The 230,686-nt window shown below is 36.4% G+C and carries 198 protein-coding genes and 1 pseudogene (1 of these 199 only partly in view); 95 read left to right on the plus strand and 104 right to left on the minus strand.

The window, feature by feature from the left end:
* Window positions 1-141 precede the first annotated feature (141 nt).
* Together M030_RS0114755 and M030_RS0114760 are read left to right on the plus strand one after the other, a co-directional pair.
* Window positions 142-1,068 carry a tyrosine-type recombinase/integrase gene (locus M030_RS0114755; RefSeq protein ID WP_027374202.1) on the plus strand — a complete coding sequence of 309 codons (927 nt, stop codon included), beginning with the start codon at window positions 142-144 and terminating at the stop codon, window positions 1,066-1,068.
* Between the two features lie 102 nt (window positions 1,069-1,170).
* Window positions 1,171-4,032, plus strand: a complete 2,862-nt coding sequence (locus tag M030_RS0114760; RefSeq protein ID WP_027374203.1) for a type I restriction endonuclease subunit R — start codon at window positions 1,171-1,173, stop codon at window positions 4,030-4,032.
* 48 nt (window positions 4,033-4,080) lie between these two features.
* Here M030_RS0114760 and M030_RS0114765 read toward each other — a convergent pair whose 3' ends face one another.
* Window positions 4,081-4,494 carry a helix-turn-helix domain-containing protein gene (locus M030_RS0114765; RefSeq protein WP_027374204.1) on the minus strand — a complete coding sequence of 138 codons (414 nt, stop codon included), beginning with the start codon at window positions 4,492-4,494 and terminating at the stop codon, window positions 4,081-4,083.
* Window positions 4,495-4,780: 286 nt separating this feature from the next.
* Here M030_RS0114765 and M030_RS24245 point away from each other — a divergent pair, with 286 nt between their 5' ends.
* Window positions 4,781-5,278, plus strand: coding sequence for a hypothetical protein (locus M030_RS24245; RefSeq protein ID WP_034722770.1), 498 nt, complete (start codon window positions 4,781-4,783; stop codon window positions 5,276-5,278).
* A 380-nt stretch (window positions 5,279-5,658) separates the two neighbouring features.
* The gene (locus M030_RS24250) at window positions 5,659-7,551 is read left to right on the plus strand and encodes a DUF262 domain-containing protein (RefSeq protein ID WP_034722713.1); all 1,893 of its coding nucleotides are present in this window, start codon (window positions 5,659-5,661) and stop codon (window positions 7,549-7,551) included.
* An 81-nt stretch (window positions 7,552-7,632) separates the two neighbouring features.
* Here the strand turns inward: M030_RS24250 and M030_RS0114785 are convergent, their stop codons facing one another.
* The 3 genes from M030_RS0114785 to M030_RS0114795 all read right to left on the minus strand — a co-directional run bounded on the left by M030_RS0114785 (window position 7,633) and on the right by M030_RS0114795 (window position 10,131).
* Window positions 7,633-8,040 carry a hypothetical protein gene (locus M030_RS0114785; RefSeq protein WP_027374205.1) on the minus strand — a complete coding sequence of 136 codons (408 nt, stop codon included), beginning with the start codon at window positions 8,038-8,040 and terminating at the stop codon, window positions 7,633-7,635.
* Window positions 8,025-8,789, minus strand: a complete 765-nt coding sequence (locus M030_RS0114790; RefSeq protein WP_051585094.1) for a T6SS effector amidase Tae4 family protein — start codon at window positions 8,787-8,789, stop codon at window positions 8,025-8,027. The genes M030_RS0114785 and M030_RS0114790 overlap by 16 nt, the downstream gene beginning before the upstream one ends.
* A 181-nt stretch (window positions 8,790-8,970) precedes the next feature.
* Window positions 8,971-10,131 carry a T9SS type A sorting domain-containing protein gene (locus M030_RS0114795; RefSeq protein WP_027374207.1) on the minus strand — a complete coding sequence of 387 codons (1,161 nt, stop codon included), beginning with the start codon at window positions 10,129-10,131 and terminating at the stop codon, window positions 8,971-8,973.
* Window positions 10,132-10,344: 213 nt separating this feature from the next.
* Between M030_RS0114795 and M030_RS0114800 the strand changes: the two genes are divergently transcribed.
* The 4 genes from M030_RS0114800 (at window position 10,345) to M030_RS0114815 (ending at window position 15,070) form a co-directional block, all read left to right on the plus strand.
* Window positions 10,345-11,478, plus strand: a complete 1,134-nt coding sequence (locus M030_RS0114800) for a 1-acyl-sn-glycerol-3-phosphate acyltransferase (RefSeq protein ID WP_027374208.1) — start codon at window positions 10,345-10,347, stop codon at window positions 11,476-11,478.
* A gap of 395 nt (window positions 11,479-11,873) precedes the next feature.
* Window positions 11,874-12,902 carry a hypothetical protein gene (locus M030_RS0114805; protein WP_027374209.1) on the plus strand — a complete coding sequence of 343 codons (1,029 nt, stop codon included), beginning with the start codon at window positions 11,874-11,876 and terminating at the stop codon, window positions 12,900-12,902.
* Between the two features lie 3 nt (window positions 12,903-12,905).
* Window positions 12,906-13,838: a hypothetical protein gene (locus M030_RS0114810; protein WP_027374210.1), complete on the plus strand. Its 933-nt coding sequence runs from the start codon at window positions 12,906-12,908 to the stop codon at window positions 13,836-13,838.
* Complete coding sequence (locus M030_RS0114815) at window positions 13,838-15,070, plus strand: hypothetical protein (RefSeq protein ID WP_027374211.1); 1,233 nt, start codon at window positions 13,838-13,840, stop codon at window positions 15,068-15,070. The genes M030_RS0114810 and M030_RS0114815 overlap by 1 nt, the downstream gene beginning before the upstream one ends.
* A gap of 86 nt (window positions 15,071-15,156) precedes the next feature.
* Here the strand turns inward: M030_RS0114815 and M030_RS0114820 are convergent, their stop codons facing one another.
* Window positions 15,157-16,287, minus strand: a complete 1,131-nt coding sequence (locus M030_RS0114820) for an acyltransferase family protein (protein ID WP_027374212.1) — start codon at window positions 16,285-16,287, stop codon at window positions 15,157-15,159.
* 185 nt (window positions 16,288-16,472) lie between these two features.
* Between M030_RS0114820 and M030_RS0114825 the strand changes: the two genes are divergently transcribed.
* The 5 genes from M030_RS0114825 (at window position 16,473) to M030_RS24995 (ending at window position 20,566) form a co-directional block, all read left to right on the plus strand.
* Window positions 16,473-17,534, plus strand: coding sequence for a sensor histidine kinase (locus M030_RS0114825; protein WP_155860261.1), 1,062 nt, complete (start codon window positions 16,473-16,475; stop codon window positions 17,532-17,534).
* Window positions 17,527-18,222 carry a LytR/AlgR family response regulator transcription factor gene (locus tag M030_RS0114830; RefSeq protein ID WP_027374214.1) on the plus strand — a complete coding sequence of 232 codons (696 nt, stop codon included), beginning with the start codon at window positions 17,527-17,529 and terminating at the stop codon, window positions 18,220-18,222. Before M030_RS0114825 ends, M030_RS0114830 begins: the two co-directional genes overlap by 8 nt.
* Window positions 18,223-18,505: 283 nt before the next feature.
* Window positions 18,506-19,060, plus strand: coding sequence for a hypothetical protein (locus M030_RS0114835; RefSeq protein ID WP_027374215.1), 555 nt, complete (start codon window positions 18,506-18,508; stop codon window positions 19,058-19,060).
* Between the two features lie 81 nt (window positions 19,061-19,141).
* Window positions 19,142-19,846, plus strand: coding sequence for an ABC transporter ATP-binding protein (locus M030_RS0114840; RefSeq protein WP_027374216.1), 705 nt, complete (start codon window positions 19,142-19,144; stop codon window positions 19,844-19,846).
* 228 nt (window positions 19,847-20,074) lie between these two features.
* On the plus strand, window positions 20,075-20,566 hold the full coding sequence (locus tag M030_RS24995; protein ID WP_027374217.1) for a hypothetical protein: 492 nt from the start codon (window positions 20,075-20,077) through the stop codon (window positions 20,564-20,566).
* Between the two features lie 44 nt (window positions 20,567-20,610).
* On the opposite strand, the gene M030_RS0114850 is transcribed toward M030_RS24995, so the two are convergent.
* From M030_RS0114850 to M030_RS0114860, 3 genes are all read right to left on the minus strand, one after another.
* Window positions 20,611-21,411 carry a patatin-like phospholipase family protein gene (locus tag M030_RS0114850; RefSeq protein WP_027374218.1) on the minus strand — a complete coding sequence of 267 codons (801 nt, stop codon included), beginning with the start codon at window positions 21,409-21,411 and terminating at the stop codon, window positions 20,611-20,613.
* A 271-nt stretch (window positions 21,412-21,682) separates the two neighbouring features.
* Window positions 21,683-23,071 carry a dihydrolipoyl dehydrogenase gene (lpdA, locus tag M030_RS0114855; RefSeq protein WP_034722715.1) on the minus strand — a complete coding sequence of 463 codons (1,389 nt, stop codon included), beginning with the start codon at window positions 23,069-23,071 and terminating at the stop codon, window positions 21,683-21,685.
* 226 nt (window positions 23,072-23,297) lie between these two features.
* On the minus strand, window positions 23,298-23,561 hold the full coding sequence (locus M030_RS0114860; protein ID WP_027374220.1) for a hypothetical protein: 264 nt from the start codon (window positions 23,559-23,561) through the stop codon (window positions 23,298-23,300).
* 253 nt (window positions 23,562-23,814) lie between these two features.
* Between M030_RS0114860 and M030_RS0114865 the strand changes: the two genes are divergently transcribed.
* From M030_RS0114865 to M030_RS25000, 3 genes are all read left to right on the plus strand, one after another.
* Entirely contained in the window at window positions 23,815-24,201 is a 387-nt protein-coding gene (locus tag M030_RS0114865; RefSeq protein ID WP_034722716.1) for a hypothetical protein, read from the plus strand.
* A gap of 127 nt (window positions 24,202-24,328) precedes the next feature.
* Window positions 24,329-25,213: a hypothetical protein gene (locus tag M030_RS0114870; RefSeq protein WP_027374222.1), complete on the plus strand. Its 885-nt coding sequence runs from the start codon at window positions 24,329-24,331 to the stop codon at window positions 25,211-25,213.
* A 171-nt stretch (window positions 25,214-25,384) separates the two neighbouring features.
* Window positions 25,385-26,266 (plus strand): hypothetical protein, encoded by an 882-nt coding sequence (locus tag M030_RS25000; protein ID WP_027374223.1) that lies wholly within the window; start codon window positions 25,385-25,387, stop codon window positions 26,264-26,266.
* A gap of 59 nt (window positions 26,267-26,325) precedes the next feature.
* Here M030_RS25000 and M030_RS0114880 read toward each other — a convergent pair whose 3' ends face one another.
* The 8 genes from M030_RS0114880 to M030_RS0114915 all read right to left on the minus strand — a co-directional run bounded on the left by M030_RS0114880 (window position 26,326) and on the right by M030_RS0114915 (window position 32,271).
* Window positions 26,326-27,765 carry an alpha-L-fucosidase gene (locus M030_RS0114880; protein ID WP_027374224.1) on the minus strand — a complete coding sequence of 480 codons (1,440 nt, stop codon included), beginning with the start codon at window positions 27,763-27,765 and terminating at the stop codon, window positions 26,326-26,328.
* Between the two features lie 50 nt (window positions 27,766-27,815).
* Entirely contained in the window at window positions 27,816-28,715 is a 900-nt protein-coding gene (locus M030_RS0114885; protein WP_081806343.1) for a TIGR01777 family oxidoreductase, read from the minus strand.
* A gap of 71 nt (window positions 28,716-28,786) precedes the next feature.
* Window positions 28,787-29,491 (minus strand): YqjF family protein, encoded by a 705-nt coding sequence (locus tag M030_RS0114890; protein WP_027374226.1) that lies wholly within the window; start codon window positions 29,489-29,491, stop codon window positions 28,787-28,789.
* 57 nt (window positions 29,492-29,548) lie between these two features.
* Window positions 29,549-30,031, minus strand: a complete 483-nt coding sequence (locus tag M030_RS0114895) for an SRPBCC family protein (protein WP_027374227.1) — start codon at window positions 30,029-30,031, stop codon at window positions 29,549-29,551.
* Between the two features lie 2 nt (window positions 30,032-30,033).
* A complete protein-coding gene (locus M030_RS0114900) occupies window positions 30,034-30,864 on the minus strand; it encodes a DCC1-like thiol-disulfide oxidoreductase family protein (RefSeq protein WP_027374228.1) in 831 nt (276 codons plus the stop codon).
* Between the two features lie 79 nt (window positions 30,865-30,943).
* Window positions 30,944-31,345, minus strand: coding sequence for a hypothetical protein (locus tag M030_RS0114905; RefSeq protein ID WP_034722721.1), 402 nt, complete (start codon window positions 31,343-31,345; stop codon window positions 30,944-30,946).
* A 7-nt stretch (window positions 31,346-31,352) separates the two neighbouring features.
* On the minus strand, window positions 31,353-31,697 hold the full coding sequence (locus M030_RS0114910; protein WP_034722722.1) for a hypothetical protein: 345 nt from the start codon (window positions 31,695-31,697) through the stop codon (window positions 31,353-31,355).
* A gap of 70 nt (window positions 31,698-31,767) precedes the next feature.
* Window positions 31,768-32,271, minus strand: coding sequence for a GbsR/MarR family transcriptional regulator (locus tag M030_RS0114915; protein ID WP_027374231.1), 504 nt, complete (start codon window positions 32,269-32,271; stop codon window positions 31,768-31,770).
* 365 nt (window positions 32,272-32,636) lie between these two features.
* Between M030_RS0114915 and M030_RS0114920 the strand changes: the two genes are divergently transcribed.
* Window positions 32,637-33,839 carry an aminopeptidase C gene (locus M030_RS0114920; RefSeq protein WP_027374232.1) on the plus strand — a complete coding sequence of 401 codons (1,203 nt, stop codon included), beginning with the start codon at window positions 32,637-32,639 and terminating at the stop codon, window positions 33,837-33,839.
* A gap of 385 nt (window positions 33,840-34,224) precedes the next feature.
* Here the strand turns inward: M030_RS0114920 and M030_RS0114925 are convergent, their stop codons facing one another.
* Window positions 34,225-35,286: an NADH:flavin oxidoreductase gene (locus tag M030_RS0114925; protein ID WP_027374233.1), complete on the minus strand. Its 1,062-nt coding sequence runs from the start codon at window positions 35,284-35,286 to the stop codon at window positions 34,225-34,227.
* 164 nt (window positions 35,287-35,450) lie between these two features.
* Between M030_RS0114925 and M030_RS24265 the strand changes: the two genes are divergently transcribed.
* Together M030_RS24265 and M030_RS0114935 are read left to right on the plus strand one after the other, a co-directional pair.
* The gene (locus tag M030_RS24265) at window positions 35,451-35,843 is read left to right on the plus strand and encodes a winged helix-turn-helix transcriptional regulator (RefSeq protein WP_034722724.1); all 393 of its coding nucleotides are present in this window, start codon (window positions 35,451-35,453) and stop codon (window positions 35,841-35,843) included.
* 108 nt (window positions 35,844-35,951) lie between these two features.
* The gene (locus M030_RS0114935) at window positions 35,952-36,365 is read left to right on the plus strand and encodes a carboxymuconolactone decarboxylase family protein (protein ID WP_027374234.1); all 414 of its coding nucleotides are present in this window, start codon (window positions 35,952-35,954) and stop codon (window positions 36,363-36,365) included.
* Between the two features lie 83 nt (window positions 36,366-36,448).
* Here the strand turns inward: M030_RS0114935 and M030_RS0114940 are convergent, their stop codons facing one another.
* From M030_RS0114940 to queA, 6 genes are all read right to left on the minus strand, one after another.
* Entirely contained in the window at window positions 36,449-38,881 is a 2,433-nt protein-coding gene (locus M030_RS0114940) for a thiamine pyrophosphate-dependent enzyme (protein ID WP_027374235.1), read from the minus strand.
* A gap of 716 nt (window positions 38,882-39,597) precedes the next feature.
* Complete coding sequence (locus M030_RS0114950) at window positions 39,598-40,575, minus strand: polyprenyl synthetase family protein (protein ID WP_027374236.1); 978 nt, start codon at window positions 40,573-40,575, stop codon at window positions 39,598-39,600.
* Window positions 40,576-40,648: 73 nt separating this feature from the next.
* Window positions 40,649-41,530: a hypothetical protein gene (locus M030_RS0114955; protein ID WP_027374237.1), complete on the minus strand. Its 882-nt coding sequence runs from the start codon at window positions 41,528-41,530 to the stop codon at window positions 40,649-40,651.
* Window positions 41,531-41,714: 184 nt separating this feature from the next.
* The gene (locus M030_RS0114960) at window positions 41,715-42,662 is read right to left on the minus strand and encodes a sterol desaturase family protein (RefSeq protein WP_394363820.1); all 948 of its coding nucleotides are present in this window, start codon (window positions 42,660-42,662) and stop codon (window positions 41,715-41,717) included.
* A 77-nt stretch (window positions 42,663-42,739) separates the two neighbouring features.
* Window positions 42,740-43,774, minus strand: coding sequence for a 23S rRNA (adenine(2503)-C(2))-methyltransferase RlmN (gene rlmN / locus M030_RS0114965; RefSeq protein WP_027374239.1), 1,035 nt, complete (start codon window positions 43,772-43,774; stop codon window positions 42,740-42,742).
* 71 nt (window positions 43,775-43,845) lie between these two features.
* Window positions 43,846-44,895, minus strand: coding sequence for a tRNA preQ1(34) S-adenosylmethionine ribosyltransferase-isomerase QueA (queA, locus tag M030_RS0114970; RefSeq protein WP_027374240.1), 1,050 nt, complete (start codon window positions 44,893-44,895; stop codon window positions 43,846-43,848).
* A gap of 261 nt (window positions 44,896-45,156) precedes the next feature.
* Here queA and M030_RS0114980 point away from each other — a divergent pair, with 261 nt between their 5' ends.
* The 6 genes from M030_RS0114980 (at window position 45,157) to M030_RS0115005 (ending at window position 52,070) form a co-directional block, all read left to right on the plus strand.
* Complete coding sequence (locus M030_RS0114980) at window positions 45,157-45,849, plus strand: AIM24 family protein (RefSeq protein ID WP_027374241.1); 693 nt, start codon at window positions 45,157-45,159, stop codon at window positions 45,847-45,849.
* A gap of 55 nt (window positions 45,850-45,904) precedes the next feature.
* Window positions 45,905-47,440: a hypothetical protein gene (locus tag M030_RS24270; RefSeq protein WP_051585098.1), complete on the plus strand. Its 1,536-nt coding sequence runs from the start codon at window positions 45,905-45,907 to the stop codon at window positions 47,438-47,440.
* 52 nt (window positions 47,441-47,492) lie between these two features.
* On the plus strand, window positions 47,493-48,569 hold the full coding sequence (locus M030_RS0114990; RefSeq protein ID WP_185097398.1) for a serine hydrolase domain-containing protein: 1,077 nt from the start codon (window positions 47,493-47,495) through the stop codon (window positions 48,567-48,569).
* A 180-nt stretch (window positions 48,570-48,749) separates the two neighbouring features.
* Window positions 48,750-50,147, plus strand: coding sequence for a Gfo/Idh/MocA family protein (locus tag M030_RS0114995; RefSeq protein ID WP_027374243.1), 1,398 nt, complete (start codon window positions 48,750-48,752; stop codon window positions 50,145-50,147).
* Entirely contained in the window at window positions 50,137-51,045 is a 909-nt protein-coding gene (locus M030_RS0115000; protein WP_027374244.1) for a sugar phosphate nucleotidyltransferase, read from the plus strand. The genes M030_RS0114995 and M030_RS0115000 overlap by 11 nt, the downstream gene beginning before the upstream one ends.
* A complete protein-coding gene (locus M030_RS0115005) occupies window positions 51,036-52,070 on the plus strand; it encodes a phosphotransferase enzyme family protein (protein ID WP_027374245.1) in 1,035 nt (344 codons plus the stop codon). The genes M030_RS0115000 and M030_RS0115005 overlap by 10 nt, the downstream gene beginning before the upstream one ends.
* A gap of 197 nt (window positions 52,071-52,267) precedes the next feature.
* Here M030_RS0115005 and M030_RS0115010 read toward each other — a convergent pair whose 3' ends face one another.
* The gene (locus M030_RS0115010; protein ID WP_306302275.1) at window positions 52,268-52,762 is read right to left on the minus strand and encodes a DNA-deoxyinosine glycosylase; all 495 of its coding nucleotides are present in this window, start codon (window positions 52,760-52,762) and stop codon (window positions 52,268-52,270) included.
* A gap of 81 nt (window positions 52,763-52,843) precedes the next feature.
* A complete protein-coding gene (locus M030_RS0115015) occupies window positions 52,844-54,838 on the minus strand; it encodes a S9 family peptidase (protein WP_027374247.1) in 1,995 nt (664 codons plus the stop codon).
* A 198-nt stretch (window positions 54,839-55,036) separates the two neighbouring features.
* Between M030_RS0115015 and M030_RS0115020 the strand changes: the two genes are divergently transcribed.
* Entirely contained in the window at window positions 55,037-55,903 is an 867-nt protein-coding gene (locus M030_RS0115020) for a chitobiase/beta-hexosaminidase C-terminal domain-containing protein (protein WP_081806344.1), read from the plus strand.
* 50 nt (window positions 55,904-55,953) lie between these two features.
* On the opposite strand, the gene M030_RS0115025 is transcribed toward M030_RS0115020, so the two are convergent.
* From M030_RS0115025 to M030_RS0115040, 4 genes are all read right to left on the minus strand, one after another.
* Window positions 55,954-56,298 (minus strand): phage holin family protein, encoded by a 345-nt coding sequence (locus tag M030_RS0115025; protein ID WP_027374249.1) that lies wholly within the window; start codon window positions 56,296-56,298, stop codon window positions 55,954-55,956.
* 103 nt (window positions 56,299-56,401) lie between these two features.
* Window positions 56,402-56,824: a PaaI family thioesterase gene (locus tag M030_RS0115030; RefSeq protein ID WP_027374250.1), complete on the minus strand. Its 423-nt coding sequence runs from the start codon at window positions 56,822-56,824 to the stop codon at window positions 56,402-56,404.
* A 118-nt stretch (window positions 56,825-56,942) separates the two neighbouring features.
* On the minus strand, window positions 56,943-58,493 hold the full coding sequence (locus M030_RS0115035; RefSeq protein ID WP_027374251.1) for a GMC family oxidoreductase: 1,551 nt from the start codon (window positions 58,491-58,493) through the stop codon (window positions 56,943-56,945).
* A gap of 15 nt (window positions 58,494-58,508) precedes the next feature.
* Complete coding sequence (locus M030_RS0115040) at window positions 58,509-59,915, minus strand: aldehyde dehydrogenase family protein (protein WP_155860262.1); 1,407 nt, start codon at window positions 59,913-59,915, stop codon at window positions 58,509-58,511.
* Window positions 59,916-60,016: 101 nt separating this feature from the next.
* On the opposite strand from M030_RS0115040, the gene M030_RS0115045 reads away from it, so the two are divergent.
* The 4 genes from M030_RS0115045 to M030_RS0115065 all read left to right on the plus strand — a co-directional run bounded on the left by M030_RS0115045 (window position 60,017) and on the right by M030_RS0115065 (window position 65,014).
* A complete protein-coding gene (locus M030_RS0115045) occupies window positions 60,017-60,886 on the plus strand; it encodes a helix-turn-helix domain-containing protein (protein ID WP_027374253.1) in 870 nt (289 codons plus the stop codon).
* Window positions 60,887-60,891: 5 nt separating this feature from the next.
* Window positions 60,892-61,317: a hypothetical protein gene (locus M030_RS24275; protein ID WP_034722728.1), complete on the plus strand. Its 426-nt coding sequence runs from the start codon at window positions 60,892-60,894 to the stop codon at window positions 61,315-61,317.
* Between the two features lie 355 nt (window positions 61,318-61,672).
* Window positions 61,673-62,881 carry a PepSY-associated TM helix domain-containing protein gene (locus M030_RS0115060; RefSeq protein ID WP_027374254.1) on the plus strand — a complete coding sequence of 403 codons (1,209 nt, stop codon included), beginning with the start codon at window positions 61,673-61,675 and terminating at the stop codon, window positions 62,879-62,881.
* Between the two features lie 9 nt (window positions 62,882-62,890).
* Window positions 62,891-65,014 (plus strand): TonB-dependent receptor domain-containing protein, encoded by a 2,124-nt coding sequence (locus M030_RS0115065; protein ID WP_027374255.1) that lies wholly within the window; start codon window positions 62,891-62,893, stop codon window positions 65,012-65,014.
* A gap of 104 nt (window positions 65,015-65,118) precedes the next feature.
* On the opposite strand, the gene M030_RS0115070 is transcribed toward M030_RS0115065, so the two are convergent.
* The 12 genes from M030_RS0115070 to M030_RS0115125 form a co-directional block, all read right to left on the minus strand.
* On the minus strand, window positions 65,119-66,267 hold the full coding sequence (locus M030_RS0115070; protein WP_227533347.1) for a hypothetical protein: 1,149 nt from the start codon (window positions 66,265-66,267) through the stop codon (window positions 65,119-65,121).
* Window positions 66,268-66,327: 60 nt separating this feature from the next.
* On the minus strand, window positions 66,328-68,688 hold the full coding sequence (locus tag M030_RS0115075) for a TonB-dependent receptor domain-containing protein (protein ID WP_027374257.1): 2,361 nt from the start codon (window positions 68,686-68,688) through the stop codon (window positions 66,328-66,330).
* A 760-nt stretch (window positions 68,689-69,448) separates the two neighbouring features.
* Window positions 69,449-71,581 (minus strand): type IA DNA topoisomerase, encoded by a 2,133-nt coding sequence (locus M030_RS0115080; RefSeq protein WP_027374258.1) that lies wholly within the window; start codon window positions 71,579-71,581, stop codon window positions 69,449-69,451.
* A 367-nt stretch (window positions 71,582-71,948) separates the two neighbouring features.
* Window positions 71,949-72,824, minus strand: a complete 876-nt coding sequence (locus M030_RS0115085) for a pirin family protein (RefSeq protein WP_027374259.1) — start codon at window positions 72,822-72,824, stop codon at window positions 71,949-71,951.
* A 565-nt stretch (window positions 72,825-73,389) separates the two neighbouring features.
* Complete coding sequence (locus M030_RS0115090; protein WP_027374260.1) at window positions 73,390-73,974, minus strand: Crp/Fnr family transcriptional regulator; 585 nt, start codon at window positions 73,972-73,974, stop codon at window positions 73,390-73,392.
* A gap of 10 nt (window positions 73,975-73,984) precedes the next feature.
* The gene (locus tag M030_RS0115095) at window positions 73,985-74,296 is read right to left on the minus strand and encodes a hypothetical protein (protein ID WP_027374261.1); all 312 of its coding nucleotides are present in this window, start codon (window positions 74,294-74,296) and stop codon (window positions 73,985-73,987) included.
* Between the two features lie 329 nt (window positions 74,297-74,625).
* Window positions 74,626-76,236, minus strand: a complete 1,611-nt coding sequence (locus M030_RS0115100; RefSeq protein ID WP_027374262.1) for a Na+/H+ antiporter — start codon at window positions 76,234-76,236, stop codon at window positions 74,626-74,628.
* Window positions 76,237-76,296: 60 nt separating this feature from the next.
* Window positions 76,297-76,644, minus strand: coding sequence for a hypothetical protein (locus M030_RS0115105; protein WP_027374263.1), 348 nt, complete (start codon window positions 76,642-76,644; stop codon window positions 76,297-76,299).
* A 378-nt stretch (window positions 76,645-77,022) separates the two neighbouring features.
* The gene (locus tag M030_RS0115110) at window positions 77,023-77,643 is read right to left on the minus strand and encodes an alpha/beta hydrolase (protein WP_027374264.1); all 621 of its coding nucleotides are present in this window, start codon (window positions 77,641-77,643) and stop codon (window positions 77,023-77,025) included.
* 6 nt (window positions 77,644-77,649) lie between these two features.
* A complete protein-coding gene (locus M030_RS0115115) occupies window positions 77,650-78,603 on the minus strand; it encodes a ring-cleaving dioxygenase (protein WP_027374265.1) in 954 nt (317 codons plus the stop codon).
* A gap of 105 nt (window positions 78,604-78,708) precedes the next feature.
* Window positions 78,709-79,002, minus strand: coding sequence for a GNAT family N-acetyltransferase (locus M030_RS0115120; RefSeq protein WP_027374266.1), 294 nt, complete (start codon window positions 79,000-79,002; stop codon window positions 78,709-78,711).
* A gap of 116 nt (window positions 79,003-79,118) precedes the next feature.
* On the minus strand, window positions 79,119-80,051 hold the full coding sequence (locus M030_RS0115125) for a ring-cleaving dioxygenase (protein ID WP_027374267.1): 933 nt from the start codon (window positions 80,049-80,051) through the stop codon (window positions 79,119-79,121).
* Window positions 80,052-80,610: 559 nt separating this feature from the next.
* Here M030_RS0115125 and M030_RS24280 point away from each other — a divergent pair.
* The 5 genes from M030_RS24280 (at window position 80,611) to M030_RS0115150 (ending at window position 86,708) form a co-directional block, all read left to right on the plus strand.
* The gene (locus M030_RS24280) at window positions 80,611-81,609 is read left to right on the plus strand and encodes an EamA family transporter (RefSeq protein WP_051585101.1); all 999 of its coding nucleotides are present in this window, start codon (window positions 80,611-80,613) and stop codon (window positions 81,607-81,609) included.
* 17 nt (window positions 81,610-81,626) lie between these two features.
* Window positions 81,627-82,655 carry a methionine ABC transporter ATP-binding protein gene (locus M030_RS0115135; protein ID WP_027374268.1) on the plus strand — a complete coding sequence of 343 codons (1,029 nt, stop codon included), beginning with the start codon at window positions 81,627-81,629 and terminating at the stop codon, window positions 82,653-82,655.
* Window positions 82,648-83,304, plus strand: a complete 657-nt coding sequence (gene metI, locus M030_RS0115140; protein WP_027374269.1) for a methionine ABC transporter permease MetI — start codon at window positions 82,648-82,650, stop codon at window positions 83,302-83,304. Before M030_RS0115135 ends, metI begins: the two co-directional genes overlap by 8 nt.
* Window positions 83,305-83,402: 98 nt before the next feature.
* Window positions 83,403-84,209 carry a methionine ABC transporter substrate-binding lipoprotein MetQ gene (gene metQ, locus M030_RS0115145; protein ID WP_027374270.1) on the plus strand — a complete coding sequence of 269 codons (807 nt, stop codon included), beginning with the start codon at window positions 83,403-83,405 and terminating at the stop codon, window positions 84,207-84,209.
* Window positions 84,210-84,446: 237 nt separating this feature from the next.
* On the plus strand, window positions 84,447-86,708 hold the full coding sequence (locus tag M030_RS0115150; protein ID WP_027374271.1) for a glycoside hydrolase family 3 C-terminal domain-containing protein: 2,262 nt from the start codon (window positions 84,447-84,449) through the stop codon (window positions 86,706-86,708).
* A 292-nt stretch (window positions 86,709-87,000) separates the two neighbouring features.
* On the opposite strand, the gene M030_RS0115155 is transcribed toward M030_RS0115150, so the two are convergent.
* The 4 genes from M030_RS0115155 to M030_RS0115170 form a co-directional block, all read right to left on the minus strand.
* A complete protein-coding gene (locus M030_RS0115155; RefSeq protein WP_027374272.1) occupies window positions 87,001-89,163 on the minus strand; it encodes an outer membrane beta-barrel family protein in 2,163 nt (720 codons plus the stop codon).
* Between the two features lie 339 nt (window positions 89,164-89,502).
* On the minus strand, window positions 89,503-90,054 hold the full coding sequence (locus tag M030_RS0115160; protein ID WP_027374273.1) for a DUF2652 domain-containing protein: 552 nt from the start codon (window positions 90,052-90,054) through the stop codon (window positions 89,503-89,505).
* 30 nt (window positions 90,055-90,084) lie between these two features.
* On the minus strand, window positions 90,085-90,312 hold the full coding sequence (locus tag M030_RS24285; RefSeq protein ID WP_034722732.1) for a hypothetical protein: 228 nt from the start codon (window positions 90,310-90,312) through the stop codon (window positions 90,085-90,087).
* 97 nt (window positions 90,313-90,409) lie between these two features.
* Window positions 90,410-91,801, minus strand: coding sequence for an MFS transporter (locus M030_RS0115170; protein WP_027374274.1), 1,392 nt, complete (start codon window positions 91,799-91,801; stop codon window positions 90,410-90,412).
* 143 nt (window positions 91,802-91,944) lie between these two features.
* Here M030_RS0115170 and M030_RS0115175 point away from each other — a divergent pair, with 143 nt between their 5' ends.
* Both M030_RS0115175 and M030_RS25005 read left to right on the plus strand, forming a co-directional pair.
* Window positions 91,945-92,415, plus strand: coding sequence for an Lrp/AsnC family transcriptional regulator (locus M030_RS0115175; RefSeq protein ID WP_027374275.1), 471 nt, complete (start codon window positions 91,945-91,947; stop codon window positions 92,413-92,415).
* A gap of 407 nt (window positions 92,416-92,822) precedes the next feature.
* On the plus strand, window positions 92,823-94,250 hold the full coding sequence (locus M030_RS25005; RefSeq protein ID WP_051585103.1) for a LuxR C-terminal-related transcriptional regulator: 1,428 nt from the start codon (window positions 92,823-92,825) through the stop codon (window positions 94,248-94,250).
* An 878-nt stretch (window positions 94,251-95,128) separates the two neighbouring features.
* Here M030_RS25005 and M030_RS0115185 read toward each other — a convergent pair.
* Window positions 95,129-95,644: a hypothetical protein gene (locus M030_RS0115185; protein ID WP_027374277.1), complete on the minus strand. Its 516-nt coding sequence runs from the start codon at window positions 95,642-95,644 to the stop codon at window positions 95,129-95,131.
* A gap of 18 nt (window positions 95,645-95,662) precedes the next feature.
* Window positions 95,663-96,664, minus strand: a complete 1,002-nt coding sequence (locus M030_RS0115190; RefSeq protein ID WP_155860263.1) for a hypothetical protein — start codon at window positions 96,662-96,664, stop codon at window positions 95,663-95,665.
* Window positions 96,665-97,364: 700 nt separating this feature from the next.
* Between M030_RS0115190 and mnmE the strand changes: the two genes are divergently transcribed.
* From mnmE to M030_RS0115230, 8 genes are all read left to right on the plus strand, one after another.
* A complete protein-coding gene (mnmE, locus tag M030_RS0115195; protein ID WP_027374279.1) occupies window positions 97,365-98,750 on the plus strand; it encodes a tRNA uridine-5-carboxymethylaminomethyl(34) synthesis GTPase MnmE in 1,386 nt (461 codons plus the stop codon).
* Between the two features lie 167 nt (window positions 98,751-98,917).
* The gene (locus M030_RS0115200; RefSeq protein ID WP_027374280.1) at window positions 98,918-100,057 is read left to right on the plus strand and encodes a site-specific integrase; all 1,140 of its coding nucleotides are present in this window, start codon (window positions 98,918-98,920) and stop codon (window positions 100,055-100,057) included.
* A 194-nt stretch (window positions 100,058-100,251) separates the two neighbouring features.
* The gene (locus tag M030_RS0115205) at window positions 100,252-100,536 is read left to right on the plus strand and encodes a helix-turn-helix transcriptional regulator (protein ID WP_027374281.1); all 285 of its coding nucleotides are present in this window, start codon (window positions 100,252-100,254) and stop codon (window positions 100,534-100,536) included.
* Between the two features lie 102 nt (window positions 100,537-100,638).
* On the plus strand, window positions 100,639-101,799 hold the full coding sequence (locus M030_RS0115210) for a VapE domain-containing protein (RefSeq protein WP_027374282.1): 1,161 nt from the start codon (window positions 100,639-100,641) through the stop codon (window positions 101,797-101,799).
* Window positions 101,800-102,037: 238 nt separating this feature from the next.
* Complete coding sequence (locus M030_RS24290) at window positions 102,038-102,919, plus strand: toprim domain-containing protein (protein WP_051585104.1); 882 nt, start codon at window positions 102,038-102,040, stop codon at window positions 102,917-102,919.
* Window positions 102,916-103,554, plus strand: a complete 639-nt coding sequence (locus M030_RS0115220) for a hypothetical protein (RefSeq protein ID WP_027374283.1) — start codon at window positions 102,916-102,918, stop codon at window positions 103,552-103,554. The genes M030_RS24290 and M030_RS0115220 overlap by 4 nt, the downstream gene beginning before the upstream one ends.
* A gap of 424 nt (window positions 103,555-103,978) precedes the next feature.
* Window positions 103,979-104,575, plus strand: a complete 597-nt coding sequence (locus tag M030_RS0115225; protein ID WP_027374284.1) for a hypothetical protein — start codon at window positions 103,979-103,981, stop codon at window positions 104,573-104,575.
* A complete protein-coding gene (locus tag M030_RS0115230) occupies window positions 104,572-105,654 on the plus strand; it encodes a DGQHR domain-containing protein (RefSeq protein WP_027374285.1) in 1,083 nt (360 codons plus the stop codon). The genes M030_RS0115225 and M030_RS0115230 overlap by 4 nt, the downstream gene beginning before the upstream one ends.
* A 263-nt stretch (window positions 105,655-105,917) precedes the next feature.
* Here M030_RS0115230 and M030_RS0115235 read toward each other — a convergent pair whose 3' ends face one another.
* Together M030_RS0115235 and M030_RS0115240 are read right to left on the minus strand one after the other, a co-directional pair.
* A complete protein-coding gene (locus M030_RS0115235) occupies window positions 105,918-107,012 on the minus strand; it encodes a hypothetical protein (RefSeq protein ID WP_027374286.1) in 1,095 nt (364 codons plus the stop codon).
* A 1-nt stretch (window position 107,013) separates the two neighbouring features.
* Window positions 107,014-107,829, minus strand: coding sequence for an RNA polymerase sigma factor (locus M030_RS0115240; protein ID WP_051585105.1), 816 nt, complete (start codon window positions 107,827-107,829; stop codon window positions 107,014-107,016).
* Between the two features lie 383 nt (window positions 107,830-108,212).
* Between M030_RS0115240 and M030_RS0115245 the strand changes: the two genes are divergently transcribed.
* From M030_RS0115245 to M030_RS24305, 7 genes are all read left to right on the plus strand, one after another.
* Window positions 108,213-108,494 (plus strand): helix-turn-helix domain-containing protein, encoded by a 282-nt coding sequence (locus M030_RS0115245; protein ID WP_027374288.1) that lies wholly within the window; start codon window positions 108,213-108,215, stop codon window positions 108,492-108,494.
* Between the two features lie 271 nt (window positions 108,495-108,765).
* Window positions 108,766-109,611: a hypothetical protein gene (locus M030_RS0115250; protein WP_155860264.1), complete on the plus strand. Its 846-nt coding sequence runs from the start codon at window positions 108,766-108,768 to the stop codon at window positions 109,609-109,611.
* Between the two features lie 168 nt (window positions 109,612-109,779).
* Entirely contained in the window at window positions 109,780-113,055 is a 3,276-nt protein-coding gene (locus M030_RS0115255) for a hypothetical protein (protein WP_027374290.1), read from the plus strand.
* Window positions 113,056-113,449: 394 nt separating this feature from the next.
* Window positions 113,450-115,285 carry a hypothetical protein gene (locus tag M030_RS0115260; RefSeq protein WP_027374291.1) on the plus strand — a complete coding sequence of 612 codons (1,836 nt, stop codon included), beginning with the start codon at window positions 113,450-113,452 and terminating at the stop codon, window positions 115,283-115,285.
* A gap of 305 nt (window positions 115,286-115,590) precedes the next feature.
* A complete protein-coding gene (locus tag M030_RS0115270; RefSeq protein ID WP_027374292.1) occupies window positions 115,591-115,779 on the plus strand; it encodes a hypothetical protein in 189 nt (62 codons plus the stop codon).
* 320 nt (window positions 115,780-116,099) lie between these two features.
* The gene (locus tag M030_RS25010; RefSeq protein WP_051585106.1) at window positions 116,100-117,536 is read left to right on the plus strand and encodes an SIR2 family protein; all 1,437 of its coding nucleotides are present in this window, start codon (window positions 116,100-116,102) and stop codon (window positions 117,534-117,536) included.
* On the plus strand, window positions 117,529-119,685 hold the full coding sequence (locus tag M030_RS24305; RefSeq protein ID WP_051585107.1) for an ATP-binding protein: 2,157 nt from the start codon (window positions 117,529-117,531) through the stop codon (window positions 119,683-119,685). Before M030_RS25010 ends, M030_RS24305 begins: the two co-directional genes overlap by 8 nt.
* Before the next feature lie 778 nt (window positions 119,686-120,463).
* On the opposite strand, the gene M030_RS0115285 is transcribed toward M030_RS24305, so the two are convergent.
* Complete coding sequence (locus M030_RS0115285; RefSeq protein WP_027374293.1) at window positions 120,464-126,502, minus strand: NACHT domain-containing protein; 6,039 nt, start codon at window positions 126,500-126,502, stop codon at window positions 120,464-120,466.
* Between the two features lie 223 nt (window positions 126,503-126,725).
* Between M030_RS0115285 and M030_RS0115290 the strand changes: the two genes are divergently transcribed.
* Window positions 126,726-132,986: a dsDNA nuclease domain-containing protein gene (locus tag M030_RS0115290; protein WP_027374294.1), complete on the plus strand. Its 6,261-nt coding sequence runs from the start codon at window positions 126,726-126,728 to the stop codon at window positions 132,984-132,986.
* Window positions 132,943-133,650, plus strand: a complete 708-nt coding sequence (locus M030_RS24310; RefSeq protein WP_051585108.1) for a hypothetical protein — start codon at window positions 132,943-132,945, stop codon at window positions 133,648-133,650. The genes M030_RS0115290 and M030_RS24310 overlap by 44 nt, the downstream gene beginning before the upstream one ends.
* 135 nt (window positions 133,651-133,785) lie before the next feature.
* Here the strand turns inward: M030_RS24310 and M030_RS25305 are convergent, their stop codons facing one another.
* Window positions 133,786-135,054 (minus strand): AbiH family protein, encoded by a 1,269-nt coding sequence (locus tag M030_RS25305; RefSeq protein ID WP_081806345.1) that lies wholly within the window; start codon window positions 135,052-135,054, stop codon window positions 133,786-133,788.
* A 358-nt stretch (window positions 135,055-135,412) separates the two neighbouring features.
* On the opposite strand from M030_RS25305, the gene M030_RS0115305 reads away from it, so the two are divergent.
* The 3 genes from M030_RS0115305 (at window position 135,413) to M030_RS25020 (ending at window position 138,441) form a co-directional block, all read left to right on the plus strand.
* The gene (locus M030_RS0115305; protein WP_034722737.1) at window positions 135,413-135,718 is read left to right on the plus strand and encodes a helix-turn-helix domain-containing protein; all 306 of its coding nucleotides are present in this window, start codon (window positions 135,413-135,415) and stop codon (window positions 135,716-135,718) included.
* Window positions 135,715-136,944, plus strand: a complete 1,230-nt coding sequence (locus M030_RS0115310) for a type II toxin-antitoxin system HipA family toxin (protein ID WP_027374296.1) — start codon at window positions 135,715-135,717, stop codon at window positions 136,942-136,944. Before M030_RS0115305 ends, M030_RS0115310 begins: the two co-directional genes overlap by 4 nt.
* Window positions 136,945-137,343: 399 nt before the next feature.
* Window positions 137,344-138,441 carry a hypothetical protein gene (locus M030_RS25020; protein ID WP_081806346.1) on the plus strand — a complete coding sequence of 366 codons (1,098 nt, stop codon included), beginning with the start codon at window positions 137,344-137,346 and terminating at the stop codon, window positions 138,439-138,441.
* 112 nt (window positions 138,442-138,553) lie between these two features.
* On the opposite strand, the gene M030_RS0115325 is transcribed toward M030_RS25020, so the two are convergent.
* The 3 genes from M030_RS0115325 to M030_RS0115335 form a co-directional block, all read right to left on the minus strand.
* Entirely contained in the window at window positions 138,554-139,252 is a 699-nt protein-coding gene (locus M030_RS0115325) for a hypothetical protein (protein ID WP_034722739.1), read from the minus strand.
* Window positions 139,253-139,497: 245 nt separating this feature from the next.
* Window positions 139,498-141,009 (minus strand): serine hydrolase domain-containing protein, encoded by a 1,512-nt coding sequence (locus M030_RS0115330; RefSeq protein WP_027374298.1) that lies wholly within the window; start codon window positions 141,007-141,009, stop codon window positions 139,498-139,500.
* Window positions 141,010-141,134: 125 nt separating this feature from the next.
* Complete coding sequence (locus M030_RS0115335; RefSeq protein WP_051585112.1) at window positions 141,135-141,716, minus strand: YdeI/OmpD-associated family protein; 582 nt, start codon at window positions 141,714-141,716, stop codon at window positions 141,135-141,137.
* Between the two features lie 167 nt (window positions 141,717-141,883).
* Here M030_RS0115335 and M030_RS0115340 point away from each other — a divergent pair, with 167 nt between their 5' ends.
* From M030_RS0115340 to M030_RS0115355, 4 genes are all read left to right on the plus strand, one after another.
* Window positions 141,884-142,384: a hypothetical protein gene (locus M030_RS0115340; protein WP_027374300.1), complete on the plus strand. Its 501-nt coding sequence runs from the start codon at window positions 141,884-141,886 to the stop codon at window positions 142,382-142,384.
* Window positions 142,384-142,926, plus strand: a complete 543-nt coding sequence (locus M030_RS25025; protein WP_027374301.1) for a TetR/AcrR family transcriptional regulator — start codon at window positions 142,384-142,386, stop codon at window positions 142,924-142,926. Before M030_RS0115340 ends, M030_RS25025 begins: the two co-directional genes overlap by 1 nt.
* Window positions 142,927-143,097: 171 nt before the next feature.
* Complete coding sequence (gene glsA, locus M030_RS0115350) at window positions 143,098-144,111, plus strand: glutaminase A (RefSeq protein ID WP_027374302.1); 1,014 nt, start codon at window positions 143,098-143,100, stop codon at window positions 144,109-144,111.
* A 60-nt stretch (window positions 144,112-144,171) separates the two neighbouring features.
* Window positions 144,172-144,717, plus strand: a complete 546-nt coding sequence (locus M030_RS0115355) for a hypothetical protein (protein ID WP_027374303.1) — start codon at window positions 144,172-144,174, stop codon at window positions 144,715-144,717.
* A 74-nt stretch (window positions 144,718-144,791) separates the two neighbouring features.
* On the opposite strand, the gene M030_RS0115360 is transcribed toward M030_RS0115355, so the two are convergent.
* On the minus strand, window positions 144,792-145,196 hold the full coding sequence (locus M030_RS0115360) for a DUF3592 domain-containing protein (protein ID WP_027374304.1): 405 nt from the start codon (window positions 145,194-145,196) through the stop codon (window positions 144,792-144,794).
* Between the two features lie 252 nt (window positions 145,197-145,448).
* Here M030_RS0115360 and M030_RS0115370 point away from each other — a divergent pair, with 252 nt between their 5' ends.
* The 4 genes from M030_RS0115370 (at window position 145,449) to M030_RS0115385 (ending at window position 148,859) form a co-directional block, all read left to right on the plus strand.
* Window positions 145,449-146,348 (plus strand): CPBP family intramembrane glutamic endopeptidase, encoded by a 900-nt coding sequence (locus tag M030_RS0115370; RefSeq protein ID WP_027374305.1) that lies wholly within the window; start codon window positions 145,449-145,451, stop codon window positions 146,346-146,348.
* A 99-nt stretch (window positions 146,349-146,447) separates the two neighbouring features.
* The gene (locus tag M030_RS0115375; protein ID WP_027374306.1) at window positions 146,448-147,083 is read left to right on the plus strand and encodes a LysE family translocator; all 636 of its coding nucleotides are present in this window, start codon (window positions 146,448-146,450) and stop codon (window positions 147,081-147,083) included.
* A 41-nt stretch (window positions 147,084-147,124) separates the two neighbouring features.
* Window positions 147,125-147,991 carry a helix-turn-helix domain-containing protein gene (locus M030_RS0115380; RefSeq protein ID WP_027374307.1) on the plus strand — a complete coding sequence of 289 codons (867 nt, stop codon included), beginning with the start codon at window positions 147,125-147,127 and terminating at the stop codon, window positions 147,989-147,991.
* A 145-nt stretch (window positions 147,992-148,136) separates the two neighbouring features.
* Complete coding sequence (locus M030_RS0115385) at window positions 148,137-148,859, plus strand: siderophore-interacting protein (RefSeq protein WP_027374308.1); 723 nt, start codon at window positions 148,137-148,139, stop codon at window positions 148,857-148,859.
* A gap of 83 nt (window positions 148,860-148,942) precedes the next feature.
* Here the strand turns inward: M030_RS0115385 and M030_RS0115390 are convergent, their stop codons facing one another.
* The 4 genes from M030_RS0115390 to M030_RS0115410 all read right to left on the minus strand — a co-directional run bounded on the left by M030_RS0115390 (window position 148,943) and on the right by M030_RS0115410 (window position 153,573).
* A complete protein-coding gene (locus M030_RS0115390; protein WP_027374309.1) occupies window positions 148,943-149,521 on the minus strand; it encodes an NAD(P)H-dependent oxidoreductase in 579 nt (192 codons plus the stop codon).
* Window positions 149,518-150,540: a saccharopine dehydrogenase gene (locus M030_RS0115395; protein WP_027374310.1), complete on the minus strand. Its 1,023-nt coding sequence runs from the start codon at window positions 150,538-150,540 to the stop codon at window positions 149,518-149,520. The genes M030_RS0115390 and M030_RS0115395 overlap by 4 nt, the downstream gene beginning before the upstream one ends.
* 54 nt (window positions 150,541-150,594) lie before the next feature.
* Window positions 150,595-151,164 (minus strand): Crp/Fnr family transcriptional regulator, encoded by a 570-nt coding sequence (locus tag M030_RS0115400; RefSeq protein ID WP_027374311.1) that lies wholly within the window; start codon window positions 151,162-151,164, stop codon window positions 150,595-150,597.
* A 639-nt stretch (window positions 151,165-151,803) separates the two neighbouring features.
* Complete coding sequence (locus M030_RS0115410; RefSeq protein ID WP_027374312.1) at window positions 151,804-153,573, minus strand: aminopeptidase P family protein; 1,770 nt, start codon at window positions 153,571-153,573, stop codon at window positions 151,804-151,806.
* Window positions 153,574-154,167: 594 nt separating this feature from the next.
* Here M030_RS0115410 and M030_RS0115415 point away from each other — a divergent pair.
* Window positions 154,168-154,605 carry a DUF6526 family protein gene (locus M030_RS0115415; protein ID WP_027374313.1) on the plus strand — a complete coding sequence of 146 codons (438 nt, stop codon included), beginning with the start codon at window positions 154,168-154,170 and terminating at the stop codon, window positions 154,603-154,605.
* 199 nt (window positions 154,606-154,804) lie between these two features.
* The gene (locus M030_RS0115420; RefSeq protein WP_027374314.1) at window positions 154,805-155,911 is read left to right on the plus strand and encodes a DNA topoisomerase IB; all 1,107 of its coding nucleotides are present in this window, start codon (window positions 154,805-154,807) and stop codon (window positions 155,909-155,911) included.
* Window positions 155,912-156,047: 136 nt separating this feature from the next.
* Here the strand turns inward: M030_RS0115420 and M030_RS0115425 are convergent, their stop codons facing one another.
* The 13 genes from M030_RS0115425 to M030_RS0115485 all read right to left on the minus strand — a co-directional run bounded on the left by M030_RS0115425 (window position 156,048) and on the right by M030_RS0115485 (window position 167,827).
* The gene (locus M030_RS0115425) at window positions 156,048-156,935 is read right to left on the minus strand and encodes a helix-turn-helix domain-containing protein (RefSeq protein ID WP_027374315.1); all 888 of its coding nucleotides are present in this window, start codon (window positions 156,933-156,935) and stop codon (window positions 156,048-156,050) included.
* A gap of 106 nt (window positions 156,936-157,041) precedes the next feature.
* Complete coding sequence (locus M030_RS0115430) at window positions 157,042-159,285, minus strand: TonB-dependent receptor (protein ID WP_027374316.1); 2,244 nt, start codon at window positions 159,283-159,285, stop codon at window positions 157,042-157,044.
* Between the two features lie 219 nt (window positions 159,286-159,504).
* Window positions 159,505-160,392 carry an urea transporter gene (locus M030_RS0115435; protein WP_027374317.1) on the minus strand — a complete coding sequence of 296 codons (888 nt, stop codon included), beginning with the start codon at window positions 160,390-160,392 and terminating at the stop codon, window positions 159,505-159,507.
* Window positions 160,393-160,624: 232 nt separating this feature from the next.
* On the minus strand, window positions 160,625-161,326 hold the full coding sequence (locus M030_RS0115440) for a membrane protein (RefSeq protein WP_027374318.1): 702 nt from the start codon (window positions 161,324-161,326) through the stop codon (window positions 160,625-160,627).
* Between the two features lie 62 nt (window positions 161,327-161,388).
* Complete coding sequence (locus tag M030_RS0115445) at window positions 161,389-162,168, minus strand: urease accessory protein UreD (RefSeq protein ID WP_027374319.1); 780 nt, start codon at window positions 162,166-162,168, stop codon at window positions 161,389-161,391.
* Window positions 162,169-162,807, minus strand: coding sequence for an urease accessory protein UreG (gene ureG / locus M030_RS0115450; protein WP_027374320.1), 639 nt, complete (start codon window positions 162,805-162,807; stop codon window positions 162,169-162,171). It abuts the gene before it with no gap.
* Between the two features lie 136 nt (window positions 162,808-162,943).
* Window positions 162,944-163,633 (minus strand): urease accessory protein UreF, encoded by a 690-nt coding sequence (locus tag M030_RS0115455; RefSeq protein WP_027374321.1) that lies wholly within the window; start codon window positions 163,631-163,633, stop codon window positions 162,944-162,946.
* Window position 163,634: 1 nt separating this feature from the next.
* Window positions 163,635-164,144: an urease accessory protein UreE gene (gene ureE / locus M030_RS0115460; protein ID WP_027374322.1), complete on the minus strand. Its 510-nt coding sequence runs from the start codon at window positions 164,142-164,144 to the stop codon at window positions 163,635-163,637.
* The gene (locus M030_RS0115465; protein ID WP_027374323.1) at window positions 164,134-164,784 is read right to left on the minus strand and encodes a hypothetical protein; all 651 of its coding nucleotides are present in this window, start codon (window positions 164,782-164,784) and stop codon (window positions 164,134-164,136) included. The genes ureE and M030_RS0115465 overlap by 11 nt, the downstream gene beginning before the upstream one ends.
* A gap of 112 nt (window positions 164,785-164,896) precedes the next feature.
* The gene (gene ureC, locus M030_RS0115470; protein WP_027374324.1) at window positions 164,897-166,618 is read right to left on the minus strand and encodes an urease subunit alpha; all 1,722 of its coding nucleotides are present in this window, start codon (window positions 166,616-166,618) and stop codon (window positions 164,897-164,899) included.
* Between the two features lies 1 nt (window position 166,619).
* A complete protein-coding gene (gene ureB / locus M030_RS0115475; RefSeq protein WP_027374325.1) occupies window positions 166,620-166,988 on the minus strand; it encodes an urease subunit beta in 369 nt (122 codons plus the stop codon).
* Between the two features lie 12 nt (window positions 166,989-167,000).
* A complete protein-coding gene (gene ureA, locus M030_RS0115480) occupies window positions 167,001-167,303 on the minus strand; it encodes an urease subunit gamma (RefSeq protein WP_027374326.1) in 303 nt (100 codons plus the stop codon).
* Between the two features lie 158 nt (window positions 167,304-167,461).
* Window positions 167,462-167,827 carry a hypothetical protein gene (locus M030_RS0115485; RefSeq protein ID WP_027374327.1) on the minus strand — a complete coding sequence of 122 codons (366 nt, stop codon included), beginning with the start codon at window positions 167,825-167,827 and terminating at the stop codon, window positions 167,462-167,464.
* Window positions 167,828-168,232: 405 nt separating this feature from the next.
* Between M030_RS0115485 and pruA the strand changes: the two genes are divergently transcribed.
* From pruA to M030_RS0115500, 3 genes are all read left to right on the plus strand, one after another.
* On the plus strand, window positions 168,233-169,858 hold the full coding sequence (gene pruA, locus M030_RS0115490; protein ID WP_027374328.1) for an L-glutamate gamma-semialdehyde dehydrogenase: 1,626 nt from the start codon (window positions 168,233-168,235) through the stop codon (window positions 169,856-169,858).
* A gap of 374 nt (window positions 169,859-170,232) precedes the next feature.
* Window positions 170,233-170,376 carry a hypothetical protein gene (locus tag M030_RS0115495; protein ID WP_228375255.1) on the plus strand — a complete coding sequence of 48 codons (144 nt, stop codon included), beginning with the start codon at window positions 170,233-170,235 and terminating at the stop codon, window positions 170,374-170,376.
* 227 nt (window positions 170,377-170,603) lie between these two features.
* On the plus strand, window positions 170,604-170,813 hold the full coding sequence (locus M030_RS0115500; protein WP_027374330.1) for a hypothetical protein: 210 nt from the start codon (window positions 170,604-170,606) through the stop codon (window positions 170,811-170,813).
* A gap of 392 nt (window positions 170,814-171,205) precedes the next feature.
* Here the strand turns inward: M030_RS0115500 and M030_RS0115505 are convergent, their stop codons facing one another.
* Window positions 171,206-172,831, minus strand: coding sequence for a helix-turn-helix domain-containing protein (locus M030_RS0115505; protein WP_027374331.1), 1,626 nt, complete (start codon window positions 172,829-172,831; stop codon window positions 171,206-171,208).
* Window positions 172,832-173,128: 297 nt separating this feature from the next.
* Here M030_RS0115505 and M030_RS0115510 point away from each other — a divergent pair, with 297 nt between their 5' ends.
* Window positions 173,129-174,289 (plus strand): thioredoxin family protein, encoded by a 1,161-nt coding sequence (locus tag M030_RS0115510; RefSeq protein ID WP_027374332.1) that lies wholly within the window; start codon window positions 173,129-173,131, stop codon window positions 174,287-174,289.
* A 126-nt stretch (window positions 174,290-174,415) separates the two neighbouring features.
* On the opposite strand, the pseudogene M030_RS24330 reads toward M030_RS0115510, so the two are convergent.
* Window positions 174,416-175,434 (minus strand): annotated as a pseudogene (locus M030_RS24330) (3-oxoacyl-ACP synthase III family protein).
* Window positions 175,435-175,507: 73 nt separating this feature from the next.
* Here M030_RS24330 and M030_RS0115520 point away from each other — a divergent pair.
* Window positions 175,508-176,407: a CorA family divalent cation transporter gene (locus M030_RS0115520; RefSeq protein ID WP_027374333.1), complete on the plus strand. Its 900-nt coding sequence runs from the start codon at window positions 175,508-175,510 to the stop codon at window positions 176,405-176,407.
* A 285-nt stretch (window positions 176,408-176,692) separates the two neighbouring features.
* Window positions 176,693-178,279 (plus strand): patatin-like phospholipase family protein, encoded by a 1,587-nt coding sequence (locus M030_RS0115525; RefSeq protein ID WP_027374334.1) that lies wholly within the window; start codon window positions 176,693-176,695, stop codon window positions 178,277-178,279.
* Between the two features lie 210 nt (window positions 178,280-178,489).
* On the opposite strand, the gene M030_RS0115530 is transcribed toward M030_RS0115525, so the two are convergent.
* A complete protein-coding gene (locus M030_RS0115530) occupies window positions 178,490-179,020 on the minus strand; it encodes an NAD(P)H-dependent oxidoreductase (protein WP_027374335.1) in 531 nt (176 codons plus the stop codon).
* Between the two features lie 89 nt (window positions 179,021-179,109).
* Between M030_RS0115530 and M030_RS0115535 the strand changes: the two genes are divergently transcribed.
* Both M030_RS0115535 and M030_RS0115540 read left to right on the plus strand, forming a co-directional pair.
* The gene (locus M030_RS0115535; protein ID WP_027374336.1) at window positions 179,110-179,493 is read left to right on the plus strand and encodes a winged helix-turn-helix transcriptional regulator; all 384 of its coding nucleotides are present in this window, start codon (window positions 179,110-179,112) and stop codon (window positions 179,491-179,493) included.
* 116 nt (window positions 179,494-179,609) lie between these two features.
* Window positions 179,610-180,365, plus strand: a complete 756-nt coding sequence (locus M030_RS0115540) for a M12 family metallo-peptidase (RefSeq protein WP_027374337.1) — start codon at window positions 179,610-179,612, stop codon at window positions 180,363-180,365.
* A gap of 100 nt (window positions 180,366-180,465) precedes the next feature.
* On the opposite strand, the gene M030_RS0115545 is transcribed toward M030_RS0115540, so the two are convergent.
* On the minus strand, window positions 180,466-181,026 hold the full coding sequence (locus M030_RS0115545) for a DNA-3-methyladenine glycosylase I (RefSeq protein ID WP_027374338.1): 561 nt from the start codon (window positions 181,024-181,026) through the stop codon (window positions 180,466-180,468).
* Between the two features lie 155 nt (window positions 181,027-181,181).
* Here M030_RS0115545 and M030_RS0115550 point away from each other — a divergent pair, with 155 nt between their 5' ends.
* Both M030_RS0115550 and M030_RS0115555 read left to right on the plus strand, forming a co-directional pair.
* On the plus strand, window positions 181,182-181,559 hold the full coding sequence (locus tag M030_RS0115550; RefSeq protein ID WP_027374339.1) for a hypothetical protein: 378 nt from the start codon (window positions 181,182-181,184) through the stop codon (window positions 181,557-181,559).
* Window positions 181,560-181,607: 48 nt separating this feature from the next.
* Window positions 181,608-182,621 (plus strand): TQO small subunit DoxD, encoded by a 1,014-nt coding sequence (locus M030_RS0115555; protein ID WP_027374340.1) that lies wholly within the window; start codon window positions 181,608-181,610, stop codon window positions 182,619-182,621.
* A 58-nt stretch (window positions 182,622-182,679) separates the two neighbouring features.
* Here the strand turns inward: M030_RS0115555 and M030_RS0115560 are convergent, their stop codons facing one another.
* The 6 genes from M030_RS0115560 to M030_RS0115585 all read right to left on the minus strand — a co-directional run bounded on the left by M030_RS0115560 (window position 182,680) and on the right by M030_RS0115585 (window position 188,483).
* Window positions 182,680-183,027: a hypothetical protein gene (locus tag M030_RS0115560; protein WP_027374341.1), complete on the minus strand. Its 348-nt coding sequence runs from the start codon at window positions 183,025-183,027 to the stop codon at window positions 182,680-182,682.
* Window positions 183,024-183,281, minus strand: coding sequence for a hypothetical protein (locus M030_RS0115565; RefSeq protein ID WP_027374342.1), 258 nt, complete (start codon window positions 183,279-183,281; stop codon window positions 183,024-183,026). The genes M030_RS0115560 and M030_RS0115565 overlap by 4 nt, the downstream gene beginning before the upstream one ends.
* Window positions 183,282-183,767: 486 nt before the next feature.
* On the minus strand, window positions 183,768-185,345 hold the full coding sequence (locus tag M030_RS0115570; protein WP_027374343.1) for a DHA2 family efflux MFS transporter permease subunit: 1,578 nt from the start codon (window positions 185,343-185,345) through the stop codon (window positions 183,768-183,770).
* Window positions 185,346-185,436: 91 nt separating this feature from the next.
* On the minus strand, window positions 185,437-186,540 hold the full coding sequence (locus tag M030_RS0115575) for an HlyD family secretion protein (RefSeq protein WP_027374344.1): 1,104 nt from the start codon (window positions 186,538-186,540) through the stop codon (window positions 185,437-185,439).
* 16 nt (window positions 186,541-186,556) lie between these two features.
* Window positions 186,557-187,873 (minus strand): TolC family protein, encoded by a 1,317-nt coding sequence (locus M030_RS0115580; protein WP_027374345.1) that lies wholly within the window; start codon window positions 187,871-187,873, stop codon window positions 186,557-186,559.
* Window positions 187,857-188,483: a TetR/AcrR family transcriptional regulator gene (locus M030_RS0115585; RefSeq protein WP_027374346.1), complete on the minus strand. Its 627-nt coding sequence runs from the start codon at window positions 188,481-188,483 to the stop codon at window positions 187,857-187,859. Before M030_RS0115585 ends, M030_RS0115580 begins: the two co-directional genes overlap by 17 nt.
* Before the next feature lie 315 nt (window positions 188,484-188,798).
* Between M030_RS0115585 and M030_RS0115590 the strand changes: the two genes are divergently transcribed.
* The gene (locus tag M030_RS0115590; protein WP_027374347.1) at window positions 188,799-189,851 is read left to right on the plus strand and encodes a hypothetical protein; all 1,053 of its coding nucleotides are present in this window, start codon (window positions 188,799-188,801) and stop codon (window positions 189,849-189,851) included.
* 117 nt (window positions 189,852-189,968) lie between these two features.
* Here M030_RS0115590 and M030_RS0115595 read toward each other — a convergent pair whose 3' ends face one another.
* Window positions 189,969-191,087 carry an ATP-binding protein gene (locus M030_RS0115595; protein ID WP_027374348.1) on the minus strand — a complete coding sequence of 373 codons (1,119 nt, stop codon included), beginning with the start codon at window positions 191,085-191,087 and terminating at the stop codon, window positions 189,969-189,971.
* Between the two features lie 429 nt (window positions 191,088-191,516).
* Here M030_RS0115595 and M030_RS0115600 point away from each other — a divergent pair, with 429 nt between their 5' ends.
* Genes M030_RS0115600 through M030_RS0115610 form a run of 3 tightly spaced genes read left to right on the plus strand, consistent with a single transcriptional unit; the run spans window position 191,517 to window position 194,478 of the window.
* Window positions 191,517-192,830 (plus strand): membrane protein, encoded by a 1,314-nt coding sequence (locus tag M030_RS0115600; protein ID WP_027374349.1) that lies wholly within the window; start codon window positions 191,517-191,519, stop codon window positions 192,828-192,830.
* A gap of 1 nt (window position 192,831) precedes the next feature.
* Entirely contained in the window at window positions 192,832-193,422 is a 591-nt protein-coding gene (gene lptC, locus M030_RS0115605) for an LPS export ABC transporter periplasmic protein LptC (protein WP_027374350.1), read from the plus strand.
* A 12-nt stretch (window positions 193,423-193,434) separates the two neighbouring features.
* Window positions 193,435-194,478: an anhydro-N-acetylmuramic acid kinase gene (locus M030_RS0115610; protein WP_027374351.1), complete on the plus strand. Its 1,044-nt coding sequence runs from the start codon at window positions 193,435-193,437 to the stop codon at window positions 194,476-194,478.
* A 226-nt stretch (window positions 194,479-194,704) separates the two neighbouring features.
* Here the strand turns inward: M030_RS0115610 and M030_RS25585 are convergent, their stop codons facing one another.
* The gene (locus M030_RS25585; RefSeq protein ID WP_155857882.1) at window positions 194,705-194,866 is read right to left on the minus strand and encodes a hypothetical protein; all 162 of its coding nucleotides are present in this window, start codon (window positions 194,864-194,866) and stop codon (window positions 194,705-194,707) included.
* 332 nt (window positions 194,867-195,198) lie between these two features.
* Window positions 195,199-195,588 (minus strand): hypothetical protein, encoded by a 390-nt coding sequence (locus M030_RS0115620; RefSeq protein ID WP_027374352.1) that lies wholly within the window; start codon window positions 195,586-195,588, stop codon window positions 195,199-195,201.
* A 36-nt stretch (window positions 195,589-195,624) separates the two neighbouring features.
* Between M030_RS0115620 and M030_RS0115625 the strand changes: the two genes are divergently transcribed.
* Window positions 195,625-196,233 carry an NUDIX hydrolase gene (locus M030_RS0115625; protein WP_027374353.1) on the plus strand — a complete coding sequence of 203 codons (609 nt, stop codon included), beginning with the start codon at window positions 195,625-195,627 and terminating at the stop codon, window positions 196,231-196,233.
* A 145-nt stretch (window positions 196,234-196,378) separates the two neighbouring features.
* Here the strand turns inward: M030_RS0115625 and M030_RS0115630 are convergent, their stop codons facing one another.
* Both M030_RS0115630 and gldJ read right to left on the minus strand, forming a co-directional pair.
* Window positions 196,379-197,650 carry a UDP-N-acetylmuramoyl-tripeptide--D-alanyl-D-alanine ligase gene (locus M030_RS0115630; RefSeq protein ID WP_027374354.1) on the minus strand — a complete coding sequence of 424 codons (1,272 nt, stop codon included), beginning with the start codon at window positions 197,648-197,650 and terminating at the stop codon, window positions 196,379-196,381.
* Window positions 197,651-197,795: 145 nt separating this feature from the next.
* Complete coding sequence (gene gldJ, locus M030_RS0115640) at window positions 197,796-199,397, minus strand: gliding motility lipoprotein GldJ (protein WP_027374355.1); 1,602 nt, start codon at window positions 199,395-199,397, stop codon at window positions 197,796-197,798.
* 165 nt (window positions 199,398-199,562) lie between these two features.
* On the opposite strand from gldJ, the gene porU reads away from it, so the two are divergent.
* The 3 genes from porU to M030_RS0115655 all read left to right on the plus strand — a co-directional run bounded on the left by porU (window position 199,563) and on the right by M030_RS0115655 (window position 207,315).
* Window positions 199,563-203,459, plus strand: coding sequence for a type IX secretion system sortase PorU (gene porU, locus M030_RS0115645; RefSeq protein WP_027374356.1), 3,897 nt, complete (start codon window positions 199,563-199,565; stop codon window positions 203,457-203,459).
* A gap of 59 nt (window positions 203,460-203,518) precedes the next feature.
* The gene (gene porV / locus M030_RS0115650) at window positions 203,519-204,682 is read left to right on the plus strand and encodes a type IX secretion system outer membrane channel protein PorV (RefSeq protein WP_027374357.1); all 1,164 of its coding nucleotides are present in this window, start codon (window positions 203,519-203,521) and stop codon (window positions 204,680-204,682) included.
* 368 nt (window positions 204,683-205,050) lie between these two features.
* Complete coding sequence (locus M030_RS0115655; RefSeq protein WP_027374358.1) at window positions 205,051-207,315, plus strand: FUSC family protein; 2,265 nt, start codon at window positions 205,051-205,053, stop codon at window positions 207,313-207,315.
* Here the strand turns inward: M030_RS0115655 and M030_RS0115660 are convergent.
* Together M030_RS0115660 and M030_RS0115665 are read right to left on the minus strand one after the other, a co-directional pair.
* Window positions 207,296-207,910: a 4'-phosphopantetheinyl transferase family protein gene (locus M030_RS0115660; protein WP_027374359.1), complete on the minus strand. Its 615-nt coding sequence runs from the start codon at window positions 207,908-207,910 to the stop codon at window positions 207,296-207,298. The two genes, M030_RS0115655 and M030_RS0115660, sit on opposite strands and share 20 nt — an antisense overlap.
* Before the next feature lie 161 nt (window positions 207,911-208,071).
* Complete coding sequence (locus M030_RS0115665) at window positions 208,072-208,602, minus strand: HugZ family protein (RefSeq protein ID WP_027374360.1); 531 nt, start codon at window positions 208,600-208,602, stop codon at window positions 208,072-208,074.
* Between the two features lie 169 nt (window positions 208,603-208,771).
* On the opposite strand from M030_RS0115665, the gene ahcY reads away from it, so the two are divergent.
* Window positions 208,772-210,085, plus strand: coding sequence for an adenosylhomocysteinase (gene ahcY / locus M030_RS0115670; RefSeq protein WP_027374361.1), 1,314 nt, complete (start codon window positions 208,772-208,774; stop codon window positions 210,083-210,085).
* A 354-nt stretch (window positions 210,086-210,439) separates the two neighbouring features.
* Window positions 210,440-210,832: an inner membrane protein YiaA gene (gene yiaA / locus M030_RS0115675; RefSeq protein WP_027374362.1), complete on the plus strand. Its 393-nt coding sequence runs from the start codon at window positions 210,440-210,442 to the stop codon at window positions 210,830-210,832.
* A gap of 119 nt (window positions 210,833-210,951) precedes the next feature.
* Here the strand turns inward: yiaA and purE are convergent, their stop codons facing one another.
* Window positions 210,952-211,455, minus strand: a complete 504-nt coding sequence (gene purE / locus M030_RS0115680) for a 5-(carboxyamino)imidazole ribonucleotide mutase (protein ID WP_027374363.1) — start codon at window positions 211,453-211,455, stop codon at window positions 210,952-210,954.
* 332 nt (window positions 211,456-211,787) lie between these two features.
* On the opposite strand from purE, the gene M030_RS0115685 reads away from it, so the two are divergent.
* Entirely contained in the window at window positions 211,788-212,696 is a 909-nt protein-coding gene (locus M030_RS0115685) for a DMT family transporter (protein WP_027374364.1), read from the plus strand.
* A 33-nt stretch (window positions 212,697-212,729) separates the two neighbouring features.
* Here M030_RS0115685 and M030_RS24335 read toward each other — a convergent pair whose 3' ends face one another.
* Window positions 212,730-213,650, minus strand: a complete 921-nt coding sequence (locus M030_RS24335) for an alpha/beta hydrolase (protein ID WP_051585114.1) — start codon at window positions 213,648-213,650, stop codon at window positions 212,730-212,732.
* A 155-nt stretch (window positions 213,651-213,805) separates the two neighbouring features.
* Between M030_RS24335 and M030_RS0115695 the strand changes: the two genes are divergently transcribed.
* The 3 genes from M030_RS0115695 to M030_RS0115705 all read left to right on the plus strand — a co-directional run bounded on the left by M030_RS0115695 (window position 213,806) and on the right by M030_RS0115705 (window position 217,390).
* The gene (locus M030_RS0115695) at window positions 213,806-214,369 is read left to right on the plus strand and encodes a hypothetical protein (RefSeq protein WP_027374365.1); all 564 of its coding nucleotides are present in this window, start codon (window positions 213,806-213,808) and stop codon (window positions 214,367-214,369) included.
* Window positions 214,370-214,375: 6 nt separating this feature from the next.
* Entirely contained in the window at window positions 214,376-216,499 is a 2,124-nt protein-coding gene (locus M030_RS0115700) for a cation:proton antiporter (RefSeq protein ID WP_027374366.1), read from the plus strand.
* Between the two features lie 225 nt (window positions 216,500-216,724).
* On the plus strand, window positions 216,725-217,390 hold the full coding sequence (locus M030_RS0115705) for an SH3 domain-containing protein (RefSeq protein ID WP_027374367.1): 666 nt from the start codon (window positions 216,725-216,727) through the stop codon (window positions 217,388-217,390).
* Window positions 217,391-217,455: 65 nt separating this feature from the next.
* Here M030_RS0115705 and M030_RS0115710 read toward each other — a convergent pair whose 3' ends face one another.
* Together M030_RS0115710 and M030_RS0115715 are read right to left on the minus strand one after the other, a co-directional pair.
* Window positions 217,456-218,568, minus strand: a complete 1,113-nt coding sequence (locus tag M030_RS0115710; protein WP_027374368.1) for a 5-(carboxyamino)imidazole ribonucleotide synthase — start codon at window positions 218,566-218,568, stop codon at window positions 217,456-217,458.
* A 24-nt stretch (window positions 218,569-218,592) separates the two neighbouring features.
* Window positions 218,593-219,144 (minus strand): DUF1543 domain-containing protein, encoded by a 552-nt coding sequence (locus tag M030_RS0115715; RefSeq protein WP_027374369.1) that lies wholly within the window; start codon window positions 219,142-219,144, stop codon window positions 218,593-218,595.
* A 97-nt stretch (window positions 219,145-219,241) separates the two neighbouring features.
* Here M030_RS0115715 and M030_RS0115720 point away from each other — a divergent pair, with 97 nt between their 5' ends.
* Window positions 219,242-220,072 carry a sulfite exporter TauE/SafE family protein gene (locus M030_RS0115720; protein WP_027374370.1) on the plus strand — a complete coding sequence of 277 codons (831 nt, stop codon included), beginning with the start codon at window positions 219,242-219,244 and terminating at the stop codon, window positions 220,070-220,072.
* Window positions 220,072-220,455 (plus strand): DUF1634 domain-containing protein, encoded by a 384-nt coding sequence (locus tag M030_RS0115725; protein WP_027374371.1) that lies wholly within the window; start codon window positions 220,072-220,074, stop codon window positions 220,453-220,455. The genes M030_RS0115720 and M030_RS0115725 overlap by 1 nt, the downstream gene beginning before the upstream one ends.
* A 3-nt stretch (window positions 220,456-220,458) precedes the next feature.
* Here M030_RS0115725 and M030_RS0115730 read toward each other — a convergent pair whose 3' ends face one another.
* A complete protein-coding gene (locus M030_RS0115730; protein ID WP_027374372.1) occupies window positions 220,459-220,836 on the minus strand; it encodes a VOC family protein in 378 nt (125 codons plus the stop codon).
* 29 nt (window positions 220,837-220,865) lie between these two features.
* Window positions 220,866-221,306, minus strand: a complete 441-nt coding sequence (locus tag M030_RS0115735; RefSeq protein ID WP_027374373.1) for a nuclear transport factor 2 family protein — start codon at window positions 221,304-221,306, stop codon at window positions 220,866-220,868.
* A gap of 115 nt (window positions 221,307-221,421) precedes the next feature.
* Here M030_RS0115735 and M030_RS0115740 point away from each other — a divergent pair, with 115 nt between their 5' ends.
* Window positions 221,422-222,510, plus strand: a complete 1,089-nt coding sequence (locus M030_RS0115740) for an endonuclease/exonuclease/phosphatase family protein (RefSeq protein ID WP_027374374.1) — start codon at window positions 221,422-221,424, stop codon at window positions 222,508-222,510.
* A 41-nt stretch (window positions 222,511-222,551) separates the two neighbouring features.
* Here M030_RS0115740 and M030_RS0115745 read toward each other — a convergent pair whose 3' ends face one another.
* The 3 genes from M030_RS0115745 to M030_RS0115755 form a co-directional block, all read right to left on the minus strand.
* Window positions 222,552-223,607 carry a diphosphomevalonate/mevalonate 3,5-bisphosphate decarboxylase family protein gene (locus M030_RS0115745; RefSeq protein ID WP_027374375.1) on the minus strand — a complete coding sequence of 352 codons (1,056 nt, stop codon included), beginning with the start codon at window positions 223,605-223,607 and terminating at the stop codon, window positions 222,552-222,554.
* A 161-nt stretch (window positions 223,608-223,768) separates the two neighbouring features.
* The gene (locus M030_RS0115750) at window positions 223,769-225,538 is read right to left on the minus strand and encodes an AMP-dependent synthetase/ligase (RefSeq protein ID WP_027374376.1); all 1,770 of its coding nucleotides are present in this window, start codon (window positions 225,536-225,538) and stop codon (window positions 223,769-223,771) included.
* Entirely contained in the window at window positions 225,535-226,548 is a 1,014-nt protein-coding gene (locus tag M030_RS0115755) for an NAD-dependent epimerase/dehydratase family protein (RefSeq protein ID WP_027374377.1), read from the minus strand. Before M030_RS0115755 ends, M030_RS0115750 begins: the two co-directional genes overlap by 4 nt.
* Window positions 226,549-226,748: 200 nt before the next feature.
* Between M030_RS0115755 and M030_RS25590 the strand changes: the two genes are divergently transcribed.
* Window positions 226,749-226,910 (plus strand): hypothetical protein, encoded by a 162-nt coding sequence (locus tag M030_RS25590; RefSeq protein WP_155860265.1) that lies wholly within the window; start codon window positions 226,749-226,751, stop codon window positions 226,908-226,910.
* A gap of 2 nt (window positions 226,911-226,912) precedes the next feature.
* Here the strand turns inward: M030_RS25590 and M030_RS0115765 are convergent, their stop codons facing one another.
* The 6 genes from M030_RS0115765 to M030_RS0115790 all read right to left on the minus strand — a co-directional run.
* Entirely contained in the window at window positions 226,913-227,917 is a 1,005-nt protein-coding gene (locus M030_RS0115765; protein ID WP_027374378.1) for an MvdD family ATP-grasp ribosomal peptide maturase, read from the minus strand.
* Window positions 227,910-228,866, minus strand: a complete 957-nt coding sequence (locus tag M030_RS0115770) for an MvdC/MvdD family ATP grasp protein (RefSeq protein WP_027374379.1) — start codon at window positions 228,864-228,866, stop codon at window positions 227,910-227,912. Before M030_RS0115770 ends, M030_RS0115765 begins: the two co-directional genes overlap by 8 nt.
* A 75-nt stretch (window positions 228,867-228,941) precedes the next feature.
* Window positions 228,942-229,166, minus strand: a complete 225-nt coding sequence (locus M030_RS0115775; protein ID WP_027374380.1) for a microviridin/marinostatin family tricyclic proteinase inhibitor — start codon at window positions 229,164-229,166, stop codon at window positions 228,942-228,944.
* Window positions 229,167-229,191: 25 nt separating this feature from the next.
* On the minus strand, window positions 229,192-229,434 hold the full coding sequence (locus tag M030_RS0115780; protein WP_027374381.1) for a microviridin/marinostatin family tricyclic proteinase inhibitor: 243 nt from the start codon (window positions 229,432-229,434) through the stop codon (window positions 229,192-229,194).
* Between the two features lie 115 nt (window positions 229,435-229,549).
* Window positions 229,550-230,329: an alpha/beta fold hydrolase gene (locus tag M030_RS0115785; protein WP_027374382.1), complete on the minus strand. Its 780-nt coding sequence runs from the start codon at window positions 230,327-230,329 to the stop codon at window positions 229,550-229,552.
* Between the two features lie 94 nt (window positions 230,330-230,423).
* A protein-coding gene (locus M030_RS0115790) for a pyridoxine 5'-phosphate synthase (RefSeq protein WP_027374383.1) crosses the window boundary here: on the minus strand, window positions 230,424-230,686 show its final stretch. Its footprint extends 457 nt past the window's final position; 263 of the gene's 720 nt are visible here — the last part of the coding sequence; the start codon falls outside the window, past its right edge — the gene reads right to left on this strand; the stop codon is at window positions 230,424-230,426.

Genomic DNA, 230,686 nt, shown 5'->3' on the forward strand with positions numbered 1-230,686 from the left:
ACCTTAATTTCGGTACATTTCTCAAATTAGGAAAGGCAAAGATTGATTAAAACTTGTGTTAAAGCTCAATAACTATAAATCCCCAATCTTAATTCATAACTTTTGAGATTAGTTAGAAAATCATTAAAAATCAAAAAATTTATGACAAGAAAGAAAACATTAGCAGAAATCGCTGAACTTTGGAAGAATGACAAAAAGTTGTATGTAAAAAAATCAACCTTTTCGGCTTATGTATTGTTGCTGGAAAACCATCTACTCCCTGTATTTAAAGAGCATTCTGAGATTGAGGATCAGGATGTACAAAAATTTGTGTTTCAAAAACTGGATCAGGGATTAAGCCAGAAAAGTATCAAAGACATTCTTATTGTACTGAAAATGGTATTGAAATTTGGAGCAAAGAATAAATGGATTGAGTTCATCAATTTTGATGTACAATACCCTACGGTTCGGGAAACGCATACAATAGAGGTATTGAGCAGAACACATCAGAAAAAAGTAATGAATTATATTCAGGAGCATTTTACTTTCAGAAATTTAGGTGTTTATATTTGTCTTTGCTCTGGAATGCGAATTGGTGAAATATGTGCACTTACCTGGGAAGATATTGATACAGATAATGGTATTATCAATATTCGAAAAACAATCCAAAGAATCTATGTCATTGAAGATGGTGAACGTAGAACTGAACTTCTTATTGATACACCTAAAACAAAAAATTCAATTCGTGAAATTCCAATCACCAGAGATCTTTTAAGAATGCTGAAACCTTTTAAGAAAATTGTTAATCCGACGTTTTATGTTTTAACTAATGATTCGAAGCCTACAGAACCAAGAACTTACCGAAGCTACTATAAAAATCTGATGCGATATCTGGAAATTCCGGATATTAAATTTCATGGATTACGACACAGTTTTGCAACAAGATGTATCGAAAGTAAGTGTGATTATAAAACAGTAAGTGTTTTATTAGGACATTCCAATATCAGTACTACACTAAATCTTTATGTCCACCCTAATCTGGAACAAAAGAAAAAAGCAATCGATCAGATGTTTAAAGCACTTAAATAATTTTAGTTATCATACAATATTTCTTACATTTGGGAAAACTATTAACAATCTTGTCAGAGCTTAAAGCTCTGACAAGGCTTTAACTAAACTCATAACCCCAAAATGTCAAGTCAGCCAGAATATATTTTAGAACAAAAATTAGTTGAACAATTGCAGCAGTTAGGTCACAAAAAAGTCAAAATCTGCAATGAGGTTGATCTAATTAAAAATCTAAAAACTCAACTCGAAATCCATAATAAAAAGACATTTTCTGATAAAGAGTTTGAAAAAATACTAAATCACCTTTCTAAAGGAAATGTTTTCGAGAAATCAAAAATTCTTAGGGATAAGTTCCACTTTACAAAGGATGATGGAAGTTCAGAATGGATTGAGTTTATCAGTCAGGATCACTGGTGCCAAAATCAGTTTCAGGTGACCAATCAAATTGCTCAGGAAGGAAATTATAAGAATAGATATGATGTAACAATTCTAATTAACGGGTTGCCTTTGGTTCAAATTGAACTAAAACGACGTGGTCTCGAATTAAAAGAAGCTTTTAATCAAATCAACCGTTATCATCATCAATCTTTTAACTCTGGAAATGGACTTTTTAATTATGTTCAGCTATTCATTATCAGTAATGGAGTTAACACAAAATATTATTCTAATAATGCTAAACAGACTTTTAAACAAACCTTTTATTGGTCAGATGATCAAAACAACAATATAACACAGCTGGATCATTTTGCACCAGCATTTTTAGAGCCATGTCACATTGCTAAAATGATTACCAAGTATATCGTTTTAAATGAAACGAACAAGATTTTAATGGTGCTAAGGCCTTATCAATATTATGCAGTGGAAAAAATTGTTGACCGAGTAAGAAATACAGATAAAAATGGTTTCATTTGGCATACTACAGGTTCAGGAAAAACATTAACTTCTTTTAAAGCCAGTCAGATTCTGAAAGAAATTCCGAAAGTGGAAAAAGTAGTATTTGTAGTGGACAGAAAAGATCTGGATTATCAGACACAAAAAGAATTTGATGCTTTTGAAAAAGGTAGCGTTGATGCTACTGAAAATACGGCCCATTTAGTGAAACAACTTTCTGACAACACCAAACTCATTGTTACAACCTTACAAAAACTCAATACTGCTATTACCAAAGAAAAACATGGTAACAAAATTGAAAAACTAAAAGACAAAAAAGTTGTTTTTATTTTTGATGAGTGTCACAGAAGTCAGTTTGGAGATACGCATCAGAATATCAAAAAGTACTTTAAGAATGCTCAAATGATTGGATTTACAGGAACTCCGATTTCTGAAGTTAATTCAATTGGGAAAATAGACGGAGCTCCGGCAACCACTAATAGACTATTCGAAGATTGTCTGCATAAATATGTAATTACAGATGCAATTCGAGATGATAATGTTTTAAAGTTTTCTGTAGAATATGTTGGTAGATATAAGGAAAAAGAAGGGAGTAACACTTACATTGATACTGATGTTGAAGCAATAGATACTCAGGAGCTTCTTGAAAGCCCGAAAAGACTTGAAAAAATTGCAGATTATCTCATTGCAGAATACGGAAGAAAAACGCATAGCAATACTTTCAATGCTATGTTTTGTGTAAGTAGTATTGATGTTTTGCAGAAGTATTATGACCTTTTCCAAAAGAAAAAAGAAGAAAGTAAACATCAATTGAAAATTGCAACAATTTTCAGCTATGGAACTAATGAAGAATCCAAAGATGCAAATGGGATCTATGAAGAACCAGATTTTGCAATGGTTGCAGAGCCACAGGCACAATATGGCGATTCTCATAGCAGAAACATATTGGAAAGATATATCGGTCATTATAATGAAATGTTCGGTACAAATTTTTCGACAAAAGACTCCCAGACTTTTTACAATTATTATAATGATATCGCCAAAAGAGTTCGTAGCAAAGAGGTTGATTTAATTATTGTTGTTAATATGTTCTTAACGGGATTCGATAGCCCTCAACTAAATACTTTATTTGTCGATAAGAATCTAAAATATCATGGATTAATCCAGGCATTTTCCCGCACCAACAGACTTTTAGGAGATAAGAAGTCGCAAGGAAATATTGTCTGCTTCCGTAATTTAAAATCTGCAACAGATGATGCAGTGACTTTATTTTCAAATAAAAAAGCTATTCAGGAAATCATTATTCAGCCAATCGAAAATTACATTGAGCTTTTTAATTCTGCCTTAGAGACATTGAAGCTAGTTGCACCCGAGATTGACAGTGTTAATAGTTATCAAACGGAACAGGAAAAGTTTGAATTTATAACTGCTTTCCGTGAAGTTATGCGTATTCTTAATGTATTAAAATCATTTGCCGATTTCGACTTCGATAAAGTGAAAATGACTGAATTTGAGTTTGATGGTTACAAAAGTAAGTATTTGGATATTTGGACTAATTTAAAAGGAAAGCCAAGAACAGAGGGAAAAGAAAGCATTTTAGATGATGTAGATTTTGAACTGGAATTAATTCATCGCGATGAAATAAATGTTAACTATATTCTTTCATTATTAGCAAATCTTGCTGATTCAAATCTGAAAGGGGATAAATTAGAGCAAAAGAAAAAAGAAATCAGAGATATTCTTTCCGGAGATGCTAAACTGAGAAGTAAAAAAGAATTAATAGAAAAATTTATAGAAGAGAATTTACCTCATATTTCTGACGGTAATGATGTTAATGATGAATTCGAAAAATTCTGGAACAAAGAAAAAAATTCAGCTTTTGACAAAATTGCAGATGAAGAATTCTTAAACAAAGATAGATTCAGAGATATTATGGATGATTTTCTTTTCACTTCCAAAACACCTAAAATCAGTGAGACTTTAAAACTTCTTGAAGTAAAGCCAAAGCTTACTGAAAGAAATAATATAGGGAGAAGAATTATTCAAAAGGTTCAAAATTTTGTTGATGTTTTCATTGACGGAGTTAATGCCTAATAAATGAAAAAGGTTCAGCGTATGCTGAACCTTTTTCTATATCTTAAGTTATCCCTTCTCAATCAACCTCTCCAGTCTCACCATCATCTCATCCCTCTCCTTCAACATCCTTTCATAGAGAGCAACCTTTTCATCATACAATTCTACAATTTTATCTATTGGATTAAATGTAGGATGATGGTTATACATAAAACCTGTAGCATTATCACTAGCTGTAAATGTATTAGAAATAATATTCACCGCCTGCTCCTCATCAAAATTCTGAAACGCTTCCACCGGAATTTTCAATACTTCAGAAATTCTTTTCAGTAAAGGATCTTCAATAATTTCTTTCTGTTCCAGCAGAGAAACTTTCTTCTGGTTCCAGTCATCCCCAAGGTCAAGAGCCAATGCTTCCTGCTTGATGCCCAGCATTTCCCTGAATCTTTTTACATTGCGTCCCTGATGTATTTTATGTTCCATGATAATTCAACATTTATGAGGTTTAAATATAGAAAAATATTTATAAAAGTGATCTCTAAAAAACGGCATAATTAAGATTTATATTCCTTTTATTGCCTGTCTTAGCGCTATCTTCTTCATTTTCCTTTTTATATAATCTTTTTTTCACTGGAAATACAGAAAATAAAAACTCCATCATCCAATTTTCATAATCTGCTTAATGCTCCCGGAAAAAGTGATAATGTTCTCATTTTTCAAATACAATACTCACTATATTTGGAAAAATCAATCAAAAAAAACACATCTTATGGCACTAGACAATTTAATCAGTTTAAGTTTTTCTAAAAGTGATTTAGAAACTATTGACAAAGCTATTCAGGACATCCAGACCGTCCTTGTAGGAAAAACCATCAACCTTACTCCAGACCAGAGACAACAGTACGGGAGAATTGCAGAGCAGAACAAGCTTTTTGTAAATAAAGCCAAAAGCTATATGGAACAGTACGCACAGCATGTTCCGGGCTTTCTGGACAAAGCAGAATTCGACAGGGATTATATCGCCAGAGAGCAGGTAGAACAACGGTTACAACTATTAGATTCCATCACAGAGCAGCTGTCTGATACCAAAGTATTATTAGATCATGACAACTACCACAATGCGATCAGTTTTTACAGAAATATCAGGTTCCTGTCTGAAGAAAATGTTCCGGGTACTAATGTTGTTTATGAAGATATGAAACAGTTTTTTATAATTCCACAGCAACCTCAATCTCCTCCTCCAGCCTCTAATAATGATAATCCCTAAGCATAATACTGAAATAACAGTTATATTACAAAGCACGTTTTCGCGTGCTTTTTTCATGAAATTCCCCCTTTAGCCCATCCATAAGTCCCTCTAAGTATTTGTACAACGGCCTACAGCCACTTAAACAACGGTCTACAGCCCTTTCACAAGTCCCGACAGCCGGTTATGCAACCCGTGTTACCCCCTTAGGTAAGGGGGTATCGCCACTTCTCCAAGGGGCTAAAGACGCTTCCAAAGTGCCTAGAGATGGGTATTGAAATACCTGGAGATACTTTGGAAGTGGCTACGCCTCTTTTAATGGCTGTTTTTCATCAGATTTTACGCTTTCCCGTAATTATGAATTGATATTTTTTCTTATCATTGCCGTTATAACAATAACTATGGGAGCAATAAATCTTAACAGAGTCTTTTCAGAAGGCTTTTTCAGAATACCGGACTACCAGAGAGGCTACTCCTGGAATGATAAACAGTTGAGTGAATTATGGGATGATATAGACGAAATTCAGGAAGAAAGGGGTGAACTTAAAAAACATTACACAGGAACCATCTTCCTCGAAAAAACAAAAGCCAATGATTCTGAAAAATGGATCAGCGATGATATCTTCTATGTGGTTGACGGGCAACAAAGGCTCACAACACTGAGTATTCTTCTTTTTGTATTGATAGAGTCTTCCGATAAAGGCTATGCCGATAAAAGGAAGGAAGCCTGGGTAGAAAAATTTCTATATCAGGAGAATCAGTCGGGGAATAGTAAAGTGTATAAATTTGGTTATCAGGAATCTGATAAAAACTACAAATTCTTATATCAGAATATCTTTGAGGACAAGAATGAGCTATCAGACAGTGCGGTAATTAATCTGTATGCAAAAAACCTACTGGCTGCCAAAAAATTTTTCCAGGATAAAATTAAGAATCTTAGCTATGAAGAAAGAGATCTTATTTTCAGAAAAGTAACAGGTTCCTTATTGTTTGATATCAGAAAAATAGAAAAGGACCTGGATGTCCAGGCTGTTTTTGAAACCATGAATAACCGTGGAAAACCGTTGACCATTTTAGAAAGGTTAAAGAACAGACTCATCTATCTTAATGAAAAATTAGCTCAACCCGATGAGGATAGAAATAAATTAAGAAAGGATATCAATACCGCCTGGGGAAAAATTTACGATGCTTTAGCTCAGGATTCAGAAAATTACCTGGACGAAGATGAGTTCTTATCAGGTCATTTATCTCTTTATCGGAGACCTAAGGATTCCGTTTTTTCTGAAAAGTCAGCTGAAGAAAAAGTTTTTCAGATGTTTTGTAATAAATCTGAAAAGTATGAACTAGATGAATCTGAAACCAAAGAAACAAAGGTCTCTCATAAAAAAATAAGTGATTATATTTTTAAGTTGTCTGACCTCGCTCCCATCTGGTATGAGATTCACAACTCTAAAGATCCTGTTATTCATAAAATATTGATTCTGAACAGAAGTAAAGAAATTAAAATCCTTCTGGCCACACTTCTTTATAAAGTTAAAGATCAAGTAAAGCATTCTGATATTTTAAGTGATCTTGAAAAGCTGTTATTTAAAAATCGTATTCCCGGAATCTGGATCATGGATGAAAGAAATACGGCAAGCTGGGCAAGAAAGTTGTACAATGAAAACATCAGTTTTAATACCGTATTATCTGAGGTTCGGGCTGAGATGCAAAACTACCTTAACAGCGAAGTTGTCAATCAGAACATCGTGAATTCATTTAAATCCTTATACACCTATGTCAAGGGAGCCAAAGGTTTTCACCGTTGGGGTTATCTGAAATATTTCCTTTTTGAATATGAACATGAATTAAAAGTGAAATTTAAAGAGTCCAATGATAAGGTATTATTATCTGATTATCATGAAACAACGATTGAACACGTCATTCCACAACATTATTCTGATTACTGGCTGGAACCGGTTCAAGAAGTAAGTGACAGATTTGAAACCGAAGATGAAAAATATTTTGCGAAGAAAATCTTCCTTAATTCCCTTGGAAATCTTACGATTCTGAAAAACGGTAAAAACGCTTCATTGGGGAATAGTTCATGGGACATTAAAAAGAATCGATTCAGTACGGGCTCATACAATGAAATTGATATCAGTAGAAACATCAACTGGACAGAAAATGAAACCTACGCCCGTGGAATGGAATTACTCGCCTTTCTTGAGAAAAAAACTCCAGGATTGTCTTTATCAGACAGCGAAAAGCATGAAATACTGGTCTATGAAAAAAAAGAGATTACTGTAATCTAAAAGAACAAAAGCATCTTTTAGGAACTTCCGAAAGGTGCTTTTTCTTTGCTTCCTATTCTTCTACAAGCCAAATAGTGAACATTATTTCTTTGAACTTTTCCTTTGAGAGGCTGATCCAATAAGTTTTCTTACGTAGTTATCCAATTCTTTTGATTCATAGAAACTTAAACAGTCGCAAAATATTATATTCTTATTACCAGATTCGAAATGTAGATTATTATCCCGAGAATAGTATTTTGATGTCTGGCTTGTAGTAAAATTATTAATTTTAGTAGTCAGTTCTTCATTTTCAAAAAAGTTACCATCTATTGCTATTTGAGTTGCAGAAGCATCTTTAAATTTATTATAAAATGCAGAATCAATAGCAGAATAATTACCTACTAAGCAGTAATTAAAGGCTAATTTTTTCAAGTTAGTAACTTTATTTTGACTAAATACTCCGATTGGAAGTATGAGTACCAATAATAGAAATTTTATTTTAATTCCCATATTCTTATTCTATTTGTTTGTATAAAATCTAGCTCACCCTTTCTGTTTATGGTTGGATAAAACATATGAAAATAATACTTTGAACTTGTAGAATCATCGTGTTCTGCACCACCAGGGTATATCAAATGTTGTTTATCCCATAACGTAAAATGACCTGAAGCATTTGTCCAGCCGGATACATCAAAAGTTATTATTCCTTTAGTATTATAAATTACAGACCACTCAGCTTGTGAAATCTTTTTTTTATTATTCCACATTTGTGTCCATTCTGATTGCGTAAGATTATTTTTTTTTCTCAAATTAACTGGCATTTCAAGCCTATCCAATTTTATATCAATTTCTGGTGTTCCTAAATGTTCAGCCAAATATGGAGCTAACTCGCGTACTCTATACCAATAGTTCAATTTATCATCTCCAATATGGACTCCACCTTCCCCTCCTTTCGATCTATATTTTGAATTATTGTACGGCAACTTAAATCCACTATAATTCAACCCCTTACTCATTCTAAATGCACAAGTGTTTTCCCAGCTATTTCTTGTTTTTGGATCATTATAATAATTTATTAATTTATTACCTATGTCATTATATAATTTAACCACATTAATAGATGTATCCGGATAGTTTTTAATCATATCTCTCCAGCTTGGTCTTAAAATCTGAACAGGTCTGGTCTGTTTATTTCCACTTGTAGCTATAAACCCCCTTCGTTGTTCAAGAAATATAGGCATAAAATTATTAATTCTCATACTGATGTGTTTTTTTATATTATATCACTAAAGTTAGATAAAAATAAAATACCTCAGGTGTATGCCATAAAATATTTTAAAATTAAACACCAAATAGTATAATATGGCTCAACTTAAATAAAAAAACCGGCCGCTGAGGAATCTCAGCGGCCGCTTCTTGAAAATAGATATAATGAGTGTATTAATCCCGGAAGATCATTTTTTTGGAATCTGTCACCTTTCCGTTGACGTTCATTTTATAGATATAGTTTCCGGAAGGAAGGTCATTTTTTGAAATACGTACCGATCCGTTTCCTTTTTCATAGAGGGAAATCGTTTTGACCAGCTGGCCTGACATGCTGTACACCTCCACAGAGGCTGCACGGGCATTTTCCGGCAGGTAATAACGGATAACCGTTTCATTTTTAGCAGGATTGGGAATATTCTGAAACAATACCGGAATATCTGAAGTAGAGGTACTATTTCTGTTTAACAACAATTGCTTTAAGTCTTCTACAGTGTCTTCAAGGCTTTTAACACGGCCTTTCAGTTCTTCTATGGTTTCTTCACTATGAGCTGTTCTGCTTAACGGGGTATTGGAAACCATTACGTTTCCGTCATTATCTACCACCAAACCGCGTCCGCTTCCTGTGGGTAACCCCTGGTGCCTTACCGTACCTACGGTATGAAAATTCGCGGTAGGAGTTATCGTACGGATTCCTACACTCTGATCTTTGATCAGCATCGTGGACGTTGCAGACATCCCCAGCATAATAGATTGCGGAATAGCATTGGTTAATTTCGCGCTGCCGGTTCCTGCTCCGATCACGAATGAACGGTTTCCTGTGGCAATCAGATCAATTCCAAAACCTCCGGAATACACATCAGCCAGGTCAATTCCTACTCCGAGCGCAAATTGATTGTGATTTCTAATGGTATTCTTCCATCCCAATGCCACAGATTTTCCTGCGCCATTTACTACCGTATTCGCCTGCCCCGCGATAATGTTGGCCCCTCCGCCATTGCTCAGATCATTTTCCCATCCGCTTACCAATGAGCTGTTGGCCTGTGCACCAAGAATATTCGATATTCCAATGACAATGCTTCCTTTTGTTTTGGCCACATTAGAATTATTGGTGGTTTCAACAATAAAGGAACCTGCTTCGTTGAGAATGGCCTGTCCCGGATTGGAGGATGCTCCGTTTACCCTCAGATAAAGAGGGCGCGGATCTACCGTTCCTACATAATTGACCGGGGCTATGCCCGAGTTTCCGTTAATATTCCATTGCTGGGCTCCCAGAGCCCCGGAAAGGGAAAGTATCACTACGATACCTGCCTTCATAAGGTAAAATTGAGTTTTCATACTATTTGGGATGTAAATTGGTTACGTTGTTTTTATTTTTCACTAATATAGGAAATAATACAACACAAAACCTATTTATATTATTGATTTTTAAATACTTTCAATGAATTAAATTAAAATTATACGCCATTCATAATACTTTAACACTTAGTATGGAGTGTCCTCAGATAAATTTTTGTTCTTTTGCAAAAGTTTTAATTTATTAAGTAAGCCATGTCGAAGTTTGATGAAATCCGGTATTTCTATGATCATGAAGTGAATGAAAAGCTGGGAAGTGTAGCCCGCGATCCCATGATGAAGGCACTGATGAATTTCACCTTTCCGGATACGGATGAACAGATCTGGCTGGAACAGTTTAAAAACATCCATTCGATCAGTGATTTCCAACATCAGGTCATTGCCCATACCGTCCGTCAGATTCTTGCTAAAAGTTCTGATGGGTTGACGACTTCCGGTTTTGAAAAATTAGATAAAAATACTCCGTACTTATTCATTTCGAATCACAGGGATATTGTTCTGGATACTTCATTGCTTAATCTTGTGCTGCTGGAAAAAGGTCTTATCATGACCGCCTCTGCCATCGGTGATAACCTGGTCCGCAAAAGCTTCCTGAATATACTGGCAAAACTGAACCGTAACTTTTTAGTACAAAGAGGCCTTCCAATCCGCGAGCAGCTTACCAGTTCGCAAACCATGTCCGAATATATCGAGCAGCAACTGCATCACGAAAAGAGTTCTGTATGGATTGCCCAGCGTGAAGGCCGTGCTAAAGACGGTAACGATTCAACGCAACAGGGTGTCTTAAAAATGCTCGCTATGGCCGCCGGAGATCAGACGATTACTGATTATTTTAAAACGTTAAGGATCGTTCCTGTTTCCATCTCTTATGAATATGACCCGACAGATTCTTTAAAAATGCCACAGCTTCTCGCTCAACACCGGGAAGAGCAATATGTAAAAGGTAAAAATGAAGATTTCACCACCATGCTGAGCGGAATTTTGGGACAAAAGAAAAGAATACACCTGCATGCCGGTCATGTTCTCGATACCGAGTTAGATGAAATTGCCGCTACAATTGATAATAAAAACAAACAGCTGCAGGCAATAGCGCAGGTGATTGACCGTTCGATCATTGAGAATTACAAACTCTGGCCTACCAAATATATTGCATACGATCTGCTTCACCATACCGATACCTACGCTTCAGAATATACAGAACAGGAAAAGCAATTGTTTATCCGAAGATTGGAAATGCGTATTGACCCTTCTGATCCTGTTTCTAAGGAATTTTTCCTGACGATGTATGCCAATCCTCTGATCAATAAAATAAAAGCTCAGAATATCTGATTTTCTGATCGAAAACTTTACAATAAAATATCCTTTAAAGCTATCAATACACGAATAAAAAATATTCGTGTATTCGTGGCAAAATAAATTCCACCTTCATAACACGCGTAGTCTCAAGAAGGAATCTATGATTTTTAAACGTAAGTATTCAAAACTTTTGTGACTTTTTTGGGGGAAAATTTTCATCCAAGATCCCACAGATTCACACAGGTTTTAATGCATGCATAAAAAAATTCGTGTATGGATGCCGAAAAATGAATCATTTCCCTTTATTACGAAAAGAGTACACCCTTTTACGGGTTTCCGTAATTTTTCTCTGTCAGTTGTTTGTAGTTTCGGACATTATAAAACATAGTGTTTTGACCAACTTTCATTCTAAAAACAACTGACCTATTATGAATAAAAAAATAACCCCTGCAGATCTCTTTCTGGGAATTCTTGCATTACTTCTCATCAGCGTAAGCTTTTATCAGACATGGCTCGGGCTTCAGCAGATTTTTGGCCCTGCATCATTCGTCATTGCTTTAGTTCTTTCATTACTCCTTCTGTTTCTTTGCTGGATGCTTAGAAATGCCAAGCTGGAAGGTAGACCTACCGGAAGTCTGGTAGGAATTTATATTTTCATTGCTTCTTTTTGCTTCATTGCCAATTTTAACGCTCTGTATACAAGGTTTATGAGAACAGATATTTATACCGATGAACTCAGAGACATCAATAAAAATTTTACAACACTGGAAAATGATGTGGAATCCAAATTAAGCTATAAATACAACAAAGTAACCACCCAAAATATTGAGATTAAAAAGAAGCAGCTCATGGAACAAATCAAAGACCCAGGCAACAAAGGAATCGGAACCCGTGCTCAGTCTTTGATCAGAGACATTGAGAAAATGACCGGTCAGAAAGTGGATTTGCTGACTCCGGTAGGTAATGATTATGAAGATCTATCAGAAAGAATGGGACGCCAGATCGATAATATGATCTCTGATTTGTCTCCCGAAGAAAGAGCGTTAAAAACCGATATCAACAATGCATCTCTGAAATGGAATAAAAATATCCAGGATCTTCTTTTACTATCCAAGAAAGAAAAAGATGAAATGTCCCAGGGTCTGATTGATGAATCATTAGCAGACTATAACAAGCTGGGGAGCAGAGCACAGACCGTTTTAGGAAATGAAAAACTTCATTTTGAGCCTGTAGTATCACAGACCCAACAGGTCGGGAAAATAGGTTTTGCTTTCGAACATGCCATCAAGAACTTCGGAATGTATCAATTTGTAGTGCTTGCAGGCTGCATCTTACTCGATTTTGTGATTGTCATTATCATATTATTGGTCACCACTCCGGGAGGATACAACAGAAATAGCGGAGGCAGTGTATTCAGCAATAAAAGAAGCGGTAAAACTATAATTCCCAACAACTAAACCATGGAAACTCAAGATCATTTAAAACCTCTGTCTTTTGACACCGAAACTGAAGAAGTATTAAAACCTCTTTCATTTGAATTTAAAAAAGATACTCCTGAGGATTTTGTCCCTATCGCAAAGACCATTTCCAACGATATAAAAAACAAAGAAAGCAATTTTGTTTTCTTCTTTGGAACAGCAGAATCAGGGAAATCGGTGATTCTTTCTTCGATGCTGTATTACCTCAGATCTTATGCAGGTGTTTTAAGGCCTAAACTAGGAACCCCAAATTCAAAAGAAGCTAATGTACTCCTCTCTGATTTTTTTGAGAATATACGTCAGGGGATCCTCCCCAACAGAACAACAAGAGATCAGGTAACCCGTCTGGATCTGGTTTTTGAACCCAATAATAAGTCTAAAAAGGTGGTACCGATTGACCTGACCTTTTTAGAAACTTCCGGTGAAAATCATAATGATATCCGACGAGGAGGTAGCTATCACAGCAGTATAGAATCGTTTCTGAATGCCAATATTCCGCTTACTTTTATCATCGTTACAAGTTATGAATCTGCTTATAAAGATGATTCTCTGATTAATGAATTCCTCGATGAACTGGAAAGAAAAGGGAAAAATCTAAAATCCGTCAATGCGATACTGGTTGTTTCAAAGTGGGATAAATCGGGAAGAATGGATGTGGAAAGTGCTGAAGAACTCGACAACTTTATCTCAGAGCGACTTCCAATGACCTCACAGCGGATTGATACCTACGGATTGAGCAAAACCTATTATACCATCGGAAGCCTTCATAATGCCACCGGTCAGGAAAAAATTGACTTACTCAATCTCTCTACAGCAGAAGTCTTATCGAAATGGCTGTACAGAAGCATTATAGGATATGATCTGGACTATGAAGGAACATTTTGGGAACGTTTAAAATTTAGTTTTACAAGTTAATGAACACTACTTATTTTTTCTCTGCATTTGGCACTTTTGGAAACCCGTACGGTTTCAGACAATCCTTTTTTTTGGGTGGAAATAAAGCTATTGCGACAGAGATCCGAACTTATGATTTAAAAACAGATGCTATTAAGCTCTTTCCTCAAAGCAGTATTTATTCAATACGAAAAGATATTGCCGGTGGATGTAATCTGATCTCTTATTCGGTCTACAAATTTGCAAAAGAACAGAATTCAGACAGAGGAGGAACATTTGTGGGTTCAAGTCTCCTTTTCATTGAGAAAACGGCTCCGGAAACTATTGTAATCAATACGCTGAATGATTTCCAACATCATCTTGAAAAAAACAATCTCGCAGAGGGTGTGATTACCGTCAATCATTCAGATAATTTTTCGATCAGAAAACCTAAAGATTTTGATAAAATAGGATTTCATATAAAAGAAACTGAGGACCTCAATTTCAGCCATTCAACTCAAAATTACCTGGTAGTTTATTGTGAAACAGATGCTGTAAAACTACAGCCCTTTTTTAAGAAAGCTATAGAGCTGTTGAATGTATATGATACCATCTATTTCACTCAAAGCCATGAAATAGCAGAATTTGTAAAACAAAAAGGAATTTTTAAAATTGTTGATGCATCCGGTTTTTATAAAGAAATTGAAAAGTTTCATGAAGAAAAACTTCAGGAAGTTCAAAACTCTGTTGCTGAGCTTGAAAGAGAAAAAGAGCGCTTAATCCATGAAAAAAAAGAAATTTTAACAAGTCTTACAAGACAGATTGAGCATAATGAGAGGAAACATAAGGAAAATGAGCTTAAAATAAAAGAATCCAGAAACGGACTTGAGGTCATCAGCAAAGAATACGATCAATATTCTGTACAAATTGAAGACATGATAAAGACACTTAAGATTGACGGCAAAGTAGAAGCTGCCAAAAAAAAGCATCATGAACATAAAAAAGTTTTTACCAATGGTATTAATCAATATAATAATATAGATTCTTTATATTCAGTATCTTCCTCAGATTTAAAAACTGCAACGACAGGGGAAAGCAGACCTATGGGAAGTCTTGTTGAATTTAACTCGGGACATCGCAGAAGTGAAGAGAAAGAATTCAGATTGGATGTTTTTAAGGTTGCAACACTCCTATTATCCTTGGTATTGATTGGGATTGTAATTTTCTGCTTTATATATCTGGATTTAGAAAAAAAATGGGACTTTGGTATATAAAAAGAAGCATAAGAAAGAACTATATTTAAGCATGAGATCTCTACAGTCTTATTTATATCCTTACAGGATGAAAGTGGTCCCTTGAATTATAAATCAGTCCTTTTTTTCAACATCAGGAGTTTAGATTTAATTTTTGAGGAAGGCTTTTCGATAACAAATCTGAAAAATATACCACCTGCTATACATAGCAACAGGCACAGGAGAATGCATATGTTATCCGACGTTTCCATATTGAAATACTCAAGTACAGTTTGAGTCATATGAATAATACCTTTATGCGAAAGATACATCGCATACGACAATGCAGCTAATTGTCCCGTTACATACGATTTTGACCTGGATAAAAAAGATGATTTTGAAATGGCAGCCAATACCATAATCCCATAACTTACGGCAACAGCAGTAAAACCATATATGGATGCAGCTTCCGAAGCCTGATCATTACAAATCCAAAATGAAATCCCCAGCGACACCATCCCTATAACGAACAATAAATTGCCATAGGTATTGACCAGTTTTCTTAGTACTAATGAATATTGCATCAGATAACCGATCAAAACTCCTATTGCCAAACCATCGAGTCTCGTATGGGTAGAATAATATATTTTCATATACCACAAACGCCAGAATTCCATAGAGCCTTTTTCAAGACGGGTAATATGGATGTTCCAAATAATAAATCTGGATATGATGGAAAAGGCAATAACTGCCATGATTAAAATTCCCGGATACTTACACCAGCGTGTGGAGAGCACAACCAAAAGCAATAAGGGCAAAAAAAGATAAAACTGCTCCTCAATGCATAGGGACCACGCATGAGAAAATGTTCCTTTGCTGATGACATCCAGACCATAATTCTGAGTAAAGGTCAGAAATTTCCATAATGGCGGCAAGGCTTCCCTTTCCCGGAAAAAAGGTAAGGAAAAGTATAACAAAAGGGTCAGAAGATAAGGAGGAACAATTCTGAAAAACCGTTTAATATAAAATGTTTTCAAACATATCGTATTTCTGTTCTCCATCTCTTTCAACAACTGGCTTGAAATCAGGAATCCGCTTAACACAAAAAAGAGGTCAACGCCCGTCCAGCCAAACTTTCCGATACTGTCTATCCAGCCGGGATGCTTAAATGCCCGGTAATGATATAATAAAACCAATATAATGGCCATCGAACGCAGGTGGTCCAGCCCGTGAAATCTTTGAGAATATTCTGTTGTCATATTTTTTCTGCAAATCTTGTTAAATTCCCAGTGCTGTTACAACTTAGTATCCGGAAAGCAGCCGTTTGAGTGTAAACAGCTCAAGGAACTGTCTACAGGCTAATTACTGTAGTTCACCCCTATTTGGGGGGCATTTGCATTCCCTCACCCGATTATCGCTGAAGTTTTTTATATTTTTGAATATCATGAAAAGAAAAGCAGAACCTCATATCAGACAGCATATCTATTTCCAGCTATTCTTCTGGACTGCTTTATTTTTGTTTGGAACGGCAAAAACATATGGGGAATATGATGCGGTTTTTTTTAAAGAATCTGTTATCTACAACTTCTGCCACTGGATTTTCCAGATTATAGGAGCCAACTTTATCTATTATGTTTTGATTCATCGTTTTTTTGACAGAAAAAAATATATTGGGTTCCTGCTGGGGCTGTTCGTCAGCATTTATAGTATTTCCGTGATCAACAGGCTTTTTATTGTATATGCAGCTGAACCGCTTTTCATCAGTGAGACTAAAGACAGTATCATCAGTATTTTTACCGATATCAGGTACCTGCTTTTTCATTATTCTTTTCCTATTGTAAGCGGATCTTTTATTTTCATTTCCATCATGTTTGTCATCAGATATAAAGAGGAAAAAGAAAATACGGCCAAGCTTCAGAAAGAAAAATCAGAGCTGGAACTGCAATCTCTTAAGTCTCAGCTTCATCCTCATTTTCTGTTTAATACCCTGAATAATATTTATTCCCTATCGGTAAGTAATTCCGACAAAACTTCCCGGTCTATAAGCCAGCTTTCTGACATTTTAGATTATATTTTACACAAAGGACAGCAGAAGTGGGTTTCTATAGCTGAAGAATTAGCTGTTATTGATGATTATATTGCCCTGGAAAGCCTTCGGTATAGGGATGAAAGATTAAAAGTAAACAAAAAGATTATTTTACATTCTTCCAATCTTATTCCACCATTATTATACCTTACCCTGGTTGAAAATGCCTTCAAACACGGAGCCGGTAAAAACGCAGGCCATACGGAAATACATATTGAAGCAGAAACGGATCAAAAGCAATCTGTCTTCAGAATTACCAATACCTACAACAGCACTCAGCCAAATAATGAAAAAGGAATAGGATTACAAAATGTAAAAAAGCAACTGCAACATCACTACCGTGAAAATTTTTCCTACAAGATCTCACGGGAAAACAATATTTTTACGATTGAAATCATCACCCCTTCCACCTATGATTAATTGTCTCATTGTAGATGACGAGCCTCTGGCGGCTGACCTATTGGAGAATCATATCTCCAAAATAAACCATTTAAAACTGGCCGGAAAAGCTGAAAATGCGATGGATGCCTATGCAATACTCCAGAACCAGGCGATCGACCTGATGTTCCTCGATATTCATATGCCAGATTTAAACGGAATTGATTTTTTAAAATCATTATCCCGGAAACCGAAAACCATATTTACGACCGCGTACCGTGATTTTGCGGTTGAAGGTTTTGAACTGGAAGCGGTAGATTATCTCCTAAAACCAATTACTTTTGAACGTTTTTTTAAAGCAGTGGAACGTGTACTGAGAAATACAACCCATCCGTCGGAAAGTTTTATCATCATCAGAACCGAGGGAATGCAGCGAAAGGTTTCTCTTGCAGAAATTGTTTATATCGAAAGCCAGGGTAATGATATTAAGTTAACTTTATCGGGAGGAGAGCATTTCATTTCAAAGAGTAAAATCGCTGATCTGGAGTCTGCATTATCTTCCAAAGGTTTTATCAGAATTCACAGATCTTTTATCATCAATACTCAATATGTTACCGCTTTTACTAGTCATGAAATCCATCTCGGCATTCATCATATTCCTGTGGGAAGAAGTTATAAGCAGGAGGCTGAAACATTCACCTCCGCTATTTCGAAAAACAGAGTATTGTAAATTTTTTTTGAATTTTCCAAATTAAACCTTATAATATTTTAATTTTTAAGACATTACATCGTATTTCTTTGTTCAGAAAAATATTTTGCTTAAAAAGCTTAGTATTTATGAAAATTAATAAACATGTGATTTACATTCTATTGTCTGTTTAACGGAGGTCTTATCGCCGGCAAGTCATTTCTTACCAATATTAAAAAAAAGTATTACTTTTGTTTAAACGAATGAAATTGCTTTTCGGCTTTTTTATGAGTGTACCAATTTATAAAACATTAAAATTCATTCCATGAGAAAGATAATTCTACTTCTTACATGTATGTTCGGTATTTCTGTTTTCTCACAGATTAAAGTGTTGAAAAATGAAAGTCTGGTTGAAATTGGTAAAGATAATTCCGTAGGTTTATACAAAAAAGAAGATAAATATACCGTCAATTATCAGGATCTGAACACCAGTAATCTGAATACCATCAGAGCTTTTTCGTTTCAAAACCTGAATGGAGATGTAGCCGGTTTGTACAAACTTATTTTAGAAGGCTTTGTATCGCTTCCCGGTGAAAATGTTATTTTAGAACTTCCTAATGATATTATCGAACTTCATTATGAGAGAAACTATGGCCAGCCAACCGTACAGTTTATCCAATATATCAATAAAAACCGAAAGTATGTAGGTAAATCACAGTTTCTGACACAAAAGCAAGTGGAAAAAATCTTTGGCAGAACCAATGGGAAGTATGCCATGTATGATAAACCTGCTGCTGCCCACAACTCCGGTAAAGGTGTTAATACCGCTTCTACCTCAGCTCCGGCATCCGGCGGAGGCAGCAAAAAATCAAGAAAATAATTATAATTTATAAAATATTGTAAAACTCATTCTACGGGATGAGTTTTTTTATTTTATTTTTGCAAAAAGACAGTAAACATTATGCCGCTTCAGATCATCAATTTGACCAAAAAATTCGGAGAGCAAACCGCCCTTAACAATATCAATATTTCGATTGACAAAAATGAAATCATCGGCTTGCTGGGCCCGAACGGTGCCGGAAAATCAACGTTGATGAAATCTATTGTCGGGGCACTGAAAATTGATCAGGGCGAAATTGTATTTAACGGGATGAATATTTCCGACCATGAGATTGAAAGCAAGAAAAAAATAGGCTTCCTTCCGGAAAACAATCCGCTTTATCTGGAAATGTATGTGAAGGAGTATCTTCACTTTGTCGCCAATATCCACAAAATCCCTGAATCAAGAGTTGACGAAGTGATCGAATTGGTAGGAATTAGTCCTGAAAAGTCTAAGAAAATCTCCCAACTTTCGAAAGGTTATAAACAGCGTGTAGGACTGGCCCAAGCCATCATCCATCAGCCCGATCTACTGATCCTGGATGAACCCACCAACGGATTGGATCCGAACCAAATTATAGAAATCCGAAATGTGGTAAAAGAGATCGGACAACAAAAGACCGTTTTGCTTTCCACTCATATTATGCAGGAGGTAGAAGCATTATGCTCAAGAGTGATTCTTATTCACCAGGGGAATATCCTTCAGGACTGCCCTATCGATGAATTTAAGGGAAGGTTTGGTAGCCTGGAAGAAGCTTTTGCCGATTATACTGCAGTTTCAAAGTAAAACAACTTCTTTAAAAAATATTTTCTTTTAATTTTTTAAACCACACAAAAGTTTTTTGAACACTTAAGTTTTTTAAGTGACAAACTTTATGGTTAAAAAGTGCACAGAAGGCTTGAAATCTCTGATTTTCTTACAGTAAACTTACTTATGAAGAAGTCTAAGTGAACTGCAATGTTATAAAAATCTGAGCAATCTGTAAAATCTGCGGGAAAAAACAAACCATCTACAATGGCTTCATATTTGATGGAATCTAAACTGTTAACCAATAACCAACATCATATGATAAAGCATCTTTTATTAGGAGCTTTTTGTTTAGCTCAGTTTTCTTTTACCTATGCTAAAGAGACTCCGAATGATTCAAAACTGCACAGCACATTCTCTTATTCTGCTTCCCAGCAAGCACCTAAGACTGTCATTATTAAAACGAAGAAGTTTAAAATAAGAATTGACAAACAGCCCAATGGTAAATACCTGTATCAGTCATGGAATGCCAATGCAAAAATCACGGCAAAACCAAGTATGATCATCAGTGACGGCGAGCTGGTTCCTGACGGTACAGGAGGTAATTATTATATCCAGTTTAATAACGACGGTTATACTTATCAGGTTTGGAGAAATTATCTTACAGATTCTGCTAAAAAAGCCCCGTACACTCTGGTCGTCAATAACCAGAATGATCAGGAAGTTGTACGCCAGGACGGGATTGTGGTGAAAAACTAGTACTAGTTATAAAAAGTAAAATCCTGTATTCATACAGGATTTTTTTATGTTCCGGATGGTTTCAATTCGGTGATGAAATTGCTGGTTTCATAGCTTTCCTTTGCGGCTTCATACCCGATATTAAAAATCTCTTCCAGCCTGCCCTTGCGGCGTTCAAAAGCCCCATATCCCGATAATTTCTGGGAAGAAATAAACCAGTCGCAATACTCAAATTTTATTTTTTCAATTCTGTAAGACAACAGGTCGTAAGAGCGGGAAACAATCGCTTTGATTGAATTCAGATCTTCAATTTTGGCTTCAGTAGGTGGTGAAACAAATACTCCGATAAGTTTATCACAGTCATTACGGATAATATCCGCCGGAAAATTGTTCAGAACACCTCCGTCACAATACATCTGTTCCTCTATAAAATATGGGGTTGTAATGCCCGGAATAGAGCATGATGCAATAATGGCATCGACAATTTCAAAGTCTTTGTCAAAAATTTTCTGCGTCCCGGAAACTAATTCTGTAGCTACGATTTTAACTTCAATATCCAGATCTCCCAGTTTCATTTCATGAAAAATTGGCTTAAGATAATTTCTGAAAATAATTGAAGATACCAATCCCGGCTGATTAAAAGTAAAATGCTTCCAGTTGAAAAAGTAAACAGAATTAAAAAATTCCAGAATCTCTTCCGGTGTTTTACCAACCGCATGCAGGCAGCCAACAATAGATCCGGCACTACAGCACGAAAGAATATCTATTTTGATATTTTTCTCTTTTAAGAATTTTAATACCCCCGCATGAGCGATGCCTTTGGTACCGCCGCCTGATAAAACAAGTCCTACTTTCTCAAAATTCATTGAATAAATGTATGAAAACATAGGGAGATAATGAGATTAATTTTTATAAATATTTGGATTTTAAGCTTATTTTAACAAAACGAAACGGTGATTTGTGTAAAAATTCAATCTTAAAACAATAATTAGTTTATTTATTTAATTTATACTGATGATATATGATCTATTTTTGAACTTATGTCTATAAGCGTAGTTTAAGTCCGATGAACTGTAAATAACGAAAAAAGCTCAGATTTCTCTGAGCTTTTGTATATAATATCTGTATATATTCAGATTAAATGTGGATTACTTCACCGTAAGCAGCCGCAGCAGCTTCCATAATCGCTTCAGAAACGGTTGGGTGTGGGTGAATTGATTTAATGATTTCGTGACCTGTAGTTTCAAGTTTTCTTGCTACTACGGCTTCAGCTACCATATCTGTTACTCCTTCACCAATCATGTGGCATCCTAACCACTCACCGTATTTAGCATCGAAGATTACTTTGATGAATCCGTCTGTATTTCCGTTTGCCGTTGCTTTACCACTTGCGGAAAGAGGGAATTTACCAACTTTGATTTCATATCCTTTCTCTTTAGCCTGCTTTTCCGTAAGGCCTACAGAAGCTACCTCAGGGTGGCAGTATGTACATCCAGGGATATTGCCATAGTCGATTTTCTCAACATGCATTCCTTTAATTTTTTCAACACAAGTGATTCCTTCAGCAGAAGCCACGTGAGCCAGAGCCTGAGTCGGGATAAGATCACCAATTGCATAGTAACCCGGTACTGAAGTTTCGTACCATTCGTTGACCAATACTCTTCCTTTATCCGTCTGGATTCCTACTTCTTCTAAACCGATGTTTTCGATGTTGGCAGCAATACCTACAGCAGATAATAAGATATCCGCTTCCAGGGTAATGTTTCCGTTAGCAGTTTTTACGTTAGCTTTTACGCCTTCTCCACTTGTGTCAACGCTTTCTACAGAAGCGTTTGTCATGATTTCGATTCCTGATTTTTTCAGAGATTTCTCTAAGTGTTTAGAGATTTCTTCATCTTCCACAGGAACGATGTTTGGCATAAATTCTACGATAGTTACTTTGGTACCCATTGTGTTATAGAAATCAGCAAATTCTACCCCGATAGCACCAGAACCTACAACGATCATAGATTTCGGTTGCTCAGGAAGAGATAATGCCTGTCTGTATCCGATTACTTTTTTACCATCCTGTGGTAAGTTTGGTAATTCTCTTGAGCGGGCTCCTGTTGCGATAATGATATGGTTACCTGCATATTCGGTTACTTTACCGTCTTTATCAGTTACAGAAACTTTTTTTCCTTTTTGTACAGTTGCAGTACCAAGAATTACGTCGATCTTATTCTTTTTCATTAAGAATTCGATTCCTTTGCTCATTTTGCTGGCTACGCCACGGCTTCTCTGGATCACATTAGGAAACTCAAAGCTCGCCTCCACTTTATTCAAACCATAATCTTCAGCATGGTTGATATAATGAAAAACCTGAGCAGATTTCAATAAAGCTTTGGTTGGAATACATCCCCAGTTCAGGCAGATTCCTCCTAAGTTTTCTTTTTCGATAATTGCGGTTTTGAAACCCAATTGTGCTGCTCTGATCGCAGTTACATATCCACCAGGACCACTTCCAATGACAATAATATCGTAATTCATTACTTTAAAAATTTTTATGCGAATTTAAGGAAAAATATTGGATGTTCTGCATTTCTGAAAACGGAGGTAAAAATGCATCAACAGGCTTAATTTATTCAATTATAAACAAGAAAGAGAATGCAAAACGCATTCTCTTTCAATAAATTTTATTTTACTTTAAAAAAACATCAAAATTAAAAAGCCAGAAATAAGTATTTAAGATTTTATGAATAATAAGAAATTCCTGTTATCTCGCTTCACGAAGCAATCGTTTTTCCATCTCAAATCTTTTATTCAAAGCCTTCATCTGATCTCTTTTCATCTGTTTGGTTGCAAGCGGATGGTTCAGAATAAGCTTTTTCTCTGTATTGTACTTTTTTGTGAGTTCCTGCATTTTTATATTAACCATTTCACTTTTTGAAGGATGTGGTGGTGCAGGAGGTCGTTTCTGGGCAGAAACATTCATGGATAAACCTAATACTACTAGTGTTGAAATTAAAATCTTTTTCATAATATTTTATTTTAAAATGAAATTCAATCAACAGATATATATTGATTAAAAACATTCTGGTTTTGTAGTGATTCTACATATATCATACCAACATTTAAGAAAAGAATTAAGATTTAACACGATCACCATCTCGCTCATACAATATAACCCACTGTTTGATAAACCATTGTGAATTTAAATAATTTAATTGATCGGGACCTAGCAATATTTATCTTCTGTTTTTTTAATTTTATAAGAGCCTAATTAAAAATTTATGAAAACACCAGCAAAAAAAGATACGCTGACAAGGGATAAGCTTTGGCTGCAGGAACCTGAAGACCACGACTTTCCTGCCGCACAGGATTATCTTGAACTTCTTTTCGACCCCGAAGAGGCAAAAGCAATCGTGGAACGGCTTAAAAAAGCAACCACCATTACCAAAAAGTCTAAAGACATTCTTAGGGCCAGCAAGCTGGATCTACTTCCGGAAACCAATATCCATGTTAAAGAAAATCTTAAAAAAGTGGAAAAAAGCAAAAAGCTTTCCCCTATTTTACTGGTAAGAGGTCAACAGGAATTAATTATTGCTGATGGTTATCACCGGTTATGCTGCAGCTACTATCTTACAGAAGATCTTGAAGTTCCATGCAGGTTAGTATAAAAAAAGGAAAAAAATAAAATCACCACATAATGAATTAAATCACATTATTAAAAAATACGCAAATAAAATCCTTTCAAAGACCCTGTTTTTACTAATTTTGCAAAAAAATTATTGAAAATAAGATATGATGAGAAAAAGTATTTTGATTTTTCTATTGGGAAGCCTTTTTATTAACGCACAGGTTGGTATCAATACAAGAACTCCTAACAGTACTTTAGCAGTGAACGGATCCATGGGAGCTGATTATAAGCAGATAACAGCAGCCAGCTACACACTTACTGCCACAGACCATTATGTGACCTATAACGGAACGACCAATACGACATTTACTCTTCCAGCAGTGGGGAGCGGAGCCTCAAGTTTTACGGGAAGAATCTATAAGATCAAAAATATTTCAACGTCTGCTATAACAATTCAGGCATCCGGTGGAAATACATTGAGAATAGACAATACACCGGTTTCTTCATTTGTAATTCCTACAGGAGCTTACGCGGAAGTGGTGAACAACAGTAATACTTCCGGGGGTACCTGGGATCTTTCATTTACGGTACTTCCAAAACCAAGCAATGTTGAAATCTATGGTGTTCAGTTATCAATTCCTCCGCACGGAGCAGGTAGTCCGGGGGTTAACGACTGGTCAAACCATACCAATACTTCTTACGATTCCGGAACAGGAACGGATGCCTGGTGGATCATCAGCAAATCATCTACAGCCAATGCACATACCGCATCATACTCTAATACAAGCAGAATGACTATTGTCTACGAATATCAGGGACCACCTTTCAATGTAAGCAATATGTATCCGATTCTTACAGCCGGAAATAACTCAAGTTATCCCGATGTATTTACCGCATCATTTGTGAGCCTTGCGAATAACGGAACTTCGGGAAAAACAAGGCTTACCGTATCTGTAGGGCGTATAGATTTTATTGGTGCAAACGGTTCCAACAACAGTAACTGGACAGGAACATTCTTATTAAATCTTCTGCTTGCCAGAAAGGTCTATTAATGATCACAAAAAGAATAAAAGAACAGATACCCATCTGTTTTTTTATTTTACATCCAAATATTAAATTCACACAAAAGTGATTTGATAAATATTATTATAAAAATTACATTAAATTAATGCATATAAGTTATTTTTTAATAATTTTACGCAACATAAATTAAAAATATTATTATGAAAAAATACTATTCAATTGTCTTGCTTTGGGGATTGTCATTGGGAGCACAGGTAGGTATTAATACTCCTATCCCAAATAGTACATTAGCGGTGAACGGATCCTTAGGAGCCAATTATAAGCAAGTAACCACAAACACTTACAGTATATTGGCAAATGACCACTACCTGACCTATAGTGGAACAGGTGACGCAACTTTTACGCTTCCTGTTATCGGAACCGGTACAGCCAGCTATACAGGTAGAATTTATAAGATTAAAAACATCTCGACTTCCAACATTACCCTCCAGGCGTCCAGTGGTAATACTTTAAGAATCGACAATACTCCGGTTTCCTCTTTTGTGATTCCGTTAGGTGCTTATGCTGAAGTGGTTAATAACAGTAACGCAACCGGTGGAACCTGGGATTTATCGTTTACGGTCCTTCCCAAACCAAGCAATGTGGAAATTTACGGTTCACAGCTATCTATTCCGCCTCATGGAAATGGAAGTCCGGGAGTTGCAGACTGGACTAATCATACCAATACTTCGTACGATACGGGAACCGGAACAGATATCTGGTGGGTCATCAGTAAGTCTTCTACAACCTATGCTCACACGGCCAGTTATTCTAATGCGAGCAGAATGACTATAATCTATGAATATCAGGGAACGCCCTTCAACGTAAATAATATGTACCCTATTCTTACTGCGGGAAATAATTCAAGTTTTCCCGATGTATTTACCGCATCATTTGTAAGTCTTGCCAATAATGGAACGGCAGGAAGAACCAGACTTACCGTTTCTGTTTCAAGAATTGATTTTATAGGAACTAACGGAGGCAATAACAGTAACTGGACAGGAACATTTTTACTGAATCTTTTATTGGCCAGAAAGTACTAAAGATTTAATCACCTATTTTTTAAAAGAGCAGGAATTCATTCTGCTCTTTTTTGTATATTTTATTTTTTTATCTGGACGGCGAGTGCATACTTTAGTTTTGATCTTTCTTTGGGAAGCCTGATTTTGATGGTATTTCCATTCCTGCTCCACTGAACTTTTGACGGAAGTCCCAGAACGGTCACTGATTGAGGATGAAAGGATTCAGGTACTTTAAAGGTCAATGTCCCGGGAGCCGTGTAGTCCGATTGCTCATTAAGGTGAAATACGTTGATGATATTTCCATCTTTAGACCGGGTATAATAAAAATCACCATCATGGTATGGCTGTACAGCTCTTGTTGAGAAAACCGCTGACTCGTTATTTTTCATCCAGCCTGCAATTTCTTCTAATCTTTCATACACTGTGGCATCATAATCACCATTCGGGCCGGGTGCAATATTCATCAGGTAATTTCCTCCTTTCGAAATAATTTTAACCAATGTTTCAATAATTTTCTGGGATGATTTATAATGATCGTTGGGAACATAGGAAAAAGAATCTCCCATGGTCATACAGCTTTCCCAGGGTATTGACATAGCCTGTTCGGGAATTGCCTGTTCGGGGGTAACGTAATTTTCCCACTTTCCGGAAACGGTACGGTCTACTACGATAATCCCCGGCTGGTTGTTCCGAACCATCGTTCCCACTTTATCCATATCAATATCCTGCTCCAGCTGTATTGCTCGTTGCCATTCTATTTTAGGATCAATTGTGTAAAAGGGCCGTACCCAGCCTCCATCCAGCCATAGGATATCTATTTTCCCATAACCGGAGGTTATTTCATTGAGCTGATTGAAAGTAAACTGCTTGAAATTGGCCCATTTTTCAGGATATTTCTTGGGATCATAATTGACATTTCTGTCTTTGGGAGGAAAATATGACCACCAATAATCATCGGAATGCCAATCGGGTTTAGAAAAGTATGCTCCGATTTTAAAACCGTCCTTCCTGAATGTATTGAAAATCTCTTTGGTAACGTCTGCTTTCGGATTTTTTGAAAAAGGTGTTTGGGGTGAAGTAATTTTATAGTCTGATTGCCGGGTATCAAACATCGCAAATCCATCATGATGTTTTGTGGTAAAGACAACATATTTCATTCCTGCATTTTTTGTTGCTTTTGCCCATTTTTCAGGATCAAACTTTATGGGATTAAAGGTTGTCCTAAGGTTTTCATAATTTTTCACATATTCATTGTATGATTTCCCATGTTCAGGTTTTCTCTGCGTCCAGGATTCATCTTCTGGGCATAAGCTCCAGCTTTCAACAACGCCCCACTGACTATAGGTTCCCCAATGCATAAATAAACCAAATTTCAAATCCTGCCATTGCTCCAAATTCTGAATAACCATCGGATCTGTAGGTTTCACATAGCCTTCAGAAACATTGTGAGCTTGTGCAAACAGTCCGGAACTGATGCAAATGGAAAATATTATAGTTTGGGCTTTTTGTCTTAGAGGCATGGTGGAATAATTTTCCACTAATTTAATTATCCTTATTCAATTGACCAATCTTAGCTTGTGAACAGTTTAAGAACTGCTATATCGAAGGTTTCATACGAAAATTGAAATCCGCTTTCAAGCAATTTCCCGGGAAATACATTGCGGCTTTTTAATAATAATTCAGTTTCTGTACCCATCAAGACGGATGCTATTTCCAGCTGCCAGACAGGAGTATTCAGTGCTATTGGCGCATTAACCTGTTTTCTTAGTTTCCTCATCATAGCTTCATTGGATATGGGATCCGGAGCGGTAACATTTATTGCCCCTGTAAGATCCTGATGACTGATCACCCATTCTACTGCCCTGCAAAAATCATCAATATGAATCCAGCTTACCATTTGATTTCCGCTTCCCTGTTTTCCACCTAATCCTAATTTGGTAATCATCTTTAATTTTGGAAAAGCACCTCCATTATTTCCTAAAACAATGGAAGTTCTGAGGGCTACTTTTCGTACTTCTTCATTTTTAGTTGTAAAAAATTCTTTCTCCCAGCTTTTACAGATATTCATCGAAAAATCATCTCCTATCATCCCGTTTTCCTCGGTATTCAAATGCTTTTCTGAATGTATATAGATGGTAGCAGAACTGGCATTCATCCAAATTTTAGGTTTTTGGGAACAGCTATCGATGGCTTCCTGTAATACTTTTGTACTTTCAATTCTTGAGGAGTAAATTTCCTGCTTATTTTTTTCATTATACCTGCAATCCACAGATTTCCCTGTAAGATTAATCAATACATCAGCATTTTCTAAGATATTTTGCCATTTCCCTACTGTTTTTGCATTCCAATAGATTTCGTTTTCACGACGAGGTTTTCGGGTAAGGATATAGACCCGGTTTCCTTTTTCTGTAAAATATTTTTCTAAATTTTCACCTAGAAATCCGGTACCTCCGGCTATGATTATTTTCATTATCTGAGTATTTAAAGTTTGTTGTACAATTAGGAATGTTTTATATCAAATACTATTACCAACAGCATTATTCAACTTATATATTTTTTTGTTCGAACTGCAATTTCAGAACCTTCTGCCAACATTACTGAAATGGGTTGCCGTTGGTTAAGGGTCTCAAAATCCCGGCCGTAAATTTTTCCAAAATCGATATCCAGCCGATGCTCTTTAACGGGATAGCAGCTCCATTGCGGATGACAGACTTCATATTGAGAAGTTGAGTTTTCTTTTTTGGTAAAGCCCCAATAATGTTCTGTAATAAATTCAAATTCGGAATCGATTTCCATCTGTTGTGCCTTATTTTCTGCTACAATTTCAATTGAATGCCAGCTTTTATCTTTCCAGGAGTATTGAATCAGTAATTCATCACCTTTTTCGTGAATTCTATTTTTCATAGGCATGGTATGATAATTTTCTTTGTATACTGAATTGGCTACAAAGCTTAAAGCCGGCTTAGGAACTATTTCTTTAATAAAAACGACACCTCTTTTCCATACTCCATTTTCTTTTTTCTTTACGTAAAACCTCAGATTTACTTCTTCAAAATTCCGGTGAAAAGGAATGGGAAGACCTAGCAATCTAGTGTTTAGAAACATAAACCCAACCAGACTGACATAGCATTTTCCTTTATAGAAATCTAATTCTGTCCCTGCGGGCAAATATTTCATTACAATGTGCGGATCAATTTCGTAATTTATGATAGCTAATTTTCGCCATTCGGCTTTTAAAAAATTCATAACGGTGTTTTTTGTATGTTTTGATGGTATTTTTTAAAAATTTTCATAACATTCACTTTATCCCAGCTTAGTCGACACTTGATGGTTCGTTATTTTTTCTGCTGTGATTTTTATTACCTCGTTTCTCTCGACAAGAAATCTTTTAAGATATCGGGTAAGGAAAAAGGTATTGAATAGTTTTCCTATTATTCCAAGCGGAGATTCAAATTCAAAAATGTCGATCATTAAAGTTTTATCTTTTATTACTTTAAAAATATGCTGGTGGTGAAGGGATTTAAAAGCTCCTTTCTGCATTACATCGGTAAAGCGGGAGGGTTTTTCCATACTGATGATTTGGGTTGTAAGGTTTTGATATATTCCTAAATGCTTTGCCCTCCAGGTTACCGTCTCCCCTTTTTCAATGAACCCGGAAGTACGGCCTGCAATTGCTTTTTCATGAGTTCCGGAGGTGGATTTCTGGTGCAGATCAATGCTTCTTGCCAAATCAAAAACAGTTTCCACATCAGCATGAATGAGGGTTTCTAAATAGATTCTTGACATGTTTAACTCAGTTTTATGTTACTTATTACCATTATAATCATTACCACGAGCGCTGTAAGTCTGAATAAAATCCATGAAATGGTAGGAAGGTAATTTAATTTTAAAATCTTACCTCTTCTGATATGTTCCAAGAACATCACAAAAACTACAATTCCGAAGTACATCGAATAGAATACAGGAGAAAAACCGGTGAGTAAAGCAGGAATCAGCAGAAATGTTCCGAGTAAAGAAACCGTCATCATATTTCCCAGATAATCCCAGAGTTTCTCTTTCAGATAAGTTTTCAGGAAAAGGGTCTGCCAAAGGATCTGGCCAAGACAAACGGATAGCTCTCTTCCAAAATTCTGTTCCAAGCCCAGTCCTAATTTTACAGAGAATATGCTTAAAATATATGCCGAGAAAAAAACGACAAAGGCAATATAAGCTATTCTGTATTTCAGATTAAAATCAGGAATGCAAGATTCTTCAGTATATTCTTTGGGAGAAGGAATAATCTGCTTTCGGTTGTAGGAAACAAAAGAATATAATCTTTTGAAAAACCAGTACAAAGGTGGCACCCGGGCTATTTTTGCCAATGTGGGGAATGAATTCCCAATGATCAGCAGAAGGCTGTCTAATCCGTATACGACTTTATTGTGATCATGATCGATCAGGGCAATTTCATTTTTGGCGCGGTCAAAGTCTATGAGATTTTTATTTCCGACCGATATTTCTGTAAAAGCTTCCCTGCCCTTTTCAGCAAGCATTCCGTACTGGGTAAAGCCTTTGGAATACAGGTTACACATCGGACATTCATTGTCGTAGATTAATGTATGGTTATTGAGCGTTTTCATTGTATTTTTATTTTAAAGATTAAGAAAATCTCCTCTTGTTCTCTTGTTTTGTGCCCGGAAAGTGAAATACATCCAGATCTTAAATATCAAAGTTTTCATATTTGATTTTTATGTCTTTGTTTAACGCATGTTTACGGCCTTTCAAAAACAGCAGCAGATTCAAAAGCATCATCAGGCCGAGATAAATAGAAAATCCACCAATCTTTTTGCTTAAAGCAACCACCAGCCTTTCTGTAGTTTCAATCTGAAAAAATTCAATTATACATAGAGCAAAGCCAATGTTTAACAGATAAAATCCGATTTTGAACAGAGAATTGGTTGCCATGGCAATGTCTTGTTTCTGATGAAAGATATCAATCATAAATGCTTTTGAATTTTTAAACAAAAACTGAGAAACTATGATCGTCAGGATGATCACAATGGGCAGATAGATCATGTACGCTGAGAAATTGTACGTTGTTGCTAAAACTGTAGTTGTCATCGTAGTATTATTTTAAGGTTAATTTCTTTCTCAAAAAATAGAGGGTAAAAATATTTACATAGTGGAGTGTACAAATGATCATCACAATACTTCCGATGCGGATTGCCAGTGTTGTAATGGCTTCTTCTATGGTATTGATTTTATCCCATACACTAAGACTAGCAGCGATATACCCCAAGTTGAACAGATAGTAGCATCCTAAAAGTATCCTGTTGATTGTAAGACAAAGGCTTTCATCGTGAAGCAAATATTTCAGATAGGTTTTTCCGGCATGATAACATCTCCTTCCCACATCAATTGTGATGTATGAGCTGATCAAAAGAAAAAGCAGATATGAAACAATATTAAACATTTTATAAATATTATATTTTCAATAATTTTTGAAAATTAAATTGAAATAAAAAAGGATTTTCATCCTCTTTCTATTTCAACAAGTTGGTAATTTTCCCCACCAGCCAATGATCGTCACTTTTAATCGCCAGATCCATAATATTATTGATCTTCCCGGTTACCGAGCTAAAATCTTCCATTAACTTGATGAATTCTTTTGCTCCCTCAGAGTCTTTGTCTTCAATATTTTTTAATTCTTCTAAAAAGGTAATAACGGGTTCTATTTCTCTTTTTCTGCGTTCCTTGGTGATTTGTTTAAAAAGATACCAGACATCTTTTTCCGCCACGAAATATTCTTTCCGGTCTCCTTTGATAAATTCTTTTCTTACGATTCCCCAGTCGATCAAAGCCCGGAGATTCATATTGGCATTTCCTCTTGAAATTTCCAGCTGCTCCATGACCTCATCCGTAGAAAGCGGTTTTTCACTTGCCAAAAGCAAAGCATGTACCTGCGCCATTGTACGATTGATGCCCCAATTGGTAGCAAACGTTCCCCAGGTCTGAATGTATTTTTCTTTAGCTTCTGAAAGTTGCATTATATTTCGTTTTTAAATTTCTAATACAAATATAATTATATTTTTTGAATTTTCAATAATTATTGAAAATTAATTTTCAAACAAGATCTGCCGCCTCGTGAATTGTTTTTTATTGTAGTGGCTGTCCTACATAAAAACAAAACATTCCTTTCCTGAGAAATAACTCCAAAATTAACTTAAGAGGGGATTATTGAATTTTCATACTCATATTTGCTTCTAATACTCATTATTTTAACAGCTTATTTATTCTTCTTATGCTATTTATTCACTTTTTTAGCAAAAAAAATCATTTTAAATTTAACCTTTGCCTCTGTAACAAATCTCTACTATTACCGACTATTAATACAAATAATCTTTTTATAGTAATGAAAAATGCGAAAATTGCATCATTACTTTTTGTTTTGTCTGCAGGAAGTATGATGTTTGCCCAAGATGACTTAATCAATAAGTTAAAAAACAACCACTCACAAAATGCTAATTTTCAGTTTACAACGCTCAAAGATGTTGGCGCTACTTCTGTAAAGAATCAGGGTTCATCAGGGACCTGCTGGAGTTATTCAGGAAATTCTTTCCTTGAGTCTGAAATGCAGAGAATGGGCAAAAAGCCTGTAGATCTTGCTGAAATTTTTACGGCAAGAAATTCTTACCACGATAAAGCGAAGTCATATGTTTTAAATAACGGAGCGATCAGTTGGGGTGACGGAGGAGAACTTCACGATGTAATCAACATGTACAAAAAGTACGGAGCTGTTCCCCAGGATGTTTATACCGGGCTAAAAGCCGGTCAGACGACCAACAATTTCAAAGAAATGCAGGGAAAATTAAAACCTGTGCTGGATAGTCTTGTTCAGGCTTCTTCGAAGGGAAAACTTTCAGACAACTGGATGGATTCTGTAGATGCTATTCTTGATGAATATTTAGGAAAAGTACCTGCCAACTTTACGTATGAGGGTAAAAATTACACGCCAAAAACATTTGCAAAAGAAGTAGTTGGGATCAATGCTGATGATTATGTAGAATTGTCTTCGTATAAAGACTATCCTTATTATCAGAAATTTGTAGTTCCGATTCCTGACAACTGGAGCCACGATTCAGACTGGAATGTTCCTATGAAAGATCTTACGGCCATCGTAGACAATGCGGTAACTAAAGGATACTCTGTAGGTTGGGCAACGGACGTTTCCGAGCCATATTTCTCATACAAAAACGGAGTAGCTTATGTTCCGGACATGGATCTTGACCAAATTACGGCAGACAATAAGCAAACTTTGTTTACGGAGCCTAAAAAGGATAAAACCATTACCGAAGACATGCGTCAGAAGGCTTTGAACAATCTTTCTACAACGGATGACCACGGGATGCACATCGTTGGTTTGGCAAAAGACCAGACCGGTAAAGAATATTATATGGTAAAGAATTCATGGGGAGTAACCAATGATTTTGCAGGTTACCTGTATGTAACAAGACCTTATGTAGAATATAAATCAACTGCTATTCTGGTTCACAAAAATGCGATTCCAAAGAATATTTTAAAACAGTTGAAACCAACTAAAAACATAGGCTTATAAAGAATCACTTCTGTCATTGTAAATATGGCAGTTTTAGATATTTAAATCTGTTGAAGCCCGCTCCCGGAAATTCCGGGAGCGGGCTTGTTTTTTATCAGTACCATAACAAGACAACGTGGAACTTCTTTTTTTAAATTTTTATTATTTAAAATCTGAAAAACCAGGAACAGGAACTTAATTCCTTACTTACCGATTTTTAATGCTAAAAAAACCGGCTTTCAGGAAATCCTGAAAGCCGATTCTTTAATAAATAGGTGAAAATTAAATATAAAATAAAGTGAATTATGATGATTAATGTAAATGACCAGTAGTCACCGATCTCTCAGATACCTAAAATTATGCTGTAATAAAAATACCAGAAATACAGCGACTCTAAGGTCTTACATTAAAATAAAACGCCCATACTTTCTGCTGAAAAGTCCAGAAGAGCCTCGGTATTTCCGTCTTTGATCTTCTGTACCCACTGATAATCCTGCAAAATAGCCCGCCCTACGGCAACAAGATCAAATTCTTCATGATCCAGCCTTCTGATCAGCTCCGTAAGATCTGTCTTTTCTGTTCCCTGCCCTGCAAAAGCATTAAGAAAATCTCCGTTCAATCCCACAGAACCTACTGTAATTGTTGGCTGTCCCGTAATTTTTTTTGCCCAACCTGCAAAGTTTAAGTCTGAACCTTCAAATTCCGGTTCCCAGAAACGTCTTTGTGAGCAATGGAAAATGTCTACTCCCGCTTCTTTTAAAGGTAGTAACCAGTCTTCCATCTCATTCGGAGTCAAGGCAAGTTTAGTCTTATAATCCTGCTGTTTCCATTGTGAAAGACGTATAATAATGGTAAAATCGTCTCCTACTGCTGCCCTGATTGCTTTAACGACTTCCACGGCAAACCTGCTTCTTTCTTTTAAGGTTTTTCCTCCATATTCATCAGTTCTTGTATTGGTTACCTCCCAAAAAAACTGATCAATAAGATAACCGTGCGCCCCATGAATTTCAAGACAATCAAAGCCAAGGTCTTTTGCTGCTTTTGCAGAAGATGCAAATTGGGCAATAGTATCCTGAATATCTTCTATCGTCATTGTAGAAGCTTTTTCCATTGCAACCAGAGGATAATCTTCGGACATTCTCGTATCTCCAACATGCCAAATCTGAGGTCCCATTTTACCTCCGTTCTGATGAACGGTATCGATTACGTTTTTCCAGCCACTCAAAGCTTCTTTACCGTAAAAATCAGGAATATTTTGCATATTTTTTGATCCCGGTCTGTTGATCACGGTACCTTCGGATAAAATTAATCCTACTTCTGAAGCAGCCCTTCTTCCGTAATAGTCTGCAATACTTTGCGTCGGAACGCCATTGTCAGACTGTGCTCTGGTCATCGGAGCCATTACGATTCTATTTTTAAGCTGTAAATTTTTATATTGAAACGGTTTAAATAATGAAGATGTGCTCATTTTTAAAATTTGTTTTGTAATTGTTACACAAAGTAACTAATAATAGTTTGTTTTTGTATCTTTTATTAAAAAAATAGTGGTAACTTCGCAGTAACTTACATTAGTAACATACAGGTAACGCTTGAAATCCAGATTTGATTTGGCCTTACTATAAATATCTGAGTATGAAAAAGAACGAATTAATGCAATACAGCTGTCCTTTAGGGAAAGCAATGGCTGCCCTGGGAAGCAAATGGAAACCTATTATTGTCTTAGTGATTAAAGACAGGAAACTGCGCTTTGGAGAGCTTGCGGTACGCATTAATGTCATTTCCAGAAAGGTATTGACTGATCAGTTGAGAGAAATGGAAACAGACGGACTTGTGATCCGCGAAGAATTTAAAGAATTGCCGCCTCGCGTGGAATATTCTCTTACTGAAAAGGGATTGGCACTACTTCCTATTTTATATTTACTGGAAGAATGGGAAGCCAAATACCAGGTGAAAGGATTGCACACCGATAAAGATTGTACTTTTTTGAATGAGGAGATGAAAAATAAAAAGGCTGTCAATGTTTGATAGCCTTTTACTTTGGATGGCACTTTCGAAAAGGTAAGTATATCACCAAAATGTAAGTCTATAGGTTCTGAAGTGTTTCTGATGCAAATTTGCGGAAAGAATTTCATTATGAATTACAAAGAAATTGCTAAAGAAACTATTGGTTATCTGTACAAAGCCCACACCAGCATCCGAAAATCCGGGATTGATGAAAGACTGATTGCCCTGGTAGAACTTCGGGTCTCCCAGATCAACGGTTGTGCTTATTGTTGCAGCTATCATGCAAAAGAACTTTCTAATTTTGGCATTGAACAGGATATCATCAACAGGCTTCCAGGCTGGAAATACACCAATGTCTTCAATGACCGGCAAAAGCTTGCTTTAGGCTGGGCAGAGGCTGTTCTGGACAATAAAGATTATGCTGTCATCAAAGAAAAATTAAAAGACCGTTTTACTGAACCTGAGATGGTAGAATTAACAGCAAGCATAACGCTGATGAATGCTTTGAATAAATTGCGGATTACACTCGCCGAAGAGGATTGATACCGCAACATTCAGTGCATACGGAAAAAAAGATGCGGGCTTTCAGAAATCTGAAAGCCCGCATCTTCTATCTTTAATCCCCATTAGAATATCGCAGGATATTTCTGAGGGTTTGCTTCATTGAACATTGCATAGATTTTTTCTACCATATCATCTGAAGACGGTTTACTGAAATAGTCACCATCACTTGCATAGGCAGGTCTGTGATCGTTCGCTGCAATCGTCAACGGATCTGAATCTAAGTATCTGAACGCTTTTTGCTTTTCTAAGATCTGCTGTAAGATAAATCCTGTTGTTCCTCCTTCCACATCTTCGTCAATTACTACCAATCTGTTTGTTTTCTTAACACTTTCAGCAATTTCGTGAGATAAATCGAAAGGAATTAGCGACTGAATATCAATCACTTCTGCAGAAATCCCTAGTTTTTCCAATTCATTAGCAGCTTCGGTTACTATTCTCCATGTAGATCCGTAAGTAACCAACGTTACGTCTGTACCTTCTTTGGTTACTTCAATTTTACCTACCGGAACAGTAAATTCCCCTAAGTTATCAGGTTGCTTTTCTTTCAATCTGTATCCGTTCAGACATTCTACAATGATTGCCGGCTCATCTGCCTGAAGCATTGTATTATAGAAACCTGCTGCTTTTGTCAGGTTTCTTGGAACCAATACTAAAATACCTTTTGACAGGTTCAGAATTCCCGCCATCGGAGAACCTGAATGCCAGATTCCTTCTAATCTGTGACCTCTTGTTCTGATGATCAGAGGTGCTTTCTGACCTCCTTTTGTTCTGTATTGAACAGTTGCAAGATCATCACTCATTCCCTGTAAACAGTACAGAACGTAGTCTAAGTACTGGATTTCAGCAATTGGTCTCAGCCCTCTCATTGCCATACCAATTCCCTGTCCAAGGATAGTAGCCTCACGGATTCCTGTATCAGCAATACGCAACGCACCATATTTTTCCTGCATTCCTTCCAGTCCCTGGTTAACATCACCGATATTTCCGGTATCTTCACCAAAGATCAGCGTTTCAGGATATTTTGAGAAAATTTTATCAAAATTATTTCTGATCACTACTCTACCATCTACATCTTCAGAACTGTCTGAATATACAGGTTTGATTTCTTTGATATTTTCAGCCTTCCACTGGGATTCTGAATACAGGTGAGAAGAATAGTTGTCTTTTTCAATTTCAGCTACTTCATTGTATTTCTGCATCAATTGGTTTCTTTCGGCAGAATTTGTTCCTCTTGTTGCCAATAAAGCTTTTCTTGCTAAATGGAAGACATCTTTTTTGGCTTTAGAAACCAATTTATTGAATTGGGTAATATACGTTTCTACCTCTGCATTCTGGCCTTTAAGATTTTCTACTAAAGGCAACACAGACTGAATTAATTCGCTGATTGCTTTCTGGTAATTATCCCAAGCTGTCTTTTGTCCTGCTTTTGCTTTCTTTTTTGCTTCTTCATCAATTGCATCCAGCTCTTCGGAAGTTGCAATGACTTCTTCTTTTCCGTCAATTTCGATCGAATAGTTTAAAATCCATTCTTTAAACTTTGCCAGTCCGTCAAACTCAGCTTCCCAAGCAAGGCGTTCTTCGTTTTTATATCTTTCATGAGACCCTGAAGTAGAGTGTCCCTGAGGCTGAGTAACATCCACAACGTGAACAACTACCGGAACGCTCTCGGTTCTTGCAAAATGTTCAGCCTTAGCATAAGCATCCAATAAAGCAGGATAATCCCAAGCTTTCACCTGGATAATTTCACATCCCTGATTTTGTCCTTCTTTTCTTTGGAAGCCGCTCAACATCTCACTGATATCAGCTTTTGCTCTCTGATTTTTTGTAGGTACTGAAATTCCGTACCCGTCATCCCAGATAGATACGATCATAGGAACCTGAAGTGCACATGCTGCGTTTAATGTTTCCCAGAAGTGTCCTTCTGCCGTGGAAGCATCTCCAATCGTTCCAAAGGCAATTTCATTACCATTTTTTGAAAACTTTTCAGAACCTTCAAATGTTACACTTTTATATATTGTAGAAGCCTGAGCCAGTCCTAATAATCTTGGCATTTGCCCGGCAGTCGGAGAAATATCTGAAGAAATATTTTTTTGTGCGGTAAGATCTTTCCAGCTTCCGTCTTCATGTAAACTTCTTGTTGCAAAGTGTCCGTTCATCTGTCTTCCCGCTGAAGCCGGCTCTCTTTCTACACTGGTATCTGCATACATCTGTGCAAAAAAGCTTTCCACAGTTAATGCATCAACGGCTAATGCAAATGTCTGATCCCTGTAATATCCAGAACGGAAGTCTCCATTTCTGAAAACCTTCGCCATCGCCAGTTGAGGAAGTTCTTTACCGTCCCCAAAAATTCCGAATTTAGCTTTTCCTGTGAGTACTTCTCTTCTTCCGAGATAAGACATCTCACGAGAGATCCTTCCTAACCTGTAGTCTTCAAGTATTTGATTTTTAAAATCTTGAAAGGATATTTGCTGTGTTTCAATATAGGTTGTTTGCATAGCTAAGTAAAAAAGTTTTTTAATCTTCAAGTATTTTGCTAATATACACTTTTTAAATTAATTTTAATTTTTAATAATCTTTTTTAAAAATTTGATAATAAAAAAAATTGTGCTTTATTTTGAAAAAAAATGTAAAGATGGAAAAAAAGTCACCCCACATTTTGAATGCATCCAGTAATCTTTTAGGTTTTTCGCTCATTATTATCACCTCACTGAAAATCGCTAAAATGAGTGAGAGCACGTATCTGGACGAATTTGCGGGGGTTGCCTGCATACTTTTCGCCTGTAGCTGCTGTTTTTCTTTTCTCGCTATCAGAACCCGTCATGAAAAGCGGGAATACACGTACGAGACTATTGCGGATTATTTATTTTTAACAGCTTTATTTTGTATAATTCTAGCTGTTATTATTGTAACCATGAAAATAATTTAATTAAAATCATCCTATTTATCAAATCAAAAACAGTCTAAAATTTTCAATTAGTTAAACAAAAATCAAATATTCAGTAAAAAAGCAAGTAAAATAGAATTACAACTCACATTTTAATGAAATATTTGTTTTTATTATATCAGATTGGTAATTTATTTCAATATTATAAAAAAATTACAAATGAGTAAGATCCGCATTGGTAAGGCATTTTACTATTCAATCAACCCGGCAATTATATGATCATAAAAAAACGGAATGAGTACATTCCGTTTTTTATTTATATTAATTTTAAAATTTTCTTTCAATAACGTAATCCAACATGTTGTATAAGGATTTTCTTGCTTCGGAATCTGGAAATTCATTCAAAATATCCTTAGCTTTTTGTTGGAAATCCTTCATGACTGTAATGGCGTACTCCAATCCGCCTGAGGCTTTAACAAACTCTATAAGCTCTTTTACACGTTTCGGATTGGTATTATAACGCCTTATGGTATCAAAATAATACTTTCTGTCTTTCTCACCGGCATTTTTCAAAGTATAAATTAAAGGCAATGTCATTTTCTGCTCTTTAATATCGATACCTACCGGTTTACCGATAACGTTTGAGCTTAGATAATCAAAAAGATCGTCTTTAATCTGGAATGCCATTCCGGTATAGGTTCCGAAATCCTGCATTTTCTTGGCCATCACTTCATCTGTACTGTTTGACAGTACTCCTATTTCACAACATGCCGCAATTAAAGTAGCTGTTTTCTGACGGATAATTTCGTAATACACATCTTCCGTAATATCCAGTTTTCTGGCCTTTTCAAGCTGCAGGAGTTCACCTTCCGACATTTCACGGATGGTTCTTGAAATAACGCCAAGCAAGTCGTAATCTTTATGGTCTGTAGATAATAATACTGATTTCGATAAAAGATAATCGCCTACTAAAACGGCAATCTTATTTTTCCACAAAGCATTAATGGAGAAAAAGTTACGACGTTTAAAACTCTCATCCACGACATCATCATGCACAAGGGTTGCCGTGTGAATCAATTCAATCATGGAAGCTCCACGATATGTTTTTTCGGTCACCTCTCCTACCAGTTTGGCACAAAGAAATACAAACATAGGACGCATTTGTTTCCCTTTGGTGGTAACAATAAAACGGGTTACTTTATCTAATAAAGGGACTTTACTCTGCATTGATTCATAAAACTTCTGCTCGAAAAGTTTCATTTCCTCATTGATCGGTTGCTTGATATCTTCTACAATGTTTGCCACTATCTGCGAATGATGGATGAATAATTATTACTTCTCACAAAGATAATTTTTTTAGTTCAATTTTACAGGAAAATTAATCTTTGAGTTTCTCTTTTGGGATAAAATAAAAATAAGGTTTCGTTCTTCCTAATGAAGACCTGAACTTTTCTCCTGATATATAAATTCCGCTATCATCTACGGCAATCCCTTCAATTTGTCCTATTGACAGAGCACTTCCCAAATAATAATGTTTGGGATTTTCCTTAAAAAAGATTCCCGGTTCTGTTTCTTCAAAGATATCTAAAAAGACTTCCGTTTTTTTGGTATATCCTACCAGATACAGCTTTTTCCCGAAGTAGGCAGCGTCTGTTACCACAAAATTCGTCTTGTAGCTTTCTACTTTTACTGCTCCTTGCTTTTCATAGGTATCAGGATCAAGGGTATAATGAGTCGTGGCTTTTGAAGCCCATTCTTTGGTAAAAAGATGAATTTTTGCATTGGTATATATCATTGCTTCCGCGTCAAAATCTGTTTTATAATAATTAGAAATGTAGTCGGTCTGCTCCGGGTAATGGAATGGTATTTCCTTGATATGACTGTTTTGTACACTGTCATTTTGAAACGGTACTTTAAAAATCTTAAGATGCTTTCTGCTTCCGTCATTATTTCCAACATCGCCAATATAGAAATTCGTCCCGTCGTTAGTTAAGGCTTCCCAATCCGTATTTTTGGCATTTACCTGTAAGGTTTTCAGGATTTCGCCTGAGGTTTTACTAATTTCAAACAATTCCGGATTGTTTCCGCTGTCATTAAAGGTATACAACTTTCCATTCAAAATATTCAACCCGGATGTTTCCTGGATTTTATCATCTAAAGAGCCAACTCTGTATTTTTTTATTTTGAGGAAATCAGCCTGTTGGGAAAATAAGGTTTGAAAAGTAATAACAGTGAGAAGCAGAAGAATTTTTTTCATCATGCAAAAATAAGGCTTTAAGATGAAATACGAAGACGATTCAGTGCAAATGATCAGAGAAGGCACAGAGCGATGAACCCCTCCCTTTATATGTATTTTCATTGTCATAAACTATTTTTTCATCCATAGAAAACGGGCCACAAAAGCCCGTCTTCTCTATAGTTTTTTATTAATGTAATTTTTGAAATTAAGCAATTTTCTTATCTTTTTGGTTCTCCTGCTGTTCTTTCTTTTTGGCCTGCCTTGCAAAATATTCCCTTTGATATTGTCTTACAGTTTTTCCTGTTCCGTCGTGTCTCCAGCCCGGTGAATTGAAAATGTAATTGATCCTGTCTGTAAATTTTAAGCCAGGTTGCTTAAGGTCTTTCCATATTTTCCTCCATTCATAAAAAAGCACCGTATCCGGTCTGTTATCCGGCATTTTAGGGTAAATACCATATTTAACAGGGACATTAGGATCTTCTTTTTCAAAAGTTCCGAATATTTTATCCCATATAATCAGACACATTCCCATGTTCTTATCCAGGTATTTTACATTACATGCATGGTGTACACGGTGGTGGGAAGGAGTTACCAGAATATGCTCTAAAAACCCCATTTTTTTCACAGTCTGTGTATGTACCCATGTACCATATACCTGTCCGATAGCGTACGCAACCATGATATGCCACGGATTAAACCCTAAAAAAGCTAACGGCGAAAAGTATAAATATCTGTAAAGCGGTTGCAATACAGGACTTCTGAAACCTGTTGTAAGGTTAAAAAATTCTGAACTGTGATGCGTAATGTGTACTGCCCAGAAAGCCCTGGAACGATGATCTACATAATGCAATACGTAGTAAGCAAAGTCTGTGATAATAAAACAAGCTAAGAGATACCAGATACTTAAATCCCAGGAGAAGATCTTGTGGTGATAAAAGAAAAACATTACCCCCATTGCAAAGGCCTTCATGATAAGGTCAAGGCCAAAATTCATCAAAGCCAGATAAATATTCGTGGCAAGGTCTTTACCGCTGTATAATTTAGCTTCGGAAACATGGCTATAAATCATTTCAGCTAAAATAACCGTAGCATGTAGAGGCACAGCCCATGCATACACAGTTTCTAACCCGTCCTCGCTCATAAGAAAATCCATCATCATAAATAATTTTATGCAAAGGTAGGATTTTAACTTATTCTTTAAGAGAATTTTAAGCTTTTTTTAAGGAAATTTTAATCAGTTGTCTTGTTGGCCAATTGCCCACAGGCAGCGTCAATATCGCCACCACGACTTCTTCTGACCATTACCGTGATGCCTGCATTTTCAAGCTGTCGGATATAGTTTTCTTCCGCTTGTTTGTTACACTGGTCATATTTTCCGTCGCCAATAGGATTGTATTGAATAAGGTTCACTTTAGAAGGCACCTGTTTACAGTATCTGATCAAAGCTTTGATATCTTCATCCCCGTCATTGATCCCTTTCCATACACAGTATTCGAAAGTGATCACCGAACCGGTTTTCTGATACCAGTATTGAAGAGCTTCCATAATTTCGGTTAATGGAAACTTATCGGAAAACGGCATGATTTCATTACGCTTTGATTCGATTGCGGAGTGAAGTGACAAAGCCAGTTTTACTCGCAATTCTTCATCAGCAAGCATTTTCATCATTTTGGGTATCCCGGATGTTGAAACGGTAATTCTTCTTGGAGACATTCCCAATCCTTCGGGTTGGGTAATCTTTCTGATGGCTTCCACCACGTTTTTGTAATTCATCATCGGCTCTCCCATTCCCATAAATACGATATTGGAAAGCGGCCTGTCGAAATACATTTTACTCTGGCTGTCAATCAATGCGACCTGATCTACAATCTCAGCAACTTCAAGGTTTCTCATCCTTTTCAGTCTTGCTGTGGCGCAGAATTCGCAATTTAAAGAACAGCCTACCTGTGAGGAAACACAAGCTGTAGTCCTTGTTTCTGTAGGGATAAGAACAGATTCTACCAATAATCCGTCATGAAGTTTCACTCCGTTTTTGATGGTCCCGTCGGTGCTTTTTTGAAGCAGGTCTACGGAAACAGGATTAATGGTATACTCTTCTGAAATCTTTTCACGAAGAGATTTCGAAAGATTCGTCATCTCATCAATCGAATGGAGGTTTTTACTCCATAGCCAGTCATAGACCTGTTTCGCACGAAACGGCTTTTCTCCTAAAGATACAAAGTAGTCTTTAAGCTGGTCCAGTGATAATATACGGATATCTTTCATTGTAAGGTTTTAGATTTCAGGCTTCAGGTCACAGGTAACTAGTACCTGCAACCTATTGACCTAATATCTTTTTATAAAATTAACATTGCGTCACCGTAAGAATAGAATTTGTATTTTTCTTTTACGGCTTCTTCATAAGCATGCATTACAAAATCTCTTCCTGCAAAGGCTGCAATCATCATCAATAATGTTGATTTTGGCGTGTGGAAGTTTGTGATCATTGAGTTGGCTACACCAAAATCGTGAGGAGGATAAATGAATTTATTGGTCCATCCGTTGAAAGCAGAGATTTTTTTGTTTGAAGAAACAGAAGTTTCCAATGCTCTCATGGTAGTAGTACCTACAGCACAAACTCTTCTGTGAGCTTCTACTGCCTTGTTGATGATCTCAGCATTTTTTTCATCGATGATGATTTCTTCAGATTCCATTTTGTGTTTAGAAAGATCTTCCACCTCGATTGGGTTGAAAGTTCCTAAACCTACGTGAAGAGTCACCTCAGCAAAATCGATTCCTTTGATCTCTAATTTTTTCATCAAGTGTTTAGAGAAGTGTAAACCTGCTGTAGGAGCAGCTACTGCGCCTTCCACTTTTGCATAAATCGTCTGATATCTTTCTGCATCTTCCGGCTCTACCGCTCTTTTGATATATTTCGGAAGTGGAGTTTCTCCCAATTCCTTCAATTTTGTTCTGAATTCTTCGTATGAACCGTCGAATAAGAATCTTAATGTTCTTCCTCTTGAAGTAGTATTGTCAATAACTTCCGCTACCAACGATTCATCTTCAGTAAAGAATAATTTGTTACCAATTCTGATTTTTCTTGCCGGATCAACCAATACATCCCAAACACGCGTTTCTTTATCAAGCTCTCTTAAAAGGAAAACTTCAATTTTAGCCCCGGTTTTTTCTTTATTTCCGTAAAGACGGGCAGGGAAAACCTTCGTATTGTTGAAGATGAAAAGATCACTCTCATCAAAATAATCCACTACATCTTTGAATAATTTGTGCTCGATAGTTTCTGTTTTTCTATCAAGAACCATTAATCTGGCTTCGTCTCTGTGCTCTGATGGGTGTTCTGCTAATAATTCCGCAGGAAGATCAAAATTAAAATCTGATGTTTTCATTTTTTAAATTACGGTTTAAAAATTATTGAAATTACATAGTGTAATTTTCGGAGTGCAAATATACGACATTCAACACCCCTTTGTCAAGTATTATTTACAACCAAATCTAAAACCGTGATTACACGGTGGTTTCAATCAAAAAAAAGGCTTATTTTGGTGTCCCGAAAAAAATAAGTATTGAAATTGATGAGCAGAATTCGAATTCTGAAGATGCAATACTTTGACAAAGGAAAACATAAAGACAAAACAATCTATATAATTATGAGCAAGTATTCAATTGAAGCGTTTATCAACGAAACAAAAGAGAATCCACAGCAAAGAGACTATTTTGAGCTGGAAACCAAGCATCTTCTGGAAATCAACCTGAATAACCAGGCGGTATGGACTAAAAGAGGAAGCATGGTAAGCTATGTGGGAAATATCAATTTTGAAAGACAGGGAATGCTGTCCGGAGGCATCGGAAATCTTTTAAAGAAGGCCATCAGCGGTGAAGGGAGTAAACTGATGAAAGCAGAAGGCAGCGGAAAATTGTATGTAGCTGATTCAGGAAAAAAAGTCCGCATTCTCTATCTGAATAATGAATCGGTGTGTGTGAACGGAAATGATGTGCTGGCTCATGAACAGAGTGTAAAAAGTGATATTACCATGCTTAAAAGTATTGCGGGAATGATGTCCGGCGGTCTTTTCCAGGTAAAACTTTCCGGGACCGGACATATTGCCATTACAACGCATGGAGATCCTCTGACGCTGCTTGTCACTCCTGATACTCCTGTTTTCACTGATCCTAATGCTACCGTGGCATGGTCCGGAAATCTGAGTCCTGAGCTTAAAACAAATGTTTCTTTCAAAAGCCTTATCGGAAGAGGAAGCGGTGAAGAATTTCAGATGAAATTTTCAGGACACGGATGGGTTCTGATTCAGCCATATGAAGAAGTATATTTTATGGAAAAATAAAGCTTCTTACCCTCGGGCAATTTTTGTATTTTCGTACTAACTAAAACAAAAGCAGATGAATACACTGATCAGGTTAGTTTTCGTATGGGTACTTTTTCCTACTACAATTATTGCCCAGGCTTTATCCCCAAATTACAACTACACTATTGATCTCATTCATCTGCCTGACGATGAAGTCAAAGTTTCATTTACTCCGCCTAAAAATAATCTTCAACAGGGAAAATTTGTGATCCCCAAACTCGTTCCCGGCTTTTATCAGGCCATGAATTTCAGGCAATATGTCTCCGATCTGGTTGCCACTGATAAAAAAGGAAAAAAAATCATGACTGAGCGTTTAGATCAAAATAGCTGGATGGTTCATGATCTTAAAAACGTCAATACCATTTCCTATAAGGTGTCTGACGGATGGGATTCTTTAGAAAAAGAAAGCCACGAAGCCAGATCTGCAGGCAGCACATTCATAAAAGACAGTGTTTTTGTCATCAATTACAATTCTCTGGTGGGTTATTTTGAGGAAATGAGAGATATTCCTTATCAGATCAATATTAAGAAAAATAGGGACTTCTATGCTTCTTCTGCACTGGATTACACGCAGAAAGACAAACATACAGATATAGTACGGGCAAAGGATTACCGTCAGCTGGTTGATTCTCCGGTAATGTACTGCGTTCCTGATACTACCTGGATAAAAATAGGTCATACGGAGGTGCTTGTATCTTTCTATAACAAAAAGGAGAGGCATTATTCCCAAAAAATAGCACAGGAACTGGAAAATATTCTGAAAAACCAACAGGCTTATCTCGGAGGCTCATTGCCTGTTGATAAATATGCTTTTCTGATCTATTACGAATCCTCAAATGAAAAGGGGTTTTTAGGAGACGGGCTTGAGCATTCTCAATCTACTGTCTGCCTGTATCGTTCGGGAAATATGAATTTCCTTCCGATGGCCTTGCAAAGGGTAGCTTCCCACGAATTTTTTCATATTATCACTCCATTGAACATTCATTCGGAAGAAATTCAGCATTATGACTTTCTGAACCCTGTCATGTCTAAACACCTTTGGTTGTATGAGGGGATGACAGAATATGCAACCATCCATATGCCTGTAAAACAAAAAATGATCGGTCTCGGGGATTTTGAAAAAAGCCTTGAAGAAAAGATCAAAGGCATGAAGGGGTTTGATAACCATCTTTCTTTTACAGAGATCAGTAAGAATGCGATGCAAAGGCAGGATCAGTATATGAACTTTTATCAAAAAGGTCCACTGCTGGGAATGTGTCTGGATATAAGACTCAGAGAGCTTTCGGGAGGAAAAATGGGAACTCAGGATCTGATGCTTCAGCTGATGAAAAAATATGGAGCAGGCAAGTATTTTAAAGATGATGATCTGTTTGATGAAATCACCAAAATGACATTCCCTGAAATACGTAGCTTTTTCCGTGATTATATTGAAGGCACTCAACCCGTACCGTTGAAAGAATACCTGTCAAAAGTTGGGTTTACCTATGACGAAAACACCGGAAAAGTGGATCTTTTATCTCATCCGGATCAAAGGCAAGTGGCATTAAGAAAAGTCTGGATCGGTCAGTAACTTTTGAATAAAACATTCTTAATTTTAAACATTTACCTAATATTTTTCTGGTATGAAACGAAAACTTTCAGGTTTACTGTTGATCATCATTCAATTGGCCTATCCTCAGATACAAAACGTTGAACAAGCAATTGATTCCTGCATAATTAAAGATAATTTTAATGGTGCTGTCTTAGTCGCTCAAAATGGAAAGACCGAATTACTCAGGTATACAGGATTATCCAACAGGCATTACAATATCCCCTTTTCAGATGAAACCCTGTTTCATATTTTCTCCCTTACCAAAACTTTTACAGCTGCATTGATCATGCAACTTTATGAAAAGGGGAAAATTAATCTCGATGCTCCGATTTCTACCTATTACCCCGAGTATAAAGGAGAAGCAGCAAAAAAGGTTACCATAAGAAATCTGCTTACCTACAGCAGTGGCAGGGATAATAAAGATATCAGCTCACCGGAACTTATCCATCAGGCCTATGATAATACCACCTGGAACCTTGATGATTTTATCACCACTTATCTTTCTGAAAAACTTATTGATAAGCCGGGAACAAAGTTCAGTTACAATAACGGTGACTTTATCCTTCTGGGAAAGATCATCGAAAAAATATATCATCAACCTTTTGAAGAGGTGTTAAAGGAGCAGATACTCATCCCCCTGTACATGCAAAGTACAGGATTCCTTCATCATAATGATATTATCAGAAATATCGACGAAGGCTATACAGCAGACAATCCATCCGATCCGTTTGTCCTTCATATGCCTACAAATACCTATATTGATAATTTCTACTCAGCAGGGGCGATGTATTCTACTCCAAAGGATCTGCTCACCTTTGACCATGCAGTATTTAACGCTGACCTATTCAATAAAAAGACATTGGAAACCATGCTTACTGCAGATAAAAAACTGGAAGATACGGCATTGGGCTTTTGGGTATATCCTAAAAAATTCCGGTCGGTTAATACTTTGTTTGCAGAACGTCAGGGGGAAGGTTATGGCCATAGTGCCAATTGGGTACACTTGGTAGATAAAAACCTAACGGTAATTATCCTTTCCAATACCAAAGATATCAAATACCTGAATAAAATGAGAGAAAAGATAATCAATGCTTATTATGGACAGTAAGTTGTAAGCAACACTCTCCAATTCTCCTCTCAACCCTTTCACACTCTCCCACTCTCAAAAACTAATCTTTCATCACACATACAATCTACAAATTTCTACTTTGGTACTTCTCAAAGCATTTCTGTTCAAAAACATTCACTGTTCATTGAAAAAGTTTTAATATATTTAAAAAAAAAATAGATGAACAAGAGCACTTCCCGCAGAGACTTTATTAAAACGGCAACTCTGGCAAGCTTTGGGGCACTGGTTTTACCCAATTCTTTATTTGCTTATTCCCATGATTTTAAAACAGATAAGAAAGTCCGTGTCGGTTTTATCGGCGTAGGACTACGTGGACAAGAACATGTAAAATTGCTTGCAAAACGCAGTGATGTAGAGATTATAGCTTTTGCTGATCCGGATAAAAGAATGCTTTCAGCTTCACAAAAAATACTAAAAGACAATAATAAACCGGCTGCTCAGGAGTTTTCAAACGGTGAATACGACTATAGAAACCTTTTAAAGTCAAAAAATATAGACGCAGTTGTTATTGCTACTCCATGGGAATGGCACCTTCCTCAGGGTGTAGAAGCCATGCGTGCTAAAAAAATTGTGGGAATGGAAGTCTCAGGAGCTATAAAACTTCAGGACTGCTGGGAGTTTGTAAAAGTATATGAAGAAACTAAGGTTCCTATTTTCATGATGGAAAATGTATGCTACCGCAGAGATATCATGGCTATCCTGAATATGGTTCGCAAAGGAATGTTCGGCGAGCTGGTACATGGAAGAGGTGGTTATCAGCATGATTTAAGAGGTGTACTTTTCAATGACGGAGTAACCCCTTACAATTCCGGAGCTGAATTTGGAGAGAAAGGCTTCAGCGAGGCTAAATGGAGAACGGAACATTATGTAAAGCGCAACGGAGAACTTTATCCTACCCACGGATTAGGACCGGTAGCCATGATGATGGACATCAACCGTGGAAACCGTCTGACCAGACTTTCATCCTTCTCTTCCAAGTCTGTAGGACTCCATAAGTATATTGTTGAACATGCTAAAGGTGGAGAAAATCACCCGAATGCCAAAGTAAAATTCAATCAGGGAGATATTGTTACGACCCAGATTGCCTGTGAAAATGGAGAAACCATTCTCCTTACCCATGATACCAGCTTACAAAGACCTTATGATTTAGGATTCAGAGTACAAGGTACAGAAGGGCTGTGGCAGGACTTCGGATGGGGAGATTTCAACCAGGGGCATATTTATTTTGAAAAAACAATGAACCATACCCATCGTTGGGACAATACCGAAAAATGGATGAAAGAGCACGACCATCCCATGTGGAAAAAATTCGAAAATACAGCTGCAGGAGCAGGACATGGAGGAATGGATTTCTTTGTGATGAATACTTTCATTGAATGTATCAAACGAAACATAGAATTCCCGATGGATGTATATGACCTTGCTCTATGGTATTCAATCACCCCATTAAGTGAAGAATCTATTGCTAAAGGTGGTCAGGTTGTTGATATTCCTGATTTTACCAATGGAAAATGGAAAACCCGCAAACCTGTATTTGGTATGACCGATGAGTTCTAAAAAGACCTTACTTATATTAGCCGGTGGATTAGGAAGCCGTTATAAAGGATTAAAGCAAATAGACGGAATACTCGACAACGGATCCCCGATTTTGGAGTATTCTGTTTATGATGCTCTGGAAGCGGGATTCCAGAAGATTGTTGTTATCATCAACAAACTGATTCCTCAAAGTTATATTGAAAGGCTGAACGCTATATCCCAGGCAAAAGGTTTTGAACTTCACTGGATTTATCAGGAAGTCAACAGTATCCGGTTACAGGGTTTTGATTATCCTGAACGTGAAAAACCATGGGGAACCGCACATGCCGTCCTTTGTGCTAAATATGCAATACAGGAACCTTTTGTCATGATTAATGCTGATGATTTTTATGGTAAAGAAGCCTATCTTCTTGCTGCCGACGAAATTGACCATCACCGTATTTCCGAGTCACAGTTTGGTATGGTAGCCTACCCCGTTGAAAGTACGCTGAGCAGCTATGGGACAGTGGCAAGGGGAATCTGTACTTTAGATCCTGAAAACTACCTGATCAAAGTTGAGGAACAGACTTCGATTCAAAAAATAAACGGTTCTATCATTTATACAGAAGACGGAAAAAATATTCCGATATCCCCCGACACTCTGGTATCGATGAACTTCTTTATTTTCCATCCGCATATTTTCTGTTCTCTGGAGGCGTATTTCTATGATTTCATTGAATCTGATCCTGCGCCTAAACAGGAGTTTTATATTCCTTCTGCGGTACAGACAATGATGGACGATGAACAGGTAAAAGTATTGGTAAAAGCATCAAATTCTCCATGGATGGGAGTTACCTATGCAGATGATAAAAAGAACATCAAGGATTTCCTGAAATCGGAGATTCAAAAAAACAGCTATCCGGAAGATTTATGGAAATAAAAGATATTGTCACTCAATTTATCCATACAGAAAATTACAGTCTTTCTCCTATTACAGATGGACTGATCAATACAACTTACCTTTTGGAAGACAGAGATCGGAGAGAAAAGTTTATCCTGCAAAAGATCAATGACAATGTTTTCAAACAGCCGCAGGTTGTTGTGAAAAATCATTTACTTATTAATGAACTTCTCCAATCCAATAATTATCAATTTCAGATTATAGAGATTATTCCTTCTCTTGACGGTAAACTTTTGGTAAAAGATTCAAACGGTCAGCCATGGCGTATGTTAAGTTATGTTGAAAACAGTATTACCTTTCTTACTGCTCCATCCTTACAAACTGCTTTTGAAGCAGCTAAAACTTTCAGCTATTTCCTTGCTACCGTAAATACTGAAAAATTACCTGATATTGAAGATCCGCTTCCTGATTTTCTCAATTTTGAAAAAAGGATTACAGATTATAGAAATTCATTAAAAAATGCTGCTCCTCATTTAAAAGAAAACGCAAAGGCTGAAATTGAAATGACCAACCAGTTTCTTTCGTTGCCTGAACAATGGACAGAAATGGAAAGAAGTAAGCAGGTGCCCAAAAGAATTATCCATGCAGATGTAAAAATCAGCAATATCCTTTTTGATCAACATCATAATCCTCTGGCTGTGATTGATTTGGACACCATGATGATTTCTACCATTTTATATGATTTTGGAACCATGGTCCAGTCTTATACCAATAAAACCAAAGAAGATGACGGAAGTGCCAGAAACAATTTCAACCCTGAAATGTATGAAGCCGTAAAGGAAGGATTTTTATTCCATCTGAAAGATAAATTGACTCCAAAAGAATCTGAAAACCTGGACTATGCGGCACAGGTTGCCATTTATATCCAGGAAGTTCGTTTTTTAACCGATTATCTGAACGGAAGCACCTATTACTCTATCACACATCCTGAGCACAATCTGGATAGAACCAGGAATCAACTGGAACTGTTGAAAGGGTTGAGGGAATATTTAGAGGTTGAATAAATCACAAAAGTTTTTTGAACACTTAAGTTATTTTAAGTGACAAGTTTACGCATAAAAAGTGCACTAAAGTTTCTTGAAAATCTCAGATTTTCTCTGGAATGAACTAAAGTATTTAAAAGAAATATGTATTATAAGTATTACTCTCTGGAAAATTAAAAACAAAATTCTGTAGTACCAGCTCAATCTCCAAGAGTTTATCATTTCAGAAAATCAAGAATCTTTGCCCAGCCTTCAAGTTTCTTTTCAAACGGAATGGTATATGCCGGGCTTGTTGATGGCAGTAAAAAAACCGGTAAGTTATTTTTCTTTCCTAACAGTTTGATCAGATTTTTATACGATTTCCCGCCATTACAAAACAGCGCTTTGATATTCGGATGTTTTTCAAGCAATTCAGCAATCTGGTTGGCTTCTTCATTTTTGATTTCCGAATCAAGGCTTCCTTTTCGTTCACAGGAATCGATAACGTCCCAAAGAGCGATGTGATGTTTCTTTATTGTTTCAATTCTCTGAGTATAGTCTTCTGTAAATTCTTCTTCCATCAATTCAAAGATAATCCGCCAGAATTTGTTCTGAGGATGGGCATAATATTGTTGTTTTTCCAGTGATTTACCGCCAGGAATGGAGCCCAGGATCAATATTTCAGACTGAGAATCAATAATGGGAGGAAAAGAAAAAATACGGTTTTGCATCATCAAATATATACATTTTGGCTAAAGCCATTGGAATTTTTTATAATAAAAAAGCGGGCTAAAGCCCGCTTCTATTGATATTTTTTATAATGTTTCTTTCAACCAGTCAAAGAATTCTCTCTGCCATACCAATCCGTTTTGTGGATGAAGTACCCAGTGATTCTCATTTGGGAAGTATACCAGTTTTGATTTTAAGCCTCTTAGTTTTGCAGCCTGAAAAGCTTCCTGTCCTTGTTCGTAAGGCACACGGAAATCGATTCCTCCCTGAACAATCATGATAGGTTTATTCCATTTTTCCACGAAATTGCTTGGGTTGAATTCTGTATATGCTTTGGGTTGTGGCTTGTCCCAAGGAGAACCGATATCCCAGTTCGCAAACCAAAGCTCTTCAGTAGTCAGGTACCATGATTTCATATCAAATAATCCATCGTGGGCAATAAATGTTTTGAATCTGTTTTCGTGAATTCCTGCCAGCATAAATACACTATAACCTCCATAGCTGGCCCCTACTGCTGCTACTCTGTCACCGTCTACATAAGGTAATGTTTTAGCATAATCTGTAGCGGCAAGATAATCTCTCATCGGCTGTCCGCCCCAGTCTTTTGAAATATCTTCGTTCCATTTGGTGCCCCATCCCGGCATACCTCTTCTGTTTGGAGCAACTACGATATAGTCATTGGCTGTCATTAAAGCGAAGTTCCATCTTACACTGAAATATTGTGTGAGTGCAGATTGTGGACCTCCCTGGCAGTAAACCAATGTAGGATATTTTTTATTTGGATCGAAATTAGGCGGATAATGGAACCAAACTCCCATTTTTTTACCGTCGGAAGTTTTCACCATTTTAAGTTCAGATTTTCCTTGAGCCAGCTTAGCATAAGTATCCTTATTGGCTTCAGTCACCTGCTTCATTTCTCCGTTTTTAAGGTTTACAGAGAATAATTCCGTAGCATGGTTTACGTCTGTTCTTCCTACTAAAAGAGAGGTCTTATTGTCGGTAAAAATTTCGTTAACATCGAAATCTCCTTTTGTAATCTGCTGCACTTTTGCTGATTTTGAATCAAGAGAAAAAAGTTGCTTTGTACCTCTGTGTGCTGCCGTAAAATAAATAGTTTTTGAATCTGCTCCCCAAAGAACATCTCCTGAAACGCTGTCATCCCAGCCTGCGGTAAGGTTGGTTGTCTTTCCGGTTTTCCAATCCATGATTTTCACATCATTCTTATCCGCTTCATAGCCGTCTCTGGCCATACTCTGCCAGATCAGTGATTTACCATCCGGGCTGAACTTAGGATTGATATCGTACCCTTTATTCGGCTCAGTTAAGTTTTTGGTAACCCCTGAAGCCATATCATAGGCAAAAATATCCGTATTGGTACTTGTTGCATATTCTTTACCACTTTTAGGCTTTGTCACATACAGAAGCTGTGAGGAATCCGGGCTCCATATAAAGTCTTCTGCTCCACCGAAAGGTCTTTGAGGAGAATCCCATGTTTTTCCTTCCAGCAGATCTTTTGCAGCTTCAACTTTATCGGATGTATTGACTACAAACACGTGATTGTATTTCCCTTCGTTGAAGTAATCCCAGTGTCTGTGGTTCAGATCTGTGTATACCTGTGCCGTTGTTTTAGGTGTATCGGCATATTTATCTTTGCCCATTAACTTTTCAACCAAGACCTGCCTGCTGAAAGCAATTCTTTTACCATCCGGAGAAATAACTATATTGTCAACTTCACCGATCGTGTAAAACTCAGTCCATGTTTTCCCTGCATCTTTGGAAAGATAAATTTTGTCTCCTTCCTGGGCATAAATTCCGTTTTTATCCCATTGGATCAGAGATTTTTTACCTAAATCAATTTTTGCAGACTGATTATTAAGAACATTCAGAAAATAGTTTTCACTTTTTGTTTTTTCTGTTTTCAGATCTACCTGTCCTACTTTGTAAATAAGGGAAGCCTGATCCGGTGAAACTGCCTGTACTCCCACTTTTTTCAAAGTCCAAAGAATTTCAGGCGTCATTACTTGTTGTGCATTCATTAAAAGCGGAGCTGCCAGCGCCAGCAGACTGTACTTAAGTTTCATATGTTACTATTCATTTTTAGCGGAATGAGAGAATCCGCAGATTCCTTCATCCCTTTATTACATTCAAAGATTGCCAAAGTTAATATTTAAAATAAAAACAGCCGAAAGAATTAACATTTAAGTTTCCTAAAATTGAAATAAATATCATATTGATGGGTATATTTCAGTAATTTTATAAAAAACTAAATTCCATTGACCATGAAAAAAAATCTACTTTTAGCGTCTTGCTTTGTATCATCTTTTCTTTTTTCTCAAATCACAATGCTCCCCGCGGGAACTCATTATTATGATCCTTACCAGGCTACTGTTTCGGGAAACGGAACGATTTATTATACTACAGACGGAAGTACACCAACACTCAATTCAAATTCAGCAATCAACACCGTACAAGTTTCTATTGATCAGAATAAGGAAATCAAAGCATTCCTAGTTGACGGCCAGGGAAATTCTTCAGCTGTCATCGCTAAAAAATATCACACGGGAGCTATTCCCACCTCGGCTATTTATTTTAAAGCTCCTTCCACATGGACCTCGGGAAGTTGTGTCATGATTGATATGGTTCGTCCCAATTCCATTAACGGATTTGCTATTGACACTTTCTGGCCAGGACTACCGATGCAGCCCACAGGATGTGAAACCTGGTACAAGATCAGCAGGAATTTTGAAAATGCAAATGTACGCTTCAATAATTGCTCTCCTTTTGAGAATATTCCACAAACCGTCAGTACTCATCTGATTCCAATGGGAAGTACTTTGTATTATGATTTTACAGATGGAGAGATCACCAATCCGCCTTCATGCTTGTTTCTGGGAACCAGTGAGGCCTTGCTACACTCCAAAGATGTCTTAATCAAAGTATATCCGAATCCTGTTTCCGATATTTTAAAGATCAATACCCAAAGGGATTTCCTGGAGTATGAAATTATAGACATTAATGGAAAAACCGTCTCAAGGAATGGATATAAAAAGGAAATTTCTATTAGGCATCTGATTTCGGGAAATTATTTTTTAAAGCTAAAGGATCACAGGGGAAGTTTAGTCGTACTGAAGTTTATAAAGAAATAAAAAATCCGCTCATTGAGCGGATTTATATTTTGATCTGAATTTTCCATTGTTTAGTCTCCATCTGAGAACATTGAGTTGGCCAGAGAGGTTACGATTGATAACAGGATACTGAATACAAATGCCCACCAGAAGCCATCTACAAACATACTGTCTATAAAATAGTCGGCAATCAGGATAATGGCCGCGTTGATGACCAAGGAAAAGAATCCCAGGGTAAGAATAGTCAGCGGAAGTCCGAAAAGGCTTAAAATTGGTTTTACAAAGATATTCAGTACTCCGAGTACAAGAGCAAAAATAATGGCTGATGAAAATCCTTCAAACTGTACTCCCGGTAAAATTTTGGTTAAAAGATAGGCAACTATGGCCGTCACAAACAATCTGATAATTAAGTTCATTTCGTTATTTTTTTAATGTTTACGGGGTGTATGGAGCAAAAGCTATTCCATTTTCATGAAAAATTTTCAATAAAATTTATCGTTTAAAGGATATTTTAATTCCTTATTTTATTTTCATCATGGTTACCAATGAAGTAGCCACATGACTTTCTGATCCTGACCCTTCCTGTACCACATAAATTTCTGTTCTTACCACACTAATTTTTGTCCCACCTTTTATCACATATGATTTAGAAACTAAAGCATCTCCCAGTGCCGGACGAAGATAGTTAACTTTCAACTCTACTGTCACCACATAGCAATCCTCCTCATAATGGCTTACTGCGGCATATCCTGAAGAAACATCTACCAGGGAAGCGATCATAGCCCCGTTGAACATACCTGCTTTTCTGGTCATCACTTCCATTTTAGGAATTTTCATGGAAATAAAATCGGTTTCCACTTCCAGTAATTCTGCACGGTAAAATTTCAATGTTTCTGAACGGTTGAAGCTGTCTGTGATGAGTTTTCTTTTTTCTGGTGTCATGAATTTATTTTTAACAAAGGTAAGTGCTGTAATGTTTTAATCCTTATTCAATTTTAAATTTCATCAAAAAAGCCGTTCCATCTGAGATGAAACAGCTTCTTTTTGAGTGTAACTCTATTTATACGAACGATAACTTTCCTGATGAATTTTCTGTTTTCAGCTGATGATCTTCTTTGATCATATCTGCGGCTTTCTCTCCGATCATTATGGTAGGCGCATTGGTATTTCCGGAAACAACGTCCGGCATAACGGAAGCATCGGCAACCCTGAGTCCCTTTATGCCGTAAACTTTTAACCTCGGATCGACAACAGAAAGACTGTCGATACCCATTTTACAGGTTCCGGTCATATGGTGGTAGGTAGAACATGATTTTTTGATATAATCGATTACTTCTTCTTTGGTTTTGCCTTCACCCGGATAAATTTCACCATCATTCCATTCTTTCATGGCTTCAGTTTTCCCCATTTCACGGCATATTTCCACACATCTGTACAATGCCTCGAGATCTGATTCTTCGGAAAGGTACATCGGATTTATTTCTGCAGGCGCTGCAGGATCGGAAGAGGTCAATTTAATGTAACCTCTACTCGCGGGTCTGATAAATCCGGCACAAAATGTAAATGCATTTTCCGGCCCTGTGAATCCGGGACTGTAATAAGGAAGCCCCATAAATAGAGGCTGCAAATCAGGAAAAACCATTTCGTCCTTGCTTTTCCAGAATAACTGTGCTTCCAGTAAATTGGCTTCCGGAGCAGGAATTTCTTTTTTCGCTTTAAAAATAACACTGGTCAACAGGTGATCCTGAAGGTTTTTACCCACTCCTTTCAAATCTTTTACCACCGAAACTCCTACTGATTCCAATTCTGCCTTATCCCCGATTCCTGAAACCATCAGTAACTTGGCCGATTCAATCGTCCCACAGGAAACAATTACTTCTCTTTCTGCTCTTGCTTCTACCAGCTTACCATTCTGAAGGTATTGAACGCCTACGCAACAGTCGCCTTCAAAAATTAATTTCTGTACCAGTGCCCCGGTTTGTACAGTAAGGTTGCTTCGGGAAATTACAGGATCTAAAAAGGCTTTTGACGTAGAACATCTCTTACCGTCTTTTCCTACGCTCAGATGATTCAATCCGGCACCCCAGATCTCCTTATTAAAATCATCTGTTAAAGGATATCCCAACTCTTTACATGCTTCAATAGCGCTTATCGAAATGGCATTCGGGTTTTTAATGCGGCTTACAAATAAAGGCCCCTCTCCGCCGTGTATCTGATCTTCACCGTCTTCGTGGGTTTCGGACTTCTTAAAATAAGGCAACACACTTTTCCAGTCCCATCCCGTACATCCGTTATAAGCCCAATGGTCATAATCCTGCTGATGTCCTCTGATGTAGATCATTCCGTTGATAGAGCTAGATCCTCCCAGCGTTTTACCACGAGGCCAGTATCTTGTATTTCCTCCGGCATGTTCCTGAGGAAGGGTATGATACGCCCAGTCCCTTTCTGTATTCCATATGGCGGGCCATCCGGCCTGTTCCTGCACTTCAGTCACTTTATCATCGGGACCAGCTTCCAGCAGGAGTACATTTATATTTTCAGTTTCACTGAGCCTGTTGGCTATGACAGCTCCTGCCGAACCGGATCCGACAATTATAAAATCGTATTTCATGAGTTTTTATTTTATTTACTTTTTAATGCTGATTACTTTAGGAACTGTCACAGCTTTTAACCCTTCAATTCCAAATTCCACTCCATAGCCGGATTGTTTGGCCCCTCCAAATGGTACAAACGGATGAATAGCGCCATGCTGGTTGATCCAAACGGTTCCGGCTTCCAACTGTGTTGCCACTTTCTGTGCCTGACCGACATCATCGCTCCACACTGAAGCCCCCAGCCCGTTATCTGAGTCGTTGGCTTTCCCAATTGCTTCTTCTACAGTTTTATATTTAATAATTGGCAACACGGGTCCAAATTGTTCTTCATCCACAATTCTGTCTCCGTTATCAACATTTCCAACCAGCGTTACCGGAATAAAATATCCTTCAAGATCCGGTTTCTGTCCTCTGAATATAAAATCGGCTCCTGTATTTTCAATATCACGGATCAGATCCTGAATTTTATCGTACTGCATTTTATTTTGTATCGGTCCCAATACCGCATTCTCATCGGCTCCATTGCCCATGGGAATCCTGGAAGAATAATCTGCCAGAGCCTGTACTGTTTTTTCATAATCATCTTCATGAACATATAATCTTTTTAAGCAGGCACAGGTTTGTCCCATATTCAGGAAAGCTCCCCAGAAAATATTTTCTATGTGTTTTGCAAGATCAAGTCCGGGCAGAATAATTCCCGCATCATTTCCGCCGCACTCCAGCGTTAAACGCGCCATATTGTTAGCAGATGCTTCAACCACTTTTTTTCCGGTGGCAATAGAACCTGTAAACATAATTTTTCCGATTTCCGGATGGCTTGTAAGATATCCGCCTACCTCTCCCCTACCGGTTACCACCTGTAAAAGATCTGCGGGAAGTACGGTATTGATCAGATTGATCATTTCTATACTACAGTACGTTGTATACTCAGAAGGTTTGATGATCACGGCATTTCCCATTCTGAGGGAAGGTATAATCTGCCATATGGCGATCATTAAAGGCCAGTTCCAGGGAGCAATTGCTGCGACAATTCCAATCGGATTTCTATATAAAACATCTTTTCTTGTATCATCTTCGAATACCACTTCCTCAGGTAAATCTAGGGAGGCGGGAACCTGTGTCCAGCCTACACAAGCCTGCATTTCAAATTGGGAGCCAGGTCCGTTGAGGGGTTTTCCCTGCTCGCGGGTAATCCATTCTGCGAGGTGTTTTGAATGAGTCTGCAATACATCAGCTACCTTCAACAAAATATCTTTTCTTTCCGCATCCGGCCTGACTGCCCATTGCTTTTGGGCTTTTTTTGCTTTTTCAATTCTGGCATCTATTTCTTCCCTGGAAGTGTTAACAACCTCACCGATAACCTCTAATGTAGAAGGATTTAAGGATAGAAAAGCAGTATCTGTAGTATGGGTTTCTTTTGCAAATGACATATTTTCCATTGTTTTAAATTATTTTGTATTTTACGTAGTTCTAAGATGGCAAAAACATGATGTAAATCATTTACCTATTCTCTATTTTTTTTAACCTAAACTCTACCTCTATGGAAAAGATCGAAGAAAGAACTGTTTTCAGCATTCCTTTTGGTGAATTGAATATATTTGAAACAAATGTCGTTTGCCATGATTTTCCTTTCTTTTTTGAACAGCCAGTCATCACGCTAATGCTGAGTGGCAGTAAAATCATTCGCAGTGAAGACGACACTTTTGAGTTTAAGGAAAGGAGTGTATTTATTCCTCCATGCCATAAGGAACTGAGTATAGATATTCATCCTTCGTTCCGTGAACCTACGAAATGTCTGGTGTTGAATATAGAGCAGGAATATATTGACAGCGTATTCTCTGAAGTGATTGAAAACTGGCATCCTGACTGGGAAAGAACGGGTATTATGATGAAGGAAAATGCTGTAAAAAAATTTGTAAGCTCTGATGAATCTTTATGGAAAAGTCTTACCAACCTTTATAACAGGAGAATTGACGGAAATTATCATGGATCCTCAGATTTTCTCTTAAGCTTAAGTCTTAAGGAACTGATCTATGAATTGATGAAAACGAATGCAAAAAATCTGCTGCTTCATTCTGATAAAACAGAGAATATGCAAAACGGTCTGGAGGACGTAGTGCAGTTCATCAGACAAAATTACAGAGAGCCTATTACCATAAAAAAACTGGCTTTAGTAGCGGGAATGAGTGAAGCGAATTTGTTTAAAAAGTTTAAGCATTCCTATACCTGTACGCCGGTTGAATACATCATTCAGCTAAGGATAGAACATGCCAAAGAACTGCTGATCAGTCATCCTGAAATGGGGATTAAAAATATCTGTTTTGAATCCGGTTTCAATACGTTGGAATATTTTTACAGAAAATTCACCCAAATCACGGGAAAATCACCGAAGAGATTTACAATAAACTAAGAGATATGGCTTTCAAAAAAACGTTTTTATTTTTATGCTTTTTAATGACCGGTATTGTTCAGGCACAAACACTGCATTTGTACGGTGGTGCTGACCAGGACCAATATCTGGGGTGTCTTAATTGTGATACTTTTGATAAAGATTCTGTGTGGAACAAGTTCAGTGATTACGGAAATGTATTCAGTTCCAAATCCATATGGAATACAAACGGAAACTATGGAAGCATCTACAGCACTTATTCTCCCTGGAGTACATATGCATCCTATCCTCCGGCTATTCGTGATCAGGATGGCAATTTTTATGGTTTCCTGACTTTAAATCCTTATAAATCTGAAAGGTCTGAACTGGAGCTGGCTGTGATCCTGTGTACGCATCATGAAGATATTAAAGCTGATATCGGAGGATGGTATGATAAACTATTCCGGTATTGATCCCTGAAGAAAAGATGAATCCCTTACTAAATCTTTGATTTGTCAGGTCAAAGAGTGAACTTATATTATGCTTAAAAAGGCAGTGCGTTAGACTGGCAGTCAAAAGATCACGGGTTCAATCCCGTATTATCCGCTTTTTATTTCATACCAGTCTGCTCTTTTCTATATTTTGCCTTCAACCATCGGTTTGTCTGAAATTTCTTTGATTCTTGCTTTTCAATGCCACCAATTCTCATAAATCCTAATAAAAATCAGGTTTCTCAGGTGAAATAAAGCTTTATCATTGTTTAGAATTACTATAAATAAAGGTATATTTGCTACTTCTTTATTTTTAATAAGACTAAATAATAATAAAATGCAACAAGCTGGTAAAAAGAGATCTAAAGGTACCTTCAAAAAATATATTCTGAAAGCTCATTTGTGGCTGGGATTACTTTCCGGTATTATTGTCTTGATAGTTTCTTTATCAGGGGCATTTTTTGTTTTTAATGAAGATATCACTGCTGCATTGCGTAAAGAACATATATTTCATGGGGAGAAAGATATTCAGCATAAAAAACCTATCCCTTTACGTGAGTTAAAAGACCTTGTAAATGCTCAGCTGAAAAATGAAATCGTAAAAACAGATGAAGTCACCATTCCCATAGACCCATCCCGCTCTTATCAATTCGGACTGATTAAAGGGAACCCTGATGGCTGGAATCATTTCAATAGCATTCTTGTCTATAAAAACGTTTATGTGAACCAATATACCGGCAAGGTACTCTCTATATATGATGTCAAATACAATCCTTTTTTTATATGTATGGCTCTGCATCGATCACTGTTGCTAACGGACAAAGTGGGAGGTACTATTGTTGGAGTGTCCAGCATTATCTTTGTGATCATGCTAATCACGGGTATTATCTTGTGGTGGCCGAAGAATAAAAAAATGCGCAAACAGCGTCTATGGTTCCAATGGGAAAAAGTGAAAGGCTGGCGACGCAAGAACTACGATGTGCACAATATCCTTGGCTTTTATGCATCTTTTATTGCTATTATTGTAGCGATTACGGGGATTATGTATTCGTTCCGCATTACTCAGATGTGGGTTTATTTTGTACTCAATGGATTTTCCTCTGCTACACCTGATTACAGTCAATACAAAACCACTGCTCCGGAGTCAGTTGAAACAGCAACTACGATAGACCGTATTATAGATCAGGTCAAAATATATTATCCAAAAGCCAATTCTTTTGGTGTTGATCTTGAAGACCATTCTGAAGCAGACCATAAACACGATAATTTGAGCATCCGGATCAAAGAAAAAGAATTCACTTATGGAGAATCTTCGCTGATGATCTTTGATGAACATTCAGGGAAACTTCTGTTTAATCGACCTCATGAACACAAACTGATGGCTCAAAGAGCGACAGATGCTACTTATGATTTGCACGTAGGAGCCTTCTTCGGAATGCCCGGAAAAATACTTGCATTGATCATAAGCCTGTTTTGCGCTTCATTACCAGTAACCGGATTTATGATCTGGTGGGGCAGAAAAAATAAAAAGAAAACAACAATCTAAACTATTATCATGAAGAAACACTACATATGGCTCCCTTTAATGGCGAGCCTGAATGTCTACGGACAAACAGAGAGCCTGAATGATTCTTTACAAACAGAAAAAGTTTCAGAAATCAGTGGTATCGTAGTAAAAGGAAACAAAGCAATCTTTCAGCAGAAAGCTGACAAAATGATTTTTAATGTAGAAAATAGTGTATTGTCTGATGGTACAACTGTGCTCGAAATCCTGGGTCAGACGCCAGGTGTAGTTGTTTCTCAGGAAGGCGAACTCTCTTTACGTGGAAAGAAAGGAGTAAGTATAATGATTAACGGAAAATTAAGTTCTCTCTCCACCAAGGAACTGGCCAACCTATTGCGTTCTACCAACTCTACCTTGGTAAAGAATATTGAAATTATCGCTAATCCTTCTTCAAAATATGATGCTGCAGGAAATGCCGGTATCATTAACATCGTGCTTAAAAAGAGTTCACTCGAAGGCATTAGTGGTAACTACTATCTGAATGGCGGAAGAGGCCGAAAAAACAGGATTAATACCGGTATGAGCCTGAACTATACCCATAAAAGACTATCCTTGCACGGTGATTATAGTTATACCTTCCGTGGCGAGGAAGAAAGGCGGGAATTCAGTCAGGTATTCTTTGATGAAAAACAACCTCAACTCATAACGAGAAAAACGGATCAGAACTCAATAACCAATGAGCCCTTAACCTCCAATAATTTTAAATTCGGAGCAGATTATACGATCAGTGATAAAACGACTATCGGTGCTTTATTCGATGCCAAAATAGGTCGGTATGAAGATTTTTCGAAAGGAGAAAACAGAATATTTCAGCCTGCAGACCATCTTTTTGCTCATGTTCTTTCAGATAATGGCAGCAAAGAAAACTGGTATGATTATACCTATAGCCTAAAAGGGACACACCTTTTTAACGACAAGGATTATAAACTAGATGTAGATCTGGAATACGAAACTTCTCGTTTCAGCTCCCGCCAGAATCAGTTTTCAAATGCCTTAGTCAATCTTGGAACGGAGCAATTTAACAACAGAAGAGGTACCATTGCTTCCCGTCTGAAAGTTTTCAATGCCAAGGTAGACTTTACACTACCGTTTAGTGAGATGCATAGTCTGGAAACAGGGCTGAAATCTACCATAAAGTCTAATAATAACCCTTCGGAATATCTTATACAGCAAGATCAGGAATGGATTAACGATGATAAAGCAAGCAATGAATATGCATACAAGGAACAAATACATGCATTGTATGCCAATTACAAATTAAATCTGACAAAGTGGACATTCCAGCTTGGATTAAGATCGGAAATGACTCATACAGACATTAACCAGAAAACATCCAATGAGCAGCGAAAAAGGGATTATACCAACCTATTCCCAAGTGCATCGATCAAATATCAGATGAATGATCAGCATGGATTTTATGCCTCTTATAGTAAAAGGATCAACAGACCAAGCCACTTTGACCTGAATCCTTTCCGTTTCTACGATGATCCTTTCAACTATTGGCAAGGAAACCCTAATCTGAATCCGGAGTTTACCCATGCAACAGAATTAGGATATACCTGGGGGAAATACATTATTGCATCGGCTTACTTTAGTGTAACAAACGATGTCATCACAGAAGTCTACAACTACCAGCCGGACACCGGAATTCTGGTTAAGACTCAAGACAACCTGAACAAATCTTATGTATATGGTGCCAATATAACAGCCACTACAAAACTTTTCAGTTTCTGGTCGCTTACTTCTATGTTTAATGTATTTAATACCGAGTATAAGGGCAATTACCAGAACTATTCCGTCAACAATTCACAACTGGCATTTACGCTCAATGCTCAAAACAGTTTCACCATTGCCAAAGGTATAAAAGCGGAAGCGAATGCACAGTATTTTTCAAAATCAAATATTGGTTTGTTTATCCGCGATGCCTACTTTGACCTGACGATTGGAGTTTCAAAAACAGTATTGAAAGATAAAGCTACTGTAAAACTAGCCGTGACGGACTTACTTAAAACCAACAATTACCGGGTAACGGGAAATAACTTCAGCTCTGCCATCCGACAAAAGTATAATCTGGACAGCCGTGTGGTAACGTTGTCATTTAATTACAAACTTTAGTCTGGGAGCCTTGTCAAGTTTTAAAACCTTGACAAGGCTCTAAGTAGATAAAAAAAGCTGTTCTCAAAATTTGAGAACAGCTTTTTATGAAGTGAATACACTGATTAATCATAGAACTTTTCAAAGCGGGCAAAACCGGAAATATTATCAGGAAGCTTCATTCCTTTGGTAATCTTATCCGTTTGCAGATCATATATCCACACATAGTTTCCTCCCTTGCTGGCATTTAAGGCAATGTACAGCTTTTTATTCTGAACAAAAGCTCCTTGTTCGTAAGGTTCATCACCAGGCAACTCTTCCAATACTCTAACCAATTGTCTGGTTTCAATATCTATAATAGCATAACGACCATTATAGCTGTTTCCTAATGCAGGGTCACGATATAAAACCACCATCTTGTTATTACCGATGTAATCGATCATCGTTTCCAGCGTTTTGTTTCCTACCATATCAGTAAGATTGATCTGATATCCCGGATCCGGTGAGGTAGCTCCTTTCAAAACTCTGAGGAGACTAATTTTACTAGTGCCGGCTCCCACACGCGGAAAACACGCATAATAAAAAGCTTCGTTATCTTTTCTGAAAGCAGTTTTGAAATAAGGAGAACCATTAGCCACACCCGAGCTGCGGTTATCACCTGCGGAGTGCTTTACTTTAAATGTTTTATAATCTATTACTGCGAAATTGTAATATTCGGGAGTAAGCCACTTCCCGTTGCGGAAGCTGTACTGCAAATAAATATCTCCGTCCATATAGGTCACAGCGCCTACTGTATAGAAATTATAAGCATTGGGGAAAGGTTCGAATCCTTCTATTTCTCCCTGACGGATAATGCTAAGATCGGATCCATTGAAAACCGTATAACGGATATGCTGACCATCTCCTGTTTCTCCAATCAATACCAAAGTATTGTCATCTATCCATACATAACTGGAAATATCACTGATATAGGTAAAAGGAACTTCTTTAACAGTAGTCAGCCTGTCTTGAGTATATTTAAACTTTTTGAAAATTCCCTGATCGGTTTTATAATTATAAATAAACCCATTTTTTACAATGTAGGAGTAGGTTCCTTTAGAATTAATTTCATCCCCTTCTTTGGTAATATCCATTTCGCCTTTTGAAAGGTCGTTAGTGGCCGTCATATAATGAACAGTATTAGGCCAGCTTCCTAAAGCGGAAAGAAGAAAATATTTATAATCTTTTTCACCACTTCCTGAGTCGCCGTACCCCGGCTCCCTTTCACAGCTCACAATGATTAGACATGTGAGTACTAGAAATATACTGTTTCTGAAATATTGTGTCATAGTCATTTACTTAAATAGATATCTGAATTTTACATAGAAAGCGCGTCCTTGCTTCTGAAGTTTAAAATTATCATATGCCAGAGCGTCGGTAAGATTAGTTACGTCGAATGCGAGATTATACCTTCCATTCTTCATTGAATAACTTATTCCTATATTGTGGAGGGTCTGTCTCGGAATGATCGGAATATTTCTTGGGTTTCCATAGGTTTTCCAGTTTTTATAAAACCACTCAGTCATTTGAAGTCCATAATATAGCTCTACGCGACTATCTTTCTGAAACCAGTCGTCTTTACCAATGCTTACATTCACATTTCCAAATAGCCAGGGTTGGTTAGGAACATCTTTTTTGTAAGTTGCCGAGATTACATCTTCGCTATTGTTGGCAAATTTTGTATTGTCATAAGCTTTATTGTAGCTCACATTCATTAACACATTCAGGAGCCTTTTGTACTGGTAACTCACCTCTCCCTCCAGCCCACGGGTAAAGATATTGGATAGGTTTTCATATTTGAAAGTACTGTTATACAAATTAGGAACGGTAAAAATAAAGTCCTTTGTATCACGGATGTATCCGGCACCTTCAATGCGAAAAGCATGTTGTCCCCAATGATGGTTGTAGTAAAAACCAACATTTACATTATTGCTTGTTTCAGGTTTCAGATTCATGTTACTGGTTACTGCAACGCCATCCCCGAAGATTTCCTGCGGTTCTACCAAGCGGTAAGAACGTTCAAATGATCCTTTCAGACCAAGGTTTCTGGAAATTTTCACGGTAGTGGCAAAGCCATATCCCCAGCTACTGAAATTATCTTTTACAGGATTATCAGTTCTGGTTACCTGATCGAAAACCATCTTCTGAAGTCCTACCTTGTAATATTTAGCAAAGAAAATATTGGTCCAGTGTTTATTAAAAAAGTCCTGTTGATAAGCCATAGATAAGATCTGTTTAGTCATCTTTGCCGGAACTACATCATCTTTTTCCTCTTCCAGTTTATTGAATGTAGTATTTTTAAGATAATCGAGAACATAATTAAATATAAGCTTATGATGGTCAATGATTTTGTACGTAGCCCCTAGCTGTGAATAGAGGCGGTCTTCATGCTGCATGATGATACTTCGAGCTCCTTTTTCACTGGTGGCAGAAGGTTCAAAAGTACCATCCCAGCTGTATTTACGCATAAGAGTATCGGTTGCTTTCTGGACACTTCTGGAAAAACCGACATAAAGATTCACGTCCAGGTGGTCATTAAAGAGATTGGCTTTTTTGTACTTCATCAAGTAATTCTGAGCTTCTCCGCTTTGTTTTACCCCACCATATACTACATCCTGGTTGGAACCGGTCTGTATCTGTTTGTTAAACACTGATTGTGAAGCCCCTATAAAAAAAGAATCTGCCCAGCTTTTGTTTTCAATACCAAGTTCGGCCATGCCAAAAACAGATTGATACCGGTCATTAAAACGTTTAAGATTTCTTAGTTCATACTCGTTTTTAGCAGAATTCCAAATTTTCATATCCTTCATCAGATAATTATTATCCGAGTGGTTGTAAAAACTGTTGACGCGCAGGATAAGTCCTGTTTTATCATCTTTAAACTGTCCGTTCAGGTTGATACGCTGCGTATTAAAAGACCCTAAACTGATCCCTGCATCCAGATAATTTTTGCTGCTTCCGGGAGTAATAATATTTACCGCACCTCCCATGGCATCCGTACTTAGATGGATAGGAACGACCCCTTTATAAATCTCCACACGCTCAGCCATATTTACAGGCAATGTACTCAGGTCTACCCCTTTTCCAAGCATTTCCAGAGGCACACCATCGATAAAGAATTTTACCGCTTTGCCGGACATTCCGTTGATAGAGAAGTTGTAATCAGAGCCTATACCACCTTGCTGGCGAACTTTAATCCCTGTGGTTCTGTTCAGAACCTGATTAAGATCAGCAGTAGTATTGGCCAACTTAGCTACGTCTATGGCATTAACAGTAAAAGCTCCATCCTGCAGTGTCTTCACCTTACTTTTTCCATGTACGATAACTTCTTTTACGACTGATTGATCTTCTGTTAACTGGATAATCACGTCTGGGCTTTCGCTACCAAAGTTCATTTTCTTTCTGACTTTTTTATAGCCATCCAGACTGAACACCACGGTTGCTTCTCCTTTTTTGTAACTGATTTTAAAATTTCCGTTTTGATCAGTTTGCGTTTTTATTTTTGTATTTTCGACAAAAACAGCAACTCCGTTTACTCCCTGTTTTGCGTGGTTCTGCACAATCCCCTGAATCAGAAAATTATTATCCTGTGCAGTAATGAGAGAAATGGATAGCGTAAAAATGAGAAAAATAAAAATACGTTGATATAATTTCATTATTTATAATTATTATAGATAGCAAAATTAAAGGGTTCTTATGAATGATCAAAGAAAACGGCTTAATTATTTTTAATTATTCTAATTATAATTAATATTTTTCATCATATGTCTTAAGTCAAACGCTTTAAAGTGCTCAGGTTCATCTACAAGCATTTAAAAAATTACAATAGCTTATCTATTGAACATGAAAAATATCATCCGATCGATCAAGCCTCATCAATTGGATTTTTCAGTTTTTTAAAGAATTATTAATAAAAACAAACAAGTTTCACCATTTATCAACTCAGGTAATACTTATTGTTGAGCTGACTACATTTTTGTAGGAGACAGATTTTATTCTCTATAGTGTATGAGGATTGAACAGACTTTTTATAGCACTTTACTTCACTTCAGAAAGTTTATAATGATACTGAAAAATTAGTAAGTTCGCTTTACAGAAAATCGGAGATTTTCAAAAACTTTAGTGCACTTTTTATGCGTAAAGCTTGTCACTTAAAATAATTTAAGTGTTTAAAAAACTTTTATGACTTTTGTGAGTTAATTTCCCACATATTTCAAGGATTTGCACAGGGTTTCATACATAATGAAAAGCATTCGTGCATTAGTGGGAAATAAGGTTAGAAGGGCAGCTCCAAGAAAAAGTCTTCATTTTTAAGCTTAAGTGATCTTCTCTATATTTTAGTTTTTGACTTTCAAAAAAGGAATGTTTAAGAGCTTTTATGTGGCTTTTTGGGATAAAACAATTGCCTTGAGGTCATCAGCTAAGCTGTACCTGGAAGTCATCACCAAGCGTCAGAACACCTTCTGCTATACTTTCCGGGTGTGTGCTGAATCCTTTCAGTTTTGAGCTTTTGCCTTTCAATACAAGGTCCATCAATTGCTTATCCGTTAATTTTTTACCGAAGATTTCAAAGCTAATTTTAAAACCGCAATTTTTGAAATCGGAGCAGCCTACGGCCGTTTTTCCTTTAATTAGATTGTGTTCTTTACACTTCGGACATTTTGTTTCTGCCCAGGACTGAAGTTCTTTTTTCTGAGCAGGCTCTCTTTTTTTCTTTTCTTTCACCTCTTCTTTTACTTCTTCCTGAAGGGTAATTACTTTTCCTTTTCCGTAGACTACTTTATCAGTCAGTTCAGTCACCATCTGAATCAATTCTTCTTTGAAAAGGTTGGCTTCATACTCGCCTTTCTCAATTTTACGAAGTTTTGATTCCCATTCACCGGTCAGTTCCGGGCTTTTTAACAGTTCGTCCTCGATAGTATCGATCAGCTGAATTCCGGTTTGGGTAGCAATAAGATTTTTCCGTTTTTTTTCGATGTACTTCCTTTTGAAAAGAGTTTCTATAATGTTGGCACGGGTAGATGGCCTTCCGATACCGTTGTTTTTCAACATCTCACGCAGCTCTTCATCTTCTACCTGCTTTCCGGCAGTTTCCATTGCTCTCAGCAAAGTCGCTTCCGTGTAAGGTTTCGGAGGAGTGGTTTTCCCCTGGTGAATCATCGGATCATGAGGTCCGGTTTCTCCCACCACAAATTCGGGAATGGTCTGTTCTTCCTCTTTCTCCTTTTCTTTGTCCTTATCCGTAGATTCTTCTTTGGGCTCTTTGGCGTATACCGTCCTCCATCCCGGTTCCAGAACCTGTCTTCCGCTGGTTTTGAAAGGAATTGTTCCTACTTTTCCTTCTACCAAAGTATTGGAAATTTTACATTCCGGATAGAATACGGCAATAAATCGTTTGGCAATCAGGTCATAAATCAGTTTTTCCTCCCTGCTCAGATTTTGAGAAGGCGGTACTTCTGTAGGAATGATGGCGTGGTGATCGGTTACTTTTGAATCATCAAAAACAGCTTTTGATTTTGGAATCGGAGCCTCCAGTAAAGGGGCGATCAATTCCTGATAAGGATACATTTTCTGAAGAATACCTCCTATTTTCGGGTATAAACTTTCGGATAGATAGGTAGTATCAACACGTGGATAGGTCACATGTTTCTTTTCGTAAAGACTTTGAATATAATTTAATGTATTCTCGGCAGAATATCCATATTTTTTGTTGGCCTCCACCTGAAGACCTGTAAGGTCAAAAAGTCGCGGATTTTTTTCTTTACCTTCTTTAATTTCAAAAGAAACGATTTCAAAAGGATTTACTTTAAGATATTCAAGTCCTTTTTCGGCACGTTCAAGGGTTTTTAAACGATCAATTGCGGCATTAAAAATAACGTCACGGTATTTTGTTTTCAATTCCCAATATTCTTCTGTGGTAAAAGCGTCGATTTCTTTCTGGCGCTGAACAAGCATAGCCAATGTAGGCGTCTGCACTCTTCCAATCGAAAGAACGGCTTTATTTCCTCCGAATTTCTTGGTAAAAAGACGTGTTGCATTGATTCCCAACAGCCAGTCTCCAATCGCTCTTGCATTTCCTGCCAGGTAAAGATTTTTGTAATCATCAGCGGGTTTTAAAGTGGCAAAACCCTCTTTAATGGCTTCTTCCGTTAATGAAGAAATCCATAAACGCTGGATAGGTTTGTTGCATTTTGCTTTCTGCAAGACCCAACGCTGGATCAATTCTCCCTCCTGCCCGGCATCCCCGCAGTTGATGACCTCATCACATTCTTCGACCAATTTTTCAATTACTTTAAACTGATTTTCAACGCCTTTATTCGGGATCAGCTTGATACCAAAACTGTTGGGAATGATCGGCAGTGAAAATAAATTCCAGGATTTAAACTGAGGACCGTAATCGTGAGGTTCTTTCAGCGTACAAAGGTGCCCGAACGTCCATGTCACGCAATAGCCGTTCCCTTCCATATAGCCTTGTTTAGGCGTGGTAGCGCCCAAGACTTTAGCAATATCTCTGGCAACACTTGGTTTTTCGGCAATACATAATTTCATGAACTCGGGTTTATTGAAAGATTGCAAAAATCGGGATTTTTTTTGACTTTTCAAATTGAGATGATTTTGTACGGGTGAAAATTGAAAAGGAACGTAATTAGGTTCTGTTTTCTACCTATTTACATTCATGATGTATGCTGTAGCAAAATAATTAAACGCAAAGGTCTATAAGGTTATGTTTATTTTTAGGGAAACAATAGTAGAATCATTTTCATTGATTCTTTTTAAGCGAGCAGTAATATTACAGATTGACCCTTTCACTTTATTTATAATTTATTTTTTAAAAACCAAAAGCCCCCTATGAAAAGGAGGCTCAATCAACAATATTAATGAAACCGGTTCATTATTTCTTTACTTCTGAAATTATTTACATTGTCATAGGAACTTCCATGAGAAGAATTTCAGTGTTTTCCTGTTTTGCTTTTATATGTAAGTCTTTGATATCCCAAACTCCGAAGCCATCTCTTTCTTCAACAATCTGACCTCCGATTTCCGCAGTTCCCTTAATCATGAACACATACACTCCGTTTCCTTTTTTCTTAATGCTGTAAGGAGTTTCTATATCTTTATCAAAAGTTCCAAGGTGAAACCACGCATCCTGATGAATCCAGACCCCTTCATCATTGGCATTAGGGGAAAGAATTTGTTGAAATTGATTTTGTCTTTTGCTTTTGTCTAAAGTAATCTGGTCATATCTCGGACTGACATTTCTTTTGTTCGGATACACCCAGATTTGAAGGAATTTCACCAGCTGGTCACTGTTTTTATTAAATTCACTATGCATAATTCCTGTTCCCGCACTCATCACCTGAATATCTCCACTCTTAATAATAGCCGTATTCCCCATGCTGTCTTTATGTTCAAGATCTCCTTCCAGGGGAATACTGATGATTTCCATATTATCATGAGGATGGGTTCCGAAACCTCTTCCCGCTTCCACTTTATCATCGTTCAGGACTCTCAGCACACCGAAGTGCATTCTGTCAGGATTATAATAGTTGGCAAAACTGAAAGTATGATTGCTTACTAACCATCCGTGGTCTGCCTTCCCTCTCGAATCGGCCTTATGAAGGACAGAATTTTCCTTAATCTTTGATTCTGTGTTCGGTAAATGATTGTATCCGATCGGTTCTAAAGGTTCAATCTCGTCGATTTCATTTTTCATCGCACTTGCCAGGGAAGCTGATGCTACAAACATTCCTGTTCCCAATAAACCCTTTTTTAAAAAATCTTTTCTGTCCATATCAAGTTATTATTTGTTTGATTTTGATATGACAAATGTAGAGATACTGAAAACGTTGTGCATTTAACTAGTTTAATAAATGACTGTGGGGGAAAAAAATATCGGATATATTTTTGTTGCCGATTGGTGTATTTTTGATCGGAATGGGATGGAAAACACTAAAGCTCTAATGATCTTCTACTAAGCACTTATAAAGGCGTAAGGATTTTATCCGATAAAATTAATTTTGCAGATTTTTATAACTATGTTATTTCTCACGCAGATTTTGTAACACTTCAGTTCACTTCAGTAAGTTTACAATACTGCTGAAATGGCTAAGTTCACTTTAGAGAAAATCAAAGATTTTCAAAAACTTTAGTGTACTTTTTATGCATAAAGTTTGTCACTTAAAATAACTTAAGTGTTCAAAAAACTTTTGTGACTTTTGTGGTTAAATTTTTCCCACAAATTTCGAGGATGTACAATGATATTTTTGATCTCGCAGATTTTGCTGATAACGCAGAGGTACTCCAAAGAAAATCTTTACACAAAAAGTCTGTGAAAACGCATGTCATCCGGGAAAAAATTACTTTTCTTTGGAAGCAAGTCTTTTCCTGATGGTACTTACAAATTCTTTGGAAACACCAAGATAAGAAGCGATGTAATATTGTGCTACCCTTTGTGGAATAGAAGGATAGACTTTAATAAATTCAAGATAGCGGTCTGACGCCGATCGGGAAATGGTATTGACCAAACGCTTCTGAACGGTAGCAAGATTTCTCTGTACAAGCATCCTGAAAACTCTTTCAAATTTTGGAATCTCATGTAAGAGTTTTTCTTTGGTAGTCGGATTCAGCATATAAATTTCTGTGTGTTCCAAAGTTTCAATGAATACATTTGACGGCTTTTGTTCCTGAAAAGATGCTATATCGCTTATCCACCAGTCTTCAATAGCAAACAGAAGAGTCACTTCTGAACCGTTATCATCCAGACAATACATTCTGACACATCCTTTATGAATATATCCCTCAAACTGGCAGATCTCCCCTTCTCTTAATAAAATGGTCTTCTTAGGAAATGACTGACATACTAATAAGTCAGTAAAAAATTTTTCTTCTTCAGAGGTAATGGTGATGAATCTGCTGATGTTTCTGATGATATTTTCAAACATAAAATTAAGTTTACTCCCGCAAATTAGGAAAAAGACTGTAAACTTCATTCTTCAGAAGCCCACTTCCTCCTCCATAATGGTCGATAACTTTAACTTCTTTGTCTAAACCGTTACAGAATATTTTAATTTCCTTCTCAAATTCATCCTCTAAACCAGAGCTTAACAGGACAATATCTACCTTGTTTTGTCGGATGTATTCATAGCAGAAATTTTCATCGGTCTGCACATCGGCAGTCCAGCCTTCATTATTCTCGATTACTCTTTTTAAAACATCAAGTATTTCCTGATTTTTTCCGATTACTAAAAAATGTAGTATATTCATAAGATTGCTAGGTATTGATTGTTAGATGTCAGTTCCCGGTTGAGTGTATGTAGAAGTAAGTCGTTGATGATGAAAATAAATTCAACTCCTCACCTGGATTCATTTTCAATTTTCAACTCTCAATTTTCAACTTTATATTGCTGTTTTTAGAATTAAGTTGCTTAAAGATGATAAGAAATTCAACTTCTCACCTAGATTCATTTTCAATTTTCAACTCTCAATTTTCAACTTTATATTGCTGGTTTTAGAATTAAGTTGCTTAAAGATGACAAGAAATTCAACTCCTCACCTAGATTCATTTTCAATTTTCAACTCTCAATTTTCAACTTTTAAAGATGTTTATTTCCAGTTATTTTCAATTCATTCAGGTCGAGCTGGGATTCTGCTTTTCGGATCTCATCATCACTGTACTGTTTTTCGCGTTTCATTCTGAACAATTCTTTTCTTTGTAAGGCAAAAATATCGAGCATGATCTGATGGTATTCTTTCATATCATTCTGCCTGTTGGTGCACATTTCTATTGATGCTAAATGATTCTGATGAAGATGAATGTCATTTTCCAGCATCTTTTTAAGATTTCCTACCAGACTATTGGTATCTAAGCTTTCTTTATACTCATGGTTCAGCTTATCAACCGCCAGTTTGTCCAGTCTCATCTGAATTCCCGCCTGCTGCTCATGAGATGGGAGGATGTGATCAATTTCTCCGATTTTAGTTAGTTTAATAATCAGAGGTAATGTTAATCCCTGAAAAACCAAGGTTACAAAAATTACGACAAAAGTGATAAATATAATTAAATTTCGCATCGGAAATTCTGCCTGTGAATTCATCATCACCGGAATTGACAAGGCTGTTGCCAGCGAAACGACTCCTCTCATGCCTGCCCAACCAATAATTAGAGGATTCTTCCATCCCGGGCTCGGATCACGGCGTGCTTTTTCGCTCAGCCATCTTGGAATATGAGCTACCGGATAAATCCATAACAGACGAACAACAATAACGATACAACTGATGATCAGTCCATATTCAATTCCTTTCACTACGGAGATTTCGCCTAATCCGTTCACAATATCAGGAAGTTCCAGGCCTATTAAGACGAAAACCAAAGCATTCATCACAAAAATGAGGGTATTCCAGACTCCTGTCATATTGATTCTTGTAGTTCCGGTTTTAAACATTTCATGAGCACGGAAAGACATAAACAATCCACCGCTTACTACTGCCATCACGCCTGAAAAATGAAAATGTTCCGCTGATAAAAATAAAATATAAGGTGTCATTACGGTAAGAGCGGCATCAATAGCCGGAGTCGTGGGTAAAAACCGGTGAACAGCATAGAAAATATGAGCTCCTAAAATCCCTACCACAATTCCCATTCCTGCTACCAGAAAAAATTGTCCCGTCGCCTCCTGCATAGAAAATATTCCTGTCATTACAGCAGCCAGGGCAAATCTGAAAACAATCAGTGATGAAGCATCATTGATAAGGCTTTCCCCTTCTAAAATGGCGATGGTACGTTTCGGTACCTTCAAGCCTTTTAACACCGTAGTCGCTGCTACAGCATCCGGTGGTGAAACGATACCTCCCAACAAAAAACCTAAAGCCAGCGTAAAACCGGGAATCAGCGCCTGGGAAGCATATGCCACAACCAGGGATGTTAAAAACACCAACCCGAAAGCCAGTAAACTTATAGGACGTTTCCATTTCCAGAAATCATTCCATGAGGTATACCAGGCGGCTTCATAGAGCAATGGCGGTAAAAAAATCAGGAATATGATATCTGGATCCAGTTTAAGAACAGGAACTCCCGGAATAAAACTGATGCCCAATCCGGCCAATACAAGAAAGATAGGATAGGCAATTTTGATCTTTTGTGCCAGCATTACCAGCAGCATGACAATTAAAAGAAGTCCAAGGATGAGAAGGAAATTTTCGTGCATAGTTTTTTAGTTGAAAATTGAGAGTTGAAAGTTGGAAATGATGGGTTAGTGTTTTATCTTTTACATATAAATAAACATTGACAATCGTTCCTTTTTTTGAAGGTTTTTTGTTTTATGTCCTTTGCCGGCGGTATCTTCTACCAGAAGAATTTCTCCTGTCTGGAATTGTCTTTTTTTCCCTAGTGAGGTTTTTATTTCCACCCCGCCATCCAAAAGAACAATATATTGCTTTTGAGGAGCACAGTGAAAGTCATAATCGTAGTCTGCAGAAACTTTTCTGAACTGTAATTTTTTAACGTCAACGGCATCAGAAAGGAATCCTATTTCTCCCTGATCAACAATAGGAATATAAATATCTTCAAAATGAGAATCTCCGTTTTCATCACTGTAAATGCGTGTAATCTTCATTGTTTATCAAATAAAAAAAAATTTTACATTAACCAAGTCCTTGTTCTTGCATATGGAGCAGATGTCATTTTAAACACTTAAGTTCACTTTAGAAAAAAATCAGAGATTGTCAAGACTTTTGTGTACTCATATGCGTAAAGCTTATAATTTAAATAACTTACGTATTCAAAAAGCCTTGATACTTTTATGGTTTTCTATTTTCCCACAGATAACACAGGTTTACGCAGAGATTGTATTAAGATCTTTTGCCACTAATGCACGAATGCATTGTATTCGTGCATTAGTGGCCATAAACCTTTTTCTAATAATACTATATTTTCAAAAAAATCTTCGATTTTTAAACTTAAGTGTTTATAAATCTTCGGTGGTTCAAATTATTTATTTAAATATAATTGTATTGGCCAGTTCCATTTCCTCCTGATTGATCGAATGTCCAAAATTCGCATATACTTTTTCAGTAACATCGGCATTCATCTCCCTGAAGATATTGGCTGTTGCATATACTCTTTCTACCGGAACATGAAAATCCGGGTTACTGGTTCCAAGGAAAACAGGAGTTCCTGCAAAGTCACCTTTGTAATTTTCACGATTAATTTTATCACCGATGACGCCACCGATAATTGCCGTCGCTCCGCCAAATCTCCGGGCATTCCGGGCTAAGAATTCCAAGGTAAGACAAGCGCCTTGGGAGAATCCGAAAAAATACATATTTTCCGGTTTAATTCCCGCATCCAGAGCAGCTTTTACAGTCTCTCCCACCATTTCAAGTGCTGAAGACAACCAGGGTTCATTTTGATCTACCGGGGCCATAAATGATAAAGGATACCAGGTATGATTCAAAGCCTGTGGAGCTAATAAAGCGTAATCCTTCACATTCAAATGCTGGGAAAGACTCAGAATATCCTGGGCACTTCCTCCTCTTCCATGAATCATAATCAAGGCTTTTTCAGCCTGTTTCAAAGGTATTCCTGCTGTTTTTATATTTAACGTGTGACTCATTGTATTTTATCTGAATTTTTCTGTTGGATAATTTATTTTCGGAAGAACTTCAAGTAAATGTTGCCTTTGCTCTTCAAACTGTTGAGGCAGCTGCAGATCTTCACCAAGAAATGCCAGCTCTTCATCTGCATCGAATCCCGGGCCTGAAGTAGCAATTTCAAATAATACTCCTCCCGGTTCTTTAAAGTATACTGAGGTAAAATATTTACGGTCTTTTACTTCGGTATGCTCCAGTCCGTAAGCGTTTAATCTTTCTACCATCTCAAGTTGTGTAGCGGCATCCGGAGTTGCAAAAGCCACATGATGCACCGTACCTCTTCCTGCAAGTCCTTTCAATGCATTTGGAGTGCTTAGTAAATCAACATATTTTCCCGGAAGATTTTCAGTTCCCAATCGAAGTCTGTCAGGTGTTTCACTGATTACTTTATGATCCATCCGGGTTGTCAAAAGCGCTGCAGTTCTTTCGTACGAATCAAGCCAGATTTCCACATGATGAATTCCTTTAAGACTGTAATCTTTAGGAATATATCCGTTGAAATATCCTTTTCTCTCATCTTTATTGTTAAAAACAAGCTCAAGACCTAATCCGTCAAAATCTTCGAGATAAATAAATACTTCATCTGACAATCTTTGCTGAGGCTGTTTGTAATGAACATTAAACTGATCCAGACGATTCATCCAATAATCCAGAGCATCTATTGAAACTGAGAAGGCCGTTGTATTCAGCATTCCTTTTCCATGTCTTCCATTGATAAGATCTTTACCGTAAGGAAAGGTAGTCATGATGGTTCCCGGAGTTCCGAATTCATCCCCGAAATAAAAATGGTATACTTCTGAATAATCAAAATTAACAGTTTTCTTTACCAAACGAAGTCCCAATACTCCTGTGTAAAAATCTATATTTTCCTGTGCATTGCCGGTGATAGCCGTAACGTGATGCAGCCCTGTGATAAGTTTCATTGTGTTGATTGTTATTAATTGGTTACTGTGACAGACAAAGAAGGTAAGAGGCAAAATTGCTCAAAACACTCATTTTCTCAAACTCTCCTATCCTCTAGCATATCTCTACTCTCCCTTCATCCAGACATCATTGTATTCTTCCGGATGACGCTTGAATTGTGCGTGAACGTAAGGACACAACGGTACAATTTTCAGGTCATTTTCTCTTGCGTAGGAAACCAGCTTTTCTAATAAAATTTTAGCAAAACCTTTTCCTTCATATTCGGGATTCACTTCGGTATGGTACACAGTAAGTTTATTCCCGATTACTGAAATATCCATTTTCCCTGCTTTATGATCATCTGAGAAAAGTTGAATCTCTCCTCTTCTTCCTTCTAATACAATTTCTGTTCTTTCCATTTTATTTTTTATTTGGAGTTATCTGTTGATGTTGTTTTTAACGTAAAGCATTTTAAAAACTTTGCGTTAAAAATTATTATTCAAATGTAGTCTCTTTATCAGATCTTGTGAATGATCTATGATAAGTTCGGTAGTACTCCTTCAATTTTATTGCGCATTCCTTCATACTGTGCAGGAAGTTTAAGGTGGCTACCAAGTTCTTCCAAAGGTTCATCCACAGTAAATCCCGGATTATCAGTAGCAATTTCAAATAATACACCTCCCGGTTCACGGAAATACAGTGAGTAAAAATAGTCTCTGTTGATTTTCGGGGTGATACTTAAGCCTGCAGATAATACTTTTTCACGATATTCCATCAGTATATTGTCATCTTTTACTCTGAAAGCAATATGGTGATTGGTTCCCGCTGCATTTCTTCCGGCCGGAATTTTGTCGTTTTCAATGATATCGATCAGATTGGCCGTATCGATAGCATCTGTCGCCAATCTGTATCTTTCTCCTTCCTGCTTTTGAAGATCATATCCAAGAATGTCGGTTAATACTTTCATGGTGGGATCTGCATCTCTCAATGTTAAAGTGACATTATGAAAGCCTTTTAAAGCCTGCCCGTCTTTGATATCATCTGTTGTCCATACTTTTCTGCTGTCATCACCGGATGGTTCTATCAATTGTAGCTGAAGGCCATCAGGATCTCTAAAGGAAATCAGTTTTTCGCCAAAAATCTCTGCTTCTTCCACTTTTATCTGTACACTTTCCAAACGATTTTTCCAGAATGCAAGGCTTCCTTTTGGTACGGCATATCCAATATGAGTAGCCATACCGCTTCCGTTAGTTCCCTGCCCAATTCCTTCCCATGGGAAGAAAGTAAGAATAGTTCCCGGAGTTCCTGTTTCATTTCCAAAGTAAAAGTGATAGGTTCCCGGATCATCAAAGTTGACTGTTTTTTTCACCAGTCTTACCCCTAATACCTGAGTATAAAAATCTAAATTTCTTTTTGCATTGTCCGCTATTGCTGTAATATGATGCAGACCCAATATTCTGTTGTCCATGTCTTTAATTTTAATGCTAAATTACAACGTATTGAAGTCCCGGACATTTAACTAGTTTAATAAATCATTAAAGTTAGCTAAAAGAAGTTGCCTTGATCCGACTTTACACAATTCTTAAAAAATCGGACTTATTTTACCTTTTCAACAAAGACATTTGACCTTCAATTCAATAACCATTGAATTAAAAAACATAAAAAAAGACTTATTATAGCAAAATACTCAAAATAAAAATACAAATTATAAATTGAAAATCAATACATTAAATTCATTAACGATAAATTAATATTTAAATTCCCTACTTTTTTAGTGGACTAATAAAAATTATATTATATATTTGCACCGTATTCAGGAAAAAAAATAAAATGACGGCAGAATTAAATAATAATTCAATAAAGAAACATAGCATCAAAAAAATGATGATGGCTACGTGTATGCCTATGCATCATGAATACTGTGGGTGACCTTACTTTTTATATGACATATTTTTAAAGGCCCTACCAAGTTGTAGGGCCTTTTTTGTTAAAAAAACACGAAACACAACAACATTAAAAAAATAAAAATGAGCAATTCTAAAAACAAATGGCTGGTTCCATTGGCGTTTACAAACATTTATGTAATATGGGGAATTACGTTTTTAGCTATTTCATTTGGCTTAAAAGGTTTTCCGCCATTCATTCTTTCGGGATTGAGATTTCTCGTAGCAGGAATTCTGATGATCGGATATCTCCTTTCAAAAGGAGAAAGAGCAAATTCTCTGACCAACTGGAAGAAAAATGCCATCACCGGAGTGCTTATTCTTACAGGAGGAACAGGTCTGGTAGCCTGGGGAGAACAATATGTAACAGCTTCTGAAGCTGCCATTTCTATTGCGACAGGTCCTTTTTGGTTCATTGCCATCGACAGAAAAAACTGGAAATATTATTTTTCAGACAAATTTATTCCGATAGGGCTGGCCATCGGGTTTGTAGGATTGGTATTCTTCTTAAAAGGAAGTGTACATTCCAATGCAGCCCATGCTATGGTTGACGGAAATCTTAGAATTACAGCATTTATAGTCTTAGGGCTGAGTTCTATTGCGTGGGTGCTGGGTTCTTTATATTCGAAAAAAAATCCGGCCTCTCATTCTACATTCATGAATATTGCCCAACAATTAATTGTAGCGGGGGTAGCAGCCTTTCTGATTGCTTTTATCAGAGGAGAATGGACGCATTTTTCGGTTTCTGCAGTTCCTTTGCCGGCATGGTTTGGTGTTCTGTTTTTGATTTTCTTTGGATCAATAGTCGCTTATTTGTCGTACATTTGGCTCTTGTCCGTGAAACCCGCAGCCCTTGTAAGCACCCATACCTACATCAATCCTATTGTAACCGTGATTGCAGGCTGGATTGTTGCCAACCAGAGCATCAATGGAAGCCAGTTGTATGGTTTGACCACTATATTGCTGGGAGTACTGTTGACGAATGTCACCAAGTACTTTAAACTTTCAAAACGGTCAAAAGTTAAATTAAGAAGAGTAAGAAGATTTTTTAATAGGACAAATAAGCGATACCAGCCTATTTAATAGTATAAAATATCAGAATGATAGAAATTAAAAACATTTCAAAAACTTTTCACCAGAAGAAACAGTCGTTTAAAGCGCTGGATCAGGTGAGTCTCAATATAGAAAAAGGAGATATTGTAGGAATTATAGGGTTTTCCGGTGCCGGAAAGAGTACCCTGATCCGTACGGTAAATCTTTTGGAAAGACCGGATGAAGGACAGATAATTATCAATGGAAAAGATTTTACCAGATTAAGCTCAAAGCAGCTGGCTGAAGAGCGTAAAAAAATCGGAATGATCTTTCAGCACTTCAATCTTCTTTCTTCGAGAACGGTTTTTGATAATGTAGCGCTTCCTTTGGAGCTGGATCACCTTAGTAAAGAGCAAATCAGTAAAAAAGTATATGAACTCCTGAAAATCGTAGGCCTCGAAAATAAAGCCCATGATTACCCAAAAAGTCTTTCGGGGGGCCAGAAACAGAGAGTAGCAATTGCAAGAGCATTGGCAAATGATCCGCATCTTCTGCTTTGTGATGAAGCTACCAGCGCCCTTGATCCGGTGACCACACAATCTATTTTACAGCTTTTGAAGGATATCAATGAGCGACTGGGTATTACCATTCTTTTAATTACCCATGAAATGGAGGTTATCAAAGCGGTTTGCAACCACGTTGCCGTGATAGACCACGGAAAGTTATTAAAAAAAGGAACTTTAAGTGAGATTATTTCGGACAGAGAAAATCCGGTAATCCGACAATTTATAAATTCAGATGTCATGACCCTGCCACAGGAATTCAACAGCAGACTACAGAAAGAACCGAAGGAAGGTTTATTTCCGCTGGTCGAAATCGAACTCAATGAAAATTTTAGTGTTGAACAGATTCTTTCAGCATTATACAACCAACATAAAATCCCTTACAAGCTTTTGAAAGCTGATGTGGAATACTTCGGAAATTCAAATGTCGGAAAACTGTTGCTTCAGCTTCAGGGGGAAGAGGAAGCCAACCAACAGGCCATCTCTTATTTTAATCAGAACAAAATTCAAAATACAGTAAAAGGATATGCTTAGTGATGCGGTAATTGCCCTTTTGGCAAAAGGAACCTGGGAAACGGTTTACATGACATTTGTATCCGGCTTTTTTGGATTTGTTTTAGGACTTCCGGTCGGAATTTTTTTATTTTTAACAAGAAAAGGACAGCTATTGGAAAATGCACTGTATCACAGAATATTGTCCATAGTAGTGAATATTTTCCGGGCCATTCCTTTTATTATCTTAATTGTTTGGATGATTCCTTTTACCAGGATTCTGGCAGGAACTTCCATCGGAGTGAATGCCGCTTTGGTTCCTCTAAGTGTGGGGGCTGCACCATTTATTGCAAGACTGGTAGAAAACAGTTTACTCGAAGTTCCTCACGGATTGATAGAAACAGCAAGAGCTCTAGGCGCTTCACCTTTTCAAATTATCAGAAAAGTATTGCTTCCCGAAGCATTACCTTCCTTAATCAATAATGCAACCATTACGTTAATTACCCTTGTCGGATATTCTGCGATGGGAGGTGCTGTAGGTGCAGGAGGTTTAGGCCAGGTGGGATACCAGTACGGATATATCGGCTATGATATTGTGATTATGAACACCGTCCTGATATTGCTTGTGCTGCTGGTATTCATTATCCAGTTTGCAGGAGACCGATTTTCAAAGCATTTTGACCACAGATAGTTGGAGAGTTGAGTTGGAGAGTTTAAGAGTCTTAGTGTACATTTAAAATTTACTTTTTCAATTTCTTTGCCTCTTTGCTTAATAATAAATAAAAAAGAATGAAAAAAATAAAAATCTTAGGATTACTGGCTGCCGGAGTTCTTCTCTTTACTGCTTGTTCGGGAAGGAAAGATGACCCCAACTTTATCAGAGTGGGAATAACCTATGGACCAGAGCAGGAAATTGCTGAAGTCGCCAAAAAAGTAGCGAAAGAAAAATATAATCTGGAAGTGGAACTTATCCCTTTCAATGATTATGTAGTTCCGAATGAAGCCCTGACCAACGGTGATATTGATGCCAATGCTTTCCAGCATGTTCCTTATTTAACGGAACAATCCAAGCAGAGAGGGTATAACCTGGCGGTTGTGGGTAATACTTTTGTCTATCCTATTATTGCGTATTCAAAAAAGATCAGCAACATCAGCCAACTGCAGAACGGAAGTACGATTGTGATTCCTAATGACCCTACCAACGGCGGGCGTTCCTTGCTTCTCTTACAGAAAAATGGTTTATTAAAACTGAAAGACGGCGTTGGACTTCTTCCTAAAGTTACCGATATTACAGAAAATCCAAAGCAACTTAATATCATGGAAATTGAGGGTGCTCAGATTCCAAGAGTGCTGGACGACAGGGATGTTGTGGTAGGAATCATCAATAATAATTTTGCGGCACAGGCCGGTCTGGATTCCGAAAAACAAGGTATCATTAAAGAAGATAAAGATTCTCCTTATGTGAATGTAGTTGTTGCAAGACAGGACAACAAAAACAGCCAGAAGGTAAAAAACTTCGTCAAAGCGTATGAATCCGATGAAGTGGAAAAGAAAGCAAAAGAAATTTTCAAAGGAGGTGCGGTGAAAGGATGGTAGTAGGTGGAGAGTTTGAGGGTTTTAAAGTGAATCTTCTTTACCTGATAGCCAACCAACTTATCCATCAATAGTATTTGATATAAAATAATTCTTTACCTTTCCCGTTTCACCATTTCGATATAAAACTGCTCATCCATTTGGAGGCAGTTTTTTTACTAATTTATTTTTATTTTCTCAATTTGAGATAATAAAGAAAATTTTCTTTACTTTTGTTTTTAATCAAAATAAAAAGGCATTATGTTAAAGAAGACCGCCATCGTAAGTTTATTCACCCTTATTTCTGTTTCTTATATGGCTCAGAACACTACTCTACCCGTTTATTTAGATGAATCAAAACCTGTGGAACAACGTATTCAGGACGCACTTTCCAGAATGACTCTGGAAGAAAAAGTTGCTATGCTTCATGCACAGTCCAAGTTCAGCTCACCGGGAGTGCCAAGATTAGGAATCCCTGAATTCTGGACAACCGACGGACCACACGGAGTACGCCCGGAAGTAATGTGGGACGAATGGGATCAAGCGGGATGGACCAATGACTCCATCATCGCCTATCCTGCCCTTACAGCATTATCAGCAACCTGGAACAAAAAGATGTCATGGAACTATGGTAAAGCTTTAGGCGAAGAGGCACGTTATAGAAAAAAAGATATTCTTCTCGGACCGGGCGTCAATATTTACAGAACTCCCCTCAATGGACGAAATTTTGAATACATGGGTGAAGATCCTTATCTGACTTCAAAAATGGTGGTTCCTTACATCCAAGGGGTACAGTCTAACGGGGTAGCAACTTCTGTAAAACATTTTGCATTAAACAATCAGGAAATGTTCCGCCATACCAGTAATGTGAACGTTGACGACAGAGCTCTTTACGAAATTTATCTTCCTCCTTTCAAAGCAGCGGTTACAGAAGGAGATTCATGGACGATCATGGGGGCATATGACATGTACAAAGGTCAGTATGCCAGCCAGAATAAGTACCTTTTAAATGATATTCTGAAAAAGGAATGGAAATATAAAGGTGTAGTCGTTTCCGACTGGGGTGCCGTAAACAATACCGAACAGGCCATTCACAACGGGCTCGATCTGGAATTCGGCTCCTGGACCAACGGACTTTCTGCGGGAACTAAAAATGCCTATGATAATTATTATCTGGCTAAACCTTACTTAGACCTTATCAAATCAGGAAAAGTAGGTACTAAAGAACTTGATGACAAAGTAACGAGACTCCTTCGTCTGGCCTATAAAACAACCATGAACCGAAATAAGCCTTTCGGAAATATTGCTTCTGAAGAACATAAAGCAGTTGCTAAAGAAATCGGAGCTGAAGGGATAGTTTTATTAAAAAACGACAGGAATGTTCTCCCTATCGATATTTCAAAAGCTAAAAAGATAGCCGTCATCGGAGAAAATGCCATCAAAATTATGACAGTCGGAGGAGGTTCTTCTTCATTAAAAGTAAAATATGAAACTCTTCCCTTAGACGGAATCAAATCCCGGTTTGGAAAACAGGCAGATGTGCAATATGCAAGAGGGTATGTAGGAGACATCGGCGGTGAATATAACGGAGTAAAATCCGGACAGGATCTGAAAGATTCCCGTTCTGAAACTGAACTGCTGAACGAAGCAGTAGAATTAGCCAAAAAATCAGACTATGTCATTTTTGTAGGCGGATTAAACAAAGCGGACTTTCAGGACAGTGAAGGAAATGACAGAAAAAGCTACGGACTGCCCTATAATCAGGATCATCTTATTTCTGCTTTGGCAAAAGCAAACAAAAACCTGGCTGTGATATTGGTTTCAGGAAATGCAGTGGCAATGCCCTGGATCAAAGAAGTTCCAACCATCGTTCAGGCCTGGTATCTTGGATCGGAAGCAGGAAATTCTATAGCTTCTGTTTTAGCCGGTGATTCCAATCCTTCAGGGAAGCTGCCGTTTACTTTCCCGGTTAAGCTCGAAGATAATTCAGCGCATCAGCTTGGAGAATATCCCGGGCAAAAGGATGAGTTGGCTGCAGGAAAAGGAAAAGACCAGAAAAACCCGATCAATATTACATACAATGAAGGAATTTTTGTAGGCTACCGCTGGCACGATACAAAGAATATTAAACCTTTATTCAGTTTCGGTCATGGTTTAAGCTATACTACTTTTGAGTTTGGAAAAGCTAAAGCAGATAAGACAAAAATGTCACAGGATGACACGATCACTTTTACGGTAACCGTTAAAAATACAGGTAAAAAAGCAGGAGCTGAAGTCGCTCAGCTGTACATCAGTGACTTAAAATCATCTGTTCCCCGTCCTGCAAAGGAACTAAAAGGTTTTGAAAAGGTATATTTAAATCCGGGTGAACAGAAGGATGTCTCTTTTACTATAGATAAAACGGCATTAAGTTATTTTGATCCTCAAAAACACGACTGGGTCGCTGAGCCGGGAGATTTTGAAGCACAGATCGGTAATTCTTCTGATGCCATCAAGACGAAACTGAAGTTTACACTACAATAAAAGTTGAAAATCGAGAGTTGAAAGTTGAAAATTTATATGAGGCGTTCCCTATCTCTTGGTTTCCTTATAAAGATAAAACAGGTTCCTGCTTGGGGATCTGTTTTTTGTTGGTGCTTATATGTTTTATTCTATCTAATATATTCCCTCTAGTGGATTCGCAAATTGATCAGATCTTGTTTCCATCTGCAGAACCTGTGTAACCTGCGGTAGATAAATTGATATGCAAAGTTTTTCTATTAATACAAAAAAGCGGACTTCCGAAGAAGATCCGCTCACATTTAACAAAATAATTTTATTTAGCACCCCCGGAATTTTTCTCTACATCCGTTTTGGTATTTTCTTTTACTTTTTGGTTTCCGAAACGTTTTACAAACGTCAGGGATACTCCGTACCAGTCCCATTTCGAATATTCTCTGAAGGTTCCGTCCGGACTATACGTTGTATTATCGGCATACGGTCTTTTAAAGATATTCATCAACTGCATACTGAGCTCCATTTGTGTTTTAGGGAAAATTTTAGTTACTGAAATATTGTGAAACACATTGGTATTATTGGCGTATGAATTTCCGTTATTCTGATTGGCAATTTCCATCCACGCACTTATATTGATATTCTTGTTAAAAAGGTTGGTATAAGAAGCGTTAAGAGAACCGCCCCAATAGCTGATATAATTTTTACCACCCAATTGGTTTTTCTCATTAAAATCCTTGTTATTAATATAGTACCAACCAAATCCAACATTAACATTCAGTTTGTTTTTCAGGAAATTCTGATTGGTATTGGCAAAAAGGTAATATTTCTGGACCTTTCCATCGAAATTCCCCGGTAATGATACCGTTCTTCCGTTTTCAGTAACATAAGTTGTCCAGTAATCCTGATTCGTGTACATATATCTTGCAGAGATAAAGTATTTCTTTAAAATTCCAAATTTCAGATAAAGCCGGTCATTGGGATTGGGATTCAAATACAAATTCCCTCTGGAATAGGTTCCGTTGATATCAGGTACCAGAAAAGGGTTAAATTCTGAGTACCAGGGTCTCCAGATACTTCTGTTGTACGTAAAGCTTACGTCATATTTATCTGAGAAAGAATATTTTAGCAGCACATTAGGAAGAAAAGTTCCGTAGGAATCTCTTCTTTCTGTACCAGCCACCTCCTGGCGTACTTTGAGATCAATATATTCATATCTTAATCCTACCCTGGCTTCTAATTTTTTGAAAAATGTTTTGCTATAATTGGCATAAAGGGAACCGATATTATCTTCGTAGTGAAACTTATCATTTCTAGGAAGATTAAAATATTCTGATTGGGAATCACTGATGCTCGCCCCATAAAGACTGTTCGGAATCACATGATTGTTAGCTTCTATTTTACCTCCGACCTCGAAAGTTCCTCCTGTCTTTCCAAATGGCTGGGTGTAATCCACCTTCAGGTAATAATTCCGCATTTGATTATTACTGATAACGCCAAGTTCCTGAGTCTTAGCTCCGACTTTATTGATCAGGTTGTCGTTGTCATTTCCGGTATAGTTTGTTCCTACGTTAATATCTAAGATTTTGCTTTTTTCTTTATCGTAGTATTTATAGAACAAATTGGTTCCCAGGGTCCGGCTAAACCCCCAGGTATTCTGTGTCTGATGAAAAGAATCAATCAAGACTCCATTCATAGAATCTGTTCCACTGGATTCACCGAAAGACAGGTTACGGTTCTGGAAATATTCAAGAACAAGTCCCACATTATTCTTATCATTAATTTCAAACTCTGAAGTTGAAGAAAGAGACGGACTTTCATTTCTCATTTCAGATTCCAGGCTTAGTTGGGAAACCCTGTTATTTTCGTAGCGAGTGTTTAAAATTTCATTCTTTTGAACATAATCGCCATTATTATAGCTTCCTATAAAGGTCTGGGTAAACTTCTTCTTATGATAGTTCAGATTAAAATTGGTGTATTGAGAATTTTTGGTACTCTGTCTGTTATTTAAGGAAATACTTCCCTTTATTCCTTCGTCATCTCTCTTTTTAAGAACAATATTAATAACAGATCCGGAGGTTTCGTAGCGGGAAGAAGGGCTGGTGATAACTTCAATTTTCATCAGGTTATCGGCCGGAATCGTTTTAAGATATTCTTTTAATTCTTTCCCTGTAAAAACTGATTTCCTGTCATTGATGTAAACGGTAACAGTTTGTCCTTCAGCTTTTACATCGTCATTATTATCAATACTTACCAGTGGGGTCATTCTGAGCACATCCCAGGTTGTGTTTCCAGCTAAGATCGAGCTGTTTGACACGTTAAAAACAGTTCTGTCTACCTTGGATTCTACGGTCGGCTTTCTTGCAACAAGTGTAACACCTTCAATTTCTTTCGCTTCTGCCTTTACAGTATCATTCACAGTCTTGGTCTGGGCAAAAGTAAAGGTGCCCATTAATACCGCGATTGGAAATAAAATTATTTTCATGTGAGATTATAGTTTATTCTATAAGACCATTATCGCTAAGTATTTGTTACATGGAAAATTAAAAAAAATGAAATAAATATTTAATTTTCAACTATATAACACTCCTGTTACTTAAGAATAAATCAATAATAAAATGAAAATTACAACAATACCGCAACAAAATAAATGACAATAAATTGTCTTCATGTTAAATTATCAAAAAATGGCATTTTTTTATTAATTTAATAAAACTATAGACATAAGTTAATGTTTTAACTTAATTTTTTATCAATCAACAAAAATGCCCGGATCTCCCCCGGGCACGTAGCAATAGCAAATTTACAAGGATTAAAAAATATACTAGTTTATATTTTCAAAATAGTGAATCATGCCCACCTCTTCCTGGTGAACTTCACCTTCATGATCATCAATATCATGCTTTTTACTGTTCTCAAGAAAAGAATGGGTGTATAATGCATACGAAGGATGTTCCGCCACTTCGTTTTTCAGGAGCTGATGAGCTTCCACTATGGTTTTTCCATATAATTTTCTGAAGTTTCCGATGTTATACTGAGAAAATGTTCCGTAATGCACAATAAATTTCAGTGATAAATCAATGGTAGTACTCAGGCTTTTGCTTAATTCTTCAATTTTATTATTGAAAGCATTCCTCATTTTCCGAAGCATCACTGAAATATTATGATAAGATGGCTGTTTATCATAACGATAAAACAAAATAGCATCCCCTTCAATTTCCGAAATATCAAAATAGGTATCGTTCACATCAATCAATGTAGAGAGCAATTCTCTTACAATATACTCACCAGTATACAATTTTGTATTGAACACAAACTCTGTAAATCCGCTGAAATCCGGAATAAGAATGATGCCCTCCGGTATATTTGTCTTCATAATAGTATGGATTAAAAACCTGCTGTATCATTACAGACGAAGCAGGTTCAGTTTTACTTTATTGGCATCCTCCGCCAACAGAGCGATAGAGCGCAGTACATAGGTTACCGGTTTGTTGGGTATTTTAGTTTTAATCCATTCAACACCATTTATTCCCAGGTTGATATCTCCCGTAAAAACAACTGCATCAGAATGATCAAAGCATAATTCCGTTTGCCCAAACTCCCGGTGAAGATCACTGATGGTTTGTATTTTCATGATAAAAGTAGTGTAGAAGGGATAAAAATATAAAAAAAAGAACCGACACCTAAGCACCGATTCTTTCGTCATATAGTTTGTGTAATTTTAAGGCCGCTTATGATGAAACAGCCATTTTTGTTTGTTTCACTTTTAAGCTTGTTACGATAAAATAAATTAACATTCCCAGTGCTAAAAGAGCATAGCCAATCAAAATGATAAGATTAAGGCTGCCTACTGCAAATTCTGAAGGAAAGACCTGACTCATTAAAGTCATGAATGACAATCCAATTCCAGCGCCAAGGAAGTAACTTGTAGAACTCAAACTTGATGCCAATCCGTAATTGGAAGGTTCCACATCCTGAATTCCCATTACTGAAAGAGCTGTAAAGCAAAAGGTCATTCCGATCCCGGAGATACATGCCGCGCCCAGAAGCACTACAGCTAATGGATGTCCGGTGTACAACGATGTCAGCAACAATATTCCGCCCATCAGCATAAAGAGCCAACCTAAAACTCCCATTTGAGAAGAACTCAAGCGCTTTGATACATGCGGCAAAATGAATTTTGCAGTCAGAGCCGAAATCACACTGAAAGGTACAAGCATCAAACCTGCAGATGCAGCGCTATACCCCATATCTTTCTGAAGCATTAAAGAAATAAGGAATAAGAAACCTATAAAAAATGCTCCCAGCGTAAAGAAAGCGGCATTAGAAACTACCAGCGATCTGTGTTTAAACAATTTTAAATCAAATAAGGGTTCAGAAACAGACTTTAACCGACAGAAGACCATCGTTAAAAGCAATACTGCCGTAAACAGAGAACCTACTACCAGGAATGGCCGATCTTTAATGTGAAGCAATTCATGAGTTCCATAGGTCAGGCTTAAAAGCCCCAATACTAAGAGCATTCCGGAAATAATATCAGTTTTCTGCGCGTTTTCATTTTTCTCATCTGCCGGCAGATAATAGTAAGACAGCACTAATGTTATTAAAAGGATTGGAACATTGATTAAAAATACCCAATGCCAGCTCAGGTATGTACTGATGATTCCTCCTACTGAAAGCCCGCTTCCAGATCCGATGGCAGCAAAAGAGCTAAAAATTCCGATCGCCCGGTTTCTTTCCTGCTCTTCCATGAAGGTATTCGTAACGATAGATAAAGCTGCCGGCATCACAAACGCCGCACCCAATCCCTGCAAAGCACGGAATACAGCTAACATATCAAAACTTTGAGAAAGCCCGGCTCCCAGTGACGTCAGCATAAAAATAAGAGCACCTGTTAAAAAGATTTTCTTTCTTCCTATCTGATCCGAAAGCTTTCCGCCAATAATCAGAAAGCCACCGAAAAATAATACATAAAGGGTCTGCAGCCACTGAACTTTTTCTGCCCCAATATGAAACTGCTCCTGAATTGAAGGAATTGTTAAATTAATAATGGCAATATCCAAAGCCTCCACAAACGTTCCTACCGATGCTAAAATTAATATTACATTTTTCCTTGTACTCATATATTCAAATTTCCTGCAAAATTAAAATTAACAGGACGTATATAAAAATTTAATCATAAATTTGGAACAATATTATCATAATAAAACATTTAAAAGAACAAAAATACTGTTTCAATAAACAGCAACCTTAAAAAACAGAACAAATGGCAGCAGAACATTATACTCTGGATGAAAAAGACTTTTCTATCCTCAGACTTCTTCAAAAAGATGCTAAAATGAGTGTCCGGGATATTTCCGCAAGAATCAATCTGAGCCCCACTCCTACGCATGAACGTATCAAGCGAATGGAAAAATCCGGTGTGATCAAAGAATACACAGCAGTAGTGGACCGTAAAAAAGTAAATAAAGGAATGATGGTCATCTGTATGATTGCTTTGAATGTTCACAATAAAAAAACTGCAGGAAAATTCATTGAAGAAGTGAGTAGACTCAAAGAGGTGGTAGAGTTTTATAACATCAGCGGGGATTTTGATTTTATGCTAAAAATTCTCGCTCCCAATATGGATGAATTTCATGAATTTTTCATCGGCAAACTTTCAGAAATTGAAGGGATCGGTCAGACAAAAAGTATTTTTGTGATGAGCAGTATTAAAGAAAGTGCCCAGATCCTTTAAAAATGAGAAGTGAAGATTAAGAACAGTCGATATCAGTTCAAGGTCTTCGAACCTTGTTTTTTTAAACTTCAAAACACAATTCCGTTGGAGCATCATATACCACGCTCCTATGAAGGCTCTTGGAGTATTGTGCTTTTTTTACTAATTTAGGAGTATATATTTGTCAACCTATATCAGATGACAGATTTTATTAAATAACAAAGGAGATGATGACCTATAAATTTATTAATGCAGGCAGCTGTTACCAGCTGTCAATACTTTATTGCAGGCCCCCTTACATAAAAATCAAAAATTTATGCATCCATGTAGTTCATGAAAAACTACACCAACAGATCTCTGAAAACTAATTGATTTAGGGAAGGGAATCAAATTGAAATGATGTACATGATTATAAAATCAAAAAATCAATGAATGACATAAATGATACTTTCTTAAAAAAACGCAAAATACTAGTACTTCTTTTTATTGCAATTTCTTTGTGCAGTTGCAACAAAAAGGTTGACATCAATGAAATCAATACCGCCTTATCAAAGAAAAATGAAAAATTGAGGCTGGAGGGTAAAGATACTGAGCTTATAGCCCTGAATAATAAAATAATCAAACAGTCAAAAGAAAGCGGATACCAGAAAGGGATAGCCTGGGGATATATTAACCTTGCCAATATGTATGGCACTATGGGGAGATATAAGGTCAGCCATAATTATCTGAAATCCGCCATGGCTATTATCAAGAATCTCGACGACGATTTTCTGTATGCCAAATTATATCATGAGTACGGACAGCTCAATTATGTAACCGGATTAGCTCGTACTGCTCTAAGCTATAATGCTAAAGCAATTTATTATGAAAAAAAATTGCATAATAAAGGTTGGCTGCTGGGAAATATGTATATGCAAAGAGCGGAATTTATCGATCAAACCAACAAAGATTCTGTGCTGATCTATTTTCATAAAGGATTTGATGCAGATCCTTCAGCAATCAACTCTTCCCTTCTCGGTAATTATCATTTGTGGCAATCCAAAAATATGGATTCTGCAGTTCTCTATACCAACAATGCCCTTAAGCTTCTTAAAAAATCAGAGTATGGTACGGTAAGGCAAGGAATCGTCTATTCTTTTTATGCCACGTTACTTTTTGAAAAGAAAGACTATGAAATGGCGCTTGGATTTTATAAGAAGGCTGCAGACATTTTAGTAAAAACCAAAAGGGTCAATAAACTGCCTGGACTTTATCAACAGATTGCTTTAACCTATGGGAAACTCAACAATAAAGAACGAGAGTCCGAATATTTTGCCAAAGCCGAGCAATTACGTAAAACCCTGGAACAATCGGGCACCGAAGCTATAGATCTTTCACTGACGGAAGCCATTGAACAAAAAGACAATGAGGATCTCAGTATTATTTTTATTGGTATAGGAACAATTATCCTGATCATAAGTATATCTGTTTTTCTATATATTAAAAATAAAAAACATAAAAAAGTAAATATTTCCCTACTTCAAGAGAATAGTCTCGAATCACTCACAAAGGAAAAGATTTCGAAAGAAAATTTCACTGAATTGCTGGACCTTGCCAAAAGCAATGATGCCAAATTCATCAAAAGATTTGAAGAAGTAAATCCCGGATTATTCTTAAGTCTTTTAAAAATCAATTCACAACTTACCAAATCAGAATTATCGTTATGCGCTATGATCTGGCTGGGTTTTTCATCAAAAGATATTGCTGACTACACCTTCATCCAGCATCGATCGGTACAGACTAAAAAGGGAAGACTTCGCAAAAAGCTCCATATTTCATCAGAAACAGATCTTTACAGCTTCTTTACCTCTTTATAACAACTTATTTAAATTCAACTTTCATACATCCTGCCCGACAGCACGATTTTCAATATAGTAAGAAACCAGCAATGAGTAAAAGCTCGAAGTCTCGAAAAAGGTCTATTTTCACTCTCACACTATTGATGCAGGAATACATAGAAATACTCTTAAAATTTAGTTTCAATTAAGATTTACTCTTATTTTTTCTCATTATTCTATTCAACGCGAGAACCAATCTACAAAATAAACTCCTAATAATAAATCAATTAGCAGAAGTGATGTATGTGTAGAGTAGCTATGTCGTACGTAGTTTTTTGGAAAATTTTAGAATTATTGAATATGTTTGCCATGTAAAATATAAACCTATAAAAATAGTCATGAAGACAAACAGAAACTAAACCTAATTTCAATACATATAATCTCTCTCCTCTCAATTAACACTTTATAATCTAGTAAAAAGTAAGAACACAAATGATAAACACAAATGATGAAGCCAGAGAGGGGGAGATTTTTAAAACATGAACAAATAATATCATTAAAAACACAAACAAAAAAGAGAAGCCTAATTAACACAATGAGCTAAGATGATCAATATCTCTAAAACTTATTATGGCAAGCTTGACAGGTTAGTTTTATTTTCGTCATAAGAAGCTATAGAATATTAAAACACATGTTATTTGTTTACCATCGGGAGATTACATTTTTTCCACTCTCTGTAATCTCTCGTTTTTCTCACAAAGTAGAAAACAAGCGGCTTCACTCCCTGTCTCAGGCCAAAAACTTCTACCGGTCCAGAAATACTTCAGTCTGATGTAAGACTAAAAAAACAGCCATATATTTTCTATATAGCTGTTTGTAAAATATGTTGATTTCGCCTACCGTAAATGTAACAAAAATTATTTCCAGTAGTTCCAGACTGAGCCATCAAAGATCGCCAGAGTTTTACTTGTAGTATCATAGCATATCATCCCCGGATAAGGACTTTTCACATTAATATGAGGTGTTGCTATCTTAGGAAGAATCATTGCTTTATTTTGAGACTCTAAGACCAATACACCATCTGCAGTACTTGAAGAAGCCCCCATAACAACTCCCTTCCCTACTTCAGCAGTATTATTCGCTACAACGGCACTTGAGCTACCTGCATCTGACAAAGGCTTCCATGCATCATTTTCATACACCTTGACAATATTATCTGTAACATCAAAAACAAATGTTCCATTCACAAGTGATCCGGAAGGAAGTCCGGAAGTTGCAGGAAGAATGATCCCTTTTGTATTGCCTGTTACATTATCAAAATCCAATACAGTACTGTTTCCATCTACAGTTTGCTTACCTATCGCTACCTGCGCAAAGAAGGAGTTGAAGGCCATAAAGGCAACTGCAATACTTATATTTTTTATATTTTTCATAATTGTATTTCCATTAGATTAATCATTACAGCTTCTTTGAATACACTTCCATTCTGTACCGTTATAAAGCTTTACACACTTGTCCTGAATATCATAAAGAAGCATTCCTTCTTTCGGATCAGCAATAGCGTCTCCCGGTTGCGGTGTCTGATTCACATGCTGAACTCTCGTAATTACAAATCCTTTATCTTTTGCTTCCATAGCAACAAAACCGTTTGGAATATTTTCCGGCCATGCATTAGTTTTTTGCTGTACCGTGATTCCGAATTTGGTAAATCCGTCCGGTGTTCCTGAGGTAGGTAGTTTTGTACAATATCCATCAAAATCATCAATAATTACAGGTGCATTACCACAACTTGTTTTATCATCAGATAATCCCTGAGGCCATAGAGAAGGGCATGTCGTGTGGGTTGCATTAGGACCACAAAAACTCGATCCTCCGGTACCTAGACTTGTAACTGAACCCATCGCAATGGCGACAATCTGGCTGTCGTTACTGATGACAGATGTGGGTCCTCCCCCACTTACATCTGCTTTTGCTATACAGTAAGCCTTGCCGTTTGCAGGGCCAACATAGTTAACAGAAGGGTAAGTTGTCGATTGCTGACTAAAGGTTCCGCATATTTCTACTACACTTCCTGCATCCATTTCCATTACAGAGGTTGTTCCGGGAAATGCTCCCATAAAAGAAGGATCTCCTTGTGAAACAGATCCCGTAAGGGAAAGGTAAGATTTTTTTCCAAGTTTGACCTTCGAATTCACCTGGGATCCAAATGTTCCGATAATAATGGAACCGGTAGACCTTACACTTGCTCCGTCTTTAATATCCAACAATCCGTTCACCTGAATATCAACGGACTGCAACTGACCCGACTGGATAATAAGAGTTGCTCCGTTAGGAATACTGATACTTGTTCCTACTGTAAGATTTCCGTTAAGACAATAGGTATTGCCTACCAAAATCGGCTGTCCCGTATAAGCAATACACTGTGCATTTACAGCGCTGTAGAGGGCAGTCATTAATAAAAAAATGAATTTCTTATTAATATTAAAAAAATTTAAACTATTCATATGCGTTTATAATAAATTAACAAATTTTCCATGTTCTAATGTCAAAAAAATAACTTTTCAACATCACTGCCTGCCTTATAACAATTAACATACCAAACAAGCGTTTAATAAAAAATTAACAGTATAAATTTGTGTCAAAATTTATCTTTATTTAGTAACAACATCCAATAGCATTCATTTCAGATCAACACAAAACTAATAAACAATTCATTAGAACGAAACCAACGATTTATTTACAGTAATATGTTCTATTAAATATAAACTATTATTTTCATAAATATTATGTTATCATTAAAAAAAACAAATTTTCTTTTTAATATTTTTATAATAACAAGGTAAATTCCCTATTGTATTAAATTCATATCAAAAATTACCTATAAACTCCTTACTACAATTTGATTCTACATTCATTCTTTCTTTTTCATTACTTATTTGTTCAGAACTTCTTTTGTTTTAGTAATAATTCCCGTTTCATTTTTCCACTATGGAACACTTAAATAATTAAGTCCATATACTCTTGTTTCTCTGCTATCTAGAATGCTTACCGGTTTGCTTAAAAGTAAAAAGCTGGATTTTAGTATTGACAAGAATAGATCATGTATATGATTTGTATTTATAAAAATTAGTATTTAAATTGTAAATTTGCCGCATGAATAACGATACCATATGTGCTCTGGCTACAGCCAATGGAATAGGAGCTTTAGGCATTATCAGAGTTTCAGGAAATGAGGCTTTACCCATAGTTCAGAAAAGTTTTCCTGCTAAAAAGCTTGAAAAACAAAAATCTCACACCATTCATTACGGATTTTTTATGGATGGTGAGGAAGCTATTGATGAAGTAATGCTTTCAATATTTTTGGCACCGAAAAGTTTCACAACAGAAAATTCTGTAGAAATAGCTTTTCACGGATCACCACATATCGGAAAACGTATTCTTGAAACTCTTATTAAAAACGGGGCGAGAATGGCTAAAGCCGGAGAGTTTACGCTTCGTGCTTTTATCAATGGAAGAATTGACCTTTCGCAGGCCGAAGCGATTGCAGATGTAATCGCCTCTGAAAATGAAGCTTCGAGAAAAGTGGCCATCAACCAATTAAAGGGTGGAATTACCAACGAAATATCATTATTAAGAACGGACCTTCTAAATTTTGTTTCTCTTATTGAATTAGAGCTTGATTTCGCTGAAGAAGATGTAGAATTTGCAGACAGAACGGCATTAAGCGGTTTATTAGATAAGATTGATGTGAAATTAGTATCCCTTATTGAGAGTTTCCAATACGGAAATGCAATCAAAAACGGTACTGCTGTTGCGATCATCGGGAAACCTAATGCAGGTAAGTCTACCTTGCTTAATGCCTTATTGAAAGAAGAAAGAGCTATTGTAAGTAATATTGCCGGAACCACAAGAGATACTATTGAAGAGGTTCTTCACATTAAAGGTCATGCTTTCCGTTTGATTGATACTGCCGGCTTGCGTGAAACCGTGGATGAAATTGAAGCTATTGGAGTAAAAAAGGCAAAAGAAAAGGTTGAAAATGCCAATATTTTAGTGTATCTGGCAGATGCGGCTACTGAAGATTTCTCTGAGGATATAGACATGATCCAGTCTTTATTAAGAGAAGATCTGAAATTAATCATTTGTGCTACAAAGATAGACGAAGTTAGTCCTGCAAAATATGAAACAGTAGAAGATATTTTCAGAAATGCGATTTCTCACGAGTTTGATTTCATCAAAATCTCTGCTGTGGAAAATCAAAACATGCAGGATCTTAAAAATGAGCTATCTTCTTATGTTGAGCAATTAAAATCAGAGGAAAACAATGTGGTTATTACCAACCAACGTCACTTCGAAGCTTTACAAAAGTCTTTAGATGCTGTAAACAAGGTAAAAGAAGCTATATCTTTCCAGATTTCTACAGAATTGCTGGCGTATGAACTAAGAAATGCTCTGGAACATCTTGGAGAAATTTCTGGTGAAGTAACAAATGATGAAGTGTTGGGGAATATATTTTCTAAGTTTTGTATCGGGAAATAATTTAGCTTTTCTTTGATTTCTTTTTCTTTCTTTTATTTGATTATCAGATATTTATAAAAATTTTATTTTCTCTTTTTGGAGTTTATTTATATATTTGTACCACTTCTGTACTACTTAAGACTATAGAAAAAGTGAAAAGTAGTACAAAGTAGTACAAAACCAAATTTATGAAAATATCACTTAGCCAAAGAAAATTAAAGGACGGAAGAATAAGTCTTTCGATTGAGTTTTATCGTGGTTCCGAAATTACTGAAGACGGAAAACGAAAACATTTGAGAAGTTTCGAGAATTTAGATTCTTATTTAATTTCAGATCCAAAAACTGCAAAAGAAAAAAAAGAAAATAAAGAAGCTTTAGAATTTGCAGAAAACGTACTTGCAATTAGAAAAGCTGAATATGCGCAAGGGAGATTTGAATTAAAAAACACTGCAAAATCCAAAAGAGTATTTCTAAATTATTTTGCTGAACTGACAGAAGAAAAGCGAAAACAAGATACTTCTAACAATTACGGTAATTGGTTTTCTACGCTACAACATCTCAAAAAGATTGTTCCAAAAAATATGACTTTCGATGAAATTGATGAAAGCTTCGTCAAGAAAGTTCACCGATATTTCGAAAAAGATGCTCTCACAAAAAGTGAGCTGCCACTTTCTCAGAACTCAAAATATTCATATTTCAACAAGTTTAAAGCTGCTTTAAGGAGCGCTTTCGATAATGGCTATTTGACGATTAATTATGCGTCAAAAGTCAAATCCTTTGAACAAGCGGAAAGCCAAAGGGAGTATCTCATTTTTGATGAATTGCAACGTTTAGCAAAAGCGGAATGCAAATACCCGGTTTTGAAAAAAGCTTTTCTTTTTTCGTGTTTATCAGGTTTACGTTGGTCGGATATTAATACTTTGACCTGGAAAGAAGTTCGTGATGAAGGTGATGTTTCCAGAGTCAATTTCCGACAAGAAAAAACAGATGGTGTAGAATATCTTTATATTTCAAAACAAGCTAGAGAATTGTTGGGTGAAAGACAAGATCCCCAAGAAAGAGTTTTCAAAGGATTGAAATATGGGATGACCTACAATACTGAAATTATCCGTTGGTGTAATCGAGCTGCAGTTCCTAAGCATATTACTTTTCATTCAGCAAGACATACGAACGCCGTTCTGTTGTTAGAAAATGGTGCAGATATTTACACGGTTTCCAAAAGACTGGGACATCGTGAATTAAGAACAACACAGATTTATGCAAAAATAGTAGATAGCAAAATGAAAGAAGCTGCTGAGATTATTCCGGAATTAAATATCGAGTTGTGAAAATTCCGTTTTCTATTTTTAAACTCAATGAAAATCGCTTGCGAATTCAGTTGAATCCAGATTAATCTTTTTTAACCTTTTGACAGATAAAATCAATCCAGAGTATTCTTATTTAGCCCACAAGCTATTGGTAGTCTTTTATTTATGGTTTTTATTGTTGACTTTTGTTTCGTTAAATCAATTAAAAGAAACAGATGGAAAATAACGAGATTATCATTCACAAACTCAACCGAATTGAAAAACATATTTTCGGGCTCAAAGCAATTCTTAATGTAGAAGAGCTTTCAGATTACACAGGGTTCAAGAAATCCTATATCTACAAATTGGTTCATACCAACTCTATCCCATTTTCAAAACCTTCCGGAAAAATTCTATTCTTTGAACGAAAAAAAATTGACGAATGGCTGCTGAAAAACAGTCATAAATCAAATGATGAGATCCAACAAGAAGCGATAGAATTTTCTTTACGCAAAAAATAAAACCTAACTACGGCTATAGTTAGGTTTAAATATTTGTTTTACTGGAAGTTAAGAGCAAATATAAAAATTATTTGTGACTTCTTCCAAAATCAAAAAATGCTTATGGAAGAGAATAAAATTCTGTATCAAATCGAGACAGAAACCAAAACCATATTCGACAGAGCAATTAATTATTTGAATTCAAAATATTCAATTAGATTCAATACAATATCTCTTGAGCTTGAAATTAAACTTGTTTCGGATAAAAAATGGTCAGCACTCAATTTGAACTCATTATTTATAGAACTTGTCAGATCAGGAATTGATATTCCGATTAATAAATTGGAGATTCTGGTCAGAAGTCATTTGATTCAGCAGTACAATCCGATTCGGGAATATTTTGAAAATTTAGAAGATTGGGACAACGAGAATCATATCAGTAAGCTTTGCAGTTATGTAAAGACCACGGATGATAAATCCTTTCAAAAGTATTTCGAGAAGTGGATAACCAGGACTGTAATTTGTGCCTTGAAACCTGGCTACATCAACAAACAGTGTTTTGTGCTGTTCAATACTAAGCAGAATAGTGGAAAGACGAGTTTTCTGCGATTTCTCATTCCTGCAAGTCTTGAACAATATTATACAGAAGACATTGGTGTTGATAAAGACGGCTTGATTTCCTTATGCAAAAACCTTCTGGTCAATATTGATGAGCTTTCGATAATGTCAAAAACGGATGTCAATATTCTTAAGTCCTTCATTTCTAAAAATACCGTCAATGCACGTTTGCCTTACGATCGCAAATCCTCATTAATGTACAGGACAGTGTCGTTTTGTGGCTCAACCAACCGGTCGGATTTTTTAACCGATGAAACCGGAAGTGTGCGGTGGCAGATTTTTGAAGTTTTGGAGATTGATTTCAATTATTCTAAGGAAATCAATATTGAAAAAGTTTGGTCACAAGCATACTATAATGCTTTTGAAAGAAAAAATTACAATCCTGAACTCACGGCTGAAGACATCCAGGAAAATGAAAATCGGAATGAAAAATTCAAACAGGTATCCCTGGAACAGGAAATTATCCTTAGTCATTTCGAAAAATCCAAACTGCAAAGTGAATTTTTGACGCCTTCGGACATTATGCTTGCGACGAACAATGCGCTTGGTGTACGGCTGAACATTATAAAAATTGGTAAAGCCTTGACTGCAATGAACTACGAAAGAATAAAACATCCGAAAAGACAAGTCTATGGATATTTGATTCGAAGGAAAATTGAAGAATGAAATAATATAGAATTACTTACCACTTACCTGAAAATTCCGGAAACCATTATTGACACAAAGTTTATGTTAAGGTAACTGAATAAAAGTAAACTTACCTAATTACCTGAAATAAATGAAGGTAACCAGGTAATAAAAGGTATGATGTAAAATCCGTAGAAAACTTGATGAATAAAGACATAGGTAATAAGGTAGGCGAATTTAAAAAAACTTTATAAACAAAACACAAAAATAAAATTCTATGAACTGCAGACAATTCAACAGCATACCGTTGGAAGAAGTCCTGCTTTCTCTCGGACACCTTCCAACGAAACAAAATGAAAAAGAAGCTTGGTATCTCAACCCTTTTGCCAGCGAATCCCAAGCCTCTTTTAAACTCAATAAAAGACAAAATGTATGGTATCTTCATTCAGAAGGTATCGGTGGTAATAATACTGATTTTATGAAGAAATATCTGAATGCTTCCGTCAAAGAAATTCTGGAATGGGCAGAGAAACAGAATTTTTCTTCTTTTCATCAGCAAAATATTTCTAATCATAAAGTAGAAAATCTTGCGAAAACTTATGAAGTAATTGAAATCAAAAATGTTCAGCATCCGGCACTTCTGGAATATTTGAATGAAAGAAAAGTGCAAAGCCAAACCGAATTTTTAAAGGAAATCCATTATCGGATGAATGACAAAAACTATTTCGGAATTGGTTTCAAGAATGATTCCGGCGGTTACGAAATTCGCAATAAATATTCAAAAATCTGCTTAGGTAAAAAAGATGTCACAACCATTAAAAACTGTTCTGATTCACTTCGGATTTTCGAGGGCTTTTTCGATTTTCTTTCCTTTAAAACTATAGAAAATCAATTGGCAAAAGGACCGTCTGATTATCTCATTTTGAACTCTGTCTCTATGATCCAAAATGTTAAAAATTCACTTGGAAAATATGATAAAGTAGAGCTTTATTTTGATAATGATGAAGCAGGAAATCGCGCTGTAGAAATCATTCGAAATGAAACAAAAAAAATAGAAGATTGCCGGGTTCTCTATTCAGATTTCAAAGACTTGAATGAATATCTTAGTAAGAAAACAGAAGAAGTTCAAAAACAATATAAATCTGCATTTAAGAGATGAGAAATTCAAAAACTTTTGATGTGAACTTATTTGAGAAAATGTTTGATTTAAATTCAAAAAATAAAATCGGCGCAAATACTATAGCTGTTTTTACTTTTATCCTCTACAAATGTGAAGATCCACGAAAAGAAATTGTTTTATCAGACTATCAAATGGCAAGAGAGCTTGGTCTTTCCAGGCAAACGGTCATCACTGCAAAAAATAAGCTCAAACTTTTAGGACTTTTAGATTACAATAGAAATCCGGGTTTTCCAAATCGTTTTATTTTAAATGGAAACCCAATGCTAAAAGTAACACCAAAAACCTGTGAAATGATAGATAAACCGATTGATGAACTAAAAACCATTGTGGAATCGGAAATTAATACCAATAGTTCATTTTCAAAATATCCGAACTTAAAACAGTTTATGGATTTTGCGAAAACTTTAAAAGACTATTCAGAAAAGCTGGATGCTTTATTGATTCAAAAATTTCAAAAATGGGAGCAAGCAGATTGGAAAAATTCAATTGGAAGACCTATTTTGAATTGGCAAGCTACTCTTGAAAAAAATATGAATACGCTTGATGTTTCACACTTTAATGGTAATTCTTCGTTATCTAATCTTCCAAAAATTAAAAGACCGAAACTAGATTAAAATCAACTACTCCGACTAGTCTAAATTAAGGTAGACTAAATAAAATTTCTGACTTATGAAAACTCTATAGCAAGATGTGTCTTTGTATATACAAAATTTTCATTTTGTACCTCCAAAGACTCTCTTGCCTTTTCTGCGAAAAGGGTGAAAAAACTTCGGAACTCGTTTTTTATTTTGGAAATCGATTCTTGTTGAGGATAAACAATAAGTAAATTTTACGCATATGTATAGAAGGTCCTGCTTATGAAAAGAAAACAAAATTTTGGTTATTAAATTGAAATATTTTTAGGTACTAACAATCGAATAATCAAAATAAATTTTATATTCGTGAGAAAAATAGCTTAACGAAAGTTATATCATCTGGATTGACAAAATTTAACTTAAACGCAAGTTTGAAGATATTTATAAAAAACTAATCATTATAATGAACAACCTTTTTATCATCATTAAGGACCCATTCAAAGTTATTGGGGAGGACAAGAGTGATTTTTTAATATGGTTCATCTTTACAATTTTAACGGGACAGTTTGGTATTTTAGCGAACTTTATTGTTAGATATTATACAAATGGAACTAACTTGAGAGATTCGATCTACATTGAATCGACTAACGGTAGTTTTTATACTTTTTCAATTGCTTTAATAGCTTCTATACTGGGACCAATTTTTTTGAATTTTATTAAGAATCATAGAATTGAATTTAGAACGCTTAAGACTTTTACAATAATAATAGCAATATTCTACCTATTTTTAACAGGGATAATATATGCTTCTATTCAGTCAAAAAATAATTCTATTTTATCGCTTAAGAACTCTAGTGTAGACTTCACTCAAGCTATTATTTACGTTTTTGCTATCGTTTTTGCTTCATACGGTTATTGTATTCTAAGATTAGAACAAAGTAATATAGATTTCAATAACCTTAATGACCCACTTTTTAATGAACAAAATGATGAAAATGTCGAAGAAATATTGGACGCAGAACCTTTGTTAAAAAACGACCCTAACGGTATTCAATTATGAAACAAATTAAATATCTTAAAATAGAACAGCCGATTGGGACTTTCTACTTGACATCAATGGATGCCTCTACATTAGCAAAAGTAGCTATAATTGAGAGAAGAAACGAAAATCCAGACGCAGTTCAAAGAGAACAATCTATATCTAGAATTAAAGAGATTGCAAAATATTGTGGCGAATCAGATGCAACTTTTCCAACACCAATTATTATTGCTGTCAAAGAAGATTCTGATGTACGAATTGATGAAAATTACATTTTTTTTAATGAGTACGAAGTTTTAGGAGAAGTTATAGACGGTCAACATAGATTAGAAGGACTGAAGTCGTCTAACTATTTGGTAAGATTTCAAATGCCTGTTGTGCTGATGTTTAATTTATATCCTTCTCAAAAAGCCTATGTTTTTTCAGTAATAAACAGCAAACAGACACGAGTTAATATGTCGTTGATTTACGACTTGTTTGCACTGTCCGATAAACGAAGTCCTTATAAAACTTGCCACGAAACAGCAAGAGCACTTAATATAGACAAAGAATCTCCTTTTTATAATCGTTTAAAAATGCTCGGGAAGAAAGAAGAAAATCAGGACTTAGCATCTTTATCACAAGGAACTTTCATCAAGTATTTATTGGAATTAATTAGTAAAGATCCAGATGATGACACAAGGAAGATTAAAAACGGAGAACAACTTGAAAATAATGACAAGCTACCTTTCAGACAGTATTTTATAGAAAATCACGACCCTGTAATTTTTAAGATATTACTTAATTTATTTAATGGAGTTAAAGACGCATTTGAAGAAGAATGGAACACGCCTAATCAATATATAATTTCAAAACCCATTGGCTTTGGCTCAATTATTAAAGCATATCCAACTATTCATAAAATTGGTGTGGAAAATAATAAATTAACACGTGACTTTTTCAAAGACATTTTCATCGACTTTAGAAAAAATATAAGTGAAAAAGGAATTAGTCTTACATCAGAATATTTTGGTTCAAACGAACAAGCTAGAACAAAATTAGCTAATTTAATAGTCGACTCGATAAAAATAAAACCAGGATCCAACAATGATTTGGCTTAATGCGACATATAGTTCATTTTATAATAGTTTTGTAATATTTGAAAGTGCTGTTAAGAAATTGCTTTTTATGATGAAATCTGCTACTATGAAATATAGAAGTGTTTACAAAAGGATCTAAAAAGTCTAAAATAGTAGAATAATTTGATTTTAACTGCTTATTTTTTGCTAATAAAAGAGCCCACGCCGTTGTATATACAGTATGTATTTAGTGAGTGTTCAAGACCTCACCCTACGGGTTTACAAGCACCCTCATTATTTTTAAGCTATCCAATAATCAATTCAATACCTGCTTTTTCTGCTTTATATTTTATCTTGGACTGCAATTCATAATAACTCCAGTTGCGAAGCACGAATTCCTGTTCTTTTGCAATACCGATTTTATCTTCTTGATTTTTAAGAATAAGTGTGCCCGCCTGCTGCTGGATGCAAAAATCGATAAGCTTCCGGCTGTACAAATGGAGCCGATGACTTACGTAACGGCTTTCCAAATTTTCCGTTTTATAAAGTGCTTTTTGTTTCCGCTTGGCTCCATTTCCTGAACGGCAATAGGCAATACCGTCTTGAATCCTTTTTTGACTTGCCTGAATCGCCAACCTGCGATACAAAAACTCTTCTTTTGATCCAATATTGATCCTTATATTGTTGGCTTTTACTACTATCGGATGTTCCAGAGACAGGGAAGCTTCCGCAATGATGTCCGGTTTTAAGTGATGCTCTTCTTTTTCAAATTCAAAAACGGCAAGCCAAAAGATTTTTCTGTCTTTCAGTTGGATCTGTGAGGTGCAAAGTTTTATCTCTCCTCTCAACAGGCGTTCCATTACCAGTCGCTTATCAGTGTAGTCTTTTCCTAAATATGTTTTGACAGGTATCGCAAACATATTGAAGCAAAACGCTTTCTTATCAGGATCATATTTCATTTTTCTGATGCATTTAACCGGAAGCGGTATCGGAATGTCTTTTTTAAAATTTCGCAGTGATTTTGTTCCCTGCCAATAATCGGCTTTGTTTTTAGAGAAGGTTGATTGAATTGTATTGTTCAGGCTTCCCAAAATGTCGGTCGGAATCTCCCCTTTGAAACGGTCAAAGACCATTCGTGCGGTGGTTCCTGTTTTTGAACGAGTAAATATTCCCATTGGATCTTTGTCTGCATCGGCCAGCTTGTATTGAATTTCTTCTGTGAAATAAAAGAAATCCTTAATCATTTCCTGAACATATAGATGGGAAACGACGAAATTAGCCGCTCGGAAACACCGGTTTTGATATCGATATAATTTTTCCCACATTTCATTTTTTTGATCAGGCGGAACATCAATCAGCAACTGAATTTTTCGGGTAAGTGTTATTGTGGATTTTTCCATATCAAGTAGTTATTTCAGAGTTGTTTCGCTTCTGTAAATATTGATAGGCATAGAGAAACTCTTGATGAACTTGTTTTTCAGAAAGTTTGAGTTCTCGTGCAATGACCGCAAATGAAGATTTCTCTTTACATCTTCTGCTCATAATTTCAATTTGTTGACTGCTGAGTTCATCTTGTTGAACCTTATTTTTCTGAGATTCAATCGCTAGCTTTCCATTAGAATTTGTCTTTAAGATTTTCTTTAGATCGTTTATTGCCCCAGCTACTTCATTGCTTATATCTTTAACACTAGTACCCATTGCTTCTGCAATAGGTTTGTATCGGAAGCCGTATTGAAGGCATAGCTCAATCAGATGCTTTCTTTTCGGATTTATTACCTTTAAGACCTTATTGACTTCATCAAAATTTTTTTGATCGGACTCCTGCTGAATAAGATTTTCTTTGTCTTGCAGAGGATCATATCCGACAAGATAATCCTGATAATTCTCAAAACTTTCAAGGGAAGCTGTTAAGCGAGCGAATTTATTTTTCGGAGCGGTAAAATAAGATATACAGTCTCTTTTTAAAACAAACCGCAAAAAGCCAAGAATATGATTTGGCGTTTCTATGGAATCACGGTGTAACCATAATTTAAGAAATGTATCTTGCACAAGTGTTTCCACAACAAAATCATCGTCAAGCATTTGTTTTCCGATCCAGAAAAGAAGTCTTTTGTACCGTAGATGAATATGTTCTAATGAGGCAGGATTCCCTTTTTTCAGCAGTTCATATAATTGATGATCAGTCAGCTTTCGGGGCTGAGAGTTTGTTCTTTCCATAAGCGGTATTTTTTCAGCTTAATGATTGCTAAAAGAATTGCTTAGATATCCAAATGAATTATCTATACCACTTTATCGACTATCTCACTACATCTTGCCTCCAAATAAATGGCGTGAAACTCAACATATCCGAACTGGGGCACTGGTATACCTTATATGCAGATAAGTGAGCTCACGCCTAGGTCGTGAGCTACTTTACTTATCCTCTCGCATATTAAAAATTACCAGTTTTCAGTTCGAGATTCTAAGCAATAGCTTCTATATTTCTTTGAAGTATCGCAAAGTTACATTTTCAATAACTTATTTTACAAATATAAAGATATTTTATAAAATATGTACTATAGTACATAATATTTTTTGATGTTTTTCATTCACTTTGGTTTATGAATGAATCATTAGATGAAATAGAAAGATATGTTATAAAACGTGTTAAAGAAATACGAGAAGCAAAGAGCATTACCCAAGAGGAGCTCTCTCTTTCCATTGGGAAGAATATTGGATTTATTTCACAGATAGAAGCTCCATCTAAAAAAGCAAAATATAATTTAATACACCTAAATTTAATTGCAATAGCACTAGGGTGCTCAATTAAAGATTTTCTTCCTGATGAACCGATCCGAGATAATAAATACGATATTAAAGAAATTAAAAGTAAAAAATCCTGACGACAGTTGGGATTTTTGTTTTTGAGAGGATAAGATAAAGTCCGTGAAAATTAAGTGAAAATACTGAGTTCTCATTTTGAAGTTATTTTTATTTTTACAATTTGAGAAAATCCGTAAATGTATGATATGGCAATTTAAGTTTGTATATAAAATTGTGAAAGAAGTAAAATTTGAAAATAACTGATTTTTTAATCAATGTATAGATTTTAGTTCTATTCTCATGTGTTATACAAATTAAAAAAAATAGAAAAATAACAATAAATAAAAAATCTTGAGAAATTTTTCTTTTAATAAAATATTTGTGATCGAATCTTTAGATGATAAAAAAAAGACAGGTTATGAATTATACTATGATATTCTTAGATGGAAACAAAAGCAAAGTGATGATAAATTTCAATGTGAATTTGTAGAACTCAAAACACGGATAGATTTTTTTTCTTTCTTTGAAAATCTAGAAAAACAGATTAGTTATGGGTTGAAGCCAATTTTTCACTTTGAAATTCATGGACTTGAGGATAAATCAGGCCTATCTTTACAAAATAATGAGAAAATTTTTTACAATGAACTGGCAAATTTGCTTTCGCGAATAAATATACTAATTGGTAATAATCTATTCTTAACACTTGCGGTTTGTCACGGAGCATATCTTTTAGGAAGTGTAAAAATAGATCAACCTGCACCTTTTTTAGCTTTTATAGGCTCTTTTGAAGTAATTCAAAATAATGACACACTTTTAAGATATTCAGAATTTTATGATGAATTTTTAACAAGTTTTAACTTGGAAAAGTCAATTGCAAGATTTTTAAATGTTAATGCTTTGACTCCAAATACATTTACAATTATTGAAACAGAAGAAACTTTTAAAAAAGTTTATAAAAATTATCTAAAAGAAAGTACCTCAGGTAGCGGGCTTAAAAATCGATTGAAAGAAGCGTCGAGAACACAATTTTTTCAAACTTTACATCAAAAGAAAGATTTTGAAAAAAAATTTAAAAATGAAGTTGAAAGAACAAAGCAGAAATTCTTTATTAAACATAGAGATATTTTTTTTATGATCAGCAATTTCCCTGCAAATGAATATCGCTTTAAATTACCTAAAAAGTATTATGAAATATAAACAATAAATTTTAAGTGTTGGCGAGCTTAAACACAATACTCCCGTCTGTTTCTATTTGCATGAGCATATTGTCAATCTCGAGAAAAAGATTATATAAATAACAAGTTTTATTTTCTCGGTCACATATTCAAAAATTATGCGTAGATAAAATTTCTATAAATTATAAAGATGACTACAACAGGACATATCTCAAAACTCCATCTTTTCGCAAAAGACACTGATGCACCAGATGTTATTAAAGGATTTAAATATCAAGAGCTAAAGACATTAGAAGTATGGTTATATAATAAAGTGCATAAAATAGATGAGCACATTTATTGTGACTTTGAAGATGATATTTTTCAGAGAGACTTGAAATCTTTTAAGTCCACATTCAAACAACTTAAGCTCTATTCATCTAAGAATTTTTCCTTCGCAAGTGAAGAAATAACCAAGTCACTAGCTCATTTCTTTATGCTTTTTGTTAAAGGGGAATATTTATTGGATCAACCACTTTTTATATTTGAAACAAATACTTCTGTAGCTGCTAAAAGAGGTGACAATGATGCTGAGCTTTTGGAAGAATGGGTTTCAAATCAAGATAATCTTTCAAATGATTTATTATCCAAATGTACAACCAAACTAAAGGCTATTATTGATTCTTATATAAACGAACAGTATAAGAATATAAACTCCGATGGGGGTAATGAAGAAATCCTACTCGCCAAAGATGTCTATGATAAATTACCTAAAGATGTATGGGAGGCATTCGCAAAATCAATACGTTGGGTATTTGACGGAATATCAAGCGAAAAGGCTATTGAAATCTCGGTTGAAAATTCATTTGAATTGATTCGGCAGCTTCCTTTTACTATTGGCAAGGATGAACAAGCATTGGTTTTTGATAGGCTTAGAGGAGTTGTGGGTGATAAATCAATAGAATCCGACCCACAAAATCGTTTACTGACAAATGATTTACTAGATAGTCAGCTATTAAGTTTAGGAGATAAGGACGATAAAATTTATTTGGAAGCATACGAGTTGTGGAAAGAAGTTGAGGTTATTCAGTATTTCAATATAGGTGAGTTCTATCAAGTGTTACATTCGGCTAAACATTGCAGAAGGAATAGTTATTTGGGAGGGCAAAGTAAGTTATGGCTAAAAATCCTATTGCTTTATTCTAATCATCCAGACATTTTAAGAAAGCTTAAGAGAGAAGCTATTTATGAAATTGTTTGGCTGACATTAAGACCATCTGTTGAGGAGGCTCCAAAGAATAGTTTAAAAGGATTAGAGGAAATCGTCTATGATTACTTTTCAGATCTTGATGCAGTTGTGGATTTAAGAAGCCTAGAGGATGCTCTTAACCTACTCACTGTTATCGCCACGACACAAAAGTTTAACCTAATTGATATAGCAGAAGACCAGGTTCTTAAATGGTTTGGAATGTACGACTCCCTAATTATTAAACAAAAGGATTCAGCTATCGATGGAAATATTTATTGCGGTCTTTTAGAGTTACAGGGATTCTCCTTTCTAAATAAAGATTCAATTGGTATAGGATCAGAAAATATGGCTAAGGCTCTTAGTTGTTTCAAAGAAATAATCAGTAAATTATCTAATGCACCTCAATATGCAATTTCTCAATTAGGAAAGAGAATTGATGATATTGTTGATTTAGCCATCAGATTCGGGTTGGAGGATAAATTTCTTGAGCTTGAGCAATACTCCGAAGAAATTCTGCCACTACTCCAAGAGCGTGAGGGTAATTTTAGTTTGGCAAAACGATACGCTGAAAAAGGATGGAAACACTTAGACTCAACAAACCCTAAAGGCATTCTAAAAGCCCTCGACTTTTTTCATAAGGCAAAAGACCTATATCAAAATGAGGCAACTTATGAAGGTTTTATTCTGGCTGTTATGGGTATATCCCAACTTTATTCGTCTATTAGAATGAACCTTGCAGCCAAATATTATTCGTTATCTGCTATATGGTTCTGTATTCAAAAGGAAGATCCATCTTTGTACAAACGGATAAGTGATTCCTATTCATTACTACTACATTCTGACTTCAAACAAGGCTCTTGGATAAGCTATTTACAGGCATTTGAACATTATGTAACCGCAAGAAACGAATTTGATCCTAGCGACTTTGATACCGAAAACGATGAGATTTTAAGAAAAACCCTTATCGAATGTGCCTTCATTCTTGGTTTGACACCAATAATAACCAATCAATTGTCAGGTTTTATTGATTATAAAAAAGTTAGAATGGGTCAATTGTATGATGATTTTCTTAAAGATAATGTTGACTTTATCCAAAAAGAGCAAAATTCAATCGGGTTAAATAAGTTAGTAGCTAGAAAGCTTGAAAATCCACCTATAAATGATATTGGTTCAAAGAGAACTATAAGGTGGAAGGCATTTGGCAGCCATTGGAATGTTGAATTTGAAAATGATTTTATTTCAAATTCCGTTGGAGAAGAATTTTCCGCCCTCATTCAAATCATTCAGTCCGAAATTGCTTTAAGTGAAATTGATTTTCACCTAACTGAAGGCCGGATAACGATCAAAATTGAATTAGTTGAAACTCCAAAGGGCCCAGAGCAACTTCCATCTAACTCGGAATATCTTTGGAAAGTCTTTCTACCAGTATTAAAATCCAAAGAGCCGAAAGAAAAGAACATGCACTATGCTGCGATTACTGTTTCTTTTCAAATGATACTGGACGAACTTAGCTTACTTCCTCATGACGATTTCCAAGACAAGTTTCATAGCTTATTTAAAGCAGGTCTAGGTAACAAGGTGTTAACTATTAATGCTTATCAAAGAGCTTACAGGGATTTAGTTTCAGAAGACAAATTCAAGGAATCGATGCGCAATAAGTTCGCAGCTGAACTTTTGAGTATTGAACAGCACGAATCCGAAACATTATCTGCAAATAAAAACGATAGTCCACTTTACAATCACGATGATTCAATCAACAATATCAAAGGACTTTACCAAAACTGTTTAAGAGTAATATACTTAACTCTTGAGCGCTTAAAACAATCTCAAGAATTTAAAACAGAACTGAGTAGACTAAAAGGTGAAGGGTGGTTAGACTGGCAAATCATTCTTGCTCTATACAACAAAATTGTTGATCTAAAGGCAAAAAATCTTATCGCTCAAAATGGCAAAAGATATAAGACCGAAGAAGAATGGATAGAAGATTTTCAAAAGACTTTTCATGAAATCAGATTTAAAGACGAATCGGAAACATATGTTGAAATACCAATAAGCGAATTAATTGGTCAAAATCTAGAAATTCAATTGAATCAGTTAAGTGCTTATGTTCTAAAATCATTTGGACTTGAAAACAAATCTCGCTTTCCTATTTTTGAATCGTTAAGAAGCTTTCTTAATGCCAGATTTAAATTTGATAAAGACGAAGTGTCAGAATTATCCCCATTTTCTCAATATTAAAAGACTATAATCTTCTATATTTTTCAAACCGCTTCAATATAGGTATTCAAAATAATACTTTTCAAATGTTAGCATCTAATACAATAAGTTACAATATTGTAACTTTAAGTAGAATTAATATAGTAAGAATGACGATTCTTAAATTGATATTCTGCCAATGTGTGCTAAATTAAAAATACATAGAAAATTGGAAGCAGATAGTTTGGATATGATATTAAAGATTGGATTAATCTGAATTTTTAAATTTATCTATTATAGCCTTCTTAGCAAGTCTATATATTTACGGATGTAAGGAAAACCGTAATTAAATTTATGTTAAGTTTTATAATTTTAGCCAGTTTATAAATCCTTTTAAAAATTAAAGGGATTTAAGCATCATAATAAAAATATACAAATGCAAATAGATTCCAAAATAAAACTACAATTACAACAAAGTTTACAATCAATATTGAATTATCGAACAAAAAGAAGAAGCCAAGAAGAGATTATCAATGAAATTGTAACAATTTTACATAATATTAAGAAAGATACCTTTCTGCCATTCGTGCTGCAAATGATGAATTTTATTCAATTTAGAGATTCTTTGGACGAATTTAAAGTTTTAAAATCACCTCTTAAACAATTTGCATATTTAATTGATTTGTATTTTTCCAAGAATCATTTAGAAACAGAAGATGCACCAGACGAAAAAAACTGGAAAAAAATCCTTGAACTTCTAGATGAAATAGAAATGACCTATTTCGGTGAAATTGGATTTTTTGAAGAAGGTCATAATGATGATTTTCAACTGGATAAAATTAGTGTATCATTAAAATCGTTTTTTGAGTATTACGCAAACGGACAATTGTCATTTGATGAACAAACCATAGATCGAATTCAATCAAATTTTTCAAGATTTGACGACGATATCTTTCAAGAATATGGTTTTAAAACAGCGGATCTTATTGCATTCTGTCTTTCAGTAAATAATATATTACAGGAAAAAGCAGATAGAAGTCTTTATTTTAAGCGACATCCTGAAAAATGGAAAGAATTAACTTCTGCTTTTATTGCTAGAGGGATAGATGATCCAATGGACTGGGCAAACCAGCCAGAATTGAAAGATTTTATAGGTTTTATGATCAGACCAGGGTATATTTTTATCCTTACAAAAGAAGAGTTAAGTTCGACAAATTTATCTGACTCAATAATTGATAGTTTAATTGATTTTTTTAGATATGATGAAAGTAAGGCAAAAAATCAAATCGCTTATTATGCGGATAATCGGCAATATTTTGAAACCCCATTAATAACATTGAAAGATGATGAAATACTTTTCCCAAATGGAAAGTTTTTATTAGAAGCTTTTTACAACAGAATCAACTTACAGTTGTCTGTTACTAAAAAAGAGAAGTATACTCAAGCTAAAAATAAGATGTTAGAGAAAAAATGCTGCGATATTTTCAAAAATTTCTTTAAGGAAGATGCAAAAATTTTCACATCATTTTATTTTGATAAATCTAATAAAGCAGAGCAAGATTTGGCAATATTTTATAAAGGAACTCTTTTAATAATTGAAATTAAAGATTTTAAATTTAGAGCACCTTTGAGAAATCCTATTAAAGCATTTGATAAAATTAGATCTGATTTTAAGGGCGGTATTCAAAAAGCTTATAATCAATGCAAAAGATTAGAAGAAAAGATTGAAGAAAAAAAAGATTTCAAAATTTATGACTTAAAAACAGGCAAAGAGTTATTTGAAATTAGACCTCGAAAAATTAAAAACTTTTATTCTATAATAGTCACGCAACATAAGTATGGTGGGATACAAACTAATTTGCAAGAACTATTAGTAAAGGATAGAAATGATTTATATCCCTGGTCAGTTTGTATCGATGATTTGGAAATATTTCTATTGACTCTTTTGAAAGTAAAAAAAGATTCCGCAATAAGTTCTTTCTTTGATTATATTGATTTTCGAGAGGCCTTTCAAGAAAGATTGATTTGTAGTGATGAGCTTGAAATGTGTGGTTTATTTTTAACTTCTCCGGCATTGTTTAAAAAACTTGCTAAAGCTGAAGAGATCATCACAACTGATATTAAGATGTCGGATATATTTGATGCACATTATCAAAATGGATTAGGTTTCAAAAATGAAATAAATTTTGTTAAAAAACGAAAAACACAATTAAGAGATTATGCGAAAAACTTTGATGTGAGTTTTGTTTCGGGGGAAGATTTGCAACAATAGTGATTTACAACAATATAATATTATGATAGAATTTACGCAGAATGCTTCTGCTTATCAAGTTACTTGGGGATATAGGATAAAACCTGTCTATAGGATTCTAAACAATGAAAAATACCTGAACGACTTATTTGAGAATGGAAGTTTATTTATTTCCTGTTTAAAAACTTCAAAAAGTATGAGGATGAAATGCAAGGAGATTCTAGTGAAGGAGACGCTATGGTTGGTGGATTTACAGACAAAGGAGATGGTGATTTTATAGTATATGTAGGAGGTGTTAATGCTTTTTTTTATGTGGTACAAATAATTTGACAGAAGATGTGATAAAGGATTTCAACGGTGTAGGGGCGATAAAAATTAATAATCCTACATTATTAGCAATGGAGGTTGCAAGAAAGTTACCTTTTGTTTTATCAGGAAGAGAAGGAGATGTATTTACGATGATTCTAAAGCTCATATTCTTGAAAAAGAAAAAAATAAAGCTTTTCAAACCATAAATTTTAAAAATCCAAGAGAAATCGAACAGAAGATTTTACAAATTACAACAGGGATTGAAGTGTTTACAAAATATAAAAAATACGAACATCAGCAAGAACATAGACTTTTGTGGTTCTCAGAAAGGTCGATTGAATCAGGTATCGTCATAAATTGTCCTGAAGCTATTGAATATTGTGAAAAAATATTGTTTTATTAGATCCCCAAAATTATATAATCAAAATAAAATTTTATGAATTTTACTTGGTATATTGTAACAAATTTATTCCACAAAAATAATTTGTAATTTACTCATTGAAAACTAATAATTAATAACCGATATATGGAATATTTTGATCCATCAAAGAATAAAATTTTCTTTGGAAATGATGATAAGCTCGAAACTTGGATAGAAGAAAATATCAAACAAAATAACATTGTTGATAAAATTCGGTTGATGTTAAAAAATTATTTGGAATTGGATAATGTTAGTTTTCTTTTCGGTTCCGGCACATCAATTCATTTAGGAGCGGTCGCAATAAGAAATTTCCCCATTGAAGTTGAAACCTATATTAAGGAAAAAGATAAAGATATTCCTGGGATTATGGAAGAATTTTTTTCCGTTATAAAACAATTGCAGGCTCAAAAATTAGAATTCGGAAAAGCAAACTTAATTAAAGGAACTCAAATCTTTGAAGACGAAAAAAAATGGAAATTCGAGATTGAAGATGATATTATTCGGGATATTGAATCAAAAGAAATTGCCAATGAATATGAAAAAGTCTTAAATTATTTAATTGCTTTAGAATATGTTCTAAGTGAAAATAAAAGTAGTAAAAGAACAGATAAATATTCAGAACTAATAAAAGTAATTAAAGAGGGATTATTCACTGTATGTGATGTAGATAAAAGAAGAATACCATTATCTGAATTAAAAAAGATAGTAAAACGAAATAAAAAGCAAGCATTTAAAAATGCATTAAAAAACAAATATTATTTCCACGAAATGTTTTTAAAAGCTCTTTTACAAAGGCCGCTAAACCTGAGACGAGCAAATATTTTTTGTGCAAATTATGACTTAGCTTTTGAGTATGCCTTTGACAAATTAGGAATTCATTATATAGATGGCTTCGCTGGCTTTCATAAAAGATTTTTTAAACCTGAGACTTTTGAGTACGATATTTTCTATCCCGGTTCAACTACTTCGGGAAAAGTTCAGAGAATTGAAAAAGTAGTTCGATACTATAAACTTCACGGTTCGTTATCATGGGTAAATTCTGAGGTTAGAAATTCAAATAATTTATATGGAATTGAAGAAAAGCCTCTAGAATTAATAGAATCTCTTAATAAAAAAGGGGAAATTATCATTTATCCTTCTGCTGTAAAAAAATCATATACCCTAGATTTACCTTATTCGGAACTGTTCAGGCAATTCGCAGCCACAATTACACAATCTCAATCAGTACTTATTACAGTCGGTTATTCTTTTGGAGATGACCATTTCAACGATATTATTTATCAAGCTTTATCAAATCCCACATTTACTTTAATTGTAGTTGATTTTCAAGGTACACGGAATGAATATATAAGAAATCTTAAAGAATTAAATGATCCTCGAATTATTATTTTAGAAGGAGAGTTTTTTGGAGATTTTTTAACGTTTGCTGATACATTGATGCCAAACTTTAATAATATTGATAATAATGAGAAAGTTGCAGCTACACTCAATAATTTATTAGGAAACAATTTAGAACCTACTAAAAAAGAAGAAAATGAGTGAAAGACGTATTGGTAAAATTATTTCAGTAGATAGTTTCCGTGCATATATACGTTTAGATGATGATCTTAAAAGTTTATATAAAAGCGGATATGAAGATATTTATGAAGTTGCAAGGATTAATTCATACGTGATTATTCCTATTGGAGCTGATAAAATTGTTGCAATGGTTACAAGTGTAAGAGCTATAGACGAAACTGAATTAGATAAAAATAAAGATGCAATATTTTTAACTAAATCTTCCAGATATTTAGTTGCTACTATGATTGGTACTATTGAAAATGGTGGTAGATATATTCAAGGTGTTTATAACTATCCTATACTTGATAATCCCGTGTGGTATGTTACAAGGCAGGATTTAGATAATATATTCGACCAAAAAGAAAAAACGGAAATTAATTTTGAGGAGGATTATTACTTGCCAATTGGTACCTCACCAGCATTTTCTGATTATAAAATAAAAATTAATCCCGATAAATTATTTGGTAAACACGCTGCTATTTTGGGAAACACCGGATCTGGAAAATCCTGCACATTTGCTTCTATTATCCAAAGTCTTTTTGACTATGATTATAACGGTAAAAAACTACAAAATGCTCATGTTATCATTTTTGATACTAATGGAGAGTACAAACAGGCTTTTCAAGGAACTAAAGATTTACCTTATAAAAACTTAATCGAAGTAAATTCTTTTAATATAGATAAAGACGGATTGAAAGTCCCTTTTTGGTTTATGAATTTCTCTGATTATGATTACCTTTTTGAACCTACATCAGGAACACAAGCACCTGTTTTTAAAAGAGCGTTAGGACTTGCAAAAAATCAAACAGTATCAACAGTTAAAAAAATAATTCCTCAAACATATCTTTCAAAACTAAATACGATAGCTCTTGAGTGTGACGAAAATGGATTTAAGATTAAAAATACTATCTATTCCGAATTGGAATCTTTCGGTAAAGAACTACGTGCGTTAGATACTGATTTCGATAAGACGAATTTACTAAATGCCTTAAGGGAACTTATAAAGGAAAAAACTAAACTTACGAAGCCTGGGCAGTATATAGAAGGTGTAATAAGTAGTGCTGTATTAAGTGAGTGTTCTTTAACTCTTAAAGCGGAAATATTAAATTATCAAGCAAGTGTACGAGATATAGAAGTTTCAGAAGAACGAAATATTGATTTACCGATATATTTTGAATTTAATAGCCTAATATCTAGATTTTTTGATGAAGCCATTAATGAACAAGAAAATAATGGAAATAGATTAAGAGAATTTGTTTCAACTCTAAGATTAAGGTTGCAATCTTATCTAAGTGATGAAAGAATTTCGCAACCATTATTATTAAGTCATACGGACGAAATAACTGATGCCTTGGCAAAGTTTATTTCATTTATATTGGGAGATTTTTGTAAAGTATATAAAGACTCAGATACGGATGCTTTTACCAACTTCTATAAAGCTCAGTTAGTCAAAAAGAATACTGAAAAGCTAGTGGAAAACAAACCTAGCCAAATAACTATAATTGATATGTCTCTTTTACCTTATGAAGTATTGGAGACAATTACCGGATTGATAGGAAGGCTTATCTTGGAATTTGTATCACGTTTCCTGGAAAATGATAGAGGAAAACTCCCTATTGTTATTGCTCTTGAAGAAGCACAAAACTATATTCCGGAAAGGAACAAAAATGACAGGGAATCAATCGCTAAAAAAATATTTGAAAGAATTGCACGAGAAGGTCGTAAATATGGTATTTCTTTGTTAGTGTCAAGCCAGAGACCTTCAGAACTTTCGAAAACAGTATTATCCCAATGTAACTCTTTTATTATTCATAGATTGCAAAATCCTGAAGATCAAAAATATGTTAGGCAACTTGTTTCAGCTGCTAATGAAGATATTTTGCAACAGTTACCAATTCTTCCTCAACAGCACGTCGTGATTATGGGAGATGCAGTAAGGACTCCTGTTCAGGCTAAAATGAACACTGCGTATCCAAAACCTAATAGTAATAATCCCAAATTTATTGAAAATTGGATTGCAGATAGTGATATGAATTTTCCTAATTATAAAAAGATTTCTGAAGCTTGGGAGAAAGGAGAAAAATATAATGTAGAAAAAAATAATAATGCTGATGATAGTTCTGAAAATTAATTTGTAAAAAGCTACTGTATGAAGTGATCAACCAATAAAATGACTACCTTTTATTTAAATATTGTTTGTTTCTTTGTTTAAAAACTCAGAAAAAACTAGTGGATAATTTCCCTAGAAAGAAGATTGTAAATGAATCTAAGGCAGATAGATTTGGCTGAGAGAACGGTTGTTATTTTACCAACTCTGAGAAAATTTGAACCATAACATTTAGAATTGCAAATTATTTTTGCCCTAAAAATAGATGAAAATTGAGGTGTCATGCGAAATGTATCAATTATCAGCGTGCAGTCGGGAAATATTAATGATTTAATTTACAGTAATTTATAAGGTTGGAGGTGTACAAAAGTAGTACAAATGTATTTTTATATTTATTATAGTATACTATAAAGCGCTGGTTTACAATTACTTAAGGTAACGATATTCGTGCGGAAAAGTAGAAAAAAAGGATGGTACAACATCTTGATTGTGTACCACTTTTGTACACCTGATGCTACACAAACCACCATTAATAAACACTTCTTTAGATACTGTTAGCAAGTTCTTAAAATAAAAAAAGTAAATTTTCTTACGATGATTTCATTATTGAATATAAAAAATAACTTGTTTCAATTATTGAATCAGAAACATTACCTGAAGAATTAAATATATTGGTATTAAATGTAACTTTTTTATCTAATATGGATAACGGAACAGTCTGATGGATTTGAATCCTGAAAATAATGTAATTGTTTTAGGATTTAGCTCACATAGCAGATAACTAAATTAGATAACTCACAATTTAGGTTACTTTTTTGATATTATCAACTTCTGCAATATTTTTACTACTGTGGCGTATAACTTTTTTTTGAAAGAAAAGATTTTTAAACTCTTTTTGAAGTTGTCCAAATGCTTTGTGAGAAATAACGACGTACCAGCCTTCACCTACTTCACCGTCATACCTGGTTCCCATTTCAACATTTCCATTCAACCAATAGATTGATTTCGCCATAACTTCTTGATCTTTACTTTTCCAAGCAAACAATTGTTTATCGGGAATCCATCCGAATTTTCTCGCCAGCTCAGGATTAAAAGCAATCCAGTTATTTTTTATACCATCATAATTTAAGACTGGTTTTCTCTTAATGATGATTTTATCTCCACATTCCGTTAGATCAAAATAGTTTTTGCTTTGTCTTACAATTAGTGTTTCGTATCTGTTACCAGTTCCAAAATGATGAAAGTTTTCATCAGGAGATATTTGCGTCATAAATATTTCCGTTGGTAAATCCCAAGTCAAATTTTTAAGAAATGAATGTTCTGCTATCACTAGAAAATTGTAATCTACATGTTTAATAGGATCGTTAAGTCGTACATTGGAGGCGACACGATTTACCCAATCATCGTTTAAGCCTCCGTATTCATCTTCTTTTATTTCACCGATGAAATTAGGTTTCTCGGCTTCAGGAAAATCCAACAATCCAGAATCAATCATTTCGAAATATTGGGCGATTTCCCCTTCTTCAATTATTCCACAGTCTATTAATTCTCCCGCTGCCATCATAATGGCTGTGCGGGTACTAAAAAGTTGCGGATCGACTAATGAGTAGTGCAATTCAGCTTCGTTTAGAATATATTTTAATTCTGATAATGAATAAGGAATAGGATTTTTGTTTTCAAATTCTTTTTTCAGATGGAGTACTCTAAACAGTATATTTTGCTCTGGAAGTAATGATACGGCAGATAATATCTTTATGAGATAAAAGAAAGGTTTAAGATAACTACTTTTTTCATCTGAATCGAAGGAAATATCTCCTGTACTACTGGATAAGTCAGCACTTTCGTGTAGATGAATTGAGTATAGACCAGGAATTGCAGTATTTTTTGGATTTGGAATATTTTCATTATACTGTGTAAGAATGCGCTTAGCGATGATTCGATGCTCGACATTTAACGATACAGCATAAAATTTGAAGTCTTCAATAAAAGTTTCTGCAGCGAGAGAATCACGCTCAAATAGATGAAGTAAAATAGCAAAGCGGCAATTCTCATCTAATTTGTTACTTCTTATAATTTCGACAGCATAATGATTCTCTTTAAGCAGATACTCAACAAATATTTTTTGTATTCTTTCTTGTAAAAAAGGGAGTGAGAACAATGAAGTAAAGACCAAGTAATCAATTATGGTTGTGCTAATGTTATCATTAGTGCTTAAGGTAGGTAGCTCGGTACTCATATTACTATTTCCCATTAATCTTTTGAAATAATCAAAAACTTCCAGCCATACATCTTGTACTGAAATATTTTCGTCTATTAGAGGAAGAATATTTTCTAGTTCGCTAACAAAAAATGTTGGATAGTTACTGGCAAGTACGTCTTGGCAAAAAATTTCAAATGCTTTGTCTGAAGATTTTTTAGAATCAATGTTTCGTAAGGCATTGAATGCATTAATTCTGCTACCTCCGTCATAGCCAACGCTCCAGCCAGACTCACCAGATATACTAAGACTTTTTTCTGCCAAATCTGTGGCTAACTTTCTATCTCCGTTCTTTAAAGCAATCGCACTTAAATTGGAAAAGAATCCCGATTCTCTTTTTCGGGGATGAATTGAATTTATAAGTTGCTTGATTTCGGGAATAGAAAGTTCAAATGGTAATTTTCTAATCACAGATGACCAGTCGAAATAAGAATTCGATTGATCCTCATCCAATATGATGTTTTGTAGCAAATCAAAGTTTGTTACTAGAGCAAGCACTTGTCTCTCATCTAAAGTTCTATAAGGATTTTTTAATACAATACTATTAGTGGCACTATTATCCGATCTTCTACCAATTATAGGAGGAATTTCGATCGGTAATAGGATTTTTGCCTCATCAACATCTGCACTATCAAGAAATTTCTGAATGCACTTCAGGAAATCGTGTCGGTTGCCTTCAAAAGATTTTGTTTTAATATTGTGGATAAGCTCGGTAATATAAAGACTGAAGAAAGCAATCCCAAATACTTTATATCCTTTTTCTAAAATGCTTTTTAATAAGCCCGAAGATTCATCTTTTGCGAGGATTAAAAATAAATTTTTATATAATGATAAAATCATATCAAAATCATTTTTAGATGAGCAAACCTTCACTAATTCATCAATTAACAAACGGGTACCTTCAGTAAAATCAATAAGCCCTCTCTGTGTTTGCCATATTAGAATTTTTAATCCAGTATGAAGGTTATGCTCTAGTCCGGCTTTTAATATATCTGCGGTTGCCTGCAGATAAGCTCTGCCTTCTGTAGTGTCTTTTATATGTTGTAAGTGGGATAAGAAATAATTTAATCGTTCTGGTGCTCTTTCTGGTTCATATTTATTAATTTTTTTTAACCACTCTATCCATGTGCTGTACTGGTAGTCTTTACGGTATCCGACTCCAAATGACTGTAGACAACTTTCCTTAAGCCAAAATTCAGCGTCGTCTAATTTATTGAGAAGCTGATATGTCTTTGCATGGGATAAACATTCCGAAACTCTTGCATCCAGATCTAGACCAGCCAACATATCATCCTCTATATTTCTAAGTTGTACTTCTGCGATGCCATGATCAAGACCATTTTCAAGTAAGCAATTAATAATCCTTCGTCTGGTATCTGGATTCCAATATTTCGGATATGCACTAAATTCATTAAACAAATAATTAGCTAATTTTCCTATGACATTTCCCCCAGCGGGAGCTACAGAATCTATAAGATATTCAATCGTTGAATTTTTTGTTTTTCCAATTTTGTATGAATATTTAAATCGAGGGTGAAAATCTCTGTAAAAAAATCTTACGATCGGAGAAATTCTATCCACCAGATTTTGAATTTCACATTTCTTGATAATATCTGTTTCAATTTTTGTTATTAAAAATAAAATTCTCTGATACTTTGCCAAAATTTCTTCCTCACCCGTTTCGCTAGGTATAGCTTCGGACAAAGATTTATTTTTGTCACATAGATTCAACAACTTATTAAGTCTGATTTGATGTTCAAACTCAGTCAGAGTATCTCCATATCCTAAGTTTTTTGCAATTTGCTCTGTAGTGGGATGTTCAATTCCTTCAATCCATGAATAGCTTTCATCAGTGTCAGCCGTGACCGCATACACAAGATTAGCAATGTAAACCCTTCCATACTCATTTGTAATTTTTTCTTTGCGAAACTCTTTTTTAATAATTTCTAAAAAATGATACGACCTATTTTTATCATTTTGCTCCAAACATTCTAATATGGCATCTTTTAAAAGTTGTAATAAGGTATTTCTCATCGCAACATCGCCTGTTTCTAATTTGCTAATAACTTTTTCAAAATCTTCCCACCTATTTTGTGATATAAGACTATATCCAAGTTCGAGTAAAAGAAAATTTAAAAGATCTTTTGCAGGATTATCTGTTTCATAAGTATCGTAATCATCGGGAAGTTGGATATTGAAAATCTTATCCAGCAAACTTTCTGTAGTCTCAAAATATGTTGCTGTTTGCACCCATTCTTCAAGAAGATTCTTCGACTCTTCGAACTGATGATTGTCATCAATTGTTATAGAATTATTATTTACAATGTCTGGATAAGCTAAATCATATAACTGTCGAGCTTCTGATCTTATTTCTTTTTCAATAAATAATCGTGATGATTTAAGTGCTACGTCATTATCTACAGTAAGTGTCTTTCCATTTCTCAAACATTCTGTAGCTTCCTGGATCTTATTGATTGCCAACAGTTCCTCTATAAATGAAGATGGATTGTAAACAGATAATCTGCTTTGGATCTCTGATAGGCAAAATAAATACCTGAGCAGTAATTTAAGATTTTGGGTTCTTCTCGCTATTTCTATTCCTAATTTCGCATCTTGCTTGACAGCGTCAGGAGGTCTGAGTTCAAGGAGTTGATTTGTAAGATGGCTTGCATCAACAACCTCTATAAACTTATCGTAGTCACCGCCGTAGAATAGGTGGTAATTAGCTTTCCAACCTTTTTCCTTCCCTGAAGCAAAATATAACTCTGCAAGTCGTTGATGAAAATCTCTGTCTCTTTTTTCATTTAGTCCATTTGAAAAATAATTCAGAGCGGTTTCCGTTATTAAGAATTGTCTGAAAGAATTATGAAAGAAGGAAATGTATTTATTCTCTTGAGTGAAAAGTATTTTAGCCGTATCTCTAAATTCTTTAATCGTAATTGCGGGGAAATCCCATTCTTGCATGAAATCGGTATTGATACTTCCATTTATTCGTGCCAAAAGGCCCAATAGCTCAATTAATTGCGCATTGCCCGCTATAGGCTCCCACAACTTCATATAGTAGTTTTCAATATTGCCGTCAATTTCAGGTAATTCATTCAAAAGGTCACCAATTGAATCCCTTTTCTCTAACCACCCTGCAATGTAGTTAAGATATAGTGGATGCCCTTGAGACTTTTGAAAAATTAAATCCTTTTCGCTTATCGTTACTAATTTATTTAAAGATAGGGCTTCAATATATTTATGAACATTATCTTTGGTCAAACTGCTCATTTTTACTGTTCTGTCACCAAAAGAATATACTTTACGTATCTCCTGAGGCAGATCTTTTAATTCAAATGATTGGCTACCTAAAATAATAACAACTCCTTCAGGAAGGGCATCCGGCAACGGAAGTTCTTTCAAAAAACTATTTGCTACTTCTTTATATTCACGTGGGACATGATCCAGCCCATCAATAAGGATAACAGTTTTTTCTTGGCTAGCTTCAAATTTGTCTCCGAGAATCATCAGTTGTTCGTTAAAAATATCTTTTAGAAATAAAATATCCTTATATGGTAAAACCTCACCATGGTAACAGCCTGAGTCCTTTAACTGATTAACTAGATCAAAAAAAAGATTGACTGCATTTCCTCTTTCATAGAAATTTTTAGCGGACGAAGGATTGAGGAAATCAAAAGCGTAATACTTAACGACATCTTCCTTGAGTCCTTTTGTCCACCGATTTAGCAACGTAGATTTTCCTGAACCTGGACCACCAACTAAAAAGATGTAACCTGTTGTGATTATATTGTACATATTGTCCAATTCATCGATAGTAGCTCTGATGGGTTGATACAAGGGGCTATCATGAGTGATTTCGTGATTGAAAACTGTGCTAAAACGATCAGCCCATCTTAGTTCATTAATGATTTGTGAGCGCGAAAATTCAACGATTCTTTTGCTATCTGCAGCTTTTTCAAAAATGAATCTGCTTAAATCGGTCAAATCTTGTTCATCTTTATGAAGTCTGCTGTTTTGTATTGTAAAAGTTTTTTGTACATAGTTAGTTTGAAAGTCAAGAACTGATATAAAATTTATAAAATCATCATAACCTCCGCAAAAATTTTGTAGCTCAGTAATCAAATTATTCCACTTTTTTTCAGGGCTTGTACCGCGCTTAATTTTTTCTAAAACATCACTTAAGAAAGTTGCGAAATCAGCAGTGCTATCATCCTGAAGTTTAATTTTGTCGTTCTGGGATGCTTTTTTGTTAGTGATTAAATGCGGGATAATTATTTTTGATGGATTTGTTTTTTTTAATTTTTTATAACTTGAAAACAACAGCGGAAATAACTCCAAAAAATTTTTGTAAGTAATGGTTGCGTCTGCAATGGTCCATTTTATTTGGTAGGCATGAATTTCATTGTTTGTTGCATAAAGGATGTCATCAAGTTTTTCTGCTTCAGGATCTGCAACACGAATCCATATTAAACTTTTATTAATAAGATTAATGTATACGAATCTTGCAAACTCATCAAATTGTGGTAAATAACCACTTATTGAGGCTCTTTCTCCTCGTGCAGAAATTTGATTTTCCTTCATAATTATAATTGTTAAACAAAAGTAAGAATAAGATGAGATAACAATTTTCTTTATTCTTCGAAATTAGTTGCAATTTTTTATTAATAATAATCTTTTTAAGGTTTTTAATCGGAATTCGTGAAAATATCATAGGATGTTGAACTACTTAAAATAAGGACATGTTCTGATTAAAAAATTCTATATTAGTATCTTAATAACACTTTTATACTATAGCATCATAGAAATGTCAAATGATTTAGTTGCTTATTCCAGAGCCGGAGACGTGTTTCATTACAGATGGGCGGCACGTCGTTGTTTGTCCTTAGTTCATCCAAATTCTACCTTACAATCTATTGTTATCGAAGGATCGGAAGAAATTGATAAAGATGGGGAGTATGGAATCGATGTATCTGAGTACTATACAATAGGCTGTAAAAAAACTATAAAATATTATCAACTTAAACATACCACACAGCAGAAGGGTAATCCTTTTGTTATAAGTGATTTGAAGCAAACTGTTGAACATTTTGCAAAAAGATTTTTACAGCATGTGAAAGAGGAAGAAGAGCCGTTTTTCTCATTTCATATAGTAACTAATAGGCCAGTCGATAACTCCTTTAAAAACAATATTATTTCTTTAGCTCAAGGAAAAAATGTCAACAAAAGATTTTTGGCAACTATTAAAAAATATACGGATATGGATTCTGAAAAGCTAACTGAATTCTGTTCACGTATAGAGTTTCAGGATGGAGAGGGTGACTATAATGCACAGAGAAATGACCTACATTGGGAAATGACACAGTTATTTGCCGGCGCCATAGATAGTGCTCAGGTAGAAAATATTGTTGCTCTCGTACAAGATCGAGTGGTGAATAAATCGCAACAAAGCATTTACCGTGAAGACATTTTGAAACGGTTTCAAATTTTTTCTGAAAGAGAGCTTTTTCCAGCGCCAGCAATTTGGGAAAAATCCGAACAGATTATCGAAAGAAAACAACACAGTAAACTCATAGAAAATATAACTAAGTCTGTAGATCCTGTAATTGTCCATGCTTCGGGCGGAGTAGGAAAATCTGTTTTCTGTAAAAATCTCATTGATACATTACCATCAGGTTCGTTGGCAATAGCGTACGACTGTTTCGGTGCTGGAAATTATCGAAATAGGAGTAGTCCGCGACACCGTCACCGTGAAGGACTTGTTCAAATTATAAATGAATTGTCAGTTAAAGGATTATGCGAACCGCTTTTAGTACAAGAAAATACTCTTGAAAGTAGTATTATGAGTGTCTTTTTGTCAAGAATTGAAGAGGCAGTTAAAGCAATAAAGCAAACGAATGAATCTGCCTTACTTTATATTTTAATTGATGCGGCAGATAATGCAGAAATGGCTGCTAGAGAAAATAGTGATGCCTGTTTTGCAAATGAGTTGCTTCGTGAAACGATGCCACAAGGATCAAAAATGGTTTTATTATGCCGCACGGAAAGAATTAATCTCTTAAAGCCATCATCTAAAGTAATTCAGTTAGAGCTCAAGGCATTTTCAAAAGCTGAAACTTTACTTAATCTCCAAAGGTTTTATCCATCTGCCATTCAAAAAGATGGTGAGGAATTTCATCGCCTGACAAATGGTAATCCCCGAGTGCAGGCTAATGCCCTAAGCCAGAATGCATCTTGTGTATTACATCTCTTAAACAGCTTGGGCCCCTCTGGTACAACGGTTGAAGATCAAATCGAATTACAACTGAATAACGCAGTATCAAAAATTAAAGATTTGTTATCTGAATCTTATCAAAAGCAAGTTCAGGCAATATGTATTGGACTGGCAAGCTTACCTCCGCATGTGCCGATAAAAATTTTAGCATTGGCGGCTAATGTGAGTTTTGATGAAATTAAAAGTTTTGTATCGGATATGGGACGTTCGCTTTGGTTGTTTGATGAATCCGTACAGTTTCGGGATGAGCCAACGGAAACGTGGTTTAGAAAAACTTTTTCTGCTCGGAAAGAGAACTTGGAGTCTTATATTGCTTTATTAGAACCTCTAGCCAATGACTTTTCCTATGTTGCTGCGGTTTTGCCGCAGCTTTACTTACAATCAGGAAAGTATGAAAGATTAATCGAGCTTTCCCTGTCAGACGATCATTTACCACAAAATAGTCCCATCGATGCACGAAATGTAAAAATTTATAGATTGCAATTTGCTTTTCGCGCGGCACTTCGGTTAAATAACTATTACGACGCAGTAAAGATTGCTATTCGGGCAGGGGAGGAAATGGCTGGTAATGAAAGACAGCTCAATCTATTTAAAGCAAATGTTGATTTACTTATAGTTCTTCAGGACAAGCAGAAAGTTCAGGATATTGCATTTAAAAGATTGTTAAGAAGCGAGTGGACCGGTTCTGAAAACGTTTACACAGCTTCTTTACTCTCTGGTATAAATGAATATAAAGGGGAAGCAAGAAGTTATTTGCGAGCGGCAATAAATTGGCTGCAGATATATTATAATGATATTAAAGAAGAGGACAATCATGTCAGACAAAACAAAGTTTCTTTAAACGATATTTTGGAAATTGCATATTCAACTTTTAATATTTATGGAGAAGAAGAGTGCATTGTCTTTCTCAAGCGTTTTCGGTCTAAAGAATATGCCTTTAGAATATTTAAGGATTTAATAAGCAGATTAATAGATCACGGAAATTTTGATGCAATTAGTAATTTTCTGAAAATTAGCATAAAAGAACCTTATTACTTAGTTGCTATTGTTAGTGAGCTTTCAAAAGTAGGTAAATTTCCGGAAAAAGAATATTTAGAATCTGTTTTGACTCTATTATCAGATCTAGGAAAAAGGATTAAAAAACCGATCGAGTTTCAAAATAATTCTTCCTCAACATCATCGATTGTAACTTTTATCGAAGCATGTATTCACCATAAATTTGAGGTGCAGATTATCCAGAGAGTCTTAAAATATTTTATACCTGAAAGAGCCTCTACAATGGTTCATCGTGATTATCAATCTGCTGAACGAACAATCTTCCTTAAAGTTTTAGCAATAAGGCATTTTCTTGAAGATAGTATTATTCCGGAAATTGAGTCCATTATTCCTGAAAAACTCATAGACAAGAACTCTTCAAAACATGAACAAGAAAATGAATTAAGGGAATTTAGACAAGTAATCTATGGACTTCTTCCATGGTATATCCTACGAATAAAAATAATCAGTTCAACTGAGATGGATTTTGTAGAAGAAGTCTCGAAATCTGAGGAAGAATCTTCAAATGCAAAGTCTGGACGTTACAAATCACACGATACCTTAGAAAATGAAATTGCAGATATCCAATCAAAAATTTTATTAGTGGCCCATAATCTAAGCTGCACTGATTTACAAAGCTTTCACGAAAGATATATAAAAAACAATACAAGATTATGGGTTCCTGATGAGCTGACTCTTGTTAGAGCAGCCTTTAGAAATCCTCACTTATTTTTTTTAAAAGCAAATCTTGAGCGTAATTTTTATACTCGAATCAAAAGCATTAATGATGAAAGCCCAGAACAAGCAGCAGAAAGATTTATAGGTCTTGCCCGAGCCATATTCAATTACGAAATCGAAGATGCAGGCGTATACTTCGAAGAAGCTTTGAATATCATATCAAAGTTCGGCGATGAGGTAGCTTTAAGATGGGAAAGTATCAGATCACTTGCAAAACAAGCAAGTTTATCTGAAAAAGTTTCTGATGAGTTGGCCTATCGCTTCATACGGTGTGCAGAAGTTGTGGGAAATTACGGCGGGAATGAGCTAATAGATAGGGGTAAGGCCATTGCAATCTGTACAAGAATGTCACCTGCTATGGGAATAGCCGCAACAAGTAGATGGAGAGACAGAAATGTTGGATTTTTTGAAGAGCATCTTAAAGCACTTTTGCAAGAGATGCTTAAGTCTGATTTGATAACACCCTCTACTACTTGGGCAATGGCTCGTTTTTTTTCCAAACATAAATTTGAATCTCTTCATTCATTAATTTTTACAAAGGAAAAAGATATAGAGAAAAAGGAGACGATTTTTAGCGATGCTATACATTTACTTCAGATTGAGGGGACAGATTTTGAATATTATGAAACGATGAAGAAGATAGCAGTGACAAACAAGATTCACTGCCCAGCGTTAGATAAAATCTTAAGAGCGAATAAAAAAAATAAAATTGTTGATGAGTTAGTTAATGTTCCTACATCAGTCAGACTCGCAAATCATTTTGATAATGCATTCGATTGGGGTGATCTTTTTAAAGGTGTAGACTTGTTGATCGCTGAACAATTTGAAATATGTTTACAAAGATATAGGACTAAAAGAAAAGGAACCTTCATTCATACGGATGATTTTTGGAACCAAGCTTTTAAAACTTTAGATGGTAAAAATTACTTTCAGTTTATTGATCTATTGCTCATTTCAACCATAAATCGTTATGAAGTGAGTTCCTTTTTTAAACTATTGCCTGAAAATTGGAAAGCTAAAGTAAGCTTTAAAAAAAGATGGCCTTCAATCATTAGAAAAATCGGTGAAAAATATGCACAGGATTTAACAAATAAATACTCTTTTAATATTTTAATTGAAGAACTGGAATTAAATGACCATGATGTTGTTGAGCTCAAACAAGGCATATTTGAAGGGCTATCGAGCGGACATGAGTTTTCAAATGCTGCAATGTTCTTTGGTTTTGTTAGTGTTGCAAGCTCAGTGATTGAACCCTCAAAAGCAAATGGTCTTGTTGATTACGCATTACAGCGCTGTGAACTTCATATCGAAAACGATTTTGGAGATGGAGAATGGACAGATGATTTAGCCACCTCAGATTCAATCAGCAATCAAATAGCTGGATTAGTATATTCTGCACTAGGTTCACCTCATTCGAAAGAGAGATGGAATGCTGTCCATGTAGTTAGAATGCTTGGGAAGTATAGTTCTGCAGATATTATTGATAGTTTAGTTAAATGGATGAAAATTGACAAGATTAGTTCCTTCGGTCATCATAAATTTCCATTTTATAAACTTCATGCACAAATGTATCTTTTAATAGCTTTCGGTAAAGTTTCTCAGGAAAGGCCTGATCTGCTTATTTCATTTTTTGATACTTTTGTTAGTACAGCTAAAGAAACTGAACACATACTTATTCAAAAATTTGCATCAGAAATAGTTTTTAATCTGTCTGATGTATATAAAGAATATCTGGATCCTAAAACGTCAATTCACTTAAAATATATAGGGAAAAATCAATTTCCTATGATAGACCTTGAATATAGTGAGAAGGTTGAGAGTTACTGGCATTTAAACGGACTAATCGATACAAAACACGGATTTCATTTTGGACTCGATATGGGTGACTATTGGTTTAAATTTCTTGGTGACGCTTTTGGAATCTCAACAAAGCAAATTGAAGATATTGCTGCTGATGTTATAATTAATGAATGGGACCTAGGTCATATAAACGGATACAAAAATGATCCTCGCCACATACTTTGGGATAGATCTTATGGTGAAAGAGATACTTGGTACAGTAAAACAGATTATCCAAGAACAGATAATGCGACCTTTTATTTATCATATCACGCAATGATGGTTGTGGCATCTAAATTATTGAAAAACATGCCTCGGGTGGCAGTAGGAGATTGGAATGATGGATTTGACTATTGGTTGGAAAAGCACCTTTTAACATGCGATAACGGAAAATGGCTATCAGATTTTCGTGATCCCGTACCTCTCATACGCCCTGAATGGTCGTCGGAGGAAAATGATGAAAATTGGAGATTTAATATTCCAAAGGATTATTTTTACAATACCTTAATTTCGGAACCGGAAGATGAAGAATATTGGATCAATATCGAAGGCGGATGGGAAGATAAAAAGAGTGATAAGATTGAAAATGTTCGGATAAGATCGGCATTGGTTTCAAAAAGTAGTTCTACAGCATTGATGAATGCTCTGCAAACTTGTATTGATCCGTACGATTACAAACTTCCTTACTACAAAGAATCAGATGCAGAAATTAATTTAAATCAATTTCAACTAATGGGCTGGATTAAAGATGTTTATGCTTCTAAAAGATTTGATAAGTATGATCCCTATGCTGATAATATAGATTATCCACCCTATCTATTAGGTGATGAGATTATAGAGAAGTTGAACTTAACATCAAATGATGTATTTAAGGAGTGGTATTCAACAATTTCAGAAAAACCTTCGATGATTTGCAAAATTTGGAGTAGCCATCGATATAGAATAGATGAAGATCCAGATCAGGCCGGTAAAAACTTAAAGGCATCTTTAAGCTTTTTGAAATATATGTGTAAAACTCTTGATTGTAATTTTATTATTGAAGTCGAAATTAAGAGAGATAAATCTTACAAGTACCGTCATCACGACGACGAGTATGAATATTCAAAGCCAAAACATCAATTATTTTTGTTATCATCAGATGGAAAACTTAGAACTACAGAAAAAAATTATAACTTTGGGTAAACTCTTTGTGAAAGAGTTAAAATTAGAAACTAGTGTTGATACTCTATCACGATGGATGGCTCACTATATTGCTGAAAAAATTACCATTGCTGAAGAATCTGTTGGCATGGAGAAACCTAGTGCAGAGAAAGAATGCTTTGAGGCTATTCTAGAATTATGGAAGCATAGGAGTTCGCTTCCACATGAACGAAGACCTTTTGTACAATTTCAAAATATATTTGAAACGTTGGAAATGCTCAATCCAGACAAAGAAAACCCCTATATTTTTAATGTAATGCAAAATCGTGATGCAGTTCAATTCACTAATAATAAATTTGACCATAATTCAGAGGAGGAGTGCCTTAAAATGGTTAAAGTAGTTGATAAAACAGCTAAAATATGGATTGAATATTTGTTACAAAACGCAGCAAAAAATGTTGAAGATGAAAAAGTTATTGAATGGATGGAAAATGCTGTTGAACTCCCTGATAATACTGATGCAGCTATAATCAATATCTTATTAGATAAAAATCCTAAATTTTATGAGGATGGTAATAATGAAGAATTTTTAAAAACTTATGAAATTGAAAGACTGCGAAAAAGAATAGCAGAATTAAAAAAGTTTGAAGATTTAAATCGTTTCATATTAACTCAATATGAAGATGATTTGCAGAAAATTTTGTGATTGATTTCTTTCTGACTTAATAAGATTTACAATATACTAGTCATCTTGTTTCACACTTCTCTACTGTTATCTTTGCTGTAATTTCTATGTAATATTAGTTATTTGAATGCTATTGAAAGAATAGACTTTATTGTATCATCGAAGACATTCTTTGCTACCATTTTGTAAGTCAATAGGAATGAGTGCTTCGCTGTAACCTTTATTAACAACCCTGTCGCGTAGTTTTGTCTTATCATTAAAATTTCTGGATATGTTTTTATAAATATCTAGATAGTTATCTTTAGTTTCATCTGTTTGGTGATAAAAGAATTTGATTGAAGCACAATTATCGTTCTCAAAAATTGTATTTAGCAAAGTTCTATCAGAGTTTCCACAAGAGTGGCCTAGTATAATAACCTGAAAATATCCATCATTTATCAAATTAAGAATCTTTTTATAATTATCTGTTTTTGCATAATTGATAGATTTGACATTTTCCAAGTATCTATTGTCATTAAGCTTTTCAATGTCCTTATAATAATCGTCCAGTTCATCCCCATAACCGAAAATAATTGGATTTTCTTTATTATTTAACTCTCCGTGAATATGGCATATATGCGTTTCAGGATTAGCATATAAACTTTCCGTCGATGTATAGTTGAAGTTGAGAAATGTAGTATGGGGTTTTTTAGAAAGAAAAAAGTTTTCGAAATTTTTGAGCATATATATGGTAAAGTGCTCTTTGGTACGTGAGTGCGTGTTATTCTGAACAAAATCCTTGACAATTTTTTGAGTAGTACTGCTTAAATTATAGCCTGTCTTAAAAAAACCATTGTATGTTTCAATATCAGATTGTAATAATTTCCAGTTTTCATCAATGATCTTTCGAATTACATGCTCTGAGAGATCTTGTAGTTTTATGGGATGGTTGATAATTCCAGTAATTCTATTCTTTACCAGATCATCAACTTTAAAATTTTCCTGAACTGAAGTAAGATATTTTTCGAGTAAATTTATAATTCCCGTAAAATCTTTGTTAAGATTATCAATATTATAATCTTCATCTAGGTTTTTTGATTTTGATAAGTTTTTTAAATGTGAATAGTACTCTGATTCAATGTCCACCCATCCCTGATAATTTAACCCTTGCGTTAATTTTAAAAAAAAACTGTTTTTGCTAGTGAATTTTCTATCATTTTCTTCTGCGAAATTATATAAGTCAGCAAATGAAGAAATGATTTCAAAATGATTCGTGTAATGCTTTGATCTTAATAAGAACTCGTCACACTCATAGATGTATTCCGTATGTTTTTCAAACTCTTCACATCTATTTCTCCAATAATTATTAATGAAATCTTTATAATTTGTTTGCATTCCATGCGCCAAATCGAAGCCATTGCCAATAAGAACGATTCTATTTATCATTGATTGAGTATAATATTAGTTTATTTTGCTACAATATATAAATATTCTAATTCATTTGCTATAACTTGTTGAACGAAACATCCTGACTGGTTGTTTGTTTCAGGGGCATCAGTAATAGACAAAAAACACAGTATATTAGTTTCTATATTTTTTCAAACATTCCATATTCATCTTATGCATAATTGGGTTGGATTCTACATAAACTATTATTAATTGTTGCTAGTCTAAATAAAACAGTAATTGGAATACCGAACAGTAAAAATAATTGAACAATAAGTTATTTGGACTAACAAATTCAGTATATTTGTAATAAAATAATATTATTTATTATTAAATTATAGCATTAAATACTACTATTATGTTACTTGTTTCTTTGTCCAAGGTTCAAAAAAAACTAGTTGATAATATCCGTGAAAGACGATTGCAAATGAATCTAACACAGGAAGGATTGGCGGAAAGATCGGGTGTACCTTTACCAACTCTAAGGAAATTTGAGCAAAAAGGTTTGATTTCTTTAGATTCATTTTTAAAATTGCTTTCAGTTGTTGGTGGATTAGAAGAAATGGTTGATGTTTTAAAACCGAAGGAGCAGAATTTTAAATCTATTGATGATGTACTGAAATCAGAGGAAAAGCCCATTAAAAAACGAGGAAACAAAAAATGAAAATAGCAATAAGAGAAATAAAAGTAGGATTAAATTTTGGTTTTGGAATTCAACCCGTTGGTCGTCTTGCAATTCGTGATGGTATCATCTATTTTCAATACGATGAAGAATTCCTGCAAAGCAATTTGGAGATTTCACCTATAAAACTTCCTTTGCAACGAGGCGTGATAGAGCTACCAAGAGATCCATTTGAAGGTTTGGCTGGTGTTTTCAATGATAACTTGCCAGATGGTTGGGGAAGATTGCTTTTTGACCGTATGCTTCGCTCGGAAGGAATTTCTCCATCGGATATTTCTCCACTTGACCGCTTAGCGCACGTTGGGTTGCACGGTATGGGTGCGTTGGTTTATGAGCCGGATGAGAGTCCAGATAGTAGTAATGAGATGATTGATTTGGACGTGTTGGCTACTCAAACAGAAGATGTTTTGCAAGGTGATTCGGAAGAAGTGATTGCAGAACTTTTAGCTTTGAACGGATCTTCTGCCGGAGCACGACCAAAAGCATTGATTGGAATTGATAAAGAAAGAAAAAATATCTCCTACGGGGCGAATTTGTTAGGCGACGATTTTGAACCGTGGATGGTGAAATTTCCAAACTCATTAGATGGGAAAGATACGGGCGCAATAGAATATGTTTACGCTTTAATGGCTTTAAATGCAGGAATTAATATGCCTGAAGTACATTTGTTTCCATCACAGAAAGGAAATGGCTATTTTGCCGTTAAACGCTTTGATAGAGAAGGAAATAAGCGTTTCCATATGCATACTGTGAGCGGACTCGTTCACAGCAATTTTAGGTTTCCGTCTCTTGATTATGAAGATTTATTATCATTGACAGGGGTTTTAACCAAAGATATTCGAGAGGTAGAAAAAATGTTCCGGTTAGCAGTTTTCAATGTTATTGCGCATAATAGAGACGACCATGCTAAGAATTTTTCGTTTTTGATGAATGAATTTGGTGAATGGAAATTATCACCCGCTTATGACCTTACTTTCTCATCTGGACCAGGTGGAGAACAAAGCACTATGGTAATGGGAGAAGGACGAAATATCACTGTCAAACATCTAACAAAATTAGGAAGGGAAGCTAAACTATCAAAAGAATTCATAGAGAATGTTATTGATCAAACAAGTTACGCACTTAGTAAATGGTCAAGTCTATCAAAAGATTTTGGGGTTAGTAAATCTAAAAGAGAATTAATAACGAAATTGATTAAAACATTTTAATCGAAAATTTGAGCTATACTTGTAAGGATTCTAACTTTATTTTCGTTAAAAAATTGGTTGAAAACTGAGGTGTACAGGCGAAATGTATCAGTTATCACTGTAGCATTCGGGAAATGTTAATTATCTAATTTACAATTATTTACAAGGTCGGAGGTGTACAGAAGTAGTACAAATGGATTTTTTAAATTTATTGTAAAACACTGTAAAATTCTAGTTTACAAGTATTTAATATGACGAGATTCGTGCGGAAAAGTGGAAAAAAAAGATGTTGCAGCATCTTAATTGTGTACCACTTTTGTACACCTCGTATTATGTAAACCACGATCAATAAATACTTCTTTAGATACTGTATCGGGAAGTAAAAGATATAAATAAACAGTTAAAAAATAAAAATTACAAATGAAAAAACTTTTAGTTATTGTATTGAGTACAATTATGGTGAGTTCCCTTTTTGCTCAAAAAATAAATAAAGGGCAGACCCTGTCTTTTGAAAAGCGTTATTATTCTGAGAACGGAGATTATTACCTCATTTTTCAAAATGATGGAAATTTAGTCTTGTATAATGAAAGAAAAGCTCCACTTTGGGCTTCTAATACTGAAGGAAGAGGAAATAAAGCAATTTTTCAACCCGACGGAAACCTTGTCGTTTATGACAGAGCCAACAAACCTGTTTTCAGCGCAGATACTTATGATAAAAGTGCAGAAAAACTTGTTGTCCAGGATGATGGAAATCTTGTAATTTACAACAATAGAAATAATGCACTTTGGGCATCAAAAAGCAGTGCCGGAAGTCAATCCATTAATAATAATACCGGAATTATTTATAAAGATAAAAGTTTTGGTAAAGATAAAAAGATGTATTCTGAAAACGGACAGTATTATCTGGTTTTTCAAAATGACGGAAATTTAGTGCTTTATAATTACAGAAACTCTCCGATCTGGGCTTCTAATACAGATGGACGGGGAAGCAGAGCTCTGTTTCAGCCTGACGGAAATTTAGTTGTTTATGATAGAGCAAACAGACCTGTGTTTAGTGCGGATACTTATAATAAAGGTGTAGACAGGCTGGTAGTGCAAAATGACGGAAACTTGGTGATTTACGGAAATTCAAATTATGCAGTCTGGGCATCAAAGAGCAGTGAAGGAAGTAAATCCGGAACTCATTACACAGGAACAATCTATAGAGACAAAAGCTTCAGCAAAGAACAAAAGTTTTATTCTGAAAATGGACAACATTACCTTGTTTTTCAAAATGATGGAAATCTGGTATTGTATAATGACAGAAATTCTCCGGTATGGGCCACCAACACAGAAGGAAGAGGAGTAAGAGCTCTATTTCAGGCAGATGGAAATTTGGTGGTTTACGACAGATCAAACAGACCTGTTTTCAGTGCCGACACGTATAATAAAAATTCTGACAGACTCGTAATACAGAATGACGGTAATCTTGTAATTTACAATACTTCAAACGCCGCGGTCTGGGCAGTAAAAAGATAAGGTATGAAAAGAGTTTGTATATAAGTATATTACTCATTCCATCATTTATTTTTCGCATCAGAAATCATATAAGTCTCTATGTATAGGGACTTATATTCGTTTTATGGATACTTTAGCAGATCAAAAGAAGACGTAACTCTCCGTCATTTTCAACAGGAGCCCTATGAATACACGGTAATACTTGTTGTGCAGGATGATCCACTGCCAGTCGCCAGAGCTGCCCTACTCCCAGATTGACAGGCCGGGCATCAGGTTTGGGCTGATAATGGAGATCGAAAAAATATTCTTTTAAAAAAAACTCAAACTCATCATCCGGACCATTGTGTAATTCTTTAAGCCTTTCCCTAACTTCCGGAATCTGGATTTTTTGTTCGGACTGGGCATTAGGGAGAATATCACTTGCTGCACCATGATATGTGCATAAAAAAGTATCTGTACCAATGGGGGAACGGTCGACATGATATGAATAGACATCTGTGGAAATAAAATCAAACTCCTTATCTCTTTCGTAATTTTTGAGCAAATTAAGAGACGGTAACGCTCCGAAATCTGATAGCAATTTTAAATCATTCAGAATAATGTCTCTTGCAGCACTTCCCTTTTCTGAAAGATCCAGAGCTGAAAGATCTTCTGCAGAAACTTCCGTGATATTTTCTTCCAACTGAAGTTTAGATACAATTTCATTAAAGTCACCCGCCAAATCCCTATACCAGCACACAGCATTCATGTTTCCTTGAAAAGGAGTATTGACAAGTTCTGAAAAAGTTGAAACTTTCCTTATTTGATGATTGTCAGAAAATATATTGCTCATATTTAAAATAGACCTGTTGGGTGTTTTTCTTCTTTGCAAAAATAAGAAATGAGGAGAAAAATAATATCATAAGACCATCTGTTTTTACCGATTCTGGCTTTTCATTTTTTTTAGCCTCAATCTCATCCAAAAGCCGATATTCGAAATACAGTTTTACTAATAAATAACATATTCAGAATACTTTAGCGCCAAATCTGCTAAGTAATCCTGTCAAAAAATATAGGAAAGTGATATGAAGTGCGACATTATCGACTTAACTCAACGATAATTTTTTTCGCATTTTCATTAGCAGGATTGAGTTCAACTGATTTTCTGTACATCATTAAAGCTTTTTCTTTCTGGCTGTCTTTGAGAAGTGATTCGCCATAGCTGTCGTAAGTATTGGAACTTTGTGGAAAGAGCTCTGTATTCATTCGGAATGTTTCAACTGCCTGTGGAATTTTTCCTGAACGCAAAAAATCATAACCCAGTCTGTTCATCTGCTGTTCAGAAAGGTAATACTTCGTTGTATCTTTTTGTAAGCTGAGAAGTTCATGTGTAGCGATTGCAGATCCGCTTTTCAGTAAGCTCTTTCCATAAATTCGGGCTATATTTTTTGTAGGAGTTGGTAGTTTCCTGCCAAAAAGAATCATCAATGCTTCCATTTCAAGATCTTCTGCGTTTTGTTGCGTATTATCAAAAACAATGACTACACGCTGGGTATCAGGTTGGTCAATAAAACCTGTTGACAACCCCGGAAGTCCGCCTCCATGCCCTATCAGTTTACCTAAGATGTTATGCTCTTCTATCTGCCAGCCTAATCCAATCCCTGAAGGACTGCCATCACTGAGCCTTACTTCCGTTTGTGCTTTTTTTAAAGTTGATAAAGACAGCAGTTTTCCTTCTGTCAATGCCTGATTAAACTTAAAAAGATCCTCCGCAGTAAGCACAATCTCACCAAAACCTCTGAAATTGAATCTTTTCCAGTATGTCTTATTCGCTGATATTGTTTCCGCATTTTCTTTTATTGAACTAAACATATGATCGATATACAGATTCGATACATTCTTTTTTTCCGAGCCGGTGTAGTTGAAAAAAGGAATTTCCGGAATAAAAGTATCATTCATCCCTGCCGGAGCAAAAATATGCTGTTTCATATAAATGTCGTAAGGTTCACCGGAAGCCTTTTCAATGAGTAAAGCAACAAATACGGAATTAACATTATTATATTCATGTGCAGAGCCGGGTTTGAAAGACAAAGGAATATTTTGATCTGTATATTCCGGCAGGATATCATCAAGTGTGAATACTGCATCCGGATGCTTCTGGATTGTATTTTTAAAAACGGCATCCCAACCCGGCAAACCTGAAGTATGCGAAAGAAGATGGCTGAGAGTGATGTCCGGATAAGGAAATTGAGAAAGATAATTTCTGATGGGTGCCTCCAGATTCAGAAGCCCCTGATCCACCAATTGAAGAGCTGCTGTAGCGGTCAGTAATTTAGTGATGGAACCGATAGGAAAACGTGAGTGTAAAGTGTTCAATCTCTTATGTTCAAAATCAGCAAATCCGAAAGCTTTATGGTAAAGTATATTATTTTTTTCAGCCACGAGAATAACTCCATTAAAATCACCATTTCTGGCTTTTGCAGAAAAATAAGTATCAAGTTTTTCTGCTGTATTTTGTGATTTCAGAACTGAAAAAGAAGCTATTCCCAAGAGTGCGGTTATAAAAAAAATCCTGGTCTGAAGATATCGTGAATATAATGTTGTACTCATGTCTTTTAGTATCATGGTTAAGGTAAGTAAATGTACAAATTCCTTATTAAAAAAGAATACAAACAACTATTAATTAAGACATTACAAAAAACCCCTTCTACTTTTACACCTGCATACCCTTTACATTATCGGAATTGTTGTGGTCTGTTTTTTTGAGAGGCCTGTTTTGCTATTTCATCAAGCCGTTTCTTGCGGGTTTCAGGTCGCTTAGCAAGAACAACCCATTGAAGGAGCATTTTTTTCACCGATTTACTGAGACTCAGAAAATATTCCTTTGAATCAATATATTTTTCAAATGCATCTTCCAGATCCTGAGGAATTATAAGGTCTTCAACACTATCCAATATTTCCCAGGAACCATTTTCCTTTGCGGTTTTGATGCTTTGGTAGCCTGCAGGCATCATGAGTTGATCATCGATGAGTTTCCGAACTTTTTCTTTATTGATTTTAGACCAGGTACTGTTCGGTTTACGTTTGGTAAACAGCTGCATAAACGAGCCTCCATCAACAGATTTTCTTGTACTGTCTATCCAGCCAAAACACAGTGCTTGATCAACCAGATCACCCCAGCGGACCACAGGCAGATTTGATTTTTTGGTATTACAGATCACCCAGACAGATTCTTCGGTCTGATGATTCTCCTCCAGCCATTGTCTCCATTCATTGCAGGCAATGATATATATTTTTTGTCTTCCTGTTGTTTTCATCGAAACCAGTATTTTAAAATGTATTGTTTCGTAAATTTAATAATGATTGGTGACAACCGTTTGTCAGTACAAAAAATATCAGAAAATTTTTAGTCAAAAACATTTTGCAGGATAAAATATTAATTTTACTTTTACATACCGAACGGTCGGTACTAAATAAGAAAACAATGAATACAACAAAACGCATCCAGCTGCTTCTTTTTTTATCAGCAGTGAACTTAACCCTTATGATTCCCGGCGGGTTTATTGAATCAAGGGATTTTTCTCACATTTCAGCAGCCACTTTAGGGATTTTCAACTCTTTCCTGACCCTGTTGGGAATAGTAAGTTTATTTTTAATTTATTGTATAGGTAAGCAATGGAAGTGGGCTTATAAAGGAGCATATATATGTGGAATCAGTTACTTTATCGTTTACACAATCGATTTGCTTGCGATCTTTCCACAGTCTCCTACAGCAATGCCTACTCTACTTTTTAATTTAGAATTTTTGGGAACAGTGCTGTCTATTCCTCTATTTCTGTACGCTGTACGGAAAGCCAGAAGACTTCAAAATACACCCAACCAACAGCAATTTTCGAGATCCATGTATGGGTTTATTGGTGTTGCTATTGTCGTAGGGCTGGGTATTATTATATTTGCAACCACTGCAGCAATGACAGCTAAATAATGGAAACAAAAGAAAAAATACTTCTGGTCTCGTACCAGACATTTATCAATAAAGGATTTCATAATACTTCTATGCAACAACTGGTAGAGGCATCAGGATTTTCCAAAGGAGCATTTTATCATCACTTTAAAAATAAAAATGACCTGTATAAAGAGGTTATCAATCAGTATTTCTTACAATTTTACACTGCTGTAGACTGGAACGCTTACAGGCAGTCTGAATTGACCATCAAAGAGATTGAAACTAAAATCCAGGAATTCTACCTGAATTTTATTCCGCAAATTTTAGCGATTACTGAAAATGGAATGTCTTCCTATTATATTATGTATTTTGAGGCCTTTAGTATTCTCCCTCATTTTAAAGAGCAAGTTACCCAATTTTACAGCAATATGGAAAGCTTACTGATAGATGCCAAAGATAATGACAGCCAATCAAAAAAAACAGCTCTTGAAATTATTACAAAATACGAGGGAATATTATTTTTATTAGCTATAAACCCAGCATTGAACATTGAAGATCTTATAAAACAAATAGCAAAATAGATTGAATATTGCTTTCCAAATAAGCATCTTCCCAAAGAGGTATCTTGGTATTTTTATCAATTGGCCCGGGATGGAACGGATATTGCAAAGAAGAATAGCTCTCAGAAGATGAAATATTTTATCTTTGTTTTCTTGAGGTATACATTAATATTTTATTTGAAACAGATTTTTATGATAAGAAATAGCTTTTTACTTTCCACAAAGGGAATTGTCTTCGCAACCTTTCTTTCCTTCAATACAATGACGTATGCTCAGAAAACGGCAGAGGTTCCTGCAATTTCTGAAAAGACCCTGAGCAGCATTCTGGAAAAAAACAGAGCTTATTATACCGAAGGTAAAGTGGCCGATTATATTCCTGAATTAGGGAAAATGGATGCTAAAGCTATTGCCTTTTCAGTAGTGGATAAAAGCGGAAAAGTCTATAATACCGGTGATGTAAGTAAGAAATTTACCATGCAGAGTATTTCAAAAATTATTGCATTGATGATTGCTGTGAATGAAAAAGGTGAAGCCCATATTTTTGATAAAATGGGCTATTACGGAACCGACAAGCCTTTTAATCATTTTGCCAATCTTGAAACCATGGGCAAACCACTTAACCCGATGATGAATGCCGGGGCTATTCTTACCACTTCTTTAATTTCCGGAGACGGCGAAAAGCCGTTTACAAAAGTGTTGGATATGGTGAGGTATATTACCAAAAACCCAACAATAGACTACAGTAAATCTGTGTACGAATCTGAAAAAACCACCGGTCATCGAAACCGAGGAATGTTCTACATTATGAAAAACAGTGGTCTGATCTCAGGAAATGAGGATCAGCTTGACAATTATTTCAGACAATGTTCCATTGAGGTCACTGCTGAAGATCTGGCTAAAATCGGTTATTTCTTTGCCAATCAATGTGTACGTTTTGACGGAGATACTACCTATAAAAATGCTGAAATTGCCCAATTAATAGAATCCCAAATGCTCACTGCCGGAATGTATGAGTTCAGTGGAGAATATTCCAGAACGGTAGGTTTACCGAGCAAATCCGGTGTCGGTGGAGGAATCACAGTAAGTGTTCCAGGAAAAATGGGAATCGGTGTCTTCAGCCCTTCTTTGGATAAACACGGCAATTCATCTGCGGGATATCATATGATTTTAGATCTGGTAAAGCAATATAATCTGAGCATATTTTAATCTTGCTTTTTCTAATTATTAAAATATTATCTTCGCAGCGTATTAGTAAAACTTGATGATATGAAAAAAATGTTATTTCTGGCTTCGGCCGTACTTGTATTAAACTCCTGCGTTGTATCTACCGCTGCAAAAGTGGTAAAAGGAGCCGTAAATGTAAGCTATAAAGCAGTAAAAGGAACGGTGAACGGTATCAGCTGGGCAGTAAGCAAAGCAAAAGGAAAAATAGATGAAGACCGTCTAGACGGAACCTGGAAAGTAGTAGGCGTATATCGTGGTTCTTTTGAAGATTTCTCTAAAGATCAGAATCCTGAAAGCACTTTTACTTCAGAGTGTACAGATAGCTATGACCAGATTATTTTTAAAGCTAAAAAATCAAAATTCCAGCCTGTACATTGCAGCTCTGAAAAAGAAGACTGGGTAAAATATTCGATGGAATTTGGAAAAAATCCGGCCACCAAAGAAAAAGAGAACTATATTGAATACAATTCCAACAATTATATTTCTGTAATTGACGTAAATAATAAAACGATGGTTCTGGAAGGTAATTTAATGCCTAAACTGGCATTTTCCGGAGCTAAGTTATATCTTTTAGAAAAGGTAAAGTAAAAAAATGAGTGCAGAAAATTGCACTCTTTTTTATCAATTTATAGCCTTTATCTGCCTTTTACCGATATTGGCTTCTATTTTAAATACTGTTCTGCAACAAAATATCCGCCTCCGATCACCAATAGCGGCAAAGCTATAGAAATCCATATAAGAGGCCATGCAAAAATTCTGAAATAGGTGTATAAACCTGCATGGGAAGGATCTTCAGGATCATATATAATTGTTTCCGTATCGCCTATCGTCCAGGCAGGAGGATTACTTCCTTCAGACAGACCATAGGTATATTCAATATGATCTCTGGTTTGAAACGTAAAAACCGGTAAATATACTTCTCCATCTGATTCAATCATACGTAATGAAGTTACCGTTCCGGTTGTTCTTTCTGCTTTTTTCAAAAATGAAAGGGTATTTTTGAGACTAAACACAGCGAGGATCAACAATCCTAATCCAGCTCCGGACATGAGATAATATTGCCACATAACTTTCTATTTTTAATTATTCAAGCTTACGTATCCTATCATTGGATGGCATCGATTGTCAGCAGCAATCAATGTGATCTTCCGGAACCGGTAGAGCTTTTCACAAACTTAATAAAAAAAGCTTTTATTCTTCTTTAAAAGTTTTTTTTTAACACAACCCATGTAATATCAAGGCTTTAAATGTTGTTATTATCTAATATAAACGTAAATTCATCAACCCAACACCAACTATCAATTAAACCCGATCAACCTATGGAAACACCAGCTTCTACCACGGAAATCCGCAAGAATATAGCCACTTATCTGATACTTACTTTGTTTTTTTGTCTTCCTGTCTACTATATGTGCATCCGCACCGGAAAACTGGGTGGCGGAATAATCTCTTATGCAACCATCGTAATGTGGTGTCCGGCAATAGCAGCTCTTCTCACTTGTAGGATCAGGAAAATCCCGATATCGTCATTGGGCTGGAAATGGGGAAATACCAAATATCAGATAATGGCCTACTGTATTCCTCTTCTTTATGCTTTTATCCCTTATCTGATCATCTGGATCACCGGAGCCGGTGGCTTCTACAATCACGAATTCGTAAAGGAAATCGGAAAAGGAATGGGTTGGGAACTGTCTGACGGATTAACAATTGTCTTATATGTTATCTTAATGAGCAGTTTCGGGATGGTACGATCTGTAGGATCTGCTTTGGGTGAAGAAATCGGTTGGCGCGGACTTCTGACTCCACAACTGGCAAAAATCAACTCATATACTGCTACTTCACTATGGATGGGAGTCATCTGGTCATTGTACCACTATCCTTTGTTATTATTTTCAAATTATAATACAGGCGGGCCCAAATGGCTTGCTTTGACCTGCTTTACCATTATGATATTTACCTGCTGTTTTATTTTCACCTGGCTAAGGTTGAAATCCGGCAGCCTTTGGACCGGAGTGTTTTTACATGCAAGCCATAATCTTTTTATCCAGTCTATTTTTACACCGTTTACCACAGAAACCGGAAATACCAATTACTATATTGATGAGTTTGGAATTGCACTTCCCATTGCCACCGTGGTTGTGGCCTATTTCTTCTGGCGGAAAAGAAAAGACTTGCCTGAGCTGAGAATCGAAAATTCAGATTCATCAGTTAATACTTAAACATTACAAAAAAAGAATAGGAGTATCTTTTTTTAAAATCAGATCACAAACAGTACGTATCTTTGTACCCATATCAGATCTTTAGTACACCAACCGCCTATGATCCCACTTCACGACCTTCCGTTCTTTATGCTGGCAGCACTTATTCTTGCCATCAGCCCAGGTCCCAATATGATTTATTTGATTTCAAAATCAATTACGCAAGGTAAAAAATCAGGATTTATTTCTTTGACGGGAGTCATTTGTGGCTTTATATTTCACATTATTATGGTTTCTTTTGGCCTTACAGCTGTATTATTGGCCGTTCCATTCGCTTATACGGTTCTTAAAACGGCAGGAACAATTTATCTCTTGTATCTGGCTTATCAGGCCATTAAACCTAAAAGCAGAAATATTTTTGAAGTAGACCATACCGGCACATATGATCGTCCTAAAAAACTATTCACTGTCGGCTTTTTAACTAATGTTCTTAATCCTAAAGTGGCTGTGTTTTATTTATCATTTTTTCCTCAATTCATTAAACCCGGATACGGATCGGTATTTACTCAGAGTTTAGAATTGGGTATTGTGCAGGTGATACTAAGTTTCACTGTTAATTTCATCATCGTCCTTACTGCAGCCAAAGTTGCCACATTTTTTTCAAACAATCCTGTGTGGATCAAGGTTCAGAAATGGTTTATGGCAAGCGTACTCACCTATCTTGCAATAAAGATGGCTTTTTCAAAGGCTAAATAGCCAAACATATATTGTAGCTTTGTGAAACCGGTTTAAACAAGATGAAGACAATTCCTACTTATGATTTAAAAGATATTTCGGAGCACCGATTTCATATCAAAAGAATGGATCTTCGTACTCAAAGCACAGAAGATATTCTTATGGATAAAGGAATACATCGGGACAGCCACTACATTTTCACCTGTATGGAAAGCGGACATGTCAAAATGATGGTTGATTTTAATATGATTGAAGCGCAAGGATCCGCTATTTTTTGTGTGTTACCCGGGCAGGTACATCAGGGCATCCTCATGCAAGAGGTCAACGGATGGTTTGTTGCGGTAAAAGCAGATCTGGTTCCGGATGCTGTGCGTTCTGTTTTTGAAGAATCTCTGGAAGGAATACGACCTCTGAGTCTTAATAAAAACCGGATCGAAAAAATCAGGACTGCAGCAGCCATGCTTCACGCGTCTTATACTGATGAAGCGCTTTCTTCCAAAGAAGGATTTTTAGTCGTTCAATCATTACTTAATGCCTTTTTAGGGATGTTTGCGGTGATGTATTCACAGGAAAATATCTCCCGTTCTATCGGAGACAACCGTTCTTTACAACTAACAAGAGCCTTCAGGATAATGGTAAGAAAAAACTACAAAACCATGAAAAGTCCATCCGAATATGCCGAAATGCTCAATATTTCCAGAGGCTACCTCACGGAAGTTGTCCGTGAGGTAACAGGAAAACCCGTACAACACTGGATTCATCATGAGATTTTAACGGAAGCCAAAAGACTGCTGGCGTTTACCCATCTTACCGTAAAGGAGATAGCTTATGACCTGGGATATGCAGATCACACGTATTTTACACGCTTATTTTCAAAAACAGAAAACCAGTCACCTTCGGAATTCAGGAAGGGAAATGGAAAGCAATAAAGAAGCTGGAAGTTGGGCGCCGGACGTACAGCAGGTTATCCTATATTCTTATTCTCTCTGTTCAACCACGAAATATCCAATCAATTCCCTGAAACCGCTATGGTAATATTTTAAATTTGAAGCTTCCTTTGTAAGAAAATTTTTTATGCCAAGCCTACCAAAATGGATTAACGACACTGTAGAAAATGTCTGGTCCTCAAAATTTAAAGATTGTACTGTCGTTCATATAGAAAATATTACTGCAGATCTTAAAAAAATCCGTTTTGAATCCGATTTGCAGGATGTCCAGTTTGAACCTGCTTACGCCATCGGAATACGAATCAATGACAGAGATTTCCGTAATTATTCCCCTTTTAATTTTAACAGAGAAGCAGGAACCTTTGAGGTATTATTCCATGTGCATGATGATACTGCGGCAGGAAGTAATTTTGTTACGAGATTATCTCAAGGCGACTCTATAAAAATATTGATGCCAAGAGGAAAACGTTTTTTTGAACCCGGTTCAAAAGTCCATTTTTCTATCGGTGATGAGACTTCGCTGGGTAGTTCCCTTTCCATCAGAGAAGCTGCAGAAGAAAACGGTGCGCTGTTTGTATGCCTTCACGAGCTGGAAGAATGTTCTGCGCTTGAAAAACTGAATTTATACGGATACCACAGTCCTAAAAAAAGCATAATGAGAATGATAGAGGCACTCACCGACTTTTTGAGAGAAGAAAAAGAAGCGGTCTCTCACGATGATATTGTTTTCTACCTTACAGGAAATGGGGAACGCATGTCATTGATCAGGAAGTTTCTAAAAGCGAAGGGTGTTTCTCCACGATGCATCAGATCGCAAGCGTACTGGATAGAGGGTAAAAAGGGATTGTAAAAAGAGAATTTGTAAACCAGAAAGTCCGGAGCTGGAAGATATATCATTCAGTACTTCCAGCTCCGGACTTCAAAATTCTTATATTATTTTTGTTTTTGACCCAATTTTTTAACTTTCTTCAGCCATCCATTTCGCTGTTCCTCTTTAGAATTTCTGATAATCCCCACATAGGTTACCCTAACCGGTTTTACGCCACAATATTCCAACGTTGATTTTTTAAGCTGATTGACACTGGGTCTTCCGAAGAATAAACGATAATACCAACCCGGCTGATCCAGGGTTGTGATAATATGACCTGTTTTTCCTTTCAGAAGCTTATCCCACCACACAGAATTTTCCCTTAATTTGTAAGCCATTCCCGGTAAAAAAAGCCGGTCGACAAACCCCTTTGTAAGGGCAGGTAAACCTCCCCACCAAACAGGATGTATCCAAACCAGATGATCAGCCCATTGTATAATTTCCCAGGCTTTAACCAAATCCGGTTCTAGCTCCATCCGTCTTTGATAACCGAATTGAAGATTCGGATTAAATTTTAAATCTTTAACAACAATTTCTTTCACCTCAGCACCCGATTCTTGGGCTCCGTTTTTATAAGCGGCTGCCATTCCGAAATTGAAAGAATCTTTATTGGGGTGGCCGTTGATAATGGCTATTTTTTTCATTGTGTTATTTTTATATTGATCGTTTCATATGAATTCAACTGGGTTAGTAAAGCTAATGATTCATGCAGCTGGTGGCTGAAATAGACCTTATTTTGATGAGGATTTCTCAATAGTTCTTCGGTATGCAGTACCGCTGATAAAGCCGTCAGTTCCGCTTGTCCTTTTGTGCTTTGCAAACTCAATTTTTTATAGCCTTGCTGATCTTTTACGACTATTTCAAAAACCGACTGATCTCCATTTCCGCTGGAACCGAAAATCATTTTTCTTTCTTTTAAAGACAAAATATTAAAAATCCTGAGGTATTGAAAAGTCCCAAGCAGCCAGGTAATGAATTTCGAATTATAGGTCATCTTTACGCTGACATCCGGAACCCTTTCTACTTTATTGAAAATATACAGATCGGGAACATCAAAGTTATACGCCTGCCGTTTTCCTATTCCAAAAGAGAAGTCATAATATTCTGTATTCAAAAAGTGACGAATAGAAACCGGCTGGTCATTCTGATAGCGATAAAAAGGAACGGCTACATTTTCTGCCATAAAATGAGCTGAACTTTCTCCTGCGAGATCTTTCACTGAATAGTACACGAAAAGCTTCACTTCCTCTGCCTCTGCATTGTCTGAAATAGCATTCACCAATCCGGGAACGATTCCTCCCATCCATCCTGAGCTGAATACAATCCTGCTGTTCACCTCATGACGTGTTGCCATGTCATAGGCCCGGACAAGGTCAGGAGTTGGTTTGGTAATATCTAGATAGTCAATATTATGCTTTATGGCAAACTGAAGAATATGATCGGATTTATCATTGACAGAAAGAATAATCAGGTTAATTTTATGATCGGTAATTGTTTTAAAAGTACCGGGATCGGTAACATCAACTTTTAAGTCTTTACCTGTTTTTCCGCCCTTTCGACCCCCGATAAAAATAGTAAACTGAGGGTTTCTTGTTTGAAGAATCCGCGCTATTGTTTTACCCACTAAACCGTTTCCTCCAACAATAAGAATATTTTGTTCCATACGTTTTTTTTGACAAAAGTAGAACGCTGGAGGCTCGGTCTGCAGGACAAATGTCTAAAAAGAAATTTCTTTTCTGATCCTGCTCAAATGTCTTTGTGTAATTCCCAGATAAGAAGCCAGATACTGAAGCGGAATATTCTGAATGTAATCGGGATGATTTCTCACAAGGGTTTCATACCGTTGGGCAGCAGTATCTCTTTGAAGCTGAAAAAATCTGTTCTCAAGTTCAAGGTATTCCTGTTCGGCAATGATTTTTAAAAACTTAATCCAGTTGATGTTTTCCTGCACCATCTCATCTACCGCTTCTTTTTTTAACACCATCAATTCTGCATTGTTAATGGCCTGCATATTCTCCCTGCTCAGACTATCGGAGATGAATGATGAATAAGCCGCCATCATTGTATTGGGAAACCTGAAACAATACGTCATATCTTTTCCGTCATCAGCAAGATAAAAAGAACGGAAAATCCCTGATTTTATAAACGCCACCTCTTTGCATCTCTCACCTTCCTGTACAAAATATTCATTTTTATTCACTTTTCTTACTTCAAAAAGCTGCAGAAATGCGTCTATTTCATTTTCTGAAAATAAATTGAAACTCTGAAAATAATCTTTTGTATTCATTCTTAATTACTGATGCTTCCTGATTGTTTTCTGCGAAAATAAATAAAAAACAGGAATTTTTTAAATCAGGGTGTTTAAGCGAGGGAATGGATGGAGAGGTTGGAATATTGAAAACTATCCCATTTAAATATAACGTAAAGTCTTCACTCTTCCTGCGAATCATTACAGGGAAAGGGTGGAATCAACTTCGCTGATTCTGTCTAAGGGCATACACATCCATACAGCTTCATCAGCAACTTTGTCGCTTTCTTAGCCCCTCATCAATAAGGAAATCGAATTCCTTGCTTAACTTTAACTTTCTGTAAAGTCCCAAAATTTTATGCTTGATCCTTTTACTTCCGTCGCTTTTTACCGTTTTTGACCTCTACAAAAAAGACCACCCCAGGACGAGATGATCTTACTACCGTTTTGAATTTACTAAGTTATATATGAAGATATGAATGATGTTTTTTGGTAAGACAAAGATAGGCTGCCATTTGATTTTCTGTCTCAGGGGAATCCCTAAAATTTTATCCGTAAAAATACGGTTGTGGGATAAAAAAAGCCCTGCAAGTAATACTTACAGGACTTTAAATTATCTAACAATTATTTTGTTTAATAGCTAAATTTCAATGCTTTTTCATTGAATTTATCTGGATATTACAATGGGCTTACCAATTCTAAGAACCATTCTTTTATTTCTCCTTCCAGATATGGGCCTATTTTTTCTTCACAGGTCTTGTGATATGCATTTAACCACGCTATTTCTGTTTCAGAAAGGATTTCTTTTACCACTGTATCTTTGAAGAACGGGCAGAATGTCAAAGTTTCGAATTCATAAAATGTTCCATGAATTGTTTTTTCTGCGTCTTTCACCGCAATCAGGTTTTCGTGACGAATCCCATAATGCCCTTCAAGGTAGTATCCCGGTTCATTCGAACATACCATTCCGGGAAGAAGATCCTGTGCGTTCAGGTCTTTCCTGATGCTCTGAGGTCCTTCATGAACATTCATAAAGCTTCCTACTCCATGACCTGTTCCATGGTTGAAGTCTTTTCCTTCCATCCACAGCGGCAGTCGTGCAATAGCATCAAGGTGTACACCTTTGGTTCCTTTCGGGAATTTCACCATAGATAAACGGATCAGTCCCTGTAATACCAATGTTGAATTTCTTTTAAACTCATCAGAAGCCGTTCCTAAAGCAAAAGTTCTCGTAATATCCGTTGTACCTTCAAGATACTGACCTCCGGAATCTACCAGAATAGTCTCTGCATTAGTTACCTCTTTGCTGCCTTCTTTCTTGGCAGAATAGTGCATGATGGCCCCATTATCTTTATACCCTATGATAGAACCGAAGCTTTCTCCTACAAAGTTTTCTCCTTCAGCACGGAATCCTCTCAGTTTCTCACCGATAGAATATTCATTCATAGCCTCTTTTCCAGCATTGTGAGTCAGCCAGTATAAGAATTTTACCATAGCCACCCCATCTCTTACCATCACTTTCCTGAAACCTTCAAGCTCAGTATCATTTTTCTGGGCTTTCATCAGGTTACCCGGCACCGGTGCTTTGATGAATTGGTTGTCTGCTTTTAACATTTCAACAATTTGTTGGTTGGTATTTGGAGAAACCAATACTGTTTCATTTTTGAAGCCTTTCAGATAAGTATAGAATTCTTCGTAAGGCATCATTTTTACGAAAGCATCATCCATTTGTTTTCTGGCTTCCACTTCCATTTTTTCAAGGCCTGTAAAAAGAACTGCATCATTTTTTGTGATCACGATGTATCCAAGGAATACAGGGTTGCTCTGTACATCGCTTCCCCTTAGGTTTAATGTCCAGGCTACGTCATCCAAGCTGGAAATAATATGAACAGTTGCTTCCTGCTCCTCCATTTTCTGACGAATCGCTGAAAGCTTATCCGCTACCGATTTACCGGCTCTTTCAACGGGCTGTATGTAAATAGGATTCTCAGAAGGCGTTCCTCTTTCTGTCCAGACTTGTTTTAAAAGCGGAAGATCAATAAGACTTATATTTTTTGCATTGAATTTTTGAGAAAGGAGTTCCCAGTTGGCATTGGATGCAGCTAATGCATTAACCGCCACTTTACCGCCATTGGGAATTTCTGAAATAATCCAGTCGATATAATTGGGGGTACCTTCAATACCGTCTTTGAAAAGATCGATTCCTGAACCGTCCAATTCAATTGCGGCTTGGGTAAAGTATCTTCCGTCAGTCCATAAACCTGCTTTATCTTTAGTAATTACCACAAATCCGGCAGAACCTAAAAACCCTGACAACCAGGCTCTTTCCTGCCATTCTTCAGGAAGATACTCACTCATATGCGGATCCGCAGAATATACTATAAATGCATCAACATTATTTTTCTGCATTTCTTCACGAAGCGCAGCAACTTTTTCCTTTGAAGTCATTCTTTTCTTTTTTTTGAACACCGAAAGTTACGAAAAAATTAAAGTCAAAAGCTTAAATCAGCACCCTATTTTCCACTATAACATGTTATTTTTTTGGTAATAATTATTTGAAATCCTGATAATGTAATTTTCGGAGTACTGTTGCTGATTATTTAACCACAAAAGGCACAAAAGTTTTTGAACACTTAAGGTATTTTAAGTGACAAACTTTACGCATAAAAAGGACACGAAAGTTTTTGAAAATCTCCGATTTTCTCTAAAGTGAAATTATCCTATTCAGTAGCATTATCAACTTTCTCAAGTGAACTACAGTGTTAAAAATATAGATTATATATATGTTCAATGTACGGAAGCAAAAAAATCTGTGTAATCTATTTTATCTGCGGGAAAATAAAACCATAAAAAGCACAAAATGTTTGGAATACTTTAGTTTTTTGGAGTTAAAAACAAATTACTTCTAAATTTATAAAACAAATTCTGCAAAAACATTAAAATTTCAAACATATTTAATTAAATAATATATTTCTATTAAAAAAAACTACCACATTATCATTTTTATAGATTTTTGGAAAGATTATTGCAGCGTTCTACCTTATGAAACAGCAGAACTACAAGAATCACAGGAAATTTTATCCTCCTCATCATTTTATATACCTTCCTTTATTAATAATACTGGAAATTTTCGGATTATATAAAATATGGAATGATCCTCAGAATCCGCTGATATGGATTCTGTTTTCCGTGGTGATCTTTCTGCTTTTTTATCTAGCGATAATGATCAGGCAGCACTATGCTTTGGGGCTCCAGAACCGTATTGTTGTTCTTGAGTTTCGACAACGTTATTATGAAATTTTCAATCTCAGCTCCGATGAAACCGTTGAGAAATTAAGATTTGACCAGATTGCAGCCCTTCGTTTTGCTTATGATGACGAATTCAAAGAGCTTTTGTACAAGGCTCTTCACGAAAATATTTCGGGAGATGAGATCAAAAGATCCATCAAGAACTGGAGAGCTGACCGAAGCAGAATTTAATAAACACCAAAAATATTGAACTATGAGAAAATGGAGCTTTTACAGTATAACCATATTAAGTTTGCTGACACTAACAAGTTGTGAAGCAGTAGGAACAATTTTTAAAGCCGGAATGTGGTGGGGAATCCTCTTAGTCTGTGTAATTGTAGTGATTCTTTTACTGATTTTTTCGAAGGGTAAAAACTCTTAACCATGTTTTATGGAGAAGAACACAGATTTAGAGATCATTTCTCATTTAAAGCCATCAAAGATTGTTAAAATCATGAAGGACCCGGAAGCTTCTGCAAAGGCGGTACATCTTGTATATACCACCGATGCAGAATCCGCCGGAATTACGCGTAAGAAAACCGGAAAAAAATATTCCTATTATAAGGATGGTGAAAAAATCAAAGATAAGGATGAAATTACCAGGATCAATAAACTGGTGATCCCTCCCGCCTGGGAAAACGTGTGGATATGCGCACTGGATAACGGCCATCTTCAGGCCACAGGTTTTGACATCAAAAAAAGAAAACAGTACCGCTATCATCCATTATGGAGTGCCCTGCGAAACCATACCAAATTTTACAGGATGCTTCAGTTTGGCTATGCCTTACCCGAAATGCGACTTCATATGGAAAAGGACCTTGCTATAAGGAGCTTTGAAAAACGGAAGATACTGGCATTGATTGTAAGCCTTATGCAGAGAACTAATATACGTATCGGTAATAATGTATATGAAAAGTTATATGGCTCATTCGGACTGACTACTCTAAAGGATAAACATGTACAGGTTAAAGGCCAGAAAATTACTTTTTCATTTAAAGGCAAAAAGGGAATCATGCACCATATTGACCTGAGAAGCAAAAGACTGGCAAGACTGGTTCAGAAATGTAAGGATATTCCCGGGAAAGAACTTTTCCAATATCTTGATGATGAAGGAAACCGACATTCTGTAGATTCGGGAATGGTGAATGAGTATATCAAAGAAATAAGTGGTGAAGATTTTACTGCTAAAGATTTCAGAACCTGGTCCGGAACGGTTAGTGCCCTGATTGCTTTTAGAGAAATAGGATATGCAGAAAGCAACACCGAATATAAAAAGAAAGTTAAGGAAGCTTTGGACATTGTTGCAGAACATTTGGGCAACACTTCCGCAGTATGCAGGAAATATTATGTACATCCACTAGTTATCAATCTTTACGAAAACAATACCATCAAAAAATACCTTGATGAATTGGAAATCATTGAAGAGAATGACGGAAAGGCAGACCTTACAAGAGAAGAAAAGCTTGTCCTCAAGATTCTTGAGAATGAAAAGATGTAATGTTTGGAAGAGGGAAGCTGGAAGTACTACAATACACTATTGTTATGAATGTCGTTTTTAAAAGCCACTTCACTTAAAAGGCTAAACTTTAATATATAGAGTAAAATACTTCCATCTTCCAGCCTTTAGTTTCAGCCTACCCATTAATCCTGTTCTGCAAAAACTGAGTTCTGTACTCTTTCGGAGTAATTCCTGCAATCTTTTTGAAAAGCTGTGTAAAATGGCTGGCGGTATGAAAATTCAATTCATAAGCTATTTCAGCAATATCTTTGCTGGAATGTAAAAGTGCTTTACTGTAATTGATATCAATCTCATTGATCCATTGTTTAGGAGATTTTTGAGTCACTCCTTTCACACATTTATTCAAATAACTCTCTGTAACCGATAATTTATCAGCATAAAAAGCTACCCGTTTCTCACAGACATGGTACTTAAACAGAAGGTCCCTGAACTGCAGCGACAGCTCCATGGGACGTGTAGCCGATTTATGATGGGTATCAGAATCCGTGCTCAGCATCTTGATTAAAATCAGGTGAAGCATGGTCACCACTACATCGTTGATATTGAGGTTATTCAACCAGAGTTCCTGTTCCATAATCGGAAGAAGCTGGGTAATGGTTCCGTAGGTTAAGCTATCCAGATTCAGAAAAGGGGTCATGAAGAAGATACTGCTCTTATGTTTGGGGAGCTCCTGCTCAGAAAGGATATTATTTTCATAGGCCAGAAAAAATCCTTCAATATCATCGGATAATTCTACCGTGGCGGTTATTGTTCCTTGTTTGATGAAGATAACGCCGCCTTTTTCAGCGTGATATTCTTTATTTTCAAGGTACTGTCTGATATGACCGTTGGTCACGAAAATGATAAAATTAAAAGTCGTACGGTACGGAATCACCGGCATCAGAATTCCCTTAAGATAATTCTCTATGCGATAAAGTTGTATATCCGCATTATTGGCTAATATTTTCTCAGTGATATTGGGGAGAAAAAGCTTTTTATACTGAAAATTGGATAATACCTCCATATCTGATGTAATGATTAATTAAAATTAGACAAAATTTGTAATGTAGAAATCGAAGAATTTGAAAATTTGAGGATGTGTGAATTTGAAAACCTCAAACCCTCAAACTCTAAAACTTATAGTACACTCCTACTCTTACTCCAAACGGGCTTCCCGGAGTATAGGTAAGATCTGTGATAGGTTCTGCTTCACCTTTTAGCTGGGTTTCTGTCGCAAATTGGGCTTCATTCCACTTTACATTAAAAAGGTTATTCAACTGAATATTTGCCCCCCATTTCTGGCGATTGTATGAAAGCATCAGATCGTTCACAAAGTACGCCTTTGTTTTGATGCTGTTGTCTTCCACCGCCGGTCTTGAGCCAAGATAACGGTACTGAAGTCCCAATGAAAAACCATCAAGAAAATCCCAGTTTACCGATCCTGTACTCGTCACGACCGGAGCCAGCGGAACATAATCCTGTCCTTTTTCCTCTTCAAGAAACCGGGCATGAGAATAGTTGATATCCGCATTCAGATAAAAATTTTCTAATGGCTGGAAGCGAACTCCCAAATCTGCACCGAAGCGTCTTGACTTCCCTGAAGGTTCTACTACCGCATCATCACCCACATAAACAAACTCCTGCTGCAGATCCATAAACCATACTGCCGGAGTAATAATCAAGGATTTGAAAGGATGCAGTCTTACTCCAAAATCTGCCCCGATTGAGTATGGAAGGGTATTTTCGTTTTTATTCGGAACAACAACTCTCAAGTCGTTGGAATGGAATCCCATTCCTGTTTTTAAAAACCACATTACATTATCATTCTGGGCGTATGAAAAATTAAGCTTCGGGCTTAATCTTGTAGCTTCTTTTGACTGTCCGGAAGGTAATTGTTCAGGATCCAGAAGGTTGTGCATATTAAAAATAAAGTGATCTACCCTTAATGCTGGATTAATGGTCCATTTTCCTGTTTTCCAAACCAGACCTGAGTAAGCATGAAGATTCGTCTCTGTTCCGGTAACATCAGACATTCTGTCTAATAATACATCTCTGTGATAAACGTGATTAAGCTGTAAGGTATTGATATCATCGTTTCTTAACCCAATTCCTGAAGTCCAGTTTAATGAACTGTTGGCGAGAGAGAACGTTTTGGTATATTTTACTTCGGCTCCGTAGATATTTCTTCCGTCGGTCTGCTGAATTTCATCCCCATGATCTTTATCTTTCAGGTTAAAAGTAAAGTCAGAAAACAGGTTAAAATTATATTTTGAATAAAAAGCCATCGCATCAATCTGCTCAGAAGGAGAGATCACGTGTTTAAAATTCATCTGAATATTTGTTCTTGAAGTTTTTCCGCCCTCGGTAGGATCTATACTTCCCCATCTGCCAATGATGCCTTCATCTACAGCGCGCTCCGGAATCTGTCCGGAAGCATTCCATGAAGAGTTGAATGTTGAAAACTGAATATTAAAATAATCATTGTCCGTCAGCCATTGATTATATTTTCCAAAAATATTGACTCTGTTGAAATTCTGCTTTACATCAAAAGGACCGTCCGTATAATTGTATTCCGCTGCGATATAAGCATTTTTCCTTCCAAGATCATCATGAAGAATATTGAACATTCCTAACAGTCTTTTTGAATTAAAAGATCCTCCTTCCAGTTTAATCATACTGTTTTTAATCCCGTTATATGTTTGGAAATCAACATACCCTGCGGTATTAAAATCACCCCGATCCATATAATATGCTCCTTTTCCGAAATCAATATTATTAACCGTTTCAGGAATCACAAAGTGAAGATCGGAATAGCCCTGTCCATGAGCATGAGATACAATATTCACCGGCATTCCGTCTACGTTTACGCTTACATCGGTACCATGGTCGGCATCAAATCCTCTTAAAAAAAGCTGTTCTGCCTTTCCTCCTCCGGCATGTTGTGCAATAAATAATCCCGGAACTTTTCTCAACAGGTCCTGTGCTGAATTTACGGGAAATTTATTCAAATCCACTTTTGTGATAGCTGATAAGAACGAGCTGTGATTGATAGCCACTTCAGAAATCTGAAAAGGTTTATGTTGTAAAAAAATAACTTTATTTTTATCATCATCACTGATTACCCACTTTACCTCATCATATCCCGGGCGGCTGATCACCAGTGTATCCGGAAGAGATTTTACAGGAATGGCAAATGTACCGTCTGATCCTGTATGCGTGTGATTGTTTCCGTGATCATATTTTACCAATGCATCCGCAATCGGGAATTTATCATCAGCATCTTTGATTAGCAACTGCTTTTCTGCTTCCTGCGCCATCATTTTTCCACTGAATGCCATGATTAGAAATGCCGCTGCTATTGTAGTTATTTTCATTTTTTGTTTTTAGTTAAATTATAAATTAGAGAAGATAATAGACGAAGATGAAAGACAAGGAATTCAGGATTTGCATTTAACCTTATTTGTCAATATTGAATTTTGTTTTGCAAATGAATCGTCAATTGCTATTGAAACGGTAACAGTCTCACTATTGAATTTTGAATGATTCTGCCTTTCGCTCTCAGACTCTCAGATCCCCTCACTCTCAAACCCAGCCTATCCTTTTGCTTTACGAAATACTCTCTGAATCAACAGGGTAATCCATGTTCCGGCTACAAATGGGAATGTAAATACTCCCCCTACTGCATCCAGGTAATGATTATCAATCAGGAAATCATCAATAATTATGGTTAAAAGAACAGCGATCAAAACCCATAACCCGTCTGTTTTTTTGATCCCAGAAAATACAATGGCTGAAAGAACAGCATTAAAGCCGAATAACCCCATGTGAATCTCTTTTACAGGTTCCCCATTCAATTGTGAAAGTCCTGCTCCAAGAATCGATGCTGCAAGGCCGTACAAAGCAGCTATCGGCGAGCTGATAAAAACGGCAATGAAGAAAATCATTCCTGAAAGTACACCACCCTGGAATATGACTTCACCAAAACCATTGGTACAGGTAAGAAAATCATCATATTTTGTAGAAACTACCTCAGCGTTCAACATCGCAGATGGCGGAATATGGGTAAAGTGGTGCAACGTAAACACCAATACCCAGGTAATGATAATAAAAGGAAAAGTGAATACCGGAATTTTCTTTTGGATAAAGAAATGTTGAATAACCGCAGCCAATGCCCCACCCAGTATAATAAGAATCCATATCAGCCATGTAGTTTCGAACAGAAAGGCTAGTGCTACTCCTACCAGCGCTGCACTGAAGCCATATAATCCGGCGTCAATTTCTGATCTGTTATATTTTAGCTTCATTGCAGTAAAAGTTCCGGCTGCTGTTGAAAGCAACACCGCTACTCCACACTGCCAGCTTCCCATAAAGATTCCTACCAGGAACAGCAACCCGGTCCATCTGTTTTCCTGAAGCATGATTTGCCCGATTCCTTTTAAAATATGATCCAGAAAAGGGAATTTTTTGAAAAATTCGTCCATAGTTTTTTTAATTGTATTAATGATTGTAATTAGAGAGATGAGAGATAACAGACGAAGAGATGAGAGACATTGTAGACTTAAAGGTCAATGATCAATTTTGCTTCGCAAGTGAATGGTGAAGCAAGAAAAAATCCTCAATCATCAGTGAAAGGATGATAAACCTGAACTTTAAACTTTGAACCTTAAACATTCTCCCTCTCAAACGCTTCTGCTCTCAAACCCTTAAAATCGTTTACCAGCCCAGAAAAACCATTCCGATTCCGCAGACTGTTACCACCGCACCGCTTACTACTCCCATATATCTTTCCAGCTTTTCGGTATTGAATAATGTTGAATAGCCATAGCGTCCCAAAAGAACCATTCCAAGCATCGTCAATACGGTAGTGATGGTAAACGAAGTCACCAAAACTGCAATTTCAGACATAGAATGTTTGACCCCGGAATAGAATAATAACGGGATTAAAGGTTCACTGGGTCCCATTACGAAGATCATAAAAAGAACAAGCGGGGTCACTTTTATTCTTTTTTGAGGCATTACCATTTCACTGTGATTGTGTTCGTACACATAGACCTCATCACCCATGACATCAAAATGTTTGTGAGGTTTATTCCTGATTGCCTGGATAAGGCCATACACCAGATAAACGCCTCCAAAAATAAGCAGCGCCCATCCTGAAAAATTACCTCTGATATCCTGAAACCACGAAATTTTATTCAGCTGCCACCCCAAAAACACCCCGATAAAACCTAAGATCAGAGAGCTGAAAACATGCCCGAAACCACAGACAACGGTTAAGATCGCTGTTTTCATTCCGCTCCATTTTTTAGATTTTGAAATTACGATGAAAGGCAGGTAATGATCCGGCCCTGAAGCAGTATGTATAAAACTTATTGAAACGGCACTCAAAAGAAGCGCCCAAACTGTACTATCCATTTTTTAATTTATTTTTTCAGTAGCCTTGTAAAGGGTTAAAATCTTGATAAGGCTACTCTGCGTTACCAAAGGATTTCCTGCACATGAAGAAAGAAATTATACATCAATTCTCCTCCATGGCCCAACGCTCTTACGACAAATCCGTTTTCTTCCATCGCAGAAACCCCTACTTCCATGTCTGCATGATGATGAGCAGCAGCTTCAACAATTTCTTCAATCAGGCCGTCTTTGTCTACATTCTCTTTTGTGCTGTAGAAAATTAAAGTTCCCTGATGGGTATATTGCTCAAGATTACCAATGCTGCTGATTGGGATCAGATCCGGCTGAATTACCACATTATCTTTAACTATCAACTTATTTCTGTGGTAGATTTCCATAATGTTCTGGAAGCGTTTTAGTTTAAAAACTTCTCCGTAATGCTTTCGTCCGCAGGTAATGATCTCGCTGATAATAATCTGACTGTTTTCCCCGATATGAATATGGGCTTTACTCTTAAAATTGGAATCTTCATGCGGAACAATAGGGTGCGGAACGTAAGCAAAAGAAGTTTCATCTTCCATAGTGACATTCAGTTCCTGAAGTGCCTTATCTTTCATATTAAACAGTCTTTGGTAAGACTGCGACTGCAGCTGAAGGGAAGCTCCTTTTTCAATCGTTACATCCAGGTGGTAATGGTCTCCGTCCAGAATTCCCGGAGAGGAGCTCATCACCATCTGATAAAGCTTTTTGTCACTTTTTCTCTGTCCTACAGAAACTACTCTGAACGGTAGTGAGACATAAAGATCTTTTACATATGATTCTCCCCCCTTGAATCCTGCGATAATGTTTAAACGACTATCCATTTATCTTACTAAGTTCGGTTCTTCAATTTCTTCAAGAAGTGCATATTTTTTGATCCATCCGATCACTTTATCCAATCCTTCATCCGTTTTAAGGTTTGTGAATACGAAAGGATTTCCTTTTCTCATTCTTCTTGCGTCATTTTCCATCACTTCGAGGCTTGCTCCGACGTGTGGCGCAAGGTCAATTTTGTTGATGATCAGTAAATCTGATCTGGTAATACCGGGCCCTCCTTTTCTGGGAATTTTTTCCCCTTCTGCCACATCAATAATAAAGATGGTAACATCGGCAAGATCCGGGCTGAAAGTAGCTGAAAGGTTATCACCTCCACTCTCGATAAGTACCAATTCAATTTCCGGGAAACGGGCTGCCAGCTCGTCTACAGCTTCAAGGTTCATACTTGCATCCTCACGAATAGCCGTATGAGGACAACCTCCTGTTTCTACTCCTATAATTCTGTCATGAGGAAGCAGACTGTTTTTAGCCATAAATTCCGCATCTTCTTTTGTATAGATGTCATTCGTGATTACTCCAAGATCATATTTCCCGAATAGTTTTCTGCTTAAACGTTCCAATAATGCAGTTTTTCCTGATCCTACAGGACCTGCAACTCCTACTTTTATATATTTTCTGTTTTCCATTTTGTTACATTTTACTTTGTTGTTGTTTAACGCTGAGAGCGTTAAGATTTTTTGATTGATTGTGAATATTTTCAGTTCGCCAGGGCGTTTCACTCTGCAAGGTTATTCACATTAGCCCCTCCGCCTATTTGTTTTTTTAAGACATATAAAGTCTTGAATACAGTCTTTCATGTTGCATACATCTGATATCAAAAGCCGTATTACAAAGCCCTACCATATCTCTGTCCAGCTCCATCGTTTCCCAAACCGTTTTTTCCATTACCGGATACAGGGAAAACAGGATGTCCTGTCCGTCGAGTTGACCCAGAGGCACCAATTTTACGGCATTGGTGATCATTCCGGCTACAGAAGTGTAATAGAACCCCAGAAGTGCTTCGTATAAAGGAATTTTCATCAGATAAGCATAGACTCCAAAGACGATACAGTAATGAGAATTGGCTTCTTTATTCCGGATTGCCTTTTCAAAAGCCTCCATAAAAGGGAAGTTCTCCCTTCTTTTAAAGATCTTTATTAATCTGAGACCAAGCTTCTGACTGGCCTGACGGATTTCTTTGGGACATTTGATCGAATTGCATTCATTATCCAGATTGATCAGTGCCTGCAAATCTCCTTTTTCTGCGGCTTTATACGCTAGTTTTACAAAAGCTCCGTCATTGAATTTAAGATTGTACTGAAGCATGTTCTGCACAAACTCTCTGGCAGTATCCACATTATGGACGATCCTTTCCTGCACATAGGTTTCAAGCCCGTTGGAATGGGTATAACCACCGATCGGGAGCGTAGGATCCGCAAGATGAAGCAGTCCTGATAAAAAATTGATATTCATATTATTCATCTTTTGGAGCAGCCATTTTTAAGATTTTAGTAAAAATTGTGGAACCTAGACTTCCGTGTCCGTGAGGTTCTACATTGGATTTAAGAAGATTCAGCAGTTTTACAGATTGTTTTTCCGGTTTAAAGCCACTTGCTTCCAGCCATCTGAACATAGGCATTTCAAACGGAAGCAGTACTTTGTCCTCCTGAATGAAAAGCGGAATATGTTTGTTTCCGATTTCATAGCAAACCGTTCCCATTTCTACAAGAGAAGCCGGTGCCATTACGATAGCTTCTGTTTCTAAAACATTGATGGCTATCACTTTTTCTGCATCTTCGAAAAGAATATCACCTTCACGCAGGCGTTGACCTTCTTTCAGAAATCTGACGGCGACATCAACTCCCTGCCTGGTCTTTTTGCGTTGGATTCTTTTGGTGGTTTCAAACCATTCCAGATCCAGATAATCTATAGTCTTTTCCGTTGGATTTTCGGTAAGATTGCCTATGGTTTGATTAATGATCATTTTTAGCCGATTTTTTTCTGAAGTCTAAATTTTTAGAAATACCAACCCCGAATGTTGATCCGCTGATTCCGGCTACATAGCTTTTCGTCCAGCCTTCTTCTTTGGTTTTAGTCTGAAGCATTGAAAGTTCTGCAAATTTGAATTTCAAAGCCCAGCCTCCACCTAGTAAAATCCCGATCAAAGGATAAGCACGAAGACGGAATCCGTTAAAATTCTGCATAGCATCCGCTGTTGTTGATTGTTGTTGCCCCCAAACATAGTGAGCATCCACTTGCCCGATCAGTACAAAATACTTCCCAAGCATTACAGAAGGGCTGTACCAAACTCCTGCTTCATTCTGTTTATACATGACATGATGATCTACAGTGTTTTGCGAATACGCATAATTAACTCCGATGAGATCATTATTATTGATAAAATATCCTACTCCCAACGGGGCACTTGAAACCGTGCTGCTACTGCTTGATGGTGTAGTGATTTTTGAGTAATCCAAAGAACCGTACACCATAAATTGCCCCTTTGGTCCCTCTTCATCGCTTTTAAGCCTGTGTCCTCCTAAAAACTGAGCACTTACATTACACGACAGTAATGACATTCCGGCTACAGCAAGAGAAAAAACTGTTTTATTTAAATATTTCATTCTGAACGTAGTTCTATCATTGTTTTTAAATTCTATAGGATCTATCTTTTTTGTTGTTAAATAAACCTAACAGGTCTTTGAAACCTGTTAGGTGTTATGGATAAGATTTATCTTAGAACAAGTAATACAACTGCGTTAAAGGAAGTGTCTCTGCCGGTTCGCAAGTAATATATTCACCATCTACCGTTACTTTATAGTTTTCAGGATTCACTTCAATTAAAGGAGTCTTATCATTATGGATAAGATCTTTTTTTCCAATATTTCTACAGTTTTTCACCGGAAGGATCATTTTTTCTAATCCATAGGAAGCAATCGTTCCGTTATCGATAGAGATCTGGGATACGAAGTTGGCACAAATACCATATTTTGCTTTTCCGTGGGCACCGAACATATTTCTGTAGATAATCGGCTGAGGTGTTGGAATAGAAGCATTCGGATCACCCATTTTAGCTGCGATAACAAATCCTCCTTTGACTATCATTTCAGGTTTGACGCCGAATAATGCAGGTTTCCAGATGACCAAATCCGCCAGTTTTCCTTCTTCAACAGATCCTACGTATTCTGAAATACCATGTGCAATCGCCGGGTTAATGGTGTATTTAGCCACGTATCTTTTAGCACGGTAATTATCGTTTCCGCTATCCTGATCTTCAGCTAAATCACCTCTCTGTTCCTTCATTTTACTTGCCGTCTGCCAGGTTCTTGTAATAACTTCTCCTGGTCTGCCCATTGCCTGAGAGTCTGAACTCATGATACTGAAAACTCCCATATCATGAAGGATATCTTCTGCTGCAATCGTTTCAGGACGGATACGTGAATCTGCAAATGCCACATCTTCAGGAATGTTTTTGCTTAAGTGATGGCACACCATCAGCATATCTAAGTGCTCATCGATTGTATTGATCGTGTAAGGACGCGTAGGGTTTGTAGAAGCCGGTAATACGTTTGGATACATTGCCGCTTTGATGATGTCCGGCGCGTGACCTCCACCTGCACCTTCCGTGTGGAATGTGTGGATTACTCTTCCGTTGATCGCTCTCATTGTATCTTCAAGGAAGCCACCTTCATTTAAAGTATCGGTATGGATGGCAACCTGAACGTCATATTTATCTGCTACTTTTAAAGCGGCATCAATTGTTGCAGGCGTTGCTCCCCAGTCTTCGTGAATTTTTACGCCTAATGCTCCGGCCTCCACCTGCTCTTCTATTGGTTCTTCTGCTGAACAGTTTCCTTTTCCGAAGAATCCAAGGTTCATCGGATATTCTTCTGCTGCTTCAAGCATTTTCTGCATATTGAATTTCCCTGGAGTTACCGTCGTAGCGTTTGTTCCGTCGTTTGGTCCTGTTCCCCCACCAATCATTGTAGTGATTCCACTATACAAAGAAGTTTCAATTTGCTGCGGGCAGATGTAGTGAATGTGCGTATCAATTCCTCCGGCAGTTACGATATATCCTTTTCCACCATGCACTTCAGTAGAGGCACCAATAATCATGTTTGGAGATACTCCGTCCATGGTATCAGGGTTACCAGCTTTACCGATTCCTACGATTTTACCGTCTTTAATTCCGATATCACCTTTTACGATTCCCCAGTGATCGATGATTACTGCTCCGGTGATACAAAGGTCAAGAACGCCTTCATTTCTTTTGGCAGTAACATTTTGTCCCATCCCGTCACGAACGGTTTTTCCTCCTCCGAAAACGGCTTCATCTCCGTAATGGGTAAAATCTTTTTCAATTTCAATAATAATTTCAGTGTCTCCCAGTCTGATTTTATCTCCGGCTGTAGGACCTAATATATTGGCGTATTGTTTTCTGTCTACGTGTAAGCTCATCTTACTGATTTTTAAAGTTTAATTCCTGAACTTTTGCAAGGCTTGCTTTTTTCTGATCTTCAGAATCTACCTGTCCATCAACAAGATTATTGAAGCCCATTGCTTTTTTGGTTCCTCCTATTTCTACCAATTCCACTTCTTTTTCTTCTCCCGGTTCGAAACGTACTGCAGTGCTTGCTACAATATTCAGTCTCTTTCCGAAAGCTTTTTCGCGGTCAAAGCTCATTGCTTTATTGACTTCAAAAAAATGAAAGTGTGAACCTACCTGGATGGGGCGGTCTCCTGTATTGGTAACTTTGATTTTCACCGTTTCTCTGCCTTCGTTGCAGATAATAGTGCCTTCTTTTACAAAAATTTCTCCTGGTATCATGATCAGTAGGGATTAGCGGATTGGGTTGTGTACGGTTACCAGCTTCGTTCCATCAGGGAATGTCGCTTCAATTTGCACATCATGGATCATTTCTGCCACGCCTGGCATTACATCCTCTTTGGTCAGAAGATTGGCGCCGTCCTGCATCAGCTCAGCAACTTTTTTTCCATCTCTTGCTCCTTCAAGCAGGAAGTGACTGATCAATGCAATGGATTCTGGATAGTTTAATTTCAGGCCTCTGGCTTTTCTTTTCAGAGCGAGTTCGCCTGCCAGAAATAGCATAAGCTTTTCCGTTTCTCTCGGTGTTAAGTGCATAGTATGTTTATTTAAAATTGGACAAACAATATCCTGTTCACCTTTCTGAAAAGGCAAATAGAAATGTTCAGAAAATGTAAATTGGGAATGAGTCTGATGGATCCGTATTTATGCAATACAAACCATAACAAATCATTACAAGTTTAAAAAATGAGGGATTAGCAGCCCGCTATTTGAAGAGAATGATACAGAATGTATCTTGGTGCTGTAATGTAAATACGGTTTTGAACGGCCGCAACCGGAGCAGTAAAGGTATACTTTGCAAAGAAATAGTGCAACCATTGCTGAGCAAGTATGGAATAATCAAATTTTACCTTCTCCCAATCATTGGAGTCCTGAATATCCTGTGCGTCCGAAAAACTGTAGATTTCAGGCTGGGAATGTTCATCCGATTTTTGTTGAAGAAGATGTATTTTTGATAAAAGGTCAGAATAGGGTTGAGTTTTTGCCTTATGTACAAAATGACTTGTGCATAAAGTTAAAAAAAACAATATAAAAGAGAAAAATACGACTCTTTTTTTCATACCCTGGAAATAATGGTGTAAAATTATAACAATCTCCCATCACAGGCTATCAAAAAAAATATTTAAAATGTTCAAAATCGCAACAAACGTAATTTTACGTATTTTTAACATTTAGTTATAATTCCTTTATTTACAATACTTAATCAGGGTTGATGAACTATGACAAATATTTTATTGTCCCAGTTCCTATAATTATGGGAAACCAGAGCTTTTTTTGCAACACTTGAATAAATACAACAAATACATTCATTTTTTTTATTTTTTCTTATAAAAAAGCCACCATTCTCCAAGCAATACCTATAATTTCAGTTTAATTGATAAAAAGCTGCAGTATTTTTTCTTTCCTTATAATTATCGTAAATTTGTATACAAGATACTTTTAATAAAAAAATAATACAACGTAATATGTCAAAAGCAATTTCGCAAGTACCATTAGCGGTAAACGAGCCGGTAAATTCATACGAACCGGGATCTCCGGAAGTTAAAAGCCTTATCGACACCTACAAAAAGATGTGGGCTGAGAAAGTAGAAATCCCAATGATCATCAATGGAAAGGAAGTAAAAACTGACAATAAAGTTCAGCTTCAGTCTCCTCAGGATCATGCTCACGACTTCGGATTTTACTACCAGGGTGGTATGCAGCATGTGGATGACGCTATCAACGCGGCATTGGCAGCTAAAGAAGCATGGAATGCACTAGGTTGGGAACAGCGTGCAGCTATTTTCCTAAAAGCAGCTGATCTTTTAGCAGGTCCTTACAGAGATGTTATTAATGCAGCTACGATGATCGGACAGTCTAAAAATGTTCACCAGGCTGAAATTGATTCTGCTTGTGAATTTATCGACTTCTTAAGATTCAATGTAGAGTTCATGACAGAAATGTATGCTGAGCAGCCGGTTTCTGACAACGGAATCTGGAACCGTGTAGAGTACAGACCATTAGAAGGATTCTGCTTTGCAGTAACTCCGTTCAACTTTACAGCTATTTCAGGAAACCTTCCTACTTGTATGGCTATGTTAGGAAACGTTGTGGTATGGAAGCCTTCTGATAAGCAGGTTTATTCTGCAAAAGTAATCATGGATGTATTGATTGAAGCGGGTCTTCCTGCTGGTGTTATCAACATGATCTTTACAGATGGTAAAGAAACAGCTGAAAAAGTATTGGCACACAAAGACTTTGCAGGTCTTCACTTCACAGGATCTACTAAGGTATTCCAGGGAATGTGGAAAATGATCGGTGATAATATCCACAACTACAGAACTTATCCTAGAATCGTGGGAGAAACGGGTGGTAAAGACTTCGTTATTGCTCACCCTTCAGCTAACGTAGAAGCTGTGGCTACTGCTTTGGTAAGAGGTGCTTTCGAATATCAGGGGCAGAAATGTTCTGCAGCTTCAAGAGCTTATATTCCTAAATCTCTTTGGGCTGATGTGAAAAAAGTAATGGAAGCTCAGATGAGCACGATCAAAATCGGTTCTCCTGAAGATCCATCTAACTTCGTGAACGCTGTAATTGACAAAAATTCTTTCGAGAAATGCAAAGGATATATCGACAGAGCGAATGCTTCAGGTGAAGCTACAGTAGCTATCGGTGGTAAATACGACGATGCTAAAGGATGGTTTGTACACCCTACGGTAATTGAAACTACAAACCCTCAGTACGAAAGTATGGTAGAAGAAATCTTCGGACCAATCTTATCTGTATTTGTATATGAAGATCAGGACTGGAAAGAAACACTAAAATTAGTTGATTCTTCTTCTCCTTATTCACTAACAGGTTCTGTATTCTCTCAGGACCGTTATGCAATTGCTGAAGCTTATAAAGCGTTGGAAAATGCATCCGGTAACTTCTACATCAACGACAAGCCAACAGGTGCTGTAGTAGGTCAACAGCCTTTCGGAGGTGGTAGAGCTTCAGGAACTAACGATAAAGCAGGTTCGAAAATGAATCTTCTAAGATGGACATCTGTAAGAAGCATAAAAGAAACTTTTGTTTCTCCTAAAAACTACAAATATCCATACTTAGGATAATAAGTAATGAGTAATAGGTAATGAGAATTGTTGCCTGTTCTTTCAATACAGCCTCGGAATTTCGGTTTCGGGGCTTTTTTATGAATGATGGGGTTTACAGCATTTCAAGATTCAAAGTTCAAGGTTTAAGATTAATTGTCTTGATAGAAATCAATTTGGTCCGCACCTACTTTAATACTCTAATATCTCTAATCTCCACTTACCTAACATCTTTTAACAAACTTTACCTATATTTTACGACTTTATAACCCATATTAGGAATAATAGTTGTTTTTTCATAATACACCCCAAAATAAAATTGTATGAAAAAGTTATTGCTAACAGCTATCGGAATAGGCATATTTGCAGTGAGCTGTGGAACCAAAGAGTCATCTATGTCGACCGGTACCCGTGATTCTGCAATGGACAAATCCAGAACAATGTCACCAGTTGCCACAGACACGATGAAGACAAAGAAAATGAATCCTGACAGTATCAAGATGAAAAAGGATTCAGCGGTGATGGCTCCTGTCAAATAGATTTTATATCGTTTAATTTAAAATGGAAAATCTGCAGATGAAAGCTCTGCAGATTTTTTGATGAATAATATGAGGATAAAGATTGTAAGAGGTTTGGGCTAAAGCCAAATGAAATCATTTAATTATGCTGAGATCCGAATATATAGTAATTATTTAACAACAAGATCTTTTATCTTTTATAAAATGCTTATATTTGATTAAAACCAAACATTCAAAATAATAGAATTATGAACAAATTATTGATAGGAGCCATTCTTGCACTTTTTTTTCTGGGAAGCTGTGCTCAAAACAAGGAGAAAAGAGAAGAATTTAAGGATGCTCACAATAAAGATTCTTTAAGAAACAAAATGGGAGACTCTGCAGTAGCTAATTCTGAGCCGGCAACAGCCACTCCCGATACTACCCAAGCAAAAACAGACCCTACAAAAACGAAATAAAAAACCACAAATCCGCAGATGTTCTGCGGATTTGCACTTAAAAAAACTTGACTGAAAAAAAACCGGGCAATCAACCCCGATTATATTGTTACGAATCCCTTATCAGAATATCTTTTTAACCTGATAAAAGAGGAACTGAAGTTATCCCAGATAATGAAATACTCGCGAGCTCCTTATATAAAGTTTCATGGTTCGGGCTGGTGTTTTTGTTTTAAGTATGCTTTACGTTCTGAAAAAATTCCTTCAGAAAAATAAAGAAATCAGTTGGAGTACACTGCTAGACATTCCCTCTAAAACTGCCACAAAGATAGTGTAGCAGGCGCATCAGATAAAATATTAGGTTAGCCATTTTCGCGAAAATAGCAAGTACGGATGAAAAAAATCACCTGCTTTTAATCATTTTCGCGAAAATGGATATTCCGGTCTGAGCCATTTTCAGCATCAAGATGCTTGATATAGGCTGAAGGGGAAAAATCGGTGACCGCTTTAAAGACCGCCGCAAATTTACTGTGTGAAGAGAAGCCGCACTCATCTGCAAGAATACTGATTTTGTATTGTCTGTACTTCTCATCATTAATCAGTTTATCCACAATATAATTGATTCGTAAACGATTGATATAGGTTTTAAAATCGGTATTTTTGTGTTGATTAATGACGTAAGAAAGATATTTGGTATTGGTATTTAGTTCTCCGGCAAGAAAAGACAGGGACATGCCTTTGTTGTTGTAAAGCTGTCCTTTTTCAAATTCTTCAAGAAGTTCCAGTAATTTTGATTCTGTTTCGGAAGTCATCAGTGAATCATTCCTTCTCCTATCGGCTTCGCTGTCTTTTTCATCAATTTCTTCCACAGAAATATTGGCAAACTCAAGATTATCATTCGATTTGAAAAGGTGTACATTATGGGTAATCGGGCGTAATTGTGTTCTGATAATGCTTCTTAGTTTTGAACGTTGCCGTTTCTGAGTAACCCTGAAAAAGATAATCAGTCCGACGAGCGATACGAAAAGAAGAAGAATAGCCGTATTTTTCACCACATTCATTCCGCTACTTTTTTTGGTATTTTTATTGAGCGGAGCTTCGAGGTCTTTCATTCCGAACCCCTGGTTACGGGCAGCAATACTGTCATAAGCCCTTACATATTTTATCGCATACAAAGAAGCCTTGAAGTCATCGCCCGTTCCTTCGTAATAATCGTTGATGTTAGAATATACTGCTTTCTTAAGTTTAAGGCTACGGGAAGTATCTGCAATTTTTTCTGCTTTTTTTAAATACAGTTCGGCATCTTTCCAGTTTTCCTGTTTCAAGCGTATTCCTCCCAGTCCGTTATACACCAGGCCTAAAATACAGCTTCCTTCCTTCAGTAATTTTTCGGCCTTTCGGTAATAATTTTCAGAAACGGGATAGTCATTAAGTTTAAAATAGATATCACCCAACAATTGATAAGAAGCTGCTTCCGTTCTATCTTCCTGCTCGCTTTCTATTTTCCCGAAATACTGTAATGAGGATTCAATAGAGCGAATGGCATCTGTGTAATGTCCCATTTCCATCTGGTAGTAGGCCATTTCCTGATTGAGTAATCCTGCCATTTCACTTCTTTTATGGGGATCAGTAATTTTCAGAGAGGCTTCGAGACCTTTTACAATATATTTTTTTGACCTTTCCTGAAGACCTACCTGACGGTATTGTTTTGCCAAAAGTCGGTTGATGTATGCCAACCATTCCTGGCTGTTCATCTGATTAATTAGTGAATGCGCATTTTCGCTGTAGCAGATGGCTTTTTTAAATTCTCCTGCATAGTGATAAAGTTCCGATGAAAGAATCAGGCTTCTCACCTTTTCCTCCGGTTTTTGGGCGGCCATATAAAGGGAGTCAGCAGTTTTTAATGCTTGGGGCAGGTTTTTATGGGAGGTTACCACAGAAGTTCTCTCACAGATCTGTTCGAAACGGTCTTTTTTCTGTGCAAATAGGGGAATTGCTGTAGCAAGCAAAAACAAAAATTTCAGTAATCTTTTAGGCATAAAAAAACAAATTATTACTTTTATAATAATTCATCATTTTTTCATTGGGTGTCTTTTTGTTTTTTACAAAACTACTAATATTTTAGTTTTAATTAAAATATTCCACTGTAATTTAATCATTTAACTAAAAAATAAATTTACATTAATTTTAATAATATGTTTAAAATAATAAATGATTTTCTTTTTTACCATCTTAAATATATATTAAAAACAATCTTCTCACCGAATTATTTTTGATATGACCAACTTAATTGTCATCATATTGATTACATTTGCATGGAATGAATAAAAAGTTTTATGAAAAAAATAGCAATACTTTCATCCCTGTTTATAGGAGCTATAGCCTTTGCACAGGGAATTAAATTTGAAGACGGCAACTTTGCGTCTATCCTGGCAAAAGCAAAAAAAGAGAACAAACTTATTTTCGTAGATGCCTATGCATCATGGTGCGGACCGTGTAAGCTTATGGTAAAAAATATTTTTCCGCTTAAGAACGTGGGAGATTATTACAACTCGCATTTTATCAATGCTAAAATTGATATGGAAAAAGGAGAAGGTATTGATCTGGCTAAAAAGTATAATGTTAAAGCCTTCCCTACCTACCTGTTTATAGACGGAAACGGTGAGGCCGTACACAGAACGCTGGGTTATGTGGAAGAAAAGGATTTCATCCAGTTTGCAAAAGATGCTGAAGATCCGGGTAAAAGATTAACAGCATTAAAGCAAAAATTTGAAAATGGGGAAAAAGATCCTGAATTTTTGAAGAATCTGGCGATGCTCACCATTTATAATGACACTGATTTTGCAGGGAAGGTCCTCAACCGTTATTTCCAACAGAAAGCATCTCTTGATCAGGATGATGTTCAATTACTTCTTGCAGCCACTCAAAGTACTGAAAGTCCCGTATACAAAATATTCCAGGACAAAAAAGCTGATATCACTAAAATTTTCCCGGAGGATCAATATAAAAAAATTGATAAGAATATCCAATTAAATACAATAGCAAAGAAAGCTTACAATGCTGACACCAAAACATGGGATGATACCTATTTCCTTACAGAAACTCAAAAGTTTTTAAGCAAGGAAGAAGCTGATAAAGTGTTAAAAAGGATGAAGGCCAACAGAGCTTTAAAAAACAAGGATATTCCAACATATGAGAAACTGGTTCTTGAGCTTTATAAGGATATCTCTGCTACAAGTTCCGAAGAATTGAATTCACTGGCCTGGAATTTCTTTGAAAATGTAGATAATAAAGCTTCTCTGGATAAGGCTGTGGCCTGGGCACAGGAGTCTGTTAAAAAAAATCAGAACTATGCCAATACAGATACTTTAGCCAATCTTTACAACAAGATCGGAGATAAGAAAAATGCAAAATTATGGGCTGAAAAATCTATTGAACTGGCGAAAAGCACCGGTCAGGATTCTTCTGATACAGAGAAATTATTGAAGAGCCTCTAAACACGGCTCAGGATAAAAAAGTAAAAACCGCAGAATAGTTTCTGCGGTTTTTTTATTGTATTGATAAAAACAAAAATCAACTTATATTTAAGTCAGGAGAATTTTATTCCTTCATTCTTTCTCCGATTAATATTCAAAAAGAACGCTTCCCCATGTAAATCCGCTACCGAAAGCAGAAAGAAGGACTAGGTCTCCTCTTTTAATTTTTCCCTGCTCAATAGCCTCGCTTAAAGCAATCGGAATAGAAGCAGCAGTTGTGTTCCCGTATTTCTGAATATTATTAAAGATTTTATCGTCCGGTAATCCGAATTTCTGCTGAACAAACTGAGCAATTCTCAGGTTTGCCTGATGGGGAATAAACATATCCAGATCTTCAATTGATTTTCCGGCTTTATTCAAAGCTTCCATCATAGTCTCAGGGAATCGTGTTACCGCATGTTTGAATACAAAGTTTCCGTTCATAATAGGATAAACTTCTTTGTTGGTAACATTTTCCGGCTCTTTTCTCATTCTGTCGCTCCAACCGAACTTGGATCCCGGGAACTGTGTGCATAGTCCGCATATTTCCCTTCGGAATGCATATTTACAGCTAATACATCTCCTGCATTTTCATCTTCTGTGGCAGAAAGAACAATAGCCCCTGCCCCGTCTCCGAAAATGACTGATACTCCTCTTCCTTCGTCAGAAAAATCCAGTCCGAAAGAATGTACTTCAGCTCCCACAACCAGGATATTTTTGTATGTTCCTGATTTAATAAAGGCATTCGCAACGCTCATCGAGTATACAAATCCTGAACATTGATTTCTCACGTCCAAAGCACCAATGGTATCGCATCCCAGCATATCCTGAAGCAATACTCCGCATCCCGGAAAATAATAGTCCGGAGAAAGAGTGGCAAAAACAATATAGTCAATATCCTTCGCGGTGAGCCCAGCATTTTTAATAGCTTTTTCAGCAGCTTTATATCCTAGGTAAGCAGCTGTTTCCTGAGAATCATTTCTATTTTTACGATGTCTTCTTTCTTTAATACCTGTCCTTTCCGTAATCCATTCGTCATTTGTGGTCATTAGTTTTGCCAGATCGTCGTTGGTCACAACATTATCCGGAACATAAAATCCTACACCTTTTATGGTACTTTTAATCATATAGTTTTTTAATTTTGGCAAAGATAAAACTTATTTAAAACATAGTATTTCAAAATATTAGTATTTTTACTTTATGCCAATTGAAACAATATACAGAAGTGCCCACTGTGAGTGGGTAGATGTAGAGTCTCCCACTGCAGAAGACCTTAGATTCCTTCATGAAAGATATGAGATCAACAACCTCCTTCTGGAAGATACCATAGACCCCAACCACCTTCCCAAGTATGAGGAAGACGGAAATGTAAAGTTTTTCCTTCTTCGTGAAAGTACGGAACTGGAGAGGAAAAACCTCAATACGATCAGTGATATCAGCACTAAAATAGGAGTTTTTCTGCTTGGAAATACTATTATCACAGTACACAGGATGAAAACGCGAAGTATTTCCGATACTAAAAAGACCATTGCAACGATTCAGGAAGATGTCACCCCACAAAAAGTACTTTTAATGATTGCTATTCTGATTATGAAAAGTTTTGATGATGAATCTTTGAGCCTTTTTGAAACTATGGATAATATTGAGAATGAGATTTTCCTTAAAAATACAAACCATACAAGCCAGATCCGAAGATTGTATAAACTGAAGCGGAAATCCGGACTAAACTCACGGGTTCTGGTCATTTCTACAGATGCTATAGACAAGTTTAAATTATTGGACCTTCAGGATTCTGAAATTGTCGATTTAAAGGATAAACATAAAGATGTTGTCGCCGATTTTGATCACTTGAATATACAGATCACCAATCTTATTTCTATGTTTTTGGCTCTTTCAGATCAAAAGGCCAACCAGGTTATGAAGGTTCTTGCCATTTACTCGGTATATTTCTTACCTATTACCTTTATTGCCGGAGTCTACGGTATGAACTTTGAAAATATGCCCGAACTCCATCATAAACATGGTTATTTTATTACTTTGGGAGTAATGGCAACGGTAGTGATCAGCACTTTCATCTATGTGAGACGCAGACAATGGTAGATTTTTTAAGACTGCACAAGGCTTAAAAGTCATTATAATTGCCAGTCATTTTGTATCCTCTCTATTTGCAGCAGAATATTAGTGTATCTGACAGAACGGCTGAAAAAGTGAACGGTTTATTTGCCACGAATTCACGAATAATTTTTATTCGTGAATTCGTGGCAAAAAACTTTATGTATTACGAACTTTGCATTAAAAAACACTCTTGATTTTACAAATAATTAAGTAATTTAGGGATTGCTTCCCCAAGGCATACCATGAAGCAACACGCCAAAATAAAATACTATGAAAACTGAAGACCTGAATACAATTCTGAAAGATGATTCTCTATCCGGAGCCTCCAAAGATAAGCTAGTGGCATTGCATCAGAATATTTCTTCTAAAGAGTTCTCAGATCTTTTAGATGAATATGGTCATCAGTATGTGGAATTTGTACAGGAAGGCGGTGGTGTCTGGGGAAGTGCACTGGTAGGTTATCTGTATGGACTGGAAATCTTCGGGGTCCGTTTTCTGAAAGTTGCCGGAACGAGTGCAGGAGCAATAAATACCATGCTTATAGCCGCCTGCAGAACAAAAGAAGAGGCTAAGAGCGATGTTATTAAAGACATTTTGTTCAGCTGGGATTTTTCAGATTTTATGGATGGAAAAACGTATGTAAAGACGACACTCCATGCCATGCTGAATAATAAGAATTTCTTTAAAATCAATGCTATCCTGGCTATTATTTTTATTGTCATTCTTATCATTACTCCTTTTGCTATTCCTTCAGGGACGATACTGAATGCAAAGCTGATGTTCCTTATTCCATTAGTTCCAGCCTTAATCTTATTTTTCTGTATCAAAAAACTGTATCATAACTTCAGGAAAGAAAACAGCGGTCTGAACCCCGGAAATGTCTTTTTAGATACCATGAAAAATGCGCTTGATGGTTTCGGAGTAAAGACGGTAGCCAACCTCAATGAAAAATTTATCCAGAAAGAATATAATCTTAACCTGAATTACCGGTACGGAAACAGGGATGAATATTATACCATTGCGCTTCAAAGTATCGAAAAGATTAAGGTTAAAAATCAGGAACACATTGATGAAACTAGGTACAAAATATTCTATAACAGCGTTGTAAACAATGATTATTACAGAAATAATCCTTTTTACCAACTCAGATCGGAATATGTGGTCATCACGACGGATATTAATGCCAAAATAAAGGTAGAACTGCCTACTATGGCGAATTTGTACTGGTCGGAAGAGGAACTCAAGCACATCAGCCCGGCTGAATTCGTGAGAGCATCCATGTCTGTTCCTTTTTTCTTTGAACCTTTTCAGAAAAGCATCAACAAAAATGATGATTCTGTAAAGTATGCCTGGAAGTTCTGGATGAATACCAAACAGGAAGATATTAATTCTGTGGGTGTATTTATCGATGGTGGCAGTATTTCCAACTTTCCGATTGATCTTTTTCACGCAGATGAAGTGTTCTATCCGCGTCTTCCTCTCTTTGCGGTACAGCTCACCAGCGATTCCGGTATCCTTTCTGAAAGAGGAAAAACAAGTGAAGAAATTATGGCTACTCCTTTCAGTTATGCCGGGAATATCATCAGTACCCTGAAAGGTTTTAATGATAAGACTTTTCTCACCAAGCACAGTTTTTACCGACTTTACAGTATACAAACCGTTAATTGCGGAACCAGCAGCTGGCTGAATTTCTTTATGAAAAAGGAAGAAAAAGAAGATCTTTTCAACAGAGGTTTTCAGGCAGCCCTGGATTTTTTGAATCAATTTGACTGGGAAAAATATAAATATGAGCGAATGATGCTCACCATGAAAGAGAAAAAAATTCTGAAAGAAGAAGATACGCCAACTGTGGGATAAGGAATTTTGAGTATTTCAGAAAAAATATCAGTTGAAACTAATTATTGAAATGCAATGATCACCATAGAAAAGAGGGGAATTAATCAATATTCCCCTAAATTAAAGAACAAGGGCTAATCAAAACAAGGGCTAATCAAGTAGCTTCAACTTACAATACTAAAAAAATAATTAGCTTTTCTACGTTTATATTCTGATTAGCCTTTCGGCTGATTATAACTTATCCAAAAACTCCAGATACATCGGAACACTCCTCTCAATCCATTCATCGGAAGAATCTCTTTCTATTCCGTAGTACACGAAAGGTTTGATATATTCTGCTTGTATATAATCAAAGGTCAGTTCATAGGGTCTGAAAAGCTCGTTCATTGTATATTTATATTCTCCCGAGGCTGTATAGCCATCTTCATCGATTCCGGCTGTGACAGCCAGCGACATTTTCTTTCCTGCCAGTTTAAAACCACTATTGCTTCCATAGGCCCAGCCGTATAACACTACCTCATCGAGCCATTGTTTTAAAAGTGGCGGACTGCTGAACCAGTAAAATGGAAACTGAAACACCACTTTATCATAAGCTTCCATGAGTTCCTGTTCCCGGCTCACGTCTATCTTTCCGTCGGGATAGGCTTCATATAGTTGATGTACTGTATATTTTTCAGGGTATTTCTTCAGTTCTTCAATCCATCTTTTATTGATGACGGATTTCTCAATTTTAGGGTGAGTGACAATTATTAACGTTTTCATTACTTTACATTTCTGATACAAAAATAATATACGTAACTTACATTTCGTATATAAGCTACCCATTGTAGGATACTATAAAAAAAGTAAGTATGACTAAAATAAAGGAAACCTCAACCAATTTTGCCAATAAAAAAGCCCTTGCTGATGAATGCCCGGAAATCTACGCTTCGAATCTTATCGGAGGACAATGGTCACTGGCTATTTGTTGTTATCTGGTTAATGGTAAAATGAGATTTGGAGAACTTAAAAAGAAGCTCCAGAATATTACGGAACGGATGCTTACCCTACAGCTCAGAAGACTGGAAGAAGATAAAATTGTCACCAGAACAGTCTTTGCTGAAGTTCCTCCGAGGGTAGAATATGAGCTTACAGAAATCGGCTACAAGCTGAAACCCATCATTCTGGAATTCGAAAAATGGGGTAAAGAACATAAGGCTTTACTCGAAAATGATTGTAAAAACAACAATAACTAAGGTTTCATTTCATCAAAATCCGACAACAAACTAAGGTTCGTTGGTAATTTTTCATTAAAATTGAATATAATTTTTATTTTCAGTATTATTGCAGTGTTTATTTTACACAAAACGATATGATCAAAAAAATTATTCCACTTTTATTAGCTTTTGCTTTAGTGTTATCTTGTAGCAGAGATAATAATGAATTTAACAACGGTACATCAGATTATAATCACTCCCGTTCGGTAGGAGCGTCTGCTAATGATCTTTTAAGCAACAACAGGTATAACTCGTTGTCAATAGAGATTCAATACATGCCCGGATATGCACCGGATTCACAGGCTATAGAACATGTAAAAAATTTCCTTGCTACCTCCTTGCGCAAAGATAACGGGATCAAAATCAGTCTGCGGGAAATTCCCGGCACTTCTGCTTCCACTTTGTCTGCCGAAGATATCAGAAAGATTGAAAATACCAACCGTACGGTGTTTACCAATGGTACTACAATGGCAGTCAATATCCTGTATACCAACGGACAATATACGGGTAGCGCCAATACTTTAGGGATCACTTACCGAAACACCTCTATTGCCTTATTTGGAAAAACAATACATGACAATTCCGGAGGAGTGGGACAGACAAGCAGAACTAAACTGGAAGCAACCGTTCTTGAACATGAAATCGGACATTTGTTGGGATTAGTCGATTTGGGATCATCAATGCAGGTTGACCACAAAGATTCATCGAATGGTAATCACTGCAACAATAAAAACTGTCTGATGTACTATGCCTCTGAAACTACAGATATTTTAGGGTTTATTATCACAGGTTCCATCCCACAGCTGGATACGAACTGTAAGGCAGATCTTAAAGCCAATGGCGGAAAATAGTTTTCAAATTATAATAAAAATCAGGACGTGAGATTTCATGTCCTGATTCTTGAAAAAGTAACCGTTTCCCGGAAATACTGGTGATCCCCGAATATTTATACTACTTCTTTATCGTTTGTTTCCACAGAGGTTTCCGGGCCAACACTTTAGAATGAATGGGACAAGTCTCTGCATGAGCACCTTCTAAATATCCTGTACTCATCAGAAATTCGTTCACAATTTCACCACCTGTGAATTTGAATTTTTTTTTGAATAATTTCATCCATTCCTGTAATGTTTTAGGATGGTGATGTTCAAGCCATTTTTGAAAGGAACCAAATTCATCCTGCAAAGCAATGATAGTTCTGGCATTTTCAATGGCGGCATTTACCTTTAGTTTATTTCTGATAATCCCGCTGTCACTCAGTAGCCTTTCGCGATCGCTTTCTGTATAAGCTGCAATTTTCTGAATATCAAAATTATCATAGGCTTTCCTGAAGTTTTCTTCTTTTTTCAGGACCGTTTCCCAGCTCAAACCCGCCTGATTTATTTCGAGAATCAGTCTTCCGAATAATTCATTATCATCATGAATTGGAAATCCGTAATAATTATCATGGTAGTTTTTATGCAGCTGTTTTCGGCTTTCAGGCTGCATCCCTTCTATAGCTAAACAATAACTCATTGAAATATCTGTTCTAGTTTGACGATGTAAAGATAATACAGGATTGTGACAACTGTTAGTCAGTAGGATTTATTTTTTGAACCTTAAAGATATTACAGGGATGAATTTGCACAATTTATTAAGCTAAAATTAAAATAAAGTGTAGTTTTGCAATAATGTCAGACACCAGAATCCATATCAAAATGTACAAAGCAGTCATTACGATGCTTATACTGGTGTTCTCCCTATCGCCATGTTCTGTAAAAAGAAATGTTCTTGATATTTTCGACATTCAATATATCAGTGGTTTAAACAAGGTAAAGGTAACCTCCGGACTTTCCTTACACTGTGATATTTCTACAACTTCCTCCGGTATCTCCTGTGCAAAAACCAAGACAGAAAACGAATCCAAAGGATCTTTTTGGGAAATTAATGCTGCCATAAGGAATCCGGGACAAGAAAAACCTTGTCTCAATAAATATTCGGGGCATACTACAGGAAACAGCCCGCCAAAGTATATTTTATTTAAAAGACTGAAATTGGATCTGGCTTAAAATTCCTTAAGCCTCATCATCAGTTTTTTACAATATAATATCACTTCAATGAAAAATACAAAAAACAACCAGTCTTATGACCTGGCTGGATTATACACTTTATCGCTCCGAATGGTTATCGGATGGACCTACTTTTCAGCATTCTGGCGAAGACTTATTCTTGAAAACAAACTTACTCCCGATGAAAACGGATATATCGGAGAAAAATTCAACCATTTTCTACCCAATGCTCTGGGAATCAAACCTATCATTGAGTATCTGGTCACTCACCCGGATTCTTTACAGAGGTCTATGATGACCTTTACCATTATTGAGGCCGTTGTAGGCTTACTGATTATACTTGGATTTTTCACCAGACTTATGAGTATCGGAATTTTCAGCCTAGCTCTGGGAATCCTTCTGGGGTCGGGCTGGCTGGGAACGACCTGTGTAGATGAATGGCAAATTGGTGTTCTGGGAGTTGCAGGTGGTTTTGTATTGTTTCTTACAGGAAGCAGTACCTATTCCATTGATCATTATTTCATCAAAAAAAGCAAAAGCTTTACATATTCAACATGGTTCCGATGGCTAGGTTCCGGCCCTTTACCTGTAGTTAACGTAAAAAGTTTTGTACTGGCAGGTTCCCTAATCATTTTTGGACTTACCTTATACACCAACCAATATTTCCATGGAGGCGTATGGGGAACGTTACACAATAAATCTGTACAACCGAAGATCGAAATCTCGAATATTTCCCATGAGAAATCGCTTCTGAAATTTCAGCTGTACAGAACTGAAGGAGCGGATGTCTACGGTTCATTTTTAATCGGAATCCATATTCTTGACAAAAACGGGAATGTTTTAAAGGAACTTTCGCACACGGATCTTTCAAAATTTGCTCAAGAAAATATCGAAAACCATTATGTGGCTAAAATCCGGTCCGGGAAACACAGTCTTGTAATTCCTCTTGGTGCTAAAGCTGATATCAGCATTAATATTGGAGATATCATTCAAAAAAGTGAGATCCATACTTTAAAGCTGATTGATATCAGTGGAATTGAATGGGTAAAAACTCTCAGATAATCATAGCTGGAGCGGGCCTTAAGGCCCGCTCCAGTTAATTTTTGCACACATTATTTCTTTAATTCGCATTTTTCAAAGCAATAATCCTATAGATACATGAACTGTCCGTATCAAGCTTCAATACTTCTATATGCAGTAAAACATCCAGCCCCATAGTATCGCATACACCTTGTATAAAAGGTTTTATAACCGGCCATTGTAACAGATCTGCAATTTCCAGATTCTGTGTGATTCTATGGTAGCGGTCTGTTCCTTTTATCAACATTTCAACTTTCTGATCATTTAATTCTTTAAATTCAAAATTATATTCGGGACTGGATGTAAAAATTGCTGCAATAAATATTTTAACCACACTCGGAATCCCAAAGGGTAAGTCCGGCTTTACTCCTAAAGTTCTGAGGGTCATTTCGTTCCAAGATCATACATAAAGGCGCTCGAAAGCTGCTCAACCGACTCAGGACCAAAAAGTTTCCCTGATTGTTTAAGCAACCCTCCGTAGAATAATCCGGTGATATCGGACAAACGCTGTATTAATTCTGTAAAAGTTCCGGGAAAAAAATCTGAGATGATCTGATCCTGATCCATTTCAGGAAGATAGATATCATTTTTTCTGAAACTGGATAACGCCAAAAAGGTTTCCGGCAATTGTTTATTATTCATGGTAAAGCTTTGTAAATGTCATGGGATAATTGTAGGTAAGAAATTGAACTACCTTCATTTCACATTCTGACAGGAAAAACCTTTCGTATCATCCTGTTTAGTCTATCCGGAAACCGACTTTCAGAAACCGGTAACACACCTTTACATTGATGAAAGGCAGCAATACCATTATGCCAACGGTATCATCAATCTGATCTAGGAATCATTTTTATGACAAGCATTGTGAAGCTTGCACTCGTCTTTGCCTGTGGGAAAGACATGATGAGAGTGAGGGAATCTGTTCATATTTTTTCATTTGGTGATGTAAAGCTAAAGAAAATAAATAAATTCTCCAATAAGTGACATTATTTTTACCTTAAAATAATAATAAATTAATATGAAGACTTACATTTTAATTGAATATGAAAAACAAAGGCTTAACGGGTCAAAAAGACGCGGTTATTCCATAAAAAAACCTCCGAAGTGTTTCGGAGGTTGTCATAAAATTTAGTGCATGGCTTCACTCAAATCTATTTTTTCTTTACTCTTTCTTTCTTTAATAAATAAGATAAACGGAATACATATTAAAAATATTACTCCGAGGTAAAGAAATACATCCATATAGGATAATACTGTTGCCTGTTTGGTGACTGACAAATCAAGCATTTTATACGCCGCATTCATTGCTGCATCAGGAGTCATTCCTTTAGCCATAAAATTGGCTTTTAATGCGGCAAGTCTTTGCTGGACATCAAAGCTGTTTTGATCCAGATGCGAAATTAAATTATTCCTGTATTTCTGGCCTGCATTAGCGATGAAGGTGGTAATGGCCGCAATACCGAATGAACCGCCCAACTGTCTCATCATTCCTGTAAAGGCTGCACCCTGTCCGATTTCCTGGCCTTTCAGTGTACTTAATGACAAGGAAGTAATCGGAATGAAGAGCAATCCAAGCCCGGCTCCCCTTACAATCAGCATCCAGAAGAAAGCATCTTTACCGGTATCAGGAGTCAGGATTTTATATCCCCAGAAACTATAGACAAAAAAGATAAACAATCCTAGAGATACCAGGATCTGCTGTTTAGCACCTTTTGCAAGCAATCTGCCGATAATAGGCATCATGAAAGCGGTCGTCAGCGCTGCCGGAATCATCAGTGCACCAGACTGCAGCGCCGTCCAGCCTAAAATACTTTGTGTATAAAGAGGAACAATGAATGTCGAACCATACAGCCCGAATCCCAACACAAATGACATCATTGTTCCGATTCTTAAATTACTGTTTTTAAGGACTCTAAGCTCCACAATCGGATACTTAAAGGTAAGCTCACGCCAAAGGAATAATATAAATCCTAAAATGGCCGCTATGGTAAACGCTACAATCATTCCGCTTGCAAACCAGTCTTCTTCATGCCCTCTTTCCAGGATAAACTGTAGAGATCCGACTGTTATAGCCAGTAAGGCAATACCTATCCAGTCTACATCCGATACTTTACGTTTTTCCGCATATTTCGGGCTTCTTACGAACTGAAGCGTCATCAGAGTCGCTGCAATACCAATCGGAATATTGATATAGAAAATATAAGGCCAGCTGAAGTTATCCACGATGTATCCTCCCAGTGGCGGACCTAACGTTGGGCCGATAATTACTCCCAACCCATAGATAGCCTGAGCCATACTTCTTTTTTCAATCGGATAAGATTCCGTAATGATCGTCTGTGAAGTAACCAGTAAGGCTCCCCCACCGATTCCCTGCATCAATCTGAAAAATACGAGTTCCCAGATATTGGTCGCATTTCCACACAGAAATGAAAATACGGTAAATATAATGATGGAGGCCGCAAAGTAATTTCTACGCCCAAACTGCTGAGACAACCAGCTCGTCATCGGTACGATAATTACGTTCCCGATGGCATAGGCTGTAATTACCCAACCTACTTCAGAAAGTGTGGCTCCAAGGTTACCCTTCATCTCGTTCAGGGCAACATTCACAATCGTGGAGTCCACAATCTCAAGAAGGGCGCAAAGAATAGCCGTAATCGTAATGATTACTCTTCGGGCTCCATATTCTACTAATGAATCTTGCATAATTTTATTCGAATATTTGTATTAATGTAAAATGTAGGATGTATTAATGATTCAATTCATCAAGAATACATTTTACGTAAGTACATGAATACTATTTCAAGGAAACTTCTGCTTTCACGTTCATCCCTGTTCTTAATCTTTTTGCAATATTTTTATCTAGATTTACAAAATCGATCTTTACAGGAAGTCTCTGCACTACTTTAACGAAGTTACCACTTGCATTATCCGGAGGCAGAATAGAGAACGTAGCTCCTGTTGCCGGAGAGAATGAGCTTACCACTCCATCAAACTCCTGATCAGGGAATGCATCAATCTCAATTTTCACCTTTTGTCCTTCGACCATCTTATCCACCTGTGTTTCTTTGAAGTTGGCAACTACCCATTTCTGGTCGTTTTTCACCAAGGCAAACAATTGTGCACCTGCCTGCAGATACTGGCCTGCCTGGGTAGGTACTTTTCCTACGTATCCGTCTTCAGGAGCTACAATTACAGTGTATGATAAATTTAATCTTGCATTTTCAACATCTACTTCTCTTTGTTTTGCCATTGAACTTGCTACACTGATCTGTTGAGAACTTGCCGCAGTCTGTGAAGAAGCGATAGTCGTCTGCTGAGCAATCTGGTTTCTTTGTTCTACCAATACCTGAAGCTGCTTATCTGCTGATTGTTTTGCCGCCAAAGCCTGCTCATATTGTTGTTCTGTAATCGAATGATCTTTTACAAGATTAGCATATCTTTTTAAATCTTGTGAAGTTTTCCAAACATTTACTTTTGCCGCTTCAATCTGTGCGTTTGCTGTAGCTACAGCTGCCTGAGAGCTGTTGATATTTTTAGAAGTCGCCGTAGTAGTAGCTTCAGCAGTTGAAATATTGCTTTTTGCTGTTGCCAGTGCTGCCTGTGACTGATCAAGGGCCATCTTCTGATCTCTGTTGTCTAAAATAACCAATGTATCTCCTTTCTTCACAAATTGATTGTCTTTCACTTTTACTTCAGCCACATATCCTGAGATTTTAGAGATTACCGGTGCCATATTGGAAGCAATCTGAGCATCGTCCGTCTCTTCATGATACTGTCCGTAGGTGTAAGCTCTGTAACCGTAGATTCCTCCCCCGATGACAACAGCTGCTAAAATGATAGGAAAGACTAAACTTTTTTTCTTTTTAGGTTCAGCTACCTGTGTATTATTATTTTCCATTTTGGTTTCGATCTGATTATTTAATTGTTAAAGTTCCTGTTGTTTGTAATAGTTTTCTATAGGCTAATGCAGCGTCTGCTTTTGCATTGATTACTCCTACGTTAGCGCCTATTTGTGCAGCGTCTGCATCCAGTAATTCTGTCATGGTTGCAAGACCGTTGTCATATTTATTTTTTGTAATCCTGAAATTTTCATTTGCCTGCTCTGCAGATTTTTCATACACAGAAATCCTCTTTTTAGAATAATCTGTATTCTGGTATTCTCTGTTTACATCAAGCTTAATGTTGTCATTCAGTAATTCATCGGTAGCTGCCAGCTGCTTTTCTCTGGCCTGCGATTGTCTCAACGATGAGTTTTCTTTCCAGATATTTGATAAATTATAAGAGATTCCCACTCCTACATTGATAGCATTGTAAACCGTAAGAAACTTAGGAATATCTGCTGCTACATATCCTCCTGTAAATGCAATTGACGGAAGATTTTCTGCTTTTGCTGCTTTTGTTCCCAGCTCGGCCGCTTTTCTCTGTTGTGCTAAAGCCTGTAAATCTTTACGGTTTTCTCTCGCTTCGTTTATATAAAAATCAACCGGTTTTATATCTGCTCCCTCTTCGATATAATTCTGATCCACTTCAAGCTCAGTTGTTTCAGGAAGGCCTAGCAATAAGTCCATATTGATATTGGCAATATTGTAGTTATTTTTCGCTTCCAACAATTGAAGTTCGATATTTGAGGTCTGCAGGTTTGCCTTTAATCTGTCGTTTCTTGCAATCAAGCCGTTGTTTTCCATTTTAAGGAAAGTTTCATCTCTCTTTTGAGATGCAGCAAGGTTTTCTTCAAAAACTTTAATAGACTGATTGGCTTTAAACAAATTGTTATAAGCCTGTGCTACATTGTAGGCAATCGCTATTTTATCATTTTCTGTACTCAGCTTGGATGCTTCTACCAGATATTTTGCAGATTGAATCCCGTACTTGATTCTTCCCCCGCTGTAGATAGGAACACTAAGATTGGCTGAACCGTAAAGAACCTGATGTATTTCAGGACCTCCTGCTCCACCGGCAAGACCCGGCAGTTTGATATCCACATTCGGCTTTATCGGAAGGTACATATAGCTTCCTGAAACCTTTAATTCCGGAAGCTGTCTGTTTTTAGCCTCCAAAAGATCAGCTGTAGCCTCCTCGATCTTGGCTGCATCGATCTTGAGATTCTTGCTGTTCTGGATTCCCAGCTGCACAGCTTCGTCAAGAGAAAGTGTTTTTTTCTCCTGGGCATTTGCATTTGCTATTCCTATGAATAGTGATAATGCAATCACTGAGTTATTTATTCTCTTCATAACCTAAAAGGTCTTTTAGTAAATATTTTATATGTTTATTAAGTTCTGTATAGTATTTTTCATCAAAAACCTCTTCATCTTCTGTATCATTCAGGAACTCCTTGTACATTTCTTTCGCGTTGAATGCATAGAATAAAGTTCCGCTGACGGTAGAATGAAGCAGATAAATTGGAGGGTTTTTGGTGAAAATTCCATTTTTAAGACCGCTTTCCAAAATTTGGGAGTACATAGAAATAAATCCCATTTTGGTTTGTTTCAAAAATTCTACAATCTGAGGATTCTGAGTATGCAACTGCTCCCTCTGCATAATTCTGTAAAAACATTTTTGTGTCCTTATCCTGCTTGAAAACTGATCAATTACTTTTTCAATCTTCTCCCATTCGTTGATATCAGTTCTTCCCAAAAGATCTTTAGAAAAAAACTGGCCTTCATTCATTCTGTATTCAACTAATTTCTCATAAAGCTTTTCCTTAGAGCCAAAATAATATGAGATCATAGAGATATTTACCTGAGCCGCTTTTGCTATTTCTCTGGTGGAGGTTCCTTCAAACCCCTTTTCAGCAAAAAGCTTTTCGGCTGCGAATAATATATTTTCTTCTTTTGAAATCATGTTAGTTGTCCATTTTTCAGGGCGCAAATTTACACAAGTTTTAAATAAGATCAAACGATTGATTGATTTTTTAATATAGATTTAATTAATTATTTACAAAGACCTTCTCTATAAATAAGTTACAGAGCATTTTACACCCGGAGTGTGAAGCCAATATGAAAAGTCTGGAAAATGGATGAAAATGTAAAAACGATACCAGGATCTTTTTGTAAACCTGCTAACAATTTCATCATAAAACAACTGCTACTTCGAAGATTTATCTGAAAATCCGGCAACAGGACAAAAAAGATATTATATTTACAGAAAACGAATTCTATGGGCTTATTTGATTTCCTTTTTAAGAAGAAGAAAAAAAAAGATCAGACAAACGAAATGACTTCTACCATTGATGCGCCAGAGGAAGTGACAGCCGTTTCAACACCTGAAAATACGGATATGACACTGGAAGAACGGGTTCCGCCGGTGAATGAGGACGGAAATCGTTTTACCCTTGAGAGTATTGAAGCATTTAGAAGATTTCATTCTGATCCGGGCCTTGATTTCAACACTCAGGGTAAAGATGGTAACGGAAATAGTATTGATGTTACATATCAAACTCACAGGGATCTTTTCAATGAATGGACGGGTATCCAGTCAAAATGGGATCGTATATCATTATTATATCATTTCTGGGATCAGACTCAATTTGAAAAACTTGAACCCTGGCAGGTAATTGAAAGATTTGTAAAAGACCGCTATCCTAAAAAGGCGCTTCAGTATTTTGAAAAAAACATGTCAGATAAAAGAGATTTTACTGTGGAAGAGCTTGTTTCGCTTTCAAAACTTTACAGGGTATTACTGGATAATGTCACGGCAAAGGAATATATAGAAACAGCCTATCAAAATCATCCTGAAAACGATTCCGTAAAAGTGGAATATGCCACGGTTCTCCATATAATCGGCAATCATTCTGAAAAAGAGCTTTCCCATACATTATTTCATGAGGTACTGGACAAAAAGATAGAAAGGAATGATACAGACTCCGTTCTGGATTGTTTCATATTCTCTGAAGGATATACTGATTCTTCTATTTTTGCTATGCTCTACCTGATGAATACGGAAGCTGATAATGATGCGTGGGATCAAGTATCTGAAGAATATTACTATTGCCCGGTCTTCCGGTATGAGCACGCCGTACAATTATCACAAACCGATAATTCTCTGAGGGCTTTGGCAAAGCTTACTTCCTTGTGCCAGGAATTTCCATGGTTTAAAACGGCTCTCGAAAGTACTATCGGCAATATTAAATCTATGCGAAAGCAGCTCAATAACCCGGATTTTATGGAAAAAGAACTTCAGGAATTTCAAACATCATTACAAAGTTTATAATGAGACCAAAGCTGTCAAAATAAACAGAATTATAAAGACATAATCCGGGAGCCGGTGCATGGTTGAAAGACAGATCTGTTTTCTCCTTTTTTTCAGGCATCTGCTGCCTTGACTGAATTATGAATTTTTATGGATATATCTTGACAGTTTTATTCCAAGGTCGGTCCAGACAATTTTAGGATTTCCGTTTCGGGTCAAATGTAAATCTGCAGTACTTATTTCTTCCAGAATACTTTGAATATTGGCCCCACTGATGAATTTTGAAAATCCTGCCCAGTTGAATCCGTTGGCATCTATTTTTTTATACACCAGGTTTTCTGATTGATAATTCTGCAGAAGTGCCAGTCTGAAAATCTCGGAACAATAATTGAGAAAGTTTTTCTGCTTTTCTCTGTTCCAGCCGGCAATCTCTCTTGCCCAGAAAATAATACTTTTCAGATATTCGGGTTTCTTTTTTACCATAAAGGCATCACGTACCCATTGTACAAAGAGCTTTTCAAATTCATTACTTTTATCTCCTGAATTCAGAAGTTTTATGGCATCATTCAGGTTTCCCTGAGCTTCGTGAATAATTTCTCTTATTTTCTCTGCAGAAACGGAGAAGTTTTTGGTAAGGTATTTTTCAAGATCTTCATCGCCAAGTCTTGGGACCTCTACAATCTGTGTCCTGGAGAGAATGGTTGGCAGTATATCATTGGTACTTTCTGCAGTAAGAAGAATAACAGTCTTTGCGGGAGGTTCTTCCAGGAATTTTAAAAACTTATTGGAAGCTGCCACGTTCATTTTATCGGCTCTCCATACGATCAGGATCTTGGTTCCTCCTTCATAGCTTTTTAAGGCAAATTTCTGGTTTTGGTCATCAATTTCATCTGCAGAAATAAAGAGCTGTTTATTTTCGGATTCTAAAAAAGCAGTCCAGTCATCATAACTGGCATAAGGAGAATCGAGAATCATCTCTCTGAAATCATCAAATTTATTTTTACTCAGAGAGTTTCTGTTATCAGTAAAAACGGGGAAGCTGAAATGAAGATCCAGGTGGTTAAGATGCTCTACTTTGGAAGCCGCATGCTCATTTTCCTGACTTAGTATTTCTTTTGCATAAGCCAGTACCATAGGCAGGGTCCCGTACCCTTCCTTTCCTACAAAAAGCTGGGCGTGGCTCACCCTGTTTTCGGTAATGCTTTCTCTGAGAAGTTTTTTAAGATGATCTTGTCCGGCGATGTTGTCCCAATTCATGTTTCAAAGATAAAAATCTTACTTCAATTTATAAAATTAAGTCTGTTAAATATATCTTTCAGCGGCATATTCTTTATCATATAACCAGCGGTAATGCGGAGATCGACAGTAGTATTATTTACAGAAGCCGTCATTAATTACCTGGGCGGCGTGGGAATCTTAGGGATCACAATCCATAAAAAATACAGTTTTTATAACTTTAATACCATTATAACCGTACTCCAGTTGTATTTTTATATGCTTTGTTACTATATAATGATCGTGTATTCCTCTTTGAACGGCCTTTTTACTCCCTCATAAAATCAGCTGTTTTGCTAAGGATAATTACGTTTTTCCTTTAAAAATAAGGCCTTAACAAACTTTAACCACATATAATTTTTACAATTCATTAATATTTAAGATATTTGCGCATTGTTTTAAAAATAAAGAATGAAAAGAATCTTTGTAGTATCATTCATATCAGTTGGATATTTTCTAAATGCGCAGAGTCTAAGTAACTCTCCTTATGCAGCATATGGAATTGGAGATGTAAAATATGATAATACGATCGAAACTGCTTCCATGGGGGGAATATCAACCGCTTTTATTAGTGACTTCACCAGCAGTTTTAATTTTGCTAACCCGGCAAATAACGCCAACTTTGAACTTACAAGCATCAGACTGGAAGCTACCAACGAAAACAATTATTTCAAATCGAATTATAACGATATGAAATCTACAAAGCATTCTACGTATCTATCCAATATCGCTTTGGCATTTCCTTTATCTTCAAAAATGAAAATGGGAATTTCTTATCAGCCTTATAGTTCAAAAGCTTATGATATTGTAACCAAGCAGACCGCCTCTGACAATGGTAATGATGTAACTTATCAGAACAGATTTAACGGTAGTGGTACTTTGAATACAGCCCAGGTTGCTTTATCTTATAAAATCAACCAGGAATTCTCTGTAGGGGCAAGAGCGAATCTTTATTTTGGAGATTTATATGACCTTAATGAATTCAGTGCTTCGAATTCACAGTACATCAATGGATACGAAATGAAAAACAGGGTACGAAATTTTAATTTCACTCTGGGGACAAGCTATCAGAAACTCAATCCGCGTACTGATAAAAAATTAACAATCGGAGCTACCGCTACTTTTGGAAATACAAGTAACATGACAACCGAGTATACCAACAGTACATACAGATTTACTGATACAGCTGGAAACAAGGTTGATCAAAGTATTCTTGAACAAAAGTCTACGAGCTCTAAAAACCTTCTTCCACTTCAGGCCTCATTAGGGGTTGGTTATGGAAGTGAGAACCATTGGTTCCTTTCAGGACAGATTGATTATAAAAAAGGCGAAGAGATTACGTATTTCGGTCAGACGAAAAAGTTTCAGGATACATACCGAGTTTCTGCCGGAGGATGGTATCTTCCGAATTACAATAACTTCAGAAATTATTTCTCAAGAATTATCTACCGTTACGGAGCTTTCTATGAAAGAGGAAATCTTGCCATCAACGAACTTGGTGAGCTTGATGCCAATGGAAACAGCATCAATAAATTCGGTATTTCTGCCGGTGTAATGCTTCCATTCAAAAACAGCAGTATTACCAGAATGAGCGGTCTTGAAATTGGAGTAGAACTTGGTAAAAGAGGAACTCTTAAAAACAACCTGATCAATCAGAATTTCATCAACCTGAAAGTCGGCTTTAACTTTGCTGATAAATGGTTCAGAAAGGCCCTTTATAACTAGAATGAAGCTTTCAAAAAAAATATCATATAAAAATATAGCATGCCTTTTTAGTTGTGCTATATTTTTTATACTGACTTCGTGTGAAGAGGATCTTACCAAGCGAAAAGGCAGCGAAAGTAAAAACTTCCCTTCCCAGGTGATTAATAATGCTAATATTATACAGCGTGATTCCGGCTTTGTCACCATGAAAGCCAAAGCCCCCATTATCGAAAAATATGAACTTATAGACAGCATCTACACTGTTGCCAGAAAGGGAATTAGTATTGAGTTTTTTGATAAGAAAAAACCTAAAACACCGGGAACCATCAAAGCCAAATATGCTAAGTTCTATGACTATAAAAAGTTCTACGAAGCAAAAGGAGATGTAAGAATCACCACCAATGAAGGGCAAAAGTTTGCCATGCAAAGTATTTACTGGGATCAGAGAAAAAAAAGAATCTATACCAAGGATACAGTCTATGTCACCATGGAAGACGGCTCCACACTGGTAGGCGCCAATGGAATGACTGCCAAAGACGACTTTTCTGAATATACTTTTTATAATAACTCCGGAGATTTTAATTCTAAAAGAATTTCTGAAAATAAAAAATAACTTCTGCTTATCATGAAAACTCTTGCTATTGGACTGATGTCAGGAACAAGCCTGGACGGATTAGACATCTGTCTTGCAGAGTTTGAACAACAAAAAGAATGGACCTTTACAATCCTCAAGACTGAAACAATTCCCTATTCATCCGTTTGGGAAAATAAGCTTAAAAATGCTATTCATTTACCTGCAGAACAACTTCTGGAACTCCATTCAGACTACGGTTTTTATCTTGGGCAACAGGTTAAAGATTTTCTCAGAAAGCATGAGCTCAAAAAGGTAGACTTAATTGCTTCACACGGCCATACGATTTACCATCAGCCTCAAAGAAAATTTACCCTTCAGATAGGTGACGGAAGAGCTATAAAACTGGAGACCGGATTACCCGTAATTTACGATTTCAGAAGCCAGGATGTCCTGATGGGAGGAAATGGAGCTCCTCTGGTTCCCATAGGGGATCATCACCTCTTTTCTCAATATAATGCATGTCTTAATCTTGGTGGGTTTTCTAATATTTCGCTGCAATCTGCCGGTAAAAGAATTGCTTTTGACATTTCACCTGTTAATATCGTTCTAAATTCACTAGCCCAACAATTAGGTGAAAATTTTGATCATAATGGAGATATGGCCAGAAGGGGCAAAATAAATCATATCTTGCTGGAGCAACTTAATCTACTGGATTTCTATCAGCAACCTCATCCAAAATCTTTAGGAATAGAATGGTGTAACCGTTATGTATTTCCATTGCTTACCAATACGGATCCACTAGATTCGTTGGCAACATTTACAGAACATATCGCAGACCAGATTTCTTATGTCATTAATAAGAATATGATTGGAAATATTCTCTTTACCGGAGGAGGTGCTTACAATACTTTTCTCATTGAAAAAATAAAGTCAAAAACAACATCTGAAATCATCATTCCGGACAAGGAAATTATTGAGTACAAAGAAGCACTGATCTTCGCTTTTATGGGAGTTCTGAAAATGCATAACGAAATTAATGTTCTTTCTTCTGCTACGGGAAGCATTTCGGATCATTGTTCCGGTCTAATGGCATAAATACCCTATATCTCCTACTCTTTTTCACTTATAAAATCCTATCCATCCTGTACTGTTATTTGCGGGTGAGGTTTTCGGGTGAGGTTTTAATGCTTACGATACCATCATAAAGATGAATCTAAATCTATTCAAATTGCCTGTACAAATGTGACAAAAGAATCCTGAAGATAACCAGCCCACTTTTGCCCAACATATAAATAAACCTTCGCTATCTTGGAGGTTTTATTTATTCTTCATTTTTCGGTTTAAAATTTCTTCCTACACCTTGCCGAAGAAAGGTGATTTTTCCTTGTACTTTCTTTGCTTTTTCAAGAATTTCCAGTGCTTTTGTTCTCTCGTTAATTTTGCCAGCATGTGTTATATTATCCTGACGTTCAATTTTTTTCATGCTTTAATATAGTGAATTTATTTGAGAAAAACAATTTTTTCACCTAAGCATTGTTTTTAATAATTTCTTAGTATTGATCATTTTCTACTCTCAATACGATAAACACTGGAAATGTGTAGTTTTATCTCATTAGTAAAATAAATAGACAATACAAAAGAAATTTAGCCAATGATCAGCCCTGCAAATAATCCACCGTATAATTGATCTCTGAAAATAATCTACGTACATATCCGTGATTGATACTACACAAATATTGTATACAAAACTTAGTAAATACCAAAAACCAGCATTATTGCAGAAACAAAAAACCATTGCAATCGCAATGGTTTTTATTATTTATAAACTTCGATCTTGTCGGTCAAAGTATTGATAAAATTCTGGAGTGGCTTTTCTACCATCATTTTGATGAATGGGTTAAACTTCCCTTCAAATAACATCTGAACTTCAGTCTGGTTTTCATTGATAGGGTTTAAAGTGGCTGTTAACGAAAAATCTAAACTTGAACTTGCAGATCTTAAAACAGCTTTCTGATCATCTACCTCATCAATTTTCAGAGCAATTTCCGGCATTCCCTGTAATCCGAATTTAAAACCGTTATCTCTTGTTTCAAATTTCTGAAGACCGTCCGGCATAAATTCCTTGTAATTTTCAGGTGACTTCAGCAATTCTGAAAGTTCTTTAGATGATTTATTGACAATAATTTTTCGTCCTTCTAAATTCATTTTTTATTTTTGTATTTAAATTCTTAATTCTTACAAATGTATAAAGTTTTTGTCAACGAAAAAAAATTATTGATATCTAAGCACGCCGAAGAACTCGAAAAAAAGCTTGTGTATGAAAATTACACAACTTTAGAGATGGCCCTGGATCTCTTAGAAAATACTTCCGTGCAGGAACTTAATATTTTTGGAGAAAATATTGATGAAATATGGAGTGAATTTCAAAAGCTTTTCAGGATTATTGAAGCTGCAGGAGGCCTCGTCAATAACCCTCAGGGAGAAACGCTTTTCATCAAAAGATTAGGCAAATGGGACCTTCCGAAAGGCAAAATGGAAAAAGGAGAATCCAGGGAAGAATCTGCAGTACGTGAGATTGAAGAAGAAACCGGATTAAAAGAGGTGGAACTGGTAAAATTCATCAATACCACTTACCATATCTATATTGAAAGAAACGGTGAAAAGATCTTAAAATGCACCCATTGGTTTGAAATGAATTTTGACGGTGAAGACACCTCAAAACCTCAGATAGAAGAAGGAATTACAGAAGTGGCCTGGAAAAATATTTCACAGATAGAAAAAGAAGTTTTCCCAAGCACCTTCAAAAATATTGAACTTATTGTTAAAGAATTCTGGGATTCAAAGAAATAGTTTATTTAGGCCGGAAGCCGGAAGAATGGAGCTATAGGTAACACCGGAAATTTACTTCTGGTGATCAGCCAACGGTTTAAAAAGAGAAAACATTTGTAGTTCTCTTTTTCCGGTATTTCCCTCTTCCGGCTTCCCGCCTCAAAGCCTATATAAAATCAATTATTTTCTCTAAAGCGACACCTCTTGACCCCTTCAATAATATGTTTTCGGAAGAAATTTTATTTTGTTTCAGGTATTCTATCAGTTCTGCCGTACTGTCAAAAGAAAAACCCGAAGGATTAACGGCTTTAAAATGTTTTCCTACCGTAATGATTTGATCAAAACCAAGCTCCTGAGCCATGTTTAAGATATTCTGATGCTCTTTTTCGCTTTCATCACCTAATTCCAGCATATCGCCGATTATAATCGTTTTACGCCCTTCAAAACTGATAAAATTATTCAGTGATGCCGTCATAGAACTCGGGTTGGCATTATAGGTATCCAGAACCAATGTCCTGTTGTCTTTTTTCACCACCTGAGAACGCATATTGGTTGGTGTGTACTGCTCTACTGCGTGTTTGATGTTTTCAAAGCTGATGCCGAAATGAAGACCAAGACTTGCTGCCGCACAAAGATTGGTAAAATTATACTCCCCGGTCAGTTTTGACACAGCTTTTACTCCCTTATAGCTCATTCCCACAAAATGCTCTTCTGAGAAAGATTCATAATTGTAATCTGCTCCTTCCTTTCCAAAAGTGATTGTACTGGGATAGTTTTCTGTCTTTTCGACCTGAATAGGATCGTTTTCATTAACAACGATGACTCTGCTGTTGTTTTTCAGGTAATCATACAGTTCAGATTTCCCCCTGATAACCCCTTCAAAACCTCCGAATCCTTCCAGATGCGCCTTTCCGAAATTGGTAATATACCCGAAGTCAGGCTGTGCAATGGTGCAGAGAAGTTCTATTTCTTTCTGATGGTTGGCTCCCATTTCTATGACAGCCATTTCGTGCTCAGGTTTGATGGACAGGATTGTCAACGGAACTCCGATATGATTATTTAAATTTCCGTAAGTATACTGGACATTAAATTTTTCCGAAAGAACGGCATGAATCAATTCTTTGGTCGTTGTCTTACCATTACTGCCTGTAAGTCCTATCACAGGAATGGAAAGCTGATTTCTATGATGTATAGCCAGTTGCTGCAAAAACTCAAGAGTAGATGGAACATAGAAAATATTTTTCTCTTTATTTTCAAATTCGGGCAGTTCCACAATGGCAGCAAGCGCACCATCATCAATGGCTTTTTCTGCTAAAGTTGCGGCATTAAAGTTTTCGCCTGAAAAGGCAAAAAACAGATCACGCTTAGCTATTTTTCTGCTGTCGATTGTTACTTTATCAGCCTTTAAAAATAAAGGATAAAACTGTTCTATATTCATGTGGAAATATATATTATTTTTTTTAAAGAAATCGAATGCAACCGCCAAATTTCAGGCTTTTCATTCAAGGGGATTTCACGATTCAAAAATAAAAAAACCTTCCGGATTTCCGAAAGGTTTTTTTATAAGTATTTTTTGATAAATATTATCTTCTTGTTCTATTCTTATCATTTGTTCTGGCATCCTGTGCAACACGGAAACCAATCCAGCCGTAAGCTCTTCCCTGATTTTTATATCTTCTTTGTCCCGGATCCAGCCAATATGCCGTATCCTGCCATGAACCTCCTTTCACTACCCTGATATCGTTAGACATTGCAGAAGTTCTGTCTTTAGAATCTTTCTGCATCTTTACTCTACCTGAAGCATCTACAATAAATCTTTTTCTAGGAGAATTGTACATATCGAAAGAGGAAGCAGAATCTGAAGCTCTGTAGTATTCTAAAGAAGATTGTCTGTCACCGTCTCTAAAGTTTCTGTAATCAGCAATCGTTTCTCTTTCAAACTGTCCCGGAAGTCCTTTGTAGACTAATCTACCATCAGCTAAAGTATCATATTTAATGGTACCTTCGTCGATCATTTTGTACGTTCCGTCACCATTCTTAACTACCGCCTGAGGCATATTTCCTCTGTAATAGTTGAAATCATTGTAATCTTCATCAATGATAGGTCTGTACACATCAGCAGTCCATTCTGCAACGTTACCATACATACCGTAGATTCCAAGATCATTGGATGGATATTGTCTTACATCAGAAGTCTGTGCAGATCCGTCATTTTTCCATCCTGCAATACCTGAATAATCACCTTTACCCATTTTGAAGTTTTCAAGGAACATACCTCTGTTTTTCCCTTTGGTACCTCTTAATCTTTCAATTTCAGGCTTTTTGCCCAAGTATTGGTTATATTCTCTGTTTTTTGCCATTCCCAAAGCTGCATATTCCCATTCAACCTCTGTAGGAAGTCTGAATTTCTGAACCATTGCAGAATTCGGAGCTCTGTTGGCAGACAGCAATCTTTGGTTGGTAGTTTTCATACCACTTTTCTGCTGCATTCTTTTTTCGTTAATATATCCTTGCATTTCAGGATCATTCGCTTTGAATTTATCCATATTAAATGCAGTTCCTCCCTGGTTATTGGATTCGTTGATATATAAATCTTTAGCGATAACACCTGCCTGCATCAAAGCTTTTTCATTCGCTCTGTCAGTCAGCCATTCGCAATATCTGTTGGCTTGAGTCCACGAAACCCCTACTACCGGATAGTAGTCGAATTCCGGAGAACGCAAATAAGTCTCGTTATAATCGTTTCTAGATAATTTGTTGTCCCATAATAAGGTATCCGGCAAAGCGCCGTTGTAGATCTCCTTAAAGCTAGGGTCACTTGGAGGGAAAACATACTTCAACCATGTCAGGTATTCACGGTATTCATAGTTAGTAATTTCAGTTTCTCCGATAAAGAATGAACTTACCTGCATTCTGCGAGGTGTATTATTCCAATCATGCATAACATCATCTTTCACTAATCCCATTGTAAAAGTTCCACCTTCTACATATACCATTCCTGGCCAACCTTTCTGCTTCTGTTGCTTTCCTGCAAAAAACCAACCCTGTTTTTCGTTTGGTTTCCAACCTGTTTTACTGACAAATTTTTTGGTACCGCCACCTTTGCTGGTCCCTGATCCGCCACAGCTGGTTAATGCAAGTGTAGAACTTAATGCTATTAATGAAAACAACTTTAGTTTTTTCATAGTCGATATAAATATTTTCAAGAGTACAAAGAAAAAATAAATTATTCAATAAATCAAATAAAGATTTGATTTTTTTGAACAACGTTAACAAATTAATTTTATTGTATCACAATTTAATTCTAAAATTTTGATTTATTTTGTAATTTAGCAATTTCAATAATAAACATGAGACGAAAAATCACGCTTTTATCCCTAATCGCTTTAACATCAACACTATACGCCCAAAGAAACACCATCGAATGGAATGGTTCTAAAATCCAGGATTTTGGTGAAATAAAATTAAATCTTCCGAATTTTAAAAATGAGGGCTTTTCTTTCAGCCAAAATAATGTTTTTATAGCAACCAAGCAAAAAATAGGCGAAAAGCAGTTAAAGATTTCAGACCTTATTTGGGAAAACGTTTCTAATCAGGATTTATTTGAATTGAACGGAAATAATCTTCCGGATTATGATATAGCAGATGTTTCATATTATACATTAGAAGGTGACAGATACGCCAATATCAATGTCGCTCTTTTTAAAAATGTAAAAGGCCGTGTACAAAGACTCTCTTCATTTACGGTTTCAGAATCTTCCCTGCCTTTAAATACTAATGGCAGCGTCAATAAAATAGGAACTCAGGGTAACCCGCTGGCAAGTGGTAATTTTTACAAAATAAAAGTTGATAAATCCGGGATCTTTAAAATTACCACCCAGTTTTTACGCGATAACGGCATTAACCCGTCTTCTGTAAATCCGCGAAATTTCAGAATATATGGCAACGGAGGAGTGATGCTTCCGGAATTTAATCAGGATCCCAGATTCGATGCTTTACAGGAAAATGCCATTCAGGTCGTAGGTGAAGATGACGGCGTTTGGAATGACAATGATTATGCACTGTTCTACGCTCAGGGTCCCAACGGATTTAACCTTTATGATAACAGTAACGGGAATGGCTATAAAAGAAGAGACACCAGAACTGACAGAAGCAATGGAGTAAAAAATATCTATGACGACTTCTCATATTATTATATCAACTTTGATAAAGGTGCCGGAAAAAGAGTGCAGCCTGTTGACGCCAACCTGCCTGCCCAATTGATTACCCGGTATGACAACTACCAGGTAATCAACAACGACCAGAAGAATCTGCTCAAAGTTGGAAGAATCTGGGTAGAAGATACACCTTTTATCAATGAGAAAACAGTAACTTTTACAACCAATTCAGCAATACAGGCCAATGATGTGATCCGTTTCAGAACCCAGGTAGTTGCGTACAAATCGCAGCAGAATTCCATGGGAATCACCATCAATAACCTGGCTCCCTATAATCAGACGGTATTACCGGACAGCGGAACCTATGAATACAATTTTGTTCCTTTAAACCACAGCGGAACACTGACTAATTTAACAGGAAATCAGATTACATTTAAATATAACCCTGATATTTCTAAAAATCCAAACGGAACCTTCTATTTCGATTACGCTGAAGTACAGTACAAAGAAAACCTGGCTTTTAATGGTTCTCAAATGAATTTCAGAGATTTCTCTATTTCAAGTGGAAGCAATACGGATTATGGATTCAGCATTGCTAATGCATCAAATATAGAGCAGGTATGGGATGTCACTGATATCACCAATGCCAACAGAAGGGTCAATAAATCAGGAGGCGGCTTTTTTAATTTTGCATACACCGCAGCCGATCAGAATTTCAATAACGAATTTGTGGCATTCCGGTCTGATGCAGCATTCAGTCCGCAATTTGTTGGAAGAATAGGAAATCAGAATCTTTCGGCCATCCAGAATATAGATTATCTGATCCTTACCGTTCCTGAAATGATGGGTCAGGCACAAAGGCTTGCCAACTATCACCAGACAAAAAACAATTATAAGGTAGAAATCGTAGATGTTAATAAGGTCTATGAAGAATATTCAAGCGGAAGTAAAGACCTTACGGCCATAAGAGATTTCGTTACCAGACTCAATACTCCGGCCGGAAGGTTGAAATATGTTTTCATTCTTGGAGATGCTTCTTACGATTATAAAAACAGGGTTCCCAACAATACGAATGTAGTTCCCAGCTATCAGAGTGAGCATTCTTCAGACTATGTTGCCTCTTTCGTTACCGATGACTATATCGTAATGACTATGCCCCAAACGGCAAGTATCATTGAAACCAATATGCCGGACCTGCCGGTAGGTAGAATTCCTGCAGCTAATGTTACTGAAGCCGGTATTATGATAGATAAAACACTGGCGTATTACAATTCATTGCCTGGACAATCCAGTCCTTTTGGAGAATGGCGTATGAGACTTGATTTCGTAGTGGATGATGACAGAGAGGGAGGCGGCCCCTTCCATGATGTAATGAATAAAACGCTGGTGAATGTATTTGAGCAGCCGGGTCAGCAGGAGCTTAAAGAATACAATGTCAAAAAATTATACCTTGACTCCTTCCCTGCTCAGAGTACTGCGGGAGGACAAAGATACCCACAGGTTAACCAGTCGATTTCCAATGCCATCGGAAACAGCTTATACCTTTTCTATTTCGGGCATGGAGGAATCAACGGCTGGGCACAGGAAAGAGTATTAACAAGTACTGAAATTCAAAATTCCAATAACTTTTCCAATGTATACAGCAGATTTCCGTTTGTTTCTACGATAACCTGTGAGTTTACATTATGGGATGAACCGGATACAAATTCTGCAGGAGAACAATTCATTAAGCTGAAGCAAGGAGGTGCAGCAGCGATGATTACTTCCAGCAGAGCAATCGGAGTAGACTACGGACGTGATTTCACCAATACATATACCCAAAATATTTTTAAATTAACCAATGACGACTTTAATTCGTTAGGTTATTCTCATTTACTGGCAAAAAAACAGAAAGGAGCAAACAGCAACCATTTAAAGGTAAATTTATTAGGTGATCCTGCCATGAAACTCAGCAGACCCCAAAGACTTCTGGTGATTGATAATATTGAAACTCCGGTACCGGGACTGATCAGAGGCTTGGATTTTGTTAAAATTAAAGGCCATATCAATAATCCTAACGGGACTCTTAATACTACTTTTAACGGAAAGGTGGCCATCAATATTTTTGACAAAAGATTAAATAAAAAAACATTAAATAATGATGGTGTGCTTACTCCGGTATTGGATTATACTGAAGAAGGAAGTGCTATCGTAAAAGCGGCCGGAACAGCAGTAAACGGAGTTTTTACCGCAGAATTTTATGTTCCTAAAGATATTAATTATGCCGTGGGCGAAGGAAGAATATTGGGATATGCTGATAATAAGTCCACTGACGTATTCAATAATCAGGCTGTACAGGTAGGAGATATCAACCCGAACGGTGTGAATGACAACCAGCCTCCTAAAGTAAAACTGTATATGAACAACACCAACTTTGCAGATGGTGGAATCACCAACCAGAATCCGATGCTGCTGGCATGTCTTACCGATGACACAGGAATCAATTCCACAGGATCAGGGGTAGGTCACGACATCACCACCTATCTGGACGGGCAAATTATCAATACTGTTGTTTTAAATGATTTTTATGCTCCCGGGGAAGGTAACGGCTGTCTAAACCCAAGTCTTGCCGACTACCAAAAAGGAAATGTAAGCTACCCTTTCAGAAATTTAACCATCGGACAACACCAATTGACATTTAAAGTTTGGGACATAAACAATAATTCGACAACTGCTACGTTAAATTTTGAAGTTAAGGATGAGGCCGACCAACGTCTGACGATCAATCGTCCGTTAAACTGGCCCAATCCGTTCACGAATAAGACATACATCCAGTTTGAGCATAACTGTGATGATATTTTAGATGTGAATGTACAGATTTATACCATCACAGGAAGATTGGTTAGAACCCTGTCTCAGCCGGTAGTTGCAGAGCCGTTTCTGCAGGGCTTTAGAACGCCTCGCCAGGCTATAGAATGGGACGGAAGAGATGATTTTGGAGCTACAGTTGCAAAAGGTACATATATTTTTAAGATATTTGCAAAAAGTCAAAATCAAGAAAAATGCAAAGGAAGTGCTACAGCTGTAGAAAAAATGGTACTTTTGAAATAATTTAACAATACATAGATAATAAAATAAATAAAAAACTGATAATATATAAAAGACAATATATGAATTTAACTACTAAACTGCTGTTGGGATTTGGGTTAAGTGCTGGTTTTCTAGGCTATTCGCAAGATTTAGGTAGAGTAAATCCAGTTCTTACCGGAGCTCCTTTCCTAAGAATTGCACCGGATGCAAGATCAGGTGGTATGGGAGATCAAGGGGTGGTAACCTCTCCGGATGCATTTTCACAATTCTGGAATGCAGCTAAATATCCTTTTAGCAGAACAAGTTCTTCCATAGGTCTCAACTACACACCGTATATGGGAAAACTTACTAATGATGTATTCTTATTATATGGTGCATTTCATAAATTCCTTGGGCAGGATGAGAGGTCTACGATCTCTGCCAGTATCTATTATTTTAATATGGGGCAGGTAGATCTTACCCAGCTGGTAGGTACGGAAATTGCTTCAATGGGTACATCAAAACCAAATGAATTCTCTATTGACGTTGCCTATGGGTTGAAACTTTCTGACTCTTACTCAATGGCTGTAACAGGTAGATTTATTCGTTCCGATTTAGCTGGTGGATTCAATACAGATACTACTCTTAAGGCTGCTAATTCCTTTGCAGTAGATGTTTCAGGATATTATACTTCACCAAGATTCTCCAGTTTCGGAGGATATGACGGTAAAGTAAACGCAGGTTTTGCCATTCAAAATCTGGGTCCTAAACTGGATTATACAGGAAATGAAGAATCCAGATCTTACCTTCCTACTATGGCAAGATTGGGGGTTGGGTATGATATGTATCTGGATGATATGAACAGAGTCGGAATTTCAATAGAAGGTTCCAAGCTTTTGGTTCCGGGATCAGAATACGTAGGAATCAATCCAAATACAAGACAACCGGAGTATGCTATTCCTAATGTAGGACCAATGGCGGGTATCGGAAAATCTTTCAAAAATAAAAACAGTATCATGTACAGTGGTGCGGTAGAATATTCATATGACGATGCATTCTCTGTAAGAGGAGGTTACTTCAATGAAAGTGCAGAACAGGGAGCAAGACAATTTGCTACAGCAGGTATCGGATTAAAATACCGTTCTTTCGGGTTAGATCTTTCTTACCTAATCAACATGTCTAAAATCAACAGTGCTTTGGATAATACTCTTCGTTTCGGTCTTACGTGGAATATCGGAGATGAAACATCAAATGTAGATCGTTAAGATATTCAAACTAACAAAAGCCTCATCATATCACAATGTTTGAGGCTTTTTTTTTGCGACTATTTTATTCCACCACCAAACTTCAAAGGTAATATGCGGTTCCTTATTGATGAGCGCCTCAAAAAGTGACAATACCGTTGATAAAGCAATGAGGTTGAGTCGAACCCGTCCTGCTCTAGAATAATTCGTAAGAATAGCGAAAACATTGTGTTATAGGTAAATGATATAGGTATAATATTTCAAACTCCCACTGATCCCATTTACCATTGATCTCTCAAAAACAGGATATTAAAAAAATATAATATTTAAGTTTACAAAAGTCTCTTCTTTATGGGGCTTTTTTTGTTTCCAATACCTATTTTTGTAATATGAACTATTCGGCGGAGCTAAAGAAATTTGTAACCAGTCAGTATGTATATTCTGCCATCAGAATTACATTAGCTACCGTTTTGCCTTGTCTGGTCCTCGCCCATTTTGGAATTTTAAAAGAATATTTCCTCTTCCCGCTGGGAACCAGCTTTGTGGCTTTAACAGATCAGCCCGGTCCTTTTATCCGAAGAAGAAACTCTCTTGCTTTTGCCATTTGCTGTTTTGTCTTTGTTGCACTGATCGCCAGTCTGGTGATGAATATAAAAGTCCTTGTCCTCCTTGAGGTTATTGTATTCGGGTTATTCTTTTCTCTGATTGGAGTCTACGGACAGCGACTTGCTGCCGTGGGTTCTCTGTCTTTGGTCGTACTGGCTATCTTTATTGACGGCCATCTTACAGGAAGTAATATATTTAAAAGCTTACTCATATTTGCATCCGGATGTATATGGTTTTTACTCATATTTCTTGTGGTAACCACCATCCGTCCCTATAAACTGGCCGGGCAGATGATCGGAGAAAACTATCTTCAATTAGCAGAATTCCTAAAGATCAAGGCCAATTATTATCAGAAAAATCCGGACTTTGATAAACTGACGACCCAGGTTATTGCCAAACAGATTGAAATAAAAAATCTTCAGGAAGATACCAGGGAAACCGTTTTTAAAACCAGAACGATCGTCAACGAATCTACGACGACAAGCCGTCTTTTAATGCTGATGTTCCTGAATTCAATGGACCTTCATGAGAAGCTGATGACTTCCGAAAGTGATTATCAGAAGCTTCAGCAAAGCTTTGAAGACAGCATGATCCTGGTAAATATTCATGATTATCTCAATCTCCTTGCTGAAGAAATTACCAATATCGGGATTGCCCTGCAAAGCGGAACAAGAGCCAGACCCATGTTTAATCTGGAACTTGAATTAAAAAACCTGAATTACAACTATTTCGAACTTAGAAATAAGCAGTTATCTCCCGATAGCCTTGAGAATTTCATGGTCCTTCGCCAGATCCTGATGCGTATCAATGAGATCACCAAAGAAATCAATGAGATTTATAAAGTATTTTCACAAAACATTAAGCTGGCTAAGAGTTTATCCACTGGATTAGACTTAAAAAAATTCATGCCTAATGAACCGAAACTTAATGCCAAAGTTTTAAGGAATAATATCTCGTTATCTTCCTCTCATTTCCGCCATGCGATAAGAATTACTACCGCGCTTCTGCTCGGGTATATTTTTTCAATGTTTGATTTTCTGGGCCTGGGACATACTTACTGGATATTGATTACCATTACGGCTATCTTAAAACCGGCCTACTCCATCACTAAGAAAAGAAATCTTCTTCGTCTGTACGGAACTATTACAGGAGCGGTGATTGCTTATACTATTCTGCATTTTATACATATCAATGGCGTTTTGTTTGCCATCCTGCTGATAAGCATGATCATGTGCTTCAGCTTTCTGAAAGGACGGTATTATTGGGCTGTTTTATTCATGACCATCTATGTTTTCCTGAGTTTCAATTTCTTAAATCCCGGAAAAGTAGATATTATCTTTAAAGACAGGATTTTCGATACAGCTATTGCAGGTATTATTGCTTTTGCCGTATCTTACATCGTACTGCCAGTTTGGGAGCATACCCAGAATCTGGATCTGATGAAAAAATCTGCAGAGGATAATCTTATCTATTTTCAAAGTGTGATCTCTAAATTTTTGCAGGGGAATTTTGATCTTGAAGATTATAAAGTAAAGCGAAAAAACGCTATTATCTCCCTGGCCAATCTTTCCGATAACTTTCAGCGAATGATTTCTGATCCCAAGAACCAGCAGAAAAAACTGGAAGTTGTTCATCAGTTTGTCGCCACATCACACCTGATCACAGCTTATACGGCTTCTCTTTCACAGTATGCAAAAAGTAATGAGCAATATCCTGAAATAGATTCTGAAAACTGGAGCAGAAAAATTGAAGCGGAGATGCAACAAACATCAACGCTATTAAACGGAGAGGACATCAGCGAAACTCTGAAGATGGAAAGCCGTCTTGAACCTGAAGATTCCTTCATCGAGGACATGCTTTTAAAAAGGAAAAACGAAATTGAAGAAAACGATATCGTCGACCGAAGAGATCCTGATAAAATTTCTCATTTAACCGAACTTAAAAACATCCTGGATATCCTGGAACTGATCTACGACGTTGCTAAAGAACAACGAAAAGTAATTGAAAAATACAGAAGTGAAAAACACGCTACTCCTCCACAATCGTAAAACAGTAGTCGTCAAAAAACTCTACCCTTGCCTTAAACTCGTCTGAAAATTCTTCATCATATACCCTGCAGCTTATTTTATGCAGATGTTTCAATTCGAAGGGTTTTACTTCGTAGTTCTTCTTTAAGGACCAGTATTTTGAGTGGTGAATTTTATACATACTCTCCTTGACGCTCCAGATAATAGTGTAAAAAGTATCCGCTTTATCTTCAGGGATAAATCCCCTTTCATTTTCATACGTGAATTTGTCGATTACTCTTAGAATTTTCGGATTGAATTTTTCAACATCAATACCTATCTTATTTTTTGAAATCGCAATGGCTGCAAACGGAAAGGAATGGGTAATGGAAATTTCAGCATCGTTGGGAGAAAGAAAAGGTTCTCTTTCTTTATATAAGATCTTGGAATGAGGTTTCAATCCTTTCAGTAACTTACGCACCATCAATACTTCAAGAAGTTTCTTGGGATGATAATCTTTTACTTTCTCTGCATTTTCCGGCTCCAGAAGTTCATTGATATCAAGTTCTTCACTTTCATCATACTTCCAAACTAGAATAGTGGCATTATCATCAGAAAAATCTCGGTAAAGGGGCATTATTTTTTTATTGTACAAAAATAGTGAAAAAGTTGGAAGCCGGGAGATGAAGGATAGAAGTTTCTCTTGGTCACATCAATTCATGTAAGCTTATTTAGAAAGCAGTTCTGTTCTGAGCTTAACAACTTCAGCCTCCGGTTTCCCTCTTCCAGCCTTCTTTCTTATTTCGACTGATGATTCACATCATTTCTGTGCTCTGTAATCTCTAAATTTTCGTCTACAGAATAAGCGCTTCCAAATCCATTTACGTAAGAGCCTTTCAGCGGATTCAGTGCGATCAGGATAAAATCTCCCATATCAGAAATAATGTTTACCACTTTCCCGTGAGTTTCTTTAAGTTCCGCAATCGCTGCATTCCATACTTCGGAATCTCTTTCTACCTGTGACGCTGATGCTTCCAATGTTAAGCGTTCACGGGCATAGATCTGTTTTGTGGCAGATTCGTCTTCGATAAACATGACTGACGCTTTCCTTCCGTCTGCCAGATTTTTGGTGTGTTTTGCCATGAATGAAACCAGAATATAGAATGTATTACCTATCTTCACAAACGGAGCATAGCTCGAATTCGGGTGACCATCCGCATCTACCGTAGCTAAAATTACGCTTTGAGACCTGCCTATCAATTCTTTAACTTTAGGTGCAACCGGTTTTGCTTTTCTTTGAGATTCTTCCGGAGAATGGTTATGATTCATAATGATAATAAGTTATAGGATAAAAGTAATTATTTTTATTAAGACTAAATAATTTAAAATACTGTTTAATCTCATGAATCTGAACTTGGATTCGTGTTTTTATATCTTAATTATAAATCGTAATTTTGCATTTCGTTATCAATTGAATTTAAAAAAATATTCATTACATATGAGTACTACAACACAATACGTTCCTTATAAAGTTAAGGATATCTCCCTTGCAGAATGGGGAAGAAAAGAAATTACCCTTGCAGAAGCAGAAATGCCAGGTCTGATGTCTATCCGTGAAGAATACGGTCCGTCTCAGCCACTTAAGGGAGCCAGAATTGCAGGATGTCTTCACATGACGATCCAGACGGCAGTGCTTATCGAGACATTGGTGGCTTTAGGAGCTGAAGTTACGTGGTCTTCTTGTAATATTTTCTCAACCCAGGATCACGCTGCTGCTGCTATTGCTGCTGCCGGAATCCCTGTATATGCATGGAAAGGTCTTAATGAAGAGGAATTCGACTGGTGTATTGAGCAGACTTTATTCTTCGGTGAAGACAGAAAACCATTAAACATGATTCTTGATGATGGTGGAGATTTAACAAACATGGTGTTTGACAAGTATCCTGAACTGACAAAAGATATCAAAGGACTTTCTGAAGAAACAACGACGGGAGTACACAGATTATACGAAAGAATGAAGAACGGAACTTTGGTAATGCCTGCTATCAACGTAAACGATTCTGTCACTAAATCTAAATTCGACAACAAATACGGATGTAAAGAATCTGCAGTAGATGCTGTAAGAAGAGCTACCGACGTAATGTTAGCCGGAAAAAGAGTGGTAGTTTGCGGATACGGAGACGTAGGTAAAGGTACTGCTGCTTCTTTCAGAGGAGCGGGTTCTATCGTTACTGTAACTGAAATTGATCCGATCTGTGCCCTTCAGGCTGCAATGGACGGATACGAAGTAAAAAGATTAGATACAGTAGTAGATAACGCAGATATCATCATCACGACAACGGGTAACTTCAACATTGTAAGAGGAGAACACTTCCTGAAAATGAAAGATAAGGCAATCGTTTGTAATATCGGTCACTTCGATAATGAAATCGATATGGCTTGGTTGAACCAAAACTACGGTCAGACTAAATCTGAAGTGAAACCTCAGGTAGACATCTACACGATCGAAGGAAAAGAAATAATCATCCTTGCAGAAGGTAGATTGGTAAACTTAGGATGTGCTACAGGTCATCCGAGTTTTGTAATGTCTAACTCTTTCTCTAACCAGACTTTGGCTCAGATCGAACTTTGGAACAACTCTGCTGCTTACAAAAACGAAGTATATATGCTTCCTAAGCACTTAGATGAAAAAGTAGCGGCTTTACACCTTAAAAAATTAAGCGTAGAGCTTGAAACCCTTTCACCTGAACAAGCTGAGTATATCGGAGTAGAAGTACAAGGGCCATTCAAACCTGAGTACTACAGATACTAAAATTCAGATAATTCTATCATATGATCCCGCTATTTTGAATAGTGGGATTTTTTGTTAATGATGTATTCCGGATTATCTTTTTACATTAAGAAGCTATTCCTGCTATCTGCTCCTACTCCTCATGCCGGCCACTCCGGTAGGCAGACCCGGGCTCTTAAATGCTTATTGCGGGGTAACCGCTACTATCAGGGCTAGATAATAGACAACCCGTGTCGAATTATAAGTCTCTGATTATAAAGCCCCACTCATCATCATTCTTTTTCTGAATCCCGTATTTTACCCGTATTTGGAATTCAAACCATTTGATATTTCTAAAAATTGGATATATTTACCCCCTAAATAAAACATTAACACATGAAAAAACAAAGAGTATCGAATGCGTTTGTCGCAGCATCGTGGGTCGCATTGGGAGCAGGAATGATTGGGTATATCGTAGGTCTTGCAAGAGCAGAAATGTTGCTCAACGAAAAAGGGTATTATTTTACCATTTTATTATACGGGTTATTTGCCGTTGTTTCTTTACAGAAAGCCGTCCGTGACAAATTAGAAAACATTCAGGTTACTGATATTTACTATGGCATTTGTTGGTTTGCCACACTGTCTTCTATTGTGTTACTGGCTATTGGCCTCTGGAATGCTACCCTGCTTCCAAGTGAAAAAGGTTTCTATGCCTTTGCTTTTTTACTGGCCCTTTTCGGTGCAATTGCCGTTCAGAAAAACACCAGGGATAATATGGTACAGGAATAAACGTAGCTCTGCGGTGCTGGGAACTTTTTATGAACTTCGTTTTAAAAGAGACCAGGAACCTTTTAAATTCACAAAAATAAAGAAAGCCTCACTCTAACCGTGAGGCAGTTTACAATAAACTATAGGTCAAAATGGTTGGGGTGATGAGCTTTAATATCATCAACGGTTCCCAGCACTTTATCTTTCAAAGAGTCCTGGTATTTCTGAAGATTTTCAGCTACCTTTTCATCGGCACTTCCCAAAATTTTCGCGGCTAAAATACCTGCATTCAATGCTCCGTTCAGGGCAACTGTTGCCACCGGAATGCCTCCTGGCATCTGGAGAATTGATAATACAGAGTCCCAGCCGTCGATAGAATTACTTGATAAAATCGGAACGCCTATGACCGGAAGTGTCGTACAGCTGGCCACCATTCCCGGAAGATGTGCTGCTCCTCCTGCTCCTGCAACAATAACTTTAAGCCCCCTTTCTTTAGCAGTCTTTGCATAATCGAACATTCTTTCAGGTGTTCGGTGTGCCGAAACTACAGTTAATTCGTACGGGATATCCAGACTTTTCAGAAAATTTGCTGCCTGTTCCATAATCGGCAGATCGCTCTGACTGCCCATAATAATTCCTACCATCTTCAATTTTATTAGATGTTCAAAGATAAAAAATTAAATGTTAAGATGATTCCGGATCAGTCTAAAAAGCAGCGGAGGTTGGAATATTTACACCTATATCATGTACATATAACACAGATTTTTCACTATTCCTGCCGATTATTTTAGGAAAGCACATGTTGGAACCAACTTCTTTGATTATTTCTAGGCATATGCGCCTTCATAAAGATTCATCAGCGACTTTGTTGCTATTTTATTGGCGAAAAATTCCATCTGTGTTCTTATAATTTAAAGCATCTGTACCCATCCGGTATTAACTCAAGTGACTATATTTGCTTTTACATCATTTTAAATTGAAAGATTACAAACTTACTCTGGCCATTTTTACCGTTGCTATTGTTTGGGGAACCACCTTTTTGTCAATCCGGGTTGCAGTAGAGACGATTCCCGCATGGTTTGTCGCTGGCATCCGTCAATTTCTCGCTTCTTTAATCATGTTTATGATCCTGATGTACAGAGGAGAATTTAAGTGGATAGGCTGGAAAAATCTAAAATACCAGATTATCTTCTCTCTGCTGATGCTGGTAATTGCTAACGGGATGACAACCGTGGCAGAAGAGGAAGTGACGAGCAGCCTGACTTCCCTTATAAGTGCCTGCTCACCTATTCTTGTATTTCTCGGAAGCTTAGCATTGGGACTTCAAAAGTTCAGCTGGCGCGCTTTTGTTGGCGTGATGATGTGTTTTAGCGGAATTATCTTTATATTCTGGGATGGCATTAATGATCTCAAAAACCCCGATTATGCAATGGGAATTATCTTCTTGTTTATAGCTATTGCAGGCTGGGCATCAGGAACTATTTTTACAAAAAAACTGAATCTTCATAATGGAAATATCTCCCTGAATTTATTTTATCAGTTTTTGTTTGCCGGAATTGTTCAGTTGATATTTGCTTTTTTATTTTCAGAAAATTATAATTTCGGAAACTGGACTTTAAAAAGTATTTCAGCGATGCTTTATTTATCCATATTTGGATCAGTTGCTGCATTTTTTGCATTTCACTATGCACTTACCAAAATTTCCCCAGTACAGGTTTCTATACTTGCTTACATCAATACTGTCATTTCAATATTCCTAAGCTGGTTAATCCTTGGAGAACATATATCATTTAAATTTATTATTGCTGCCGTACTCATTATATTAGGGGTTTTTATTATTAACTATAAACCCGAAATGTTTAAAAGGGAAAAGCTGACCACTTAAAAAATGTGATTGATAAATAATAATATGCTATCATCATTTGTAAATTACATTGATCTTCAACCATTTTAAAAACAAATCCGGCCATTCTCCGGTATTGGTATTTTTTTTACCCAATCCCCAACCATGTCCGCCCGATTGAAATACATGCAGCTCTGCAGGAATTTTATTATTTTTCAGGGCCCCGTACATCAGGATACTGTTTTCTACCGGGGAAATAGGATCGTCTTCAGACTGGGCAAGAAAAGTGATTGGAGTTTGTGCGGTCACCTGCTTTTCAACTGAATAGGCAGTCTGCTCTTTGGCATCTGATGATTTCCCCAGTAAAGATTTAAAAGAATGCGTAATGTTATAGGGAGGCAACATTGATACCACAGGATAAATCATTGCTGTAAAGTCAGGCCGGGCAGACAGCTGATCGATGGCATCTTGTGGCGGATAATACACCTTATCAAAAGTAGAAGAAATATAGCCGGCAAGATGGCCACCTGCCGAAAAGCCCAGAACACCAATTTTATCAGGATCAATATTATATTTCCCTGCATGACTTCTGATGATCCGCAAGGCCCGCTGGGCATCCTGAAACGGAACTGTTTTTGTAGCCCATCCCTCCACAGGAAGCCTGTAAATCAGTTCAAAAGCAGTAATTCCCTGTGATTGCAGCCACTCTCCGGCAGGATTCCCTTCAGAACCCGATTCGATGTGTGCATATCCTCCTCCGCTTATCACCAAAACAGCAATTCCGTTAGGATTTGCAGGTTGATGAACTAATAATCTAGGAGTACTGATATTAGTGACAGAACCTTTTGAAGAAATTTTGTTTTCACCCTGAGGTCCCGGCCCGTCGGGAATAACCTTCCAAAGAGCAATAGAAGGCAATTGTTCTTTAACTGAAAAGTCATTCAGTCCTGAAAAAAATTGGCCAAATAACAAAAGAGACAACAGAACATTTTTCATTCAATTTAATTTTTATCCTCAATATTACTCCAAAAACCTTACCTGGTGTATAAAACTGCGTTTCAGCCCATTAAAGATAGGTAAAAACTGATAGCTCCCTGCCTGATTTTTATATTCTCTTCATTTTTCATATATTGTATACTCAACTCTATAATATGCAAAAAAACACATTTTTTATTCTTCTCGCTGCCTCTTTTCTTTTGATAAGCTGTGATTACAAGGAAAAAGAAAAGAACCTGACAGACAGAGAAAAACAATTATTGGAAAAAGAAAAAATCTTTGCAAAGAAAGAATCTGAATATCAGTCCCTCGTCAAAATGAGAGACAGCATTTTTGCAAAAAAAGATTCTGTAGTTATTGCTACATGGCCAGCAGAAATTTCAGGTCCATGGAACGGTAAAGTAATCTGTACAGAATCCAACTGCAGTGACTACGCCATAGGTGATCAACGTACCGATATCTGGGAATTCGATAACGATCCCACGCAACCTGTTACCAAAATTATTAATAACAACAATCTGATCAGGCTGTACACCGGTAAGTTTGAGAATAATGAAATTAAACTTTCTTTCAAAACCGATTCTACAGCTAAGAAGAATGTAGAAATGAATGTCTTACTGAATGACATTTCAGACAACAAAATCAAAGGAACAAGAACCGTTACTTCCGATGGCTGTACGGCTAAGTTTTCTGTTGAATTAGTACGTTCCACAAAATAAGCACATATGATTTTACTGAGCATACACAATCTGAGTTTTCCCATTGAAGATCCGGTATTAAAGTTCCTGTTGGTACTGGTCATCATTCTCGCAGCTCCATTATTACTGAATAAAATTAAAGTCCCTCATCTGCTGGGGCTCATCATAGCCGGAGCCGTTATTGGTCCCAACGGTTTCAATGTATTGTCGCGAGACAGCAGTATTGTCGTCACCGGAACTACGGGATTACTTTATATCATGTTTCTGGCAGGACTCGAAATCGATATGGGAGATTTTAAAAAGAACAAATGGAAAAGTCTTACCTTTGGTATCTATACCTTTACGGTTCCTTTTGTTTTGGGATATCTCGGAGGATATTACCTGCTGCATTTTTCTATGCTGACATCCATATTATTTGCGAGTCTCTTCTCCTCCCACACTTTAATTGCCTATCCGTTAGTCAGTAAATTGGGAATTGCCAAAAATAAGGCTGTCAATATTACCGTGGGTGGTACGATGATCACAGATATTCTTGCCTTATTGGTATTAGCCGTTATTGTAGGAATGTCGCAGGGAGATGTGGGAACAGAATTCTGGGTAAAACTATCCGTTTCTTTTGTTCTTTTTGCCCTGATTGTACTGATCGTCTTCCCTATTATCGGGCGTTGGTTTTTCAAAAAAGTAGATGATAAAATCTCACAATATATCTTTGTATTGGTAATGATTTACCTGGCCGCCATGCTTGCAGAGCTAGCAGGAGTGGAAGCCATTATCGGAGCTTTCTTTGCAGGATTAGCCTTAAACAGGCTTATTCCGCACACCTCATCGTTGATGAACAGGGTTGAGTTTGTAGGAAACGCCATCTTTATTCCGTTTTTCCTGATCAGCGTGGGAATGCTGATTGATTTTAAAGTCTTTATTCAAAGCTGGGAAACGCTAGAGGTTGCGGCCATCATGCTTGTGGCATCTATTGGTGGTAAATACCTTTCAGCAGTGGCTACCCAAAAAACATTCAAACTTACCAAAGAGGAAGGAAAACTGATCTTCGGATTAAGTTCCGCTTCCGCTGCGGCAACACTGGCTTCGGTAATGGTAGGATACAACATCATTCTTTCTGAAACGGAAACCGGTGAACCGGTAAGGTTATTGAATGAGCATGTCCTGAACGGAAGCATCCTGTTGATTCTGATTTCATGTACGATCTCGTCATTTATCTCCATGTCCAGTGCTCAAAAAATCGCGGAAGCAGATAATGAAGATACTGTATCGGGAAATACCCATGAAGAGGAAAATATCCTGTTGGCCATAAACCATGAGGAGACCGTGGAAAGAATGGTTAACCTGGGAATTCTGATCAAAGCACACTCCAATACAGAAGATCTGTTTGCACTGAATGTCATTAACGAAGATAAGAATGAATCCTCTGTAAAAAATGCGGAAAAACTTCTTCATCAGGCTTCTGATGCTGCTGCGGCTGCAGATGTCAAACTTCAGGCTCTCAAAAGGTATGATAACGATGTGATCAATGGGGTCAACAACGTGATCAAAGAACAGAAAATTACGGATCTTATTATCGGATTAGAAGATGAAAAAGGCTTCTCACCTTCTTTTGTGTATAATTTATACAACGGCTATCTTCAGAATGATGATGCCAATGTACTGGTTTATCATGCTGCACAACCTCTTTCTACGATTAAAAAGTATGCCGTGATGCTTCCTGAAAATGCCCATAAAGAGGCAGGATTCTTCCATGCGCTTCTAAGAGTCTGGAATATTGCCAGAAATTCCGGCGCTACGATGGTATTCTATGCTCCTGAAAATATTCTGGACATCCTTCAGAAAATTATCAAAAAAGCCAATATTGAAGCGGAATTCATCATTATGAATACATGGCAGGACGGTGAAAGAACGGCCGCTCAACTGAAAGATGATGAAGCATTGATTATCTTCATGGCCAAAAGGGGAATGAAATCATATATTCCGAGAATGAGGCTTATCCCGGAGCTCCTGAACCGATACCTGAATGACAATAATTATCTTTTGATATTCCCATTCTCCGAATATGATAAAAACAGTCCTGAAATACGTTCTGTAGGCAATCACGGAGATTTTGTCGAGATCGGAAATGTGATTCAGAAGATCTTTAAATAAAGGAGGGAAGCCGAAAGTTACGTTGATTAAGCAAAGAAGAGAGCTGTTTTTTTTACAAATCCATGTAGTCATTAGCCTAAGTAAGCAAGGAAAGCTTAAATTATCAATGCAATCAATAAGATTTTCTCTATCAGCATTAAAAAAAGCAAAAAGTAATTACCAGCTTCCCGCTTCCAACCTTTTCATTATAATAAAAAACTATTTTTTGTTCAAAATTACAATTCATTGAAAACAAAGAAGGCATTCCTTGTCACAGCTGCTTTAAATGCACAATTATCATTTGCCCAGTTTGCCAAAGTTGTAGATCAGGATGGCTATGTCAACGTAAGAGAAACCGCAGATGCAAACAGTACAATTGTGGGAAAGATCAATTCCGATGAGATTGTGTATGTATTTGATCCCAACAATAAAAATTGGGCTAATGTGAGCAATGGCTATATTCATAATTCAAGACTGAAATATATAGAATCCTACCCGGCTGTTCCATCTACTATGCGTGATGCAGGCAAAGCGATTTTTAGATCAGGAAATATTAAAGTAAATATTACTTCCGGAAAATTTAATTTTAAAGAAAATGAAAAGGATTTCACCTCAACACTGTATGGAGATTTCTATAAAGAACAGCAGGTTTGGGGATTAGACGGAACAATTCCAAAAACTCATTATCTTTCCATCACCGCACAGATCGGAGATAAAGAGATTGAAATTCCGGCCAAGGAGATCGAAAATCTTTTTGAAGTCAATAATACATCCACAAAATGCTATTATGACCGTACCAATGATATTTTGTATATCTCAATGCTCAACTCTGACGGTGCCGGTGCCTATGTAGCTCTTTTTACTATTGAAAAAGGCCAATATAAAGGAAGGACGCTGGAGATTCCATTTTAAAAAATATATAAATAAAAATAGCTGCAGATTATCTCTACAGCTATTTTTATATCTTGTTATTTCAACTATTCAGAAATCACTCTTACCATTCCCTTCACCATGACAAGCTTTTCCATCAGCTCTTCCCTGGAATCAGCAAGAACATTGATATGCCCCATTTTTCTTCCCGGTTTGGTTTCTGTTTTTCCGTACAAATGGATATAGGTCTCCGGTAACTGAAGAACGTCTTCCATTCCTTCATAGATTACTTTTCCGGCATAGCCTTCTGCGCCTACCAGATTCAGCATTCCGCTGTACGTGATTGCGTCAGTATCTGCCAGAGGAAGATTCTTAACAACGCGGTACATCTGTTCAAACTGTGAATTGGTATTCCCTTCCTGGCTCTGGTGTCCTGAATTGTGAAGTCTTGGTGCTGTTTCATTTACCCAAACTTTTCCTTCTTTATCAAGAAATAACTCGATGGCAAAAAGTCCCGGAGAGTTGACAGCATTTAAAAACTTCTCTGTAATCACATCAATTTGCTGCTGAACATTTTCTGTCAACAATACAGGACATACATTGAAATCAAGAAGATTTAATTTAGGATCTGCAACCATTTCCGTTACCGGGAAAATATTGGTTTCTCCTTTTTCGTTTCTGGCAACAATCACAGAAAGCTCCTTATCAATATCTACAAGACTCTCTATTACAGAAGCTTCTGTCCAGATATGCTGATAATCCTCCTCAGTTCTGATCACCTGCACCCCTTTTCCGTCATATCCTCCGGTATTCATTTTCTGAACAAACGGTAATGGCATGATAATTTTCTCTTCACTGTTCCATACTACCTGAAATTCCGGACTTGGTATATCGTGGGCTTTATAAAATTCCTTTTGAAGGATTTTTTGCTGGATAGTTTTGATAATACTGGCGTTGGGAACTACTTTTATCCCTTGTTTTTCCAATTCAGCCAACGCATCTGCATTTACATGTTCTATTTCAATTGTTACAACGTCTTTGTCTTTTCCAAAATTCAGAACGGTATCATAGTCATTGAAATTTCCCTGTGTAAAATACGAGATATTATGACATGGGGCATCAGAAGCCGGATCCAGAGTATAAAACTCATCATCATACTTCAGTGCGCTTTGTATCAACATTCTTCCCAGCTGTCCGCCTCCCAGAATTCCTATTTTCATTTTTTATTTTTATTAGATTCTTTCTTATTGAACTTTATCAATTTTTAAATATCCCAGCCCCATTGGGTTCTCCTGATTTTCTGCATCAGATTTGGTAAGGACGATTGAGTATTTTTCTTTCATTTTTTCCGGAAGGATATCATTAACATTAAAAATATCGTCTATATCTACCCCATGTTTATCATCGATGTGGCTTACTGCTCCTTCAAAGCCCATGGTCTGATAAAATTCAGTAGCTTTTGCTCTTTTCACAATCTCTCCCATAGATTGGCCAACCATCAGATGCTGCTCATGAAATTCTTCGAAAAAACCGGGCTTATAGCCTCCTAAATTAAGGAAGTACAGTTGTTGCTCGGATGTTTTTTCTCCTTTTTCTACAATTTTCACTTCATAACCATCTGCGAATCTTACTTCCTGATGACAATCAATGTGGATTTTGCCTTCCGCTTCTTTCCAGAAGTCTTTCATCTCCGGAACAAGATCTTTAAGACTCTCGGCAATTCCGAAAAATACGTCATGCTGCTCAATATTTCTCCCTTTTGGGGTAGCCCCAAGGATGACATAAAATAATTTCATTTCATTTTTCATGCATACAAAAATACGTTAAATTTATCTTTTTCAAATGTTTGGCAGACTACAACAATAATTTTATATTTGTAGTATTATTTGTAGTATGTCAGAAATTATCATACTCTTCCTGGGCGCAATTTCCGCCGGTCTGTTGGGTTCGCTTACAGGTTTAGGAGGAGGGGTTATCATTATTCCCTTATTAACGCTGGGTTTCGGCGTCCCAATGCATTATGCTATCGGAGCATCATTGATCTCTGTCATCGGAACATCTTCCGGTGCAGCGGTAGCTTTTGTTAAAGAAGGTTTTACCAATATGCGGATTGGTATGTTCCTTGAAATTGCCACTACTGCCGGAGCGATTATCGGTGCTTTGGTTTCAGGAATGCTAAATCCCAATACCATCGGAATCATTTTTGCCAGCATCCTGCTTCTGACAGTTATCCTTAACCTTAAGGGAAAACCGGATCATCAGGAACCTTTAATCAAGGGAAGTCTGGAAGAAAAACTGAAATTGTTCGGAACTTTTCCGGATAAAGGTGTACTAAAAAGTTATTCTGCAAGAAATACCGTTCCAGGATTTTTAATGATGATGTTTGCAGGCGCAATGTCTGGTCTTTTAGGAATTGGTTCGGGAGCGTTAAAGGTTTTGGCAATGGATAATATGATGAAGCTGCCTTTCAAGGTTTCCACCACTACGAGTAATTTTATGATCGGGGTAACGGCGGTTGCCAGTGCACTGATCTATTTCCAGAGGGGTGAAATTATTCCGGTAATTGTGGCTCCTGTACTTATTGGGGTTGTGATAGGGAGTTTTATCGGCTCAAAGACCTTAATGGTATCCAAGACGAAAAAACTTAAAGTATTTTTTGCAATTGTCATAACCATTCTTTCCATCTATATGATGTATAACGGAATCAATAAAAGCTTCAGATAATGAAAAAGAATTTCACAGACGTTGATCTGAACCGCTCGGTAGGAAATCTCCTCAGGTTAGGGGTAATTTTATCTGTAGCCACTTCACTGGTAGGTTTTATCAAGTTATTTATTGAAGGTTTTGAAATGCCTAAAAAATACAGCTGCCTGAACGTAGGAACCTCTTCAGAAAAGGTATGGGGACATTTCTGGAATTCATTATGTAAAGGAGAAGGTACGGCCATCATTCAATTGGGTATTCTTCTTTTGATTTTTACGCCATTAATGAGAATTGTATTTGCTTTAATAGGATATTTAAAAGAAAAAGACTACGTCTATGTAGTCATTTCTTCAATTGTTTTAACGATTATGGCAGTAAGCTTCTTTGCGGGCTATGCTCACTAAGTTTTACATTTCATAAAATTCCAGCGGCAATTGATCGGGATCCTGGGTAAAGAAAAATTCTTTTCCGGTGAATTCATCTATCCTGATGTCTTCACAATCCAGACCCTTGTCTATTAACTCATTTCGTTTTTCACTAACATTTTCCACCGAAAAAGCAAGATGCCTTAATCCGCAGGCTTCAGGACGCGATGGCCTTTGAGGCGGATCAGGAAAAGAAAATAATTCAATGGCGTAATGATCCCCGATAGCGAGGTCAAGTTTGTAAGATTGCCTTTCTTCACGATAAACCTCACGGATAATATTCAGCTCGAGTACTTCTGTATAAAACTTTTTTGATACTTCATAATCTGAACAAATGATGGCGATATGATGAATTTTCATTATTATTTTTTTATTATCGTTGATATATATTATTCGATTTCCTTGCAATGATCTTTTCTCCTGGTATCAATGATATACTGAATTTTCCATTCATTATTCTGTTGAACGAGCTGAAAACTATTAGCCCCGCAATGGGAAAATTTACCTTTCAGATAAAAAGAGTAAGGAGTGAATACACTAGCAAGATTACCATCTGTATGCACAGCCTCTACGATGATTTTCTCCTCCAGATCTCCCTGGGAAAATTTTGAAACAGATGTTATAAAATCCTGTATACTATCAGTTTTCACCACTCCGTCTTTTGTTATGGTTTGAAGAACTGCATTTTCTGTAAATACGGTCTTGAGTAAATCAGTATCTGCATTTTTCATGGCAAGAAAGAGGTTTCGGATAGGTTTTTCTATTCCCTTATTCTGTTGACTGAAACACATGGCACCCATCAAAAGAAAAATGCCGGTAAGTTTATTCATAGCGGTAGTATATGTGAATAAAAATATAAAAATAAATGTAAATAATGAGCAAATTTTTAAAATTCATTTCCGTTGAATTGTGATAAAATAGTTATTTTAGCTACAGAATTTTGATATGTGGATTATTTATCTTACGCTCGGCATACTTTTATTAATTTTAACCATTCTTCCGAAGATCCAAAACCCGCATTGGATATTCAGAGCTCCTGAATTTGCTAAGATACAGGTCACCTACCTTATATTTTTCACATTCTTGATAGGTTTTTTGATTGATCATGCAGATACAGATTTATGGTATTACCAGGGCTTTTTGATGGTTTTACTGGTGTATCACAGCAATACCCTCATCAGATATACTCCACTCTATCCTGTAAAAAGGCACCACCCGCAATATAAATCATCTGAAAAGATTCATTTCGTTTCGGCCAATGTTTATCAGTTTAATAAAGAATATGGGAGATTTTCAAAACTGATTGAAAAATACAGTCCCGATTTTTTTATGACGATGGAAAGTAATGGTGACTGGGAAAAAGCATTAAGACCACTGGAAAAAAAGTATCCGTATCATCATAAGGTAACTCTGGAAAATACATATGGAATGCATTTCTACTCCCGCATTGAAATCACAGAGGCTCATACTCATTATTTTGTAGCAGATGACATTCCAAGTATTGAGATTCATATGAAAACAAATGATGGTTTTTCTTTTGTTTTCTTTGGTGTTCACCCGCCACCGCCCAGTCCAACGGAGGAAGAAACGTCAAAAGAGAGGGATGGTGATCTTTTAAGTACTGCCAAGCAAATAAAAGGGATCAATAAACCGGTTGTTGTGGCTGGAGACTTTAATAATGTAGCATGGTCCAGATCATCAATTCTTTTCCGGAAGACCAGTCATTTGATTGATCCGAGAATCGGACATTCTTTTGTCTCTACTTTCCATGCTAAATATCGTATGTTAAGATTTCCTATTGACCTGATGTTTCACAGTGAAAATATTTTCATTAAGCAATTAAAGACCCTTGAAAATTTCGGCTCGGATCACTTGCCCGTGTACTGTGAATTTTTCATCGATCATCATAATGATGAACAGGAAGATCTTGTGGAAACAGCCACTGCAGAAGAAAAGGCAGAAGCTGAAAAAATTATAGAAGAAGGAAAGCAGGAGAACGGCGAAAGGGAAGCTATTGTGACAGAAGACGAATAAAAAAGCGGACTAATGTCCGCTCCATCGAATATTTTTATTTGTCAAAATCGCATCACATCCTTCACTACCCCATTTTTCTGAGTATGTTGAAGAAGCTCAGCATTGATAAATGTTTTGATTTCTTCCTCAGAGCCATCATTAGGGAACAAAAGATGTACATTGGCACCCGCATCCAAAGTAAAGAATAAGGGAAGACGGGTTTCTCTTCTAAAATCCCATATTTTGTTGATCACTTCCAAAGTTCCTGTCTTCATCAGGATGAAGGCCGGATCACTCATCATCATCATGGCATGAAGGGTGAGTGCTTCATGCTCTACCAGTTTGATAAAACGATCCATATCACCTGTTTTTAAGATCTCTTTCATCGGAACGAAATTTTCTCTCGCCTCCTGAAATCTTCTTTCGGCGTAAGGGTTCGTTTTCATCAGGCCGTGTCCTACCGTAGAAGATACACTTTTTTGTCCTTCATGGATCAATAAAACCCAGTCATTAAAATTTTTGAAAACTTCATGAATTTCAGTATCAGGATAAGATACGGCAAATAAGTCTGAACTTCCTTCCACCTCATCAGTTTCTCCCCACACGATAAGTCCGTTATACAGACTCCTGCAGGCACTTCCACTTCCCAGTCTTGCTAAAAATGAAGCTTTTTTCAAAGATTCATCTTCATTTATTTTCCCTGTAAAGGTATTATCCAGTTTCATCAGGCATTTTGCTATGGCACCAAATCCTGAAGCGGAACTTGCAATTCCTGAACTGTGGGGAAATGTATTTTCAGTTCTGATAATATATTTCCCTTTCAAAATCCATGGAAGATATTGTTCGATATTTTTGAAATATTTTTCTATTTTTTCAGCAAACTTCGCCTCTTCATTTCCTACCAGAAAAGTCTTTACAGAAAAAGGTTCTCCTGCTACAAACTCCATTGCTGTATTGGTTTTGCAGTGATTTAAGGTAAAACTGATACTTGGATTGGCAGGCATCTGATCTGCATACTTGCCCCAATATTTGATCAAAGCAATATTAGACGGACAGCTCTCTGAAACGGTTTGTGAGGAGACTGTAAAATCCTGTTTTCCTATAAATTGTGTTGTCATAATTTCATGTAAATACTATTTAAACCACCCCGTCAAATCTACGATTTGACACCCCTCCAGAGGAGGGGAATTTTCACATTTTCAACAGAAACATTCGTGAAAACCGGAATCATATTGATGGATATTATGCTACAAGTTCGGCATAATTCAGCATCATTTAATTAATACATCTTCTCGATGATATCTGCATATTTTTTGATAACTACATTTCTTTTAACCTTCAAGGTAGGGGTAATTTCTCCTGTATTGATATCAAATTCTGCCGGCATTAGAGTAAACTTCTTTACTTTTTCGTAATCGGCAAGATGGTCCTGTAGTTCTTTAATTTTCTCTTTATAAAAACCAACGATTTTTTCGTTTTTCACGGCCTCAGCCCAATTGGTAAAAGGAATCGCATTCGTTTTCATATAGTCATGCAGAAACTCAAAATTCGGGACAATCAGAGCTGAAACAAATTGTCTTCCTTCTGCGATCAGCATGATTTGTTGAATGAAATTATTATTGGTCAAAAGGTTTTCGATTTGTTGGGGAGCAATATATTTTCCGTTGGATGTTTTCATCAGGTCTTTGATACGGTCTGTGATCACAAGGTTTCCGTGTTCGTCAAATTTACCGGCATCACCGGTTTTAAACCAGCCATCCTCTGTAAAAACTTTTTGAGTTTCTTCAGGTCTGTTATAGTATCCTTTCATGATCCCGTTTCCTTTGGCCTGGATCTCATCATTTTCACCGATACGGATTTCTACTCCCGGTAATGGTTTTCCACTGGTGCCGTGTTCAAAATGCGTTAATGGGAACAGCGTTAAAGTAGCTGTTGTCTCCGTTAATCCGTATCCTACCGTTACATGAATTCCGACTGATTCAAAGAATTTGGTTACTTCAGGGGATAAAGATGCGCCTCCGCAAGGTAAAAACCAAAGTCTTCCTCCCATTTTTTCTTTGATTTTGCTAAAGACCAGCATATCTGCAACGGATTCCTTTACTTTTAATCCAAAAGGAATAGTTTTTTCGTTTCTTCTTAATTCGGCGGTTTCCCAACCGGTTTTCAATGCCCAGTCAAATATTTTTTTCTTGAGTGACGAGCCTTCTTCTGCTTTTTCCAGTACTCCTGCATACACCTTTTGGAAAAATCTCGGCACCGCGCACATTGCTGTAGGCTTCACTTCCTCCAGTGCTTTGGCCACATTTTTCGGGTCTTCAAGAAAATAAACTCTAGCTCCTCCATATAAACACAGCAAGCTCCAGCTTCTTTCAAAAACGTGGCTTAATGGCAGGAATGCCAATGAAAGTTCTTCTTCAAAGTTTTTAAATTTAAAAAATTCAAAGTGAGAGTCAAAGGCTTTAATAAAATTACCATGGGTAAGCATGACCCCTTTCGGAGTACCGGTTGTTCCTGATGTATAGATAAGTGTTGCGGTATCATCGTTTTCTTTTTTACAGATTTCAAGCTCCTGGGAAGCGTTTGCTATAAAATCTTCAAGGTAGAAACTACTCAATTCTTTCTTGATCCACACTGCTTTTTTAGCAACAATAATGGTTTCAAGATTATTTTCCTGTTTATGCAAAAATTCAAGACAAGCATCATACTGAAACTGATTTCCTACCAAAACGGCTTTAGATCCTGAATCATTGATGATGTATTCTGCCTGCTCGGCATTATTTGTTGAGTAAATAGGAACAGTAACTGCTCCGATAGCCATTGCTGCTAAATCAACGATCATCCACTCTGAAGAGTTATCAGAATAGATCGCTACTTTATCCCCTTCCTGAATTCCTGATTCTTTTAATGCATTAGCTGTTTTGAAGATAATTTCACTCAATTTTTTCCAGCTCAGCTCTTTCCAGGCTTCCTCTTTCTTTTTAAAGCCAATAGCAGCTTTTAAAGGATGTTTTTCTATATTTTTATGGATAATTGCCTCTGCAAGATTCATTTCTTCAGCTTTTTGTCGTTAATATAATTGTTTAAATGAAAGTCTATACTTTCTTTTACGGGAATAAACCGGTAATTCAGTTTTTCTTTGACTTTGTGATTGGAAATGGTATTGAACGAAGATATAGCCTCAATATTTGATTTTGTAACCATTCTCAGCTTCGGGATCAGCCATCCGAAAAGGATATTGGCGAAACGTCCCAGATTGAGTAAGGATTGACTAAGAATTTTAGCGTCTTTAAGCCCTAGCTTTGATCTGATTTGTTTTGCTATTTCAGCATATCTGTTATTTTCAGCGACGATAATAAAACGTTCACCGAAGATATTGTTTTCCATCAGCTCAATGGCTGTTTTTGCGACGTCGCGTACGTCCACATAGGCAGAACCTCCTGCAAAGGTAAAACTGTTATCTTCAAAAGTAGAAAAGAGCTCTCCGCTGCTCTGGTTCCAGTTTCCGCTTCCTATAATCATTCCCGGATTGATAATGACAACGTTTAATCCTTCTGCAGAAGCTCTCCAGACCTCCATTTCGGATAAATGTTTAGAAATAGCGTACGCTGAATGTTCCAGTTTCGGATTAAAATCGGAATCTTCATCCAACTCTCCTTTTTCATTATAATTATCTAATACAGCAACAGAACTTACATGCAGAAATTTTTTAACATCAGATCCTTCGCAGGCAAACAATAAACGTTCTGTACCTTTGATATTGGTCTGGTACATTTCTTTTTCATCTTTAGGATGAAAGCTTACTTTTGCGGCACAGTGATACACTTCTTCTATACCTTTTAAAGCAGCTTGTAAAGAATCAGGATCATTAAAATTAACATCAACCCATTCGATTTTATTAAAAAAATCATCAGGATTGTCTGTATAAAAGCGGTATGAATGCCTTACCTCGTTTAAATTGCTGCCCGGTCTTTTGGAAGCACGTACCTCTTTACCTCTTTTAAGAAGTTCCAGTACAATTATTCTTCCCAGAATTCCGGTTGCACCCGTTACAAAAACCATTAATTATTTTACTTGATTGCTGACTAAAATATGACAATATTTTCTATCCGGCAATTCTTCAGGTTCCTGCAAAAGTTCCTTCGAAAAACTGCTTTTGCAAATTTGCGATTTTTAATGCAAAATTCAACTTTATTTAACCAATATTATCACATTGAAAACTATTAAATATGAGGTTAAGAAGTCTAAATCTTCAATTTTAAATGACAACAAAGGCAAAAGATTGGTACACTTACGTCCTTAAAAGCTTAAAATGGATGTTGAAAGAGGATGTAGACTTTACAATCAATCTTTTTAAAATCAGAAAAAAAATCCTGAAAGATCATCATTCGATCTTTCAGGATTCTACAGTAATGCTAATGTAATTTTAAGCCATTACCATATTATTTCTTCTCGGAGCTTTATCACAAAGAAGTTCTGCGATACTTTTGGAGATCAGGTTTCCGTCGGTAAGATTATCCAGCCAGAAGAATTCTCCGGCGGCATTGATCTCGATGAAATAATACTCATCTTCAGGGGAAACAATCATGTCTATCGCACCGTAATCAACGTGATATACATCCAGCAGCTCCAACAGTTTTGCTTCAACATCGGCAGGAAGCTCAGTTCGGACCCATTTATCAATCAGTTTAATACCGTCTTTTCTCCAGTCAATCTTTGCATCCTCAGATTGCTGTGAATCAATTTCAAAAGCATACACATCTCTGCCTACAATGGTGATCCGAAGCTCTCTTTTCTTTTCAATCATTCTTTGAAACTGCATCGGGCAATACAACAGCGAATCAAGCTCTTCAAGTTTATCTTCATGTACGACATTGGTAAAGACTACATTTTCCACTCCATTTTCATAAATAGCAAAACCAGTCTGCATTTTCGCTACAACGTTCTTATTCTTTACAATAAATTTTCTTGCTTCTTCAGGATTGTTGGTAAGACAGGTATCAGGAATAGTAAGCCCGATTTTTTGAGCAACCTTCAGCTGTTCTTCCTTACTGTCGAGCCTTCTGTAGACACTGGGTTTACCTAATGAATAGGCATCTACAGATTCAAAAAAACCAAAGAGCGTATTGCGGATTTCTCCCATTGCCGCTCCGTAAAATTTTGAGTCTATTTCTTCTTTCAGACCTTTTCCTATATTATATGCTCTTCTGTACCAAATGGCTGAGATATCATCTAAGCGGTATTGGGCGTCAGGAGTATCGAGAATGCTGATCCATTCTCCGTCCTGGAAAACAGTTGAAAGTCTATTGTGCAAAGGATACAGGTCAACATCAAAACGGATCACTTCACAGTTATTTTTTTCGATGTATTCTGTTACTTTTTCAATTGAAAAGTTATCTTCGGTATGGGTTATAATTAAAATTTTATTCATGGAAATTAATTCTTTTGATAAGATTATCGGCAATTTTTTCTGCGATGGGAAAGTTCAGTTCTTTTTGCAGCATTCCCCATTCTCCCTGTGGATTCACTTCGAGGAAATAATATTTTCCGTCTTTTCCTTTGATCATATCGATAGCGCCAAGATAGAGCCCCATTTCCTGCATCATTGATGTAAGATTTTCTTTTATCTGATCAGGAAGTTCATAAGCTGACCAAAAATACTCTTCACGCGTCAGTCGCCAGTCTGTGTTTTCACTGTTGTTGATTTTCCCTGTAAAAAATTCGCCATCGATATATACAATGCGTAATTCATATTCTTTTTCAATATAGGGTTGAAAGATCATCGGACAATAGGCAATATCTGACAGGTGTTCCAGAGAGTCTTCTTCAATAACTGTCGTGGAAATCATGTTTTCCCCCGACATTGTTTTTGCCGTTACGCCATGGAGCTTAGCGATTGCTTTTCCGTTGCAGTACTGATGAAAGAAGGTTTTTATTTTTTCTTCGTTATTGGAGAAAACGGTTTCAGGAATGATAAGTCTGTTTTTTTCTGCAGTTTTCAGCTGAAACATCTTATTTCCGTCGATCTTCTTTTCAGTTTCATAAGGGTTGATCCAGGGAATATCTTCTAAAACAGTAATCAGGTTATATCTCAGACTTGCATATTCGCTCAGAAATATTTTCTCATAATCCGGGTCCAGTTCTTCCGGAACACTTATTTTCCAGGCTTTCCGGTGCCATACTCCTTGGATCTGTTCAGAATGAATGCTATTTCCGTATTCATCTGTCAATTCAAAAGAATTTTCGGTTACACTGATCTTCTGGAAATGGTTCAGACGATCAGAGTTTAATCTGAAATAAGGGACATTCTGAGAAGAAAGATATGCAAAGAAGAGGTCTATATTATAATAATCCTGTGAATGGGTGATGCAGAGAATCATTTTGCCGGTGTTATTAAAAAGGGAAACTTAAAGATTAAGTTTCCCTATTATTAATTTTAGTGTATACTACTTGATTTATAAAGGAACAGATACTGTATCTTCATCACCATCAGAAGGATACTTCATCGTGTGCTGCATATCATCTTTTGGAGAAGTCACTGTATCGATAGCTGGTTTAGTAATAGCATCTCTTTCAGGAATAGACATGTCTGTACCTCCTTTTACGGTTTCCGGATCTTTCACTTGTTTTTCCAGGAATGATGCAAAAAACGGCTTCTTTTTTGAGTTGTTACCTTTCATATGATTAATGATTTAGCTGTTTTTATTATGCTTCTAAAACATCCTCGTCACCATCGGACGGATATTTCATGGTTACATTATCATTTTTATGCGTGCTCACGCTATCCTCAAGAGCTGCAGTAGTAATATGATCTTTGATCGCTGAGGTTACAGTATCTACAGTAATTAAAGTAATCGTAGAGCCTCCTTTCACTGTTTCAGGATCTTTAATTTGTTTTTCCAAGAATGTTGCGAAAAACGGCTTCTTCTTTGAATTTTTGTTTTCCATAAGTTAATATTTTTATTTTTTTGACAAAACCAAAGTACAAAAAATTCATCTTATGGAGAAATAATAAAAGATTTTAATAAAATTTTAACACTACTTCAGATTATAAAGAATAAAATTAACCAATATTCAGAAACTGCTTAACAACAATTGCAAAATCCACAGGATTTTCAGCCTGAACCCAATGTCCTGCATTTTTTACAGTAACAATTTGAGCTTTCGGAAACTGCTGTTTTATGCCGTATTCATCCTGTGGTAGGATATAATTGGACTTCGCGCCGGCGATGAATAACGTTTCACCTTCGAAAACACCGAACTTTACAGCATTCGAAACAAATTCATTATATTTTTCCGATAATGTCTTAAGATTAAATCTCCATTTCAATTTTTTATTGTCATCCCAATACAGGTTTTTAGTAAGGAACTGAACCGTAGACCTTTCAGGAATATATTGATTCAGGACAGCTTCTACTTCATTTCTTGACCCCACTGTGTTAAAATCTACAGTTTCAAGCGCTTTTATAATGCCCTGATGATGGGGAGGATACGCTTTTGGAGAAATATCCACAACAATCAGTTTTTCAACTTTTTCAGGATATTGTATAGCAAACTGCATTACAGCTTTACCACCCAGGGAATGTCCTAAAACATGAGCTTTCTGAATCCCGTAATGATCCATATAGCGGGCAATATCGTCTGCCAGATCATCATGCGACATATCCTCCGAATGGAAGCTTCTGCCATGGTTTCGAAGGTCAATAAGATGCACCGGAATAAACTCTCCCAGGTCTTTTCCAAAACTTCCCCAGTTATCAAGCATTCCAAATAATCCGTGGAATACAAGAAGCGGCGTACCGGATTGGTTCTCGCCAAATATTTTTGAATTTAAAATTTCCATATTTTTAAGTAACAGATTTAAGATCTCAAATTCCGTGTGACAAGTAAAATCATACTATTGATCAACACTCTCCCACAGGTATCTGCTCTCTATTTTACCATTTTGCCAGCCTTTTCAGATAAGCCTGAACTGTATTTTCCAATCCCATATAAAGTGCTTCAGATACGAGTGCATGACCGATTGAGACTTCAAGTAAATTAGGAATATGATCAGCAAAATATTTTAAATTGTCTAAGCTTAAGTCATGTCCGGCATTGATTCCCAGACCCAATTTTGTGGCTTCTACTGCAGTATCGTAATAAGGTTTGATGGCGAGCTCTTTATTGTTAAAATAATCTTTTGCATACGCTTCTGTAT

It is taken from the genome of Chryseobacterium sp. UNC8MFCol (assembly GCF_000482305.1).
GTDB classification, from domain to species: domain Bacteria; phylum Bacteroidota; class Bacteroidia; order Flavobacteriales; family Weeksellaceae; genus Chryseobacterium; species Chryseobacterium indologenes.

Coding starts and splice junctions, on each gene's coding strand:
- M030_RS0114755 (WP_027374202.1), top strand. CDS start 142: ATGACAAGAAAGAAAACATTAGCAGAAATCGCTGAACTTTGGAAGAAT.
- M030_RS0114760 (WP_027374203.1), top strand. CDS start 1,171: ATGTCAAGTCAGCCAGAATATATTTTAGAACAAAAATTAGTTGAACAA.
- M030_RS0114765 (WP_027374204.1), bottom strand. CDS start 4,494: ATGGAACATAAAATACATCAGGGACGCAATGTAAAAAGATTCAGGGAA.
- M030_RS24245 (WP_034722770.1), top strand. CDS start 4,781: ATGGCACTAGACAATTTAATCAGTTTAAGTTTTTCTAAAAGTGATTTA.
- M030_RS24250 (WP_034722713.1), top strand. CDS start 5,659: ATGGGAGCAATAAATCTTAACAGAGTCTTTTCAGAAGGCTTTTTCAGA.
- M030_RS0114785 (WP_027374205.1), bottom strand. CDS start 8,040: ATGGGAATTAAAATAAAATTTCTATTATTGGTACTCATACTTCCAATC.
- M030_RS0114790 (WP_051585094.1), bottom strand. CDS start 8,789: ATGAGAATTAATAATTTTATGCCTATATTTCTTGAACAACGAAGGGGG.
- M030_RS0114795 (WP_027374207.1), bottom strand. CDS start 10,131: ATGAAAACTCAATTTTACCTTATGAAGGCAGGTATCGTAGTGATACTT.
- M030_RS0114800 (WP_027374208.1), top strand. CDS start 10,345: ATGTCGAAGTTTGATGAAATCCGGTATTTCTATGATCATGAAGTGAAT.
- M030_RS0114805 (WP_027374209.1), top strand. CDS start 11,874: ATGAATAAAAAAATAACCCCTGCAGATCTCTTTCTGGGAATTCTTGCA.
- M030_RS0114810 (WP_027374210.1), top strand. CDS start 12,906: ATGGAAACTCAAGATCATTTAAAACCTCTGTCTTTTGACACCGAAACT.
- M030_RS0114815 (WP_027374211.1), top strand. CDS start 13,838: ATGAACACTACTTATTTTTTCTCTGCATTTGGCACTTTTGGAAACCCG.
- M030_RS0114820 (WP_027374212.1), bottom strand. CDS start 16,287: ATGACAACAGAATATTCTCAAAGATTTCACGGGCTGGACCACCTGCGT.
- M030_RS0114825 (WP_155860261.1), top strand. CDS start 16,473: ATGAAAAGAAAAGCAGAACCTCATATCAGACAGCATATCTATTTCCAG.
- M030_RS0114830 (WP_027374214.1), top strand. CDS start 17,527: ATGATTAATTGTCTCATTGTAGATGACGAGCCTCTGGCGGCTGACCTA.
- M030_RS0114835 (WP_027374215.1), top strand. CDS start 18,506: ATGAGAAAGATAATTCTACTTCTTACATGTATGTTCGGTATTTCTGTT.
- M030_RS0114840 (WP_027374216.1), top strand. CDS start 19,142: ATGCCGCTTCAGATCATCAATTTGACCAAAAAATTCGGAGAGCAAACC.
- M030_RS24995 (WP_027374217.1), top strand. CDS start 20,075: ATGGCTTCATATTTGATGGAATCTAAACTGTTAACCAATAACCAACAT.
- M030_RS0114850 (WP_027374218.1), bottom strand. CDS start 21,411: ATGAATTTTGAGAAAGTAGGACTTGTTTTATCAGGCGGCGGTACCAAA.
- lpdA (WP_034722715.1), bottom strand. CDS start 23,071: ATGAATTACGATATTATTGTCATTGGAAGTGGTCCTGGTGGATATGTA.
- M030_RS0114860 (WP_027374220.1), bottom strand. CDS start 23,561: ATGAAAAAGATTTTAATTTCAACACTAGTAGTATTAGGTTTATCCATG.
- M030_RS0114865 (WP_034722716.1), top strand. CDS start 23,815: ATGAAAACACCAGCAAAAAAAGATACGCTGACAAGGGATAAGCTTTGG.
- M030_RS0114870 (WP_027374222.1), top strand. CDS start 24,329: ATGAGAAAAAGTATTTTGATTTTTCTATTGGGAAGCCTTTTTATTAAC.
- M030_RS25000 (WP_027374223.1), top strand. CDS start 25,385: ATGAAAAAATACTATTCAATTGTCTTGCTTTGGGGATTGTCATTGGGA.
- M030_RS0114880 (WP_027374224.1), bottom strand. CDS start 27,765: ATGCCTCTAAGACAAAAAGCCCAAACTATAATATTTTCCATTTGCATC.
- M030_RS0114885 (WP_081806343.1), bottom strand. CDS start 28,715: ATGAAAATAATCATAGCCGGAGGTACCGGATTTCTAGGTGAAAATTTA.
- M030_RS0114890 (WP_027374226.1), bottom strand. CDS start 29,491: ATGAATTTTTTAAAAGCCGAATGGCGAAAATTAGCTATCATAAATTAC.
- M030_RS0114895 (WP_027374227.1), bottom strand. CDS start 30,031: ATGTCAAGAATCTATTTAGAAACCCTCATTCATGCTGATGTGGAAACT.
- M030_RS0114900 (WP_027374228.1), bottom strand. CDS start 30,864: ATGAAAACGCTCAATAACCATACATTAATCTACGACAATGAATGTCCG.
- M030_RS0114905 (WP_034722721.1), bottom strand. CDS start 31,345: ATGACAACTACAGTTTTAGCAACAACGTACAATTTCTCAGCGTACATG.
- M030_RS0114910 (WP_034722722.1), bottom strand. CDS start 31,697: ATGTTTAATATTGTTTCATATCTGCTTTTTCTTTTGATCAGCTCATAC.
- M030_RS0114915 (WP_027374231.1), bottom strand. CDS start 32,271: ATGCAACTTTCAGAAGCTAAAGAAAAATACATTCAGACCTGGGGAACG.
- M030_RS0114920 (WP_027374232.1), top strand. CDS start 32,637: ATGAAAAATGCGAAAATTGCATCATTACTTTTTGTTTTGTCTGCAGGA.
- M030_RS0114925 (WP_027374233.1), bottom strand. CDS start 35,286: ATGAGCACATCTTCATTATTTAAACCGTTTCAATATAAAAATTTACAG.
- M030_RS24265 (WP_034722724.1), top strand. CDS start 35,451: ATGAAAAAGAACGAATTAATGCAATACAGCTGTCCTTTAGGGAAAGCA.
- M030_RS0114935 (WP_027374234.1), top strand. CDS start 35,952: ATGAATTACAAAGAAATTGCTAAAGAAACTATTGGTTATCTGTACAAA.
- M030_RS0114940 (WP_027374235.1), bottom strand. CDS start 38,881: ATGCAAACAACCTATATTGAAACACAGCAAATATCCTTTCAAGATTTT.
- M030_RS0114955 (WP_027374237.1), bottom strand. CDS start 41,530: ATGATGAAAAAAATTCTTCTGCTTCTCACTGTTATTACTTTTCAAACC.
- M030_RS0114960 (WP_394363820.1), bottom strand. CDS start 42,662: ATGGATTTTCTTATGAGCGAGGACGGGTTAGAAACTGTGTATGCATGG.
- rlmN (WP_027374239.1), bottom strand. CDS start 43,774: ATGAAAGATATCCGTATATTATCACTGGACCAGCTTAAAGACTACTTT.
- queA (WP_027374240.1), bottom strand. CDS start 44,895: ATGAAAACATCAGATTTTAATTTTGATCTTCCTGCGGAATTATTAGCA.
- M030_RS0114980 (WP_027374241.1), top strand. CDS start 45,157: ATGAGCAAGTATTCAATTGAAGCGTTTATCAACGAAACAAAAGAGAAT.
- M030_RS24270 (WP_051585098.1), top strand. CDS start 45,905: ATGAATACACTGATCAGGTTAGTTTTCGTATGGGTACTTTTTCCTACT.
- M030_RS0114990 (WP_185097398.1), top strand. CDS start 47,493: ATGAAACGAAAACTTTCAGGTTTACTGTTGATCATCATTCAATTGGCC.
- M030_RS0114995 (WP_027374243.1), top strand. CDS start 48,750: ATGAACAAGAGCACTTCCCGCAGAGACTTTATTAAAACGGCAACTCTG.
- M030_RS0115000 (WP_027374244.1), top strand. CDS start 50,137: ATGAGTTCTAAAAAGACCTTACTTATATTAGCCGGTGGATTAGGAAGC.
- M030_RS0115005 (WP_027374245.1), top strand. CDS start 51,036: ATGGAAATAAAAGATATTGTCACTCAATTTATCCATACAGAAAATTAC.
- M030_RS0115010 (WP_306302275.1), bottom strand. CDS start 52,762: ATGATGCAAAACCGTATTTTTTCTTTTCCTCCCATTATTGATTCTCAG.
- M030_RS0115015 (WP_027374247.1), bottom strand. CDS start 54,838: ATGAAACTTAAGTACAGTCTGCTGGCGCTGGCAGCTCCGCTTTTAATG.
- M030_RS0115020 (WP_081806344.1), top strand. CDS start 55,037: ATGAAAAAAAATCTACTTTTAGCGTCTTGCTTTGTATCATCTTTTCTT.
- M030_RS0115025 (WP_027374249.1), bottom strand. CDS start 56,298: ATGAACTTAATTATCAGATTGTTTGTGACGGCCATAGTTGCCTATCTT.
- M030_RS0115030 (WP_027374250.1), bottom strand. CDS start 56,824: ATGACACCAGAAAAAAGAAAACTCATCACAGACAGCTTCAACCGTTCA.
- M030_RS0115035 (WP_027374251.1), bottom strand. CDS start 58,493: ATGAAATACGATTTTATAATTGTCGGATCCGGTTCGGCAGGAGCTGTC.
- M030_RS0115040 (WP_155860262.1), bottom strand. CDS start 59,915: ATGGAAAATATGTCATTTGCAAAAGAAACCCATACTACAGATACTGCT.
- M030_RS0115045 (WP_027374253.1), top strand. CDS start 60,017: ATGGAAAAGATCGAAGAAAGAACTGTTTTCAGCATTCCTTTTGGTGAA.
- M030_RS24275 (WP_034722728.1), top strand. CDS start 60,892: ATGGCTTTCAAAAAAACGTTTTTATTTTTATGCTTTTTAATGACCGGT.
- M030_RS0115060 (WP_027374254.1), top strand. CDS start 61,673: ATGCAACAAGCTGGTAAAAAGAGATCTAAAGGTACCTTCAAAAAATAT.
- M030_RS0115065 (WP_027374255.1), top strand. CDS start 62,891: ATGAAGAAACACTACATATGGCTCCCTTTAATGGCGAGCCTGAATGTC.
- M030_RS0115075 (WP_027374257.1), bottom strand. CDS start 68,688: ATGAAATTATATCAACGTATTTTTATTTTTCTCATTTTTACGCTATCC.
- M030_RS0115080 (WP_027374258.1), bottom strand. CDS start 71,581: ATGAAATTATGTATTGCCGAAAAACCAAGTGTTGCCAGAGATATTGCT.
- M030_RS0115085 (WP_027374259.1), bottom strand. CDS start 72,824: ATGGACAGAAAAGATTTTTTAAAAAAGGGTTTATTGGGAACAGGAATG.
- M030_RS0115090 (WP_027374260.1), bottom strand. CDS start 73,974: ATGTTTGAAAATATCATCAGAAACATCAGCAGATTCATCACCATTACC.
- M030_RS0115095 (WP_027374261.1), bottom strand. CDS start 74,296: ATGAATATACTACATTTTTTAGTAATCGGAAAAAATCAGGAAATACTT.
- M030_RS0115100 (WP_027374262.1), bottom strand. CDS start 76,236: ATGCACGAAAATTTCCTTCTCATCCTTGGACTTCTTTTAATTGTCATG.
- M030_RS0115105 (WP_027374263.1), bottom strand. CDS start 76,644: ATGAAGATTACACGCATTTACAGTGATGAAAACGGAGATTCTCATTTT.
- M030_RS0115110 (WP_027374264.1), bottom strand. CDS start 77,643: ATGAGTCACACGTTAAATATAAAAACAGCAGGAATACCTTTGAAACAG.
- M030_RS0115115 (WP_027374265.1), bottom strand. CDS start 78,603: ATGAAACTTATCACAGGGCTGCATCACGTTACGGCTATCACCGGCAAT.
- M030_RS0115120 (WP_027374266.1), bottom strand. CDS start 79,002: ATGGAAAGAACAGAAATTGTATTAGAAGGAAGAAGAGGAGAGATTCAA.
- M030_RS0115125 (WP_027374267.1), bottom strand. CDS start 80,051: ATGGACAACAGAATATTGGGTCTGCATCATATTACAGCAATAGCGGAC.
- M030_RS24280 (WP_051585101.1), top strand. CDS start 80,611: ATGAGCAATTCTAAAAACAAATGGCTGGTTCCATTGGCGTTTACAAAC.
- M030_RS0115135 (WP_027374268.1), top strand. CDS start 81,627: ATGATAGAAATTAAAAACATTTCAAAAACTTTTCACCAGAAGAAACAG.
- metI (WP_027374269.1), top strand. CDS start 82,648: ATGCTTAGTGATGCGGTAATTGCCCTTTTGGCAAAAGGAACCTGGGAA.
- metQ (WP_027374270.1), top strand. CDS start 83,403: ATGAAAAAAATAAAAATCTTAGGATTACTGGCTGCCGGAGTTCTTCTC.
- M030_RS0115150 (WP_027374271.1), top strand. CDS start 84,447: ATGTTAAAGAAGACCGCCATCGTAAGTTTATTCACCCTTATTTCTGTT.
- M030_RS0115155 (WP_027374272.1), bottom strand. CDS start 89,163: ATGAAAATAATTTTATTTCCAATCGCGGTATTAATGGGCACCTTTACT.
- M030_RS0115160 (WP_027374273.1), bottom strand. CDS start 90,054: ATGAAGACAAATATACCGGAGGGCATCATTCTTATTCCGGATTTCAGC.
- M030_RS24285 (WP_034722732.1), bottom strand. CDS start 90,312: ATGAAAATACAAACCATCAGTGATCTTCACCGGGAGTTTGGGCAAACG.
- M030_RS0115170 (WP_027374274.1), bottom strand. CDS start 91,801: ATGAGTACAAGGAAAAATGTAATATTAATTTTAGCATCGGTAGGAACG.
- M030_RS0115175 (WP_027374275.1), top strand. CDS start 91,945: ATGGCAGCAGAACATTATACTCTGGATGAAAAAGACTTTTCTATCCTC.
- M030_RS25005 (WP_051585103.1), top strand. CDS start 92,823: ATGAATGACATAAATGATACTTTCTTAAAAAAACGCAAAATACTAGTA.
- M030_RS0115185 (WP_027374277.1), bottom strand. CDS start 95,644: ATGAAAAATATAAAAAATATAAGTATTGCAGTTGCCTTTATGGCCTTC.
- M030_RS0115190 (WP_155860263.1), bottom strand. CDS start 96,664: ATGACTGCCCTCTACAGCGCTGTAAATGCACAGTGTATTGCTTATACG.
- mnmE (WP_027374279.1), top strand. CDS start 97,365: ATGAATAACGATACCATATGTGCTCTGGCTACAGCCAATGGAATAGGA.
- M030_RS0115200 (WP_027374280.1), top strand. CDS start 98,918: ATGAAAATATCACTTAGCCAAAGAAAATTAAAGGACGGAAGAATAAGT.
- M030_RS0115205 (WP_027374281.1), top strand. CDS start 100,252: ATGGAAAATAACGAGATTATCATTCACAAACTCAACCGAATTGAAAAA.
- M030_RS0115210 (WP_027374282.1), top strand. CDS start 100,639: ATGGAAGAGAATAAAATTCTGTATCAAATCGAGACAGAAACCAAAACC.
- M030_RS24290 (WP_051585104.1), top strand. CDS start 102,038: ATGAACTGCAGACAATTCAACAGCATACCGTTGGAAGAAGTCCTGCTT.
- M030_RS0115220 (WP_027374283.1), top strand. CDS start 102,916: ATGAGAAATTCAAAAACTTTTGATGTGAACTTATTTGAGAAAATGTTT.
- M030_RS0115225 (WP_027374284.1), top strand. CDS start 103,979: ATGAACAACCTTTTTATCATCATTAAGGACCCATTCAAAGTTATTGGG.
- M030_RS0115230 (WP_027374285.1), top strand. CDS start 104,572: ATGAAACAAATTAAATATCTTAAAATAGAACAGCCGATTGGGACTTTC.
- M030_RS0115235 (WP_027374286.1), bottom strand. CDS start 107,012: ATGGAAAAATCCACAATAACACTTACCCGAAAAATTCAGTTGCTGATT.
- M030_RS0115240 (WP_051585105.1), bottom strand. CDS start 107,829: ATGGAAAGAACAAACTCTCAGCCCCGAAAGCTGACTGATCATCAATTA.
- M030_RS0115245 (WP_027374288.1), top strand. CDS start 108,213: ATGAATGAATCATTAGATGAAATAGAAAGATATGTTATAAAACGTGTT.
- M030_RS0115255 (WP_027374290.1), top strand. CDS start 109,780: ATGACTACAACAGGACATATCTCAAAACTCCATCTTTTCGCAAAAGAC.
- M030_RS0115260 (WP_027374291.1), top strand. CDS start 113,450: ATGCAAATAGATTCCAAAATAAAACTACAATTACAACAAAGTTTACAA.
- M030_RS25010 (WP_051585106.1), top strand. CDS start 116,100: ATGGAATATTTTGATCCATCAAAGAATAAAATTTTCTTTGGAAATGAT.
- M030_RS24305 (WP_051585107.1), top strand. CDS start 117,529: ATGAGTGAAAGACGTATTGGTAAAATTATTTCAGTAGATAGTTTCCGT.
- M030_RS0115285 (WP_027374293.1), bottom strand. CDS start 126,502: ATGAAGGAAAATCAAATTTCTGCACGAGGAGAAAGAGCCTCAATAAGT.
- M030_RS0115290 (WP_027374294.1), top strand. CDS start 126,726: ATGTCAAATGATTTAGTTGCTTATTCCAGAGCCGGAGACGTGTTTCAT.
- M030_RS24310 (WP_051585108.1), top strand. CDS start 132,943: ATGGAAAACTTAGAACTACAGAAAAAAATTATAACTTTGGGTAAACTC.
- M030_RS25305 (WP_081806345.1), bottom strand. CDS start 135,054: ATGATAAATAGAATCGTTCTTATTGGCAATGGCTTCGATTTGGCGCAT.
- M030_RS0115305 (WP_034722737.1), top strand. CDS start 135,413: ATGTTACTTGTTTCTTTGTCCAAGGTTCAAAAAAAACTAGTTGATAAT.
- M030_RS0115310 (WP_027374296.1), top strand. CDS start 135,715: ATGAAAATAGCAATAAGAGAAATAAAAGTAGGATTAAATTTTGGTTTT.
- M030_RS25020 (WP_081806346.1), top strand. CDS start 137,344: ATGAAAAAACTTTTAGTTATTGTATTGAGTACAATTATGGTGAGTTCC.
- M030_RS0115325 (WP_034722739.1), bottom strand. CDS start 139,252: ATGAGCAATATATTTTCTGACAATCATCAAATAAGGAAAGTTTCAACT.
- M030_RS0115330 (WP_027374298.1), bottom strand. CDS start 141,009: ATGAGTACAACATTATATTCACGATATCTTCAGACCAGGATTTTTTTT.
- M030_RS0115335 (WP_051585112.1), bottom strand. CDS start 141,716: ATGAAAACAACAGGAAGACAAAAAATATATATCATTGCCTGCAATGAA.
- M030_RS0115340 (WP_027374300.1), top strand. CDS start 141,884: ATGAATACAACAAAACGCATCCAGCTGCTTCTTTTTTTATCAGCAGTG.
- M030_RS25025 (WP_027374301.1), top strand. CDS start 142,384: ATGGAAACAAAAGAAAAAATACTTCTGGTCTCGTACCAGACATTTATC.
- glsA (WP_027374302.1), top strand. CDS start 143,098: ATGATAAGAAATAGCTTTTTACTTTCCACAAAGGGAATTGTCTTCGCA.
- M030_RS0115355 (WP_027374303.1), top strand. CDS start 144,172: ATGAAAAAAATGTTATTTCTGGCTTCGGCCGTACTTGTATTAAACTCC.
- M030_RS0115360 (WP_027374304.1), bottom strand. CDS start 145,196: ATGTGGCAATATTATCTCATGTCCGGAGCTGGATTAGGATTGTTGATC.
- M030_RS0115370 (WP_027374305.1), top strand. CDS start 145,449: ATGGAAACACCAGCTTCTACCACGGAAATCCGCAAGAATATAGCCACT.
- M030_RS0115375 (WP_027374306.1), top strand. CDS start 146,448: ATGATCCCACTTCACGACCTTCCGTTCTTTATGCTGGCAGCACTTATT.
- M030_RS0115380 (WP_027374307.1), top strand. CDS start 147,125: ATGAAGACAATTCCTACTTATGATTTAAAAGATATTTCGGAGCACCGA.
- M030_RS0115385 (WP_027374308.1), top strand. CDS start 148,137: ATGCCAAGCCTACCAAAATGGATTAACGACACTGTAGAAAATGTCTGG.
- M030_RS0115390 (WP_027374309.1), bottom strand. CDS start 149,521: ATGAAAAAAATAGCCATTATCAACGGCCACCCCAATAAAGATTCTTTC.
- M030_RS0115395 (WP_027374310.1), bottom strand. CDS start 150,540: ATGGAACAAAATATTCTTATTGTTGGAGGAAACGGTTTAGTGGGTAAA.
- M030_RS0115400 (WP_027374311.1), bottom strand. CDS start 151,164: ATGAATACAAAAGATTATTTTCAGAGTTTCAATTTATTTTCAGAAAAT.
- M030_RS0115410 (WP_027374312.1), bottom strand. CDS start 153,573: ATGACTTCAAAGGAAAAAGTTGCTGCGCTTCGTGAAGAAATGCAGAAA.
- M030_RS0115415 (WP_027374313.1), top strand. CDS start 154,168: ATGAAACAGCAGAACTACAAGAATCACAGGAAATTTTATCCTCCTCAT.
- M030_RS0115420 (WP_027374314.1), top strand. CDS start 154,805: ATGGAGAAGAACACAGATTTAGAGATCATTTCTCATTTAAAGCCATCA.
- M030_RS0115425 (WP_027374315.1), bottom strand. CDS start 156,935: ATGGAGGTATTATCCAATTTTCAGTATAAAAAGCTTTTTCTCCCCAAT.
- M030_RS0115430 (WP_027374316.1), bottom strand. CDS start 159,285: ATGAAAATAACTACAATAGCAGCGGCATTTCTAATCATGGCATTCAGT.
- M030_RS0115435 (WP_027374317.1), bottom strand. CDS start 160,392: ATGGACGAATTTTTCAAAAAATTCCCTTTTCTGGATCATATTTTAAAA.
- M030_RS0115440 (WP_027374318.1), bottom strand. CDS start 161,326: ATGGATAGTACAGTTTGGGCGCTTCTTTTGAGTGCCGTTTCAATAAGT.
- M030_RS0115445 (WP_027374319.1), bottom strand. CDS start 162,168: ATGGATAGTCGTTTAAACATTATCGCAGGATTCAAGGGGGGAGAATCA.
- ureG (WP_027374320.1), bottom strand. CDS start 162,807: ATGGAAAACAGAAAATATATAAAAGTAGGAGTTGCAGGTCCTGTAGGA.
- M030_RS0115455 (WP_027374321.1), bottom strand. CDS start 163,633: ATGAATATCAATTTTTTATCAGGACTGCTTCATCTTGCGGATCCTACG.
- ureE (WP_027374322.1), bottom strand. CDS start 164,144: ATGATCATTAATCAAACCATAGGCAATCTTACCGAAAATCCAACGGAA.
- M030_RS0115465 (WP_027374323.1), bottom strand. CDS start 164,784: ATGAAATATTTAAATAAAACAGTTTTTTCTCTTGCTGTAGCCGGAATG.
- ureC (WP_027374324.1), bottom strand. CDS start 166,618: ATGAGCTTACACGTAGACAGAAAACAATACGCCAATATATTAGGTCCT.
- ureB (WP_027374325.1), bottom strand. CDS start 166,988: ATGATACCAGGAGAAATTTTTGTAAAAGAAGGCACTATTATCTGCAAC.
- ureA (WP_027374326.1), bottom strand. CDS start 167,303: ATGCACTTAACACCGAGAGAAACGGAAAAGCTTATGCTATTTCTGGCA.
- M030_RS0115485 (WP_027374327.1), bottom strand. CDS start 167,827: ATGAAAAAAAGAGTCGTATTTTTCTCTTTTATATTGTTTTTTTTAACT.
- pruA (WP_027374328.1), top strand. CDS start 168,233: ATGTCAAAAGCAATTTCGCAAGTACCATTAGCGGTAAACGAGCCGGTA.
- M030_RS0115495 (WP_228375255.1), top strand. CDS start 170,233: ATGTCGACCGGTACCCGTGATTCTGCAATGGACAAATCCAGAACAATG.
- M030_RS0115500 (WP_027374330.1), top strand. CDS start 170,604: ATGAACAAATTATTGATAGGAGCCATTCTTGCACTTTTTTTTCTGGGA.
- M030_RS0115505 (WP_027374331.1), bottom strand. CDS start 172,831: ATGCCTAAAAGATTACTGAAATTTTTGTTTTTGCTTGCTACAGCAATT.
- M030_RS0115510 (WP_027374332.1), top strand. CDS start 173,129: ATGAAAAAAATAGCAATACTTTCATCCCTGTTTATAGGAGCTATAGCC.
- M030_RS0115520 (WP_027374333.1), top strand. CDS start 175,508: ATGCCAATTGAAACAATATACAGAAGTGCCCACTGTGAGTGGGTAGAT.
- M030_RS0115525 (WP_027374334.1), top strand. CDS start 176,693: ATGAAAACTGAAGACCTGAATACAATTCTGAAAGATGATTCTCTATCC.
- M030_RS0115530 (WP_027374335.1), bottom strand. CDS start 179,020: ATGAAAACGTTAATAATTGTCACTCACCCTAAAATTGAGAAATCCGTC.
- M030_RS0115535 (WP_027374336.1), top strand. CDS start 179,110: ATGACTAAAATAAAGGAAACCTCAACCAATTTTGCCAATAAAAAAGCC.
- M030_RS0115540 (WP_027374337.1), top strand. CDS start 179,610: ATGATCAAAAAAATTATTCCACTTTTATTAGCTTTTGCTTTAGTGTTA.
- M030_RS0115545 (WP_027374338.1), bottom strand. CDS start 181,026: ATGAGTTATTGTTTAGCTATAGAAGGGATGCAGCCTGAAAGCCGAAAA.
- M030_RS0115550 (WP_027374339.1), top strand. CDS start 181,182: ATGTCAGACACCAGAATCCATATCAAAATGTACAAAGCAGTCATTACG.
- M030_RS0115555 (WP_027374340.1), top strand. CDS start 181,608: ATGAAAAATACAAAAAACAACCAGTCTTATGACCTGGCTGGATTATAC.
- M030_RS0115560 (WP_027374341.1), bottom strand. CDS start 183,027: ATGACCCTCAGAACTTTAGGAGTAAAGCCGGACTTACCCTTTGGGATT.
- M030_RS0115565 (WP_027374342.1), bottom strand. CDS start 183,281: ATGAATAATAAACAATTGCCGGAAACCTTTTTGGCGTTATCCAGTTTC.
- M030_RS0115570 (WP_027374343.1), bottom strand. CDS start 185,345: ATGCAAGATTCATTAGTAGAATATGGAGCCCGAAGAGTAATCATTACG.
- M030_RS0115575 (WP_027374344.1), bottom strand. CDS start 186,540: ATGGAAAATAATAATACACAGGTAGCTGAACCTAAAAAGAAAAAAAGT.
- M030_RS0115580 (WP_027374345.1), bottom strand. CDS start 187,873: ATGAAGAGAATAAATAACTCAGTGATTGCATTATCACTATTCATAGGA.
- M030_RS0115585 (WP_027374346.1), bottom strand. CDS start 188,483: ATGATTTCAAAAGAAGAAAATATATTATTCGCAGCCGAAAAGCTTTTT.
- M030_RS0115590 (WP_027374347.1), top strand. CDS start 188,799: ATGGGCTTATTTGATTTCCTTTTTAAGAAGAAGAAAAAAAAAGATCAG.
- M030_RS0115595 (WP_027374348.1), bottom strand. CDS start 191,087: ATGAATTGGGACAACATCGCCGGACAAGATCATCTTAAAAAACTTCTC.
- M030_RS0115600 (WP_027374349.1), top strand. CDS start 191,517: ATGAAAAGAATCTTTGTAGTATCATTCATATCAGTTGGATATTTTCTA.
- lptC (WP_027374350.1), top strand. CDS start 192,832: ATGAAGCTTTCAAAAAAAATATCATATAAAAATATAGCATGCCTTTTT.
- M030_RS0115610 (WP_027374351.1), top strand. CDS start 193,435: ATGAAAACTCTTGCTATTGGACTGATGTCAGGAACAAGCCTGGACGGA.
- M030_RS25585 (WP_155857882.1), bottom strand. CDS start 194,866: ATGAAAAAAATTGAACGTCAGGATAATATAACACATGCTGGCAAAATT.
- M030_RS0115620 (WP_027374352.1), bottom strand. CDS start 195,588: ATGAATTTAGAAGGACGAAAAATTATTGTCAATAAATCATCTAAAGAA.
- M030_RS0115625 (WP_027374353.1), top strand. CDS start 195,625: ATGTATAAAGTTTTTGTCAACGAAAAAAAATTATTGATATCTAAGCAC.
- M030_RS0115630 (WP_027374354.1), bottom strand. CDS start 197,650: ATGAATATAGAACAGTTTTATCCTTTATTTTTAAAGGCTGATAAAGTA.
- gldJ (WP_027374355.1), bottom strand. CDS start 199,397: ATGAAAAAACTAAAGTTGTTTTCATTAATAGCATTAAGTTCTACACTT.
- porU (WP_027374356.1), top strand. CDS start 199,563: ATGAGACGAAAAATCACGCTTTTATCCCTAATCGCTTTAACATCAACA.
- porV (WP_027374357.1), top strand. CDS start 203,519: ATGAATTTAACTACTAAACTGCTGTTGGGATTTGGGTTAAGTGCTGGT.
- M030_RS0115655 (WP_027374358.1), top strand. CDS start 205,051: ATGAACTATTCGGCGGAGCTAAAGAAATTTGTAACCAGTCAGTATGTA.
- M030_RS0115660 (WP_027374359.1), bottom strand. CDS start 207,910: ATGCCCCTTTACCGAGATTTTTCTGATGATAATGCCACTATTCTAGTT.
- M030_RS0115665 (WP_027374360.1), bottom strand. CDS start 208,602: ATGAATCATAACCATTCTCCGGAAGAATCTCAAAGAAAAGCAAAACCG.
- ahcY (WP_027374361.1), top strand. CDS start 208,772: ATGAGTACTACAACACAATACGTTCCTTATAAAGTTAAGGATATCTCC.
- yiaA (WP_027374362.1), top strand. CDS start 210,440: ATGAAAAAACAAAGAGTATCGAATGCGTTTGTCGCAGCATCGTGGGTC.
- purE (WP_027374363.1), bottom strand. CDS start 211,455: ATGGTAGGAATTATTATGGGCAGTCAGAGCGATCTGCCGATTATGGAA.
- M030_RS24335 (WP_051585114.1), bottom strand. CDS start 213,650: ATGAAAAATGTTCTGTTGTCTCTTTTGTTATTTGGCCAATTTTTTTCA.
- M030_RS0115695 (WP_027374365.1), top strand. CDS start 213,806: ATGCAAAAAAACACATTTTTTATTCTTCTCGCTGCCTCTTTTCTTTTG.
- M030_RS0115700 (WP_027374366.1), top strand. CDS start 214,376: ATGATTTTACTGAGCATACACAATCTGAGTTTTCCCATTGAAGATCCG.
- M030_RS0115710 (WP_027374368.1), bottom strand. CDS start 218,568: ATGAAAATAGGAATTCTGGGAGGCGGACAGCTGGGAAGAATGTTGATA.
- M030_RS0115715 (WP_027374369.1), bottom strand. CDS start 219,144: ATGAAATTATTTTATGTCATCCTTGGGGCTACCCCAAAAGGGAGAAAT.
- M030_RS0115720 (WP_027374370.1), top strand. CDS start 219,242: ATGTCAGAAATTATCATACTCTTCCTGGGCGCAATTTCCGCCGGTCTG.
- M030_RS0115725 (WP_027374371.1), top strand. CDS start 220,072: ATGAAAAAGAATTTCACAGACGTTGATCTGAACCGCTCGGTAGGAAAT.
- M030_RS0115730 (WP_027374372.1), bottom strand. CDS start 220,836: ATGAAAATTCATCATATCGCCATCATTTGTTCAGATTATGAAGTATCA.
- M030_RS0115735 (WP_027374373.1), bottom strand. CDS start 221,306: ATGAATAAACTTACCGGCATTTTTCTTTTGATGGGTGCCATGTGTTTC.
- M030_RS0115740 (WP_027374374.1), top strand. CDS start 221,422: ATGTGGATTATTTATCTTACGCTCGGCATACTTTTATTAATTTTAACC.
- M030_RS0115745 (WP_027374375.1), bottom strand. CDS start 223,607: ATGACAACACAATTTATAGGAAAACAGGATTTTACAGTCTCCTCACAA.
- M030_RS0115750 (WP_027374376.1), bottom strand. CDS start 225,538: ATGAATCTTGCAGAGGCAATTATCCATAAAAATATAGAAAAACATCCT.
- M030_RS0115755 (WP_027374377.1), bottom strand. CDS start 226,548: ATGGTTTTTGTAACGGGTGCAACCGGAATTCTGGGAAGAATAATTGTA.
- M030_RS25590 (WP_155860265.1), top strand. CDS start 226,749: ATGACAACAAAGGCAAAAGATTGGTACACTTACGTCCTTAAAAGCTTA.
- M030_RS0115765 (WP_027374378.1), bottom strand. CDS start 227,917: ATGAATAAAATTTTAATTATAACCCATACCGAAGATAACTTTTCAATT.
- M030_RS0115770 (WP_027374379.1), bottom strand. CDS start 228,866: ATGATTCTCTGCATCACCCATTCACAGGATTATTATAATATAGACCTC.
- M030_RS0115775 (WP_027374380.1), bottom strand. CDS start 229,166: ATGAAAGGTAACAACTCAAAAAAGAAGCCGTTTTTTGCATCATTCCTG.
- M030_RS0115780 (WP_027374381.1), bottom strand. CDS start 229,434: ATGGAAAACAAAAATTCAAAGAAGAAGCCGTTTTTCGCAACATTCTTG.
- M030_RS0115785 (WP_027374382.1), bottom strand. CDS start 230,329: ATGGAAATTTTAAATTCAAAAATATTTGGCGAGAACCAATCCGGTACG.